The sequence below is a fragment of the Clostridiales bacterium genome (genome assembly GCA_014799665.1).
Taxonomy (GTDB): domain Bacteria; phylum Bacillota; class Clostridia; order Christensenellales; family Pumilibacteraceae; genus Anaerocaecibacter.
Genome location: JAAVHP010000004.1, coordinates 57,672 through 288,357 on the forward strand (window position 1 = coordinate 57,672; position 230,686 = coordinate 288,357).

General features: G+C 46.0%; 183 protein-coding genes, 4 tRNA genes, 1 other RNA gene and 2 pseudogenes (2 of these 190 only partly in view). 151 read left to right on the forward strand and 39 right to left on the reverse strand.

Going from position 1 to position 230,686, the window contains the following annotated elements; translation table 11 throughout:
- The 5 genes from HDT28_00960 to HDT28_00980 form a co-directional block, all read left to right on the forward strand.
- Nucleotides 1-710 carry the 3' portion of a DegV family protein gene (locus HDT28_00960; GenBank protein ID MBD5131156.1) on the forward strand. 160 nt of this gene lie to the left of the window's left edge, so only the last 710 of its 870 coding nucleotides appear in the window; its start codon lies off the left edge, out of view; the stop codon is at nt 708-710.
- Nucleotides 711-752: 42 nt separating this feature from the next.
- The gene (locus tag HDT28_00965; GenBank protein ID MBD5131157.1) at nt 753-1,625 is read left to right on the forward strand and encodes a DegV family protein; all 873 of its coding nucleotides are present in this window, start codon (nt 753-755) and stop codon (nt 1,623-1,625) included.
- 122 nt (nt 1,626-1,747) lie between these two features.
- The gene (locus tag HDT28_00970) at nt 1,748-2,626 is read left to right on the forward strand and encodes a DegV family protein (protein ID MBD5131158.1); all 879 of its coding nucleotides are present in this window, start codon (nt 1,748-1,750) and stop codon (nt 2,624-2,626) included.
- 114 nt (nt 2,627-2,740) lie between these two features.
- Nucleotides 2,741-3,907, forward strand: a complete 1,167-nt coding sequence (locus HDT28_00975) for an iron-containing alcohol dehydrogenase (GenBank protein MBD5131159.1) — start codon at nt 2,741-2,743, stop codon at nt 3,905-3,907.
- Between the two features lie 19 nt (nt 3,908-3,926).
- Nucleotides 3,927-4,490, forward strand: coding sequence for a hypothetical protein (locus HDT28_00980; GenBank protein MBD5131160.1), 564 nt, complete (start codon nt 3,927-3,929; stop codon nt 4,488-4,490).
- An 84-nt stretch (nt 4,491-4,574) separates the two neighbouring features.
- On the opposite strand, the gene HDT28_00985 is transcribed toward HDT28_00980, so the two are convergent.
- On the reverse strand, nt 4,575-5,339 hold the full coding sequence (locus tag HDT28_00985; GenBank protein ID MBD5131161.1) for an SDR family NAD(P)-dependent oxidoreductase: 765 nt from the start codon (nt 5,337-5,339) through the stop codon (nt 4,575-4,577).
- A 176-nt stretch (nt 5,340-5,515) separates the two neighbouring features.
- Between HDT28_00985 and HDT28_00990 the strand changes: the two genes are divergently transcribed.
- From HDT28_00990 to HDT28_01020, 7 genes are all read left to right on the forward strand, one after another.
- Nucleotides 5,516-6,967 (forward strand): hypothetical protein, encoded by a 1,452-nt coding sequence (locus HDT28_00990; protein MBD5131162.1) that lies wholly within the window; start codon nt 5,516-5,518, stop codon nt 6,965-6,967.
- Nucleotides 6,968-6,980: 13 nt separating this feature from the next.
- A complete protein-coding gene (locus tag HDT28_00995; protein MBD5131163.1) occupies nt 6,981-8,522 on the forward strand; it encodes a glycosylase in 1,542 nt (513 codons plus the stop codon).
- 132 nt (nt 8,523-8,654) lie between these two features.
- Nucleotides 8,655-10,349 carry a M3 family oligoendopeptidase gene (locus HDT28_01000; GenBank protein MBD5131164.1) on the forward strand — a complete coding sequence of 565 codons (1,695 nt, stop codon included), beginning with the start codon at nt 8,655-8,657 and terminating at the stop codon, nt 10,347-10,349.
- Nucleotides 10,349-12,079 (forward strand): leucine-rich repeat domain-containing protein, encoded by a 1,731-nt coding sequence (locus HDT28_01005; GenBank protein ID MBD5131165.1) that lies wholly within the window; start codon nt 10,349-10,351, stop codon nt 12,077-12,079. The genes HDT28_01000 and HDT28_01005 overlap by 1 nt, the downstream gene beginning before the upstream one ends.
- Nucleotides 12,079-12,942 carry a hypothetical protein gene (locus HDT28_01010; protein MBD5131166.1) on the forward strand — a complete coding sequence of 288 codons (864 nt, stop codon included), beginning with the start codon at nt 12,079-12,081 and terminating at the stop codon, nt 12,940-12,942. The genes HDT28_01005 and HDT28_01010 overlap by 1 nt, the downstream gene beginning before the upstream one ends.
- Nucleotides 12,939-13,835 (forward strand): tRNA dihydrouridine synthase DusB, encoded by an 897-nt coding sequence (locus tag HDT28_01015; protein ID MBD5131167.1) that lies wholly within the window; start codon nt 12,939-12,941, stop codon nt 13,833-13,835. The genes HDT28_01010 and HDT28_01015 overlap by 4 nt, the downstream gene beginning before the upstream one ends.
- A gap of 31 nt (nt 13,836-13,866) precedes the next feature.
- Complete coding sequence (locus tag HDT28_01020; GenBank protein MBD5131168.1) at nt 13,867-14,388, forward strand: peptidylprolyl isomerase; 522 nt, start codon at nt 13,867-13,869, stop codon at nt 14,386-14,388.
- A 65-nt stretch (nt 14,389-14,453) separates the two neighbouring features.
- Here the strand turns inward: HDT28_01020 and HDT28_01025 are convergent, their stop codons facing one another.
- From HDT28_01025 to HDT28_01035, 3 genes are all read right to left on the reverse strand, one after another.
- Nucleotides 14,454-15,014 (reverse strand): hypothetical protein, encoded by a 561-nt coding sequence (locus HDT28_01025; protein ID MBD5131169.1) that lies wholly within the window; start codon nt 15,012-15,014, stop codon nt 14,454-14,456.
- 64 nt (nt 15,015-15,078) lie between these two features.
- A complete protein-coding gene (locus HDT28_01030; protein MBD5131170.1) occupies nt 15,079-15,585 on the reverse strand; it encodes a spore maturation protein in 507 nt (168 codons plus the stop codon).
- Complete coding sequence (locus tag HDT28_01035) at nt 15,582-16,220, reverse strand: spore maturation protein A (GenBank protein ID MBD5131171.1); 639 nt, start codon at nt 16,218-16,220, stop codon at nt 15,582-15,584. The genes HDT28_01030 and HDT28_01035 overlap by 4 nt, the downstream gene beginning before the upstream one ends.
- Nucleotides 16,221-16,339: 119 nt before the next feature.
- Here HDT28_01035 and HDT28_01040 point away from each other — a divergent pair, with 119 nt between their 5' ends.
- The 4 genes from HDT28_01040 (at nt 16,340) to HDT28_01055 (ending at nt 21,271) form a co-directional block, all read left to right on the forward strand.
- Nucleotides 16,340-16,549: a DUF1858 domain-containing protein gene (locus HDT28_01040; GenBank protein MBD5131172.1), complete on the forward strand. Its 210-nt coding sequence runs from the start codon at nt 16,340-16,342 to the stop codon at nt 16,547-16,549.
- An 80-nt stretch (nt 16,550-16,629) separates the two neighbouring features.
- A complete protein-coding gene (locus HDT28_01045; GenBank protein MBD5131173.1) occupies nt 16,630-17,199 on the forward strand; it encodes an aminoacyl-tRNA hydrolase in 570 nt (189 codons plus the stop codon).
- A 91-nt stretch (nt 17,200-17,290) separates the two neighbouring features.
- Nucleotides 17,291-20,566, forward strand: a complete 3,276-nt coding sequence (locus tag HDT28_01050; GenBank protein ID MBD5131174.1) for a DEAD/DEAH box helicase — start codon at nt 17,291-17,293, stop codon at nt 20,564-20,566.
- Between the two features lie 18 nt (nt 20,567-20,584).
- On the forward strand, nt 20,585-21,271 hold the full coding sequence (locus tag HDT28_01055; protein MBD5131175.1) for a DNA alkylation repair protein: 687 nt from the start codon (nt 20,585-20,587) through the stop codon (nt 21,269-21,271).
- Nucleotides 21,272-21,330: 59 nt separating this feature from the next.
- Here HDT28_01055 and HDT28_01060 read toward each other — a convergent pair whose 3' ends face one another.
- Nucleotides 21,331-21,666 carry a zinc-ribbon domain-containing protein gene (locus tag HDT28_01060; protein ID MBD5131176.1) on the reverse strand — a complete coding sequence of 112 codons (336 nt, stop codon included), beginning with the start codon at nt 21,664-21,666 and terminating at the stop codon, nt 21,331-21,333.
- A gap of 112 nt (nt 21,667-21,778) precedes the next feature.
- On the opposite strand from HDT28_01060, the gene HDT28_01065 reads away from it, so the two are divergent.
- From HDT28_01065 to HDT28_01120, 12 genes are all read left to right on the forward strand, one after another.
- A complete protein-coding gene (locus HDT28_01065; protein ID MBD5131177.1) occupies nt 21,779-22,027 on the forward strand; it encodes a helix-turn-helix transcriptional regulator in 249 nt (82 codons plus the stop codon).
- Nucleotides 22,028-22,096: 69 nt separating this feature from the next.
- The gene (locus HDT28_01070) at nt 22,097-22,771 is read left to right on the forward strand and encodes an HAD family hydrolase (GenBank protein ID MBD5131178.1); all 675 of its coding nucleotides are present in this window, start codon (nt 22,097-22,099) and stop codon (nt 22,769-22,771) included.
- A 5-nt stretch (nt 22,772-22,776) separates the two neighbouring features.
- Nucleotides 22,777-23,475, forward strand: a complete 699-nt coding sequence (locus HDT28_01075) for an HAD-IA family hydrolase (protein MBD5131179.1) — start codon at nt 22,777-22,779, stop codon at nt 23,473-23,475.
- Nucleotides 23,476-23,481: 6 nt separating this feature from the next.
- The gene (locus HDT28_01080) at nt 23,482-24,042 is read left to right on the forward strand and encodes a TetR/AcrR family transcriptional regulator (GenBank protein ID MBD5131180.1); all 561 of its coding nucleotides are present in this window, start codon (nt 23,482-23,484) and stop codon (nt 24,040-24,042) included.
- 67 nt (nt 24,043-24,109) lie between these two features.
- Nucleotides 24,110-24,553 (forward strand): 50S ribosomal protein L9, encoded by a 444-nt coding sequence (locus HDT28_01085; protein MBD5131181.1) that lies wholly within the window; start codon nt 24,110-24,112, stop codon nt 24,551-24,553.
- A 150-nt stretch (nt 24,554-24,703) separates the two neighbouring features.
- Complete coding sequence (pdxS, locus tag HDT28_01090) at nt 24,704-25,603, forward strand: pyridoxal 5'-phosphate synthase lyase subunit PdxS (protein ID MBD5131182.1); 900 nt, start codon at nt 24,704-24,706, stop codon at nt 25,601-25,603.
- Nucleotides 25,604-25,812: 209 nt separating this feature from the next.
- Nucleotides 25,813-26,379, forward strand: coding sequence for a pyridoxal 5'-phosphate synthase glutaminase subunit PdxT (gene pdxT, locus HDT28_01095; protein MBD5131183.1), 567 nt, complete (start codon nt 25,813-25,815; stop codon nt 26,377-26,379).
- A 156-nt stretch (nt 26,380-26,535) separates the two neighbouring features.
- Nucleotides 26,536-27,330 carry a hypothetical protein gene (locus HDT28_01100; protein ID MBD5131184.1) on the forward strand — a complete coding sequence of 265 codons (795 nt, stop codon included), beginning with the start codon at nt 26,536-26,538 and terminating at the stop codon, nt 27,328-27,330.
- A gap of 5 nt (nt 27,331-27,335) precedes the next feature.
- Nucleotides 27,336-28,727, forward strand: a complete 1,392-nt coding sequence (locus tag HDT28_01105) for an MBL fold metallo-hydrolase (protein MBD5131185.1) — start codon at nt 27,336-27,338, stop codon at nt 28,725-28,727.
- Nucleotides 28,724-29,782, forward strand: a complete 1,059-nt coding sequence (gene recF, locus HDT28_01110; GenBank protein MBD5131186.1) for a DNA replication/repair protein RecF — start codon at nt 28,724-28,726, stop codon at nt 29,780-29,782. Before HDT28_01105 ends, recF begins: the two co-directional genes overlap by 4 nt.
- Before the next feature lie 71 nt (nt 29,783-29,853).
- Nucleotides 29,854-30,250, forward strand: a transfer-messenger RNA (tmRNA) gene (gene ssrA / locus HDT28_01115).
- Nucleotides 30,251-30,388: 138 nt separating this feature from the next.
- Nucleotides 30,389-30,919, forward strand: a complete 531-nt coding sequence (locus HDT28_01120) for a hypothetical protein (GenBank protein ID MBD5131187.1) — start codon at nt 30,389-30,391, stop codon at nt 30,917-30,919.
- 21 nt (nt 30,920-30,940) lie between these two features.
- Here HDT28_01120 and HDT28_01125 read toward each other — a convergent pair whose 3' ends face one another.
- Nucleotides 30,941-31,663: a hypothetical protein gene (locus tag HDT28_01125; GenBank protein ID MBD5131188.1), complete on the reverse strand. Its 723-nt coding sequence runs from the start codon at nt 31,661-31,663 to the stop codon at nt 30,941-30,943.
- 202 nt (nt 31,664-31,865) lie between these two features.
- On the opposite strand from HDT28_01125, the gene HDT28_01130 reads away from it, so the two are divergent.
- The 8 genes from HDT28_01130 to HDT28_01165 all read left to right on the forward strand — a co-directional run bounded on the left by HDT28_01130 (nt 31,866) and on the right by HDT28_01165 (nt 42,495).
- Nucleotides 31,866-32,408 carry a GNAT family N-acetyltransferase gene (locus HDT28_01130; GenBank protein ID MBD5131189.1) on the forward strand — a complete coding sequence of 181 codons (543 nt, stop codon included), beginning with the start codon at nt 31,866-31,868 and terminating at the stop codon, nt 32,406-32,408.
- A gap of 27 nt (nt 32,409-32,435) precedes the next feature.
- Entirely contained in the window at nt 32,436-33,149 is a 714-nt protein-coding gene (locus HDT28_01135; GenBank protein ID MBD5131190.1) for a transglutaminase domain-containing protein, read from the forward strand.
- Nucleotides 33,150-33,311: 162 nt separating this feature from the next.
- Nucleotides 33,312-33,992, forward strand: coding sequence for a response regulator transcription factor (locus HDT28_01140; GenBank protein MBD5131191.1), 681 nt, complete (start codon nt 33,312-33,314; stop codon nt 33,990-33,992).
- On the forward strand, nt 33,989-35,254 hold the full coding sequence (locus tag HDT28_01145; GenBank protein MBD5131192.1) for a HAMP domain-containing histidine kinase: 1,266 nt from the start codon (nt 33,989-33,991) through the stop codon (nt 35,252-35,254). The genes HDT28_01140 and HDT28_01145 overlap by 4 nt, the downstream gene beginning before the upstream one ends.
- 356 nt (nt 35,255-35,610) lie before the next feature.
- Complete coding sequence (locus HDT28_01150) at nt 35,611-36,372, forward strand: ABC transporter ATP-binding protein (protein ID MBD5131193.1); 762 nt, start codon at nt 35,611-35,613, stop codon at nt 36,370-36,372.
- 1 nt (nt 36,373) lies between these two features.
- A complete protein-coding gene (locus tag HDT28_01155; GenBank protein MBD5131194.1) occupies nt 36,374-38,716 on the forward strand; it encodes an ABC transporter permease in 2,343 nt (780 codons plus the stop codon).
- A 186-nt stretch (nt 38,717-38,902) separates the two neighbouring features.
- A complete protein-coding gene (locus tag HDT28_01160) occupies nt 38,903-41,953 on the forward strand; it encodes a zinc ribbon domain-containing protein (protein MBD5131195.1) in 3,051 nt (1,016 codons plus the stop codon).
- 77 nt (nt 41,954-42,030) lie between these two features.
- Nucleotides 42,031-42,495, forward strand: coding sequence for a tryptophan-rich sensory protein (locus HDT28_01165; protein MBD5131196.1), 465 nt, complete (start codon nt 42,031-42,033; stop codon nt 42,493-42,495).
- A gap of 8 nt (nt 42,496-42,503) precedes the next feature.
- Here the strand turns inward: HDT28_01165 and HDT28_01170 are convergent, their stop codons facing one another.
- Nucleotides 42,504-42,983 (reverse strand): cysteine hydrolase, encoded by a 480-nt coding sequence (locus tag HDT28_01170; GenBank protein ID MBD5131197.1) that lies wholly within the window; start codon nt 42,981-42,983, stop codon nt 42,504-42,506.
- 182 nt (nt 42,984-43,165) lie between these two features.
- On the opposite strand from HDT28_01170, the gene HDT28_01175 reads away from it, so the two are divergent.
- Nucleotides 43,166-43,459 (forward strand): hypothetical protein, encoded by a 294-nt coding sequence (locus HDT28_01175; GenBank protein MBD5131198.1) that lies wholly within the window; start codon nt 43,166-43,168, stop codon nt 43,457-43,459.
- Between the two features lie 263 nt (nt 43,460-43,722).
- Here HDT28_01175 and HDT28_01180 read toward each other — a convergent pair whose 3' ends face one another.
- Nucleotides 43,723-44,334: a recombinase family protein gene (locus HDT28_01180; protein MBD5131199.1), complete on the reverse strand. Its 612-nt coding sequence runs from the start codon at nt 44,332-44,334 to the stop codon at nt 43,723-43,725.
- Between the two features lie 291 nt (nt 44,335-44,625).
- Between HDT28_01180 and HDT28_01185 the strand changes: the two genes are divergently transcribed.
- The 17 genes from HDT28_01185 (at nt 44,626) to HDT28_01265 (ending at nt 63,687) form a co-directional block, all read left to right on the forward strand.
- Complete coding sequence (locus tag HDT28_01185; protein ID MBD5131200.1) at nt 44,626-47,067, forward strand: hypothetical protein; 2,442 nt, start codon at nt 44,626-44,628, stop codon at nt 47,065-47,067.
- Between the two features lies 1 nt (nt 47,068).
- Nucleotides 47,069-49,099, forward strand: a complete 2,031-nt coding sequence (locus HDT28_01190; GenBank protein MBD5131201.1) for an NUDIX domain-containing protein — start codon at nt 47,069-47,071, stop codon at nt 49,097-49,099.
- Nucleotides 49,096-50,673 carry a hypothetical protein gene (locus HDT28_01195; protein MBD5131202.1) on the forward strand — a complete coding sequence of 526 codons (1,578 nt, stop codon included), beginning with the start codon at nt 49,096-49,098 and terminating at the stop codon, nt 50,671-50,673. The genes HDT28_01190 and HDT28_01195 overlap by 4 nt, the downstream gene beginning before the upstream one ends.
- A gap of 10 nt (nt 50,674-50,683) precedes the next feature.
- The gene (locus tag HDT28_01200) at nt 50,684-51,316 is read left to right on the forward strand and encodes a hypothetical protein (GenBank protein ID MBD5131203.1); all 633 of its coding nucleotides are present in this window, start codon (nt 50,684-50,686) and stop codon (nt 51,314-51,316) included.
- On the forward strand, nt 51,309-51,875 hold the full coding sequence (locus HDT28_01205; protein MBD5131204.1) for a hypothetical protein: 567 nt from the start codon (nt 51,309-51,311) through the stop codon (nt 51,873-51,875). The genes HDT28_01200 and HDT28_01205 overlap by 8 nt, the downstream gene beginning before the upstream one ends.
- Before the next feature lie 12 nt (nt 51,876-51,887).
- The gene (locus tag HDT28_01210) at nt 51,888-53,321 is read left to right on the forward strand and encodes a hypothetical protein (protein MBD5131205.1); all 1,434 of its coding nucleotides are present in this window, start codon (nt 51,888-51,890) and stop codon (nt 53,319-53,321) included.
- A 2-nt stretch (nt 53,322-53,323) separates the two neighbouring features.
- Nucleotides 53,324-54,613 carry a hypothetical protein gene (locus HDT28_01215; protein ID MBD5131206.1) on the forward strand — a complete coding sequence of 430 codons (1,290 nt, stop codon included), beginning with the start codon at nt 53,324-53,326 and terminating at the stop codon, nt 54,611-54,613.
- A 318-nt stretch (nt 54,614-54,931) separates the two neighbouring features.
- Nucleotides 54,932-55,909 (forward strand): winged helix-turn-helix transcriptional regulator, encoded by a 978-nt coding sequence (locus HDT28_01220; GenBank protein ID MBD5131207.1) that lies wholly within the window; start codon nt 54,932-54,934, stop codon nt 55,907-55,909.
- Complete coding sequence (locus tag HDT28_01225) at nt 55,902-56,663, forward strand: hypothetical protein (GenBank protein ID MBD5131208.1); 762 nt, start codon at nt 55,902-55,904, stop codon at nt 56,661-56,663. The genes HDT28_01220 and HDT28_01225 overlap by 8 nt, the downstream gene beginning before the upstream one ends.
- Nucleotides 56,660-57,349, forward strand: a complete 690-nt coding sequence (locus tag HDT28_01230) for a metallophosphoesterase (GenBank protein MBD5131209.1) — start codon at nt 56,660-56,662, stop codon at nt 57,347-57,349. Before HDT28_01225 ends, HDT28_01230 begins: the two co-directional genes overlap by 4 nt.
- A 10-nt stretch (nt 57,350-57,359) precedes the next feature.
- Nucleotides 57,360-57,983, forward strand: coding sequence for a hypothetical protein (locus tag HDT28_01235; GenBank protein MBD5131210.1), 624 nt, complete (start codon nt 57,360-57,362; stop codon nt 57,981-57,983).
- Nucleotides 57,984-58,567: 584 nt separating this feature from the next.
- The gene (locus HDT28_01240; GenBank protein ID MBD5131211.1) at nt 58,568-59,752 is read left to right on the forward strand and encodes a hypothetical protein; all 1,185 of its coding nucleotides are present in this window, start codon (nt 58,568-58,570) and stop codon (nt 59,750-59,752) included.
- A gap of 113 nt (nt 59,753-59,865) precedes the next feature.
- Nucleotides 59,866-60,231: a TnpV protein gene (locus HDT28_01245; GenBank protein MBD5131212.1), complete on the forward strand. Its 366-nt coding sequence runs from the start codon at nt 59,866-59,868 to the stop codon at nt 60,229-60,231.
- Between the two features lie 15 nt (nt 60,232-60,246).
- Entirely contained in the window at nt 60,247-60,474 is a 228-nt protein-coding gene (locus tag HDT28_01250) for a hypothetical protein (protein ID MBD5131213.1), read from the forward strand.
- Nucleotides 60,475-60,525: 51 nt separating this feature from the next.
- Nucleotides 60,526-60,744, forward strand: a complete 219-nt coding sequence (locus HDT28_01255; GenBank protein MBD5131214.1) for a helix-turn-helix domain-containing protein — start codon at nt 60,526-60,528, stop codon at nt 60,742-60,744.
- Nucleotide 60,745: 1 nt separating this feature from the next.
- Entirely contained in the window at nt 60,746-62,224 is a 1,479-nt protein-coding gene (locus HDT28_01260; GenBank protein ID MBD5131215.1) for a site-specific integrase, read from the forward strand.
- A 380-nt stretch (nt 62,225-62,604) separates the two neighbouring features.
- Nucleotides 62,605-63,687: a TIR domain-containing protein gene (locus HDT28_01265; GenBank protein MBD5131216.1), complete on the forward strand. Its 1,083-nt coding sequence runs from the start codon at nt 62,605-62,607 to the stop codon at nt 63,685-63,687.
- Nucleotides 63,688-63,725: 38 nt separating this feature from the next.
- Here HDT28_01265 and HDT28_01270 read toward each other — a convergent pair.
- A tRNA-Ser gene (locus HDT28_01270) sits at nt 63,726-63,814 on the reverse strand.
- Between the two features lie 392 nt (nt 63,815-64,206).
- Between HDT28_01270 and HDT28_01275 the strand changes: the two genes are divergently transcribed.
- Entirely contained in the window at nt 64,207-65,922 is a 1,716-nt protein-coding gene (locus HDT28_01275; GenBank protein MBD5131217.1) for a hypothetical protein, read from the forward strand.
- Nucleotides 65,923-66,036: 114 nt separating this feature from the next.
- Here the strand turns inward: HDT28_01275 and HDT28_01280 are convergent.
- Nucleotides 66,037-66,112: transfer RNA gene (locus tag HDT28_01280), tRNA-Pro, on the reverse strand.
- Nucleotides 66,113-66,235: 123 nt separating this feature from the next.
- Nucleotides 66,236-66,976, reverse strand: a complete 741-nt coding sequence (locus HDT28_01285; GenBank protein MBD5131218.1) for a hypothetical protein — start codon at nt 66,974-66,976, stop codon at nt 66,236-66,238.
- Between the two features lie 174 nt (nt 66,977-67,150).
- Between HDT28_01285 and HDT28_01290 the strand changes: the two genes are divergently transcribed.
- A tRNA-Ser gene (locus tag HDT28_01290) sits at nt 67,151-67,239 on the forward strand.
- Here the strand turns inward: HDT28_01290 and HDT28_01295 are convergent.
- From HDT28_01295 to HDT28_01310, 4 genes and pseudogenes are all read right to left on the reverse strand, one after another.
- Entirely contained in the window at nt 67,191-68,093 is a 903-nt protein-coding gene (locus HDT28_01295; protein ID MBD5131219.1) for a hypothetical protein, read from the reverse strand. The two genes, HDT28_01290 and HDT28_01295, sit on opposite strands and share 49 nt — an antisense overlap.
- 225 nt (nt 68,094-68,318) lie before the next feature.
- Nucleotides 68,319-68,828 (reverse strand): annotated as a pseudogene (locus HDT28_01300) (recombinase family protein).
- 192 nt (nt 68,829-69,020) lie between these two features.
- A complete protein-coding gene (locus tag HDT28_01305; GenBank protein MBD5131220.1) occupies nt 69,021-69,302 on the reverse strand; it encodes a hypothetical protein in 282 nt (93 codons plus the stop codon).
- Between the two features lie 629 nt (nt 69,303-69,931).
- A complete protein-coding gene (locus tag HDT28_01310) occupies nt 69,932-70,180 on the reverse strand; it encodes a hypothetical protein (GenBank protein ID MBD5131221.1) in 249 nt (82 codons plus the stop codon).
- A 94-nt stretch (nt 70,181-70,274) separates the two neighbouring features.
- Between HDT28_01310 and HDT28_01315 the strand changes: the two genes are divergently transcribed.
- The 15 genes from HDT28_01315 to HDT28_01385 all read left to right on the forward strand — a co-directional run bounded on the left by HDT28_01315 (nt 70,275) and on the right by HDT28_01385 (nt 97,161).
- Nucleotides 70,275-72,476: a zinc-ribbon domain-containing protein gene (locus HDT28_01315; protein ID MBD5131222.1), complete on the forward strand. Its 2,202-nt coding sequence runs from the start codon at nt 70,275-70,277 to the stop codon at nt 72,474-72,476.
- A gap of 25 nt (nt 72,477-72,501) precedes the next feature.
- Complete coding sequence (locus HDT28_01320; protein MBD5131223.1) at nt 72,502-73,866, forward strand: hypothetical protein; 1,365 nt, start codon at nt 72,502-72,504, stop codon at nt 73,864-73,866.
- A 359-nt stretch (nt 73,867-74,225) separates the two neighbouring features.
- Nucleotides 74,226-74,630 carry a hypothetical protein gene (locus tag HDT28_01325; protein ID MBD5131224.1) on the forward strand — a complete coding sequence of 135 codons (405 nt, stop codon included), beginning with the start codon at nt 74,226-74,228 and terminating at the stop codon, nt 74,628-74,630.
- A 360-nt stretch (nt 74,631-74,990) separates the two neighbouring features.
- Nucleotides 74,991-76,088 carry a hypothetical protein gene (locus tag HDT28_01330; GenBank protein ID MBD5131225.1) on the forward strand — a complete coding sequence of 366 codons (1,098 nt, stop codon included), beginning with the start codon at nt 74,991-74,993 and terminating at the stop codon, nt 76,086-76,088.
- Nucleotides 76,089-76,904: 816 nt separating this feature from the next.
- On the forward strand, nt 76,905-80,534 hold the full coding sequence (locus HDT28_01335) for an InlB B-repeat-containing protein (protein ID MBD5131226.1): 3,630 nt from the start codon (nt 76,905-76,907) through the stop codon (nt 80,532-80,534).
- 148 nt (nt 80,535-80,682) lie between these two features.
- Nucleotides 80,683-81,780, forward strand: coding sequence for a hypothetical protein (locus HDT28_01340; protein ID MBD5131227.1), 1,098 nt, complete (start codon nt 80,683-80,685; stop codon nt 81,778-81,780).
- Nucleotides 81,767-82,849 (forward strand): MoxR family ATPase, encoded by a 1,083-nt coding sequence (locus HDT28_01345; GenBank protein MBD5131228.1) that lies wholly within the window; start codon nt 81,767-81,769, stop codon nt 82,847-82,849. Before HDT28_01340 ends, HDT28_01345 begins: the two co-directional genes overlap by 14 nt.
- Nucleotides 82,850-82,882: 33 nt before the next feature.
- Nucleotides 82,883-83,767, forward strand: coding sequence for a DUF58 domain-containing protein (locus HDT28_01350; GenBank protein MBD5131229.1), 885 nt, complete (start codon nt 82,883-82,885; stop codon nt 83,765-83,767).
- Entirely contained in the window at nt 83,764-85,671 is a 1,908-nt protein-coding gene (locus HDT28_01355; GenBank protein MBD5131230.1) for a VWA domain-containing protein, read from the forward strand. Before HDT28_01350 ends, HDT28_01355 begins: the two co-directional genes overlap by 4 nt.
- Nucleotides 85,649-88,318, forward strand: a complete 2,670-nt coding sequence (locus HDT28_01360; protein MBD5131231.1) for a VWA domain-containing protein — start codon at nt 85,649-85,651, stop codon at nt 88,316-88,318. Before HDT28_01355 ends, HDT28_01360 begins: the two co-directional genes overlap by 23 nt.
- Nucleotides 88,308-89,747: a hypothetical protein gene (locus HDT28_01365; GenBank protein ID MBD5131232.1), complete on the forward strand. Its 1,440-nt coding sequence runs from the start codon at nt 88,308-88,310 to the stop codon at nt 89,745-89,747. The genes HDT28_01360 and HDT28_01365 overlap by 11 nt, the downstream gene beginning before the upstream one ends.
- Nucleotides 89,748-89,796: 49 nt before the next feature.
- Nucleotides 89,797-92,205 (forward strand): hypothetical protein, encoded by a 2,409-nt coding sequence (locus tag HDT28_01370; protein MBD5131233.1) that lies wholly within the window; start codon nt 89,797-89,799, stop codon nt 92,203-92,205.
- 245 nt (nt 92,206-92,450) lie between these two features.
- A complete protein-coding gene (locus tag HDT28_01375; GenBank protein MBD5131234.1) occupies nt 92,451-93,254 on the forward strand; it encodes a hypothetical protein in 804 nt (267 codons plus the stop codon).
- Nucleotides 93,255-93,502: 248 nt separating this feature from the next.
- A complete protein-coding gene (locus tag HDT28_01380) occupies nt 93,503-94,150 on the forward strand; it encodes a shikimate kinase (GenBank protein MBD5131235.1) in 648 nt (215 codons plus the stop codon).
- Between the two features lie 599 nt (nt 94,151-94,749).
- A complete protein-coding gene (locus HDT28_01385) occupies nt 94,750-97,161 on the forward strand; it encodes a hypothetical protein (protein MBD5131236.1) in 2,412 nt (803 codons plus the stop codon).
- Here HDT28_01385 and HDT28_01390 read toward each other — a convergent pair.
- Nucleotides 97,133-98,206, reverse strand: a complete 1,074-nt coding sequence (locus HDT28_01390) for a hypothetical protein (protein ID MBD5131237.1) — start codon at nt 98,204-98,206, stop codon at nt 97,133-97,135. The two genes, HDT28_01385 and HDT28_01390, sit on opposite strands and share 29 nt — an antisense overlap.
- A gap of 242 nt (nt 98,207-98,448) precedes the next feature.
- On the opposite strand from HDT28_01390, the gene HDT28_01395 reads away from it, so the two are divergent.
- From HDT28_01395 to HDT28_01420, 6 genes are all read left to right on the forward strand, one after another.
- Nucleotides 98,449-100,314, forward strand: coding sequence for an N-6 DNA methylase (locus HDT28_01395; GenBank protein MBD5131238.1), 1,866 nt, complete (start codon nt 98,449-98,451; stop codon nt 100,312-100,314).
- Entirely contained in the window at nt 100,307-101,368 is a 1,062-nt protein-coding gene (locus HDT28_01400; protein MBD5131239.1) for a hypothetical protein, read from the forward strand. Before HDT28_01395 ends, HDT28_01400 begins: the two co-directional genes overlap by 8 nt.
- Nucleotides 101,369-101,395: 27 nt before the next feature.
- On the forward strand, nt 101,396-101,560 hold the full coding sequence (locus HDT28_01405; protein ID MBD5131240.1) for a hypothetical protein: 165 nt from the start codon (nt 101,396-101,398) through the stop codon (nt 101,558-101,560).
- A 209-nt stretch (nt 101,561-101,769) separates the two neighbouring features.
- On the forward strand, nt 101,770-108,249 hold the full coding sequence (locus HDT28_01410; protein ID MBD5131241.1) for a hypothetical protein: 6,480 nt from the start codon (nt 101,770-101,772) through the stop codon (nt 108,247-108,249).
- 23 nt (nt 108,250-108,272) lie between these two features.
- Entirely contained in the window at nt 108,273-111,530 is a 3,258-nt protein-coding gene (locus HDT28_01415; GenBank protein MBD5131242.1) for a hypothetical protein, read from the forward strand.
- A 5-nt stretch (nt 111,531-111,535) separates the two neighbouring features.
- A complete protein-coding gene (locus HDT28_01420) occupies nt 111,536-111,763 on the forward strand; it encodes a hypothetical protein (protein ID MBD5131243.1) in 228 nt (75 codons plus the stop codon).
- 105 nt (nt 111,764-111,868) lie between these two features.
- Here the strand turns inward: HDT28_01420 and HDT28_01425 are convergent, their stop codons facing one another.
- On the reverse strand, nt 111,869-112,495 hold the full coding sequence (locus HDT28_01425; GenBank protein ID MBD5131244.1) for a superoxide dismutase: 627 nt from the start codon (nt 112,493-112,495) through the stop codon (nt 111,869-111,871).
- A 226-nt stretch (nt 112,496-112,721) separates the two neighbouring features.
- On the opposite strand from HDT28_01425, the gene HDT28_01430 reads away from it, so the two are divergent.
- Together HDT28_01430 and HDT28_01435 are read left to right on the forward strand one after the other, a co-directional pair.
- Nucleotides 112,722-116,111, forward strand: a complete 3,390-nt coding sequence (locus tag HDT28_01430) for a redoxin domain-containing protein (protein ID MBD5131245.1) — start codon at nt 112,722-112,724, stop codon at nt 116,109-116,111.
- Nucleotides 116,112-116,258: 147 nt separating this feature from the next.
- Nucleotides 116,259-118,634 carry a hypothetical protein gene (locus HDT28_01435; GenBank protein MBD5131246.1) on the forward strand — a complete coding sequence of 792 codons (2,376 nt, stop codon included), beginning with the start codon at nt 116,259-116,261 and terminating at the stop codon, nt 118,632-118,634.
- A gap of 203 nt (nt 118,635-118,837) precedes the next feature.
- On the opposite strand, the gene HDT28_01440 is transcribed toward HDT28_01435, so the two are convergent.
- Both HDT28_01440 and HDT28_01445 read right to left on the reverse strand, forming a co-directional pair.
- Entirely contained in the window at nt 118,838-120,685 is a 1,848-nt protein-coding gene (locus HDT28_01440) for a redoxin family protein (GenBank protein MBD5131247.1), read from the reverse strand.
- 15 nt (nt 120,686-120,700) lie between these two features.
- Nucleotides 120,701-121,498, reverse strand: a complete 798-nt coding sequence (locus HDT28_01445) for a hypothetical protein (GenBank protein MBD5131248.1) — start codon at nt 121,496-121,498, stop codon at nt 120,701-120,703.
- 125 nt (nt 121,499-121,623) lie between these two features.
- Here HDT28_01445 and HDT28_01450 point away from each other — a divergent pair, with 125 nt between their 5' ends.
- From HDT28_01450 to rplL, 13 genes are all read left to right on the forward strand, one after another.
- The gene (locus HDT28_01450; protein ID MBD5131249.1) at nt 121,624-123,057 is read left to right on the forward strand and encodes a starch-binding protein; all 1,434 of its coding nucleotides are present in this window, start codon (nt 121,624-121,626) and stop codon (nt 123,055-123,057) included.
- Between the two features lie 38 nt (nt 123,058-123,095).
- The gene (locus HDT28_01455; protein MBD5131250.1) at nt 123,096-123,611 is read left to right on the forward strand and encodes a TetR/AcrR family transcriptional regulator; all 516 of its coding nucleotides are present in this window, start codon (nt 123,096-123,098) and stop codon (nt 123,609-123,611) included.
- Nucleotides 123,608-124,312, forward strand: a complete 705-nt coding sequence (locus tag HDT28_01460; protein MBD5131251.1) for an ABC transporter ATP-binding protein — start codon at nt 123,608-123,610, stop codon at nt 124,310-124,312. The genes HDT28_01455 and HDT28_01460 overlap by 4 nt, the downstream gene beginning before the upstream one ends.
- A 240-nt stretch (nt 124,313-124,552) precedes the next feature.
- Nucleotides 124,553-127,123 (forward strand): ABC transporter permease, encoded by a 2,571-nt coding sequence (locus HDT28_01465; protein MBD5131252.1) that lies wholly within the window; start codon nt 124,553-124,555, stop codon nt 127,121-127,123.
- Between the two features lie 79 nt (nt 127,124-127,202).
- Complete coding sequence (locus HDT28_01470; protein ID MBD5131253.1) at nt 127,203-127,358, forward strand: hypothetical protein; 156 nt, start codon at nt 127,203-127,205, stop codon at nt 127,356-127,358.
- Nucleotides 127,359-127,482: 124 nt separating this feature from the next.
- Nucleotides 127,483-127,839, forward strand: a complete 357-nt coding sequence (locus HDT28_01475; protein ID MBD5131254.1) for a hypothetical protein — start codon at nt 127,483-127,485, stop codon at nt 127,837-127,839.
- 205 nt (nt 127,840-128,044) lie between these two features.
- Complete coding sequence (gene rpmG / locus HDT28_01480) at nt 128,045-128,203, forward strand: 50S ribosomal protein L33 (protein MBD5131255.1); 159 nt, start codon at nt 128,045-128,047, stop codon at nt 128,201-128,203.
- The gene (gene secE, locus HDT28_01485; GenBank protein ID MBD5131256.1) at nt 128,203-128,505 is read left to right on the forward strand and encodes a preprotein translocase subunit SecE; all 303 of its coding nucleotides are present in this window, start codon (nt 128,203-128,205) and stop codon (nt 128,503-128,505) included. The genes rpmG and secE overlap by 1 nt, the downstream gene beginning before the upstream one ends.
- Nucleotides 128,502-129,038, forward strand: a complete 537-nt coding sequence (gene nusG, locus HDT28_01490; protein MBD5131257.1) for a transcription termination/antitermination factor NusG — start codon at nt 128,502-128,504, stop codon at nt 129,036-129,038. The genes secE and nusG overlap by 4 nt, the downstream gene beginning before the upstream one ends.
- A 246-nt stretch (nt 129,039-129,284) precedes the next feature.
- Nucleotides 129,285-129,710: a 50S ribosomal protein L11 gene (rplK, locus tag HDT28_01495; GenBank protein MBD5131258.1), complete on the forward strand. Its 426-nt coding sequence runs from the start codon at nt 129,285-129,287 to the stop codon at nt 129,708-129,710.
- A gap of 3 nt (nt 129,711-129,713) precedes the next feature.
- Nucleotides 129,714-130,400, forward strand: a complete 687-nt coding sequence (rplA, locus tag HDT28_01500; protein MBD5131259.1) for a 50S ribosomal protein L1 — start codon at nt 129,714-129,716, stop codon at nt 130,398-130,400.
- A 344-nt stretch (nt 130,401-130,744) separates the two neighbouring features.
- A complete protein-coding gene (locus HDT28_01505; GenBank protein ID MBD5131260.1) occupies nt 130,745-131,239 on the forward strand; it encodes a 50S ribosomal protein L10 in 495 nt (164 codons plus the stop codon).
- 238 nt (nt 131,240-131,477) lie between these two features.
- Nucleotides 131,478-131,852, forward strand: a complete 375-nt coding sequence (gene rplL, locus HDT28_01510; GenBank protein ID MBD5131261.1) for a 50S ribosomal protein L7/L12 — start codon at nt 131,478-131,480, stop codon at nt 131,850-131,852.
- Between the two features lie 76 nt (nt 131,853-131,928).
- Here the strand turns inward: rplL and HDT28_01515 are convergent, their stop codons facing one another.
- On the reverse strand, nt 131,929-133,218 hold the full coding sequence (locus tag HDT28_01515; protein MBD5131262.1) for an ATP-binding protein: 1,290 nt from the start codon (nt 133,216-133,218) through the stop codon (nt 131,929-131,931).
- A 138-nt stretch (nt 133,219-133,356) separates the two neighbouring features.
- Entirely contained in the window at nt 133,357-133,707 is a 351-nt protein-coding gene (locus HDT28_01520) for a helix-turn-helix transcriptional regulator (GenBank protein MBD5131263.1), read from the reverse strand.
- Nucleotides 133,708-133,951: 244 nt separating this feature from the next.
- On the opposite strand from HDT28_01520, the gene HDT28_01525 reads away from it, so the two are divergent.
- Nucleotides 133,952-134,341: a hypothetical protein gene (locus HDT28_01525; protein MBD5131264.1), complete on the forward strand. Its 390-nt coding sequence runs from the start codon at nt 133,952-133,954 to the stop codon at nt 134,339-134,341.
- An 81-nt stretch (nt 134,342-134,422) separates the two neighbouring features.
- Here the strand turns inward: HDT28_01525 and HDT28_01530 are convergent, their stop codons facing one another.
- The gene (locus tag HDT28_01530; GenBank protein ID MBD5131265.1) at nt 134,423-135,541 is read right to left on the reverse strand and encodes an endonuclease; all 1,119 of its coding nucleotides are present in this window, start codon (nt 135,539-135,541) and stop codon (nt 134,423-134,425) included.
- A gap of 174 nt (nt 135,542-135,715) precedes the next feature.
- On the opposite strand from HDT28_01530, the gene HDT28_01535 reads away from it, so the two are divergent.
- On the forward strand, nt 135,716-136,930 hold the full coding sequence (locus tag HDT28_01535; GenBank protein MBD5131266.1) for an L-serine ammonia-lyase: 1,215 nt from the start codon (nt 135,716-135,718) through the stop codon (nt 136,928-136,930).
- Nucleotides 136,931-137,003: 73 nt separating this feature from the next.
- Nucleotides 137,004-139,082 carry a hypothetical protein gene (locus tag HDT28_01540; protein MBD5131267.1) on the forward strand — a complete coding sequence of 693 codons (2,079 nt, stop codon included), beginning with the start codon at nt 137,004-137,006 and terminating at the stop codon, nt 139,080-139,082.
- Between the two features lie 199 nt (nt 139,083-139,281).
- Here the strand turns inward: HDT28_01540 and HDT28_01545 are convergent, their stop codons facing one another.
- The 3 genes from HDT28_01545 to HDT28_01555 all read right to left on the reverse strand — a co-directional run bounded on the left by HDT28_01545 (nt 139,282) and on the right by HDT28_01555 (nt 142,096).
- Nucleotides 139,282-140,523 carry a hypothetical protein gene (locus HDT28_01545; protein ID MBD5131268.1) on the reverse strand — a complete coding sequence of 414 codons (1,242 nt, stop codon included), beginning with the start codon at nt 140,521-140,523 and terminating at the stop codon, nt 139,282-139,284.
- Nucleotides 140,520-141,434 carry a Gfo/Idh/MocA family oxidoreductase gene (locus HDT28_01550; protein ID MBD5131269.1) on the reverse strand — a complete coding sequence of 305 codons (915 nt, stop codon included), beginning with the start codon at nt 141,432-141,434 and terminating at the stop codon, nt 140,520-140,522. The genes HDT28_01545 and HDT28_01550 overlap by 4 nt, the downstream gene beginning before the upstream one ends.
- A gap of 95 nt (nt 141,435-141,529) precedes the next feature.
- Nucleotides 141,530-142,096 (reverse strand): TetR/AcrR family transcriptional regulator, encoded by a 567-nt coding sequence (locus HDT28_01555; GenBank protein MBD5131270.1) that lies wholly within the window; start codon nt 142,094-142,096, stop codon nt 141,530-141,532.
- Nucleotides 142,097-142,255: 159 nt separating this feature from the next.
- Between HDT28_01555 and HDT28_01560 the strand changes: the two genes are divergently transcribed.
- From HDT28_01560 to HDT28_01595, 8 genes are all read left to right on the forward strand, one after another.
- Nucleotides 142,256-142,708, forward strand: a complete 453-nt coding sequence (locus tag HDT28_01560) for a TerB family tellurite resistance protein (protein MBD5131271.1) — start codon at nt 142,256-142,258, stop codon at nt 142,706-142,708.
- A gap of 21 nt (nt 142,709-142,729) precedes the next feature.
- Nucleotides 142,730-143,494 carry a putative ABC transporter permease gene (locus HDT28_01565; GenBank protein ID MBD5131272.1) on the forward strand — a complete coding sequence of 255 codons (765 nt, stop codon included), beginning with the start codon at nt 142,730-142,732 and terminating at the stop codon, nt 143,492-143,494.
- Nucleotides 143,491-144,054 (forward strand): hypothetical protein, encoded by a 564-nt coding sequence (locus HDT28_01570; protein ID MBD5131273.1) that lies wholly within the window; start codon nt 143,491-143,493, stop codon nt 144,052-144,054. Before HDT28_01565 ends, HDT28_01570 begins: the two co-directional genes overlap by 4 nt.
- A gap of 251 nt (nt 144,055-144,305) precedes the next feature.
- Nucleotides 144,306-144,833 (forward strand): sigma-70 family RNA polymerase sigma factor, encoded by a 528-nt coding sequence (locus tag HDT28_01575; GenBank protein ID MBD5131274.1) that lies wholly within the window; start codon nt 144,306-144,308, stop codon nt 144,831-144,833.
- A gap of 53 nt (nt 144,834-144,886) precedes the next feature.
- A complete protein-coding gene (locus HDT28_01580; protein ID MBD5131275.1) occupies nt 144,887-145,690 on the forward strand; it encodes a hypothetical protein in 804 nt (267 codons plus the stop codon).
- A gap of 8 nt (nt 145,691-145,698) precedes the next feature.
- A complete protein-coding gene (locus tag HDT28_01585; protein ID MBD5131276.1) occupies nt 145,699-146,400 on the forward strand; it encodes a hypothetical protein in 702 nt (233 codons plus the stop codon).
- A gap of 498 nt (nt 146,401-146,898) precedes the next feature.
- Nucleotides 146,899-147,549, forward strand: a complete 651-nt coding sequence (locus HDT28_01590; GenBank protein MBD5131277.1) for a polysaccharide deacetylase family protein — start codon at nt 146,899-146,901, stop codon at nt 147,547-147,549.
- A 17-nt stretch (nt 147,550-147,566) separates the two neighbouring features.
- Nucleotides 147,567-148,520: a glycosyltransferase family 2 protein gene (locus HDT28_01595; protein ID MBD5131278.1), complete on the forward strand. Its 954-nt coding sequence runs from the start codon at nt 147,567-147,569 to the stop codon at nt 148,518-148,520.
- On the opposite strand, the gene HDT28_01600 is transcribed toward HDT28_01595, so the two are convergent.
- Nucleotides 148,515-149,879 (reverse strand): hypothetical protein, encoded by a 1,365-nt coding sequence (locus HDT28_01600; GenBank protein ID MBD5131279.1) that lies wholly within the window; start codon nt 149,877-149,879, stop codon nt 148,515-148,517. The genes HDT28_01595 and HDT28_01600 overlap by 6 nt on opposite strands.
- Before the next feature lie 782 nt (nt 149,880-150,661).
- On the opposite strand from HDT28_01600, the gene HDT28_01605 reads away from it, so the two are divergent.
- The 8 genes from HDT28_01605 (at nt 150,662) to HDT28_01640 (ending at nt 156,323) form a co-directional block, all read left to right on the forward strand.
- A complete protein-coding gene (locus HDT28_01605) occupies nt 150,662-152,260 on the forward strand; it encodes a hypothetical protein (protein MBD5131280.1) in 1,599 nt (532 codons plus the stop codon).
- A complete protein-coding gene (locus HDT28_01610) occupies nt 152,233-152,646 on the forward strand; it encodes a hypothetical protein (protein MBD5131281.1) in 414 nt (137 codons plus the stop codon). Before HDT28_01605 ends, HDT28_01610 begins: the two co-directional genes overlap by 28 nt.
- Nucleotides 152,647-152,692: 46 nt before the next feature.
- Entirely contained in the window at nt 152,693-153,199 is a 507-nt protein-coding gene (locus HDT28_01615) for a nitroreductase family protein (protein MBD5131282.1), read from the forward strand.
- Between the two features lie 131 nt (nt 153,200-153,330).
- Entirely contained in the window at nt 153,331-153,810 is a 480-nt protein-coding gene (locus HDT28_01620) for a helix-turn-helix transcriptional regulator (GenBank protein ID MBD5131283.1), read from the forward strand.
- Nucleotides 153,811-153,825: 15 nt separating this feature from the next.
- Nucleotides 153,826-154,350: a sigma-70 family RNA polymerase sigma factor gene (locus HDT28_01625; GenBank protein ID MBD5131284.1), complete on the forward strand. Its 525-nt coding sequence runs from the start codon at nt 153,826-153,828 to the stop codon at nt 154,348-154,350.
- Between the two features lie 65 nt (nt 154,351-154,415).
- Entirely contained in the window at nt 154,416-155,270 is an 855-nt protein-coding gene (locus tag HDT28_01630) for a hypothetical protein (protein MBD5131285.1), read from the forward strand.
- Nucleotides 155,271-155,284: 14 nt separating this feature from the next.
- On the forward strand, nt 155,285-156,040 hold the full coding sequence (locus HDT28_01635; protein ID MBD5131286.1) for a hypothetical protein: 756 nt from the start codon (nt 155,285-155,287) through the stop codon (nt 156,038-156,040).
- Between the two features lie 28 nt (nt 156,041-156,068).
- Nucleotides 156,069-156,323: a hypothetical protein gene (locus HDT28_01640; protein ID MBD5131287.1), complete on the forward strand. Its 255-nt coding sequence runs from the start codon at nt 156,069-156,071 to the stop codon at nt 156,321-156,323.
- Nucleotides 156,324-156,374: 51 nt separating this feature from the next.
- Here the strand turns inward: HDT28_01640 and HDT28_01645 are convergent, their stop codons facing one another.
- Entirely contained in the window at nt 156,375-157,262 is an 888-nt protein-coding gene (locus HDT28_01645; protein ID MBD5131288.1) for a tyrosine-type recombinase/integrase, read from the reverse strand.
- A gap of 402 nt (nt 157,263-157,664) precedes the next feature.
- Between HDT28_01645 and HDT28_01650 the strand changes: the two genes are divergently transcribed.
- Nucleotides 157,665-159,047 (forward strand): hypothetical protein, encoded by a 1,383-nt coding sequence (locus HDT28_01650; GenBank protein MBD5131289.1) that lies wholly within the window; start codon nt 157,665-157,667, stop codon nt 159,045-159,047.
- Here HDT28_01650 and HDT28_01655 read toward each other — a convergent pair.
- On the reverse strand, nt 159,018-159,728 hold the full coding sequence (locus HDT28_01655) for a TIR domain-containing protein (GenBank protein ID MBD5131290.1): 711 nt from the start codon (nt 159,726-159,728) through the stop codon (nt 159,018-159,020). The genes HDT28_01650 and HDT28_01655 overlap by 30 nt on opposite strands.
- A 32-nt stretch (nt 159,729-159,760) precedes the next feature.
- Nucleotides 159,761-161,050, reverse strand: a complete 1,290-nt coding sequence (locus tag HDT28_01660) for a hypothetical protein (GenBank protein ID MBD5131291.1) — start codon at nt 161,048-161,050, stop codon at nt 159,761-159,763.
- Nucleotides 161,051-161,649: 599 nt separating this feature from the next.
- Between HDT28_01660 and HDT28_01665 the strand changes: the two genes are divergently transcribed.
- Nucleotides 161,650-162,429 carry an HAD family hydrolase gene (locus HDT28_01665; protein MBD5131292.1) on the forward strand — a complete coding sequence of 260 codons (780 nt, stop codon included), beginning with the start codon at nt 161,650-161,652 and terminating at the stop codon, nt 162,427-162,429.
- A 231-nt stretch (nt 162,430-162,660) separates the two neighbouring features.
- On the opposite strand, the gene HDT28_01670 is transcribed toward HDT28_01665, so the two are convergent.
- Entirely contained in the window at nt 162,661-163,737 is a 1,077-nt protein-coding gene (locus tag HDT28_01670; GenBank protein ID MBD5131293.1) for a GntR family transcriptional regulator, read from the reverse strand.
- A gap of 243 nt (nt 163,738-163,980) precedes the next feature.
- Here HDT28_01670 and HDT28_01675 point away from each other — a divergent pair, with 243 nt between their 5' ends.
- From HDT28_01675 to HDT28_01740, 14 genes are all read left to right on the forward strand, one after another.
- Nucleotides 163,981-166,884 carry an alpha-mannosidase gene (locus HDT28_01675; protein MBD5131294.1) on the forward strand — a complete coding sequence of 968 codons (2,904 nt, stop codon included), beginning with the start codon at nt 163,981-163,983 and terminating at the stop codon, nt 166,882-166,884.
- A gap of 41 nt (nt 166,885-166,925) precedes the next feature.
- The gene (locus HDT28_01680) at nt 166,926-168,317 is read left to right on the forward strand and encodes an extracellular solute-binding protein (GenBank protein ID MBD5131295.1); all 1,392 of its coding nucleotides are present in this window, start codon (nt 166,926-166,928) and stop codon (nt 168,315-168,317) included.
- A gap of 48 nt (nt 168,318-168,365) precedes the next feature.
- The gene (locus tag HDT28_01685; protein MBD5131296.1) at nt 168,366-169,235 is read left to right on the forward strand and encodes a sugar ABC transporter permease; all 870 of its coding nucleotides are present in this window, start codon (nt 168,366-168,368) and stop codon (nt 169,233-169,235) included.
- Entirely contained in the window at nt 169,232-170,104 is an 873-nt protein-coding gene (locus HDT28_01690) for a carbohydrate ABC transporter permease (GenBank protein ID MBD5131297.1), read from the forward strand. Before HDT28_01685 ends, HDT28_01690 begins: the two co-directional genes overlap by 4 nt.
- Before the next feature lie 15 nt (nt 170,105-170,119).
- Nucleotides 170,120-172,732, forward strand: a complete 2,613-nt coding sequence (locus HDT28_01695; protein MBD5131298.1) for a hypothetical protein — start codon at nt 170,120-170,122, stop codon at nt 172,730-172,732.
- 6 nt (nt 172,733-172,738) lie between these two features.
- Nucleotides 172,739-174,043 (forward strand): glycoside hydrolase family 125 protein, encoded by a 1,305-nt coding sequence (locus tag HDT28_01700; GenBank protein ID MBD5131299.1) that lies wholly within the window; start codon nt 172,739-172,741, stop codon nt 174,041-174,043.
- Nucleotides 174,044-174,053: 10 nt separating this feature from the next.
- Nucleotides 174,054-175,577 (forward strand): hypothetical protein, encoded by a 1,524-nt coding sequence (locus HDT28_01705; protein ID MBD5131300.1) that lies wholly within the window; start codon nt 174,054-174,056, stop codon nt 175,575-175,577.
- Between the two features lie 16 nt (nt 175,578-175,593).
- Entirely contained in the window at nt 175,594-179,310 is a 3,717-nt protein-coding gene (locus HDT28_01710) for a hypothetical protein (GenBank protein MBD5131301.1), read from the forward strand.
- Between the two features lie 90 nt (nt 179,311-179,400).
- On the forward strand, nt 179,401-184,095 hold the full coding sequence (locus HDT28_01715; GenBank protein MBD5131302.1) for a family 78 glycoside hydrolase catalytic domain: 4,695 nt from the start codon (nt 179,401-179,403) through the stop codon (nt 184,093-184,095).
- An 18-nt stretch (nt 184,096-184,113) separates the two neighbouring features.
- Nucleotides 184,114-186,108, forward strand: coding sequence for a DUF4965 domain-containing protein (locus tag HDT28_01720; protein MBD5131303.1), 1,995 nt, complete (start codon nt 184,114-184,116; stop codon nt 186,106-186,108).
- Nucleotides 186,109-186,128: 20 nt separating this feature from the next.
- Entirely contained in the window at nt 186,129-188,018 is a 1,890-nt protein-coding gene (locus tag HDT28_01725) for an ROK family protein (GenBank protein ID MBD5131304.1), read from the forward strand.
- A gap of 62 nt (nt 188,019-188,080) precedes the next feature.
- The gene (locus tag HDT28_01730) at nt 188,081-189,025 is read left to right on the forward strand and encodes a hypothetical protein (GenBank protein MBD5131305.1); all 945 of its coding nucleotides are present in this window, start codon (nt 188,081-188,083) and stop codon (nt 189,023-189,025) included.
- 49 nt (nt 189,026-189,074) lie between these two features.
- Entirely contained in the window at nt 189,075-190,433 is a 1,359-nt protein-coding gene (locus HDT28_01735) for a galactose-1-phosphate uridylyltransferase (GenBank protein ID MBD5131306.1), read from the forward strand.
- A complete protein-coding gene (locus HDT28_01740; GenBank protein MBD5131307.1) occupies nt 190,430-191,545 on the forward strand; it encodes a galactokinase in 1,116 nt (371 codons plus the stop codon). The genes HDT28_01735 and HDT28_01740 overlap by 4 nt, the downstream gene beginning before the upstream one ends.
- A gap of 1,292 nt (nt 191,546-192,837) precedes the next feature.
- Here the strand turns inward: HDT28_01740 and HDT28_01745 are convergent.
- Nucleotides 192,838-194,046: a hypothetical protein gene (locus HDT28_01745; protein ID MBD5131308.1), complete on the reverse strand. Its 1,209-nt coding sequence runs from the start codon at nt 194,044-194,046 to the stop codon at nt 192,838-192,840.
- A gap of 242 nt (nt 194,047-194,288) precedes the next feature.
- A complete protein-coding gene (locus tag HDT28_01750; GenBank protein ID MBD5131309.1) occupies nt 194,289-195,431 on the reverse strand; it encodes a DUF2971 domain-containing protein in 1,143 nt (380 codons plus the stop codon).
- Nucleotides 195,432-195,645: 214 nt separating this feature from the next.
- Here HDT28_01750 and HDT28_01755 point away from each other — a divergent pair, with 214 nt between their 5' ends.
- From HDT28_01755 to HDT28_01775, 5 genes are all read left to right on the forward strand, one after another.
- Nucleotides 195,646-196,575, forward strand: coding sequence for a hypothetical protein (locus tag HDT28_01755; protein MBD5131310.1), 930 nt, complete (start codon nt 195,646-195,648; stop codon nt 196,573-196,575).
- Between the two features lie 729 nt (nt 196,576-197,304).
- On the forward strand, nt 197,305-198,378 hold the full coding sequence (locus HDT28_01760) for a DNA cytosine methyltransferase (GenBank protein ID MBD5131311.1): 1,074 nt from the start codon (nt 197,305-197,307) through the stop codon (nt 198,376-198,378).
- A gap of 9 nt (nt 198,379-198,387) precedes the next feature.
- A complete protein-coding gene (locus HDT28_01765) occupies nt 198,388-199,491 on the forward strand; it encodes a hypothetical protein (GenBank protein MBD5131312.1) in 1,104 nt (367 codons plus the stop codon).
- Nucleotides 199,484-201,376 carry a hypothetical protein gene (locus HDT28_01770; protein MBD5131313.1) on the forward strand — a complete coding sequence of 631 codons (1,893 nt, stop codon included), beginning with the start codon at nt 199,484-199,486 and terminating at the stop codon, nt 201,374-201,376. Before HDT28_01765 ends, HDT28_01770 begins: the two co-directional genes overlap by 8 nt.
- 3 nt (nt 201,377-201,379) lie before the next feature.
- A complete protein-coding gene (locus HDT28_01775; GenBank protein MBD5131314.1) occupies nt 201,380-202,336 on the forward strand; it encodes a hypothetical protein in 957 nt (318 codons plus the stop codon).
- A gap of 140 nt (nt 202,337-202,476) precedes the next feature.
- Here the strand turns inward: HDT28_01775 and HDT28_01780 are convergent, their stop codons facing one another.
- The 3 genes from HDT28_01780 to HDT28_01790 are packed head-to-tail and all read right to left on the reverse strand — an operon-like array spanning nt 202,477 to nt 206,518.
- The gene (locus HDT28_01780) at nt 202,477-204,357 is read right to left on the reverse strand and encodes a restriction endonuclease (protein ID MBD5131315.1); all 1,881 of its coding nucleotides are present in this window, start codon (nt 204,355-204,357) and stop codon (nt 202,477-202,479) included.
- Nucleotides 204,354-205,406: an NgoFVII family restriction endonuclease gene (locus tag HDT28_01785; GenBank protein MBD5131316.1), complete on the reverse strand. Its 1,053-nt coding sequence runs from the start codon at nt 205,404-205,406 to the stop codon at nt 204,354-204,356. The genes HDT28_01780 and HDT28_01785 overlap by 4 nt, the downstream gene beginning before the upstream one ends.
- A 5-nt stretch (nt 205,407-205,411) precedes the next feature.
- Nucleotides 205,412-206,518 (reverse strand): DNA cytosine methyltransferase, encoded by a 1,107-nt coding sequence (locus HDT28_01790; GenBank protein MBD5131317.1) that lies wholly within the window; start codon nt 206,516-206,518, stop codon nt 205,412-205,414.
- Between the two features lie 127 nt (nt 206,519-206,645).
- On the opposite strand from HDT28_01790, the gene HDT28_01795 reads away from it, so the two are divergent.
- From HDT28_01795 to HDT28_01825, 7 genes and pseudogenes are all read left to right on the forward strand, one after another.
- A complete protein-coding gene (locus tag HDT28_01795) occupies nt 206,646-206,945 on the forward strand; it encodes a helix-turn-helix transcriptional regulator (GenBank protein ID MBD5131318.1) in 300 nt (99 codons plus the stop codon).
- Between the two features lie 253 nt (nt 206,946-207,198).
- Entirely contained in the window at nt 207,199-208,248 is a 1,050-nt protein-coding gene (locus tag HDT28_01800) for a hypothetical protein (GenBank protein MBD5131319.1), read from the forward strand.
- A 380-nt stretch (nt 208,249-208,628) separates the two neighbouring features.
- Nucleotides 208,629-209,171, forward strand: coding sequence for a hypothetical protein (locus HDT28_01805; protein ID MBD5131320.1), 543 nt, complete (start codon nt 208,629-208,631; stop codon nt 209,169-209,171).
- Nucleotides 209,172-209,238: 67 nt separating this feature from the next.
- Nucleotides 209,239-209,526: a hypothetical protein gene (locus HDT28_01810; protein MBD5131321.1), complete on the forward strand. Its 288-nt coding sequence runs from the start codon at nt 209,239-209,241 to the stop codon at nt 209,524-209,526.
- A 297-nt stretch (nt 209,527-209,823) separates the two neighbouring features.
- Nucleotides 209,824-209,964 carry a hypothetical protein gene (locus HDT28_01815; GenBank protein MBD5131322.1) on the forward strand — a complete coding sequence of 47 codons (141 nt, stop codon included), beginning with the start codon at nt 209,824-209,826 and terminating at the stop codon, nt 209,962-209,964.
- Nucleotides 209,945-210,403, forward strand: a pseudogene (locus HDT28_01820) (recombinase family protein). Before HDT28_01815 ends, HDT28_01820 begins: the two are co-directional and overlap by 20 nt.
- A 204-nt stretch (nt 210,404-210,607) precedes the next feature.
- Complete coding sequence (locus tag HDT28_01825; GenBank protein MBD5131323.1) at nt 210,608-211,522, forward strand: hypothetical protein; 915 nt, start codon at nt 210,608-210,610, stop codon at nt 211,520-211,522.
- Here the strand turns inward: HDT28_01825 and HDT28_01830 are convergent.
- Together HDT28_01830 and HDT28_01835 are read right to left on the reverse strand one after the other, a co-directional pair.
- Nucleotides 211,474-211,548 (reverse strand) — tRNA-Glu (locus tag HDT28_01830). The two genes, HDT28_01825 and HDT28_01830, sit on opposite strands and share 49 nt — an antisense overlap.
- A gap of 78 nt (nt 211,549-211,626) precedes the next feature.
- Nucleotides 211,627-212,394 carry an MBL fold metallo-hydrolase gene (locus HDT28_01835; GenBank protein ID MBD5131324.1) on the reverse strand — a complete coding sequence of 256 codons (768 nt, stop codon included), beginning with the start codon at nt 212,392-212,394 and terminating at the stop codon, nt 211,627-211,629.
- A gap of 175 nt (nt 212,395-212,569) precedes the next feature.
- Here HDT28_01835 and HDT28_01840 point away from each other — a divergent pair, with 175 nt between their 5' ends.
- Together HDT28_01840 and HDT28_01845 are read left to right on the forward strand one after the other, a co-directional pair.
- Entirely contained in the window at nt 212,570-213,355 is a 786-nt protein-coding gene (locus HDT28_01840) for a GTP pyrophosphokinase family protein (protein MBD5131325.1), read from the forward strand.
- A 164-nt stretch (nt 213,356-213,519) separates the two neighbouring features.
- Nucleotides 213,520-214,155, forward strand: coding sequence for a hypothetical protein (locus tag HDT28_01845; protein ID MBD5131326.1), 636 nt, complete (start codon nt 213,520-213,522; stop codon nt 214,153-214,155).
- A gap of 147 nt (nt 214,156-214,302) precedes the next feature.
- Here HDT28_01845 and HDT28_01850 read toward each other — a convergent pair whose 3' ends face one another.
- Nucleotides 214,303-215,595, reverse strand: coding sequence for a hypothetical protein (locus tag HDT28_01850; protein MBD5131327.1), 1,293 nt, complete (start codon nt 215,593-215,595; stop codon nt 214,303-214,305).
- A gap of 43 nt (nt 215,596-215,638) precedes the next feature.
- Nucleotides 215,639-217,978 (reverse strand): glycosyl hydrolase, encoded by a 2,340-nt coding sequence (locus tag HDT28_01855; GenBank protein MBD5131328.1) that lies wholly within the window; start codon nt 217,976-217,978, stop codon nt 215,639-215,641.
- Between the two features lie 448 nt (nt 217,979-218,426).
- On the opposite strand from HDT28_01855, the gene HDT28_01860 reads away from it, so the two are divergent.
- The 10 genes from HDT28_01860 to HDT28_01905 all read left to right on the forward strand — a co-directional run.
- Nucleotides 218,427-218,648: a hypothetical protein gene (locus HDT28_01860; GenBank protein MBD5131329.1), complete on the forward strand. Its 222-nt coding sequence runs from the start codon at nt 218,427-218,429 to the stop codon at nt 218,646-218,648.
- Between the two features lie 275 nt (nt 218,649-218,923).
- Complete coding sequence (nifS, locus tag HDT28_01865; GenBank protein ID MBD5131330.1) at nt 218,924-220,165, forward strand: cysteine desulfurase NifS; 1,242 nt, start codon at nt 218,924-218,926, stop codon at nt 220,163-220,165.
- A gap of 40 nt (nt 220,166-220,205) precedes the next feature.
- Nucleotides 220,206-220,643, forward strand: a complete 438-nt coding sequence (nifU, locus tag HDT28_01870) for a Fe-S cluster assembly scaffold protein NifU (GenBank protein ID MBD5131331.1) — start codon at nt 220,206-220,208, stop codon at nt 220,641-220,643.
- Nucleotides 220,644-220,813: 170 nt separating this feature from the next.
- On the forward strand, nt 220,814-221,248 hold the full coding sequence (locus HDT28_01875; protein ID MBD5131332.1) for a winged helix-turn-helix transcriptional regulator: 435 nt from the start codon (nt 220,814-220,816) through the stop codon (nt 221,246-221,248).
- Nucleotides 221,249-221,270: 22 nt separating this feature from the next.
- The gene (locus HDT28_01880; GenBank protein ID MBD5131333.1) at nt 221,271-223,028 is read left to right on the forward strand and encodes an ABC transporter ATP-binding protein; all 1,758 of its coding nucleotides are present in this window, start codon (nt 221,271-221,273) and stop codon (nt 223,026-223,028) included.
- A 10-nt stretch (nt 223,029-223,038) separates the two neighbouring features.
- Nucleotides 223,039-224,823, forward strand: coding sequence for an ABC transporter ATP-binding protein (locus HDT28_01885; GenBank protein ID MBD5131334.1), 1,785 nt, complete (start codon nt 223,039-223,041; stop codon nt 224,821-224,823).
- Between the two features lie 137 nt (nt 224,824-224,960).
- On the forward strand, nt 224,961-226,403 hold the full coding sequence (locus HDT28_01890; protein ID MBD5131335.1) for a sel1 repeat family protein: 1,443 nt from the start codon (nt 224,961-224,963) through the stop codon (nt 226,401-226,403).
- Nucleotides 226,404-227,044: 641 nt separating this feature from the next.
- Nucleotides 227,045-228,913: a hypothetical protein gene (locus tag HDT28_01895; GenBank protein ID MBD5131336.1), complete on the forward strand. Its 1,869-nt coding sequence runs from the start codon at nt 227,045-227,047 to the stop codon at nt 228,911-228,913.
- Between the two features lie 46 nt (nt 228,914-228,959).
- A complete protein-coding gene (locus HDT28_01900) occupies nt 228,960-229,187 on the forward strand; it encodes a hypothetical protein (GenBank protein ID MBD5131337.1) in 228 nt (75 codons plus the stop codon).
- Nucleotides 229,188-229,495: 308 nt separating this feature from the next.
- On the forward strand, nt 229,496-230,686 hold the 5' portion of the coding sequence (locus HDT28_01905; GenBank protein MBD5131338.1) for a hypothetical protein. It continues 306 nt past the right edge of the window; the window shows 1,191 of its 1,497 coding nt (coding positions 1-1,191); it begins with the start codon at nt 229,496-229,498; its stop codon lies off the right edge, out of view.

The window sequence follows — 230,686 nt, forward strand, 5'->3', positions numbered from 1 at the left end:
TCCGCGGCGGGGAAATGCCCACGACCTCGCAGGTCACGCTCAATGATTATCAGGAGTTTTTCGGCAAGCTCATAGAAAAGTATGAGGGCGATATCGTGCATATCACCATTTCGTCGGGGCTTACCACTTCGCCGCTCGCGGCGCGCCAGGTCGCTCAGGAGATTTTGGAAAAGACGGGGCGGCACATATATATAGTCGACAGTCTTTGCGCGACCATTGCGACCCGTCACGTTGTCGACGAAGCCGAGCGCTTGCGCGACAGCGACGTTTCCGCAGAAGAGGCGGTCGCATTCCTTGAAAATTTTGTGGCGCATCTTCATACCTGGTTCATGCCGTACGACCTTATGCACTTAAAGCGCGGCGGGCGTGTGTCCGGACCGTCGGCGTACATAGGCACTGCGCTTAACATCAAGCCTATACTCAAATTCGACAAGACGGGCGCACTCGTAGTCGCGCAGAAGAAGATCGGCGCGAGCAAGGGTATTGCCGAAATGATAAACATTTTCAAGCGCGACAGTGCAAAAGAGCCGCACAAGGTGTACATTGCGAGCGCGGACAGCGACCTTGCCGAGGGTATGCTCAAAAAGGCACAGGCGGCGCGGCCCGACTGCGAAATCGAAGTGCATTGGATAGGACCGGTTATCGGCGCGCACACAGGCGTCAACGCTGTCGGAATTTCTTTCCTTTCGGATAAGCTTAGAGACGAGTAAGACGATCAATATTTACGGATAAGTTTACATAGGAGAAAAGCAATGAACTTTATATTATCGACGGATACGTCGTGCGATATCAACCGCGGCGAATTAAAAGAGCGCGGTATCGAGTACCGTCCGCTTGTATATACCATAGACGACGTGGCGCATTTCGACGAAGCGACATGCGACACGGACTACAAGGCGTTCTACGATCAGATCCGCGCGGGCAAGATGCCTACCACCTCGCAAATAAACGTTACCGAGCACGAGGAATATTTTGCCGAGCTACTTAAAAAGCACGACATGGACATAGTGCATATCACCCTTTCGTCGGGCTTGTCCAGCACCTACGACAGCGCGTGCAAGGCGGCGGAAAATATAAATTACCGCGAGGGCAAAACTCGGGTATACGTAGTAGACAGCTTCGGCGCGACGATCGTTACCCGTCACGTGGTCGACGAGGGCGAACGGTTGCGCGAGCAAGGACTTTCGGCGGAGGACGCGGCGAGCGCGCTCGACGGGTTCGCGTCCAAGCTCCATACCTGGTTCATGCCCACCGACCTCATGCACTTAAAGCGCGGCGGCAGAGTATCGGGCGCGAGCGCGGTAATCGGCACGGCGCTTAACATAAAACCTATAATTAGGTTTAACAGGGCGGGCGAGCTTATCGTCGCCAAAAAGAAGATCGGCGCGAGCAAGGGCATCAACGAGATGATAGCGATATTCAAGGCGACTTCCGCCAAAACGCCGCACAAGGTGTATATAGCGAGCGCGGACAGCGAGTACGCCGAGGAAATGCTAAGTAAAGCCAAGGCGGCGCGCCCCGACTGCGACGTGGAGATCGGCTGGATAGGACCCGTCATCGGCGCGCACACGGGCTGCAACGCCGTAGGCATTTCGTTCGTTACGGAAACGCTAAGGGACGAGTAGAACAGGGTACGGGGCGTAGGGTACAGGGATTGACCCCTACGGGGTGATTTATTAATTTATCCTTCCCTGACCCCTATGCCCTGTGCCCTGAACCCTGACAGTAAAATTTCGGGAGAAAGACAATGAAATTTATATTATCAACCGACACCTCGTGCGATATCAACCGCGGCGAGCTCACTGATCGCGGTATCGAGTACCGTCCGCTCGTATATACGATAGACGACGTGGCGTACTTCGACGAGGCGACCTGCGACGCCGATTACAAGGCGTTCTACGATCAGATCCGCGCGGGCAAGATGCCGACCACCTCGCAAATAAACGTTACCGAGCACGAGGAATATTTCGACGGGCTTTTGAAAAAATACGACATGGATATTATACATATCACGTTGTCGTCGGGGTTGTCGAATACGTACGAGAGCGCGTCAACGGCTGCCGCGAACATCAACGAGCGCGAGGGCAAAAAGCGCGTGTACGTTGTGGACTCGCTCGCCGCGACGGTCGTTCAGCGTATCGTCGTCGACGAAGCGGAAAAAATGCGGAACGACGGTCTTGCAGCCGCCGAAGCCGCCGACAAGCTCGAAAGCATAACCCATCACGTATTGGTGTGGTTCATGCCCACCGACCTAATGCAGTTAAAGCGCGGTGGTAGGGTGTCGGGCGCGAGCGCGGTTATCGGCACTGCGCTCAATATCAAGCCCATACTCGTTATCAATAAGAAAGGCGGGCTGTCGGTCGTCGCCAAAAAGATAGGCGTAGGCAAGGGCATGAACTACATGGCGGACAAGTTCAAGGAATACAACGACGAAAGCACCGCCAAGACCAAGGTTTATATTCCGTCGGCGGACAGCGATTACGCCGAGGAAATGCTGGGTAAGATTAAGGCTATCCGCCCCGACTGCGAGGTCGAGGTCGGTTGGGTAGGTCCCGTTATCGGCGCGCACACCGGCCCCGGTATGTGCGGCGTGGCGTTCCTTTCGAATAAGGAGCGCGAGGTTTAATTCGGTCATACAAAAGAAATACGAAAGATAAAGCAGGATCGGGCGCAAGCTCGGGTCCTGTTTTGTATTGACAAACAAACGATTTTTATGTAAAATAAAAAAGAGGTAATTATTATGTTAGGGAATTTCACTTATTGCAACCCCACTAAGCTGCATTTCGGCAAGGACGCGCTGAACGCGCTTAACGAGGAACTGCCCAAGTACGGCAAAAACGTTTTGCTCGTTTACGGCGGCGGCTCTATCAAGAAGAACGGTATCTACGACAAGGTCGTTAAGATATTAAAGGACAACGGCAAGACTATTCACGAGGACGGCGGTGTCATGCCCAATCCCACGGTAGTCAAGCTCAACGAGGGTATCGAGCGCGCGCGCAAGGCGAAAGCCGATCTCATACTCGCCGTCGGCGGCGGTTCGGTGTGCGATTACGCGAAAGCCGTTTCGGTATCGGTCAACTGCAAGGACGACGCGTGGGAAAAATATTTCATTCGCTTCGAGGAGCCGACCTGCGATATCGTTCCCGTCGGCTGCGTTTTGACCATGGTCGGCACGGGCAGCGAGATGAACGGCGGTTCGGTCATAACCAACGCCGAGCAAAAGCTCAAAATCGGGCACGTTTTCGGCGAAAAGGTGTTCCCTAAGTTTTCTATTCTTAACCCCGAGTTTACGTACACTCTGCCCAAGTACCAGATGGTAGCGGGCATTTACGACATAATGTCGCATATCCTCGAACAGTATTTCTCGGGCGAGGACGACAACACGAGCGACTATATCTCGGAAGGACTTTTGCGTTCGCTCATTCACAGTGCGAATATAGCGGTGGAAAACCCGACCGATTACGAGGCGCGCAGCAATATCATGTGGACGGCGACCTGGGCGCTCAATACGCTCGTCGCAAAAGGCAAGACCACCGACTGGATGGTACACATGTTCGGACAGGCGGTCGGCGCGCACACCGACGCAACTCACGGTATGACATTATCCGCTGTGACAATGCCGTATTACAAGTTTATTCTTCCGTACGGCACGGCGAAGTTCGCGCGGTACGCCGAGAACGTTTGGGGCGTCGATCCCAAGGGCAAGACCCAGAAGCAGATCGCCGAAGAGGGCTTAGCCGAAATGGAAAAATGGATGAAGAAGATCGGGCTTGTTATGAACATAACCGAGCTCGGCGCGACAAAGGAAATGCTCGACGGCTTGGTCAAAAGCACGCTCGTCATGGACGGCGGCTACAAGATTCTTACCGAGAACGAAATACGCGAAGTATTTAAAGCAAGCTTTTAGTTTTTAACAACGGTGTAAAATGCAAGAGCCTTATTTTTGGTACGTTATATACGTGCGTGCCAATACCGAAAAGCGGGTCGCGGACGATATAAATCGGTTTGCCCTGAAAAGCGGGTTCGATTACGAGTTCGAGCCCTTTTGTCCCGAGAGCGAATATTACTACCGCAATAAAGAGGACAGGCGCACGGGCAAGTCGTACCGCCGCCGTCCGCTCTTTCCCGGTTACGTTTTCATTGAAACCGATATGCCGCCCGAAGACTTCGCTCGCGAGTTCGGCGCGTACTTCTACGGCTCGAAGGATATCATACGCCTGCTTAGGTCAGGCAGGTCGAATAACAATATCGCTCTGCCCGTCGAGGAAAGGCAACGGCTCGAATTTTTGTTGAAGGGCAAGCGCTGTCTCGAACGGTCGGTGGGGTATATCGTCGGCGATAAGATCACCGTCGAGGGCGGGCCGCTCGTCGGGTGCGAGGGGCTTATAACATATATCAACAGGCATAACCGTTTCGCCGATATAGAGGTAGATATGTTCGGCGGAAAAATTAAAGCACGCGTCGCGTTGGAGATAGTGAGTAAAAAATAATTCGTAATTCTTAATGCGTAATGCGTAATTAAGGATAAATTTAATTTAATCACCGCGAAGCGGTCGATAATTACGAATTACGAATTACGAATTAATAAAAATCTTCCTCACGGCAAACAGCTTCAACCGCCACGGGAGTATTCTGTAAAGCCCTACAAATAATGCGTTTTTGATCCCTATCGCCTTAGCGGGCGGGGGATTTTTTGCTTGCAGAATTTCGTAAAGCTTTTGCGCCACGAACGAAGCCTCGTCGCCGTGCTGTTCGATATTTTTGAGCTTGCTCGTCGCCGACTTCAACGCCTCGTCGTACTCGCCGCAGTCCGTGTATACTTTGCGCTTAAACGTAAACCGCGTTCTCACTCCGCCGATTATCGCCGCAGTTGTTTTGATATTCGGCGCTTCCAGCCGCAGGGCGTAGGCTAGCTGCACGAGCGCCGCCTTTGCTCCGTCGTAGAACGAGTCGAATGGTATGGGCGTGACCGCCGCCGCCGAGCTTAACAGCAGTATGCGCCCGTCGCCGCTCTTTTCGAGCTTTTTCATGGCGAGCCGAATACACTCGATAGCGCCGAGAACGTTCACCTCGAACAGCCTGCGGTAGTCGTCGCGTTCCACGCAGGCTATCGGCGCGGCGAGTGAGGTCCCCGCGCAGTATACAAGCGTGTCGATTTCGGGTATCTGCCCGAACGCTTTTTCGAGCGCGGCGGCGTCGGTCACGTCCGCCAAAAGGTTTTTAACGTTCTTGGTGGGGCAGGGCGTACGCGAAATATTGACTATATCGGTATTGGCGAGAATTTGCACGAGCGCAAGCCCGATGCCGCTCGATCCGCCTACTATAACGGTAGTTTTCATAACGTTAGTATGTCGCTTCGCCAAAAAGCTATCGCAAAATATTCGAAAAACGTTGATTTTAACGGGCAACCGTGATATACTAATAAGGATACAATTCACCGATGCCGCTGACGCGGTCTCCCGGCCTCTACCCCCTGAGGGGAAGGCTAAAAAGAAAAACGTGAACGGAGAAGATCATGGACCAAGAATTCATCAATGAAGAACAATACGAAGAGGGCTTGACTTTCAGAAAGGTCGGCTATTTCTTCAAGAAGGGCTGGCTGCGTATGCTCATATACGCGTTAGTGCTTGTTTTACTGACCACGGTCATAGTATTGCCTATCAAGGTTTTCTACAAGTCCGAGCCTATGGCGAAAACGGCTATCGAGTTTATCTACGACGGCATAGAGCGAGGGCTTGCACCCGACGGGGCTACGCTCGCCACCGATAATATCATTTCGACTACGGTTTTGGCTTCCGCCGTCGACGCCGCCGAGCTTAACGACGTGATCACCGATATTTCCAAGCTCCGCGAAAAGATGCGTGTAGAAGGCGAGGCGACCGAGGAATACGCTCAGCTCGTTCAAGCCGCGGCAAACGGCGATACCGACGCCGCGAATAGGCTTTTGACCTACACATACTATCCCACGCGTTTTGATATAATCATATCTCAGCCTAAGCAGTTAGGTTTGTCCGACGATCAATCAAAGCTTCTTTTGAACAAGGTCGTGGAGAGCTACTACGCGGATTTCCAAAAAAAATATTCTCTTATAGACATGTTTTCGTCCGATATATACATTCTTTCCCAGAACGAGAACATAGAGTTCTTCAATATTTACGACACCTACGTAGCGGCTCTTGACGAAATCGATTCTTACATCGATACGCTTTATCACGAAGACCCTACGTTCACTTCGTTCGCCGCAAGCACCACGCTCACCCAGCTCATAAACAACAGTACGATTTTAAGGAATCAGTACGAGGAGCTCAACAACTATATACTTGTAAACAACGTTTGGCACAATAAGGTTACGGCTAAGCAGTCGCTCCTGAACAGCATAGCGCGTTTGGATGGCAGAACAAACGTAATCAACGCCACCATAAAGAGTCTTCAAGACCAAATTAAGGATTTCCAGCCCAATACCACTATAAGAGATACGGGTAGCGGAACGAGCGTTATTACTACCACTTATCCCAGCGAATACTACACTCTTCAAAGCAAGCTTACTGCGGCTATCGAAGAATTGGGTTCGATAGCCAACCAAAAGGGCGATCTGTCCACCCGTATCGAGCTTCTCGAAGACATTGAATCGGACACCGACGAAGCGTATAAAAAAGAAGCTAAGACAGAAATCGAAAAACTCGAAGCTCAAAGCCGCAAGTTTGTTAGCACCGTAAACGCGGTAATCGAGGACTACTACAACACCACGCTCATATCGTCGTCTGTCCGTCAGGTTCTTCCTGCGACTGTCACGCGCAGAAGCATGGGCTTGAATATTATTATTATTTACCTTGCGGCAATCATCGGCGGAGTTCTTGTAGCTGCGCTCGTCACCGGCATTAAGATTTCGCACGCCAACGCTGCGCGCGGCAAAGCCGAAAAAGTCGCCGAAGCCCAAGAAGAAAAGAAAGAAGAAAGCAAAGAGTAATTAAGGCGGTACCATGTCAAATACTTGGCTCAAATCTGCAATATTTTACGAAATCTATCCAAATTCGTTCATGGACTCGAACGGCGACGGGTACGGCGATTTTAAGGGCATAACGAGCAAGCTCGAATATGTCAAGTCGCTCGGCTGCAACGCGATTTGGCTCAATCCGCATTACGATTCGCCGTTCAAGGACGGCGGCTATGACGTGCGCGATTACTTTAAGGTATCTTCGCGTTTCGGCACGGAAGAGGACTTCGACGAGTTTATCTCCACGGCGCACGCTTTGGGGATAAAGGTCATACTCGATCTCGTGCCCGGTCACACGTCGGAGGAGAACGCCGACTTTATCAAGAGCGCGTCGGCGACCCCCAACGAATTAAGCGACCGTTTTATCTGGACCAACGATCCGTGGTTCTGCCCCGAGGGCTATCGCGCGGGGTACGGTCGGTACGACCGCAACGGCGCGAGCATAGTAAACTTCTTCTCTACTCAGCCCGCGCTCAACTACGGCTTTAACCGCGTCGACTATCCCGAGTGGCAGTCGTCGTACAAGTCTGAGGCGGCGTTAAAAACACGCGAGTGGCTCAAAAGCGTTATGCGGTTTTGGCTCGACCGCGGCGCGGACGGGTTCCGCGTGGATATGGCGGACTCGCTCGTCAAGAATGACGGCGACCAGAGCGAAAAGCCCGCAACGAGCGAAATTTGGCAGGATATCCGCGCCATGCTCGACAAGGAATATCCGGACGCGGTGCTTGTTTCGGAGTGGTCTAATCCGCAGTCCATACGCGCGGGCTTCCACGCCGACTTTATGCTCGATCACAACGGCAATCCGTACAGCCTGCTCACCAGGTACAATGAAGACGGCAAGAACGTAAGCTATTTTTCGAACGCGCCCAAGATCGACGCCGCCAAGTTTTCCAAAACGTTTAACGAATGGTACGATGCGGTAAAGAATAACGGGTATATCGCGCTTATCAGCTGCAATCACGACACGCCGCGCCTTGCGCCTTACTACACACAAGAGCAGTTAAAGATAATCTACGCAACGCTGTTCACGCTGCCCGGCGTGCCTTTCCTGTACTACGGCGACGAGATCGGCATGAAGTATATCAAGGATCTGCCGTCCGTCGAGTGCGGATTTCACAGAACGGGCTCGCGCACGCCCATGCAGTGGGATATGACTAAGAACGCTGGTTTCTCGACTGCCGATACACCGTTCCTGCCCACGTTCGCCGACAAGCAGACCAACGCCGCGGCGCAAATCAAGGACAAGAAATCGCTTTATAACACCCTTAAAGATTTCTTCGCGTTCAGGAAATCGCGCAAGGAATTCTCGTCGACCGACTTCGAGTTCGTGTATGCACTCGGCACGGAAGCGTTTGCGTACAAGCGCGAAAAGCTGACTATCGTCGTCAACCCGCGCGCCGAAAAATGCCTTGTGCCTGTAACCCTCTCGCCGAAAGCCAAAGCCGTGTTCTCCATCGGCAAGGAAGCCAAAGCGCAAAAGGCGGGAATATCCGTTCCGCCCACGTCGTTCACGGTGTTTGAAAATTAGGAACCAATATTTAAAAATTAAATGCGGTTGCGTCGAAAGAACGGCGCGACCGTTTTTTATTTGCGATTTTAATCTATTGACTTTTTCGAGCCTTTTATATATAATATAGAAAAAAGCGAAAAGGGCAAAATAATGGTCAAGAAAATATCCGAGTTCGAATATAAACGCGCCGACGTGGGCGCGGCGATCGAATACGTAGGAGCGGCCGTCGAAAAGATCGAGAAAGCCAAATCGGCGCAGGAGCTTGCCGATATTCGTGCCGAGCTCAACGCGTACTACACCAAGTTTTCAACGCAAAGCTCGCTCGCGGCGATACGCCACACGCTCGACGTTAAGAACGAGTTCTATTCCGCCGAGCAAGATTATTACGACGAGAATATGCCCGCGCTGTCGGCTAAGCTTGTGGAGTTCAACAAGGCGCTCGTCGGGTCGAAGCACGCGGCGGGGCTCTCTAAGCTTATCAACCCCATAATAATACAAAACATAGAAGCGGGCTTGCGCGTAATGGACGACAAGATCGTTGGCGACTGCGTGGAAGAAAACAAGCTCGTCACCGAGTACGACAAGCTCATGGCGGGCTTGCGCTATCCCTGGAAGGGCAAGGAGTACACGCTCAGCGAAATGCGCGGGTTCGCCAAAGACCCCGACCGCGCAGTGCGCAAGGCGGCGGAAACCGTAATCGGCGAAGTCATCGGATCGGTGCAGGACAAGATAGACGATATTTACGATAGGCTCGTCAAGGTCCGCACCGCCATGGCGAAAAAGATGGGCTTTAAGAATTTCGTCGAGATGGGCGATCTTCGCATAGGACATATCGGGTTCGGGCGCAAGGAAATAGAGGTTTTCCGCAACTCGGTATTGAGCGGCGTCGTGCCCGTAGTTGCCGAGCTCAAAAAAGAGCTTGCCGAGCGCCTTGGCTTTACCGGCGGTATTCATTTTTACGATAACGATATTTATATCGCGGGCGGCAATATCGACCCGCAGGGTCCCGCCGAAAATCTGTTCGCCGCGGCGCAGAAAATGTACGACGACATGAAGCCGCAGCTCGGCGAGTTCTTCAAGAATATGTGCGCGGCGCAAGCGATCGACTACGTTGCGCGCGAGGGCAAGATGGGCGGCGGCTACGCCGAAATGCTGTTCGACTTCGGGCAGCCGTTTATCTTCGCCAACTTCAACGGCACTATGGACGACGTGGGAGTACTCACGCACGAGTTCGGTCACGCCTACGCGTTCCAGCGCGCGTACGAGAACGGGATCGACGTCGACCTGTTCGTGGGCGGCTACGAAACCGCCGAAACCCATTCCATGGGCATGGAAGCGCTATGCAATAAGTACAACGATTATTTTTACGGCGACCGCGCCGCCGAAGCCACGTATCAGCAGATCTTCGACGCGCTCAACTTCTTGCCGTACGGCGTTATCGTCGATTATTTCCAGCAGCTTGTTTACGAGAAGCCCGACATGACCCCCGCGGAGCGCCGCAAGCTGTGGACAAAGCTGGAAGCGCAGTTCCGCCCGTATATCGATTTGAGCGATCTGCCGTTTTACGCAAACGGCGGCAGGTGGCAGTATCAGGCGCATATCTTCCAGTCGCCGTTCTACTATATAGACTACTGCCTGTCGACCTGCCTTGCATTGCAGTTTGGCGAGATTGCGGCGACCGATTTTCCCGCTGCGCTCGATAAATATTTGGCGTTCGTCGAAAAGGGCGGCACGGAGAATATCAACGACCTGGCTCACGGCGCGGGGCTTAAAAGCCCGTTCGACGAGGGCGCTTTGAAAGAACTTTGCGTTCGCGTTAAAAAACATATCACGGAGCTATTATAATGAACTACGTAACGGCAGTATGTAAAAAATGCGGTATCGGCTTCACCGCCGAAGGCGACAAGCCCGAATATTCTTGTCCGCTGTGCGGCAACAAAGTGGCAAGCGGCGAGTTTAAGACCTATCCGCTTTCCGTCGAGCTCGGGCGCGAGCTGTACTCCGCCGACCGCTCGCTGTTTTCGGGCGACCGCAAAACGGCGGGCAAGGGCTACAAAAAAGCGAGCAAGCTGGACAAAAACAACCCGTTCGCGCTTTTGGGTATCGCGCTTTCCAAGCACGGCGTTACTTTCGACGGCGTGGCGGTCAAGACCGCAGACGGAAAGCCGCTCGAAAAAGACGGCGCGTACAAAAAAGCGGTTAAGATCGGCGACGGTAAAATCAAGCTGAGTACGGGCGAATATATTCCGCCCAAGCCGAATAAGCTTAGCGACTTTAAGATCGATAACGGCGAGCTTAAATACTATATGGGCGACAAGGACGACGAGGAAATAGTCATTCCGCCGTCGGTCAAGAAGATAAGCGGGTTCGCGTTCTTTACGTGCAATAAGCTCAAATCGATCCATATCCCTGCGTCGGTCACGTTCATTGCCGACCAGGCGTTCACCACTGCGCCGGCGATCGAGCAGATCACCGTCGCGCCCACCAACAAGAAGTACAAGGTGGACGGCGGTTGCCTTATCGATACCGAGTATAACACGCTCAAACGCGGCACGCCGTCGGCGGTCATTCCGCCCTATGTGCAGCGCATAGACGATTACGCGTTCGAGCGTTGCGACGGGATGAGCAGTATCGTCATTCCCGAGGGCGTGATGAGAATAGGAGAGTACGCGTTCGGCGGCGACGAGGAGCTTAAACACGTGGAGCTGCCCGCTTCTCTTAAAGAAATAGAGGAAGGCGCGTTCTCGTTCTGCGCCGACGTAGAGTTTACGATTTCGCCCCAAAACGAAAGATTCTGCGTGGTGGACGGCACGCTGTACGACAAGAAGTCGCGCGTCGTTATTCGCGGCGGCAAGTCGGGGCATATCCCGAGCGATTGCGTGGAGATCGGTGCGTCGGCGTTCGATAACGCCAAGATCGAGGAATTGTTTATTCCCGCGAGCGTCGAGAAGATCGGCGACATCGCGTTCGATTGCTGCGACCATATCAAAAAGATCACCGTCGACAAGGCGAACAAGAAATACGTTTCCAACAGCAACTGCATTATCGAGCGCGAAACGGGCACGCTTATTTGCGCCGCGGTCGATACGGCTCTGCCTGACGACGGGAGCATAAAGATAATCGGCGAGCACGCGTTCCGCAACAGCGAGCTGACTTCGATAACCTTGCCGAGCTCGGTGCAGGTAATAGAAAACAGTGCGTTCTCGTACGGCGCGTTCGTAGAAGTCAAGCTCAATAAGGGCTTGCGCGTGATCGAGGAGTCCGCATTCTCCGACTGCGAAAAGCTTGAAAAAATCGTGTTCCCCGATACGCTTGAATCGATCGGGTGCACGGCGTTTTCAGATTGCGAAAAGCTCAAAAAGATCAAAATACCCAAGAGCGTTACTTGCATAGAAGCCGACGCGTTCGAGTTTTGCGACGAACTCGAAGAAGTCGAGTTTGAAGAGATCTACGGCTGGGAGTTCGACTACGGCGAGGAAGTTAGTCCGCAAACGCTGTCCGTGCCCGAACAGGCGGCGGAGCTGTTGAAAGACGACGGCAGAAGATTGGTGCGGAAAGACGAGGAAGATATATAATGACCGAAAACGATATTTTAAAAGTGTCGGGCGAAACGTTTTTGCGCTTGCCCGTAGTGGATACTTCGCTCGCATTGCATATCGTAAAAATCGAGAAGTGCGAACAGGTAAAGGCTAAACTGTTAAAGCTTTATTCGCCCGAAACCGAGGTAACGGCGGACGGCAAAAAGTCGACCGTAGGCGCGTTAAGCAAGTTTAACGAGGTAAGCTTGTCGGCGCAGCCCGATTTCGACAAAGGTCGGTATAACGCCGCCGACTGCGTGCGCGTTATAGAAATGCTCACCAAAGAGGACGGCGGCTGTCCGTGGGACAAGGCGCAAACGCACGAGTCCATTCGCATCAACATGATAGAGGAAGCGTACGAGGCGGTCGACGCTATCGACAAGCGCGACATTCCTAATATGCGCGAGGAGTTCGGCGACGTGTTCTTGCAGGCGCTTTTACATTCCGACATATCGCGGCGCGCGGGCGAGTTCGATTTCGACGACGTGTGCGACGAACTCAGCAAAAAGCTTATAGACCGTCACTCGTGGATATTCGCGGGCGACAGCGCAACTACCGCCGACGAGGCGCTCACCGTGTGGGAAAAGAACAAGGGCGTGGAAAAGCATTACGACACCGTCAAGAACCAACTCGAACGCTTGCCCGACAGTTTCCCGTCGCTGCTGTATGCGCAAAAGACTTATAAGAAGATGAAGAAGGGCGGTATCGCCGTCGACGCGCAAGCCGAGCTTAAAAAGGCTCTTGACGCTCACGATTACACCGCCGCTATCGACGCGTGCGTAATGCTGCTCGCGGACGAGGGCAAGGACGGCGAGGTCGAGCTCAATACAAGGATAAAGAACAAGATCAAAAGCTTATGAGCGATTGCGGGTTTTGTATAGGTAAGTACCGCATAACGGGAGCATTGCTTGCGCCCATGGCGGGCTATACCGATATAGCGTTCCGCGAGCTGTGCCGCGAGTACGGCGCGGGGCTGACCGTCACCGAAATGGTGTCGGTGCGCGGGCTCAAACACGACAGCAAAAAGACGGGGTTACTCATGCGCTTGTCGCCCAAGGAAAGCCCGTCGTGCATTCAGCTTTTCGGGAACGACCCCGACGACTTCGCTCGTGCGGCGGGGGAGATAGAGAGCGATATAATAGATATCAATATGGGCTGCCCCATGCCCAAGATCGTCAAGAACGGCGACGGCTCGGCGCTGTTGAACGACCCCGAGCGCGCGGGGGAAATCGTTCGTGCGTTGGTGAACGCGACGGATAAGCCGATAACCGTTAAGACTCGGCTCGGCTACGAGATAGGCGTCGACCAAGCGGCGGAGCTTATAGAGAGCGTAACGGAAGCGGGCGCGGCGGCGGTCGCGGTGCACGGCAGATACGCCGAACAGCGTTACAGCGGCGAGTGCGACTTCGATAAGCTTAAAGCGCTCGCAAAGAATACGCGCATACCGTTTATAGTAAACGGGAACTGCACGAAAGCGGAAACCCCACCCTTCGCGGCGACCATGATAGGTAGGACGGCGCTCGCCAACCCCGCGGTGTTCAGGGGTGAGAGGGTAAACCCGAAAGCTGTCGCTACAAAGCACCTCGAACTTCTACTCAAATACTTCGACGAGCGATACGCCGTAATACAAATGCGCAAGTTCGTATCGCACTACTTCGCAAGCGTTGTAGGCGGCAAGGAAGTTCGGGTCGGTGTACATACCGCGACGACGGTAGACGAAGTCAAACGGGCGCTCGACAGGGCTCAAAATTAAAATAACCAACAAAATATCGGAGGATGATATTATGGAAATTACAAAGAAAATCAACGCTAAAATCGAGTTCGTGGGCGGCGAAGTGATCAATCTCGAACTGTACCCCGAAGTCGCGCCGATCACGGTCGACAACTTCGTCAAGCTCTGCAACGCCAAGTTCTACGACGGACTTTGCTTTCACAGAGTTATCGACAAGTTCATGATACAGGGCGGCGGCATGGCGTGGGATGAGCGCAAAGGGCTCATCGAAAAACGCACCGCGAGCATCAAGGGCGAGTTCAAGAGCAACGGCGTGAACAACCCGCTTTCGCACGAAAAGGGCGTTATATCCATGGCGCGCACACAGGTCAAGGACAGCGCGAGCAGCCAGTTCTTCATTTGCGTAGCCGACGCCAAGTTCCTCGACGGCGAGTACGCCGCATTCGGCAAATGCGCCGACGACGAGAGCGTAAAGACGGCGGTCAAGCTCGGCAAGGTCAAAACTGGCAGCTGGCAGTACTACGCCGACATTCCGCTCAATCCCATAGTTATCAAAACGATAACGATAGCGTAAATTAAATAGCAAATACCAAAACGGCGTTTACAACAAGTAAGCGCCGTTTTTTGTTCTTGGTAATTTTATTCTATACAGCCTTCCGTATACGTTTGGATCCTGTCGCAAATAGCATGGGGGAGGACGTTGGCGGAGGTGTAGTAGATTTTATCGGCATAACGGTAATCGGTGAATATCACTTGGTTATAGCTGTCCGTTATCCAAACCTCGCGCACAGGCTTTTCGTCACCGAAAAAGGTGACTATCGTATAATGCCATTCGGGCTTGCGGTAGAGGTCGAACGGTTTAAGCACTCGCGCGCCGTCGTAGTAGTAGCACAAAAAATATCCGCGCAAGATCCCCTCGATATAGTTCTCCACCTTTATCAGCTTGCCGTCGCGGTAAAACAGCTTGTAGTAATTCTTTGCGGACAAGCGAATAGTCGGTTTTTCTGATATGCCGCGCTCCTGCATAAAAGCCTTTTCGCATGGGCCAAGGCATAAAAGCGACCAATAGTATTTTGTATTGCCCGTGATATATCTTATCTCGAACTCGCGCTCGGCGTCGAACCACTCGCACTTTTTATCGAGCTCGTGCGCCGCGTTATAATATTCTTTTGCTTTGTCCAAAAGTTCTTTTTCGGTCATGTCTTTCCCTCATACTACGTATACCACATACGGCTTTAAAAGTAAAGGCAAAGCTATGCGTTTATCAAAAAAACTTCAAGAGATAACAGCCCGTTATGCAGCCGGTGAGCGTTGCGACGAGTGCGACGGGGATAGCGTAGCGCAGTTTTCTAACGTGCGATTGCGAGAAGTAGATCGTCGAGATATAGAATATCGTTTCGCTCGATCCGTAGATGACCGAGGCGCACCGCCCGATATAGCTGTCGGGACCATAGTTTGTATATATCCCGTCGAGTATGGCGAGCGAGCCCGCGCCCGACACGGGGCGGAGAAACATGAGCTCGGCAAGCTCTTTGGGTAGACCCACCGCGCTCATAACGGGTTCGAGAGCGTTGGCAAGGTACGCGCTTGCGCCCGATACGCGGAACGCTTCCACGGCGACCATTACGGCGAGTAGGTACGGAAAAACGTTTATCGTCAGGTCGACCGCTTGTTTCGCGCCGTCGATAAATCCGCCGTACGGCTCTTTGCGTTTAATGAACGACGCGAGCAGTACGATTAAAAACAAGCAGGGAATTATGTACGCGCTCATGCCGTGCGCTCCTTTCGGCGCAGGCGGCGCGGTTTTTTGTTTTCGGGTTTTTCGGGGAGTGGCTTTTCTTTCTTTTTTCTATCGAAAATCTTAGAGCACAGCTTTACGCCGATTATGCCTATCACGGTAGAGAGAACGGTGGCGACGAGCGACGGGAGCAGGAAGTCGGCGGGGTTAGCCGAGCCCGCCGTCGCGCGCATACCGATTACCGTCGTCGGCAGGATTTGCAAACTCGTCGCCGAAATGACGGTCAGCATTATCATGTCGGTGCTCGCTTTTTTGTCGCCCTTGTCCATGCGGTTGATCGCGTTGATCGCCATGGGCGTTGCGGCGTTGCCCAGCCCCAAAAGGTTAGCCGATACGTTCATGGTTATGTACTTGCGCGTTTCGGTATCGCACGAGGGGAACAACCGTTTTATTACGGGGCGCAGTAGCTTTTCAAGCCCGCGCGATAACCCGAGTTTTTCAATAAGCGAAAAGAACCCCAGCCAGAACGCGTACAGCGCCAAAAGATTGAGCGACAGCTCGACCGCGCCGTGCGCACCCGTTATCATTGAATTGACAGCCGACGCGGGGTCGGTGAACAGCATCAGCCCGAGCGACGACGCGAGCATTATTAACCAAATCATTGCCATACGCTATGTATATGACGAAAAGGTTTTTCTAATGCGAAACAACCTATTGCGCAAACGATTGACTTTTTTTGTGCAAATGGGTATACTAATTAACGAAAGATTTTTAAGGAGATATTATCATGGCTAACAAAGTTAATGCGGATATGACTATCTACGACGTATTGTGCCTCGCTCCCGACAACGAGAAGGTCGCTCAGGTTTTCTTCGATATGGGTATGCACTGCTTGGGCTGCCCCATCTCGCGCGGCGAGACAGTAGCGGAAGCGGCTGCTGCGCACGGCAACGACGTTGACGAGCTCGTAGCTAAGCTTAACGCGGTTATAGACTAATTAGGAATTGTGAATTAGGAATTAGAAATTAAATAGGACGATTTTAATTCCTAATTTCTCATTCCTAATTTCTAATTAAAATGAAGCTTATCGTCGGTCTTGGCAATCCCGAGGACAGCTATCGGGATACTTATCACAACGTAGGGTTCTGCGCGGCGGATATTCTTGCCGCGCGGTTTAACGCGCCTGCGTTCGCGTACGATAAAAAGAGCAATGCCGACCTTACCGACTTTTCGTGCGGCGGCGAGAAGATACTGCTTTGCAAGCCGCAAACGTACATGAACCTTTCGGGCGACGCGGTGTCGTATCTTGCGCGGTACTATAAAATAGCGCCCGCCGATATTCTCGTCATGTACGATGATATAGATATACCCAAGGGCACGATACGCGCGCGCGAACAGGGTTCGAGCGGCACGCATAACGGTATGCGCGACATATTGGCGAAGCTCGGCACGCAAGCATTCAAAAGGGTGCGCATAGGTATAGGCTTCCGTCCCAACTACATGGCGCTTGCCGACTACGTTTTGTCGCATATCCCCGCCGTTGAAAAACCGTTCATGCAAAAAGCGTTCGCGGCTGCGGCGGACTATGCCGAGGATTTTGCAAACGGCAAGCCGTGGCAGGAACTTACTGTTACAATTAGTAATTAAGAATTAGAAATTAGGAATTAAAAAAGGATAAATTTTAATTTAAAAGTTTCTTGGTTACTTCTTTTCAAAGAAGTAACGAAAAAGGCTATTCATGCGAAGCATAGGCGAAATTCTTAAAAGCACGGACGGCAAAACGGGCGAAGCCGTAGCCGCCGTGCACGACGGAAAAAGAACGTCCGTGTTCGGGTTGACCCGTTCGGACGCGCTTTTATTTTGCTGTGCGCTCGACAGGTTCATGCTCGTTTGCGCCGACGTTATCTCGGCGCGCACGGCGTTCGTCGAACTGTCGTTGCATTTCCCGTCGGCTGAATTACTGCTTCCCAAAAACAACGTAATACTCATATCGGGCGCGGAGCGTTCGGGCGATCGGTGCCGCGCGCTCTACAACATAGCGAGCGGCAAGTGCAAGGTCGTGGTCACAACGAGCGAAGCGCTTATGCAGATCCTTCCGCCGCGCGAAAGCGTGGTGAACGCCGCGGTCAAGCTATCGGTCGGCGCAAAGTACAAGACCGACGAGTTACTTAACAGCCTCACCGCCGCAGGCTATACACGCGCGGGGCACGTGGAAGAACCCTGCCAGTTCTCCGTTCGCGGCGACATATTGGATATTTGCGCGCCGAGCGGCGAGGCGGCGCGTATCGAGTTCTTCGGGTACGAGTGCGACAGCGTGCGCAAGCTCGATATATCCTCGCAGAGCGCGGGCGAAAAGCTGGACGGCTTCACGGCGTACCCCGCGACCGAAACGCTTTTCACGAGCCGTTCGAGCGCGATAGAAAAGCTGCTCGTCGCAGGCGAAAAGCGCAAGACCACGGGCGTGCCCGTCGAGCACCGCATGGCGGAGCGCTTGCGTTCGGGCGACAGCGACGGCGAGCAAACCGTGCTCTCGCTGTTCGAGCATACCACGCTCGACAGGTTTTGCGACCTGCCCATAGTTATCGAGGACGCGAAAACGGTATACGACAATTGCGTGTTTGCGTACCGCGAGCACGCTTCGCGCGCCAAGCGGCTTATCGAGGCGGGCGAAGCGCCGTTCTGCGTTACCGACAACCTCGTGGAAACTCCGCCCACGCGCGGCGCGGTGCTGTGTTTCCACGCGTTCGACAGCAACAATAGGTTTTTCTCGCCCGACAGGGTGTACAAGTTTAAGAGCATAGATATTCCGCTGTACGGCAAGAACTTTGCCGAGCTCAAAAACGACATAGACGGCTGGAAGTCGCGCGGCTATAACGTTTGCATAGGCGCGGACATAAAGGCGGGGCTCGAACAGCTCGACTGCTTCGGCGTCGAGTACATTTTCCCGACGGCGGACGGCGGCGCGTTCTTCGACGCGAACACCATAGTCATCGGTATGCGCAACGTCGGCATGAAGCGCGATCCGTTCGCTTCGGTGCGGCGCGTCGGCATGGCGGAGCTGCCCAAGCCCGGCGACTACGTAGTGCACGAAACGCACGGCATAGGCATTTGCGAGGCGGTCGGCGCGGTCGACTTCGGGCAGTACGAGCGCGACTACATAACGGTAAGATACGCGGGCGGCGACACGCTGTATGTGCCGGTTGAGAACCTTGCGCGGCTTAGCAAGTACGACTTTACCGACAATCCCCCCAAGCTGAATAAACTGGGCGGCGCGGAGTTCGAGCGCACCAAGACCAAGGTCAAGTCTCGGCTCAAAGCGATGGCGTTCGACCTTTTGCAGCTGTACGCCAAGCGCGAAACGGTCAGGGGCAAGAAGTACGCCGCGGACAGCGAGATCGAGGACGAGTTCGCCGCCGACTTCCCGTACAACGAAACGCCCGACCAGCTTTCCGCTATCGACGCGTGTTTCGACGATCTTTCGAGCGGCAAGATAATGGACAGGCTGATTTGCGGCGACGTAGGCTTCGGCAAGACCGAGGTCGCGCTCCGCGTCGCGTTCAAGGTCATTTCGCAGGGCGGGCAGGTCGCGTTCATGTCGCCGACCACCGTGCTCTGTCATCAGCATTATAACAACACGCGCGCGCGCATGGAAAGGTTCGGCGTGAACGTGGGTGCGCTCTCGCGCGTCGAGCCGGACACGGCGAAAACGCTTAAAGGCCTTGCCGACGGCTCTATCGACGTGGTGTGCGGCACGCACAAGCTTTTGGGCGGGTCGGTCAAGTTCAAAAACCTCGAACTGCTCATCCTCGACGAGGAGCAAAAGTTCGGCGTGTCAGATAAGGAAAAAATCAAAAATCTCAAAAACGACATAAATGTTTTGACGCTTTCGGCAACGCCCATTCCGCGCACGCTTCACATGGCGCTCAGCGGCATTCGCGACGTGAGTATGCTCGAAACCCCGCCTACCGGGAGGCTCCCCGCGCAGGTGTACGTTACCGAGTACTCCGACGCTCTGACCGTCGACGCGGTGACCCGCGAGGTGTCGCGCGGCGGGCAGGTGTTTATCGTTTACAACTACGTAAACGGCGGAGCAAAGGGCGGCGGTATCGCCGAGTATACGGGCAAGCTTCAAGCGTTGATGCCCGAAATCAAGTTCACGTACGCGCACGGGCAAATGGATAAAAAGCTCATGAACGCCGCCGTAGAGAACTTCGCTTGCGGCAAGGCGGACGTGCTCGTCGCGACCACGATTATAGAAAACGGTATCGACATTCCCAACGCCAATACCATGATAGTGTTCGGCGCGGAGAACATGGGACTCAGCCAAATGTACCAATTAAAGGGTCGCGTCGGGCGGTCGGACAGAGTGGCGCAGGTGTACTTCACTTACAGCAGCGAAACGGCGCTGTCGGGTGCGGCGCTCGAACGGTTAGAGGCTGTGTCGCGCTATACCGAGCTCGGTAGCGGCGTCAAGATCGCCGAGCAGGATATGCGCATACGCGGCGTCGGTAACGTGTTCGGCGCGGAACAGCACGGGCACATGGTGAGCGTCGGCTACAATATGTATTGTAAACTCCTAAACGAAGCGGTCGCCGAGATAAAGGGTCAGGCGGTCAAGGCGCACAAAGACCCGACGATGAAGGTCGACTTCACTGCGGTCATTCCCAAGGACTATTGCGACGGCGCAATGCGTATCGAGCTGTACCGCAGGATTTCGGGACTCAAAACCGAAGCCGAGCGCGACGAACTTCTTAAAGGTTTAAAAGAAGCGTACGAAAAAGTTCCGCAGGAGATTACCAACCTCGCCAACGTCGGTCTTATCAAAAACCTCGCCGCGGGCGTAAACGCCGTGACGGTAACGCTACTTAGGTCGGGCGCGAAAATCGAGTTCACCGACGTCAAGGATATAAAAGGCGGCTTCGAAAAATTCGGCGGCACGCTGTCCGCCGTCAAGACCCCTATAATAGTTTTCGACAGCGTTAAGAACCTGATGAACTGGCTGATCGCCGAGTAATATCAACGGGAGATAATTATGACTACTTACGAGGAAGTGAAAGCCGCGCTTTACGCCGCGGTAGATAAAAAATACGACGAGTTTAACAATCCCATAGTAAACAGCGAGTATAGAACTATCGGCGTGCGAACGCCCGAATTGAAGAAGATTGTCAAATCGATCCCGCTCGAAAACCGCGATCGAGTAATAGTCGACTTTCTCGCCGACGAAGAAAAGATTTACGAGACGGTATTGGTTATAGGTATGCTTGCGGCGCGAAAGGGCGATTACGCTAAAACGCGCGACTACCTTAAAACGCTCATTCCGCTGTTTGGGTCGTGGGCGCACGTCGACTGCGTTACGCCGTGCCTAAGCTGGGTGGATAAGGATAAATTTCTTAGCGACTTTAAGTATTTGCTCGATTGTGACGGACAGTACGAGGTGCGCACCTATATAATCTTCCTGTTTGACTGCTTGACCGACGATAGGATAGACTTCGTGCTCGACACGCTCAAAGGCGTGCGTTACGGTCAGTATTACGTGGATATGGGCGCGGCGTGGTTGCTTGCCGAATGCTTGGTCAAATATTACGATAAAACGATAGGACTGTTTACCTCGCCGACATTCCCCAAGTTCGTGCATAACAAGGCGCTCCAAAAAGCGCGGGAAAGCTACCGCGTGTCGGCGGACACCAAAGCGTATTTGCAAACGCTGAAAGTTAAATAACCAATAATTATCTCAATATTAAAATACCCGCGCCATCTCGACGCGGGTATTTTAATGCTTTAATAATAGTAGTAGCTATCGGCGGAAGCGGATGCAATCGCGGCTATAAACACGATGACAATAAAAATGATACTGATAACCAGACCCGCAACCGCCAGCCCGTGATGTTTCGGCTTTTTTAAACCTATACAAGAGAGAATTAATCCGGCAAGCGGAATGAGGAACGCAAACACTAATCCAAGTATGGCGCATATATTATCGTCGCTACTGTAATTTGCCGTGTTATTATAGTTAGGCGATGGGGCGGGGGATTGCTGTTCGGCGTTACACTTACCGCAGTGAGGACAGAATACGGAGTCGTTATTTATTTCTTTGCCGCAATTCTTACAAAACATATTTTTCACCTCGTGTATATATTAAAATGACATTCACTGCGTGTCATTTTATGTAGTATAGCGTATTATAATTAATTTGTCAAGCACTGAATGTCAAAAATAAAAGGGAATGATGTTTAAGAACAAAGCGGGCAATAAGAATAACGTGTGCGGCTCGGCGGTGTACGAGCTTAGGAAAAAGCAAACGCCTAAAATGTCGCAACGCATTCTCGCCGAGGCGTTGCAGCTTAACGGTATCGACGTCGATAAAAACGCCGTTCAGCGCATAGAGAGCGGACAGCGGTTTGTCACCGACATAGAACTTATCGCTTTATGTAAAATCTTCGGCGTGACAGCGGACGAATTGCTTGGGATAAAATAGCTTTGTATATTTATGGTATTTTTTATATAATAACTTGCAACCAAAGAGCAAATCGTGTATAATCTAACTATGAAAACGTTTATATTCGATTTGTACAATACGCTTATAGAGGTCAAGACGGACGAACACTGCGAGAGAGCGTGGGCGCCCGTCGTTGAGTTCTTTGGGGCTAAACGCATTAAGACCGATTGGAAAAGGCTGTGCTTCGAGTTCGACAGGTATTGGAAGCTGTTTAACGAGCGCGCGCAAGCCGAGCGGCAGTATCAATATCCCGAGTGCGATTGCATTACGCAGTTCGAGAGTATTGCGCGGTCGGTGGGCGGACGGCTCGGTCGTGACGACGCGGCGAAAGCGCTTTGCATAATGCGCGAAGCTTCCATAGAGAAGCTTAAACTATTCGACGGCACGATCGAGCTTTTGGACGAACTACACGCGCGTGGCTGCAAGGTTTATCTACTTAGCAATGCGCAGGCGGTGTTTACGCGTAAGGAGATAGAGCGCGTGGGGCTTAGCGATAAGTTCGACGGGGTATGCCTGAGTTCGGACTACGGCGTGCGCAAGCCCGACCCTGCGTTCTACGAAATTCTGTTCGACGAGTACGACCTCGATAAATCGAACGCCGTCATGATAGGCGACGACATGGACGCCGACGTGCGCGGCGCGGAACGGTTCGGTATTCGCGGACTGTGGGCTGGCGGCGGTGCGGCGAGCCATAGAGAGGAAATTTTGGAACTGATTAAATGAAAACCATGAACGATTTAAAAGCAATAATATTCGATCTCGACGGTACGCTTTTGGACACGCTCGACGATCTCACGGCGGCGGTCAATCACGCGCTGACGACTTTTAATCTCGGCACGCTCGACCGCAGCCGCATACGCAGGTACGTGGGCAACGGCGTGCCCAAGCTCATAGAGCGCGTGCTGTATTACGTTACGACTGGCGACGAGCCCGACCTCGATAACGGCACGTTCGACGACCGCAGTACGTTCAACGCCGTGCTTGCGGTGTTCACGCAATACTACGATAAACACAACAGCGATCTCACGCGCCCGTACGACGGCATTCCCGAAATGCTCGAAAAAGTCAAGGCGGCGGGATACAAGAGCGCGATCGTCACCAATAAGTACGACGGCGCGGCGCAGGCGTTAAAAGCCAAGTTTTTCGGCACGGTCGATTTGGTGGTGGGCGAGCAGAGCGGGATCCGTCCCAAGCCCGCGCCCGACGGCGTGCTCCGCGCGCTCGAAGTTTTGGGCGTCGACAAGTCGCAGGCGATATACGTAGGCGACGGCGAAACGGACATGAAAACCGCCGAGAACTGCGGTATGCCCGTAGTCGCCGTTACTTGGGGCTTCCGCGACCGCGGCGTGCTTTCGGCGTTCTCGCCCGATCATATAATCGACCAGCCGAGCGAGCTGATTACCAAAGTGCTCGACATAAATGGATAGATTTTAATGTTCGATATCGACGGACAAGTTAAGATAAACGCGGGGCGGGCGCGGTCGATGGACCTTATCACGGCGGCGCTGTTCGAGCTTCTCGGCGAGCGGGCGTTCGCCGAGATCTCGATAACCGAGATTTGCGAAAAAGCGGGCGTGGCGCGTAAGACGTTCTACCGAAATTTCGACAGCAAGCTGTCCATTGTCGAAAAGCTTGTCGACAGGGTGTTCTACGAGTTCTTGCAAAAGTACGACCTGAAAACTTCGGGCGCGCGCGCGATATACAAATATTGGTTCGAGTACATACTTTGCGCCCGCGAGTTCTCGGTGATATTTTTCGATCCCGACCTGTACGCGTTCATTTCCCGCAAGATAATCGAGTTCGTGCAAATCGAGCTGAGCGAAACGTTGCACAATGCGGCGGCGTTCGATCCCATGCTCGACGGATACTATCTTAATTTCGTTGCGGCGGGCATCGCTTCGATCATGCGCGAGTGGATGAAAAACGACTGTAAAACTCCCGTTAAGACAATGGTCGCGCTCACCGATAAGCTGATAGGGAATTTGCTCGTGTAGAAATAACTTGACAAAGAGCATATTTGTTTGCTAAAATATTATTTAATAAAATGAATAGGACGTTACCATGAAAGTTATTTTGACCAAGGACGTAAAAGCACAGGGCAAGCAGGGCGATATCGTAGAGGTGTCGGACGGTTACGCGCGGAACTATTTGTTCCCCAACAACCTCGCCAAGCCCGCCACCGCCACCGCGCTCAACAGCATTAAGATCGCCAAGGAAGCGGAGGAGCGCAGGCGCAAGATCGAGCACGACGAGGCGGTCGAGCTGTGCAAAAAACTCGCGGGAATAACGGTTACCGTCAAGATCAAGACGGGCGCGAACGGCAAGCTGTTCGGCTCGCTCAATACCGCGGCGGTCAGCGACGCGCTCAAAGAACTCGGTTACGATCTCGATAAAAAGAAGATAGTTATAGCCGAGCCCATCAAGGCGCTCGGGCGGTACGTAGTTACGATCAAGCCGTTCGCCGAGGTTTCCGGCAAACTGAACGTGAACGTGGTATCGTTGTAAATTCAGGGTACAGGGCGCAGGGCATAGGGGACAGGGTCGGACTCGCTCCGCTCGTGATTTATTTAATCACCGCGAAGCGGTCAACCCCTGACCCCTGACTCCTGTGCCCTAACCCCTAACAATAAACAATCCTTTCGGAGGTTAAATATTATGGCAGTTAAAGACGACAAAGCGGCTAACAGAAAGCTTCTCAACCGCAACCTTGCGCAAATGCTCAAAGGCGGCGTCATTATGGACGTTACCAACGCCGAGCAAGCGGTTATCGCCGAACAGGCGGGGGCGGTCGCGGTCATGGCGCTCGAACGCGTGCCCGCGGATATTCGTCGCGACGGCGGCGTGGCGCGTATGTCCGATCCCAAGATGATCGCCGAGATCCAAAAGGCGGTATCCATTCCCGTTATGGCGAAGGTGCGTATCGGGCATTTCGTAGAGGCGCAGATCCTCGAAGCCATTAAGATAGACTACATAGACGAGAGCGAGGTTTTGACCCCCGCCGACGATACGTATCATATCGATAAGACCAGATTCGAAACGCCGTTCGTGTGCGGCGCGCGCGATCTCGGCGAGGCACTTCGCCGTATTGCCGAAGGCGCGTCCATGATCCGCACCAAGGGTGAGGCGGGAACCGGCAACGTTGTGGAAGCGGTCAAGCATATGCGCAAAATGCGCACGCAGATAGCCGAAGTCGCGGCGCTCAGGAGCGAACAGCTCGCTACCTACGCCAAGGATATAGGCGCACCGCTCGAACTCGTTAAGTACGTTGCCAAGAACAAGGCTCTGCCCGTCGTCAACTTCGCCGCGGGCGGTATCGCAACCCCCGCCGACGCCGCGCTCATGATGCAGCTCGGCGCGGACGGCGTGTTCGTAGGCAGCGGCATTTTCAAGTCGCAGGATCCCAAGCATCGCGCCGAGGCAATCGTCAAGGCGGTCGCGTACTACGGCGATCCCGCTATCCTCGCGGGCGTGAGCTACGGGCTCGGCGAGGCCATGCGCGGGCTCGACGTTGAAGCTATGCCCGAAGCGGAACGGCTCGCAAAGCGCGGCTGGTAGTTTTAAGCGTGTTCCGCATAACTTACGCGTTATCTTGCTACCGCTTTCGGCGCTTGCTTCGTTGCGGCTCATTGACGTAGCGCTGCTACGACTTCTTCGCCGCGCCTTGCAATCACTCGAAAGCATTTACGCAATCTAATCGCGTCGTTATCCGTCGCACGCTTGCGTATGATAAATCATATTTGCAAATTTATCATAAGAGGTTTAACATGAATATCGGTGTATTGGCTTTACAGGGCTCGGTTATCGAGCACGTAAAAATGATAAGCTCGATCAATAAAAAGATCAACGTAGTGCAGGTGCGCACTATCGACGAGCTTGCTTCGGTCGACGGGCTTATCATTCCCGGCGGCGAAAGCACTACGCTTCGCAGGCTTCTCGACACGTTCAATCTTTTCACGCCCATACGCGAGCGCATAATCGCGGGTATGCCTGTTTGGGGCACTTGCGCGGGGCTTATTCTTCTTGCAAACAAGGTCGAGGGCGAGCCTGCGTACTTCTCGGCGCTCGACGTCGACGTTAGGCGCAACGCCTACGGCAGACAGATAGACAGCTTCGTCGGCGAGGGCGATTTCGACGATATGTATATCAACATGGTGTTCATTCGCGCGCCCAAGATCACGCGCGTGGGCGACGGCGTGACCGTGCTCGCGGAATACAACGGCGAGCCCGTTGCCGTGCGGCAGGACAACGTTTTGGCGACGGCGTTCCATCCCGAAATGACGCGCGATAACAGGGTGCATAAGTATTTCATAAATATGATAGGGAAAGAGTAATTCGAGCGCATATATACATCGCTCTGCGGCGGACGTCGCACCGCCCTCGGTCATTTACGTCAGTGTAAACTCCCGTCGGTCGGTGCTCGGACTTCCTTGCATAGCTCGCATCTCTGCGCTCTCATGCTCGCGCGTATATGTTTTCTCTCAGGCATAATGAAAGTTTTAAGCAAAAACAAATCTAACGAGCAGTCCCCCATACTGGGGCTCTGTCTCGGCGGCGGAGGAGCGCGCGGCTTTGTACAGGTCGGCGCGCTCAAAGCGTTTAAGGAACGCGGTATCGATTTCGATATTTGCGTCGGTACTTCGGTCGGGAGTATCGTGGGTGCGCTGTACAGCGCGGGTATTACGCCCGACGAAATGACCGAAGCCGCCGAAGCTATCGAGTTCGCCGACCTGCACGGACGGCTGTTGTTCAAGCCCGACGATCCGCGCAAGATCGGCAATATGATCTATCCGCTCGTCGGCGACGCGCAGATAGAGAACCTGCATAAAAAATACGCCGCCGTAGCCACCGACCTGAAAACGGGTAAGCAGGTAATTTTGGACAGCGGGTCGGTGCTCGACGCAGTGTCCGCATCGTCGGCGTACCCGATCGTGTACGCGCCGCTTCCGCTTAACGGCATGAACCTAGCGGACGGCGGGCTCGTCAATAATATCCCCGCCGAAGTTTGCAGAATGCTCGGTGCGGATAAGGTGGTCACGGTGGACGTTCATGCGTCGCGCGGCAGCGGCACGGACGGTACGGGCGTGTTCGACGTTATGAAAGCAGTGTTCTCGATCATGAGCGCGAACGCCTCGGTCATGGGGCTTATGCAGTCCGATATTCTTATCGCGCCCGACACCTCTAAGTATAAGTCGACGAGCAAGAACGGCTATCTCGACATGATAGAGCTCGGGTATAACGCCGCGCTCGAAAAGTGCGACGAGATAGAGAGTCTAATTAGGTAATAGCTATGAACAAACAGTCGAAGAAATTAATAATAATCGATATAGCGATACTCGTTATCGTGGCGATCGTGCTCGCGGTGTCCATGGTGTGGTCGACCGATATCGAGCTTAAACTCGGGCTTTTGTATTACACCGACGAGCCTGTGGACGAGAGCGAGATCGTAGTCATAGAGAGCAAGAACGGCGTGCACGTTTCGGCGACGGACGGCTCGGGCGAGCTCAACGTGCATTTCGTGGACGTAGGTCAGGGCGACTGCACCGTAATAGAATTCCCAGACGGCAAGACCATGGTCATCGACGGCGGCGAGAACAATAAGAAAACCGAAACGGCTATACAAACGTTTATCGACAAAACGCTGCCGAAGGACTTTACGTATTTCGATTATGCGATACTTACGCACCCCGACTCAGACCACTGCGGGAGCTTTGACTACGTGCTCACTAACTATCCCGCAAAAGAGGTCTACCGCCCCAACGTGGAAGCGATTGGTACCGACAAAAACCCCTACGTAGACCCAGGCAAAACCGACTTGACCTCTGACGCGCGCACTAAGGACACGGCAGCGTACGCCGCGGCGGTAAAAGCTATGTACGCCGAGACCGAGGACTTTACTTCGACGGTCAAGATCACCGATCCCGCAACCTGCGACACTATAACCGACGGCACGTACACTTTCGATTTCTATTCGCCGTTCTCCACCAAGTACACGGGCGAGGGCGAGTGGAACAACTATTCGCCCATAATGATACTCGAATATAAGGGCTTTAAGTACGCCATGTCGGGTGACGCCGAGGAGAAAAACCTCGAACAGTTCGTCGAGAAAATAGAGTCCGCCAAGACCGACGGCGTGACCGATAAGTACGACGCGTTCACAGACAGCTATTGCGTAAACGTTATAAAAGCAGGACACCACGGCTCGCGCAACGCGACCACGCTCGACTATCTCCAAGCGATAACGACCGACGCGGGCGCGAAAGGCGTTTATTGCGTTATTTCGTGCGGCGAGGGCAATTCGTACAAACACCCGCACCAGGAAGCGCTCGATAGGTATTTGGCTATCGGCGTTCCCGAAAGCAATATTTTGCGTACCGATCTCGTCGGCGATATTACTCTTTCCGTGCGCACAGATGAGAACGGCGAGTATAAGCTGTTCTACGGCGAGAGCGCGAGCGGAGCGCCCATCGAGCCGAACGATCCCGAAGATCCGTGGATATGCGAATATCCCACCGTGCTCGTTTACCGCAAGATAGGAAGCGTCAAGCTCAAATGGCCGCTCGTCGCATGGGTTTGCTATGCCGTGCTCGTAGTGGTGGCGATAGTGCATATCGTATACGTAACGCACGGCGGCGACAAACCGAGCGCACCGCAGGGCAAGGGTAAGGGAACCCGCAAGTGAACGTAACCGTACTCAAAGTTAAGGACTACCGCAACGCCGCCGAACGAACGGTCGAGTTATGCCCCACGCGCAATGCGTTCGTGGGCGCTAACGCGCGCGGCAAAACCAATCTTTTGGAAGCGGTGTATTTTGCGGGCGTGGGCAAATCGTTCCGCACGCCGCGCGACCGCGAGCTTATAAAAAACGACGCGCCGCGCGCATATATCTCGGTCACTGCGGATAAGGACACGGGCAGCGAAACTGTGCAAATAGTTATCGACCGCGCCGTCAATAAACGCGTGGCGATAAACGGCGTGCCGATAACGAGAATGAGCGAATTAATGGGCGTTTGCCCCGTCGTGCTGTTTTGCCCCGACGGGCTTAAAATCGTCAAGGACGCGCCCGCCGACCGCAGACGGTTTATGGATATTTCACTGTGCCAAATAAGCAAGGCGTACTTCGCCGCGCTGTCGCAGTACGATAAAATTTTGCAGAGCAGGAACAAGCTACTTAAAAGCGGCGGCGCTAACGACAGCACGCTCGCGCCCTGGAACGAGTTGCTCGCCGACGTCGGCGCAAAGGTGATTAAAAGCCGTCGCGGGTTTATCAATAAGCTCGCCCCGATTGCGCAGGACAAGCATTCGTTTTTGTCGGGCGGAAAGGAAACTCTGTCGCTCGAATACGAGGGCGCGGGCGGCGAGGGAGTGGACGGTATCAAAGCCGAGCTGCTGCGGCGGTTCGAGGCGGACAGGGAAAGCGACTATCGGCTGAAATACACGCATTCAGGTCCGCATAAGGACGATATAAAAATAAGCGTAGACGGCGTCGATCTTCGGGCGTTCGGTTCGCAGGGTCAGCAACGCACGGCGGCGCTCGCCATGAAGCTTGCCGAAACCAAATTGTTGGAGGACGCGCTCGGTACGAGTCCCGTATTGCTTTTGGACGACGTGTTCAGCGAGCTCGACGCGGGCAGAAGAAAGAAACTGCTAGATACGCTCGACGGGTTGCAGTCGATAATAACCACGACCGATAAAACGGACTTCGACGGCGTGGATATAAATATCGTGGAAATTTAAAATCGAAAATCGTAAAAACAGTTGCAAAACGCAAAAGAAAAGCGTATAATACATACTACGCCATAAACCATGGGGATGTAAAGGCTTCGACGGTGCGGCTCAGCGGCGGAAAAGCAGGTGGTAGGGTCGCGACTACCTAAAAACGCGAAACGGCTTTAAGTGCCAACAAAAACGAAAATGCCAAAGTCATCAAGTTCGCGGCTCCTGTTGCGGCTCCGGCAATGGCATTCGCAGCTTAACTAATAGCTACGGCGTCTGCCCCTAATACCTACCGTTAGGTAGGCGGGCGTAATTGAACGGTAGGCAACTCGGTAAGGAAGCGGTCGAACCGTGCCGAGTAACAAGACCTTGCGGGTGCAAACCTTTGTTCATTGCGGTTTGCTCTCGGACATCGAGCGATGAACTAAACTTGTAGAAAGCCCCGCAAACCCGTATCGGAAATCGGTTCAACTCCGATCATCTCCACCAACGTAAACGCATCCTGACGGGTGCGTTTTTTTGTCGTTAGTGTTGTTTGTGCGGTATGATCAAACACCACAATTGTCGGCTCTTGACATTTTCATATTAAAATGTTAAAATCATTTTGTATAGATATAGGAGCTTATTATGGAGCATTTATTCGACGATATTTTGGATGAGGACGAGCAAATCATAAGGGTCATAAAGCCGTCCAAAAGCAGGTATTGGAAGTCGCCGATTTTTCCGTTCGCAATACCGATATTCTGGCCGCACTTTATATTCTTTATGGCTATAACTTTGTTCACGCTTCCGTTCTTTTTTGCGCGCAACTATAAAAACTCATATTACGCGTATACTAATAAACGTGTGATCGTGCGGAGCGGTTCTATGGGCGTTCATTACGAATCGCGTTATTATGACCAAATTGCCGAAGCGTCCGTCGAAATCGGTATATTAGACAAAAGTAAAAAAACTCACACCGGCACGCTGGAATTTAAAAATCCTCCGAGGAGAACGCTTAGATTCAGCTACGTTGAGAACCCTTACGAGCTGTTTAACGAGATCAAAGAGTATATGAGCGGCGAGAGCGATCAAAAGACACAAGAGAAAGATAAGCCCGAATCAAATGCCGATAAAGCTTCACACCGGTCGAACTATAACAAAAAACTTCATTCTTAGCAGAGCCCCGGCGAATAAATTTTATTTTTCGCAAACGATTTCGCACTTAATCACGGGACTGCCGATCTTTTCCAATACGATATAATGAGTGTTATCAATCACAGCCTTGCGTACAGCAAGGCTGTCGTTTTCGTACGACTGATCCGTATAAATCAATTCCATATCTCTTATATTCATTGATTCCGTTTGTTCGACCGAATACGTGTTCATGATAAGTCTTACGTATTCCACGTTGTTGGTATGGTGGGACATATCTATATTGGTCGAGTTTACCCGAACGGTATCGATTAGCGGTAAATCGGTTTTTACGAAGTCCGTAAAATCTATTTTTATTTCTTCGCCGCGCGTAGGCATATTCATATTCACGCCGACGGTAGGAAGTCTGCGTATCGATTGCTTTTCTCTATCTAATGCACAAAGCACCGTTCTCGAATACAGAGCGGTTTCGCCGTGTGCGTTTTTGATTTGCACGTCCACGTGCATCTTGGCCAACGAAACGTACGAAACAAAAGCGTTAACAGTAAAGACTTCTTGACATTCGAGCTTCTTTATAAACTTGGCTCGTGTTTTGACAAACAGCCATATCGCGTTGTGTTTGTCTCTAAGCGTCGGCGCGTCGAGGTCGTACAAACACAATAAGTCGGTAACCGCATCTTGAATGATTTGAAAAGACCCGACAACGGATAAATTCCCGTCCGTGCCTATCTTGCTCACCTGTACCTTTTGCGTTTCGTGTAGTTCCATAACGTTATATCACTCGATTCGTTTTTTACATTTTATCACCTGAAAAATCGATAGTCAAGCGGAACAGCCGCCGCGCAAAAAACCTGTGTTTATTCGTCATATTCCGCGTTCGCCGCGTTGAGCATTTATATTAAGTTTATACGCTTGACAAAACTTGTTCGCCGTGATATATTGATTTAAATTTTACAAAAAGAGTCTATATATGGACAAAGGCACGCAGACGATAGAAACCGAAAGATTGATTTTGAGAAAGTTCAAGCTTGCGGACGCGCAAAATACGTACGATAATTATCGCAGTAAAGAGATAGTAACGAAATATGTGTCTTGGTCGCACAATACTAGCGTCGAAGACACAAAAAGCTATCTTGCCGATTTCGTTCTGCCCGAGTACGATAAAGAAAATACTTACCGCTGGGCGATCGTGTGGAAGGAGAATAACGAGGTCATAGGCTGTATCGACGTTTGCGAAACCAACGAGCGAAAACGTTGCGCAGAGCTCGGGTGGTGTATAGGCGACGAGTATTGGGGTAGGGGCATTATGCCCGAAGCGGCGAAAAGCGTAGTAGAGTATCTGTTTTCCGTCGGCTATGAAAGAATACAGGCGACGCACCACGTTGAAAACAAAAAGAGCGGCAGAGTCATGGAAAAGATAGGTATGCAATACGAGGGCATACTCAAAAAAGGCAGTATGTACAAGAATAACGTTTTGGTCGATTGCTGTTTGTGGGCGATCGTAAAACCGTAAAAGTAACGGTTAAAGGTAGATGCTTATATGGAAAGGTATTTGATTAGCACGCCAATGCTCGATTATAACGCACAGGCGCTCACCGACTTAATAGGCGCGCACGAGTGGAACGATTTGGACGAGTACGGCAAGATCGGCGCGATCTACGATTTCGTTCAAAACGAGATAGTGCTTGGCTACAACAAGTACGACAATTTGACCGCTGCGCAGGTATTAAAGGACGGCTACGGACAATGCAACACGAAAGCGACTTTGCTAATGGCGTTGCTTCGCGCCGTGGGTATTCCTTGTCGTTTGCACGGCAGCAAGGTCACAAAGGTTTTTCAGCGCAGTCTTATGCCTAAGATCATGGCAAGGCTTGCTCCGCCGTATATCGTCCATACTTGGGCGGAAGTGTTTTACAACGGCGAATGGTTGAGTTTGGAGGGCGTGATAACCGATAAAGCGTATATTTCGGGCTTGCAAAAAATGTTCCCCGAACACAGTGGGAAATTCTTCGATTACGCCGTAGCCGTTAAAGATTTCGGAGATTTACAAATCGATTTTAAAGGTGATAATACGACGGTACAACAGCAGGCGGTTGTAGAAGATTTAGGCGTGTTCGATACTCCCGACGAGTTCTATTCTGAATACGCGCAAGAATACCGCGGCGCGAAAAAGTTCTTATACGAGAATATCGGCAGAAAAATCATGACGAACAAGGTTGCGAAAATTCGGCGTTACGGCATAAAAAAGGCGTAACTGGAAAAATAATTTTTCGATATAGTTTGCTTACAATTCGACCAAAATCGCTAATGCGTAAAAGCATTGGCGATTTTTATTTGTTTGCCGCTTATTAAAATTTAAGGAATTCTTAAAGATTTACGCTTGCGGAAATGCTATAATATTGATACGGGGTGCGCTATGAAATATAACTGCCTTATCGTGGATGACGAAAAAGTGCTTGCGGACAGCACAGCCGAGTACTTCAATCTGTTCGGGGTGAATACGGTTGCCGTTTACGGCGCGGACGAGTGCCGCAGGTTTTTCGATACGAACACGACCGAGCTCATACTTCTCGACATTAATCTCGGCGACGGGAGCGGGTTCGATCTATGCAAGCAATTGCGGGAAACGACGAACATTCCCATACTGTTCATTTCGGCGCGGACGAGCGACGACGATAAGATAGTCGCGCTCAATATCGGCGGCGACGATTACGTGCAAAAGCCGTACTCGCTCGGCGTACTTCTCGCCAAGGTGAAAGCCGTATTAAAGCGTTACGGGCGGGGCATTGCCACAGAGTATTCAGACGGATATTTGACCGTCGATTTCGAGGCGAAACAGGTTGGCGTAAACGGCAAGCCCGTAAAGCTTACCACGCTAGAATTTAAATTGCTCGCGTACCTTATGGCGAACGAGGGCAGGGTGATATCCAAAAAGGAGCTTTTCGAAAAGGTTTGGGAGGATAAGTTCACGGGCGACGGAACGCTCAACGTGCATATTCGCAGGCTGCGCGAGGCGATAGAGATCTCGCCAAACGCGCCTAAGTATATCGTTACCGTTTGGGGCGACGGCTATAAATTCAACGGAGGCAGTCGATGAAAAGGCAATTGTTTTTGATCGGCGTTCTTCTCGTGTTTTTAGCCGAGGTGATCTCGCTTATAGTGTTTGCCGTGCAAGCGCCCGACTTTTCGCAGGACGCGGTCGAGGTCAACGAGGTCTTACAGACGGTAACGCAGGGCTTCGGCAATTTGGATGAACATGAAAATTCCACTGCGCTCGATTACGTTGTTTTGGACGAAAACGGCAACGTTCTTTTCAGGACGAAGTCGGGGCTGTCCGAAAGTCAGAACGCGGCGATTACGCATAGAGATACCGTACTCGATATTGACGTCGACGGCGCGGAAGTGGGCAAGGTGATTATTTATAACGACGGCGCGCAAACGCTCCAAGCACAAAAGCGCACGGCGATAGTTGTTTTGTCGATTGCAATTACGTTAAGCGGCGCGATGTGTATCGGGTACGCCGTTTATTTGCACTATACCGTCGTTCGCCCGTTTCGCAAGCTCAAAGGTTTTGCCGAGCGCGTCGCCGGCGGCAATCTCGATATACCGCTTGAAATGGACAGGGGGAATTTGTTCGGTGCGTTCACGGAAAGCTTCGATATTATGCGGGCGGAGCTCAAAAAAGCGCGCATTGTCGAAGCGCAGGCGAACGCCGGCAAGAAAGAGCTTGTGGCAAAATTATCCCATGACATCAAGACGCCCGTCGCAAGCATAAAGGCGGTTTCCGAGGTCGGGCTTGCCGTTGCTGTCGGCGATAAGGACAAGGCGAATTACACGCATATCATAGGAAAAACAGACCAGATAAATACGCTCGTTACAAATCTGTTTACGGCGACGCTCGAAGAATTGCAACAGCTTACCGTTACCCCTACAAATATAGACAGTAAACAAATAAAGACGCTACTTGAAAATGCGGACTATATGCACCGCGCAACCGTTCCCAATATTCCCGAATGTTTGGTGTATGCCGATAGCTTGCGGTTACAGCAAGTATTCGATAATATCTTTGCCAACTCTTACAAGTACGCAAAAACGGAGATATCGGTAACCGCCCATAAAACCGGCGACTGTATCGGCATAATTATAGAGGATTTCGGCGGCGGCGTGCTCGATGACGAGTTGCCCACGCTCAAAGAAAAATTTAAGCGCGGAAGCAATGCTAAAAATACCGAAGGCGCGGGCTTGGGGCTTTATATCTCCGACTATTTCATGAAAGAGATGGGCGGCGAGCTTATCATCGAAAACGGCGAACACGGCTTGAAGGTAACAGTTATTTTGCGGTTGTGCGGGAAGAATTAAGAAAGATTTAAGATTTAATTAAAGTCGTTTAAGAATTAAAAAATGTATAATGAGCGTGTAAACGGGTGTTCAACTCCCAATAGATACACCCGATAACGGGCTGTTTTTGGCTCTATCCGCGTTAAACTCGCTTGTGGTAGCACCACTACAACTTCGCTCGTTTGCCTTGATATAGCCTAAAAACAGCTCCGTTTCGGGCACGAAGTGTTTTTACGAGGCAAACCGCGAGGATAGACGTGCGAAACGGAGCGCGTCGTACCCTCTGCGGTACGGCAAGCGACGCTTCGCGCGTATAAACCGCGATTTGCCCGTAAAAATGTATCGACTGGGGTTGAACACCCGTAAGGAGGTTAGATATGGACAGACAAATACTGCTCAAAACCGAAAACCTGAGCAAGACTTTCTCTAACGGGGGCTTGCAACAGCACGTTCTTAAAAATATCGACTTGGAGCTTTACCGCGGCGACTTTACCGTTATCATGGGCGCGAGCGGCGCGGGCAAGTCCACGCTTTTGTACGCGCTTTCGGGCATGGACACGCCCAGCCTCGGCAAGATCACTTTCGGGGATAAGGTCATATCGAATTTGTCGCAGGACGGGCTTGCGGTGTTCCGCCGCGATCACTGCGGGTTCGTGTTCCAGCAAATTTATCTCATCGACGGTATGTCGGTCATGGACAACGTGCTGTCCGCAGGGCTGCTCGTAAACAAGGATAAAAAGGCGCTCGTGGCAAAAGCCAAAGAGCTGTTCGCGGCGGTCGATATATCCGAAGAAACGCAAAAGAAATTTCCCACGCAAATATCGGGCGGCGAAGCGCAACGCGTGGGGATAGTGCGCTCGCTTATCAACGAGCCCGAAATCCTGTTCGCCGACGAGCCGACGGGCGCGCTCAACTCGCAGACCGGATTGGACGTTCTCGACACGCTAACTAAGTTCAACGAGCGTGGGCAGAGTGTCGTTATGGTAACGCACGATATGCGCTCGGCGCGGCGCGGCAACCGTATTCTGTACTTAAAGGACGGCGCGATCTTGGGCGAGTGCGATCTCGGCAAGTACGCGCACGGCGATACCGCAAGGCACGAAAAACTTTCCGTATTTTTGAAAGATATGGGGTGGTGAGATGAGAAAGTCGTTTCTTATAGCGCGCTCCAATATGCGCAGGGCTAAGGGGCAGACCGCGGCTATCGTCGTGCTGATTTTGCTTGCGGCTATGCTGCTTAATCTTTGGCTTATGCTGTCTATGGACTATCGTGCCAACTTCGACAGATACCACGATAAGCTGAACGCCCAGCACGTGACGGTGACGGTGGGCGACAGCGACGGCGCAGTGCGCGAATTTTTATCGGCAACGCTCGATAACGACGACCGAGTGACGGAGTACGGCTTGGAAAGCTGTATGCACATGACCGCTACGTTTTCTTATAACGGCGGGGAGATGAACAGCTGGTTCGTGTTTTTGGATAAAGACAGGGCGCTGACGCGTTCCGTCGGCAGAGCCGAAATCGTGGAAGACGGGAATTATTCGAGCGGCGCTTACTTTCCGATGATTTATAAATCGAACGATATTGCGGTCGGCAAGACGGTCGAAATATTTATAGGCAGCCACGCGGTCGAATATAACGTTTGCGGGTTTTTCAACAGCGTAATGGAGGGGTCGCACAACTGCGGCTTGACCGAGCTTATTCTCACGCAAGATAAATACGCGGAGCTGGAATCGCTCGGCTATGCGCCGAAATCGGTATTGTGCGCGGTGCGCTTGACCGATTTGGACGAAAACCTGAATTACGAAGCGGATATTAAGAGCACGATTTCCAAACGCTTCCCCAACGTTACGATGGTAAGCAACAGCTACGATATAGTAGTGCAGGCGCGATATATTTCGCAGATGATTTGCTCGGGCGTTATAAGCGCAATGGCGTTCTTCGTGCTATTGATAGCTATTGTCGTAATAGTATCGAATATCGTCAATTATATTCAGGTCAACGTTAAAAACCTCGGCGCGCTGAAAGCGGTGGGCTACACCTCGCGGCAGCTAATCGGCTCGCTCATGTTTCAATTTTTAGGCTTGGCGTTGCTGACGGCAATAGTCGGCAGCGCGCTCTCGTACTGCGTATTCCCCGCGATCAATTCGATGATGATAGCGCAAACGGGAATACCGTACGCCGTTCGCTTCCTGCCGCTTCCCGTGGTTATTTCGCTTGTGATTTTGTGCGGAACGGTCGCGCTCGCCGTGTGGCTTGCCTCGCGCAGAATAAAGAAAATCGAGCCCATCGTCGCATTGCGCGCGGGCGTGCAAACGCATAACTTCAAGCGCAACCACGTGCCGCTCGAAAAGACGAAAGCGCCCTTAAATCTCGCGCTTGCGCTTAAAACCACGCTTTCTGGCATAAAGCATAATATAACCGTTTGCATAACCATGCTCGTGCTGTCGCTCGTCGTCGTTTTCTCGGGGGTCATGGTGCAGAATATGATAGCCGACATGACGCCGTTTTTGAACCTTATCGTGGGCGAAACGGCGGACAGCTGTATAAGCGTGAACGTAGCCGCCGAGGACGAGTTTTTGCGGGAAATGGACGCCGACGCGCGCGTGGAAAAAGCTTACTTGTACACGTCCATCAACGTTACGCATACGGGCGGCGCGGAGCTTTTAACTACGCTTTGCGACGATTTTTCAAGGGTCAATAACCCTAACGTTATATATAAGGGCAGGTTTCCCAAGTTCGATAACGAGATCGCCGTCGGTGCAAAATACTGCAAAGAACACGGTTTGGAAGTGGGCGATGAAATCGAGATCACGGCAAACGGCAATAAGGAGAAATATCTTATAAGCGGGCTTACTCAGGTAACCAATTACTTGGGGCGCGACGGGCTTATGACTCGGCAGGGCTACGAGCGGCTGGGAAATATTACCGACGTCACGTATTATTTAAACGTTGCGGACGGCACCGATATAGACGAGTTCAATGCGGAAATGAAAGAACGGTTCGCGGAAAGCGTGAATACGACGATAAACGTGGAAGAAACGATCGAAGCCGCCGCATCCGTTTACGTGTCGCTCATGACGATGATAGTTATAGCCATACTCGTGCTTTCGGCGATCATCATAGCGTTCGTGCTGTATCTGTTGGTTCGCACAATGCTCAATAATAAAAAGCGCGATTACGGAATTTTGAAGTCGTTGGGCTTTACAACGAAGCAGCTTATTTTGCAAACGGCTCTGTCGTTCATGCCGGCTATCATTATATCGACGGTGGTGGGGCTGATAATTAGCGGACTTACCGTAAACCCGCTTTTGAGCCTGTTTTTCGGTAGCCTCGGTATAATAAAATGTAATTTTGCCGTGCCTATCGGGTTTATCTCTATCGCGGGAATCGGGCTAATCCTTTTGTCGTTCGGCATAGCGTGTCTGCTATCGCTCAAAGTCAAAAAGATCGCGCCGCGAAACTTGCTCGTAGGCGAATAATTCTTTATTCTCGTTCTTTATAGACCGCACCCGAAAGGGTGCGGTTTTTATTAATGGAGTGAAATAAAGTCGCGAAGTTTTTATGGAAAATTCGAATTAGGTATTGACATATTTTAACGCGTATTTTATAATGTGTTTAGGTTTTAAATACCGTACTATTTCATTTGGGAATATCGGAGGGGGAACGTGACTTGTCGTGAAATAAGAACGATAATTTGTCGTTTTTTTGCGTTGGTTGCTGTCGTTGTTGTTGCGGCGTTGTTGTGGCCGCTTTATTTTGTTTTTACCGAAAAGGCGTATGCGGATGGATCGACCGATCACGACGCCGTTTTCGGTGCGAACCATGCGAATGCTACGCCTCTTTCTGCGGCGGTTGAAGAATTGCCGTCCGGTAATTATTATTTGACGGATGACTTCACGCTACCCAAATCGATAGAGCTTTTTCAAAACGAAAGCGTTAAGCTATGTCTTCACGGGCATACTATTTCCGTTTCGGGAAGGTACGCCTTCGAGATATACAGCGGTTCAACGCTCGACCTTTACGATTGCGGCGGTGCGGATAATTGCGGAACGATAACCGACAAGGGCATGCGCGTGTACGGCGGCACGCTCAATATGTACGGCGGCGCAATAACCGAGGTCGCGGGAAACTATGGCAGCGGCGGCGCGGTGACGGTGGGCAACGGCGGCACGTTCAATATGTACGACGGCGCTATAACCAAAAGTCGGGCGAGCGGCAACGGCGGCGGCGGTGTGTACGTCGCTTACGGCGGCACGTTCAATATGTACGGCGGAACGATAACCGAAAACAGCGTTACCGCGAAGAGCGGCGCGGGCGTTCTCGTCGGCGACAACAGCGGTAAGTTCGCCATGTACGGCGGGAGCATAACGAATAACGTTATAAATTACGGCACGGACGCGGAAAGCGAAACCGTTAAGCTGTTCTACTGCGGCGCGGGCGTTTACGTGAACGGCGGGCAGTTCTCGGTGGAGGGTAACGCCGTTATCAGCGGAAACATGCGAGGTCCCGAGGGTTCGCGAACGGCGAACAATTTGGAGCTTCTTCGAAACGCCAATAACGAAGGCAAGATAAATATTACTGGCGAGCTCGGCGACGACGCTTCGATTTACGTGACTATGAGTACGGGCGACCTTACCAATGGTTATTACAATGGGGGCAACCGTAGCGAGCCCAATACGCATTTTCATTCCGACGATGGCTTGTATATAGACTACAGTCTATCTCGGAAGGAGTGCGCCTTAGTGAACGCGCCCGATTCAAGAGAATTCGTCTTCGACTCCGCCGAGATAATCGATACGGCGACGGCGGAGGTGGGCGATACTTCGGTAACATTTACCGTAGAAGTCACCGTTAAAAACGTCGCCGACTCGTCGACCGAAAAGTTCGTTGAGACCGTTACGGTTGACATCAGCGAATCGCCGTTGGTTTTCGGAAGAAATCCCGTTGAGTTCGAGTACGAGTATAACGGCAAGCGCGGAGTGCATTTAGAGCCGATGTCGAGCGAAGTCATTCCGACGAAAAAGATGGCGATAATCGAGTGGGTTTGCTCGGATCCGTCCTCTACTCCGGAACCATTCACTAATAGCGCGGTAAGGCGTAATTACGACGGCGTTAATATCGTCGACAAGATCGCGGCGTGCTTCGAAGGTTACGACGGCGAGCAAAAAGAAATAAACGGTTTGTCGGGCGACATGATCGTCAAGAACTCGGCAGGGAACGTCGTTAATTCGACGGCGGAAAAGGGCGAATATACGTTTAGTCTTGCGCCGTCCGATTACTATAATTTTTACAATAACGTTTTTACTTTGAGGGTAGTCGGGAGCGCGGACGATGGGTATTACCAAATGCAGGACGCGCGCGTTGTCGGCATTAAGGATTCTCCGACGGCGGGCGATAGGTCGGTTACGGTGATCGTCGAAAGACAGCTCAAACATACCAAGGATCTACCCGACGTGATCGACAGAGAAAGTTACCTTGTCATGCTCTCGACGCCTCTTCACGGCGGGGATAACGATATCGAATTCGATTACGCGTACCGAGATCTGGGCGGCGAGGTGCAGAAAAAGCATCTGTCCGTTACTGTGACAGCCGCCAAAAAGAAAGTGACCGTCACGTGGTATTTCAATGACAAGGTCGCAGCCGACAGCTCCGCCGATCACGTATACGACGGCGTGGACGCGAGCGATAAAATAGTCGCGGTGTTCGACGGCATAAACGGGAACAAACAGCGAGTCGACGGAACTTCCGCGCTCATGCTTAAAAAGGACAAGGACGGGAACACTGTTACCTCTTTGCGCGAAGTGGGCGAATACGTTCTCGCGCTTGCCGATTCGGGTGATTATGAGTTCGATAATAATTCGTTTGCGTATAACGTTGCGGAAGACCTCGCCGACATAACCGATTTGGTTTATATAGAGAACGGAAAAACCATTTTGGGCGTGTCGTGTGACGAGGGCTTCGAAAATGGCGCCGAGCTCGTTGTCGAAAGAGCGAGCCTTAACCCGGACGTGGTCGACGGCGTTATTAACACCGCGCTGAACGTAAAGATAGTCAAGGACTCCGCCGTGATCACTCCGTCGGGCGTCGTTGCGGTGCACGCGCTTATTCCCGACGCGCTGCGTAACGGAACGGTGTACAAAATTTATAACCTGAAAAACGGCGAGGCGACCGAACTGCAATATACCACGGAAGGCAATTTCGCTATATTCGAAACGGACGAACTTACCTGTATTCTTTTCGTTACCGCCAAAACGGAGACGAGCGACGGTTCGGGCGACGGCACGAACACGGGTACGGGAACGGGAACGAATACGGGCACGGGTGCGGATCCCGATAACGGCGATAGCGATCTCATGTGGCTATGGATATTATTGGCGATAATAGTGGTTGTCATCGTGGTTATAATCGCGGTCATTTATTCGACAAAGCGTAGCAAAAAATCTGCTGCGGCAAGCGAAGCCGTTACGCTTGTCGAACAGTCCGAGCCTGAGCAAAAAGACGGCAAAGTTTGTCACGAGTGCGGACGGATAAACGCCGAACACGCGATGTTCTGCGGACGCTGCGGAAAGAAATTGGATAGTGCGGAAAGCGCACCCGTCGAGCCTGCGCAACAATCCGAACTCGAACAAAAGGAAGGCAAAGTTTGTTCGGGTTGTGGGCGGATAAATTCCGAAAACGCGAAGTTTTGCGGAAAATGCGGAAAAAAATTGGATTAAAATTAAAATGCTTATTGCCGCCGCGGGAGATTTCCCACGGCGGTATATTATTTTGCAAAAAATAATATACCCATGATATGGAAAGAAATCAAACCCAAAAAATAGTTATATCGTTTATCGTAATAATATCCGTTGCGCTTTTGGGAACGGTTTTCGTAAGGCTCGGAATGGATTGGTTCAACTCGTTGGACAAGCCCGAGCAATGGGTGCCCAATATCGTTATCCCGATCGTATGGACGGTTATATATTCGGCTTTTGCGGTCATCAATTTTTTATGGATAAAAAAAGACGGCATACCGATTTCTACCGTCTATTTAATGATTATCAACGCAGTGCTGAACGTTTTGTGGTGTTTGATATTCTTCACGCTTAAACAATTGTTAATAGGGAATATAGCTATTGTGCTCAACCTGATCGCAGGGTTTGCTTTGATCGTCGATATTCTTAAAACCAAAAAAATTTACGGATATATTTTAAGCATCTACCCGATTTGGCTCAGTATCGCGACGACGCTCAATTTAGCGTTGTGGATATTAAATTAAAGCAACGCCTAGCCTAATGTTTCGACGGAGCAGCCGTTGCGCTCGTAGTAGTCCAGCATTTCTGGAATTTTCTTTTTGTCGTAGCTTGTAATACAGTTGGAAAGAACGTGAACGGTATAGCCGTTCTTTGCCATATTATAGCAAGTCGATTTTACGCAAGCAACAGCGTCGGCGCCCGTAACGTAAAATTCTTTAATGCCGTTCTTGTTTATAAAAGCGGCAAATCCTTCGCTCGTCAATGCGTTGCCCTTGCTTTTTACGAATATATTTTCGGACACGATTTTCAAGTCGGGAACTAGCTCTGCGCCGCGAGTGTCGGGCTTGAACGTACGGGTGCCCGCCGATATGTTATTATGCTTAATATAAACCACGTGAATATCGTTAGCTACCGCCCAATCGATAGCGGCGTTTACGTTACCGATAATTTCTTTGTAGTTTTTCGTAATGTCGTTTTGAAGATCGATCACAACCAACGCAGTGTTTTTCATTTGCTAAATACCTCATAGATTTCTTTTTATCTTTTCATTAAGCAAATTTATTATAGCATAAATCGATATGAGTTTTCAAGCGCATAATACAAATCTAATCCATACTTTTGAGGGATTGTGCACTCAGTCAACGCAAAACGCACCCGTTAAGGGGGCGCCATGCGTTGGCGGAGGCGGGGGGATTGCGCCACGAGATGTGGCGCGGATTTCGGCTTTCAGCCGAGCGCCTAGCAAACATGCGGCAAAAAATCTACAAAGAAATTGTAATAATTTGCTTTAATAAAAGTTTGAAACATGTGTGGCAAACAATAGCCGCATGCTCATTCCAAGCCGCACTTATCAAAACAAAAAGACAGGCACAAGTCCTGTCTTTTTGTTTTGGCGGAGGCGGAGGGATTCGAACCCCCGTGGGCTTGCACCCAAACGGTTTTCAAGTTTTAAACACTGTATTACACTTTGTTATTTCTTTTGATTGATAGTTATCGCTATTCTCGATTTTGCTCTTTGCCGACCGATTTAAGGCTTATTTTTATGCACTTTTGATATATTTGAGTGCTTTTGAGTTATATTTGGTTATTTCTATTTTTTCGCAAATGCAAACGGCTTTTGTAGAAAAATTGTAGAAGTTATTTACGATCAATCATCTTCTTTTGAGATGGATTAGTAATTATTAGTGTAAACAGTTAAAATGGACAACAAATAATCTTCTGTCAAAGTAGTCAAATATTCAATGCAAAAGCTATTGTAAATATCCTAAATCCGACAAGCGGTGCATGTGATAATAGAAATTGCATCGCTTTAATTTTGTAATATGCAGGGCTTGGCTGAGCGATATGATCTTATTGTTAAAGTTACGGACTGCGTTAATAAATTCTTCGGAATAACTTTTTTGTGGTCTGCCGAATTGAACACCGCGATTTTTAGCGGATAGGATTCCTTCTTTTTGTCGTTGCCTTATATTGGCTCGCTCGTTTTCGGCGACGAAAGATAGTACTTGTAAAACAATATCGGAGATGAATTTGCCCACAAGATTATCGGCTTTTGTACGAGTGTCAAGAAGCGGCATATCTAATACGAGTATATCTGCATTTATTTCATTTGTAATATGTTTCCACTCTTGTATTATTGAATCGTAATTACGACCTAAGCGATCTATTGATTTAATGACCAACAGGTCTCCTTTCTTTAGCTTACGCATTAGCTTTTTATAGCTTTCGCGTTCGAAGTCTTTTCCACTCTTTTTATCTGTGAATATATGTTCATCGTCAATTCCGTAATTGTGGAATGCGTCTAGCTGTCTAGCGATGTTTTGATCTTGTGCAGATACTCTTGCGTATGCAAATACTGTCATGAATAATCTCCTTTTAAATAATTTAGTTACAAATAAGACTTAAAGAAATTTTAGACAGTATTTGTGATATACATTACAGTTTATAAAACAATTTAAAAAACGTAGACTTTTACTAACTCAACCTCTTGCATATTTTGTGGCGTTGTGCTATAATGAATTTGTCGAAAGTTAGCGAAAAATAGGTAGACAGTAAAAGTCTACATTTACTAACCTAATAAGTTAGTTGTAACGAGCTAAAAAATAGATTCTTAACCTAATTAAGCGATAATTTATATCGCAAAGGAGGACGAAATGAATGCAACTGAATTAATTTTTGGAATATTATCATGCATAATAATCGTCGGCCTTGCAATCTATTATTTTTGGCATAGAAAAAATTGCGGGATTAAGGGTAAAGAATCCATATATGTTGGCGTATGGTGGTTAGCAATATTTGCAATGGGATTTGCCTTGCATTTGGTTTATTATATTGGTAAACTAGGCAATCAAAGTGTAGGGGGTGATTATCTCATTGCTATTGCGACAAGTGCGTTTTGGGCCATTCGCTTATTCGCGTTTGATTTTAGACAAGATGGTATTATTAGTGAAGTTTGGAGTGCCGGCGCATCGGGACAATTTTTTGCTATAATGCTAATCATTGTATTTGTGCTTGCCGGGTTGTGGACGTATTATATATTAATTGCTACATTCTTCCGCGGTGTTGTAAATAGCTTTAAAATATGGTTTCATAAAATCGGATTTCCGTTTAAACGTAAAAGCACACATTATATTGTTATCGGTAATGGAGCTAATGCCGATGTGTTCATCAATAGCTTATATGCGCAAAGGAAAAAGAAAAATTGGTTATATAGACTCTTTTGCGGAGATGATGTTACTATTATCATAGGTGGAGTGTTAGGCGGAAACAGCAAAGATATCTTTTATAAATACTTAAATAAAGGATATGCGGTCATTAATGGCTGCGCAGATCTAGACTCTTTGCAAGCAGCCGGTGTAAATAATCAAAAGCGTAAAACCATTGTTGTTGCAATTTCAGATAGTGATGAGGAAAATATTGCGGTTGCAGAGATAATAACCAATTTAGTCGCTCAACGTGCTATGAAAGTTTGTGAGCCTGAGGCTACTGATCTTGATGCTTTTCTCAAAAAGACGGTTGCTATTGCGCATAAATCGCGAGATGAAAATGAAAGGATTTCGTTAGGTGAAAAGATTGACAGGATTAAATTGGAAGCAAGGATTATGTATACCGTGATTGATAGAGCGGAGCACTTTGATTTTGCTGATAATGCATTCGGCAAAGTGAATTTTTTTAATCCTTATGAACTGCGTGCGCAGAAGTTTTTTTGGGAACATCCGCTAACTCATTATATTGCTCCATTACTTGATTATGATAAAGCTAGGTTGAAAGGAGAGTTTAATAAAGATGGGAAAATTATAAATCCCATCAGTGGATCTGCATATAAGATAAACAATATTTTTATTGGATTCGGGTCCGCGAATTACCAAATGTTGAGAAACAGCGTTATAAATTATCAATTGCTTGGGGCAGATTATAATGCTATAGTCTATGCAAAAGATATTGAAGATGTCTACGTCAATAATATTATGACTGTCAAACCGTCGGTACGTCAACAAATGTTTATGCAACAATCTCCTGGACTTTTTAATCGAGATGAAAAAATTAATGGTAAAAAGTATTTTGAAAGTCCCAAAGAAAAATACTATATAGATTTTAAACATGGTAATGTATTGGCAAATGATTTTTATGAGAGTCTTTTAAGCGAAATAGAAAAATCGGATTTTACATCAGTTTATATTGCGCTTGGTGATGATAAAACAAGCATAGAGACAGCACTTGAAATAAGACAAATGCTTGCTGAAAGATTTGACCTTTTGCAAAATGTGCGTATTTTTATTAAGGTCCGGAATAAATCGGCTATCATGACGGATGCGTTAATAAACAATTTCCGAAATATTCCACTCAAAGTTGAATGCTATGGTTTAGATGAGGATTTTCTTTCCGTTGAAAATGTAGTTGCCCCATTTATAGATAAACTTGCTTCAACGCTGTCGAATCAAAACCATAATTTGCCGTGGGGGTTCTCATCTGAATTTGAAAGAGATTCCAATCGAAGTAAAGTATTGGGGCTTAGGGAGATGCTAGGATTCTTGGGGTTGGATATAACCACTAACCAGGATGATGCAATATCAGCAAACGAAGAATATCGTAAAAGATATGGATTAAATGATAATGATATTGATGCTATTGTATCGGTTGATGCGAGTAAGAATAAGCCAATGAGGTTAAAATATCTTATCAGAAATAACGATGAAATATTAGACAGTCCACGTAATAACCTTGCAATTCGCGAACATCTTCGTTGGGATACATTCCATTATGTGAATGGGTGGACAAAGAAACCAATAGATTTAATCGGCAGTAAAAATGGCGAAGATGATTTAGATAAATACTTTAGCGCCAATAGAGCTACGGAGGATCTTGGGCGTAAAAACAGATTGACCAAACAGCATGCCTGTCTAACAACATTTAAAGGTCTTATTGAACTGCGCAAACATCAAGCACTGCTTGCAGGCGAAGCAGATAAAGAAGAAAATTACGATACGATTTACCATGATTTTACTATGATGGATAAATTGTTGGAACGACTTGAGCGAGTGCCCGAGATCAAAATTTGCAAATTAAATCAAATAACCATTCAGGAGGATAATTAAAATGGCAACAAAAAATGCACACGGAGCGGTCCTTAATAAGGAAATTAGGAAGGATGAGTTAGTTAAAATAATTAAGGCGGCCAGAAAAAGCATAAGTATTTTAGGGGCAACTGTGGTTGATTTGCCGTGGGCAGATCTTGTCCGAGATGGATTGGGGGAGAAGTTTTTTGAAAAGTCTAACGACTTTACAATTCGAATATTGTGTGAATCAGAGAGTTTAATTTCGCAATACGCATTATTATCAGAATTAAATAGTGGGGCTCGCGGAACTTATACGCGCGGCAATTTGAATGGCGTGAAGCAAAATGTGCTGTCTGAATTAAAAGCTGAGCTTATAGATTATGCTAAAAAGCATAATATTCAGGCAACAGGTTTGGAGCCCCCTGTTGATACCATGAAAAAAGAGCTAAACGCGGCTTTTGATATACGTATTAGATCAGAGATTTTGGATGCCATTATTTCACAAAAAAGAGAAGCCCATTTAAAAGACATAATAATCAGTAAGGCAAAAATATATTTTGATAAAGAAGTAACTCAATTTGTAAAGTTTGCTACTGATAAATACGATATTATGAAATTGATCGAAAAAGTGAACTTGTTCAAGAATGAAGTAGAAGAGCTTAAAAAGAAGGTAGAGCATTCCATTTCCATTATCGATTTGTCTGATGATCGGTTTAGAAAACTCGATATGACATATATTTGTCAAGATTGTATGACGGATAATTGTGACATGTTACTTGATAGCGGTGAATTTGTTTATAATGTTGATGAGATTAAATTTATATTCGGAAATGGATTCCCTAAGGTTATTCATGAAATAATTGCTGATTATGTCATTGATGATGAAGATATAAGGTCACTAGCTAATCGAAAAATAAACTCGGCTAGAAAATCTGCTGAGAGAATGGCTTCGGAAGAGGTGGAAATTCTTAAAGAGGAATATAATGAACGTTGGAGTACAAAACAGCGTCTTTTTATTAAAAATTGCTATTTACCTATTCCTGTTTCTATGATTGAGGTTGATGAAAAATTATTCATTACGCAGGCACTTACCGAATTTGACCATATAGATAAATTTCAGTATGTAGGTAGATTAACACAATTAGATAAAAGTGCTGAAGATAAATATCAATCCTACTGGATTGATGAATTTAGAAAATACTATCATAGATACTTTATTGACAGTATGGGAGCTCAAAAGTACTCTACAGAGGAAACAGCGAAGGGAGACAGATTAGAAGTTGTAGATATGTTTGATGGTCAGCGTGTGCGTATCGGTACAGGCCCGCGCGATGCTTTCTTGTCTAATCCTTCAATTACTAAGACTGTTGTTTGGGCGTTGATATTTGATAGAGAAGGAAGAATGCTTATCCATCAACGTGCATTAAACGCAAAAGATAATCGAGGATTATGGGACAAGTCTGTCGGCGGACATGTTAGCATTCAAGATTTGGATACTATAGAGGCGGTGCGCCGTGAGATAGCAGAAGAATTGTATCATGATGAGAAAGAAGGACAAGGAGGACATGATGATGCAAAGGATAGCTACGATAGTATAGAAAAGGTTATTTATTTGGGCGAGTGGAAGACTAAACGTTATCCGAAGTTGACCGAATTGCATTTGGAACCTAAGGAGTCGTATCTATTTTCATTAAACTATGTAAAAGACGTTACGATTAAAAATTTTAGAAAAGAAGCGGTAAAAACTACACGTGTATTACCAGGTGGAGAAACTGTGGATGCTATGTGTTTTGTGGATCCGTATTTGTGTATTGTGCCGGCTAAATTCGATATGGATTCGTTGCATAATTCAAAATATGCTTTGCTCCATCCCAATGAATTACGCAGGTGTGTGAATGAGCAGAAAATTAGGTTAAATGGAGATAAAATATATGATGAAAACGCTCCAGAAATGGAGTTTCATGTAACTTCCGATTTGAGGTTTTTAGTAAGCAATCCCGTTTGGACGGACGTGGTTACTGAATTTGCAAGGAAAGTTGCTGAAAGCTTTAGTGAGAATTCAACCAAATGAATATTAATGAACAGCAAAATCATAAACCGTTTTTAATTACGCTTACAGGTCCTTCGCAAAGTGGGAAGTCTTTGGTGTTGCAAAAAATAGCCAACTTGCCCAGTATCCTTAATTCTCACGGGTATGTATTTAATCCGGAGCTTGTAAAAAAGAAAACGACAAGAGAGTATCGCATTGAGGAAATGACAGCGCTTGACGATGGGCAGGAAATTGATGTTGAGCATGTTGATGTTATTCCGCAAGAATGTGACTTGGTGTATCAGTCTTATGGTATGCGGTATGGACTTGATACGAAACAGATTGCAAAGCTATTGCGCGATGGGAAGTATCCTTATGTGGTAGTAAATGACATTAGAGCCGTTGAGGAACTAAAAGAAGAATTTCCCAACCGTGTTTTATCTATTTTCTTGTTTAGAAAAATACCTGACCTAATAGATTTTACTAATGAAGCAAAAATTCGCGGAAATGTATCTGAAGCTGAAGTAAATGCTAGATACGAAAAAGCAATTGCGATATATAGGATGTACATTGAAAATATAGCTTTGTTTGATAAAGTATTGTTGAATGCAATTGAATATGACAATGATACTTTACATAATCCTGAAAAAAATATTATAGATAAGCAATTATTTAATATCATTCGTGGAGTGTTAGATGGGAAGGTTCAGTTGAGGCGCAATAGTGCGGCCCTACACTCTACTATACCTAAAACATTTATTCTTGCTGGTAATGCAGCTTCCGGTAAAGACGAACTTATTCGCGCCGTTAAGGATTTGGGAAGATTACAGGCTGAAATAATTCCCAAATATACTGTTCGTCGTCAAGAAAAAGATGATGAAGAAGAAATGATTTGTTGTACAATTCCAAATAGAAATATATTGAAATCGTTGGAAGCGGAATATCAACAAGATAAGCGTAGGATTTTGCATGAGCTTAACAAAGTTTCATTGGAAGTGCAACATCGGTTCAGAAAAGAATGGGAGGAGATGAAGCGTAAAATTATTGCGAATATTCAAGATGGTAAGTCGCGTTTTTGGGATATGGTTGAGTCCAAGTCGGGAAATGATGTTGAAAATCTATTTGAGCTTAATGGCACATATAAAGATTTGGTTCACATAAAGAATAACGGCGAAATTGTAGGTATAGAAGACGATGATACAATCCTTGTAAAATACAATGATGTTAAGTATGTGATTTATCATGCAAAAGGCAAGAAAGATAAGCTTTATGGATGTATAGTTCGCCCAGCAAGGCGAAAGATAGGGAAATATCGTGTCTTGGTTGCAAGCCAATATGGTGTTTTTAACTTGTTTAAAAGAGAACTTGGAAATGATAATGTAGCGGTAATTTATGCTCATTCACAAATAAGCGAAACTGAATTTGCAAGTAATATTAAAGATGCCGCGGTAGCTGAAAAGCGCGAAAAATTCAACGAATATCTCAACGATTATGTAGAAAATATTGTGTATTACGATCATGTCGTGATATATGCAAAATCTCATTTAACAAGTGAACAGTCCATTCGAGATGAAGAATTAATCGATCAAATGTTTAGGCTGTTTAGGGTTTATTGAAGGAGGAAGTATGGCAAATATTATTACTTTAACGGGAGCATCGCATTGTGGCAAGAGTTTTGTCAGGCAGCTTTTTATTGAAGCTAGCAGCAAATTTTGGGCTGATTTTAAGCCGATTAAATTTGTAAAAGAAACCACTCGCCCTACTCGTAAAAACGATGATGATGTTGTTCATGTTAATTCAATTTCCCCCGAATGTGATTTTGTTTATGAGCAATACGGTGTTAGATACGGCTTTTCTTTGGGTGACTTATATCGTCACTTAAAAGTCGGTGAGTCGCCCATTATCGTAGTGAATGATGTTAGGGCGGTTGAGGATTTACAAACAGCAGCAGGTGATTTAGTTGTGTCTTTATTTGTATATAGACGTCCGCCAATTCTTAAGGCATTTGAAGATGAGGAGCTAACCAGAATGCGAGATGGATACGGAAAAGAAGAGCAAGAACAAGCTTTATTATCTGCCAGGACTAGAATGGAAAAAGCCGGCGCTATCCATAGAATATACATTGAAAATATACATCTTTTCAATAATGTCATTTTAAATTTAACCGGAGAAGAAAATAAGACAAGAAAGCAGATAGAAAATATTATCGCTAAATTAACAAAATCAATCGAGGGATTGGTGGAGGTAGATAATGTCTAACATATCAAGATCTACGTCAAAGCTATTTGTAGTTGCTGGTAATGCATCATCTGGGAAAGATAATATTATTAGTGCTGTGCGCGAGTTGGGCGCTTTTCATGCGCAAATTGTAACAAAATACACGTCTAGAGCTGCCACTAAAGAAGACGGGTCTGAATTGGTTTGCGCTAAATTAGTTGATGAAAGAACAAATCCTGAGTTCAAAAAGTTTAAAGAAATGCTCGACAGTGGGAAGTTGGATGTAATTACTTATAAAAGAAATGGAAACGATTACTATATCAATGTTGATGAAATATGGGATGGTATGAAGAATGGCAAATTTCAAGTGATTTCTGTCACCGAAGCTGAGGCAATAAATCAGTTAAAAAAGCGATTCGGTAATGCTGTAGTCTTATTATATGTACATTCAGACTCAGCGATAACGCCCAAAGAGTTTGACTTGTTTGTAAACAATTTCGATAAATTCGATCATGTATTAATATACGAATCTAAATTTGAAGATTTGTATGATCAACTATTTAGGCTATTTAGAGCTTATGAGAAAGGATTGGTTAAATAGGAGACCTCTAAAATGCTTTGGATAATTTCTGGATTTACTTGTGCAGGTAAAAGAACATTTAGAGATGTTATGGCTACACATTATGGAGTGAAAGTCATTGATAAATACATACTTGCAGATAATATTGGACCTCAAGGGTCATTTACTTTTGATGGGAAAACTAGAGCAAGAAGGGACCCTTATCTTGTTGTTGATAAGGACAACCCAATGTATAATGAGATGGAAAATTTGCAAAAGCTGACTAAGCGCTTGCAAGAGCTGATTAAACGTTTGACAGAAATGAAATCATCACATGTCGATTGTGGCGCTGAAGAAGAGGAATACAATAAAATAGCTGAACAAAAAACCAAATTACAAACTCAATTCGAGAGTGCTGGATACTTGTATGACAAAAATGAAGACGGAACGTTATATCTAATAAATAAAAGAGATATTGATGATGCAACAGCGAATGATACTGAGCATTATCTCTTAGTGTGTTCAGACCCATCAACGATTAATAATATAAAGCATGGGGAGGGGATTTCTGCGAATAGAGTCCAAAATGTGTTAATTTTTGGATTTAACGGTGATAAAACTCATAAACCGGCAACTATAGACTCGGCAAAGAATCAAATAGCAAAGTTTTTCATATCACCTACATATATGCAAAATATTGATTACATTTTGTATAATCCACACATGCCTGGCGCTGTTGAGACGGAAAAGAGTTTGATTAAGCAGTGGGAACTTTTGAAGTGTGATAAGAGACCTCATTTATTATTTGAAAAAGACGGTAAAATAAAAAGCGGCATTTTATTTATTAAACCGTTTACGCACGATAGGAAAGCTGAATCTACAGATGGTAATGATAGCACATCAAAGAGTGATGCCGACAATAACGAGCCGATAATAACGGAACGAGCGAAAAAGATTTTTGATGAAATTAATTTTTTAGCACGACAAATAACAACAAAGCCTGAATACTGCTTTCCTAAAAAACATAACGCAACGAAATTTGATATTTATTCACTTGGCTGTGAGGAGGCGGCAATTCCTACAGTGCAATATAATGACCCTGGAAGCACAACCAATTCCATTAATGAAATGCGTAAACAAATCGAAGAGGCTGGGTTAATTATCGCAGATGTTGTTGACGAAAAGGATATTAACAATTTAAAAGCAATAGTTCATAATGCTAATTGCTATTGGGAAATTGGTTATGCACGTGCTTTTCATGCTCCTAAAGATGTCGTTTTATTGTTGCAATCTGGGCAACAGTTTGTATTTGATGAACATAGTACAATTGCTATAAAATATAAATATGAAAATGGTAACTTTACATTATTAAAATCAGATTCTGGAACAAGCCTTGAAGAAAAATTAAAAGAATACTTTTTAATTAGAAAAAAAGCAATAGAACATAGATTGACTCACTTAGCATTAATTGAGGCAAGTCGAGGATAATCATGAAAACTTTATTTTTGGTTGACGGTGCTTTTGGGCACGCAAAAAAAGCTTTATTAGAGATTATTTGTGACCCCCATAATAGTGCGTGTTTGATAAAGAAGATAACAACAAAAAAATTGGAGGACAATGATTTGCCCGCCGATTTACAGCATCATTTTTTTGATGATAGAAATCATATTTTGGACGATGGCGATGCCGAAAAAATGTTGTTAGCATACAAAGGTGCGGACGATGAGAGTAGGCACTTACGTCAATATTTCTGTTATGCATATCCGGATTTAGATGAAGTCAGAGATGATAATGGAAAGCCATATAGAGAAGAAATCAATATTATTGATAATGAACAAATAGATAATTTTATAAATGATAAAAGTCATAAACAAGCATTTATTGTTGTTAGAGACCATACTGTTATATTTGATTTAGAGAAAAGGTACGAAGAAGAAAGCCAAATAAATGTTGTTCCGGTTTTTATATATACGGATTATTCCTATGTTATTGAAGAGCAGGAAAAAGGGAAAACCATGCATCCTGTTGAAAAATTTAATGCTTTATATAATGAGTACTTGAAGGCTCATGGGACGAAGAGTGATTTTAGTAAGCCAATAGACTACGAAGAAACACTTTTATTTAAGGGTAAAGACTACGAAGAAGCTAAAAATAATTTGCAAAAGCAAATAATTGTTATGATAAATAAAATTTCCACAAAAAATGCGAAATATTTTGTAATCAACAAGAATGAGAAATATTTTTTACCTAAGCGTATAGAAGATCGGAAAATGTTGTTGCAAAAAGCATTGAATGACGAGACTGATGGTTGCAAAAAAGGGATTGTAGCTTTTCATCACCGTGTATTTGCTATTATGCCATATAACAAATTTTTTGACGCTGTATATTGTGATGTTCGTGATAAACTATTAGATGATGGTTATGAACTAATACGAGCTGATGGTAAAGAATATAGTAGATTATGTAATGATGACAATGCAGATATTAATTACTGGCTTAAAATGTATATGTGTGGTTTTGCTATAGCGCTATTTGATTCCGATGGAAAGGCATTAATCATTAATCCAAATGTAGTATATGAAATGGGGATAATGAAGCAGCAAGGTAAGTCTGTATATTTATTTTGGCCGCAAGGGGCAAGCTATGATGACCATAACAAAATGTTTTTTGATATAAGAAATAAAATGAGGGAAGAGTATGTCCCTAATAATATGAATGATTTAGTGGCGAAAATAATATCAAAAGTAAAAAAACATCAAGCAGAAGTCAATAATGCGTAAAGCAACAGAATTTGGATGTTGTTGGTAATACTTCTATCCACAAAAAGATTATTGATGCGTTCGTCATATTGGAAAGAGTCATATTTTATTGAGAGAACGGACGTAAGGCGGTAGATTATAAGAATCTACTTTTCTACTGTTATTCGATGCAATGAAAACTATTCTGAAACAAAAACAGTTTGCGAGTATTGCATTTGTGCCGCAAAAGGCTCATTTTGTAGGCATGAACGCAACAAAAAGTAAAAATGTAATTGTCCAATTAAAAGTATTAACAATCAACTTGACATTTAACATTTGAAATGTTATAATGCTACTACAATGTTAAATGGTGTTAAAGTTTTAATTGAATATTTGGAAAGCCTAATAGGGAAACATAATGTTGCGGTTGAAAATAATCGTGATATTGTTTTGCCGTTGTATTTGAATTGCTATGAATATAAAGTAATTTCGCTGTATGGAATAAGTTACGTGTTTGTAGCATCAAAAGAAAGTCTTAATGTAAAGGCATATAAGGTGCATAATCATAAGATAGAGGCATTATTTAATTGCCCTGCGGTGCTTGTATTGGATAAGCCAAAAGCTTTACAGCGACAAAATTTAATAGAAAATAATATTATTTTCGTCGAAGTAGGGAAGCAGTTGTTTATGCCTACGATTGGTCTTGTTTTACGGAATATGCGAGAAAGAGCACCACTGCAAGTAGAAAAATTTACGCCACAAGTGCAGTTGTGTGCGCTGTTCTTCTTGTATCACAGAGAAGGCGAATATACCGCAAAACAAATTGCTGAAAAGACAAAGCTTAATAACATGGCAATTACGCGAGGTATGAGTGCGTTAGAAGCGTTGAAATTTGTATCAAGCACTAGTGTTGGGCGTACCAAGTATTATCGGTTATGCGAAAATGAGATGTGCTACTTAGAGAAAATAGAGCAGTATGCCATATCACCTGTGCAAAAATCGGTATGGGTAAATAGAAATATGAAACCGCAAAATGCCTTACGGGCTGGATATAGTGCGTTATCGGATTATTCTATGCTCGCAGACAACGAGTATGAAACGTATGCTATTTCAAAAGAAACATATAAGCTAATCGAAAAATCGGTACAAATTGAATTTGAAGATTTGCTTGATGAGCAAGATTATGTTAAACTCGAAGTGTGGAAATACGATCCTGCATTGTTTGCCGAGAATGGTTTAGTAGACAAATTTTCGCTATATATGTCATTTGAACATGGACAAGACGAGCGCACGGAAGCAATACTGAAAGAGATAAAGGAGAGCATCATTAATGGCTGAATTTCATATAAAAGGGCTTGACCGCTTTGCAGAGCATTTCAAGGACTTTACCGAGAATTATATAATAGTTGGTGGGACGGCGTGTTCGCTTGCTCTCGGAGATGTCGGTATTCCGTTCCGTGTGACGAAAGATATCGACATGATAATCACCGTGGAAGAAATTTCACATGAGTTCGGAGAAAAGTTTTGGGAGTTTATAAAAGGTGGTCAGTACGATGTTTCTAAAAATAACTTGGGTGTACCGCAATACTTTCGTTTTAAAGTACCCAAAGTAGACGGGTATCCATCAATGATTGAATTATTCGCTCGCAAACAAGATATATTTCCCAAAGAGCGGACAGGCACGTTTACTCCTATCGTAATTGATGAGGAGATTTCAAGCCTTTCTGCGATACTGCTTGACGATGAATATTACGCTTTCTTGAAAAACGGTCGGCAAGTGCTAAATGGTATTTCAGTTTTAGCACCTACACACTTGATTGCTTTCAAGGCACGCGCTTATGCTGATTTGATGGAACGCAAGGAAAGCGGTTTGCATGTTGATGACAGCGATTTGAAAAAGCACAAGAATGACGTATTCAGATTATCGCAGTTGCTGACAGGACAAGAAAAAGTTGAGTGCGGTAATCAGGTGCGTGCTGATATCGGCACATTCTTTGCGCTGATTCAAGACGAAGTAATAGACATGAAAGCGTTAGGCGTACCTGCAACGAAAGACGAGGTTATGGATATTATCATGAGGATATATCAATGATATTCGTCACGGGAGATACGCACGGACGTGCAGATTTTGCAAAATTATTGTGGCTTGTGCGAGAGCATCCCAATCTGACTAAAAACGACTATGTCATTATAGCCGGAGATTTCGGTGCAGTTTGGGACAAAGATACTATCGAAGAGGATTTGAAGCCTTATTGTGATTTGCCGTTTACTGTATTGTTCGTAGATGGTAATCATGAGAACTTCGATTTACTTAACGCCTATCCTATTGAAATGTGGAATAGCGGTAAAGTCCACAAAATAAAACCCGATATAATTCACTTAATGCGCGGACAGGTTTTTGAAATAGGGGGCAAAACGTTCTTTACCTTCGGCGGCGCAACGAGCATAGATAAAGATATTCGGCTTGCTTTCGGTTACGGTTGGTGGGCACAAGAACGACCTACCTTTGCAGAACTAGACGAAGGAATAGCTAACTTAAAGCGATACAACAACAAAGTAGATTACATAATCACACATGCTTGTGGTGAACGTGCTTTAATGTATCCACCGCTTAGGACTCGCTCAAGTAGGATGCAAACTTTCCCCGAAAATCAGTTGTTATCTAATTTTGAGAATACAGTGGAATACATGCATTGGTATTTCGGACACTATCACTTGGATGGCGATTTGAACGATAAGATGACGGTACTTTATCAAGAGTTTAGACAAATATCTTAAGGATGAACAAATGAGAATCATAACGTTTAAATTTGTAGACGGTACAAGTTCAACAGTAGAGATAAGCGATGAGCTTGCGGAAGTTTACGAGCAAATAATTAAATACGAAAAGAAAGTACACCGCAAGGATACGCGTCGGCATACTTCTATTGATGCTATGAAAGAGCATGGGTATGAGGTTGCAGATCCGGATGCCGATATAGAAGAAGTGCTTGAACGTGAAAAGCAAATACGACTTGAAGAAGAGCGCGACGATAGAGAATTGCAATGCGAAGAGAAACGACAAGCGCGTCAACTCAAGTACCTTACTGAGCGTTTAACACAACGACAAGCGCAAGTTTACTTTGAATACACATACCTGAAATTAAAGAAAGTGCAGATAGCTAAAAACATGCATATTACAGAAGGTGCAGTAAGAAAGCTCATTCTTAAAGCAGAAGAAAATTTGAAAAAGCTTCGTCAAAAAGAAATTGAAGAAGAAAAAGCAGAGATAGCAAGAATACAAGAAAAGATTAAAGATAATGCTGTTCTATTGTCTGCACAAGAGAAAGTAAGAAAGCATCAAAAGCTTACAAAAGAAGAAAGCGACGAACTGAATTTACACTTTTTACGAGTGCTTTTCAAAGAAATATAGGCGATTTCAGTAGGGGGGGGTACGATTTTTTTAGGCTGTTATGGCTTTTATATAGAGGGACATTTAATTAATTTCTCAAATAACCTTATATTCGGTAGAAGGGAGTTCGAATAGGACTTCCTTTTTGCACATGTAAAAAATTGTAATTTGATGAAATTTTGAGCTTGACGTCACATTTTGCAAACTCGTGTCCTTGTTAATATAGAGGGAGGTGGTGCGTATGCGCTGATGAAAAGACTTGCAAGTAGTCTGTAAACGCTTGTGAAAATGGGACAAAGGAGGAGAGTTATTCAACAATGAATACACTTTAAAGAGAGGGTATATTTTGGGAAAATGTACCAAAGTGCGGTAATTTTGTAGCAGGATAAGAAAAATGCAAATTTTGTGGCTATTTGCATTTTTGCATTCCGAAGCGGGAAACCCGCCTTCGTACATTCGTCCACACAGGAAAGAACAAAATAGGAGGCAAAAATATAAGCAATCAACCTATAATTTTCAACATTACGTATACGCCGTATCGAATTAAAAGTAACGCTACGGCAGAGGAAAAAGCAAAGTTCGAGCGCGAACGACCGTACTACGAAATGTCCGACAGCGGTAACAATATTTATAAGTATATGACTTCGGACAGAAAGCTGAACGGCGAAAACTCAAGGACGGAAACGCGTTCGCTCGTTCGATACTTTGAGAAGTCCACAGGCGTGTTTAACGGAGACGGGGTAATTACGCAAGAGCAACTACAAGTTATTCAACAGCGCGCTAAAGCGCCGAAAAATATATGGCACGGCTTTATATCGCTGAACAAAGAAATGTCGCATAAGATAGATACGCCGGGAAAGTGCATGCGGCTTATAAAGCGCACGTTTGGAGAGTTCTTTAAGGATATGGGATTGGATCCGAATAATATAGACCTAATATGTGCATTGCATAAGGACAAGCCGCACCATTTACACATTCATTTTTGGTTTGCGGAGAAAGAGCCGAAATGTAAGTACAGAAAGAAGCAAATGGAGTATAGACACAAAGGTAAGATAGACAAGTCCGTATTGGATAGAATGCACGTTAGGCTCAACTTAGACATTATGGAGTCGCATCCCAAGCTATATGTTTCACGAGACGAAGCGTTGAGAGAGTTAAAGAAAATATCTGCGCTTCGGGACATTATAACCAAAGATGACATGAAAGAAGCCGTACTCGAATTGGCAAAGACAATTCCGAAAGGTAGTAGCTTTCATTACGGAAGCAAGGATATGATACCGTATCGAGAGCAGATAGATAAGGTTGTCAATAAGCTATTAATGTACGATAAAACTGCACGGAAAGCGGATCTTCGTTTTGATACCGAGCTTCAGTCGCTACGCCGAAAAGTGAACGGACTCATTACTGGTGACGGTGAGCAAACCAACCATTATAAAATTGATCCGAAAAACATAACGCTAATAGACGACATTGAAAACGATTATAAGCGCAGGCAAGGCAATATCTTATTGCGGACGGTAAAGTACATAAAGTCCGAAACTTTTGAAACAAGGATAAAGCATAAGGTAAACGACAAAGGACTCAAACGGCGGCTTGCGATTTCGCACAGAAAAGTAGGGAAGCTATTTGACGGCTTGCTTACGTCGTTCGGCGGCGAAAGCGAACTATTAGAACGAGACTTTACAAATCGACTGCAAGAGATTGAAAAAGAAATAGAACAAGAACGGGAGGCGCAGAATAATGTTGTAGTACAACCAACAACAAATTCTAAATGGAATTGGGGAAAATAAAGATTTCTTCAAATTCCTAAAAATCATTTACCTAAACCCTTGACTCTTATCTACGTTTCGTGTAAAATAGAATCAATCGTATATATACGATAAATATTTTATGGGGGGACATTATGGATAGAGCAAACCTTTTAAGAAAAGTAGATAACGACGAAGGGCTTACGGTAGAAGAAATAATCGAGTACAGAAAGATTGTCAAGCCCGTACCCCATGTTTACGGAAAGTACGGGACGTTGGCAAAACAGTATTTAGAAGAACACGTCGTAGGAAAGTATTGGGCATTAGGCAGAGAATTGTCAAACTATTTGCACGGAATAGACAAAGCCGCAGACGAGCTAAGCGAAATAATGAGAGAAAAGCTGTCTGCATCGGAAAAGTACAAGCGCACGGGAAACTATATGGAAGACGTTAGGCGAATAAATGAAATGCAACGTCTGATTGAAGAAGAAATATTAACCGAGCTTGTGTACGTGAAGTAACGGAGGTAAAAAATAATGGTTACTAAAAAAGAAAATACCCCTTCGAGGGAAGCGCGTAGACGCTATGAAGAAAAGAACAAAGACAAACGGCAAGCCGCAAGCGGTAACTTTCAAACTATGATACCGCGAGAAAAGTATGAGGAAATTACTGCATTCTTAAAGGCAAACAACATTACTAAGGTGCAGTTGATTTACGCCGGCTACAATGCTCTCCTTTCGGCACAACAGCCGAAACAAGACTAAAAATAGTCTCTATCCCTTGTTTTCGGCTTCAACAAAAATAAGGGAGATTAAATGAACAACAATATAAACCAAAACGAACAAACAAGTGCAACTATGTTTTTGGAATATCCCGACGTTGTAAGCGTAGAGCAAGTTACCGAGATGCTACATATAGGGCAAGTGCTTGCCTATAAGCTATTAAAGGACGGAACGATTAAAGCGCGAAAGGTCGGGCGTAGATACATAATTGCAAAGAAGAACGTAATCGAGTTTTTAAGCGAGACAGGCTGAGATGAAAGGTAGACTTACTACAAAGAACGGAAAATACTACGTTGTAATATCTTACCAAGACGAAAGTGGAAAGAATAAGCAAAAGTGGGTAGCGACGGGCTTGGATGCGAAAAACAACAAGCGCGCCGCCGAAGAATTGATGCGTGGAATCGTAGCGGACTTCGACGGAGAAAATGTTCCCGCAATAAAAGCGCAATCGAGCAGTAAAGATTTGTTATTCGGAGACTATCTTACCGAGTGGATTGAAATTGCAAAACAAAATTTACAGATATCTACTTACGCCGCATACAAGAATAAAATAAAGTACATAGCTCCGTACTTTAACGAGCGTGGTATCACTTTGCAAGGCATAACGCCGGTGGATATTCAGATGTATTACAAATGGCTTACGGATAACGGCAAAACAATTCAAGCGTGTACGCACGCGCACGTTATAATCCGCCGAGCATTGGAGATTGCTTACCGCACGGATATTATACCCGTCAATCCTGCCGCAAAAGTTCAAAAGCCTAAAAGCCCGAAATACGAAGCAAAGTATTACGATATAAAACAACTCAAAACGCTTTTCGATTGTATGCAAGGCGACAGGTTCGAGTTGATGTACAAGATGACCGCGTTTTACGGATTGCGGCGTAGCGAGCTGTGCGGTATGCAGTGGAACTCAATAGACTTTGAAAAGAATACGCTCACGCTCAATCATTCGGTAGTGCAAACTTGCGTAAACGGCAAATTGCAACTCATCAAAAAAGATATGATGAAAAACGCATCGAGCAAGCGCACTATGCCACTTATACCGGATATAAAAGATGCGCTGCTGAGACTCCGCACAAAACAAGAAAACAATCGGCAGCTTTATTCTAACGGTTACGATATGCAGTATGTCGACTACGTTTGGGTGGACGATCTCGGCAAGCTTGTCAACCCTAATACGCTTACTTGCCACTTCAAATCTCTGCTTGCGCAACACGGTTTGCCGCCGATACGATTCCACGAACTGCGCCATAGTTGCGCAAGTCTGTTAATCGCTTGCGGTGTAAGTATGAAAGAAATACAGGAGTGGTTAGGTCATTCTGCCATAAGTACGACTGCCGATATTTACAGCCACTTGAATTACTCGTCGAAACTGAATGTAGCAAGTACACTTACAAATGTTTTCGGCGGCGGCACGTTGGGCGTAAAAGCGCAAAATACAAGCGAAGCGCAAGCACTGCTGACAACACTTTTTAGAGGCGTGGAACACGCGCAAGCGGCGCAAATCGTTTCTGTGCAAGTAGATGAATCGGCGCAAGTCAACGACAGCATAGAGCAGGAAGAGCAAACCGTATCTACATATGATGAGCAGCCGGAAGGTGATTCGGTCGCCGAGTACAAGAAAGCAAAAGCGGAAATGGCGCGGCTCGGATTTGAAAGCTTGGACGAATACTTTGACTACGTTGAATTTATGAAAGTCAAAGCAAGGCGAAATTACGCTACAACTTAAAAAGTTTTAGACAATGATAGAACGGGCAGCCGATAGCGACTGCCCGTTTGTCGTTGTTTATTCATTTTAATTGTATGTATGCAGTGTTGGTTGATTTATTCTGACTTGTGTGATATAATGAAATAAAATGTTGGAGTGTATTATGAATAGTCCTATTGACAGATTATTGTTAGCCTTAAATTTATCTAATCCTTATAAAAGCGAAAAAGAAAAAGCCAAGGAAACAATAAAGTTTCGTATTGAAGATTTATAAATAAACGATTACCATAAAGCTAATATGAAAGCGATTGTTCAACAAGCAAATACGGTTGATGAAATGCTTAATAATCTTGGAACTTATATATTAGTTAACTCAATAAACATTTAACGAGGATAGATTTATGGATTTATTAGATCCTGAAACAGAAGAATTATTAAAGGAAATTTTAAATAATGATAAAGATTTCCCTGCTGTTTTACGTCTTAAATTAGAAAATTGCAGTTGGGCAGAAAGTCAAAAAGTCCGCTCGCAAATCAAACTATTACGAGAGGATGGCTATATTTCTAAACTTTCTTGGGGAGATAATGTACCATTATCGGGGCGCATAGAACAAAAAGGGAGAGCTTATTTTATGATGAAAGAAAATCAACAAGAAATGGATAGAACTGTCATTCAAAAAGATAAAGTCTTTATTAGTCATTCTTCCAAGGATGAAGGATTTGTCGTTAAACTTGCGCAGTTTTTTGAGCTACTTGGAGTTGCGCACAATAATGTTTTCTGTTCTTCAATTGAAGGTCAAGGGGTTAAGCATGGAAAGAAAATTGAAGAAGCGGTACGTAATGAAATCATAGAAGATAGGGTTTTAATTTATATAATATCTAAAAACTTTTTAAGTAGTAACTATTGCCTTAATGAGCTTGGCGCGGGTTGGATTTTAGCTGACAACCGAACACAAAGTAAAAACCTGTTTCATATTAAATTGCCAGATATTTCATTTGATGATATCAAAGGTTTTATAAGTGGTGGAGATAAGTGTACGGAATGTGATGAAAAAAGCATGACAGCTTTTGTCGAAGAATTCGAAGAAGTTTTAGGGTTATCGCCTAAAAAGCCTACAGAGTACCGTAATCTCGTTGACAATTTTATAAAAGATACGCAGTCCTTTATTGATGCCGCAGAACAAGAGGGTAAGTTGAGTAAGGAAAAACAAGGAAATAAAGAGTTGGAAAAACTGAAAGATATTCTTTCTAAAGTAACTCCTGCTGAAAGAAGGATTATTAAAAATATTTTCGATTCTAAATCTGGTGAGGTTATTTTAGATCCAACAAGTGCTATTGTTGTGGGCTTGCAGCAAAAACGTATTATTTATACGGGTGTAGGTTATTACAATTTTCTTGATCCTCAAAGTTCTTTCGCCCTTAATACGTGGGTTTATCAAGTTTTTGAGGCGGATCTAGATTTAAAAAATAAGATATTAGCTTAGCAAAAAAGTCGGACAAAATGTCCGACTTTTACTGTCTATGGCGGAGGCAGAGGGACTCGAACCCCCGTGCCCTTTCAGACTAACAGTTTTCAAGACTGCCCCGTTATGACCACTTCGGTATGCCTCCGTATTTTTTGATATGATTTCCGCAAAAACATTTTGTAGAAATATTTGTAGAAGTTGATGTTCGCTTTGGTTTTTTGTAGAAAAACTTGACCGATTGAACGAGTTGCCGCGTAGGGCTATTTTACATCGTTTTCGATGTTGAAAGCAAGTATTTCAGCGGTGTCTGCGAGAAGTCTTAAAATATTTGTAGAAAGATTTAGTGGAATAAACCCATTGAAATCAATCGCTTTTCAAGACCGCATCGTTGTGACCGCTTCGATACGCCTCCGTATTCTTATCCTACTTATTATATCATTATCTTGAGATAAAAGTAAAGCATTTTCGGATATATCGAGCGAAATCGCGCTGTCGACAAGAATTGACAAAAATCGCGCGGTATGATAAAATCATTACATGAAAACGTCGAGCGGTCAAGTGAAGATTTTTCGCTTCGCGGCAGTATTGGCTATTGCCGTTTGCTTGATTGTGTTCGGCTTTCTTTTCGGATGCGCAGACGCTGAGCCCGGCGATGCGGTATTTACAGTGTACGCGCCAGAGGTCGACGTCGTTTACGACGGCAGGGAACACGCTATATCTGTACTCAATACGATTGACGGTGACATAGTGTACTATGCTGAAGGCGAGTCGGATGACTTCGACGTTTTGTCGCCCGCGTACGTTTTTCCGGGTGAGTACGTAGTGCGGTTCAAGGTTATTCGTCCCGTTGCAAACGGGTTTGCACAATATAACGGCTCGACCAAGGTAACTATTCGTCGATCTATTTTGGTTGGGATTTCGGCAGAACCCGTCGTCGCTATCTACGACGGTGAGCCGCATAATATTTCCGTTGTCGGTACAGTCGCGACCGATGTTGTTTCTTATTCGCTCGACGGCGAGAATTTTGCGCAATCGTTCGGCGTTACCGAAGTGGGTGAATATAAAATTTATTATCGCGTGACTGGGTTGTACGGCGATTACGCTTCGTCGTGTGCGCTCGTTATTCTTCCGGATATTCGCGGTCGGTATTTGAACTCACAATTCGGCGTTATCGAAGTGCTTGACGACAGCGCAATTGTCGGCGACGAGGAGTTTGCGCTTGTTTACGGGATTGACGGAAAGGGAATTATCGGCGACAAGGCGTTCGGTGTGATTGGCGGCGTTCTCACTTTCGACGGTAACGATTATGCACATATCGCCGCGACCGATTGCGCTTACAGGCTTATTTGCGGTGATTATGAATTGTATTTTGCAGCGGGTAAGCAGCTGACAGTGGATATTTGCTTCGAGGACGGTGGGGCTGTTTTATCGCTGAACGGCGAGGATATTTACGAGCTTGACAATGTTAATTACTGCGACACAACGGGTAGTCATAAAGACGACAGTTTAGTCGTTAAGGCTGACGGAACAATAACGAGGGTTGAGCTGAACTTTTCGTTGCTCCCGTCACAGTCGGTGGCGGCTTGCGTTCAAACAATCATTTATGACGGGTACTCGCACGAGTTGAATATCGAGTACGATGGCAAAGTGTTATACGAGACTGACGGTGTGTATGTGGCGAAGCAACCGTCTTTTACGGAAGTGGGAAAATATACCGTCGGTGTGCTTTACTTGCGCGACGGATATCTTCCGTTCGAGGGCGAGGCTACGCTGTATATTCTTTCGGATATTTCCGGCGCGTACTATAATTCCGACAAGGTCGCTGTTATTACGTCGAGCGGAGCGGCGATCAACGGCGTTCCGTGCGAGCTTGCGACTGACGAAGCCGATTGGGTTTTGGACGGTAAACGCGTCGAGGTGACTGCCGACGGAATAACCGTGGACGGTGTAGCTTATAAAAAGCGAGTTGACGAAAAGTTATTGCTTATAATAACGAACAGCAGTAGTAATGTTATCGTTCATTCGGAAGTTGACTTGACTTGTTCGGCGAAAAGCGTCGGCGCAGAAATTTTATTTGAAGTTTGCGGGCACGAAGAAAGTAAACTTTACGAGTATAGGCAAAGTAGCGAAAGCATTAGCGCAACAGTGAACGGCGGGAATAAGTTCACGGCGACCCAAGAGAACGGTTTCGCATTTGTTTTGGGAATGACAGATATTAACACCCGACCCGTTATAATTATTGAAATAGAATAAAATAAAAACGGTAAGAGTATTTTTGCGGCGAGGTTGTCCGCGGGGCTCGCGTGCGACCTTTTCTGCCACTTCGACCATAGCAAAAGGACCGTCCTTTGGACAGTCCTTTTGCTATGGTCGAAGTGGCGAGACTCGAACTCGCGGCCTCATGGTCCCGAACCATGCGCGCTACCAACTGCGCTACACCTCGTCAGCTAAAATATTATACCCTTTATTTTCTGTTTTGTCAAACGCTTTACGCTTCTTTTATAAAATTGCGTTGAAGTCGATAAGGGTGGTTTTTTGTTCAATTAAGACCTGAACCGATCGGTCGTCAGTCGCCCAAAAGAGGTAGAGTTAGATTGCCGTCGGTCAGCTTGTTATAGCGGTCAATGAGTGGTTTGAGAAGGCTCGTTTTTGCGTACGGTTCGCGGCAGGCCTCGGTCACGTGAACATCGTTGCAGTTCGTTTCGAGGTTTCGTCGCAAGCTGAAAAAGCGATCCGGAACGTAGGCGTAGTAGTCGACGACATGAACGCCGATATGGTCGAAAAGGTCGATTGCATTGATGAGTGAACGCAAGCGGACGAGCGACGGCGCGTACGGTTCGAGCTCCGCGTAGGGGATATAGCGGGAGATGACTACGCGCGTTGCATTGAAGCCGCACGCCGAGTAGACCGCTTGCTTGAACTTGTCTGCATCGACGAGTTTTGTCGTTCCGACGATATTGCTTCGGTTGTTTAGGTAAATGCATACGTCAAACGGATCGGACTCGTTCATGCCGTAAACCGCTACATAGCGCACGAGATCGAACTCGGTCGCCAGCTTGACCTTTTGCGCTGAACGCAGTAGCGCTTGACGCTCTATGGGGCGCGCGACCGAGAAGAACGATGCGACACGCTCGGTCACGCCCTGCTCGCTGAGTAGGACAGTGTACGGCGCGCGGAAAATATCGGGCACGCTGCCGAAGCGGTCGAGAAGTCGCCACGCCAGCTCGTCGTAATCGTGCTCGTAAAGAACTTTGAGCACGAACTTTAACAGCTCGATATCCGAATAGTCTACATTAGACATTTCCATGAGCTTTATATATCATATTCGACAAAAATAATCAAGCAAAAGAAAGGAGGGGCGGGCAGGCGCGCATGCGTTATGGCGCATGACTAATTTTAAGATATGGTTGAAAAGGCTTGACAAACCTATTGCGGTTTGATAAAATAATTAAGCGTTTGAATTAACGCCTATACGAATAATGGAGCGGTATCGAAGTGGTCATAACGGGCCTGACTCGAAATCAGGTAGCCCGCAAGGGCTCGTGGGTTCGAATCCCACCCGCTCCGCCAAGAGCACCCAATTTGAACCCAAGCCGAACAAATTGAGTGCTTTTTCTATTTTTGCGGTATTCGCGCAGTTCGTTTAAGTCGCTTTTGTCTAACTTCACTTTTGTTGGAGTATTTGGCGAAGTATTGTAGAATATATAAACGCAATCGTCGAATAAAACCACGCGGTATATGAACGAGTTGAAAAACTCGTTCTTTTCTTCACCGTTTTCGTATTGCTTTCTTGCAAAGTAGTTCAAAAACGCTTTTACTTTCTCATAGTCGAGCGGCTGTATTTGTCGTGCTTTTTCTACCGCAATCTTGCTTTCCAATTCATCGTTCTGTTGTTCTAATGATAGCAACTTTTCTTTGGTGGACTTAGTAACAATGTCTGCCGCAATTGCAGAGAGAAAACCGTCAATCGCTTTTTGCACTTGCTTTTGTTCTTTTTCAAGTAGTGCAAGCGTGTCGGACTTTTGCAAACCTTCGTTAAACTTTTCGGTAACCGTAAGCGAAAGTTTATCTATAACGCCCGATTGAAGTACGTACTCAATTGTCTTGCCAAATACCAAATCTTCGAGCTTTTCTTTGGTAATGTTAGACTTGTTGCATTGTTCTTTGTGGAGTTTGCGGTTAAAGCATTTGTAGTAGTGGTAGACTTTTCCTGTATGGCTCGTTCCATCTTCGGCGGTCATAAGAGTACCACAGTTACCGCAAAACAGTTTTCCGCTGAGTATGTATTCGCTATGTCCTTGTACAGTCTTTTGCTTATGGCGTTGGTTGTCCATTACACGATTGCAAAGAGTAAAGGTTTGTTCGCCCACAATCGCAGGCACTATGTTTGTGTAGGTCGTTCCATTACTGATGACAATGCCCATATACTTGCTGTTGCGTATTATTTTTGCAAACGAATTGACGGTAAACTTTGCACCGGTTTTATTGTGTATGCCTTGCGCGTTTAATCTATCGACAATGCTTTTTGCTTTCTCGCCGTTCTTGTACCGCTCGAACATATCTTTGACAATAGGTGCTTCAATCGGGTTTATAGCCCAACGCTTGTCCACGACGTCATAGCCGAACAGTTTGTAGCCGCCGATGAAATAACCTTTGCTCAAACTCTCTCTAATGCCGCGACGAACTTTCTGACTTAATTCCGCCGAGTAGTATTCCGCCATACTTTCAAGTACACCCTCAATGAGAATACCGCTTGCATCTTCGGTTATATTTTCTTTCGCCGAGAGAACACGCACGCCGTTTTTCTTTAACTTGGCTTTGTAGTTCGCGCTATCGTAGCGGTTACGAGCAAAGCGATCAAGTTGGTAAACAAGAACGTAATCGAAAGTCTTTTTCTTACTGTCCTCAATCATTTGCAAGAAGTTAGGACGCTTGTCCGTTGTTCCAGTCAATGCTCGGTCTATGTATTCGTTCACAATAAGTAAGTCGTGGCGTTTGGCATAGTCGTAGCATTCCCGAAGCTGACCTTCGATTGATTGTTCCGTTTGCGTGTGCGAACTGAATCTCGCATATATAACCGCTCGTTTATTCATTGTGTTCTCCTTTGCCGAATACTCTTTCGGGGGATAAGATAGAAGTATCTCCGTGTTGCTTAACATAGTCAAGCAAGATATTCGCTAATATTGTTGCGCTTGTTTCTATCTGTTCTTGTGTAATTTCATAGTCTGTTTGCTGTGTTGTACCCGTAGCCAAATCTACGGATATAAAGTTCTTACTGAAAATAATTTAGTCCCTTGTGGACGTCGAGCTATCCGTTTATTTTTTCTCGCTTCCCATCCATAAGGAAGAAGTTACTTTTTCTCCGATACAAAGAAATCGTCGTAGCCATCCATAGTCTTGGCAAGAGAAGTATCCGTTTCGGCAGCTTCATCCATCAAAGCCTTAAAGCCTGCTTCGATGAGTTGCACTTTGGTAAACCCGTACTTCGCCAAGAACTCGTTTATTTCTTCGGCATATTTTCGCGGTACGCTTGTACCCCAAATCATATACTTCGCTTTCCTTTCTTCCTTATGCTTTTCTTCATAACGCTTGTCTTTAATAGACCTGTCTGTTGCCATTGTTCTTTCCTCCATAGGGTAAATATATATAATCGTATATATACGACTGAATATATTTTACTCTACTAATAGTTGTTTGTCAAGAGTTTATCCGCTCATAGTTGCACCTCCTTAAAATATCTCTCTACTTAACCAAGCACACTTTTCTTAAAAACGTGACGGTCTGAGTAGAAATTTCTAAAAAGAATTTTCAAAGTCCTTCTATATAACCAAGCACACTTATCTCGAAAAGTACACGGTCTAAGGCAAAACTTTTTTAATTCCCTCTATATATCCAAGGACACTTTTTTGAAAAAGTTCGGGGTCTAACGTAAAAATTTCTTCAAAATATTTTCCTCTACTTAACCAAGCACACTTATCTCGAAAATATTTATTCGTGGACGAAAATTTCTCAAAAAAGTTTTATCTCTCTATTATCCCTAGGACACTTTTTTGAAAAATATAGACGCGCGGACAAAAGTTTCTCAAAAAATCCCTTCACTTATCCTAGGACACTTTATCTTGAAAAGTTGACGGTCTGAATTCAAATTTCTTCAAATAAATTTTCCTACCCCTCTATATATCCAAGGACAGTTTTTGCATTTCACAACCGAAACGCCGAAAATTTCTTTTGTATGTCCTCATATAACCAAGAACACTTATGGTCAGTTTTGCAACCAAGAAGCGGAAAAATATTTTGGGAATCGCACCGCGATTACAAGCAGGTAAAGAGTTTTCCCAAAATCCGTTGATTTTGAAAAACTGACTTTCGGAACAATCGGGAAACCCGATTTTCCGTTGTGGACGAAAATAAAAAACAGAATCGGGTTTCCCGATTGCTGTTCGTTCAAAATATGCAAAACTTTGTTTTGGCTATTTTCTTTACCTGCTTGTAAAAAATTTACGATAGCCAATATATAAGACTGAATGCTCTGATCGTTTCTCTTGCGATTTTCGATATTTTATGATATAATTTTCGTGAAAGTCATTAACAAAGGATATAGTGTTATGAGTGAATCGAAGTACATCTCAGAAATACCAAATCTAATGAATGAATGGGATTGGGAAAAGAATGCTCAAATTAATTTAATGCCAAACTGTTTATTATCGGGAAGCAATAAAATTGCTTGGTGGAAATGTGCGTTAGGGCACGAATGGCAAGCGAGTATAAAAGAACGTACAAAAAACAAAACGGGTTGCCCTTACTGTTCTAATAGAAAAGTGCAAGTGGGATTTAATGATTTGACTACAACTAATCCGGATTTAGCAAAAGAATGGCATCCATACAAGAATGATAATATTTCTCCTAATGAAGTTACTAAGGGAAGCTCAAAAAAAGTTTGGTGGCTTTGTGCTAGCGGGCATGAGTGGGAAGCAAGTATTGTAAGTCGTGCAAGCGGGCGCGGGTGCCCTTTTTGCGTAAACAATAAAGTCCTAGTAGGTTTTAACGATTTAGCAACTACTCACCCAAATTTAATTGATGAATGGAATTATGAAAAAAATGGCTCCTTATTGCCTAATGCTGTTTTGGCAGGCTCACACCGAAAGGTTTGGTGGAAATGCCAAAAAGGACACGAGTGGGAAACATCTATTCGTCATAGGACAATTAGAGAACACGGCTGTCCATTTTGTAGTGGAAGATGTGCAATTAATGGGGAAACGGATTTAGCAACGCTTAATCCTGAATTAGCGGCAGAGTGGCATCCAACAAAAAATGGGGATCTGACCCCTAATCAAGTTACGGTTAGAAGCGGCAAAAAAGTTTGGTGGTTGTGTTCTTATGGACATGAATGGCAAGCAACCCCACATGATCGCGATACAGACAATACAAAGTGTCCTATTTGTAGTGCAAGACGACAAACTTCATTTCCTGAGCAGGCAATTCTTTATTATGTAAAAAAACTTTTCCCCTGCGCAATTAATCGGTACAAAGATATATTTCAAAATTCTATGGAACTCGATATCTTTGTTCCGGATATAAAATTAGGAATTGAGTATGACGGATTGAATTGGCATAGAACCGAGAAAGAGCACATTAAAGAAAAAAAGAAGTATGAAATATGCAAAAATCACGACATATATTTAATTCGCGTAAAGGAAAATCATAAAAATATTTGGGATGATGTGGCCGACCACATTATTTATGTAGAAAAGCGGCGCAATTATACAAAACTGAACCAACTAATAAGCACATTGCTTGATTATATCCTTCATATTCGTGGTTGTACCGACGCATTGGCTTCGTTATTTAGAGATATGACAATTGATGTGGAGAGAGATCAAGAGGAAATTCATAGTTATTTAACTGATATTGATGGTTCATTAGAAGAATTGCGCCCCGATTTGGTAGAAGAATGGGATTGGGAAAAGAATGGACGTTTATTACCCTCGATGTTCTCATTGCATTCAAATGATCGTGTTTGGTGGAAATGCAAGCAATGTGGACGCAGTTGGCGTGCTTTAATTAACACAAGAACAAGACCTAATGGCAGTGGCTGTGCTATTTGTGGAAATGCTAAAAAAGGTAAGACCTTTCACAAGGGATATATTTCAACTAATGGCTCGTTATTACAAAACAATCCTGAATTGGCGGAAGATTGGCATCCTATTCGAAATGGCAGTTTAACCCCCAACAATATTACAGCCGCAAGCCCAATAAAGGTTTGGTGGTTATGCAAAAAATGTGGACATGAATGGCAATCCTCTCCTAATAATAGAAGTAAGGGCGTAGGTTGCCCATGTTGTAGTGGGCGCGTTCCTAAAATTGGCATTAACGATTTAGCCGCAACTAATCCTACGCTTGCAAGTGAATGGCATCCCACAAAGAATGCACCTTTAACGCCTAATATGGTTTTACCAAAAAGCGGCAAAAAAGTTTGGTGGCTGTGTCCAAAATGCGGTCATGAGTGGCAATCTGCCCCACACAGTAGAAGTGCAGGACACGGTTGTCCGTGTTGTAGCGGTCGTGTCGCAAAAGTAGGAGTTAATGATTTAAGTACGGTAAATCCAATTCTTGCAGGTGAATGGCATCCCACAAAGAATGCGACATTAACACCAAATATGATTTTACCGAATTGCAGTAAAAAAGTTTGGTGGCTGTGTCCAAAATGCGGTCATGAGTGGCAAGCAACTGTAAGTAGTAGATTTAATGGGCGCGGTTGCCCTAATTGCCATAGAATTAAAATATCACACGCAAATAGAAATCAATAATATTCGTTATGGGGTTAATTGAAAAATGTTTACATTTAACTATGATTTACAAGTTTTAACTGACTTACGGGGAGCAATGAATGAGAACACATTTCTTGCTATAAATAAGACAAATAAACATAAAGAAAAATTTTATTATCAATCGTGGGGACGGATGTGTGCCGCTATGGATCGGATTGACGATACCGTAGGCTACATAAACACCTTGGAACTTGGGAAAAACAACAGTGAGGTTGCATTTGATTTCTACGATTTTATTAACAATATTTATGTAGTAATTGAAAATATTAAGGCTATGGCTAATATTTTCGAAGTGGACACTTCTCCCGTGGAAAGGTTATCTTCGTCATTTAATCTTCAATACTCGGATGATGAATGGTTTAGTTATGTTCGGTCTTTATGTTCCGTTCATCCAACTGAAACAACATTTAGCCATCATAAAAAAATAATGCTCAATGAAAAAATGGGTTGCTGCACAAGTGTAGATTGGGATATGAGTCATCGTTTAGCTAGTGGTGATTTAGTAGCTATAATTTATAATTTCCCCGAAGATACATCAAATGGCGCCAATGTCCCCGAATACACATATAAATATATCCCTCTCAATGTCGTAGAATTTCAACATTATCTACAGCGATGGTTAGATTTTATACCGGAGATTATTGTAGGGATTCGTAAATACAATAATACGAAATATGAAGAATTCAGGCAAATTCCAATAAAAAAACTAAGTGATTGCAAAAACGACTTAGAGCGAATAGCTATACTGCGAAATGAGTATAATCGTCGTTATGGTGATGATATAGATGAAGTTTTCGATTTTTATGCGACCGTCTTTGCCTATCGATTATCAAACCCAGCCAATAATGCTAATTTTGAAAAGTATAAAGAAGCGATAAGATTAAGTTTAACATTCCTATACAATGCGTTGCAAAATATGTCTTTTGATGGATATGAAAACAGCGGGCTTAAAAATGATAATAGTAGCTTTTTGTTTTATGAACTATATTATGCTGATACATACGAGTTAAATACGCTAAAAAAATATGGGTACAATTTAAGTAAAATATATTCGTTATATACAACTAACTACTTTGAAAAAGATCGTATTCGTCGACTATTAGACGAAATGAAAGAAGCTGTTAATAAATACGTTGCCTTCACCAATACTGAATTGGAAGACGAAACAGTAATTTTAATCCAAATGGCAATATACTTTGATGCATTAGAAAGTTATTGTATTCTAAATAAGAATATCCCAAATGAATTGAAATATAGATTAAGATTGCTTTCTAATGATGAAGTGGATGATCTTTCAAAAGAGAGAAAAGATGAACCAAGTAGCCTAATTGATGCATTACCAAAAGAATTAAGAGATTTATTTGAGTAGTTTTAGCTTAGCGTGTAAATAAAGTCTAATACAAATTACAATGTTAGCATAATTCCAAACCGCGCATTATACATAAAAAGTTCAAATTCGGGTGATGACGTGCCGCCAATCGTCATCGTATTTGCTCCCGTCAATAATCTCAATAGACTTTATTGACGGGGATGCGATGATAACAGTCCGAATGGGCAAAAAGTCGCCAGCGTATTTAACGCAAAAGCGTGACGAACACGGAAACTATACCAAATAACATAAAAGGCACTTTGTGAGAAATCTCGGAGTGTCTTTATTTTTTGCTTGAATAAACGAAAATAATATGCTATAATAACTCTACGATAAACAGTAATTTTACGGAGGATTATATGAGCAAATTTTCTGAAAAGGGCTATTATGTCAAGGAAAATGCCCCAATCTACCTAACGGAAGACATGGACAAAACCGTTAAGTGGTTTGAAGAAGTGATGGGTTGGTACAGCAATGTGGTTGAAAGAGATGAGGCCGGCAACGGCTGCTATGGAGTAGTCTTTGACATACTTCCGGAAATTGAAATTACTCATTTAGCGCCTTTTACAGGCTTTCAGTTGTTCAGGGATAAACCCGAACCACGCGCAATCTCATTTATGCAAGTGCAAGACATCGACAAAATGTATGCTTATATCAAATCAAAAGGATGGGATAAAATTACAAAGGTAGTAACTCAACCGTGGGGTGGCAAGACTTGTAGTATTACAACAATAGATGGATATATCATAAACGTATTTCAGTAAATTTCAATTTATCGCACAATAATAAATCAATAAAGGCAGTCATATACGGGCTGTCTTTTTGTATATATAGGCTTTATGTGCGCTGTCATTGTGAAGCGGCAAAAAGATTTACGGAGTAGTAAAGATTAGTGCTTCTTTGTTTTTTATTGCCATTCTCGGCAATAAAAAACAGGTTGCTGGAAAAAGCAATGCCAATCGTATTTCAGGAAGTAAGGCATTTTATTGAAAATACAACTGCTAATACTTTATTTATATCGAAAAGTATGCTATAATAAATTTTATATTTGGAGTATTATGTATGTTGTAAAAGGGTTTTACAATATATAACATCTCTCCCGAAGAAAAATTAATGGAGTAAAAATGACGAACATTTCGGAAGAATTGACGGCACAAATCGCACAAAAATTCTTTTTTGAAAAAAACATCTATACAAATGTTTTTTTCAGCAATAGTGATGGAGAAAATGAGTTGTGCGATATACTAATAGAATTTATAGATTTTTATATTTGCATCCAAGTTAAGGGAAAAAATCAAAGCGGTAAAAGCGAAGATCTACAGTGGTTCAAAAAGACGGTATTAAAAAAGGCTATTCGGCAAGCGAAGGAATCAGAACATACTATTAAAAACGATACCATTGACTTTTACACATATTCAGATAATAGGCAAAAGAATCATATAAATATTGATCATAATAAATCCACTATTCAATTAGTGGTATTTTGTAACAGTAAAATTACAACTTATGATAGATGCCATTTTTCAAAATCACTTAATAAGATAATTAATATTTTTTCTTATGAAGATTTTGGTATAATGCTTGAAACTATAAGTATTCCATACGATATAGTGGGGTACGCTTTGCAACGTAGCGAATATATGCCTTTGGATGGTGGAAGAAGGTTTATTTTTGAAGATTTAACCGATGACTTAACTCTCTTTTCTATACCTCAAACAGAAAAAGATTATGCGGAAATGTATTTAATTAAAAACTATTACCATCAAGATATAAAACCAGAGTATATTCAATTTTATAATGAATTCCTTTCAATGATATACAAAGATTATTCTACACAAATTCCCGAATTATTTGATATGCTATTTAGTGCTGATGCTAATTTAGCAAATCGAATAATATCTTTTTATTGTCGAACACTCGAACAAATAAAGGATAAAACATGGGGAATACCACTATTTGCTCATAATAAAAAAGATAATGGAATTTTGTTTATCCGAAAAGCCTATTTAAGTAATACTAATGAATTAAATAACTATATAAATAATTTCGGTACTTATTTCGCTTATAAAAATAAAGTTAGTAATATATATTTAGTTATATTTGTGGGTGGCGAAAAGGACACTTTTACAATGAATGCTGGATTAAGTAAATATGATTTATCTTTGTTTGATACTGCAATGGAGAAGAAGATACAAGAATTAGATGAGCTTTTACGAGAATAATGCTCCAACTCTCCAACTGATATATTGAAGATAAAAACGATATTTCTTATTTCGCTGTGTTTACGTTATATGACACAATAGTCATACTGATAAAGACAATATTCCATATAAAAAATGATAAACCGATTTGTACTTGAATCATAAATTTGCGGCTTTCTTTTGCTACAAATTTTATATTCTCTACAAAGCTGTCCTTTTGTTTATTGCTGTAATACACTAAATAGTAGTTAACATTGTTAAATACCGTTGTTTAGCATCAACGAAATGGAGCAAATTTGACAACCGTTGCCCCGCCAAGAGCACCCAATTTGAACCCAAGAGGAACAAATTGAGTGCTTTTTCTATTTTCGTGATATTCACGGAGTTCGTTTAAGTCGCATTCATCTAACTTAACCTTCGTCGGCGTATTCGGAGAAGTATTGTAGAAGATATAAACGCAATCGTCGAATAACACCACGCGATATATGAACGAGTTGGAAACTCGTTCTTTTCTTCGCCGTTTTCGTATTTCTTACAAGCAAAGTAATTAAAAAAGGATTTTACTTTTCATATTCAAGTGGTTGTATCTGGCGTGTTTTTTCTACTGCGACCTTTTTTCCATTTCAGTCGTTTTTCTGTTCCGATCCAAGTAATAATTTTGGTGGAATTCGTAACTATACATATGTAATTTTTTCTCGTTTGTCTGTAATTTAGTTGACAAACTTGTTTTATAGTGTTATACTTGTGCAAATATATAACTTGTATGACAAGGGCGTCGAAAGATTTTTTCGGGCGCCCTTTTGTTAATTTAGTATATATTTAGGAAGGAGATATATAATGAAAAAGAAGTTTTTATCCGTTTTGGCGGTGGCGGCTGTGTCCGCCGTAGCGCTTGTCGGGTGCGGCGGTGACGACCACACGCACGACTACAAGTGGAAGTTCGAAGGCGACAAGCACTGGCAGGAGTGCGAGTGCGGTGAGAAGACCGGCGAAGCCGCGCACGTAGACGAAAAAGTGAACGCTACGGGCGAAGCGGGCAAAGACGAGCTTTGCGACGTTTGCGGTGCCAATCTTCACGCGCACGTTTATCAGTGGAATTCAACCGCATTGGTGCACTGGCAGGAATGCGAGTGCGGCGACAAAACCGCAGAAGCCGCGCACGTAGACGAAAAGAATAACGAAACGGGCGCAGAGAGCGCCGACGAAAAATGCGACGTATGCGGCCGCGGATTTTATGCCGTAACGTTTAACTTGGACGGACACGGCACTGTCGCCACGCAGTACATAGGCAAGGACGGCAAAGTTGTTCAGCCCGAAACGCCTGCCGACGACGACTCGTACAAGTTTAAGGGCTGGTACAAGGACGCCGCGCACCAAACTGCGTTCGACTTCGCTACCGATACGATCACGTCGGCTACCGAGATTTACGCATGGTTTGAAGACGATACCACTCCCGGCGCGAGCAAGAAATACGCATACAAGCTTGAGCTTGACTTAGGCAACGCGCAAAAAGCCAAAAAGGACGAAGTAGTATACTATTCATTCAAGGCTCCCGCCGACGGCAGATACACGTTATCGCTCGGCATGGGAACAAACAACGAAAACGCTACGTTTACCACGACCAAAACGGGCGAAACCGTATACGGCAAGGATTGCGATCTTGCCGAAATAACCGTCGATATCGATAAGAACGAAACGGTATATATTTTGTTCACGTTCTTAGGCGAAGAGGGCGACGACGTTTCCGTCAGCCCCATCGTTACCGAGGTTACAAACGAGCCTATGCCCGCCGATTACTTCCTTAAAGGCGAGTATTACAACGTCACCAACGAGCTTGAAATTACCAACAGAACGGACGCCGAGCATCAGACCTTGACGTTTAACGGTGCGTCGTATACGTTCCGTTATATCGGCGGCAAGTACGATAGGATTTATTTTGTGCAATCTACTGCCGAACAGGGCAACGTAACGTACTATCTCAGCTATTCAAACGGTACGTATAAATTAACCAACGACAGCAACGGTTCGTCGGCTTCTACTCTGTGGTTCGGCGAGGAGCAGGATCCCGTAGATCTCAGTGACATCGTGGGCTACTACGAACCCGTAAGCACGAGCGGCGGAAGCACGAGCGGAGAGGGCGAGGGAACTTTGACTCCCAGACCGTCCGAGTCCGATAGAGACACATCTAGTGCAAAAAGCGGAATAATCGGCATATATATTTACGACAACACGCTCACGAACGCAACGACGGTGCGATACGTAACAAGGACGGTGGACGGGTCTAGGATAACTATTGCTTACAGCGATTTGATTTCCGCTACGTACGATACCGCAAAGAATAAACTCTCTTTCGATCAATATGTTGCAAGGCCTAAGCTCAACGCAAGCGGAGAGATCGAAGCCATCGTCGTTAACGGAGTCGAATTCGTGTGCAAGGGCGAAGCGGGAGTCGTTCCGCCCGAAAATCTCGGTTTGGAAACCGCGGAGTACATCGGCACAACATACGCTATAAGAACTACGTCTTACTCGCAGTATTTTGGCGCTACGGGAGCCGACGCCATATACGTAATGGGCTATGATGATACTTCGAGTGTGTATACCGTGCACGTAGTCGCCGGAAGCACGATCGTGGAATATAAGCTCACCATTGCGGAAGATAAAAAGACGATTTCGCTTTACGAAAAGGACGGCACGACGCTTCTCGACACGCTTACTAAGTTCGAGTGGGTCTTTACCGATTTGCCTACCGTAGAAATTACCGCAGACCTTACCGCAAACGACTTCCAAAAAGGACTTCGTTTGTACAAAGTGCAGGAGGCCGGCTGGTATTCGTTCACTATTCCGGAAAACGCAAAGGGTTGGAAAAATCTCAACCCTAACGATTATACCGACTTTGAAAACGCAGTCGAAATAAAAACCGGCGCGGTCATGTACTTGAACGCCGACGAGCTTATAGCCGTATATATGGAAACTCCCGCCGCAGTGTCTGTTTCAGTCGCTCGACCCGAGGCCCCTGTCGGCACATCCGAGTCCAATCCCAAAGCACTCGAAAACGGTGCGGCTACGTTGGATGCGTTTGACCTTCCTGCTTATTATTTCACGTACACGGCGCCGTCGGCGGGTGATTACCTGGTGAATGTATTGGTTGACGGATACAACGTATTTGTGTTGTATAATGTTAACGGAACTCCATACGGATACGGCGGCGCTATTGAAGGTTGGTATGGCGGGGTAACGTACAGTAATCCGTACGCGGCTATAACGGTAGAAGATAACTTAACGCTTAATATCCAAGTTGTCGGTCAAGACGGTTGGCAAAAAGTTACTGTCTCCGTTTCCGAAGATTATTCTGCGAGCGCAACCGATTTGACTCTTACAGGCACGCCCGCAGATAACAGCTTGACTGCTACCGCAACGGCGGCAACGGGCGCAAGCTACCACATTGCTTCCACCAAGGGTGAAAGCGTTACCGTAACCGGCAGCGCGGCGTTCACCGTAAAGGTACAGGGCGGAGACGTTGTTACGGCGGAGCAAAGCGGGGAAAGCTTTACCGCTACGATACCCGCAGGTAAAGATGTTTACTTCAAGCTCGAGTCGGCTACTCAGCAAACCCTTACGCTTAGTCAAACGTTTGCAAAGGGTACCGAGGGTTATCCGGAAGAAGTTAATGTTACCGGCGACACTGCAACTATAACATTGCGCGCGTCCGTCGAAACCGAAGAAGGCTTCGAAATTGTGCGCGGATATTACAAGGTTACCGCCGGTTCATATTCCGTATCCGCTCCCGTAAGCGTTGACGGCGTTTACGTCGGCATATATGTGAACGGCGTCCAAGTGTTTACCGAATCGTTAACCTTAAAGGACGGCGACGTGTTGTGCATCGAGCATGACGACGACGCAGGATTAACGGTTACGCTTACTAAGTTGAACTATTTATTTACCGAAGAGCAGGCGGGTACATACAAAGGTACAGGCGCTGTTTGGGGCGATCCCGAGGCCGTTACGCTGACTTTCGACCGTTTCGGTAACGGTACGATTACGGTGGCAAGTATGGATGGCGGCACTCCGTTCCCTATCGAAATCAAGCTTGTCGGCGGCGTATACAGGTTTACCTATAATGAGGAATATTCCGCTACAATCTCTTTTGAGGGCGGTAACATCCTGTTCAACGATAGTGCGCAGCTATGGTTTGACGAAGCTTTCACTATGAAAAAACCTATCGACGGCAGGTATACCGGATTAGTCGCGGAGTATGATTCCGAAATAATAATCGAAGCCGATGGGACAACGGTAACCTATATCAGCGCCGACGAAACAATGGCAAATAAGGTGACTCTTACTTATAACGCTGCCACGGGTACGTATTCGTTTACGTATTATATGGGCACTGTCACGCTGGCAATCTCGGGCAATACAATCGAAGTAGATGACGCGGGCTTGACCGGCACTCTTACCAAGCAGGCATAGGAATGAATAATCCTTTACGAAAAACTACAATTCAATAAAAACGGCTTAGGCTACCTCGATTTTTTCGGGGTAGCCATACGGCTATAAAGAGATAAAAGATAAAAACATGTTTTTCGCGAATAGCGGCGCACAAAATACAAGGAGCAAAATGAACGAAAGCTTCGACAAGTTCAAAAAAAGGATATGGCTTGGCATAATCGTCAAATGTGTTTTGGCGGCGCTTTGCTGTGCTTTTTTGATCGTCAATATCGTTCTTTTTTCCTGCCTTTTGAACGGTGTGCATTTGTTATGGGTATGGTATTTACTTATTGCGCTTGCAGGTTTTGCCGTGGGCGGTGGCGTGGCTTTTTTGTGCTTTCGCACCGACGACGGCAAAATAGCCAAGCGTTTGGACGCAGAGCTATCTTTGTCCGAGCGCGTGCAAACGGCGTATGTGTACCGCGACAGCGGCGGTGTAATGTTGGACTTACAGCGCTCCGACGCGGAAACGGCGCTGTCTAATACTCCAAACAAGCTAGGCTTCGGCAATTTTATAGTGACAATAATACTCGCCGTGGCGCTTGCAATCGGCGTGGGTGCGTTGCCCGTTATAGCGGTGTATGCCGATACTTCTAAAAACACGCCGAGTGGAACTGTACCGCCCAAAGACCCGCCGCGCGATGTCACCGATTGGGAGTGGCAAGCGCTTGACGAGCTTATAGAATATGTGCGTTCGTCTAAAAAGGCGGACGAGGCGGCAAAGTCGGGCATGGTTACCGCACTTACGGGCTTACGCAACATTTTGCTCGGCGGCGTGTCGCAAAACAGTCTTACTGTGTTTGTTCGCAACACCGTTACCGAAATCCGCAACGCCGTGACGGCGGCTAACGAGCATGACGGCGTAACTGACGAGCAAAAGCAAAACAATAGCGACGAAGAAGAGTATGTAATTAACAGGCTCAACGAGATATTCGGACTTTCACAGAGCGGCGGAAGCGATCCGTCGGGCGGCGGTGAACAAAATCCGGAGCAGCCCGTTTCGCCGGGTAACAACACGGGCACGGGCGAGCTTATTATAAACGGCTTGCCGTTTTTCGATCCCGAACTCGGTTACGTGTCGAGCGGCGATACAGAAACGCGCGACAAATATTACGCAATCATTCAGCAGGCTATGCTGGAAGGAACAATATCCCGCAGTGAGTGGGAGCTTATAGTTGCTAAATACTTTTCCGATTTTAAGGAGAGCGAAAATAATGAAGAAAACTAAAAAAGTCGATTTGCAAGCTACGGAAGCGGCGGAAACGGAATTAACGCACGTTAAAGCCGAACCCACGCCGCAGGCGGAACAAACAGCACCCGCGGCCAAAGCGCAGGTAGAAAATTTCAGCCGCTTAGTCGAGCTTATTAAGCAAGAGCTTAAAAAGGACTTGGTCGGTCAAGAAGAAATTGTAAACAACGTTATTGTTGCGATTATCGCCGGAGGCAACGTGTTGCTTGAAGGCGTGCCGGGCGTCGGCAAAACGCGCTTGGTGCGATCGCTCGGCAGGGTATTGGAACTGCCGTTTTCTCGCATACAGTTTACGCCAGACCTTATGCCGTCCGACGTTACCGGAACTAACGTGATAGAAAAGGGCGAGGACGGAAAAATGCACACGCTGTTCCGTCGCGGGCCTATATTTGCCAATCTTGTTTTGGCGGACGAAATCAACCGCGCCACGCCCAAAACGCAGTCCGCCATGCTCGAGGTCATGCAGGAACATAAAGTTACCGTCGCCAACACGACGTATGCCATTGACGAGCCGTTCTTTGTTCTCGCCACGCAAAACCCCATCGAGCAGGACGGCACATATCCGCTGCCCGAGGCGCAGATGGATCGCTTTATGTTCAAGCTGCTCGTCGGCTTCCCGTCGATAAAGGAACTTGCCGATATAATCAACATGACGCAGGTTACTATGGACGAAACGGCGTGCGCGGTCGTAAACGGCAAGACAATTCTCGAAATGCGCGCGCTTGCTAAAAGTGTGCCCGTCACGCCCGACGTACTCGATTACGCAATGTGTTTGGTATCCAACACTCATCCCGAGCTTGAAAGCAGCGGCGAGGTGGCCAAAAAGTACGTCAAGTACGGATGTTCGCCGCGAGCGGGGCAGGCGCTCATTACAGCCGCCAAGGTGCGAGCGCTTATCGAGGGGCGCTACAACGTTGCGTACGAGGATATAGACGCACTGGCGTACCCCGTGCTTCGCCACAGAATAAAGGTCAACTACACCGCACTCAACGAGCGGCTTTCCGTCGACGATATTATAGGCAAGCTTATACAGGAAAATAAAAAGTAATCTGGAATTAAGGATTATTCGAAGGATATTACAATGCACGAATTGGTGATCAACGAAGCGCTTTTGCAGCGGATAGAAACGTTGCATACCGTTTTGAAAAACAATATAGCCGGCATGTTCGGCGGCAATCACACAAGCAAGACGCTCGGTTCGTCTTGTGAGTATGTTGATTACCGTAATTACATGGCAGGCGACGATATCACCAAAATCGATTGGAATGCTTACGCGCGCAGTGAGGAGCTGTATCTCAAACTGTACCTCGACGAGCGACAGCTACATACAAGAATATACATCGACGTCAGTAGGTCTATGGATTTCGGAAGCGGAAAAAAGGCGCAGACCGCTTTGGAGCTTGCGGCGACTTTTGCGTATCTGGCTGTGTCCGAGCTGGATAAGGTGTCCGTTTACACCGTCAACGAAAGCAATGTGACCGAAGTGATCTCGGGCTTGTCCGGCAAGGAGCGGTACTATGCGGAAATAGGAAAGCTTAACGATATCGAGTTCGGCGGCGATTGCTTTTTGTCCGACGGCATTTTGCCCGCCGACGTTGGGTACGGCGACGGACTGAGTATTGTTATTTCCGATTTTCTTACCGACAACGATTACGAAAATGCGATTGATTACATGGTGGATAAAAAGCGCGACCTTTTGTGCGTGCAGGTGCTTTCCGCGGAGGAGCTTGATCCCAAGGTGCGCGGAAAAAACATTTTTTACGACAGCGAGAACGAGCGCAAAAGCTACCGCAAAAACATCAATAGGGATATTATCAGAGCGTACCGCGAAGCGGTGCGTTACGTCACCGAACGGCTTTTTAATTACTGTGCGGCGCGCGGCGCCGAGTACTTGCTCGTTCGGGACGATATGCAGTTAGAGCAAATATTCTTTGAAAAACTTACCGACGTGGGGGTGCTTAAATGAGATTTTACTATCCGCTCGGTCTGTTGGGACTTATCGGCATACCGATTATAATTATTATCTATATAATCAAATCCAAATACACCGAGCAAACCGTCGGCTCGACTTATCTTTGGGAACTTAGCGAAAAATTTCTTAAACGGCGCAAGCCCATATCCAAGCTGACCGGAATTATTACGTTGCTGTTGCAAATTTTTGCCGTGCTGTTTGTGTCTGTGGCTATAGCTCACCCGGTATTTACCGTGTCTGCGTCCGCTAAGGATATTGTGTTTATTGTCGACGCTTCGGCAAGCATGAATATTCGCAGCGGCGATACTTCGCGATTCGGTTTGGCGCAGCGGCGCATTAACGACATTATAGACGACGCGCAAAGCGGCAGCGGGTTTTCGCTCGTGCTGGTAAGCGATACCGTGGACACCGTGTTCGGCGGCGTCACCGACAAAGAGCAAGCCAAAATCTACGTCGGCGCACTCTCGTGCGGATGGACGAACGCAGACTGCACTTCCGCGCTTTCCGCCGCGCAGGCGTACTTCGACGACAACCGTTCGGCGGTCATGTATCTCGTAACCGACAAGGATTACGAGGTGAACGACAATCTTGCGCTCATTAACGTTTCGGGCGGAGAAAACAACTACGCGATTTACAGCTATGAACCCGTAGCGGATGCGGCGGGCATAGGGTATTCCGGACAGGTTATTTCATACGCAGGGGATGCGGAGCTTACCGTGCAAATGTGGATGACCGACAACGTGGGCGGCACTCCCGAACAGGTTGCCGAAACCACCGTTCATGCCGAAAGCGGCGTGCCTGCCGATTTCGTGCTTACAAGCACGGTAACAAGCAGTCCCGCGCTAATCAAGCTGTGCATAGCGGAGAGCGACGCGCTCGCCGAAGACAACAACGTAATTGTGTACGACGACGATTCCGTGCAAAACCGCAAGGCGCTTATGGTGAGCAATATCGCGGATGAAAACGACGACGCGGCGTATTTGCACCGCGCGATCCAGCACGCGGGCAAGGCCGATATAGACGTCGTAACGCCCGAAACCTACGAAAGGCTTGGCGCGGTCGGCTACGATTTGTATGTGTTCAACGGGTACGTGCCCAAGACGTTGCCTACACAAGCGGCGGTTTGGCTTATCGACGCGGTCGACGGAAGCGATATCGGCTCGGGTGTGAGCTACCGCGGACACACCACGCCGCGCGACGCGAACGGTTCGGGCAGCTATTATACGCCGCAGTACAACGACGGTACGTCCGCCGTAGAAAAAATGCTTACAAAGGATATCGTGGGGCGTATCCTTGCGGTGCGCACCTATGCGCAGTACGTAGTGCCGCGCAGTTTTACGTCCGTGCTCAATATAGACGGCGATGATATTGTGTTTGCCGGACTTAACCGAAACGGAGATCGGCAGGTCGTGTTTTCCTTCCGCATCAAGGATTCCGACCTCGGGCTTACCGACGATTTTCTCATCCTTGTGCGTAACCTTATGGACTATTCGTTCCCGACGGAGCTGGCGCAAACCGAATACGTTTGCGGCGACGTTATGGCGGTGGGCGTCGTGCCGGGTTGCGAGGGCATTGTCGTCACTTCGCCGTCGGGCAACAGCAACACGCTCGACACGCTCGATACCGACGTGTGCGAGGTTACTTTGCGCGAGGCGGGTACGTATATGCTGACCGTCAAAATGCGCGGCAAGGGCGAAAAGCATTTGTATGCTTACGCAGCCGTTCCGCAATCAGAAAGCGGTGGAGAAAACGGCGGCGCCATGCTCATTGCAGGCGAGCGCGAATATAACTATTCGGACGGGTTTTACGATAACCTGCTTGTATTTTTCATTTTGATAGCGATGATAGTGCTTGCGGATTGGGGGGTGTATTGTTATGAGCAATATCAACTTCGATAATCCGTGGCAATTGCTGCTTATTATTCCGCTGTTTGCGGTGGCTATCGTGCCGTTCTGTATTGCCGTACGCAAGGACAACCGCAATGGACATAATATCACCGCGCTTGTTTTACACTTATTTATTTGCTTGTTTTTTACGCTTGCGATAAGCGGCATGTCGTACGAAAGCGTCGTCACGCAAACCGAAGTATACGTGCTTGCCGATATTTCGTACTCCGCCGAGCATAGCCTGGACGACGTTCAGCAAAAGCTTAACGAAGTGGCAGACAAGCTGCCCGAAAATTCCAAGATGGGCGTAGTTTGCTTTGGAAGGAACACGCAGCAGATTTCGGACATGGGTGGCGGTGTGCCCGACGTCAGATCGGCAACCAAGGTGGACAGAAGCGCGACCGATATAGGCGCGGCTATCCGCTATGCCGGTAATCTGTTTGACGACGCAGTTATCAAGCGCTTGATCGTTATTACCGACGGCGTGGAGACCGTCGCTTCCAACAATATAGTTAAGATAGTAAACACTCTGCAAAACGAAGGTGTGTATATCGACGCGGTGTATTTGGACGATAACCTTCCAGATGCCGTTTGCGAAGTGCAGATCGACGACGTGGATTTCACTCAAAACGCATATAAGGACAAGACGGAGAGCGTGCGAGTTATGGTGCGCGCCAATACGGGTGACTCTGACCGCACGGACGGGTACGTCAGTCTTTATCGCGGCGAGGAGCGGATCTCGCGCGTTACGGCAAGCTTTTACAGCGGCTTGAATATTGTTTCGTTACCCCTTCCCACCGACAGCGCGGGCACTTTCCGCTACGAAGTGCGGGTGGAAACCGCGGAATCGGCCGCGGACTATTCGACGTACAACAACAGTAATTATTTTACCCAGACCGTAACCGACAAGCGTGAAGTTCTGTTTGTAGGCGGATCGCAAGCCGATGTTGCGGCGGGGCGAAAAATTTACGGCGACGACGGCGTTACGTATATAACCGATGTTGACAAGCTTCCGCTCAGTGTGGAAGATATGTGCCGATACGATGAGATCGCACTCAGCAACTTCGACGTGCGAAAAGTGCAGTCCTGGCAAATGTTTTTGTCGTCGCTCGGCGCGCTCGTCAACGACTACGGCAAAACGCTTTCCACCTACGGCGACACATTTGTACAGGAAAACGATGGCACTTCCGAACCGCTTAATATGCTACAAAAGCTTTTGCCGTTCAATATAGGCAATCCCAATCAGGAATCGCGGCTGTTCGCGCTCGTGCTTGATATCTCCACAAGCATGAATTTCGAGAGCAGGCTAAACGTTGCCAAATCCGCGGCGGTCGGGCTTTTGCAGTCGCTCAATCCCACCGATACGGTGATGGTCGTCGGGTATTCGGGCGTGGTCAAGCTACTGCTCGATCCCACGTATCTGACAACCGTGGGCGTTATTGCGGACAAAATACAGAATTGCGAGGTGGAAAACGAAACCAACCTTTCCGCCGCGCTCAACCATACCTACGACTTGATGCCCAAGCGCTTTTACGACCGTCGCGTCATCGTCATTTCCGACGGCTTGATACCCAGGACGGACGAGCAAAACGCGGTGGACGCGGCAATCAAGATTTCGCGGGACGACATCGCGCTTTCGGCAATCACCGTGTATGCCAAGCCGGACGGACTTGCGCTGTTCGACTGTATTGTAAACAACCAATACGCCGCGTCTGGGGTATTTTTGCAAAACATTCAGCACGAGAGCGAAGTGGACATCGTTATAAGCGACCTGCGTGCCGACACGCGTGAAATCGTGATAGAAGGCGGTTCATACGACGTTACCGTCAGCCGTTCGAGCGACCCCGCAGTGACGGGAGTGAGCGCGGTAGAGGCGGTAAACGGGTTTTGGTACAACAGCGCAAAAAATACTGCGACGACCGTCATGACGGTCAAGTATTACCGCGACAGAGTAACGGCGTTTGACGTGCCGCTGTACATGTACTACAAGTACGGCAAGGGCAGGGTAGCTTCGTTTATGTCCAATATTTCGGGCGCATGGACGAGCGAATGGATAGACGGCTCGGGCGGCGCGGCGTTCCTCGGCAATCTCCCCGAGGCAAACCTGCCCGACGAGTGCATTGATTCGCCGTTCGTATTGGACGTAGAGGGTGCGGGCAGTTCTACGTCGGTGTACGTCACCGCTTCGGCGACGTTGCCCGACAGTACGGACTTTACGGTAGTGCTTACCGACCCCTACGGATTGGTAGATACAAAAACGCTTGTATTGCAATCGGGCAGGTATTGCGCCGACTTTGCCACCGACGCGCCGGGCACTTATTCCGTACGCATCGAATATGCGCAAGGCAATTTGCGGTACAGCACGGAAACCGAGTTTTCCGTTTCGTATTACGCGGAGTACGACAGCTTCGTCGGATATAACAAGGCGTGCTTGTATAGGCTTTTGTCCGAGAATGGACAAATACTCGATCTTGACAAAATCGAAACACTTGAAAACGTCAATTCCGAGTACACAACTTACGTGTTCAAGTTTACGCTTCTGCTTTTGGTAGCTTGCGTCGTATTGTTTGTGGTCGATATAATTATAAGACAATTAAAATGGAAGGACGTCACATCTTTCTTTAAAGGACTGTTTGGGAGGCGTAAGCATGAAAAATAAGCTTTTGGCGATATTGCTTGCTTGTGTATGCCTTGTGTTTTGCGGTACGGGTTGCGGCATGGGTACGTATTTGGAAAACGGCACTCAAAATCCGACGGTTAATGTAGGCGGCGGTGATAATCCTACGGAAGACCCCGACGATCCTAACAAGCCGACGGAAGAAAACCCGACGCATTATACCGTTACGGTGTTTTTGAAAAACAGTGTGTTCACGCCGAATGAAAATATGGATATCACGGTCGTGTGGCGCAACAAAAACAACGTTGTGCGCGTGCCGCTCGGTCTTGACGGCAAGGCGGACGCGGGCGAGCTGGACGGCACTTACAGCGTTTATCTGTCGGGCTTGCCGAGCGATTATACGTATAATCCAAACGGCTACACGGCGACAGCCGATGAGCGAAAAACGAGCATACTTCTTACCACGGTACGCAGTCCGGAAAGCGGCAACGGCAGTAATCTGTACGTAAACGGCGGATGCTATACCGTGCGCGACGACGGAACGTACCGCGTGACCGTCGAGCGCGACGGCGCATCGCTGTTTTACGAATACATGCCGCGTTCGGCAGGCGTGTATTCAATCGAGTCGTGGGTCAATATTTACGATGACGAAATAAATCCGCTGTTCCATTTGTACGGCGGCAGTACCGCTTTTAAGTGGTTTGTTCGCACGCTGGACGGCGGCGGCGCGGCGTCGGATGGCGGGTTTGCCAAAAACTTCCGCTACGAATTTTCGGTGTCTGCAACAGAAGTGGGCAACGTATGCACGTTTGCGGTGGGAGCGGACAGCAAGTCGCACGAATATCCCGTATACGTCGACTTTGCGATAACTTACTTGGGTGATTACATCAGCTCGTATGCCGATATAAGACCGCAGGCGGCAAAGCAGGCACGAGGCAAAACCCCGGAGCGTGAGGCAGGCGAGCAGTTTGTTTATGCCGATATGGGCACGTATCTTTACGACGCGAGCAATTTCAAGGTAAGCCCCAATACGGGAAGGTACCACGTGTATGACGCGGTTGAGTATGCCGACAACAGGTACGGCTACGGCGCGGGTTACGGTCCGATGCTTCTTTGCGATATTAGGGGTGCGCTTCCCGCATACGGAGTGGTGCCCTCGCTGTATGATGCGATTTCCGTCGGGCCAAACGGCAGTAACTATCTGATCCTGTACAATACATGGATAGAATCCGAGCAAAAGTTTGCCGCGTTCGACTATACCAACTTCATCCGCATCGACTATAACGCGGTGTGCAACAGCGAAGGCAAGTGTTACGTGACCGAGGAGCTAAGGACGTTCCTGCAAAAGTTCGCCGAAAATCATTCGCTGTACACCGACGGCGTGGGAGCGGGTATGGATACGCCCGAATACGCGGGGTATTCCGCCAATCAGGACGCGCTGTGGCTGTTTGCTTGCGGTTTTTACAAATAAATGTTAGAATAATACAGCTGACGCTCATGTTTAAAGGAGTTTTGTTAATATGAAAAAATCGATAAAGTATATTTTACTTATAACGGTAGCGACGTTGCTGTTTTGCGCAGTGTTCGGGCTTGTCGCATGCGGCGGCGACCAATCGAACATTACTGCGCTACGCATAGAAAACCCCAAAATAAATTTTATGTGCGGCGACGAGTTTGAAACAGGCGACGAGTTTAAGGTATACGCCGAGTATAAAGACGGCAGCGTTGCGGACGTTACCGACAAGATCACTATCAATCAGGAAAGCGGCATGGATATGTCGGTAGCGGGCGATTACCAAATAACGGTAATTTTCGAGGGCAAGCGCGAAATATATACTGTATACGTAAACGACAGTGATGATATTTTGCGCAAGATCGAGCTTGACACAGCCGCCGTAAAAACGCAGTACAGACTGGGCGACGAGGTGTCGCTTGACGGGCTTGCGCTCGACCTGACGTACGAAAATTCACGCGGCGCTATGTTCGTTGTGCAAACGACGTCGACGGACGGTTTGGACGTAGCCATCGTCGGCGAAAACGGCACGGTTATAGACAAGGTATTCACGGCGCTCGGAAAATTTACAGTAACCGTATCGCTCGGGAACGTAAAGGCGTCGTTCGACATGACGGTTGAAGACGTTAATATTTCGACGGTGCAGAGCGCGCTCGCCGTGGGCGGGTATTTCAGCCGTAACGTGGCTTCCGGCGAAATTTGGATGCAGGGCGCGCACCCGTTCTACGCCAAGGTAAAGGGTAGCGACGGTAAAGAAAAGGAATTGCTCCCGCCCCACACGCCGGTCACGACGTACAAGTACGACTACACGTTCGGCAACAGTTACACTTACTTTAAGGAGCGGTCTTACACTTTTGAGGCGGACGGGAACGAGACGACGGAGTATTTAGGCGACGTCGCCAAGGAAGTTGAGCTTTCGCCTATAGCGGAATACCATTGCAGTAACGACAGCAAGGGCTTTTTTGTTACTCAGCTTAACGACGAAGTTATCGTAACGAGCAACCGTAACGATCCGTCGATGATGAGCGGTGCGCCTGTATTTTTGTGGTACAACAGCCAGACCGAATACGGCGCGGAAAACATGCTTAACAACCTGTATAATCACGCGTTAAAGTGTAGCAATAACGACTTAAAGGAAACCGTCGATGAAGCCCAAAAAACGTACACGTTTACGTTTTCGGGTTTGGAACAGCGCGATAGAGTTTCGGACTATTACAAGACGACGGTCACGTTCAAGCTTGGCGACAGCTACGAAATAGCCTATGCGTTCGTCACGCAGGACTATTACGAGAACAACAGCAGTCTTGCCGAACAGGACGGCTACGTTCCTACGTTCACGACCGACGCGTCGGGCAAAACAACGCCGACCGGTGACTATTCGTATAGCACCATGATAACTGTTTCACAAACTACGGGCGAGCGCACGGAGACAAACGGCTACGATCGCGATATGTTCAAGATCAAATCGTACAAGCTAATGTATCAAGGAAAAGAGCTTGCGGAAAACGCCGAAATAGAGTGCAACGTAGGCAACATATATATGATCCAAATTACCGACGTTTTGCCGACTACCGCAAACATGACGATAGATATGATGATGTTTGACTATGAGGGAAATTACGGCGGTGCGGACGTTTGGATCAGCAACGAACATTTCACCTTGTTGCGCTCGGACAACGCAATCAGCATATCGGCAAAGCACGGCGGCACGTGGACTATTATTATCAAAACCGAAAATACCGAAAGAAGGCTTGTGCTGAATATTACGGGCTCCGCGCCCCAAAAGGAAATGCAACCTAAGCTATTAAACAATGTATCCGGCACTTTCTATGACGGCAACGAAAAAACCGTATCCATAGGCGGCGAGATTTATTTTTACGGTGCGGTAGAGCAGTATGCAAACCCGGCACAGACGGCCACGATCAATTCGGACAATGCCGAGTACGCCACTGTCACCAAGGCTAAAATCGGCGGCGTCGATTGCTGGAAATTTACCGCTACGCGTGAAGGCGAGTATCAAGTGACCGTAGTGTCCGACGTGGCCACACTCGTACGGTGCATATTCACGTTTACGGTCGGCGAAATCGATTTTGAGGAATTGCTCAGCGGCACGTACACGGCGCAGGATCGAGTGGGCGATATTTATACAGTAACGTTTACGCCTAATGGGAACGAAGTAATCGGTGGCACGGTAAGCATTACGCGCACGCCCACCGACGAAAACGACGATCCCATTACGGATCAAACCGTAATGCAAACGTTCACTTTCAGCGTGGAAGGCTTGAACGTTGTCGTGCCGCACGTGTCAGGCGACGTAATTTGGGTGGAATTCGCCATAGACGAAAACAACAATCTCGTGCTTATCGATCAGCGCGATAATCGATATGTGCTTACCCGCTCTTCTGCAAATACCTAATGTGAGCTTACAACAAACGCACATAACAAAGTATACCATTAGGCTTAGACTAAAATCATTATGCCGAAAACCTCATGGGTCACATACATAAAAAGTTCAAATTCGGATGATGACGTGCCGCCAATAAGAACTTAAAACGAATTATAAAGGAAGTTTTAGGTTCTTTAGTTTGTACAATAAGGTGCGAAAACAATTTATATTATTGTATTTTTAGCGTTGAACATAATTTTATTAGGAGAGAATGTATGGGATTAAAATATGATCAATTTTATTTTGAGAATAAAATTTACGATTATTTTGAGTTTTGGAAATTGTACGATAAGTTTGGGGAACAAATTTACGAAGCGTATAATGAAAAAATATATTGTCCGCTATGTTATACGGCTCCATTAACAATAGTGCGTAGGGGGAAACGGCATTTTCGCGTTTCCAAGAATAATATGCATTTTCATGCTTCGGATTGCTCATATAGATTAGATGAAGCGTCACGGAAGGAAACGCGGGATTTTTATAAAAGCGCAAAGGCTGATGATATAAAAAGGCGCTTACAAGCATGCATGGACTATTTAACAAAAAAGAGCGTGCAAAGTCGACATGATGAATTAGGTTCAGATGGAGAGTCGGATACTGGTCGATCATTTTTTACTATTAAAACTCAAAGCAAGAAAACAGTTCGTTTGCCACAGAAATTCTTACATCGCGGACTTTCCGAAGAAGATACGGGAATAGAAAAAATATTTTACGGAGAATGTCGATTGTATTGGATTAAAAAAGGAAAATACAATTATCTAAAAGTTTTAAACGAAGAATTAGTGGAATTGTGCAGTATTTATGTTTCAGAGAATGTTTTTTCTTATTTATCAAAAGACATTTCGGATATTAAATCAGATAAAGATAATGCAGAAAAATATTTTATTTGCTTTGTCACAGAATTGGAAGAAAAACAAAAATCCGAAAACAAGATTTATTACGATGGCGTATTACAGCATTCAAGCCATATTCTAATTAAGAAATGCGAAAATAATACACTCCGTATACCATTCCAATAATGAATCACAGTTAATCAACAGCTTTTTAAAACCCCAATAATATGTTTTGAATAGGTGTTGTCTGTTTGGCATTTTAGTTTTGTCGATCTATTAGTTCGTTGCGTGTGTACTCTTGCGCTGTGCGGCGATGCACTCGTTAAATATCAAGCACCGGACATAGAGCCACAGTCCTTTTATTTGCTTATGCACTTGAATTATATTTATTTTTATGGTATTATGAATTAAGATATAAATTTAGGATGTAATAAATGTTTCTTAGTAATTACACCAAAGAATATTTCAAAAATGTGTATTTTATTACAGGCTGCGCAATGGGTGGAAAAACCACGATTTCAAAAGCTATTGCGGAAAAATACGGGTTTATCAGATATGATGCCGATGCGGAATTCGATAAACATAAGAAACTATCCAATGCGTCTGAACAGCCCGCTATGAATAAGCAATTCAAAAACGCCGACGATTTTTTCTTGCGTGATATTGCTGAATACGTTCAATGGTTGAAAGATAACACCACAGAACAATTACCGTTTATTCTTAATGATATAATCAAACTTTCACAAAGCAACAAAGTAGTTTGCGATTTGCATTTGTCCGTAAATGAAGCTAAACAAATTGCCAATAATAATCAAATCGTTTTTCTGATTAGAGAAAACAATAACGATATTATCAATGATTATTGTCAAAGAGAAAGCCATAGCGACTTTAATGCTTTTATCAACTCCGCGACAAACCCTATTCACGCAAAACAAAACTGTAACGAAGTATTGCGCAAACTGAATACAGAGCAGTGTCACGATATAAAGACAAGTGATTTCTTTTGGATTGCAAGAAATAGTAAATCAACAGTTTCGGACACATTGAAAGCAGTAGAGAAACATTTTGGGCTTATCATTTAGCAATATTCGTTTTTCATGAACATAGTTTTTATGTGAATTTATACTTTGAGTATAATACGGTGTTTTCCATAATCGGATTGTTATTTACTAAGAAAGCAAGTATTTATTTAAGTATGTTATACATACCTATTGAGTTTAGAAAGAAGATATTTCCCGGAAGTGATTATATAGCAATCTTAAAAATCGAAATTATTTTTAGTAAATTGGAAAAATGTTTGACATTTTTCGTGTAGATGTATATAAAGTCGTTTACTTAACTCATTATTGTGTAAATGGGGTTTATTTATTGAATACTTGAATGAGCACCGATATTTACAGAAGCAGAATGGTATAAATTTTTCATCTGATGGCGATTGGGTGTTCAATATCAAGCTAGGAGATCAGTTAATAGGGTAGACAAGGCTAGGAAAATGCCAAATGAGCGACTAAATTGCAGAAAGAGTTTCAAATGTCAAACGATACACTACACGCTATACTATATCATTGACTTTGTCACAAGAAATATTTATGGATTAGACATATTAAATTATATTATGCGGTAAATGCTTTATCTAAATAAAATATGTCTTACAATAACTAACAATTATTTGGAGTTTGATATGGAAGTTTTATACGATAGACTGGGTTTTAATAGTATAGCAAATACGATTTGCAACACAACGGATAAAAAACAATTTATTATATTAGGTAAATACAAACAAGGTAAAACGACGCTGCTTAATGTAATACAAGAACAGCTTAAAATAACCTATCCACAAAAATATATTTTAAAATTATCAGTAAATCCAGATTCAATTTTAGGTGTAGCGGATTATGCGCCGTTTACGCAGTTTATTAAATATAATAAAAATATTTCACGTGAACAGACTTCGTTAGCCTCGGAAATCGTATTGAAAAACTCAAATAGATTTGCCAAAACATTCATCGAATTAATCAACATGCCGGATACATATCCGACAGTCTATAATAATACCGAGAAATCAATATTGGATGATCTAAAAAGGATATCGTCCGGGAATGGGGTTTTTATATGTGACGATGTTGACAAATGGGACTGGATGTCGAAAGCGCTTTTAAAAAAATTAATAACAGAAGTAGATTGTAATTGGATAAGTAATAGTACTTTTATTATAGCAGCTACCAACAAGGAAGATTCATATGATTTTTTAGACATAAATGAGCGTCGTGATAGACATTATGTATTTAGGTTAACAGATTTATCGGATGCAGATGTAAAGGAATACCTAGAAAGAATAAACAGCCGCATAGATTACAAGGAGTTATATAGCATAACCGGGGGCAATTTCGGAGAAACCGTAGAGTTTGCCAAATATTTTAATCAGCCCAATAACAAAGTAATCTATAATAACATTCAGGAATATTTACAAGACAAAATAAATACCCAAATAGCTAACGACAATAATCAAAATGGGGTTGATATTGATTATGCAACAAATCAAACTGTAGAAATGATAAATTGCTCGTCTATTGTTGGGGAACGCTTCCAACGTGCATTATTGAAAGAGTTAATAGAAGAAGAAAATTCATTTAATAATTTAGTATCCTATACGCTAAAAAGTGGAATATATGGTCAAAAAAGAACAGAATTATATTTTTCATATAATCATATTTATAGAAGACTGAATGAATATAATCAAAATTGCATACGTTACCATAATATGTTTTCAAAAGCGTTACAAAAGATTACACCATCTAATTTTGCTATGCGGGCAAAGGAATTATTATTAACAGATTCTCAAGATGCCGCCGCCATTTTGTATTTTAATTATATTATAAATCGAATAAGAAAATATCGAAAATCCGTGAATATTGAATCGCAATATGTCCGATTGCTAAGCGAACAAGAATTATACCAACCTTTATTAAATATGATTAAAGCTTACGATTACTATTTTTCAGGAGATTATGATGCAGCAAGTAAAGTCCTGCCTAATCGTCAATTTATAGTAGAAATAGACTGTCAAATAGATTACTTACGCTGTTTGATTTTAGTTAATAAAGATATTGTGTCGTCAAACTATCGCGATGCGGCTAGTATATTAAATACATGGGCACAAAACCGTTACTTACAATCGTCGGAACCATTTATATGGATTCAGTTCGCCATTTTATACGACGAGATAATGAGTGAATTAGGTTGCGCTGCCCAATATAATGAAAAAATTCACTATACGTTTGCGACTTATTCTGCCGTAGATGTGGATTTTAGAATTGAATACTATGATTTTTTATCTAAAAACAACTACACATACGTTATAGATAATCAGTACGACCAAACTAAACAGGCGGTTGACTTCTTTGTAAATTGCGATTATATTCCCGGGAAATCACTGTGTCTTAGGGCATTAACCAATCATATTGGCAACGCTATCGTAATGGGCAAATATACGGAAGCATCTGATTTATCAAAAATGTGTTTTGACATAATTGATAAATATAACGAAACAAGGCATTTTTTGCCGGACGTAATTAACAATTACATAATATCAATAATTTTATCGAATTCGGCACAAGTCAGCAAATCGTTATTGCTTGATTTTATAAAGTGTTTTGAAGCTCTCATTAGCAATATTTCCTCTGATGAAATTTCCAGAATATTATTAAAAATAAATTATGGGCTTGTACTTTTTTTGGCAGATAAGGATAATTGCGCCTTGAAACTGTATAAAGAATTATTTGACTTAATTAAAAACGAATCCGGTATTGATGACTATTATAGATATTTCATCATAAATAATTATATGCTTTTATCAGGATATATTAATAAAAATTTAGATAGCGTGTCATTAGTATCACTTGAAAATCTTAACCCCTATCCAAGCAATGCTCAATTTTTTAAAAAGCACACTGAAATTGTTCAAGTACAAAAAAAATCGTTTTCGTCGAAGCAGGATTTATTTACGCAGATGGGTGACTGTATTTTAGGTAAAGCGTGGACTTTTTGGGGTAGACCGCTTCTTTTCACGGACATACAATATTGGTCTGATTGATCAGATAGCTTCCTAAGATTATTGCCAAAAGATCTTTCTCATTATAACCCAACGATTTAACGCTATGTAAGAAAGAACTTTCCCACCCAATAGTGGGATCGTTGTTAATATCAGTAATAAATGGATTACCGTTTTCGGTGATCCTAAAATCGATTCTAAAATGACCTTTAAGATCCAGAATATTAATTACCCTATTACATATCAAGTATAGTTTACTTGTTAATTCTGAGGCATCGTCAAAAGAGTAAACGCCATATCCGTCATCAAAAATTGTATCATAATCAAAAAAATAATCGCCGAGCAGTCTTTGACCATTTCTGCTTAAACCTACAGCCGGCAAAATAATAGTATCTGTACTATTACAAATGACGGGAACTTCAACTTCGTATCCGCTTATAAACTGTTGTCCAATTACCGGTTCATTATAAATGGACTGTAAGGTTTGTGCTTGTTGAGTCAGTAATTCAGAATCACATTTTATTAAGGAATTACGTGACAGTCCAATACTGGCGCATTCTTCATTCAATTTAAGTAAAATCGGGAAAACATTGGGATTAACGTTCCATCCATGATTAAAAAAGAAAGTTTTCGGTACGGGAATATTATTTTGTTCCAAAACGCAATACCAATTGTATTTATTCCCGACCTTCAAATTCGATGCGGCGTCTGAGCCGAAATGAAGCAATCCTACCGTGTCGCAAAAAGCCGGTAAAATAGCATCTTTTCCTTTTGCAATGCCTTGAGGACTTGTTTCAAAAACAGAATTGCAGTCCCAATTTTTGGAATACAATTTTTTAAAAAATAATTCGATATCACTAAAAAGCTCAACGTATATCTCGTTTTCGCGAAACAAACGAATAAGTTCATCAATATCCTTTCGTGACATGTAACTAGTTATGACAGAATTATGTTCATGCGGGAAATCTAAGCGTGTTTTGGTTTCATTTTGCACACTTGACACAAGTGCAACTTTTAATCTAGAAGAAAATTTGTGTGTTACTTGTATGTATTTATCTAATACTTTTTTTATTTCTTCCTTTTTCATTGCGTTAAACTCCAAATAATTGTTAGTTATTGTAATAATACCGAGTTTTAACTCAAGCGGGTCGGGGGAGGGTACAAGTTTGCAAAAATGGCGATGATTATCACATTGAGACCAATGCGGGAGTTGTTTTCATATAGATTGTTAGAATTTTTAACTAAAGAAACTATTGTCGAAATACTATGAATGATGATGAAAATGTGCTATAATGATTATGTTACTTTCTGTTTAAGGAGAAAAAATCAATGAATAGATTTGAGATTATTAATAAAATCGGAGACAAATATCGTATTGGAAATACGGAAACGGGCGAATTTAGTTATGTGCAGGCATTAAAATCTGTGGGCAAAGATATAAAGGACTATCAAAAAGCCACAACCGGCACGCAACATCAATTCCTTGATATTAGATTTGAAAATGAGCGGTTAGTTATCCTTGTGGAGTGCAAAAATAAATTTAGTAAATGGGATAAAAATAAAATTCAAGGACAATTGCAAGATTATGTACGATTCGAAAAAGCGTATTCGGAAAAGAAAATAGTCGCTATTCTTGCTGAAACCGATGGTGATGAAATCTGGGTTTGGTATGGACAATCTGTAATTATTGATGATGACCATAAAGCTAATGATGAAACTATACTGAGAACGTTTGCCGAATATGAAGATTTATGTTTTGGTAAGGTAAACGACAAAATTAAAGTTGTAGATTCTATTAAAACGCTGAATGAAAAGCTTCATTCTGATGGAATAAATGAAAAACTCCGTAGTCAATTTGTGGGTACTTGCCTTCTTGCACTGAAAAATGGGCTTGTTTATAAGGGTGTGAAGGAAACTATTGATCCAAGAACAGGCAAAAAAATAGCTCCCGAGAAAGTAGTTCTCAAGAGCATTAAAGATATTTTAGAGGGACTATTAACGCGAAGCGGTAGTTTGAACAAAGCCGGCAAGCTGGCTGTTTTGAATAGTAAAGTTCTCGATGATCAAGATGTTAAAAGTTTGACATATAAAGAGCTTGAGGATATTTTGCAGTTTATCGATGATAATGTAGTACCGTACATAAATGACAAAAGTACCGCCGGACAAGACTTACTAAACTTATTCTTTACAACGTTTAATAAATATGTCGGTAAATCCGATAAAAATCAAGCGTTTACTCCGGACCACATCTGTGACTTTATGAGCAAAGCCGTAGGTGTCAATAAAAAATCCAGGGTTTTAGATCCTTGTTGCGGAAGCGGAGCTTTTCTTGTGCGTGCGATGACAGATGCTATGGATGATTGCGATACCGAAGAAGAGCGCGAAGAAGTTAAGAAAAACCAGATTTTTGGAATTGAATATGAAGAAGGCGCGTTTGGTCTTTCTTCAACTAATATGCTTATTCACGGAGACGGGAATTCCAATGTTGTGCAAGATTCAATGTTTAAGCGCGGAAAGTGGATCGAAGAAAACAATATCAATATTGTTTTGATGAATCCTCCCTATAATGCCACAAAAAAATGTTGTAATCCCGAATATACTAAAAATTGGGCTGCTAAGAAAAAAGAAGACCCTTCTAAAGGTTTGCATTTTGTAGAATGGGTTGCCCGTCACGTGCCTTCGACTTGTAAAATGGCGGTCTTATTGCCTATGCAAGCGGCTATCGGTAACAGTGGCGATGTAAAAGAGTTCAAAAAGAAAATGTTAGATAATTACACCCTTGAAGCGGTATTTTCTTTGCCGACAGAGATGTTTTATCCCGGAGCTGCCGCCGTGGCGTGTTGTATGATATTCGATCTTTCTCAAAAACATGAAAAGGCGAATAAAGATACGTTCTTTGGATATTATCGAGACGATAAATTTATTAAAAGAAAAGGATTGGGTCGGGTTGAGAGAACAGATCTTGAAGGTAATAGCTTATGGGTGAAAACGAAAGAATTATGGTTAGATTTATATAAAAACAGGCGAGAAGTTCCCGGGCTATCGGTAATGCATCGAGTAACTTGGACTGATGAGTGGCTTGCAGAAGCATATATGGAAACAGACTATTCTACATTAGAAGAAGCAAATTTTCAAAAGACTTTGAATGATTATTTGTCATATCTTGTAAAAACAGGAGTTGTGAAAAATGATTGATACATCCAATTGGAAATTTTTCGATTTAATGGGTGAATTCGGTATATTCAATATAGAATCTTGCAAGTGTTGTAATGCGGGCGAGTTACTTGAAGAAGGTGATGATATAGAGTATATTGGAGCCAAAAAAGAAGATAATGGCGTAATGAGTCGTGTTAAATATAATCCTGAACTTGTCACAAAAGGTAATTGCATAATATTTATTTGTGACGGACAAGGGTCCGTCGGCTATTCGAATTATATTGATCATGACTTTATCGGTTCCACTACTTTAGCTGTCGGCTATAACAGCAACTTAAACGAAAAAACAGGTCTTTTTATTGTTACTATTCTTGATTTGGAACGTTATAGATATTCTTTTGGTAGAAAGTACAAACCAAATTTGTCTAGAACAAAAATTAAATTGCCTGCAACACCCGATGGTTCTCCGGATTGGAAGTATATGGAGAAATATATCGAATCTCTAGAATTCAACCCTATAACTACAACTATACAAAAACAACAAAATAAACCTTTAAAAACAACTCAATGGAAAAATTTTTATCTGCACCGCATTTTTGATACGATTATGGGTAATGGTATAGATGCAGTAGCGACAACAAACGATAACCCTAAATATAACTATATCGGGAGAAGTGCAAATAATAACGGAGTTGCCGGGTTTATCGATGAAATTGATGGAGAAACAGTTAATACGGCAGGAGCGCTTACTCTGTCTTTGGGAGGAAGCATAGGTTCATGTTTTGTACAAGACAAGCCGTTTTATACTGCACAAAATGTCGCCGTGTTACAAGAAAAAGTACCGTTATCTAAGCATACCAAGCTTTTTATTGCAACTCTTATACGAAATGAGTGCAAGATAAAATATCAGGCTTTCGGTCGTGAATTAAATGCTCATTTTAGAAAAGACTTTACAATAAAGTTGCCAATTAAGCAAGATGCTAATGGTATTATTATTGACGGTAAACACGAATTTTCCGATGAAGGATTTATTCCGGATTGGGAATGGATGGATCTATATATGAAATCACTACCTTTTAGTGATAGAATTTAATTACGTACCGAATGATATAAAAAAGGCTTGCAGAATGCCTATTACGAAAATCTTTTCGCCGTGGGCTTTATAGGCGCGCCGTACATAAATTTCTTCTACGCAAAAGCTCGCGTAAACGGCGAAAAGACGAGCGTCGTTTTTGCGATCGATACTGCGAAAGACGATGATCATCTGTCTCATATCGGTGCTTAAATGTTTGCACGGACGGTATAGAGTTCGGCTTTCGCGGAGTATGTCAAAATACGTGGCGAATCCGAATATAATGTAGCAAACTTTGCCGAAAACAATGTGCTTGACTTTTTTTTCTACGGGGTATATAATTAAAAAAGCAGATTGTATTTTTTGCGTTTGAATGCGAGAAGCATTTCTACATAGTCATTAGATTTATATGGGGAATAATGATGAGTAAATTTAAAGCGTCGCTTTTGACGACAATAATAGTATTTTTAGTTACGGCAGTGACTGCGTTTCTGCTTATGTTTGTCGGCACGCCCGTTTCGGCGCCCGTCGAAGCGGATACTGTGGTTGTAACACACAATCACTCAAACTCGACGCACACGGACAGTCTGACGTGGAGACCGTTAGTCGAGCGGCAGGGCGTTGTCCCCGGCGGCGTTACTTTGAGCAATCCGTATTATCTCAAGGGGCAGAGCGGCGTTTTAACGACGGGAAATTATTATCTTCGCTTGTCTAATGCTTCGAATGTAGCCGAGGAAGCAATCGCGGTTTCTGAACTAACTCCCAGTGGTGCAGCCGAAGTCACCACTATTACAATCAACGGTAAAGTAACTCTTTGTCTTAACGGATATTATATTACGGGTACTTCAAAGGGTCCGGTCATAACTGTGGAAGACGGGGCTACACTCACTTTGTGCGACTGTCAGCACGATAATGCTCCGGGGCGTGTAAGGCAGGGATCTAACGATCTCGGCGGCGGCGTACGCATTAAAGGCGGCGGCAAGCTTATAATGAATAGCGGCGTGATAAGAGCGTGCAGTGCGGTGCGCGGTGGCGGAGTGTATGTTGCATCCGGCGCCACGTTCGAAATGAACGGCGGCAGAATAAGAAAGAACAATACAAAAACAGGTGTTATAAACAACGAATCCGCAAACGGTAACGGCGCGGGAGTGTATGTAGCAACCGGCGGAAAGTTTACCATGACCGGCGGCGAGATATTCCAAAACACCGCGCAATTCTCCGGCGGCGGCGTATACGTTGCAAATAACGGAAATGCCGCCAGCGGCTTGTTTGAAATGTCCGGCGGCATAATAAGCAACAACATCAGTCAGAACGGCGGCGGTATTTCACTTAACAAGGGCACGTTCAAAATGACGGGCGGTACGATCGGCGGCGATCTCGACGGACAAAATCCTATGGACGACGATATCGATACCGAGCTTGCATTGCGCGGAGGTAATACCGCAACGGTGCGTGGCGGCGGAATTTTCAATGCCGGCGGAATTATAACCATATCCAAAAACGTCGACAATTCGTCGGCGAGTTTGCCGTTGATAAAAAAGAACAGCGCGCCTACAATAGATGAAGCGCTCGGCGGCGGTGGCGGCATACACGTCATTCAAACCAGCGAGGGCGTCCAGGGCACTGTAACGTTTACCGACGGCACGATAGCGGATAACGAGTCATGGCGTGGCGGCGGTGTGTACGTAGGCGAGAATAGCAAGTTTGAAATGTCCGGCGGTAGCATATCGGGCAACGTTTCCGCAACCAACGGCGGCGGTGTGTTCGTTAACGGCGGTGAGTTTACCATGTCGGGCGGCACGGTAGGCGGCGGAGAAACGGGGAAAAAGAACGCGGCGACCGAAAACGGTGGAGGCGTATACTTGCACAGCGGCACGTTCACTACTTCCGGTACTGCCAAGATAAGCGGTAACGGCGCGAAAAGCGGCGGCGGTGTGTTCGTTAACGACAATTGCACTTTTACAATGCAAAACGGCACGATAAGCTACAATACCGCAACAGCACTTGTCAAGGGTGAAGACGCTGATGGAAATACTACCTATGACGGCGGCAGCGGCGGCGGCGTACAGCTTGGTGAAAGCGCGAAGTTAATAATGTCCGACGGCTCTATAAGCAATAACACTGCACGTCTCGGCGGCGGTATGTATATTTATTCCAAGGCCGTGTTTACAATGAAAGACGGCACCGTAAGCTACAACAATGCTACGGACGGTAGCGGCGGAGGAATGTGCGTTGCCAGCCTGAATCAGGTTCCCGGCGAAATCACGATCGAGAAGGGTACGATAAGCCACAATATTGCGAACATCGGCGGTGGCTTGGCGTCGCTCGGCGCGGTCAATATCGCTAACGGCACTGTTATTAGCGATAACACGGCAAGAGTCGACGGCGGCGGCGTGCTTGTTCAAAGCGCGGCGCTCACAATGACGGGCGGTATTATAAGCGGCAACGTTGCAAACAGCAGAGGCGGCGGCGTGTTTGTTTGGGATAAGAACAGCGCGATCAATATGTCGGGCGGTACAATAAGCGGCAACACTGCGACGGGAAGCGGCGGCGGCGTATATGCAGCCGACGATTGTGCGTTTACAATGACGGGCGGCACTATCGGCGGTTCGAGCGCTGATGATAAAAACACTGCAAGCTCTGGCGGCGGTGTGTTCAGTGCGGGCACGTTCGATATGTCGGGCGGCGCGATAAGCGGCAACGCTGCATCGTCGAACGGCGGCGGCGTGTATTTGAACGGCGGCACGTTTACCGTATCGGGTGGAACGGTAAAAGGGAATAAGAATTCCGCGAACAGCAATATAAACAGCAACGTTTATCTTGCCGGCAATAGAACTATATCTATAAACAAAGCGCTAAAAACCGACACTGAGGTAGGCATTACCGTACCGAGCGGCATTGCGGCATACGTTTTCACCACGGGATACGGCGCGAATAATAAAAACGGTAGCGACGCTATTGCGCCGACCGAATATTTCTTCGCCGATAACGGTTCTTGTATCTGGCTGACGGAAGCCAATGAGGTTAAGGTCGGGCATAACGTTACAGTGCACGAGTCGGCTAAGCCCGCCACTTGTACGGATGACGGCAATATAGAATATTGGCATTGTTCGATATGCAGCAAAGATTTCAGCGACGAATTGTGTACCACCTCAGCCAGTGTGGCGATCCCCGCGTTAGGACACAGCATGAGTACGGTCAACGCTGTCGCGGCGACCTGCGAAAATAAAGGTATCGCGGCGCATTTATTCTGCGATACTTGCAAGAAGCACTTCTCTAACAGTATAACGCCCGTGGAGCTCGAAGCTAAGGATTACGAAGTCGACGCATTGGGTCACGACTATCAAGTCGACAAAAAAGACCCGACCTGCGAAGAAGACGGTTACATAAAAACCACTTGTTCGAGATGTGATTACAACACGGACGAAACATTGTCCGCGCTCGGGCATACGGCAACAAAAATCGACAAACAAGACCCGACTTGCACGAGCAACGGCAATATCGAATATTGGCACTGCTCGGTATGCGAAAAGAATTTCACCGACGCGGCGTGCAAAGTTTCAACCAATACGACAACCATTCCGGCAGAAGGACACTCTTACGGCGAGCCCGAATGGAATTGGGATAGCTATTACGCTTCTGCCGAGGCAACGTTCACTTGCTCCAAATGTTCGGATGTCCAAAAACGAACGGCGACCGCCGCGGCGAATACCATTGTCGTAACATTGAATCAGCCCGCGTCGTGCAGCGCCCCCGGCAAAAAACAATACACGGCGACAGTTGAGTTCGAGGATGAAAGTTATGCCGACACGGAAGAAGAACAGCTCGAACAGCTTGCGCACGTATGGACTGCGCATTGGAGTAATTGGTCGAAAAATTCTTCGGGCGATTGGACTGTTGATGTTTCGTTTACGTGCAACGCCACAAGCGCGGCTCATACCGAGCGCCCGACCGCCGAAATATCTATAAATCATTCGACGACAACCGCGGCGGACTGCATACATAACGGAGTTGAAACTTATACGGCAAGCGTTGTGTTTAACGGAACAACGTATAACGCACCCGAAAATACAGTTGCTATTTCCGCAACGGGCGTACATAATTATTCGACCGAATTCACCGTCGATAAGGCTGCGACCTGCACCGTTGACGGCTCAAAGTCAAAGCATTGTACGACCGTAGGCTGCACGGAAAAAACCGAGACAACCGTTATCGACGCGCTTGGGCATAATTGGATAGGGACTGTTGACGACAGCAAAATGCTTAAAGCATACACGGCGTTCCAAACGGTCAATCTTGACGGTCTTGTTATCCGCTGTGTCTGTGATAACGACGCAGAGCATGTTCATACTTTCACGGGCGGGTCTGCCGCTAGCGTTGTATACGCCGACGGCAATTGCCTGCACTATGGCGATACTTCGGTAACCGTCAATCTGGGCGAATACGGCACGTATACGATCACGGGAATAACGGTCGCTAAGGTTAAGGTCACCGTCGGCGGCGTAAGCTGGTCGAGCGGCGGCGCGGAGCTTATGAGCGGCTATATTAAGAGCGACGGCTCCGGCTACAAATACTTCGCCGCGGCAACCGACGGTGCGGAGCAAGTTACCAATGCGGTAGTGCGCTACGTGGACGGTACTGTAACCGTTACCTATCCCGAAGGTTCGGCATACACGATCGTTTACGCAAACAATACGGCTAACGCTTCCGGTAAGAATACGGCAACGGCAACGCTTACGCTCATAGACGCCGACAATTACGAATTTGTATTGGCGGAGGGCTCTACCGACGCAACGCTCAACGCAGCCTGCACGGTGGCTACCGTAACAAAGGAATGGTATGCGGCGGTTTGCGACAACGGCTTTACGGGCGTTATAGCCGATTGGACGTTCGGCACGTCCGCGCCCGGTCTGCCTGCGCTCGACAAGGACGACAACGATCCCGCAACGGTTACGCTTGTCCTTAAACGCGAGGGTGCTGAAAATCCGATCGGCACTTTCAATCGCGGTCAGTACGCGGATTACATAAACAGCACTATGCCGATAGGCAACTACACGCTTACGGCAACCGTAAGCAACGTTACGGTCGGCGGCGTTGAGTACGAAGGCTTCGAGTACACGTTTGAATTCACGGTAAGCGCGGCTACGCTTGTTGTTACCAATATCGCCGGACTTGACGATATATCCACGACCTACGACGGTAGCTTGCATATAAATCAGTCTTACACCCCGACTGCCGCCGTAATAGCGAGATCGGGCGAGTGGGCTAAACCTGCATACGACTATCTGTACGGTACCGTACCCGCTATAACTTTCAGCCACAATACTTGGAGCGAGTATTATACCGCTGCGCAAATCGCCGCAATGACGGACAACACGTTGTTTATAAACGCGGACGGCTACGTGGCGCTCTATAAAATATCTTTGCTCAATTATACGGACGTAACGGGTACGTTCAACGTTGATATCGATAAAGCAAATTACACGCTTAACGTATCCTTCTCCGACGGATCGTTTGAATATAACGGCGAAGCGCACTCGCTTGCTATCGTGATCAACAGCCCGCTGCCCGACGGAGTAGAGGTCACATACGAGGGTAACGGACAAATCGACGCTGGCGTATATACCGTTACCGCGGTATTTACGGGCGATTACGTTAACTACAATACAATTTCCGATATGACGGCGTACCTTACGATAACCACTGTTAAGATCAGTTTGGACCTGACATTTGCAGATAAGACTTATAGCTATAACGGCGATTGGCGTACCATTGTTTTGAGCGGGACTTTGCCTCCTCAGGTCAAAGTCGAATACAGCAATAACAGCAAGATCGAACAGGGCACGTACAACGCGACGGCTACCGTTTCGATCAAAGACGAATACAAAACCAACTACGAGTTTGCGCAAGGTACTATAACGGTTTACGAGGCGACGCTTACTATCTCTGCGGCAGATATCGATATGGGCGGCGTAAGCTTCGTCGGTAAAACCGTCACTTATACCGGCAATGCATATTCGCTCTCGATATCGGGCAGTCTGCCTGCCGGCGTTACCTATTCCTATGAGAACAACCAATGCGTAGAAGTCGGCACTTATACGGTCACCGTGCATTTCTATCATAACTTTGTCGGCTACGGTCCTATCGACGATATGACCGCCGAGCTTAAAATAGTTCAGGCTACCTACAAGCTCAACGTTACTTTCCCTGACGCGACCGTCGCCTACAACGGCAACGCGCATTCGCTTTCGCTGCGCGGCGTTTTGCCGTCGGGCGTTACCTATACGTACGTGAACAATTCCCGTACCGTTGTCGGCGCGCAGACCGTTACCGTCAAATTCACGGGCGACAGCAAGAATTATAAGCCTATTCCCGATATGACGGCAACGCTCACGATCGTACCCGCGTCGCTCGGCGCGACGAACGTTTCGCTTGAAGGTAAAACCTTCGATTACGACGGCAACACTTACAGCCTTTCGATCGACGGCGCACTGCCCGAGGGCGTAACCGTTAAGTATTACGTGAACGTCGACGGCAAGGAAGTCGAGTTCAACGGCGCGACGGAAGCCGGTACGTACGACGTAATAGCAAAGTTCGAGTTACCTGATAGCGAAAATTACAAGGCTATCCGTCCGCTCAACGCCAGGCTTACGATACGTGCTACCGAAGTTTCCACGCCTCCGCCCACGATCGTCGAGCCGTCCGTTACGGAAATCGAAACGCCTGTCGTCGACAACGAGATCTACGACAAGCAAGCTGAGCCCGTCATCGGCGAGATCGTAGAGCGTACCGAGTTCGATTATTGGATCATCGCGGTCTGCGTGATCGCGGCGGAAGTCGTTGCCATGGCGATCATGGGTTGCTATATCGCGTTCGGCGCGTACAAAAGGAAAAAGCGTTGATTTAGGCGCGAACGGAGAATATTATGGTTAAGAGAAGATTTTTACTAGGCGTTTGTATACTGTGTACGCTTGCGGCGTTGCTGTTCCTGCCCGTTTTGACTTTTGCCAAAGCGGACGCGGTCGCGCTTGCGGACGATGCTAATGTTATCCGCAAATCGGACGGCACCGTCGTCGCGGCGACGGACAAATCCAAAACGTGGACCTATGGCGCGGACAACATTATATCGTATACTTTCCGCCCCGAGCACGGCGATACGGCGATATACACTGTGTCGACGACCGAGGACGGACAGGAGTCCGAAAGCTTCGCCGTCGTGTACATCGGCAATAACGCCATGTTTTACGAGGTTAAGGACGGCGTGGCGGATACCGAAAAACCGTTCAAAGTGAACTCGCTCAATGCTTACCTCAAAACCTTGAAGGCGGGCGAGTACAAGCTCAAAATAGTCGTGCCGAGCGGCACGGTGGACTCGTCGCATACGCACTGGTGGGAAAGCGGCACCTGCGCCGTTACTTCCTATTCGGCAGCAACGGAAGAAGTCGATCTCAAAGTCAATGCGTACGAGTTTACTTCGAGCAACGTCGGCGCGAGCGGCTCCGCAGACGCGAACGTAAAAGTTAAGTACAATATTCTTAACCGTGAGGTTCCTTATTCGGGCGAAAAGAATAATCTTCCGCAAGTAGATATTACGTTCGATACCGACGGCGGAACGGTTATCTTGGTCGAAGGCGAGGACTATACGCTTTCGAGCGACGCGGTGAACAAGGGCGGCGCCGAATTGAAGATAACGGGTATCGGCGGCTTTTCGGGTATTGTCACTATCAATAACGCCTACAATATCACTCAAACCGAAAACACGGTAAGCGACGTTTTCGTTGTGCGCTGGAAGTACGGCGAGTACGACAGAAACGTTAATCTTTTCACCGCCAACGTAAGGTGGGGCGAGGAGAATCTGTATTTTTCGGTTACTACCGATATTATAACCGACCCGTTGAACCCCGCTTACGTGGACGGGCTCGATCATATCGAATTGACCGACGGAATGGTTTCGCAGCAGGTCGAAGATCTCTTGAACGCGCTCGACGCCAAAACGACTTACTATCTGTACGCGACCGTTACCGGTAATGATAATTATTACGACGCGCAGGCGCATACGCAGTTCGACGTGGTCGAAGTCACCAATACCTGGAAGACTATTCCTAACGTTGTAAGCTGGGAGTGGCACGGCTTCGATGAGAACGTGAACGTCATAAACGCAGTCCCTGCGTTCGGCGATACCGTTATGTTCTCCGTGTATACCAAGGACGGCAACGAGTACACTGCGATAAAATTCGACGGAAAGGACAGCTTCGAGCTCGAAAAGGTCGAGGACGGAACCAAGCTCCCCGCAAACGTGGTAAGGACTCTTTCCAATCTCGACGCGGGCACATACTACCTGTTCGCGAGCGTGGTTTCGGACACCGTTAACTATTCCTCGATCAACGAGAATTTCAGCGCGGACGCGCTCGTTCCGTTCAGAGTGTCGAAGGCGACAAACTACTGGACGCAGATCCCCAAGATCTCCAACTGGTCATACGGCAACTACGATCCCGAAGTAAACGTTATAACGGCGGCTTCGGCGCACGGCTCGTCGAAAATAAAATATAGGATATACAAGCAGACCGAGGACGATATCGTCTTGCTCAGCTTCAACGGCACGTCGTCGTTTGACGTAGGCGCAGACGGATCGCTCCCCGAGAACATTTTGGACGGGCTTAAAGCGTTGGGCGTTGGTAAGTATTACTTGCGTGCCGAGGTTGCGGCTACCGATAACTATACGGGACTTCAAGAAGTCGTGGCAGACTTTACGGAGCTTTCGTCGTTCGAGGTGATCAAGGCGGAAAACTATTGGAGCGCCGCGCCTTCCATTAAGACTTGGGCGGAGGGCGAATACTCCAACGACGAGAACCTGCCCGTCGCCACCGCGCACTACGGCACGGTAAAGATCGTTATCGTAGATGTCAACGACGAGGAAAACGTAGTTTACGATTCCGAGAACGGTATCAACAATCTCTCGCAAGCGACGGTGGGCGTATACCTTCTTTCCGCGACCGTCGAGGGCACGGATAATTACGGCGAACTGTCCTTCGATACGATATTCCGAGTGTTCGTTCCCGAAACAGACACGATCGGCATACCGTGGTGGTTGGTTTTGATCATCGTCATTTGCTCGCTGGGCGTGCTTGCGTTCATATTCTGGCTGTTGCATGAGAAGGGCGTTTTGCAAATGCTCACCGGCAGGATGATAGTGACTATGCGCACGAAAGCGACGATGGACGCAACTATCGCCGCCGTAAGGGCTAACAAGCTCGCCGAGGAAACGAGGGAAAGCGTCAGGCTTGCCGAAGAACTCGATAGGCGCGAAGCCGAAAAGGTCGAAACCGAAACGAGCGACGCCGACGACGATGGCGACGGCATTCTTATTTCCACCGACGAAGCGACGGGGTACGCGACTTTCGTCAGATACCAAAAGCCGTTCCAAGTCAAGCTTATTCAAGCACCCGACGAAGCTAAGGACTTTTATTCACTGCTCAAAAACGAACTGCTCAGCTACAAAAAGGTCAAGAGCAAGATGTCCAATAGCTACGATTCGTATACCTTCGGCAAAAGTCAGATCGCCAAGCTCGTCATTCGCGGAAAGACGCTCTGCCTGTATCTCGCGCTCGATCCCGACGAATACGCAGATTCCAAGTATAAGGTCGAGCGGTCGGAGAGCAAAAAGTATTCCGAGGTGCCGTGCCTGTACCGCATTAAGAGTATGCTCAGGGTACGCTACGCGAAAGATCTTATCAAGGAGATCTGCGATAAGCTCGGCGCGGAGCAGGGCGAGGTCGGATCGGTCAATTACCGCCCGTACTACCAGAGTACCGAAAAGCTTTTGAAAAAGGGCTTGATCAAAAAAATAACCTACACGCGGCAGATTGGCGCTCCCGTTGTACTCGAACAGGGCGAGAGCGACGAGCCGAAGTCGGAAAGCGACAAGCCGAAAACGGAAACGGAAGATGATTCCGCGCTCGCGCAAAAAGAAGTCGCTTCCACATCGCCTACCGACGAAGCGAGCGGCACTACCGCCGAGCAACCATCCGTAGACAAGGCGAACGAAACTACCGCGCAGGAGACCGCTCCTGTCGCAGGTGAAGCCGCGACCGAGACTACGGAAGAAAAAACTCCCGAGGGCGAAAGCAACGCGAAATCCACTTCGGGAAACAAAAAACGTAAAAAACAACAAGGAGCAAAATAAATATTATGTCGCAAAAAAATAAATTGGCAAAAGAGATCCACGCTCTCGAAGAAGAAATCAAGGCGCTCGAATTCAAACGTTCAAGATCGATGGCTGTTATCATGGAAGCAATGTTAAGCCAATCCATGCCCAACGATACCGACGTTCAGTTTTTCAGAACGTTCAACGCCGAAATCGAAATCAAACGCGATCAACTTCAAAAATTGACCAAACAGCTTGAAAACCTGCTGTAATGCTTTCTTTATTTGTAATTAGATAAAACTATTAAAGCCTATCGTGCATAGCGCTTACTTTTCCGTTGTTTATAAAACCGTTCGTTTATTTTTCGTTCGGTTTTATTACTTTTTCGGACGGCTGTTAAATCGATCTTCCACTACGGTCCAGTCGATTATTTGAAGTAGATCGTCTATATAATCGGCGCGGACGTTATAGTGTTTCAAATAATAGGCGTGTTCCCACACGTCTATATTCATAAGCGGGCAATAGCACAACGGTGCGTCTTGGTTGGGCGTAGTTATTATTTTTAAGTCTTTGCCGTCCGTTACGAGCCAGGCGTAGCCCGACCCGAAAACGGACAGCGCCGCCGCTTTCAGTTCGCTCTTGAACTTATCGAACGTTCCGAACGTTTTGTTTATCTCGCGCAGCAGCGCGCCCGTCGGCTTATCGCTCGACGGGTTTTTGAGCTGGTCGAAGTAAAACCTATGGTTATAAACTCCGCCCGCATTGTTCCTTATCGCGTTCTGCAAGGGCTGCGGTAGCTTGTCGGCATAGCAAATCAATTGCTTTAACGGCAATTGCTTTAAGCGCGGGTCTTTCTCGATCGCAGCGTTGAGATTATCGATATACGTTTGCAAGTGCTTGTCGTGGTGCAGATGCATCGTCTTTTCGTCGATAAACGGTTCGAGCGCGTTATAGTCGTACGGCAGGGGGAGATTGATAAAAGGGTATATATTGTTTTCGTTCATGATATGCTCCTTTTTCTATTATTTATGAAAAGACGATAATATATGTGATTTTTGGGTTGTTAGTCATTTATTCATAAACTTAGTATAGAGATAGCGGGATATAATACATACTTTATATATATTCTACTTGACAAATACAATCGAAGTATGGTAGAATTATAAGAACAATGGCGTTGGAAGCTTTTTTCCTGCGCCGATTTTTTGTAGGAGGCAATTTAGAGGCGGTATGAAAAAGCGAATTTTAGTTTTGTTTGCGGTTATCATTGCGGCGTTCGGGCTCATCGGGCTGTGCGTCGGGTGTAACGGCGAAAAGATGGATTACAGTGTTACCGTTCTTTCTCCGGACGACGCGCCGCTTTCGGGCGTGACGGTATCGTGGCTTTCGGGCGACAAGGTTAAGGGCAGTGCGGATACCGACGAGCTCGGCAACGCTACGGTCAGTATTCCTGCGGGCACGTACACGATCGGGCTCAGCGGTTACGCCGAGGGGCTCAGCTACACCGAGGTATCGGTGAACGCGAGCATGGCGAACGTTCGCATTAAGCTCAAAGTTCAACAGGTCAACTACACGGTGACCGTTCTCGACAAGTCGCAGCAGGCTGCGTCGGGCGTTGAAGTGCAGTGGCTGGACGCCGATGACAACGTGGTCGGCACGGCTACGACGGACGCAAGCGGCATCGCGGCGTGCGAACTTCCGTACGGCACGTATACAATTCTTTTGAACAAGCTTCCGAGCGGAAATATTCCGAGCGGCGAGTTTTCCGTGACCGGCGCAAGCCCTACGATCACCGCCTCGCTCATCGACGGCGTTGCCGAGAAGTACAGCGTAACGGTCAAGACGGCGGGCGGGCTTTTGTACAAGAAAGTTACCGTCAATCTTTACAGCGGCGGCACCAAGCTCGTCAAGTCGGCGGAAACCGACGATTACGGCGTGGCGACATTCGACGTAGAGGACGGCGTATATTCGGCGCGCTTGTCTACGGGCGACATGGCTAAGCTTGCTGGCTATACCGAAACGCGCGCTTCGCTCACGGCGTCCAAGCGTTCGGGCGAGATCATTTTGACCTCGGCGGTTAGAACGGACGCGCCTACTTCCGACACGCGTTACGTGATCGGCGATATAATTCACGATTACACCTTCACCATGACCTACCAGAGAAAAGACGAGAACGGTGCGCTTGTCGACAAGACGCCGTGGTCCAAATCGATCACTCAGCTTTTCAAAGACGGCAAGGAAGCTATCCTCATCAACAACTGGGGAACGAACTGCTCGTGGTGCGTTAAGGAAATGCCCGCCATGCAGCGCGCGTACGACAAGTACGGCGACAAGATCGAAATAATCGCGGTAAGCAATTACAACGGCGGCGACCGCGACAGCGTTATCGAGGAATATTACAACACTAACGGCTACACCTTCCCTATGATGCGCGATACGAACAGCCTTGCTATCAAGTTCGCGCTTACGGGCTGGCCCACGACCATAATCATCGACCGCTACGGCGCAATCGCGCGTGTCGAGAGCGGCGCGGTCGCGGACGACGAAGCGTGGGAGCGCATGATCAATAAATATATCGGTGCGGACTACGTTCAGTCCTTCACTCCCGGCGACAAGGAGAGCGAATCGATAACGACCGAGGTCGCCAAACCCGACGTTACCGTTCCCGCCAACCATTACGAAACGGTCGCTCAAACCATCAACAAGACCGATACCTTCCCGCAGGGCGCGTCTGTCGTATGGCGCGGCGAGACCCAGAACGATATGGCGTGGCCGTTCATGCTCAAAGAAGTTGACGGCGCGCAGGTCCTTTACTCGTCCAACGAGAAAAAAGCCAACTCTATGTCGACCATCTACGCGACGGTCACCGTAGAGCCCGGCAACGTTTTCACTTTCGATTATAAATCGCAAACCGAGGACGCGGACATTTTGTCGATCGTTTGGGACGGCAAGATCATCAAGCAAATTTACGGCGACAGCGATGGCTGGCAGACCTGCTATCTGTATACCGACCTTGCGGGCGGCGCGCACACGCTGGCTATGGCGTATATCAAGGACGGCTCGACCAACGTCGGCTTCGATAACGTTTATATCAAGAACGTGCGCTTTACCAAGTTCGCCGATATGCCTGCAACAGGCATCGATATGTTCCGCGCAGCGGCGTACGGCGTGCCTAAGGACGGCGATAAGCTTTTCCCGTACTATGCCGACGTTTATCTCGACGAAACCGACGGCTACTACCACGTAGATACTTCCAAGCTCCAAAATAAAGATTACGCCGGCAACGACGAAAAGCCGTTGCTTTTGGTCAATCTCATGAACGCCACCAACTGGATGCCGTATTCGATCGGTCAGCTTGTCTACCTTGTTTCCGCCGAAACGGGCGCGTATATCGTAGACTGCAACTTCGATATAGGCGAGGGCAAAAAGGACTACCGCGACGAGCTCATCGAGTATATGCGCGTAGCTACTTCGTCCGACATAGAGGACTGCGTGCCCGTCGATAAACACTTGCACGACATACTCGTTAAGTTCATGGCTAACGCGAGCGGCACGGACAGCCACGATAAAGAATGGCTCGAAGCGTGCTACTTCTATTCGCACTACGGCGCTGGCGATCCCGTCGGCAACCCGATAATGGGTCTTACAAACGCAACGGCGTACGAGGCGAAGCTCAACGAAACCAACGTTGCGGACATCACGCGCGACGTGTACCCGTTGCCGTCGGTCATATACAAGTTCACGCCCGAAGAGGACGGCTTGTACAAGATCGAATCGTTCATACCCGATAAGGACGCGTCGCAGTATTCGGCGCAGATTTGGCTGTACGACGACGAGAACGACGCCGATCATCCGCTCGTGTACGACGGCGACGCCCGATTCTATCGCGACGCCAAGAACGAGCAAAACTTCACCGTCTACTATAACATGAAAGCGAATCACGTCTACTATATGCAGCTCGCTTTCCTTGTGGCGGAGAAGGGTGTGTATAACTTCACCATAGAAAAAGTGAATAAGGACGTAATTCGGCTTCTGCCTTGCTCTGATAACGAGTACACCTACATTCTCGACGAAGACGGCAAGATTACGAGCGACCTTCTTCTTGCGGGTGCGGTCAGCTACTACGAGGACGACGACGGATTCTACCGTGTAGGCAACAAAGCCACCGCGAGCGATAGCGACCCGTATATCTACTTCGACGTTAAGTACGCGACCGCGCTTACGACCAAGCCGATCTCGACGCTCTATACCGAGGAACTGGTCAACCCGCTCAATACAAAAGAAAAGCTCGGCTATAAGACGTTCGATTTCACAAGGATGGCTGCGTTCTTCGATAATGGAGACAACAACATTGTATTCAATGAAAAGTACGACTTGACGGTTCGCGGCGCGGAATACAAGGACTACACCGCCGATATTAAAGCGTACGTAGACGCCGCCGAGGCAAACGACGGACTCGTCAAGGTGGACGATAAGCTTGTAAAGATCCTTACGCTCTTTATCGAAACGCGTATCAACACCACTTTCTACGAAGACGGCAACGGCGGCTATACAGGTGAAAAAGCGCTCGAAAACGAGTGGTTGCGCCTCTGCTGGTACTATAAAACGTATACGGCGTAAATTAATTAGGAATTAGAAATTAGTAATTAGGAATTAAAGAAGAAAAAATTAATATAATCACCGCGCAGTGTTCAATCATTCCTAATTCACAATTCCTAATTTACTTCACCCCGTATCAATCAGTAATCAACCTTAGGAGGTAAAATTATGGTAAAACACAGTAAGAGATCGATACTTGCTATCATTCTTACGCTCTGCGCTGCTCTTTGCTTCGGCTTGCTCGCAGCGTGCAGCGACGAGCCTACCAATCAAGCGGAAACGTACACCATCACTGTTACGGCGGATGACGGTACGCCCGTAAAAGGCGTCGAGGTAACCGTCAACAAGGGCGGCGCGTCCTTCGACCCCAAGACGACCGGCGAGGACGGCAAAGTTTCGTTCGAGCTTCTCCCCGATGATTATGAGCTTTCTTTAAATAAGCTCCCCGACGGCTATGAAGAGCCCGCGGACAGCGAGTTAAAGCTCAATGCAACCGACAGGGATTACACAATCAAGCTCAACAGGAAGTTTGCGTACGTAGTAAACCTTGTTAACCAGGACGGCACTCCCTTCACTGTAGAGGGCAATTATCAGGTCGGCATTTGCTACGCTTCCGACGCGTCTAACTGCCTTCAACCCGTTACGCCCGTTAACGGCGTAGCGCGTATAGAAGCAGATAAGGACTCGTATCACGTTCAGATCATCGACCTTCCCGAAGGATATATTTTCGAGGGCTACGAATTAGGTCAGGAAAGCAGCTACTACACCGGCGCCGATTTCAGCGAGACCGTCACCGAAATGACGATCAAGATCTACAAGCTCAATACTATCGACCTTTCCAAAGACGGCATGACGGATACGGAAAAAAAGGCGTTTGCGGCAAGCAATAAAGTGCACGGCTTCGATACCGCGCGCAAGGCATATAATATAAAGGGCGATCTCAAACCGGGCGAAAGCGTTTACTACGTACTCACCCCCGAGCTAACCGGTATGTACAATCTCCACCAGAACGACGAGGTCACCGGTGAACAGCTTCTTAACTACTATTACAGCCAAACGTTTAAGGTGAGCGGCACTCCCGAAGAATTCATCCCGACCGGAAGAGGCATGAACCTTGTAAAAGGCAATACCTATTATATTTACGCCGCAAACGAGGGCAATACCACGGTCAAACTCAATTCCGTGCTCGATATTCCGTACAACTCGTATCTTATTTACAGCGGCGTGGGCGGCACGCTCGAACTCACCGTAGGCAAAGCCGATACCAACGCTATTATTGAGTTTAATCCCAACGCGGCGGGCAAGTACACCTTGACCGTTAAGAGCGACGTTAACGCGTACGTTGCAAGCACAACGGTACTGCCCAGCGAAACGCCCGAAAAAGCTCCCGCCGACGATGACGAATACGCCAAGAACGCAAGCGCGGAAATCGATTATTCCGCTACTGATTTTTCTCAAAAAGCCACCGTCTACTATGCGGTAGCGGTTAAAGCCGATAGTTATCCCGTAACGATTTCGGTAGAGCTCAAAAAATCGGATGAAAGCGAGAAAAAATACGAATATGCCGAGGTAAAGGATACGCTTACCAAGTTTGCCGATAAGCAAGCCGGAACTACCCTTATCGGCGTTCCTATGGACGGCTCGGCGGAGCTTGTTTACGACGACGAAAATCAGGTATATACGTATAACGGCAAAGTCGTAGTAGTAAATATTACGGGCAATCTTGATACTGCAAGGTACGCCGACGGTGGTAGCCTTGCTTATTTGGGAACAGAGGCGTTCACGGCGAGTCCGTTATATACTTACGTCAAAGACACGACTACGACCGATTATACGTTGTTCCTGCGTGGTTTTGACGAGTATGATTATGTGGACGGTAGATTTGGGCCTACTCCCGTCATACCCGATAAGAGCGAATATAAAACGCAAAACTGCTACGCGAACTTCGTAAACGCAGACGGCGTTTACCCGCTTACTAACGAACTCAAAGACTTCCTCGAAAAGTTCTACGAAACTAATTACGACTTGTTCTATTATTTAATATCCGAAGATGCCGATCTTGAATGCGGCTGGATGTTCCCGCTTTACTACTATGACGTAGAACCCGAGGCTGACGTGATCGTAGGAGAATACAAGTTTGTAAAACACGTGTATTTCGACGAAGTGTATAACGAGGAAACCGATGATTTCGATAAAGTAAAGAAAGAAGTAGCAGTTGGCGACGACAAAAGAGTTTGGGATCAGGAATCCCAGAGCATGATTACCGTTGCGTATACCGATGAAGAGTATAGGCTGGTCGTAAAAGCTAACGGGCAGTTCTCCATTGAACAGCAGTTCGGTGATGAAGGCGAGTACGACGAAGTGGAAAGCGGTTCTTGGAAAAACGAAGACGGCGTTTATACCTTCACCGTTCCCGATGGTTGGGTAATAGATGCGGATAATTGGGTAACTGCCGATTTAGTATACACCGTTACGTTCGATTCCGAGGCAGGTACTATAAAGCTTGTCGGTAGCGATCAATCCGAATGGCAGTTCATAGCCTAAGATGTCGTTAAGCTAATTTCGGCAATCTAAATAACAGACACGACTACGGCGATAACCGAACGGTTACCGCCGTAGTTCGTTGTAACGGGATAGTCACTGCGACCTAAAATCATTCCCTTGCCTTAGAAAGGGTTTCCCCCGTAAAGCAATAAAAACCCCCGCTGCGTAATTACTCTGCGTGGCGGGGGTTTAACGTTTATTAATTATTCTTGCGCTTCGTTATCGGCGTTCGTGCGTTCCTCGACAAGCTTCTTGAACTTATTTTCGAGATCTTCGTAATCGTGGAAGGACTGAGTGCTGTTGTATATCACGTAGCCGTCCTCGTCGACGATCACCGTCATGGGCCAAGTGGACTTGCCGCCGAGCAGGAGATAGGTCAAGCAGTTCCCGCCGTTCAGATTGTCCTGAGCAAAGGTAAGCGAGATTGTGAGCTCGCCCCAGCGGTCTTTTATGAATTGCTCAACGGGGCGAGTGGACGAGCCGTGTATTGCTATAACGTCTATTTCCGGATGATTAGCGGCGAGCTCGTTGAAGTAGGGTATCTCGTTTACGCACGGCGTGCACCAGGTCGCCCAGAAGTTGATTACTGTAATTTTGCCGCGGTTGTCATATAGCGTAAAGCTTTCGTCCGAGCCGTACAGTTCTACCGTGAAGTCGGGCGCGAGATCGCCTACCGTATAGCCGATTTTGACTTCGTCGCCCCCGCCGCCGTTCCCGCTGTCGTCGGGTTTTTCAACGTCGATAAAGTTGTAGAATACGAGCGCGCCTATCAGCACGATGATTGCCGTTACCCATGCCGCAAGCTGTACCCAGAACGATGCGCCGCGCTTTTTCTTTTCGGGCGTTTCGACTTTGGTCGTCGCCGTTTCTGTAATAGGCGTTTCAGTTTTTACTTCTTCGCTCGTTTCGGGCGTTACGGTGGGTTCGGTTTCTACAGTCGCAGCAGGTTCGGTTATCGCTTCGGTAGCCGTAGCGCCGAGCGAGATCTTTTTGTTTGCCGTGAGGTCGATCGGTTTTTCGAGCGTTTGCGTTTTGTCGTCGATAGCCGATTTATGTAGGAGCAGCTTAGAGCCTTTCCAGCGTATTGCCTTGGTCGGGCAGGCGGAAATGCACTGACCGCAGTTGATGCATTCGTGGTCGCCGACGCGCTTGACGTCCATTTTACAAACGGCTACACATTTGCCGCAGTTCGTGCAGTCGTCCTTATCGACCTTAACGCCGATAAGCGCTATGCGGTTGAAGAAGCCGTAGAGCGCGCCGAGCGGGCAGAAGAAGCGGCAGAAGAAGCGGAAAATGAATATCGACGCCACAATAAACAAAACGAGCAGTGAGAATTTCCACGCGAACTGTCCACCGAGCATACCGAACATTTCAGCGTTGTCGGGGTGGATGAGCAAGCCTATTGCGCCGCCTATCGTTCCCGCGGGGCAGATGTATTTGCAGAACCCGGGGAGCGGCAGGTCGCGGAACGCGTAGGCGAGCGGTATTATTATAACGAGCACTACGAGCAGTACGTACTTAAAGTACGAAAGCACGCGCGTAACGCGGCTCTTTCTCAGCTTGGGCGTGCGAATTTTATAGAGCAGCTCCTGACCGAGCCCGACGGGGCACAGCCAGCCGCAAATCGTTCGGGCGAACATAACGCCGAAGATCGCGAGTATGCCCAAAACGTAGTAGGGCGCGCGAATGGTGCTTTCGGCAAGCGCGTTTTGGAGTGCGCCGAGCGGACACGCGCCGACCGCGCCGGGACACGAATAGCAGTTGAGCCCGGGCACGCAAACGTACTTGGTCGTCGCGCTCGTGTAGATACTGCCCGTGATATAGCCCTTGATGTTCGCATTATACAAAAGCGCGGCATAGATCTGTACGAGCCTGCGCTTAGTGGGCAGGTGCGCGCAGATAAATTCTTTTACCGTGCGGCGCTGGTGCTTGACGCCCGTTGCTTCTTCCGTCTTTTTGACGAGCTTGTGATGGCGCACGCCACGCCAAACGAAGAACGCTATGACGAGGGCGGCTACTATACATAAAACTACGATCAACGCTACGTTCACGTTTTCCCCTCCCTCTCAGCCTAAACCTATGCACTCGGTGCAAATGTTGATCGCCTTTACAAGTACGTCGTGCGCGCCGCCGTTGAGCGCGCCCACTATTATAAAGGTTACAGCGACGACCGCGACCGCGCCGCGAACTATCCACAGCGCTAGGTCGGTCGACAGCGTGTTAAGTATTTTTTCATACCACTTAACGCCCTTTTCTTTGGGCGTGCCATTGCCGTTTTTGATCATCGCTTTGAGCGCGGCGAGCTGTCTGTTTGCAAGCACGCCGTTCACGACCGCCGCTGCGACGAGCGCGGCAAAGCTTACGAGAACGCAGGGCAGAACGTTTTTCGTCATGGCGAATATTTCGGCGGTGACGTTCTCGCTCTTGAAGTTCGCGGTATCAAGAAGATAGCACAGCGAAGCGATAGTGCAGGCGAGCGTTGCGGCAAGTGCTACTCCCCATACTATATAGCGAATGAGTTTGAGTTTTTTATAGTTTTGTGCGGCTTGCACATAGTCCTCGCCCTCGCCGCCGCTCGGAGTTTTAGGCGATAAAAGGCGTAACGCGTCTTCGCTTTTGCGCTTGGCTTTAACGTCATACAGCGGGAAAATCACGCCGCAAACGATAAGTCCCGCGAGCACGAAAAAGGGTATCGCTATTTCTTTCAGTCGCGCCGAAACTATCTCTCGCGTGAACACCACGCCCGTGCCGCGCCCCGAATAATAAATATCCGCGGCAACGCAAATAAGCGCGATACCTATCGCTACCGCGAACACCCCCACGATTATCGAATATATTAATCTGATTTTTTCCGTTTTGTTCATAATTAAGTATAAGTTTAACATATACCGCGATTGCTGTCAAGTATGAAAAGATAAAATGCAATCGGTATTGACTTTGCAAGGATATTGTGGTACAATGATATTTAACCAATATTAAGAGGTATACTATGAAACGCCGTTTATCGATATTTATTTTAATAGCCGTTATCTCTACGTTTACCGCGGGTTTTTGCGCTTGTGCGGGCGACGACAGGGATGAGAATACGCTCCCGCCTATCGTTGACAACACAGGTGGCGACACGGACAATACAGGCGGTGACACGGATAACACCGGTGGTGACACGGATAACACGGGCGGCGACACGGACAATACCGGTGGCGACACGGACAATACGGGCGACGATGACAATTCCGGTAACGGCGGTTCGGGCAACGGCAATAACACTACAACTCCGACCACCGATACGCGCACGCCTACGAGCAATGCCATGAAAAACACCAAAACAACGGTTTACTATAACAGCAAGTGGAATAGAGTTTACGCTTACCTTTGGAACAGCAAAACCCCGAGCAGCCCGAAAAAGGCTTGGCCGGGTGATTTGCTTACCGCCAACGGCTCAAACGAATACGGCGAAAAGCAGTACTCGGTGTCCGTCGATTACTCGGTTTACAATAGAATTATATTCACCGACAACAACGGCAACCAAACCAAAGATTTGGTTGTTAGCTCTGCCGTCAGCGGTTATTACGGTACCGACGGGGTATTTACCGAGGGTACGGACGACTATGGCAAGGTTACCGAAAAAACTTTTACGGACGCCAAAAACTTAGCCTATATAGGCAACAAGAGCAAAAAGGTTTGGGTGTACACTCCGCCCAACTATTCGCCTAAAAAGAAGTACGGCGTGCTGTATATGTTCGACGGGCAGAATGCGTTCGGCGCGGTGAAAGATAACAGCAATGCGTGGTTTGTCGACGTGGCTATAACCAATCTCGTCAAAAACGGCGGCGACGGCGTGATCGTCGTCGGCATAGATAACGGCAGCGGCGGCAGCGATCAGCGCGACCAGGAGCTTACCATGAGTCCGTCTTTCGGTACGCTAACCGAATTGGGCGCGCGCAAGTACGGTTACTTCACCAACGGCAAGCTCGACGAACTCGGCAACTTCATTAAAGAAACGGTCATGCCGTGGGTGAGCAAAAACTACTCGGTCGACAGTAGCCGCGAAAAGACGGGCATAGTCGGGTCGTCGTCGGGTGGGCTCGGTTCGTACTATCTCGGGCTTAGGGATAACGACCTGTACGGCTATATCGGCGCGTTCTCGCCGGCGAACGGGTTGTTTACCACGAGCGACTGGACTAAGTTCTATAAGAGCAAGAATTTCGGTAGCGCAAATAAGCCGAAGATTTACGTTTATTGCGGCAAGAACGATCACGATTTGGAAGATATGCTTTTGCCCGAAACGCAAAGGATAAAGAACCTTACCTCGTACGGGTTCAAGTCCGCCGATATTATAGAGAACTACGTGGACGGTGGCACGCATAACGAGACGTACTGGCGCGTGGCGTTTGCCGAGTTTGCGGGCAAGCTCATTCCGTAATCTGATCACAACCGAAAAAAGCGATAAGGTGAAATATTATGTCGGGCGAGAAGAAGCAGGCGGCGACGCGATACCATAGAAAAACTTTATTAGACACAGCCGACAGGCTGTTGATGGAACACGGCTACGACGGAATGAACATGAATATGCTCGCCAAAGAGGCGGGCTATTCCAAGGCTACCGTGTACGTGTATTTCGAGAGCAAGGACGAGATAGTGCGGATGCTGTGCATCGACCGTCTTAATCTTTTGCGCCGCGAATTTTCGGTCATACTCAAAAACGGCGCGGACAAGGACGAAATGCTCGCCGCCGTCAAATCGGTGCTCGACGAGTTTGCCGCCGAGGACAGAACGTATTTCGATTTCATCTGCGCTTCGCCGTTCGTTCCGCCCGAGTCCGTCGAAGCATCAGACAGCGAGAAAGAGCTTTCCTCGCTCGTTTGCGGCATACTCGACGACCTGACGGCGCTTTGCCCCCGCGAGCAGCTACTTGATAAATGGTACGCGTACTACGGACGGATCAAGACCGAAAAAATGTTTTCGAGTGAAGAATAATGAGCCTTATCGAGTTCAAGAACGTAACCAAGATATACAAGATGGGCGAGGTCGAGATCCCCGCGCTCGACGGTGTTGATTTTTCTATCGACGCGGGCGAGTTCGTGGTCGTGCTCGGCGCGAGCGGCGCGGGCAAGTCGACGGTCCTCAACATTCTCGGCGGCATGGACGGCGCGAGCGGCGGACAGGTGATCGTCGACGGCGAGGAAGTGACCGCATACAACCGCAAACAGCTAACCCTTTATCGGCGCGAAAAGGTGGGGTTCGTTTTCCAATTCTATAACCTCATATCCAATCTCAACGCGCTCGAAAACGTGGAGTTCGCGGCTTCGGTCACGCAAAACCATCTCGACCCCAAGGAAACGCTCGACAGGGTAGGACTGTCCGAGCGCGCGCATAACTTCCCGAGCCAGCTATCGGGCGGCGAGCAGCAGCGCGTAGCGATAGCAAGGGCGGTCGCCAAAAACCCGTTGCTTCTTTTGTGCGACGAGCCGACGGGCGCGCTCGATTACAAGACGGGCAAGATGGTGCTTAAACTGTTAGAGGACGTCAATAAAAAATACGGTAAGACGGTGGTGCTCATCACGCATAACAGCGCGATCGCGCCCATGGCGGATAAGGTCATACATATGCGCAGCGGTAAGGTCGAAAAGGTCGACGTCAACGCCGAGCGCGTGTCCGTCGAAACGATTGAATGGTGATGCCCGACACCGCTACGCGGTGATTTAAGAAAGTTGAACTTGAACTAAATCATACCCTCCCCTTGGGGGAGGGGTAGGGGAGGGGCATAACGGAAAAGTCGGTAGTTGTAGTAGACTACGATTACGAGCAACTTCATTATGCCCCTTCCACCACTACGCGGTCCCCCTCCCCCCAAAGGGGGAGGTTGAATAAAGAAAAATTTAATCGCCCCGAAGGGGTCAATCTCTGTGCCCTGTTCTATGAAATACATAATGCTAAAAACGTTCCGCGACATACGCGAAACCATAGGCAGCTTCATATCGATTGTTGTGGTAATAATAGTCGGGTGTTTTTTCTTTGCGGGAATCACGGCAGGCTCGACCGCCGTCACAAGGCAGGTGAGCGATTATTACGAGTCGAGCAACTTTGCTTCGGCGCGCGCCGAGTATATGTACGTCAACGCGCCCGCGGTCGACGAGATTGCGAAAGAGAACGGCGTGAAAAAGGCGGCGGGGTATAACACGTATTATACGCAAACGCGTATCGGCAAGACCAAGCTCGACATGACGATAACCACGCTGACGGACGGTATAGACACGCCCAATATGATAAAGGGCGAGCTGCCCAAAAAGGGCGAAATGATAATCGACAGTGTTACCGCCGACAAGTACGGCATAGGCGCGGGCGATTATCTTTCCTTTAATATAGATACGCTTACCAAGATAACGCTTACTATGAGCACGCAGAGCGGAGGCGGACAAACGCCGCAGTACGGAGTTTTCGCTGAGCCCGTCGCGTACACTTTTCGCGTGAGCGGCGTTTACCATTCGCCCGACGTTATCTATAAGGTTAATATTCGCAACACGGCGGCCCAGCCCGACGAGTTCATTTTCGCATACGTCAACTACGGCGAGATCGCGCTGTACAAGGATAACGCGATCGTCGCCATGAAATCGGGCATTCTCGAACTGCCTATTCTCGACTACGGTGACGTGCCCGTCGACGTGTTCAACGGCATAAAGGTGATCGCCGACAGCGGCGTGGATACGGGCAAACTTTTCGAGCGGTTCACGCTGTCGAGCAGCGACGATATTATGCAAATGCTGTCGCGTAAGGACGAGGCGGCGGGACTATTCACTTACAGTCTCGACCGCGCGAGTTTCCCGTCGGTCGCGGCGTTCAACGGACTGAACGACACGATAGCCGCGCTCGCGGCGGTTCTGCCGTTCATGTTCTTTGCGGTCGCGGCGGCGATAACGGTCATCTCGCTCACTAAAACGGTGGATAACCAGCGTATGCAAATAGGCGTTATCCAGGCGATAGGCGTGGGCAAGGGTAGTATTTATTTTTCGTACATTTTCTACGCGCTGTTCGCGTGCATTATAGGCGGAACGGTGGGCGGGATCGTCGGCTTATACTTTATTCCGTACCTACTGAACTTTTTGTACGCGCGGCAGTTCAGTATGCCGCCCACGACTCAGCACGTCAGCGTGCTGTTCCTTATACTCGGTATCGTAGTTGCGGCGGCGCTTGCCTGCCTTGCGGCGTTCATATCCTGCCACCGCACGCTCAGGGTCGCGCCCGCGCAGGCTATGCGCCCTAAGCCCCCCAAAAAGACAAGGCGCATACTCGCCGAGCGCTGGACGGGGCTGTGGAGCAGGCTCGGCTTCGGCGCGAAAATGAACCTACGCAATATGTTCCTGCACAAGATGCGTATGCTATTGTCATCGGTCGGGATCATAGGCTGTCTTGCGCTTCTTATCGGGCTAATAGGGTTAAAGGACAATATGGACTTTTCGTTCGAGCAGTTCGATAAATCGGCGGGCTACGACCTGACCGTCGCTATCGCCGCGCCCGTCAATCTCGACACGTTCGACGTCGGCGAAATTTCGGGCAGGGACGGCGCGGAGTATATCGAGCGGCTGACCTTCGTTCCCGATTTTTCGGGACGGTTCGAATATAACGGCAAGCTCGCCGACATGACGGTAATGGCGATACCCAATACCGACACTACCGACGAGTACGCCGACCCCGATTGCGTGCGCCTGTATACCGACCTTGCGGGCAAGAAACGCGTAAGGTTCAACGATAGAACGTTTGCGATACCGACCGCGCTCGCCGACGAGCTGGGCGTTAAGGCGGGCGACACGGTGCACGTTACGGGCTACGCGCTCGATAACCGCGCCGTAGAGTTCGACGTTACGGTCACTCACGTGGTGTACGAGTATTTCGAGCAAAAGGTTTATTGCAGCTACGGGCTGTTCGATAGCTTGGGCATAGGGCTGTACGCCGACACCGCGTACGTAACGGTTAAGGACGGCGTAACGCTCGCCGAGGCAATGGAAGTTCTCGAAGGCTACGACGAGATAGTCCGCGACGCGCGCACGTTCGAGTCGACCTACGACGCGCTGAAAGACAAGATGGCATTGCTTGATTATGCCGTGATACTGTTCGTGATAGGCGCGGCGGTGCTCGCCGTGGCGGTCATATACAATATCACCGCGACTAATTTAAAAGAGCGCACGCGCGAGATCGCCACGCTCATGGTGCTTGGGTATAAGCAGGGCGAAACCGCATCCATGATAATCGTCGAGAATTTGGTCATTACTGCGATAGGGTGCTTGCTCGGGCTGCCGCTCGGCTACGCGCTTATGTTATTCCTCGTGTATATCTCGTCGTCGTTCAACGTGTTTATTTCGTCTTTCCTCAGCTGGTACGTGGCTATCGGGTGCATGGTGCTAACGTTCGCGTTCTCCCTCGTCGCAACGCTCATGTTCAATACCCGAATAAAAAATATTTCCATGGTGGAAGCTCTCAAAAGCGTGGAATAGATAAAGGGAACTATTCACTATAAAAATGTATATTCCTACTATATTTCGACAAAATAGATATAGGGAGGAAAATGCTGAAATGGATAAGCTGACTTCGGGCAAGATTGCCCCCAAAACGGGCGAATACAATATCGTTTCGTCCAAAGGCAAAGTCGTAGGCTCGGTCCGCGTCAAGAAGGGCAACAGAATGCCCCCGACGCGCCACGCCAACAGCCACTTCGAGTTGGGTGAATAATCGACTTAAACATTAGTCCGCACGGTACGAGATATCTTGCGGACTTTTGTTTAATGTAATCGCCAATCGCTTGAAAAGTATTTGTAAAAGTGATATAATCGGTAAAATGGAGGAGTGATTTATTATGAATATCGAATTATATAAGGAAAAAGTAAAAGAGAACGTTGTAGCCGCAATGCTTGACTATATGGGAGAAGACGAGGACTGCGGTTATTCGAAAGGCGATGTAAAAAAATGCGAGGGCTTGCTTTTTGATTATCTTGACGAATTAGGTAAGCTTGTGAAACCGACCGACGATAAGATAATGGCACAGGTTAAAAAAATAGTGCTTAGTTTGAACAGGCTGAACGATAAAACTGATTGTTGCTTGATCGAAACGGATGCGCGCGAGGAGATTTGGCAGATAATACAGGATAGCGCAGTCGAGTGCGGTTTAAGCACTCCCGCGGATGACGTCACCGAGGAATGGCGCGAGTGGTGAGTGAAAAGCTTCTCTCGGAATGACAGATGAGTGAAAGATAAGACAAGCTCTAACCAAAAGCATAAGCTTTCTTTGCCTACTTTCTTTCGAAAAAGAAAGTAAGTAATTTATATAAAACGCTTGACAAGAGATTGTTAGTATGTTAAACTTTGTATAGGCACCGTTTCGGCGGTGTTTTATTTAGCAACTTTTCGGAGGGTAGGTCATGGAACCGAAAAACGTCAACATTACGCTTGAATGCACGGAATGCAAGCAGCGCAATTACGATACCAGCAAGAACAAGAAGAACGATCCGGACAGGCTCGAACTTAAAAAGTACTGCCGTTTCTGCAAAAAGCGCACTGTTCACAAGGAAACGAAATAATGGCTGACGAAAAAGTCAAGGAAAAGGACAAGAAGGAGAAGAAGCGCAAAGAACCGGGCAAGGTTCGTCGCTTTTTCAAAGACTTCTTTTCCGAACTGAAAAAAGTTACTTGGCCGTCGTTTGGCAAAGTATTAAAACAAACGGGTATTGTCCTTTTGGTCACTATCGCGTTCTTGCTTGTCATGATGGCGTTCGACGCGATATTCGGCTTGCTGTGGGAATTCCTTATCAGCGGGCTCAGCGACGAAGCGGTCACGACCGCGCTTAGTCTTACCACGCACGGGTTAGGAGGGCTTCTATGACGGATCAAGAGCTTCCCCAAGCGCAGTGGTTTATACTTCATACCTATTCGGGCTATGAGAACCTCGTTAAGGTCAACCTCGAAACTGCGTTCCAAAAGAACAATATCGAGGATCGGCTTATCGACGTTCGTATTCCTATGGAAGATATCGTCGAGGAGAAGAACGGCAAGCGCAAAATAGTGCACCGCAGAATGTTCCCCTCGTACGTTCTTGTTAAAATGATATATACGCGCGATATGTGGCACCTTATCACGGGCACGCGCGGCGTAACGGGCTTTGTCGGGCCGCAGGGTAAACCCACTCCGCTCACCGACGACGAGATCCGCCGTATGCAGCTCGAAAAGGTCACCGTCAAGACCGACTTCGCGGTCGGCGACACTATCCGCGTTGTGAACGGTCCGCTCACCGATATGACGGGCGAGATCAAGAGCATAAACACCACTACCGGTAAGTGCTCGGTCGATATCAATATCTTCGGGCGTTTGACGCCGGCGGAGTTGGATACGTACCAGATCGAGAAGATCGAATTGTAAATTTTCCGTATCCATCGCGCAATAGTGCGTCAGCCGTCGCGCCGCCCTCGGTCATGTACTTCGGTGTACACTCCCGTCGGTCGGCACTCGGACTTCCTTCTCTTGCACGCGCCTACGAAAAATTAACGCAACTCTGTTAAACCGTTCACTTATTCACTATTACTTATTACTTCGTTATAGTCCGGGAGAGGAAACACCTCGTCAGTACCGCGATTGTAAATAAATTTTTACAAGGAGAAAGCAAACATGGCAAAAAAGCTTCAAGCAGTCGTTAAACTGCAACTGCCTGCCGGTAAAGCGACCCCCGGTCCGCCCGTCGGTTCGAGTCTCGGCCCGCACGGTATCAATATCGCAGGCTTCGTCAAGGAATTCAACGAGCGCACTCGCGACAAAGAGGGACTTATCATCCCTGCGGTGCTTAGTATCTATTCCGACCGTTCGTTCACCTTCATTCTCAAAAGCCCGCCCGCAGCGGTGCTTATCAAGAAGGCGGCGGGTATCGAGTCGGCTTCGGCTAAGCCCAACCGCGACAAGGTCGCCAAGATAACCAAGGCTCAGGTCGAGGAGATCGCCAAACTCAAAATGGCGGACCTCAACGCAGGCTCGCTGGAAACTGCTATGTCCATGGTCATGGGCACTGCGCGTTCCATGGGCGTTACGGTGGAGGGCTAAACTATGAAACACGGAAAGAGATATACAGCCGCCATCAGCGCCATAGAGAAAGGCAAGATTTACGACACCAACGAAGCGTTCAACAAGATCGGCGAGATAGCCACGGCTAAGTTCGACGAAACGATCGAAGTACACGTAAAGCTCGGCGTCGACCCCCGTCAGGCAGACCAACAGGTCCGCGGCACCGTAGTATTGCCGCACGGCACGGGTAAGAGCGTTCGCGTGCTCGTCATCGCCAAGGGCGATAAAGCGGACATTGCGCAGAAAGCAGGCGCGGACATAGTCGGCGCGGAAGAAATTATCGCGAAGATCCAGAACGAGAACTATCTCGACTTCGACGTAGTCATCACTTCGCCGGACATGATGGGTCAGCTTGGACGCGTAGCGCGTATCCTTGGTCCCCGCGGTCTCATGCCCAGCCCCAAATCGGGCACTATCACGCAGGACATCGCCAAAGCCATTGCCGACACCAAGGCAGGTAAGGTCGAGTACCGCGTAGACAAGACCTCGATCGTGCACTGCATCATCGGCAAAAAGTCGTTTGGTGCGGATAAGCTCAAAGAGAACTTCGAAACGCTTATCGACGCTATCGTCAAAGCTAAGCCCGCCGCGGCTAAGGGCACGTACCTTAAAAGCGTGTACGTAGCTCCCGCCATGGGCCCCGGCTTGAAAGTAGCCGTAAAGCTGTAATACTACAACAACTAGTTAAATAACAAGCCGACTAAACGGCTTGCCTAAGACAACAAGCGGAAACTCAAATGACCTTTATGGTCGGCTTGTCGAGGCGAAACAAAACCAAGCGCATATTTTATGCTGTGTTTTTGCGACGTCTTGACAAAAAGGCGTCGCTTTTGTTTTAGAACTCGTTAGCGCATTCATCGCGTGATACGGGCTACGCTTGGCTCGGCGGCTTGGTCATGTACGCGAAGTAAATTCCCGTCGCCGCATTACCAACTGTCGCCCGTCTGACGCGCGACTGCGCCACTGAGATAGGGTAATAATCCTAATAATCTCTAATCTTTAAGGAGGTAAATATGTCGGAACATAATATAGACCAGCGCAAAGCGTACGTTGCGGACGTCGTCGGCAAGATCGAGGAAAGCTCGTCGGTCGTTATCGTCGATTACCGCGGCATCAATGTAGCGCAGGACACCGCCATGCGTAAGGCGCTCCGCGAAGCAGGCGTTGAGTATCGCGTAATAAAGAACAGCGCGCTTTCCCGCGCGTTCGAGCAAACGGGCAACACCGGCTACGACGAATATTTCAACGGCCCTACCGCCGCGGCGTTCGGACCGAAGGACGATCCCATCGCGCCGTGCCGCATACTCGCCGAGTACTCGGGCAAAACGCCCCTTACCATTAAGTGCGGCGTAGTAGAAGGCAAAAAGTTCGACGAGAACGGCGTCAAATCGCTTGCCGCCATTCCCGAAAAGCCCGTGCTTCTTGCTCAGCTCCTCGGACTTCTCACCAGCCCTATGCGTTCGTTGGCTATTGCTATCAGCGAAGTCGCGAAAAAGCAGTCCGCGTAATTGCTTATGCATCGGCATATACGGCGTCAGCCGTCGCGCCGCCCTCGGTCATTTACCTCGGTGTAAACTCCCGTCGGTCGGCGCTCGGACTTCCTTGCCTATGCCGCGCCTAAACAATTCCGCACACTACAAAAAATCTTTAACAAAAAATTCAAAGTTTTCTTTGCTTCTTTCTTTCGAAAAAGAAAGAAGATAAAAAAAAGGGTAATGCCTACCCAATCAATAAGGAGATAAAATCATGGCAGATTTGGATAAGATGATCGAAGAGATCGAAAAGATGACCGTCCTCGAACTTAACGACCTTGTTAAGAAGATCGAGGAGAAGTTCGGCGTATCGGCAGCCGCTATGGCTGTTGCGGCTCCCGCGGCAGGCGGCGCAGCTGCTCCCGCAGCCGAAGAGCAAACCGAGTTCACCGTCGTCCTTAAAGAGGTCGGCCCGAACAAGATCCCCGTTATCAAGGTTGTTCGTGAAATCACGTCGCTCGGCCTTGGCGAAGCGAAGGCGCTCGTCGACGGCGCGCCTTCGACCGTTAAAGAGAACGTTTCTAAGGCAGAAGCTGAAGATATGAAGAAGAAGTTCACCGAAGTCGGCGCTACCGTCGAACTTAAGTAATTTCTTTAACACCGATAAATTCCAAAACAAACAACCCCGTCACGCAAAAGCATGGCGGGGTTTGTTGTTGAGCGGTTTATAAATCAAGACTGTTCTCGTCGAGCAAGAAGTTTATCAGCCCGATCGTCATAATGCCGTTCTCATCGAGCCGAGGTCGAATATTATCCTTTACTACTACTATTTTCTTGAACGAATCGTTTACCTTTAACAGCGGTCGGGTCTCTTGATGCAGCTTGTTCGCAGTGGGCAATTCAAACGCAGATTGAACATAATATTTCTTATTGCCTTTGTTAGCCACAAAATCTATTTCAAGCAACTTTCGCTTGTGCGTTCCGTCAACGGTTTCATGCGATTCCACGATCCCGACGTCGACCGAATACCCGCGAACTCGAAGCTCGTTGTAGATAACGTTTTCCATTATGTGGTTTTCTTCTATCTGTCTAAAACTCAACCGCGCATTTCTCAACCCGACGTCTGAAATATAATATTTAAGCGGCGTGTCGAAATATTTTTTCCCTTTAACGTCGAACCGTTTAGCCTCGCTGAACAAAAACGCATCGGTGAGGTATAGCAGATAATTCTTTGCCGTAACGCTGCTTATAGATTTTCCTTTAATACTTTTGAGCGTGTCGGATATTTTCTTGGGATTGGTGAGCGAGCCGATTGCCGAACATAAAAAATCTACCATAGATTCCAGCTCGTCTTTATATTCAACTTTGTTTCTCTCGACTATATCCGTAAGATAAACCGTTGACATAAGCGACTGTAAGTATTCGGCTTTTTGCTCGTCGGTCTTGCGTTCGAGCAGTGCGGGCATACCGCCGTAAATATGATATTCGTCCCAAGCCTCGTACTTGTCACCGCCGACTGCGGAATAGTATTCTCTAAACGATAGGGGATAAACTCGTACCTCGTCGCCGCGCCCGCGGAACTCGGTTATTACGTCAGACGATAAGAACTTTGAATTGCTCCCCGTAACGTATACGTCTAAATTCTTCTTATATAAAAAACCGTTAAGCACCGATTCGAACGCACCCAGTTGTTGAACCTCGTCGAGTAGCAGATAATATTTCCCGTCATCGGTAATTCGCCCCTGTATATATTCCGTAAACTTATGCGGGTCTACCTTGTTGCCGCTCATTGCCAAATCAATCGGGTTTTCGTCGATAAGTTTAAGGTAGTCCTCTGAATCAAAAGCAAACTTGATTATATGATCATCGCTTACTCCAGATTGCGAAAGATACTCGCCGAACAAATCGAAAAGTAATACCGACTTTCCGCAACGTCGAATGCCGGTAACAACTTTAATCGAGCCGTTTCCCATTCTGTCTATTAAGCGATTAAGATAAATATCTCTTTTAATCATGTTAATACTCACTTTAAATTTCTTGAATTAATTCAACTTTTTTAAAGTCAAATTAATTATACATGATTAAAAAGGAAATGTCAAAGGGTTTTATAAAATTCACTTTAAAAAAGCGGTTACACGACCGCATTTTTAAAGTTATCTATTAGTTAGTCCGTCGATATAGCCGTTTAATAATATCTTTTGTTCGTTGGATAATGTTCTGTATTTGTTAAGAAACTCACGCTCGTCGGCGGTCAAGATTTCGGTCATATTCCGCGACTGTTCGTCGTACAGCTTATTCCCGTATTCGTCCGTGCGTCCAACGATAAAATCGATAGGGCAACCGAAGAAATCGGCATAAGCAATCAAACTCAAAATATGCGGTGCGCGCTGACCGTTTTCGTAGCACGCAATAGTCGTTTGAGCGATATTGATTTGCTCGCTCAATTCGTTTTGCGTTAGCCCTTTATCAAGCCGTAATGCTTTTAAAACATTCCCTATATCCATTATGTAATTAGTTTATCACAAACGTGATATTTTACTTGACAAAAATGCGAACGCGGTGTATACTGTCAACATACCGCGAACGCAATAATTTTGCCGCGATATGTCAAATGCAATTTTAATAAATTGCATTAATTTACGATATGTTATATTTACCGACATTTTTCCACAAAAAGGAATAAAAATGCTCGGTTTTTTGACATATCCAAAAGTTGATTAATCGCCGTAAAACCGTTAAAATTATAGTATGGCTACAAACTATATTAACGGTGAATATATAGAAGCGTTACGTGACAGCTCGTTTCGGCTTACAGCCGAGCGGCTCGTTATGAATATCGGTGTGCGGGCGTATTTAAAAGGTTTTAATTGCATTGCGGACGCGGTCATCTTATATGGAACTGAGTTGTGTTCGCGGTTTTGCGATATTTACGACGTGATAGCCGAGTACCGTAGCGTTAGCCATAAATCGGTCATGCGCGAGATCGCGTATGCGTTGTCGTCTGAGGCTGAGGAAATAGCCAAAAATTTATCGGCAATGACGGGCGCGAACATTACTAAGCTGGAAGTCCACAGCGGACTCGTTATCGCGTATCTCGGCAAGTTGTTCCGCGCACCCGAAGCCGCAGTGTACGGTTGAGAAGCAATTAAAAATTAAGCCTTCCACAAATGGGGAAGGCGAAAGGTGATACGGCTAATTCACACTATTTACTTAATCTACTTAATTAAGAGCAAAGGTCATTATTACGGGGTTATGGTCGCTGTATGCGTATTGAGTGTCGACGGTTTGTTCGTCGATTATTTTTATATTGTCCGATACTATAAAGCCGTCTATTACCGTGCAAAAGTTTACGCCCTCTGTATACGGAATATCCGCGCCGCGACAGGTAGATACTTCTTTGCTCGCGGCGATGGAATATCCGCTCGTAAGTTCTCTTTTGTGCAGTACCGAGCTTTTGACCCAGTCGGGAGTTTGCTGCTCGCTCTTAAAGTGCTTAAAAGCGAGCTCGTCCGTTTCGAACTCGTCGGCGATAAGGCAGTGGTTAAAGTCGCCGCCCGCGATCACGTAATTACCGTTGTCGCGTTCTTCTTTGAGTACGGCGTTGAGCATTTCCAGCTGTTTGGCGCGAATCGTGCCGCCCTCGTCGTAAGCCGACATATGCAGGTCGAACAATGTCAGTTTTTTGTCGCTGCCCTCGATGGGCAGGTAGTGGACGGCGAAGCAACGATCGAGGTCGAACAGCTTGTCTATAAACGCGTCGGTGATAGGGAACGAGCGGCGCACCGCGCTGTCCATCTTGTAGCGCGAGAGGGTGACGAGCCCCGCGTCGATAGTGCCGATAGGATCGTTAAACGGGTAGTACAGCCTAGCCGTGTGGAAGTTCTGCGCATAGGTCGAGCCGTACTCGGCGAAAGCGTTCTGCGCGTTCGCGACCATGTCTATATTGTAGCTGCGGTCTGATGGTCTGTCCGCTTCCTGAAAAAAGTAAAAGTCCGCGTCGAGTTGTTTGGATACCGTCATTTGCCCCGTAACGTTCTTTTGCACGTCGGCTTTATTCATGCCCTTTGCGTACGTGCCGACGACTTCCGTGCCGTCGTTCATAACGCCCGTATCCATAAAGAAAGTGTATTCGGGCGAGTACGCGCCGAACCCGAGGTTGTACGAAACGACCGTGTATTCAACTTCGGTCCTAACGGCGCTTTCGCGGTTGTTCGTTATTTCGAGTTGCAGCTTATCGGGTATGCGGTAATATTGAAGCGCAACGTACGCCACGTATCCGATTATCAACAGAAGTGTTGCGGCGATCACCGAAAGTATGGCTATTGCGACAGCGCGCATAAACTTTTGTAAATTCATTTCGTCCCCGTTTTTCATGTATATTCTTTAATAGATATAATAAAATATATGCGGAATAAAGTCAAGCTAATATTGACAAAACGGGCGTGATGATATATAATGTTTTAGGAAAAAATCGGCGGGGACGCCGTGACTTCCGTCGAGGATAGAGGCTCAATGCAATCGCTACGCGAGATTTACAAGATAGGGCGCGGACCGTCGAGTTCGCACACCATGGGTCCCGAGAAGGCTATTAAAGTCATTCTCGAACGCTACCCTCGTGCCGACGCGCTCGAAGTAACGTTATACGGCTCGCTGGCGGCGACGGGCAAGGGGCACTGCACCGACGTGGTCATAACGGAAACCGCTTCGCCCGTGCCGTGCACCGTTAAGTTTGACGCGGATACGGCTTGCCCCGTCCACCCGAACACTATGGATATTGCGGTGTTCGAGAGGAAGAAGCGCGTGGCGGTAAAGCGCGTTTACAGCGTGGGCGGCGGCACTGTGGAGTTCGACGGCGAGGAGAAGTCGCTCTATCCGTCGGTGTACCCGTTACATAGCTTTAAAGAGATTGCGGAGTATTGCGCTTCGCGCGGTATGCGGCTTTGGCAGTACGTAGAGGAGTGCGAGGGCGCGGAAATATTCGATTATCTCGGCGGCGTGTGGCTACGCATGAAGGAGACGATATGCGAGGGCATGAACGCCGAGGGCGTGCTCCCGGGCGCGCTCGGCACGCGGCGGCGCGCGCGGAGTTTGTTCAAGCCCAAGCAGCACGACGAAGAACCTCAGGTGCGCGAGAACAGGCTGGTGTGCGCGTACGCGTTTGCCACGAGCGAGCAGAACGCGGCGGGCGGCGTGATCGTCACCGCGCCAACCTGCGGAGCGTGCGGGGTCGTTCCTGCGGTGCTTAGGTATATGCAGGAAAAGCGCGGCTATACCGATTCTCAAATAGTGCGTGCGCTCGCGGTCGGCGGCTTGGTCGGCAACCTTATAAAAAAGAACGCGTCGATAAGCGGCGCGGAATGCGGTTGTCAGGCGGAGATCGGTTCGGCGTGCTCTATGGCGGCTGCGGCGCTCGCCGAGCTGTTCGAAATGGAACTCGATCAAATCGAGTACGCTGCGGAAGTGGCTATGGAGCACCACTTGGGGCTGACCTGCGACCCGATAGCGGGGCTGGTGCAGATCCCGTGCATAGAGCGCAACGCCGTTGCGGCAATGCGCGCGATAAACGCCGCGTCGCTTGCGACCTTCCTCGCCGACAGTCGAAAGATAAGCTTCGACACCGTCGTCGAAACAATGTATAATACGGGCAAGGACCTTTTGGGCGGCTATCGCGAAACCTCGTCCGGCGGTCTTGCCAAGTATTATAAAATATCGGATAATAAGCAATAAAATGTAAAAAGCGCAACGGGATTAAGAAATTTATCGCTCTTAATTCGCAACGCTTTTTATAGGAGGTTTGAGTATGAAGAAGAAATTGATTACCGCTATCGTTACGCTCGCTATGTCGACAACCTGTGCTTTCGGTTTATCCGGATGCGCCTTGTTCGGCGGCGGCAGTGAGCACGAGCACGAATACGCTTCGGATTGGGCTTTTGACGAAACGTACCATTGGCGCCCTTGTCTCGCCGACGGCAAGTGCGACGAGCCGAAAAAGGATAAGGGCAAGCACGTTGACCCGAACAGGCTCGGGACCTGCGAGGTTTGCGGCGAGCGCGTGATCATTCCGCAGGACGCGCCCGTGGAAATCGAATATGATTATACCGACACGACGATAACCGTATACAGAGCGTACTACGACGAGGATAAAACCACCTCTGCCTATACCGAGTACCGCTTGGACGACGGCGAGTGGAAACAGCCCAACGCAAGTAAGCACGAATACCTTTACTATACCGAGCTTGACCCCGCGTCCACGCATACGCTCTACGCGAGGTTATGCGAAAGAACGGGCTACGCGTTAGGCGAGACCTTTTCCGTTTCTATAACCTTGAAAAAATCGTTTCCCGCTTCGCCGCCCACAAGCGACGCGATCTCTTACGAAGTCACGGGCAAGACCGTAGCGTTTACTTTGAGCGACGGCGTAGAGCTTAGCGTAGACGGCGGCGAGACCTATTCCGCCGAAAGCAAGATCACGCACACTTTCCCCGTTTCGGGGAATAAGGATATTCTTATTCGATACAGCGAAACGGCTACGCATTTGGCGAGCGGGTATATCCGTATCAAGATAAAAACGACCGACTTCGCACGCGGCGACGGCACGGAGAACGATCCCTATATTATCAGTACGCTCGAACATTTCAAGGGCTTGAAAGACCTTTACGAAACGAGCGACTGTTATTTCGCGATGACCGACGATATCGAATGGGACGACGAAGTGTGGGAGCAGGGACATCAGCTTATCAGAAACTTGCATTTCGACGGGCGCGGGCATAAGATAACGGGGCTCAAACAAAAAGAGCCGCTCTTTGATTCGGCGTACGAAGTCAAAAACCTGACGATCGAAAACGCCGTGTATTCCGATCGAATAGAGAAATCGAGCATAGCCAATCCCGCGATAATCGCAGGCGATTTGAACTACGCCGAGAACGTAAACGTAAGCGGAACGATAACTGTTCTTGCGCCCGAAAAAGCTATCGAGCTCGGGCTTTCCGGTCGGTTCAGTATGGCGGTAGGCGGAATTTGCGCGCGCCTCGTGCAAAGCCGAGCCGACGACAACTACGGCATGAGCCGTTGTAATGCGGATATCACCGTTTCGCTCCCCAATATCAAGGAGAAGGCGGGCGTGCATTTGGAGTTGAACTTGGGCGGACTTGCGGGAATAGTCGTGCCGTATAATACGAAGGACCACAACGACCTTGCTGCCGTTTCTCGGTGCAGCGCAAATCTCAACGTTACGCAAGCATACGTTTCCGATTCCGATATAGGCGGACTTCTCGGCGGGTTTGCAAACTCGAATGACTTCGGTCCCACGGCAAATATCACAAATTGCTACACTACGGGCACGGTGAATATCAACTTCTATTCGAAGGATGATAATCTTCATTCGGGTACGCTCCGCGCCGGTGGTATCGCGCCCGAAATTACGGGTTCGATTTCCACCTGTTACTCGGCGATAGATTTCAATATCGATGCTTATGTTACCAAATCGCAAATCGGCGCTTGTTCCTCGGTGGTTTATGTAGGCGGGATATGCACCAACGCGCACAGTAATTCTCGGCACACAGACTCCATTAATCAGCAATTATCGCGCTGTTTGTTCGCGGGTTCGATAAACGTAAAGAACCCCGTCGCTGACGACGTCGGCTCGTATAACTTGAACGCAGTGTGTGCGAACTACGCGAACTTTGACTCGACACAAGAGCTGTATTATAAATCGACCGTTGTCGAGCCCGCCGACGACGCAAAGACGGTAAGCGGCGACGGTGCGCTCGCGGTTGACGAAAGCGAAATGATGACCGCTGCTTGGCAAAAGCAAACGCTCCATTTCAGCGACGAGTATTACTGGGCTTTGGAAGACGGTAAATTGCCTACGCTTAAATAAATTAGGTGTTATACCACAGGTCAAGCCCCGGACACGCGCGTTTCACGCGCCTTGCGCCCCAAGGGGCGCGGTATTACACCTAATTTGTCGTCGTCGCAAATTTGCTCCCGCAAGCGGGTAAATTTACTCCTCGAATAAATAATAATTAAAAAGGCTTTTGAACGAAATGCTCAAAAGCCTTTTTGTTTAAGAAATAAAACTACGCCGCATTGCAGTCGTACACCCATTGCGGCACGCCCTCGATAGGCGGGCGGGCGAGCAAGTGCCAGTAGTTGATAAAGAACGATTTTTCGGCTTCGCCAACGACCGTTTTAGTCGTGCCGCGCTGTTTGAGTTTAAGAACGTAGCCGTCGTTTTTGACGAGCGTTATGCCGTCGGCGAACACCATGTTTTTATTGAAGTCGATAGCTTTCTTGTCGGCGCTTATTTGCTGCTTGTCTTTCTTGGGCGCGAGGTCGACCGACTTATCTATAACTATGGCGAAGTAGAATTGCGGTTTGCCGCCCGTGTACACAAGCTGACCGAAGCCGAGCGTATGTATTTTTATCTTGCCGCTCTCGTGCAGTTCCTTTATGCGCAGTATTGGCATATTGAGAATGTCCGCAAGCCTTACGAGCAATATGCCCGTGAACAGATCGTCGGTCGAGAGAGTCGGGAAGCGCTCGCACGGCGTTGCGGGGTCGGGCACGGGCGTGTGCACCTTTCTCAAATCGTCCTCGGCGAACCCGAACGCGAGCGCCGCCGTGAACTTGTTTTTGGAAAGCGTGGCGTTGCCGCCGCGGTGCGCGACTATCATGCTGTCGCCGTAGAACACCAGCGCGCCGAACCCGATATGGTTGGACATTTTGCTTTCGCCGAGCGGCGAGAGGTAACGCCCGCTCTCGTAGATCTCGCGTACCGACATATCGTCGTTGAACTTGTAGTCCATGGCGCGGTTTGTTACAAGGTCGTTATAGAACGCCGTACGCGAGGTGAAAAGGCGCACCTTGCCGTCCTCGTCCTTTTTATAATCGTCCAGCCTTATCATCATGGGGTTGGCGATAAAGCTTGCGCTGTGCGCCTGCATGATCGCCGCGAAGTTGTTTTGAAGCACCGAGTCGAGCTCGAAATGCTTTTGCGGTTCGTCCTCGACGACGTATTCGGCTTCGCCCTCGTACTCTACGGCGTCGTACCAAACGGACGTTTCGCCGCTGCCGATTTTAAGCTTCTTGCGGTAGAAGGCTTCGTCGTAAGTGAACTTGTGGCTTTTGACCTTTATCTTGTCCTCGCGCAAAAGCACTAGGCTAGTCAAAAAGTCGGCGGCAACGACGGTGAGAACGGTACCGACTGCGCTACCCAGAATTTCGAACTTTAACCCGTCGAAGAAGAAGAACAGCAGTATGCCCAGCCCTATGACGAGTATGATTATTTTTATCCAAAGTACTTTCCAATTCTTTTTCATTTCGCGTTTCCTTTGTAGAGAAGCTTGTGAAGCCGTATGGTGGTTTCTTGCGACGAAGCGAGCGTTTCCGCCGAGAGCTCGGCGAATAGGTTTTCGTAGTGCGAGGACAGCCTGTCGCAGGTCTTGCGCTCGAATATTATCTCGCCGTTGAGCGACACCGTTTGCGCCGTGTGATTGACGAGCACCGTGCCTTTTTCGCAGTCTATACGCGAGGTCTTTTCGCGGCTCGGCGTGCGCCAGTCGACGGTTATCTCGGCGCGAATGCCGCTTGCGTCGAACACCTTATGCGCGTACTTGGGGAGTCGGCTCGCGCTGTCGGGGATAAGCGTTTGTTCACGAAGGACGGCGGCGGAAAGGTCTATGATCTCGTCGTAGTAGCTGAGTACGTTTATGCCGCTGTCTATCCACGCGCCGGCTAAGCCCAACCGATCTTGGCGGATAGTGCCGTCGTCGGTCGCGGCGTAGTCGTCTAAAATTATAGTCGAGATAGCGTTTATCTTTCCGAAGCGGTCGAGATTGGCTTTTAGGAATCGCACCTCGTCGGCGGCTTCCCAGTGGAACAGACAGGCGAGGGGAGTACCGCATTCTTGCGCGTACGAAACGAGCTCCGCTATTTCTTCGAGGCTGTCGAACATGGGCTTTTCGGTGAGAACGGCAACGCCCTTCGATAGAAGAACGCGAGCGACATCGCCGCGCGCCGCTACGGGCAGGGCGAGTATCGCTATGCGCGGTTTTACGGTAAGCGCGTCGTTAAGGTCGGTAAAGAACGGAACGGAAAAACACTCGCGGGCAACGCAATTCGGGTTTTTATCGACGAGCGCGTCGAGTCGCAGGGTTTTCGATTTCCCCAATCCTTCCCTATAATGTCGGGCGATAACTCCTCCGCCCACAAGAACTGTACTTTGTTTCATACCGCCATTATACCATACTTATCGATAAAAGGCAAGACTACGTATTCACTTCCGTATCGGTAAGACGAAAAACGAGGCTGTGTTAATTTAGTTTGTTAACAACGCGCTTTCATAAATTTTTTATACCAGCTTTTAGCGTAGGCGCATAATTCTTTGGGATCGATAGGCGATAATCCCCGACAGTACTTTACGTATTCGAAAAGCAGCCCTTCTAAAAATATGCTGATCTCCAATTCTATAAATTCCCTGTTTTTGATATGCGGGTCGTTGTCAATAAGTTCCATAAGCTTATTGACAGTTAGGGTAGTAAGCTTTTTCGCCGAAAACAGCACGTCGTCGGACTTGCACATCATTTTATAGTTATCGTTGTTTTGCTCCATAAACGATAACAGCGCGTCGAAGAATTTCTCGTAATCGTCGGTGGCGAGAAGCTTGGCGTTCGTAAAAAATTCGTCTATTACCTCGCGCTCGAATTCTTCCACCACGGAGTATATATCGTCAAAGTGCGCGTAAAAAGTCGCGCGGCTTATCTCCGCACGCGCCACGAGCTCGCTGACGCTTATCTTGCTTATCTCTTTTTTTTCGGCGAGAAGCGTAATGAATGTGTTTTTTATCAGTCGGCGGGTCTTGACCGACGAGTTGTTAAGATTGCGGACCTTCATTGCTTTTTGTACAATTTCGTTACAGTGTAAATATATTTACACTGCGTTAAAAATTGTGCTTTCCTTTTTCGGTTTCTTTTATTATAATCGACTTGTAAGCAAATGTCAACACTGTATAAATCATTACAGAGTACGTTTGATACGCAAGGAGGTAATATTATGTTCGAATTCAAAAAACTATGCAACGAAGTGGAAAAGCTAAGCCCCGCGGACCGCGGCTTGCTGCTTGTCGAAAAATCGGTATCGGTAGTCAAGGGTTTGAACTCGCTGGATCTGCCGTTTAACCCCGTGAAAACGCTCGTTACTTTTATAATAGGTTCGGTCGTTTCCGACGGATCGATCAGCGAAAAAGATTATCTTTATATTTATCCGTCGCTTGTTAAAGCGTTCGGGCATGACTTTGACTTTATGTCCGCGAAACAGGCGTTGCAAATCGCAAAGGACATCAAGAAAGAAATCTCATCGCATACCAAGCAACTGTTGTCGGTCATTGCAACGTGCGACGAGGACCTCGCGGCGGATATTGTTTCGCTGTGCTTGCTTGTGACGTCGGTGGACGGCAAAGTATCGTTAAAGGAAAAGCGCTATATCCGTCAGCTGTGCAGAGCGTAAATCGGCAGAGGCGGAAAACTTATGGAAAAAGTTTTGGACTTTGCGCTGTTCTTCTTTATTTACGCGATAGCCGGTTGGTGTGTCGAGGTTATCCACGCCGCGCTGAAACGAGGTAAATTCGAAAATCGCGGATTTCTTAACGGCTGTTGGTGCCCCATTTACGGGGTGGGCGTCGTATTGGTTTTGCTGTGCCTCACACCTATAAATATCAACGTGTTCGTGCTGTTTATAGCGTCGCTCGTGCTCACCAGCGTATTGGAGTTTGTCGTCGGGTTCGTTCTCGAAAAGCTGTTCAAAACGAAGTGGTGGGATTACTCGAAAGAGCATTTTAATATCAAGGGTTACGTTTGCGTTAAGTATTCCATACTTTGGGGCTTGGCTTGCGTTATCGTAGTCGATTTGATACATCCCATGATCGAGCAGCTCGTGAATATTACGTCCGATTTGGCGAAGTATATTATAGTCGGCGTTCTGGGCACGGCGTTCGTCGTCGACGGGGTGTTTACCGTTATCCAGCTAGTTACTTACAAAAAGAATTATGCGGCGCTTGAAAAAATCGGCGATACGTTAAAGAAACCGTCAAATGCGGTAGGCAGTAAAATCGCCGCGTCCGCTCTCGCAATGAACGAGAAGATGCAAAAGCTAAACGAAAAAATCAAATCTTCGCGGTTGTATAAAGCCTTTCCCGAACAGTTGAGAAAAACAAAATCCGCTTTGGATACGGATGCGTTAAATGCGAATTCGATCGAAGAAGCGGCAACAACGGACAGTGGGGTAGAACAATGAATTATAAAGCGTTGAAACAGGATCTTGCCGATAACGACGAGCGTGACGAAAATAACAGGCGGATCATTCGCTTAAACGTTACGGACGACAGTAATTTTTTATCGCCGTTTTCGGTTAAGGGCAATCCGCTTATCAGCAGCGAAACAGCGGAATTCCTAAACCTGAATATCAAGCACAACTTGAAAGACAGCGGAGTTAAATTGGAAATTTCGAGTAACGTGATCGACGAACCTGAAAAAGAGGTTTATAGATCTGCGATCAAAAATTACTATCGGGTCGAGTATAAAACCGTATGGAAAGAGCTGCGGCGTAATTTATTCGGTTCGATTATTATGCTGTTGTTTTCCGCATGCATTTTCGCATTAGCAATTATCTTGGAAGCCATGACGAATACGAGCGCGGTTATTTTAAATATGATCGACGTCTTTGCTTGGGTATTTACTTGGGAAGCTGTGGATATGTTCTTTTTACAACGTCCCAAGCTACACAAAGAACAAAAACGCAATGCCGCCGCTATCGACGCGGAAATTGTTTTCGTCCACGAAAATATCGTTGAATAGTTAAAAGAAGTTGAAATTAAGTGCTTTTCTATTTTTGCGATATATACGGAGTTTAGTTAAATCATTTTTATCGATTTATTTTTTCGGGGGAGTTTGCAATGAGGTGTGCAGAAAAATATATGCATGCGATTGCAGCAGCAAACTCAATGAATACTTTTGCATAGATGTATGTTCCTTTTTGTGGAAAATTCGGTAAAACAAAGAATGGGCTTGCTTGACAATTAAATATCTTTTGTGATATAACAAAAGATATGGATTCTACAAAAGAGATAAACGAATATTTGAAACGACTGAAAAACGGTGAGAGATGTCTCGAAGAATTTTTCTATGCTGTTTCCGGTTATATTAATCTTATTGCATATAAATATCTCGTAGATAAATCATTTGTGCACGATGTTGTATCAAGTACATTTTATAAAATTTTTGATAATATTCAAAGCTTTGACGAGCTTCAAAACGGAAAAGCATGGATAAGTAAAATTGCACAAAACGAAGCGTATACGATTAACACCCGCGAAAGAAAACATAGTTATGTACCTTTGGATGAAGTAAGCGAAGAGATTGCATGTACAACCGATGATACGAAAAAACTGGAATTTGCGGCGGCTTTTCAAAAAGCGTTAAGCAAACTAGATGAAAAAGATAGAGAAATAGTCGAATTACGAATTTATGAAGACATGACGTTTGAAGAAATCGCCAATAGATTGAACATGTATGTTGGTACAGTGCATAAGCGATTTAAAAGAAGCGTCAAAAAAATTAATGAAGATATCTTATGATATATGGAAAAATTATCGTTAAGTATTCGATATAGATATGTAGAGGTGATATCATGAACAAAACAACTAGAATAAAAACAATCGCTTTAATAATGCTGTGTGTGCCGTTTTGCGGTGGTTGGACGGCAGCAGCGTCCGGGCAATCCGATAGATATGTCGGTGGCGAACCGATAGCCACATGTGCTTCCGAGACTATTTCGTATGTTTCCAAACAGGTCGTTTCGGATATATCTACTGCCAACGACACGCCCGAATATTATTCTGTTAACGGTATGCAAAACGGGTGTGGCCCGGTTGCAGGTGCTATTACTATCGGCTTTTATGACAAATATTACGATAATTTGATCCCTAACTGGACACCGGCTTATTCAACTGGAAGATACAAGGGGCAGGATAAGACTTACGTGCCCGCGCTTATTCAGGATTTGTATGACAGTATGCAAACTAACGTTGTAGCGCCCGGGGTGTCCGAAAACGAGTTTAAAAGTGGCTTAAAAAGCTATGTCGTAGATCATGGCTATAATATAGAATATATTTCGCTCGGTAATGGCAATAGTTTTAATTACAGCACATTTAAAACAGCTGTTAATAACAACGAGGTTTCAGTACTGTTTGTTCAGTCGAGTAATATTTATAGATGCGTATCTAACGAGGACGAAGACGTTTTATATACTATCAATATAAGCGGTAATCATATTATGGTAGCGTTTGGCTATTATGAAGTTAAATATACTTTAAGCAACGGGATAAGAACGGACAAATATTTGCGCGTTGCAACAGGATGGGCGGATAATGCTAAGGCATTTTATAAAGTCGGTTCTTATATTGATGCGGCTTATAAAGTAAAAGTAAGTTAGGGGCGGTTATGCGCGAAGAAAATAAACTAAATAGAGCAATAAAACAAGACGGCGCCAATACGCAAGCTGACATTCTTGACGAGCTGCGCCGTCGCTATCCACAATATATCGACCAATCTGATAGCCCAAAAGTTTCCGTGAGAAAAAAGAGGGTGGCGGTTATTTCTGCGTTTGCCGTTGTGGCTGTCTGTGCTGCGATTGTAGTGCCTTGCGCAGTGCTGTTGCCTAATCGCGATAATGGTGGCAACAATGATGGTGACGGAAATATTCGCTATTGCACGCAGGACGAATACAGCGTAGTGGACGATGTAGAATATACGATTGGGGAGTACTGCGAAGGCAACAACTTTAATTTTTTGTATTTTGACTGGTATGAGTCTGGGGAGGATCGCTATACTAGTTGTTATATAAGTAATTTGGATAATGAGGTGTTATGTTTAAAAGAGAGAGTATATCTGCCTCAGTCTGACGAAATGGTGCAATTATCCATAACAAAATCAAATGTGTATTTAAGTATATTCGACTTTAATCTCGATAGCTGTGATAAAGAGCATACGGTTAATAATCATGTGGTAAAATGGTCGGTTGATATAGAGGAGGCGGTTTGTATATTCGAAGACGGTGGATATAGATACTTTATATCCATTGAGCAAGGGCAAGATGAAAACAGGCTGTTTGAGCTGGTTGCCGAACTTTTGGAAAAAAATTAGAACAATTTTCTATAAAAAGGAAAAAATTTCGACGTTTTTCGTGTAGAGATAAGTAGAGTTTTTATACATAGTTGTTTGCTTGTATAATGGCTTGATTTTATGGAGCACACGAATGAGCGTCGATGTTTTTATAAGAAGAATAATTTATAATTTCAGCTAGCATATTGCCGGCGTTTTTTTGTGTTGTTTGCTTTTTTTAATTGTGCGCAGTCGTTGCGAATTGTGTACGTAGGTGTAGTATTTATGGTTTTGTCAAGCGTTTGATTGGAGAGATATCATGGAGTAGCTAAAGTAAAGAATAGATTATCAGACTGGATTTAAATTGGACAGGAAGTTTTATAATTTAAAAGTTGATTCTTTGTTTTGTGCTTGCTAACTGCGGGGAGATTTTTTCCAAGATGGCGAAAAATGCTTGATACATTAACATGGGTAACGCAGTAAGTGCGTTTTTCGAATCTGAAAAAACTTACAATAACTTACTATTATTTGAGGTATAATATGCCAAAAGATCGGAAAATCGGAATTTCATTCACTTGGGATGATAATTTCAATGAGCATTATAAATACGTCGCCCCTATATTTAAAGAGTGGGGATGTCGCTGTACATTCTATATAAATCCCGGTGAAGAAAATTTTACAAATTTTATGGCAAATCAATACAAAGAGTTATCCGAACAGGGTTTTGAAATCGGAAGCCATGGCTTTGTTCATGACCATTATTCAAGGTTGAGTTATAATGACTTTTATGCACAACTAATAAAATCTAAAAATGCTATTACGGCTTTGACAAATAAGCCGCCTTTAACATTTGCTTTCCCTCACCACGACTTTACCAACGATATGCTGGCTGTAGCTAGGTCTGTATATAAGGAAACTCGTAATACATTAAATAATACTGTGCGATTCAGTTTAAAAACAAAAACTGATTTAGAAAGTGTAAAAACCGCTTTAAATAATGCTATTAACGACTCATATAATATTGTTTTTTCCGGGCATTCAGTTTTTAAACAACAAGATGAAATTAATAATTGCGGATATGAGCCGATTTCGGTAAAATTACTTTCTTCAATCATTTCAACTATAGTAAACGAGTATAAACTGCCTATTCTGACATTTGAAGAATTGATTTGTTTTACACAAATTTCATAAATTCATAAGAGGTTAAAATGAAAGAGACGCCTGTTTTGTCAGTAATAATTCCGACGTATAACACTTCAGATCTTTTAGGAAGATGTATTGAATATGTGTTAAACCAAACTTTACAAGAAATAGAAATTATTATTATTGACGACTGCTCAACCGATACAACTGAGCAAGTCATTAATCACTATATCAATAAAACTGACAAAAAAATAAAGCACATTAAAAACGCAAAAAATAGTGGTATTGGCTACTCAAGGAATATAGGCATCGATTTATCTGAGGGTGAATTTATAGCTTTTGTTGACAGCGATGATTGGGTGGATAGTTCCCTTTTTTCCACAATAATAATGAAAATGCAAGAGGAAAATGCTGACATCGGAATTTTTGGTGTTAAAGATGAATTCGATGATTGCAATTCGTCGAAGAAGAGATATGATTATAAATATAATATATTAGACAATGAATTCGCATTACGCCTTCTATCGCGTTCAGAAAATAATGACGTTTATATAAGCCCTATGGTGACGCAAAAAGTATATAGGAAAAGTTTCCTAAAAAACAACAACATTTTTTTTCGCACGAATTGTTATTTTGATGATGTTGAGTTTACTTTCATGTGCTTTACTTATTCATGTAAATTGATATCGGTTCCGGATGTTTTCTACCATTACTATCAACGGAACGGATCATTAATGCACAGTTTTTCCAAAAAGCATATAGATGATTTCTGGGAGGTTATGTCCCATTTAAAGCTTATGCTTGAGAACAAACATATTTGGGAAAGATACAAACAATTTTATTACAAATATTTTCATAAAACATTACGATCTTTAATGAATACTATGTTTTCAAGTGAACAATTGGTTGTCAATCAAAAAAAGTATTTGCTATACTTTTTAAATAAATCGAAAACATTTAGTATTAACGAGTTAATTGAGTATTGGGATATAGGTTATATACGACGACTACTATTATAGAATGAAGTAATTTTGTAAATATTTATTATAATTTTTATCGAAAGATTTAACTACTGTTTTCCCAGTGTCTAATTTTTCTAAAGCAATCCTTACATGCTTAAGTACGAAAAATTGCTTCTCCGCTATTATAGATGACTTATGCTTATCAACCCAATCAATAATATCATCCACGGAATCTTTTGCATCAAGTTTTCCTAAAGCTTCAATTTCACTAACTGCTGAATAATAGTTTTCTTCAGTAGCTAATTGTTTCCTAATATTTTCTACACCGGCATAAAGACGTTTATCTCCTATAATGTCGGCCATATGCTCTCGAATATAACAATTTTTATCAAATACGGCATTACAAATCATATTATTCACTTCAAAGTGCTGACACGTCATTAAAAATGCCTCTAATTGATATCTATTTAGGTCAATATTAGCCGTTTTTGTTTTCATAAAGTAATTAATTATCCACGGCAAAATAATATCTAGATATTCACCTCGACTAGCAAAATATAAGGCAAACTCTATTTTTATTTTATTTTCGAATGCCTCGCTTTTCGTTTCCAAATCCGTAAAATCTTTATTTAAAATATTTAGGATTCTTTTTTCATGGCCATTTATTTTTTTTGTCGTAATCATTAATTCAGCGTAAGTCTTAATCATGGCCAATATATAATCGCTGTTTTGCTTCAATATTTCGAAAAGAACTTCAACACATTTATCTAAAATAATATTTATAGTTGTTTCATTGTCCTTCAATATGTATTCTGGAGATTCTGCCAGCAATTCACAAAGAGGTTGAAAATATTCACTAAATTTTTCTTCAACGTAAGAAACGAAATCGCTACTATTTTCATTTATATTATTTAGTATTTCTTTTCTGGTCAAAAAATCATAAAAATCCGAACTGCATTTATTCGCGGATATAAAATCTTCAACATATGATTTTACTTGAATAAGATTATCAATATCATATTCATAATAGGTAAGGTGTGAAATATCCGACAGATTTTTATTTATAGGTTGTGAGATTTGTGAATTCCTCTCAATTAGTAAAAGAACATTTTTTACGTCTTTAAAACAATGTGCTATACCAAGCTCATAAAGTACATTAGGTCTGTAATCAGTTAAAATTACAATAAGATATCTTGATTTTACAATCTCGGTTAAAACTTTATTCATAAAAGGTTGACTACCATTTATTTCATCGTCACGATTGCATATTATTTTAAGTCTGGAAAGTTCGCTTTTAATAGCACCATATAGTTTATTATATCTTTCATTAAAGGGCATTAGCACAAAGCATCGATTTTTCTCGACATTTAATTTGTTTTGTCTGAATTGTTTAGGATATGTAGAATATAAATCCATTATTTTCTCCTATAAAATTATACCTCAAATAATAGTAAGTTATTGTAAGAAGTAAGGTCATCATATAGAGCTATGTTATTAACCGGTTATGTAGCGCTATTATTTTGTGTGTAATTTTTTGCATTATTTGAGCATTATTTCAATAATACAAATTCGAAGTATTTTGTCTAAAAACATAGGCGTGGTTGCGGATGGTGATGGTTGTCCGTTAGTTTAGCATTTAATTAATAGGCTTTGAATTAAATTTTCAAAAATTGATATCTTAAATTCCAAAAAGAATTGTGCGCTCAGATACCGCTCGCCCAATTTAAATGTTGAAGTTGACCTTCAGATGTCGATTTGGTATTTTATTGACTTATATATTTTTGCAGTGATACGCTCTTAGTGGTAGTAGAATTCTACGAAGGGGAGCGGGAATGAGGTTAAATAAGACGGTCTAAACACTCGAAATATCTTGTGTCGTTTCTGTGGTTGTTTATGCTGCGGCTAATTTCATTATGAAGCGCTATAAGTCCAAAGTGTCAACGTCAGTTGGCGTTGACGATTGTAGAAATTCGGTACCGGAATGCTTCGACGAAACGAATTGCGATATAAAGCAAATGAATAAGCAACAGGAAGAACAAGATGAATGGCCGAAGCGATTGGAAGATAGCTTGTTTAACTTCATTAGCCAAGTAACCGGGAGACGACGGGACATTTATGTGTAAAGGTATTATAAATGTAATGCGGTCAGACATTATTATAGACGGTAGTGATGCTAAAATAGAGGTCAATATTAAAGATTGCACAATAAGATCACTGAAGAGAATATCTATTACCGTAAGGTCGGCGACCACGCTACAAATATGCCGGTGAGCATGCGTTTCGGTAGCGCTATAAACGGCAGATATTCCATTCTCGACCGTTTGCAGTATAAGTACGACAACTGCGGTAACATATCCGAAATACGCGAAAACGGGCTATTAAAAGCAAGATACGGATACGACGATCTCAATCGTATCGTCCGCGAAGATAATAAGGATTTCGGAAAAACCTGGCTGTACTGCTATGATTATAACGGCAACATCCTTAGCAAGAAAGAGTATGCTTTCACTCTCGAAGACTACGACAAGCTCGAAGAGCTTGACAGCGAAACTATAGTGTACGGGTACTACGGCGATAGGCTCATATCGTTCGGTGAGCAATTATGCGATTATGACATTCTCGGTAATCCTACGTTGTATAGGGATAATAAGTTGTCGTGGTCGATGGGGCGTCGACTCGTCGGTTACGGCAGTATAAAGTTTGCATACGACGGTCAAGGGAAAAGAATAAGTAAGGGTGATATATCGTTTACTTACGACAGTAACGGAAAATTGTTGAAGCAAAGCAACGGACTTAGCTTTATCTATGACAATGCCGGAGTAGTAGGATTGAAATACAACGGTTCTACATATATTTACAGAAAGGACGTACAAGGAAATATTATAGCCATACTTGACAGCACCGGTAATGTTGTGGTAGAATACATGTACGACGCGTGGGGCAATCACGCCGTACAAGTGCTCGACGAAGAGTGTGCCGAACTTTCTCAACTTAATCCCTTCCGCTACCGTGGATACTACTACGATACCGAAACGGGCTTGTACTTCCTTAAAACTCGGTATTACGACCCCGAGATCGGACGTTTCATCACGATAGACGATTTGTCCTATCTCGATCCGGAAACTATTAACGGGCTTAATCTTTACGCTTATTGTGGGAATAATCCTGTGATGTGCGTTGATCCTAACGGCACACTGAAATGGTGGCAAAACCTTTTGATAGCTTTGGGCGGGATTGCACTTATTGCTGGGCTCGCAATTGCTACTGTTGCTACTGGCGGCGCTGCAGCCGGATTAGCTGGTGCTATATGCGCAGGGGCATTAAAGGGCGCTATTATAGGCGGTGCTATTGGAACTGCATTGGGCGCAGGAATTGGATACGCCGTTGGCGGTATAGAGGGCATGTTTATGGGCATGGCTATAGGCTTTACCGGAGGGGCATTAATTGGTGCTGTTGTTGGCGGTGCTGTTGGCGGAATGGGATATAGTCCTTTAAATGCTGCTTCAAATGCGGCAAATAAAGCTAAAATTGGGAAAGGTTTTAATATAAATAAACATCTCAATCATAGCGGTGGTAAATATTCAAAATTCTTATCTGATTCAGTAGATGATATTGTTTCGATGACTCGTAACGGGTTGAAGTCGTCTGATGTCCTTTTTAAGACAAATTCTGCAGCTAAATCATGGCAAATAATAGTAGATATGGGTCAAGTTATTGGAACAAAAGGGCAAACTGCCATTAAGGTAATATTAGGATATGGAGGTAAAATATGGACGATGTTTCCAATTTTTCTATAAACTATAAGTTAATAAGAAAACCTAAGCATAAAACGGAAAACATTTTGGCTTTTTCTGCAACTTTTTCTATATGTATTGATAATAAGTTATTTTTAAAAATTGACGATTTCGCGATATTGGATTTTGCAATAAAAATATATAAATGGTATAATGAAAACGAAAAGGAATTTGTGTATATTCCAATGGACGATGACAACGAAATTCTCAAAATTGAAATATTTAATGATTGTTTTTATTTAATCACATCGAATTGGAGTGAATATAATGATATGTATATAAAAAAAGAGTGTGTTCATGAGGCAGTTGATGATTTTATTGAACTATTTAAAAATGAATTTGAAAAACTTGGTGGAAATTTCTTGAAGGAAGTTAAAAAATATATATAAACTTAATCCCCACGTGGTTGCGTGGGGATATCTATATGGGGAGATGATGTTAAACTCAATCGTATCCAGAATATCTGTTCGAGTATATGCTAAACAACCAATTGAGCAAGGAAGACTCGATTGCATATTACAATCAGCTTTACTCGCTCCTAGCGCAAAGAACTGTCAGCCGTGGCGGTTTGTTGTCGTGCAACAGGATAAGGCGTTAATCCAAAGCATAGCCGACCTAATGCAACATAGTAAGTTTGTGGGTAATGCCGACTGTCTTGTATGTGTTTTCCTGGATAAAGCTAACGGCTTTGATTACGTCAAGGACTGCCAGTCGATCGGCGCGTGTATAGAGAATATGCTACTCATGGCGACTTCGCTTGGGATTGGCTCATGCTGGATAGGCGAGATACTCGACAAACAAGCCGATGTAAAAGAGCTGTTGCAAGTGGATGGCGAGCGATACGACCTAATGGCAATAATCTCGCTTGGCTATCCGTTGCGTAATAGCAGTACAAGAGCTACGCGTAAGCCGCTGTCCGAGTGTGTGATCTCGTATAAGTAGTGGCTTGTGAACTTACAGTGCAAGACCGTCGCTTAATGCGGCGGTTCTTATTTTTTGGAGTTTGTATATACTCATTGTAAGGCAATATTTAACAAAAGCGCATTTAATTTCTATATACTATTCGCAGGTATATGGAATATGATGTGGTAAACGGATTTAAAACAACGCTTAAAGAGCTGTTGACGGATAACGGATTTAACGCAACAAGTTTTAGTAGGGCAATAGGCGTTAATATGTTTGTTGTGCGGAAATGGTTGAATGAAGTTAAGGACGTTAAACTGAAATCGCTCATAAAGATCGCGGACTTTTTCGGTTGTTCATTGGAATACCTATGCGGAAAATCAGACGTATTGCTTACATATGAGCCACAACCGTTGCCGCCGTTCGACGAAAGAATAAAAACCGTACTGCACAGCTGTGGTAAAACTTCGTATAGACTGCTTACCGACACAGCGATCGCACCGTCGCAGTATCACGGTTGGCTGCACGGTACTATGCCGATGCTGACTACGCTTGAAACTATTGCGGAGTATTTGAACGGTACATTGGATTATTTGGTAGGCAGGCAAAGCTCGAAAGAGACTTTTATATTTTCAAGTTTGTATACATAAATAGAGGAGAAAAAAATGACAAAAGAAAGATTTAACAGTTTACTTGGGGATTTGAAGAGCGGAAATAAATCTGCGTTCGATGATATATACAACGAGTATTACGGAAAAATGCGGTTTGTGGCTGAACGAATTCTACATAACGACGCGGACGTTAACGACGCATTGCAAACCGCGTTTCCTAATCTGATCAAGTACTTAAATGCGGACAAATACGGCGAAGTAAAATACCCGGGCGGCTTTATGCACAGTCTTATTCGAAACGTAGCGTTGAACATAATCAAGTCGCGAAAAAGCAATATATCCATCGAAGATAACGAGGATATAATAGACGCTAAATACGACGAGAGCGCCGCGGTGGGCGTTTTGGATATATCGTCGGTTATTGCGGGGCTGCCGGATAAAGACAGGGAAATAGCCATACGCATTTTTATGTTTGATATACCTGTAAATGAAGTGGCTGCGGAATTGGATATGTCGGTTAGCGCCGTTAAGTGGCACAAAAAGCAAATACGAAAAATTATTTCCGAAAAAATTAAATAATCGTTGTCTTTTTCGGTTTTTGAATTGTCTAAATATGTAGAGGGCAAAAAGGAGAAACAAATCTTATGAAAAAGGCAATATCGTTTGTTCTTAGCGCTATGTGCGCGGTTATAGGGTGTTTGGTGTTTTGCTTTGCGCCTGTTGCTGCGGCTAAGGCCGAGGGGGCGTATTGCGGTGAAACGCGGTACGGATCATCGGAATTTCGGGGCGGACGCTATCAGGGCGTTGAGTCGCGCACTGTGGAATATTCTTATTACACGAAAGATCGATACGTTAATCAGTATTCGGTGTCTAACTTTGTTGTGAGCGGCAAGGTAAACGCATGTGCGGTAAGCGCAGGCGGGAATATTTGTACATATTACGATAGACTTTATTCGGAGCTTATTCCCAACTATCAGCCCTATTATTTTTGGGGAGTTTTTAATTACGGGAGCCAAAACGACGGCGTAAATACTATGTTTAACGAACTGTATTCGCGTATGGGTTCGGACGACAGCGGAACAACTGTTTCGGGTTTTAAGTCCGGTATGACGTCTTATGTAAACAGCAAAGAGTTGTCTATATCGTTTGAACAAGCAACGGGTAGCTATTACAATACCGATTTGGACAAAATCAAATCGGTGATAAAGCAGGAAAAGATTGCGGTTATATTTATGTCGAATTATACGGTGACAGATGAAAATGCCATTAATCTTTATGACAGCTATTCGAAGATATCCTACAACAAATTTAACGGCAATCACGTTATGGTCGTTTACGGGTACTACGATATTTTCTATTATGCCGGCAGCGGTAGCCTAGTCGGCAGAGATACTTTTCTTTATGTCAGCACCGGGGATAAAAATGTTTTGGAGCATGGCCTGGTAAATATTTGTTCATACACGCAAGTTATGGATATGTATATGGTTAGTATTTATTAAAAAGGAGCGTATTCGTGTTAGGCGATAGAAAAATAAAAAAACAATTGGATAAAGAACTAAAACCGACAATTTCGGCTGAACGATTTTGTTCCGAAATAGGGCTGTCATTCGTAACGCAAGATACGCCTAAACAACACAGCGGAAAGAATTTGTTGGCAAAAGTTTTTTTACCTATCGCTTCGGTTGCCGCGGTTTGTCTTTGCATAGTTTTGCCGCTCACTTTGGGAAAAGAAGATGAACCGGACGATCAGCTGAAATACGGCGAAAGCGACGCCGTATATGTGATAACGGAAATCGAAAGCATATATTCCGATGAAAATATTTTGATATTTAATCAGTCTTATGTGCAGATGGTCGGAGCGTCATATTTAATTAACCCCATCGACAGCGATACTAAACTGGGTTATAGGATATCGGAAGTTCTTTATGCCGAAGCTGTTGACGGCGTACCGAGCTTTGCCGTAACGTTTGACTTTTTGGTGCGGTGCTATGAGGGTTATACGATAAACAGCACAGATTTATATTCCAATGCAGATAAGGTATTTACACAAAACGGTATAAGCTTCAATTATTGTATTATCGGCGGCAATCAAAATCCCAATGCCTATATTTGTTTTAAGTACGGAACCTATGATTATTTTATACAATTGAGCAGTTATGGTCCATTTACGGAAATTAACGATGATAGCGTTCAATTATTTATTAGAAAAGCGTTTATGGAGGAGACACAAAAAAATGAGGCCGTTAGCGGGCGAAAGGTTGATTCATGAGAACTTATTGTTCTTGTATTTTTCGGATATGAAAGACGCAGCTCTTACCGAAAAAATGCGTACCAAGATTAAGGAATTTATAGATGTTTGTAAGGCCAATGATAAAATGGACGGAACACGAACGGTGGATACGGCTATCGAGCTGTATTCGAGGGGATTGGGAGTATCGCTACAAGATATTAGAAAAAAAACTAATATGAGCGACGCTTCATTATATAGGTTCAGAATTAAAATGGCGGATAAATTAAAAGCGTATTTAATGGAAAACTCTACTCCCGTATAGGAATGTATTGCTTATAATACGACGGCATTGCGTTGTTTTTCGAGTAAATACTTATAGCTTATTCCTGTAATTGAATTTATTTAGAACTTGCTTTTTGCGTTGGGTTGTGACTTCCGTGTAGATTTGCGTTGTCGCCACGCTCGCATGCCCGAGTATTTCTTGTACCGAACGGAGATCGGCGCCGTTGGCGAGCAGGTTAGTGGCAAACGTATGTCGCAAATAGTGCGGGGTTGAATGCGTGGTAATTTTTGCTTTCATTAAGTATTTTTTGTAAATGTACTCTATCCCGTGTATGCTTAGCGGATTGCCGTACCGGTTTATGAATAGTTGTAAATTGTTTGATTGTTTGCGGTCCTTCACGAGCGTGGTAATGCGGCCCCACGTGATTGGCGAGGAGATATATATTAGGCGCTGTTTTCGGCCTTTTCCGTGAATTAGCAAAGTGCGCTCCGAAATTATTATATCGTTCAAAGTTATAGCCGCCGCTTCGCCTATGCGTATGCCCGTGCTTATAAGTAGGTCTACCAAAGCCGCGTCGCGTACGTACTCGAACTTGGCGAAATCGGTTAGCCCGGCTATGTCAACGTTATCGAAATATGTTAAGATCTTAGCTACGTCTTTAATTGCAAGCGTTTTGGGCAGCTTGCGTTCTTGCTTGAAACGAAATTTGAGTTTGGCAAAAGGCGAGCGGTCGATTTTTTCGGTATCTATCAGATATGCGTAGAAACTTTTGAGCGTAATAATTTTGCGGCGCACGGAAGTGTCTTTAAGTTTTAGTTGGGAACTTAAGTAAGATACGAAGGAACAAATATCCGGGTGCAATACGTCTTGTTCGTAATCGAAGAATTGACGTAAGTCGCCGGTATATGCGTATAACGTTTTATCCGACAGGTTTTTTGTGGCTTGCAGGTAGTTGATAAATTTAGACAAATAGTCCATAATTCCTCCAAAGTTAGTTTCTCTATTTCAAAGTATATCATTTTATTGAAAAATATTAAAAATATTTTTAATGAAAGGAAAAAAATTCGACATTTTTCGTGTAGATATAAATAGGGTCGTTATACTTGTTTTTTGTATCGTGTAATGACCTGGTTAATTTGGTGCACGAATGAGCGCCGACGTTAATAAGGAAGGAATAGAATGATTTTTGAAGAGGCAGGGTCGGCGCTCGTTTGTGTTATTTTTGATTTTTAATGGATAAGTCTTCGCGCCGGTGTTTGCCGCTTGCGTTAGAAAATCTGTTCACATCTAAGCAAAAATCACACCCTACCTGGTGATGTAATTTATGCATCAGCCGAAGTGGAAAACATCTTACAATAACTAAGGATTATTTGGAGATTTATGGATTATCCATTTATTGATCAACTACAAGAACAGCTACTTTTGGATTCGTTTTCTATTTTTTGCGGGGCGGGCGCAACAGCGGATTTAACCAGACGGAAATGGGAAGACATTTTTCATGAAAAGACAAAACAATTCTATGATGCAAAGTTATCAAATGACATTTATTTGCTTTCTGATTTTGAAAAGAATTATTATAACGCCGATAATTTTTACAAAGACATAAAAAGAAAGTTGTCTGTTACAAAAGGTTTATCTAAGCATATTGAAGCTATTATCAAACTTAATTTAAATCAAATATGGACAACTAATTTCGACGTAATTATTGAAGATGCAATATATAAAAATTACGGAGTTCAGCCAACTGTCTTGTCTACTTCAAGGGACTTATTAACTAAAAACTTGAATTCGGAACATATAGTTTATAAACTGAACGGCACCATTAATGACGAGAATTCCATGGTGCTGACCAAAACAGATTTTTTTGAGTATTTTAAAAAGCAACGATTATTTTTTGAATTACTTAAAAGACAACTCGTCTTAGACAGCTTTTTATTTATAGGATATAGTTTTCAGGATGATTTAGTACTTAATGCTTTACGAGAAATAAAGGAAGTATTCCCTGAAAACGGAAAAATACATTATCGATTTACTATTCGGGAAGCTGTTAAAACAACTTCCGAACATGCAGCGCTTAAAGAAGAGTTTACGAAATATGAGCAACAATATTTCATGGATAAATATAATATTCAATCCATAGTATTAGATAATTTTTCAAATATAGACGACTATTTAAATGAACTATATCGTAGATTTTGTAATCACAATATACTATTTTGTGGTTCGTTTCGTAGCATAGAAAACGATTTGCGGATACACATTGAACAAATAATAGATGAAGTTATACGTGAGTTATATAACAACAAGTTTAATATATACTCCGGTAATGGGCGGGGACTCGGAGAAATTATTGTAGCCAGAACAAGGCTGCATGCGAGAATGCCATATAATAGATTTGTTAATCGTCCGCTAATTTTTACAGGAGATAGCAATAAAATTAAACAGGAAAAAAACGAACAAATCGAAAAAGATTGTAATACTATGTTAATATTTTGTGGTCAAGATGAAAAATTAGGAAACAGTAGAAATGTTATTAATCAATTTAAAAAATTTATATCCAACAATAATAGTGGAAAATTAGTAATACCTGTTCCATCCACAGGATATGCCGCAAAAGAAATCTTTAATTCTGATATATATAGGGATACATATACTTATAAAACGATGTCTTCCGAATTAAATTTACTCAATTCAATGAGTAATCCAAAAGAAATTGCTAGCTTAATTGTAAATTTAATTCTGCGATATCGGAAAGAGCCTTAAACACTCAATAACGATGATGTTTTCCATTATTTGGAGCTCACGTTTCTCATCAAAGATAGAATTCATATAGCAATTACTGTAGAATAAGAAATTCATAGTTTTTTTATAAAAATACTCACATGTATTACGAAAAGTAAGTGTTTTAAATATATTAAATAATACACCTATACGCATAAATATATTTTTCTTATCTATGTTATCATAGTCGCGTAGCAAGTCGAAAACTAGTGTTTCAGGATCAGCAGCTGCTAAATATTCATGTATAGTTTTTATTGGCGAATGCTGGAGTTTGTCTTCTGTTATTTTTGCGACAATATGTAGAGATAAACCTAGGAAATCGTTTTCTGATTTTATTTCTTTATAAACAAGTGTTTTACATAGGATAAATCTATCATCTATTTTTTGTGGTGCATTCCCAATAAATACAGGAAAAATATGTAACTCTTTACGTTTATATCGTTCAACCAGTATATCATATTCTTCAAGACAAATATTGCCGTTTTTAAAATTATCCGAATAAAACACTACGGCATAATCAATAACGTCGTTTTTTACTCCTTGTTCAATATTCGCAAAGTATCGGTTATCTCCCAGAAAAATATTTCGTCTATCATACCAAGTTTCAATACCGAAATTGCCGATATATTGATTAAAATTATTAATAAGTGGAAATCTATCCAATACAGCAAAACACAAAAACAACATAATGAGCCTCAACGATTCCCTATAATATCAATGACACAAGAGATAATTTCTTCAATATCTTCTGTGCTCTGCAAATCGGATAATAATTGGGGATTATCCTTTTTTATTTCATCAAAAATCTCTTTCGCTGCGCCGTTGGTTGAGGGAATAGGTATCATTTTTAAATTAAGTGATTTCGCTAACTCATATTCTTCCATTGTACCCTTATCTCCTGCAATAAAAATTATGCTCTTGCATTTTGATAATAGACTTAACCGATGCTTGGTTATATCATCTTTAGGAAGAAATTTAGGGATGGGATCTATAATTAATTTATCATGTATATTATCGTATCCCTTTTCCTCCAAAAATTTTAACGCTGTTCCGAAAATATAATTACCTATATGACTTCCCGCAGCGCTCACAAGGAAATATTCATTAGAAAGTATCTTTTTGCTTAGTGATTTGCAAAGATTTAAAATCGTTTCATTCCCAGATATCTTTTTGACACTCCCTGAAATATAAATATAATGTTTTTTTACTTCGTTAGTCAAATCATCAATCAATTGGAAAAATTCATCTTCATCCGAAACGGTAATAACATTAACGTTATAATTTTTTTCTAAATCATCTATATAGTAATTAAATGTTTCAGAATTTTCTCTAAAAACAATTGCATAATGCTTAGGAGCGTTACCGATAATTGAATTGATACTTCTCAACTGATGCTTTATCAAACCATCTTTAAAACTATAGCCTATAAACAAAAAATTATTAATAATTAATTCCCTTTTTAAAAAGTATAGGAAGGTTGTTCTTTTACTGTGGTAATCTTCGTAATCGTTTCTTGTTATAAATAAATCTTTTCTGGCTACTATATCTCCTCCGCATTTAAATACGTTTACTTTGCTTTCCGATACCATTTCTAAATTATCATCTGCAGTAATTACATTAAACCGAATTCGATTGTTTTCTAATGATTTTTCAATAACTTTATCAAAATTTGTTGTCCAAATGTTATGAAAATTTAACGATAAAAAATCGGACAATTTTTTATTTGGGCAAAGCGGTATGTTTATTTGTTCGTTTATTAGGGCTTCCAAGTTATGGCGACCGTGCTTTAATTCATAGTACTGAGCTATTTGAGAGAAATCCGTGCTTTTTTCTAATGGAATATGCAGATCGTCAGCACACTTTGAAAACAACTTTTCCCAAGATGGTAAATTGGAATTCATTGAAAAACCGGCGCCCAAAAATAAACTTGCGTTATTTTTAATTATAACTTTTGAATATCTTTTAATAAAATCCTCTTTTTTCATTATATTTTCCTCCAAATAATCCTTAGTTATTGTAAGAATAAATGATATATTTCGCATTCTTTTGTATCGCCAAAAGCACATAATTCGTATAAAAGCGGAACAAATTGCATGTTTTTATCTTTGTAAGGTGTTAATGTAGTTCAGTAAAGTGCACCACAATAGGAGGTAAGTTTTTGTATTTCTATTTGTGCAACGACGGGGATAGGGCGAACTTCCATATATGGGACAAGAGGTTTTTTTAAATCGAAGTTACGGAAGGTGAGTGGAAAGCTCTGCGTGAGTTGGATAGATTTGAATATAATTACTGGCATCGGCTTTACCGCCATAATGAGCCTTTTTCGGAAGACGATGAAGTACTGTCTCCGTGCAAACAGAAAAGGTGTGTAAACAAAGATATCCCATTTTCTACTCTTTCAAACGAACGGTTAGATAGACTTCGAGCTTTAAGCACATTAACACCGCAAGAGCAGAAAGGGTATTCTGGAGCTTTATTTTTGTGACTCGTTTGTATGGTGTTAAAAATTATTTACTGAAATTACTTGCATTTTGTTAATGAATCATCTATAATAGTCTGAATTTAATTTTTGGCGGTGTTTGTAGTGAAAGCCAGAATGATTTTGACAGACCTTGACCATACATTGCTCCATTCCGACGGTAGCATATCGGCACGCACTAAACATGTTCTGAATGAATGTCAAAATCGAGGCATTCTTGTTGTAATTGCTACCGCCCGATATTGGATAGGTGCAGAACCGTATATTGAAGAACTCCAACCGAATTACGAAATAACGACTGACGGCACACTTATTCATCAGCGTGGAAAGCAAGTATATAGCTGCAACATGAACGTTGAAGACGCAAATCAAATTGTAAACGATTTGCTTGAATATAATTCGAGAACAGAAATAACCGTAGCGTCTGGGCGTCAAGTCTATTGGAATAGCCAACGCATATCCGAATCAAAAAAATTACATAAAGCTGTTTATAATGATTACAGCAAACCGCTTGAATGTCAAGTAAATAAAATCGTAGCCGAACTGTCTAACGGCGATATTGCAGTAGATATAGCTAATAAAAACAATTGCCGCTTACAATGTTACCGAAATGATAATTGGTATGCCTTTCTACCTAAAAATGCAGGCAAGATACAAGCGATTTGTGAATTGGTAAATATGCTTAATATCTCGTTGAATGATATCGTATCTTTTGGCGACGATATTAACGATATAGAAATGCTCAAAATTTGTGGCACCGGTGTTGCTGTAGATAATGCCGTTGCGGAAGTAAAGGCTATTGCAGATTGTGTCACACTATCGAATGATAATGACGGTGTTGTGGATTGGATTGAAAATAATATACTATTAGATGGAGAACAGTGATTATCTGCAATAGCAATAATTTAATAAAGAACAAAAAAATAAATCCGAACATGGGTGTTCGGATTTATTCGTGTCTGGTGACCTTGCAGAAACTCGCGTCGAGCCGCAAGATTGGAATATGTGGCGATATTTCGGCGTTTTCAAAGTATGTTGTGCCTTGTGTCGCCCAAATTAATTTTATAACCGAATAAATCTATATTGCAAGATTATACCTACTTAAAATTAAGCCCTTTATGTCAATGCCTTTTCAAGTTTGATTAGTTTATCTTCCATAGGGGTATTGCTTTTTGTGAATTTGTAAAGCATTCTCACGGCGGTGTTTCCGATTTGATACCCGTTTTGAATGATGGTTGGAATATTATAATCGAGAAGCTCGCAGATTACGTTGGAGTCGTCGTCGAGAAACACCACGCCGAAATCTTTGCCGATCGATTTGTTAAGTTTGCGTAAGGCCTTGATCAAGAATAGGGCGGAATTGCCGCTTCCCGTGATACAGCCCGTAATTTGCGGATTGTCTTGAAGGTATTGACAAATATCGGCATAAAGCCTGTCGGTATCGTCCATATAGCCGTCGACAAACATAATATATTTTCTGTATTTGCCCTGTAAATGATCGTTCAGCGCATTCTCGTATCCGTCCAAGCGCTGGCGCACCGACGATATTTGACGTGAAAGAGTAAGGAACAATATATCTTCATGCCCGTTTTTAAGCAAATACTCTGTCGCATTATAACCTATATAAGTATGGTCGGACGATACACAGTTTATATTCAAGCCGTAAAGTCTTCTATCGATAAAAAGAGTGGGGAACCGCGACATAGATAGCGACATTATGCTATCGTTATAGTGGTTTTCGTCCACCGGCATGAGTAAAATACCGGCGCAATTCAGCCGCATTGCCGTTGCGATATTGTCGCGTTCGAGCTGCGTAGAGTTGGACGAACTCAGTATAAGCAGCTTGCAGCCCAATTCCTGCACTGCGGATAGCATTCCGCTGCAAATGTTTTGCACGAAGTGGCTCGACACCTCGGGAATAATAAACACAAAACAGTTCGCCGGATTTTCTTTTGCCGTAAGCGTGTATGTGTTATTGTTGCGCTGAATAAAAGTACCTTTCCCTTTGATCCTGTATATGACCCCTTCTTCTTCCAATAAAGAAAAAGCTTTGCGTACCGATACGCGGCTTGCGTCGAAGCGTTTTTCAACTTGCGTTTCGCTCGGCAGTTTGTAGTCGGGATTATCCCTGTTTTCCACGACGAGCCCGATTAAGTAATTCTTTATCTGTTCGTAAATATGTAAGTTAGCCATGACACCATTCTACACCCTTTGTTTTATAATGTCAAGAGGTTGTATTATTTTTTGCAATTTTTAATACATATAATACAACTTTATATCGAATTAGTATTGACTTTACTGATAAATATCGGGTAATATATCGATATACAAAGATTTATGGGCGTTAAACTGAAAATATGTATTTGTTTTCAATACAGGCGCTTATGAAATATCGAATACAGGGGTTTAATGATGAAACCGTTTATTGACAAATTGATGAAAGAAAAATTGCAATGCGCGAAGTGCGTATTGCGTGATTTTGTTTATAATCGGTTGACTGCGCTTGAAATGGTTTTTGCAAAGACCGCGGAACCTGTTGCGTTTTCAGATAGGATGAAGCTTTCCTACGCGCCCATAAAAGAAGGGGAAAAATGGAGCGACGACGTATGGGATTGCGGTTGGTTTCACGTTACGGGCAAGATCCCCACTGCGCCCGCAAACCGCGAGTTGTATCTTGCGCTGGATTTCGACGGCGAGGGGTGTATATTTGATTGCAACGGAGTGCCTATTCGCGGAATTACAAATGTTTCGAGCACTTTCGATCGCGAACTCGGTTTGCCGGGCAAAAAGTATGTTGCTTTGTCTGAGTGCGTTAGAAGCGGTGACGACGAGATTGATATTTGGATAGAAACGGGTAACAACGATTTGTTCGGTGATACGCATACGGGCAGTGTTATTGAATGTGCGATTGTTGCGTGTGATAGCGAACGGCTTGCACTTTTTTATGATTATGCTTTTTTGCTTGATCTTATAGAAAGCGTGCCTGATGAGGATCCGCTTCATTATACGATAGCTTATGCGCTCGAAAAGGTGGCGGTGCTCGCTTCGATAGACATGAACTCCGAACTTATCTCACAATGCCGCGATATATTAAAGCCGCAGCTCGAACGGAAGAATATAGCCGATCCGCTGTTGAAGTTTTATGCGGTCGGGCATTCGCATCTTGATTTGGCGTGGTTATGGCCGATCCGCGAAACACACCGAAAAGCAGGGCGCACGTTTGCCACGGCGGTCGCGAACCTGGAAAAATATCCCCATTACATATACGGTGCAAGCCAGCCTCAGCAATTCGAATGGGTAAAGAACGAATATCCCGCGCTTTATGAGAAGATCAAGGCGAATGTCGCCGAAGGGCGTTTCGAAGTACAAGGCGGAATGTGGGTCGAAGCCGATACGAACATAACGGGAGGAGAGTCGCTCGTTCGTCAATTCGTTTACGGCATGAAATTCTGGAAGGATGAATTCGACAAAGAGGTCGATACGCTGTGGTTGCCCGACGTGTTCGGGTTTTCGGGTGCGATCCCGCAAATCATGCTCGGTTGCGGTTGCGAGAATTTCGTCACGATAAAGCTAAGCTGGAACATGGTCAACCGCTTCCCGTATCATTCGTTTAAATGGCGCGGAATAGACGGTAGCGAGGTGCTTGCGCATATTCCGCCTGCCGAAACCTACAACAGCTCGGCATCTGCCAAGGAATTGCGAACGGCGGCGGGAACGTATTCCGAGCGCGGATTGTCCAAAAATGCGCTCATGCTTTACGGAATAGGCGACGGCGGCGGCGGTCCGGGAGAGGGACATCTCGAAAACACGATACGAGCTAAAAACATCTGCGGAGTACCTAACGTTACTTGCGCTACTAGCAAAACGTTCTTCGCCGAACTCAAAAAGGAAAGAGACGCGCTCCCCACCTATAAGGGCGAGATATATCTCGAACGCCACCAGGGCACGTACACGTCGCAGGCTAAAAACAAGCTGTACAACCGCCGCATGGAAACGGCGCTCGGCGTTTACGAGTTTGCGCAGGTCGTTACCGATACCGCAAAAGCCGAGAAGGACATAACCGACAGGCTGTGGAAAGAAACGTTACTGTATCAGTTCCACGACATACTTCCGGGTTCGTCCATAAAGCGTGTTTACGACGGCGAAACTTTGCCAACGTATAAACAAATGCTTGATCAAGCGACCCAAAGAACGGGCGAGATTTTGAGCGTAACAGGCAATAGCCTGTGTGCGGTGAACGCAACCTCGTTCGCAAGAGACGAGTACGTAAAGGCCGACGGCGTGTGGTATCGCGCAAAAGCCGAGCCGTATTCGGTAGCGAAGCTTAAAAAAGCGGACGGCAGTTACGGCGTTTACGCCGACGCGACTACCGTAGGCAACGAGCTTGTGGAAGTAACGCTGTCGGGGAGCGGTGCGGTACTGTCCGTAAAGGATAAACGCAACGGGCGCGAGGCGCTTAAAAATAAATCGGGCGAGCTGCTTATATACGACGATTGCGGCAATGCGTGGGATTTTTATCACGGCTATAAAAACGGCAACGTCGAGAAATTCGAAAAGACGGAGATAATGCCGTTTATAGACGGACCGCGCGCGGGCGTAAAGATTAAATATGTTTACCGCAAGTCGACGCTTGTTCAGGAAATAAGCGTTACCGCGGGCAGCCCTCTCGTTCGTTTCGACGTAACCGTCGATTGGCAAGAACTCGAAAAAATGCTGCGTACCGATTTTTACCCGAATATCGAAACGGACGAGGTCGTGTGCGATATTCAGTTCGGCAACGTAAAGCGCAGTATGCTCGATAACAATTCGATACAAGCGGCGCAGTACGAGATGTGCGCGCATAAATGGGTCGATATGTCTGAGCTGACTCGCGGCGTCGCGCTCATCAATGACAGCAAATACGGATATGCGTGCAAAAACGGGTGTTTGTCAATGAACCTTCTGCGCAGTCAAAAGCATCCGTGCGTTTCGCAGGACGTAGGCGAACAAAAGTTCTCGTATGCGCTGTATATGCACGACGGCAACATTCACGATTCGGACGTAGCGGCAAAAGCGTATGCGTTCAACAGACCGCTCACGGTAGTCAAGTCAGCGCCCGTTTCTTCGCTTGTAAGCACCGATAATCCGCACGCCGTTATCGAAGCGATAAAACCCGCCGAGGACGGCAACGGTTATATCGTTCGTTTGTACAATGATAGACCGGACGCAATAACAACTAAGCTTACGGCTAACGGGTCACGGCTCGTGCTTACCGATATGCTCGAACGAGAGAAAGGGCAAACGGACGGAACGATCACAATGCACGGCTACGAAATAGTCACCGTAAGGGTGATCGCGTAACCCAAACAACAATTTAAAATTTATCCCCCGGGAGGAAAAATATGAAAAAGAAGATTCTAAGCATTTTGTCGGCAGCGGTTATAGCTTGCTCGGTCACTGCGCCTATGATCGCGTGCGGGAACAATGACGACGGTGTCGAAGTCGGCGATGACGGCACCATGACCGCGACCAAAATCACTATGTGGGTCGGCGGCAGCGAGTGGTCGGGCCGCAATTATCAAAACCTTAAAAACTTTATCAACTATTACAATAGTATAAAGCCCGACGGTTTCGAGGTGCAGTTGGATACGCCCAAATCGGACCTTGAAAAGTCGTTCCAAACCTCGCGTACTTCGGGAAGTCAGCCCGACGTAATGCTTTGGGATAGGTTCAACACCGCGACTTTCGGTACTAAATATTTGTACGGCGTAAACGATCTTATCGAGCGCGACGAGCTCGACACGTCGATATTCTATCAGCCCGCCATGCAGGAAATGACCTATGACGGCGTGGCGTACGGTTTGCCCATCGATATAGACGTTTGGGGCACGTACGTTAATATGAAGTTCGTGGAGCAGTACGACGCCAAGCAAACGGACGCGAGCGCAAAGATAGCGTCGCGGCTGAATGCGAACTGGACATGGGATGATTTGCTCGTGTCTGCAAAGGCGCTCAAAACCGTTTGCAACGCCGGCTATTCGTCGGGCGATCAGTATCAGCATTTGTTCAAGTATTACGTGTCCACCGGTCACGGCGACGAATACTTGAAGCCCGCAAACGACGGAGTGAAGGGCAAGTACGTAACAAACTTCGATAACGATTGGACCAAGAGCATACTCAATTACTTTAAGGAAGTCAATGCCGCGGACGTGGGCGGTACGCAGGAGGACGACTCGTTTACGAGCGAGATCCTTGCGATGGTAAATAAACCGCTTTATTACAATAACACGATCAAGCTTTATCCCAAAGTAGATAATTATAAATTCTTGCCCCAACCCCGTCCCGATACCGAGGGCGGCGTGAACGGCGGCATGATAGGCGGATACGGTATTGCATACCCCGCGCCGATGGATAAGTTTAAGACTCAGGCATGGGAAGCCCGTCACGAAGCCGCGTGGAAGTTTACAAAATGGCTTTGCACCAATAAAGACGCAATGCTTAAATGGACTGTCGACATAGGCTCGTTGCCCGCGCTTACCGAAGCGCTCGACGCCGACGAGTGCGTGGCGAATAATCAAGTGCTTGCCGACGCGCGGTCGTACGTTAAGGCGACCGACTCTAATGGCGATCTTGTTTACATGACGCGCCCGCAGGTTCCCAACTTCCTCACACTCCAAACGGACGTTATCAACCATACGGTCAGGTCGTTCATCAACGGAGACAAGACGCTTGACGATTGCATAAGCGACCTTACTTCAAATGGAAACAGCAAGCTTTCGCAAGGACTCAATTAAACGGGGGATATGATGAGAGCATCCGTCAAAAAAAGGCGAATGAGTAAAATGGAGAAAAAACAGGCTTTGCACGGCTACTTGTTTTTGTTGCCGACCGTAATCCTGTTTGTAATATTCTCCTTTGTTACCGTCATTATGGGGTTTGTATATTCGTTCACCGACATGGCGCCCGGTGCGCCGGATATGTTTAACTGGACGCTGTACAACTATAAATACATTTTTCAAGACAAAATATTCCTGCACTCGATCCTAAACGTATTGGTTTATGCGGCTATAAGCGTTCCGCTCACGATAGTGACTTCGCTTCTTGTGGCGGCATTGCTAAATCGAAAGCTCCGCGGTGTAAAGTTTTTCAGAGTTATTTACTACTTGCCCGCGGTTACGAGCGGTATTGCGACTGCTTTCGTATGGCGTTGGCTGTATAACGATACCTACGGATTGTTTAATACCATACTCACTCAGTGGTTTGGAATGAAACAGGGGATATCGTGGGTGTCGGCGCAAAGCTACTTCGCAATGTTCTGCATAGCTCTCGTATCTACGTGGTCGGGGCTCGGCGGCAATATGCTTATATATCTTGCATCCATGCAGTCGATAAGCCCCGAGCTGTACGAGGCGGCGTCCCTCGACGGCGCCAACGGGTGGCAAAAGCTTATGAAGATCACCGTGCCCATGCTGCGATCCACTACGTTCTTTATTATAACGATGAGCTTGATAGGTTCGTTCCAGCTTTTCGATATCGTGGCGCTTATCGGTGCAGGGGATAACTACTATACCCAAACGCCGGTCACTCAAATAGAGGCGTCGTTCCGCCACGGCGAGGGCGGCATGGCGTCCGCGCAGAGCGTGATACTGTTCATCGTTATTATGGTAGTCACTTTCCTGACACAGGGTATAGTAAAGGAGAAACAGGCATGACGAATGAGCTTACAGTAAAAAGAGCGTCAAAGGTAAAAAATAAAAACAGAAAGCGCATTATAACTAAGACGGTATTGTACGTCCTGCTCATTGTTGTTGCGCTCATAATGCTTGTGCCGTTCTATTGGATGCTGCTTATAAGCTTTAGACCGTTCGAGGAAATATCGTCGTTCCCGGTCAATATACTGCCGACAAGCTTCACAATAGATCACTACAAAACGTTTTTCGAATTCGGCGCGTTCAAGTTTATAGGCAATACGCTTATCGTAATAGTTGCGGTGTGCGCGTCGCAGTTGTTCTTTTGTACGCTTGCGGGGTATTCGCTCGCTCGGCTTGAATATCCGGGCAAGAAATTCATCACTAAGTTCTTTATGGCGACGATGATGATCCCCGGCATTATAAGCTTGATACCGTCATACATGGTGGTAAATGCGTTCGGTGCAGTGGATACGTTGTGGGGTATAATTTTGCCGGCAACGTACAGCATTTACGGTTGTTTGTTTATGCGCTCGTTCTTTATGTCTACGCCGAAAGAAGTGGCGGAATCGGCACGAATAGACGGCGCGAGCGAGTTTAAGATTTTTTGGAAGCTGTACGTCCCGATGGTAATGCCGGGCATAATGACCCTTGCGCTGTTTACCTTCAACGGTTGCTGGAACAACTATCTCTGGCCGAGCATAGTATTGCCGTCGATGGAACAGAAATGGGGCACGCTCGCGGTTGCGTTAAAGAGCTTTGAAACGGCTTGGGGATACGACTACGGCAACGTTATGGCGGCGTCCGTTATAATGGCTATCCCGAGCCTGCTCATATTCATAATCGGTCAAAAGTATTTCGTAGAAAACCAATCTTTCGCGGGTATCAAATAGTAGGAGGATCCGGAAATGACAAAGACAAGAAAAATAAGCCTTACGGTCATCATATCCGTATTAGCGGCGTTTGCGCTGCTTTTGTCGGCGGTCACCGTATTGGGTACGTCGAGCGCGTCTGCCGAAATTACAGGCGGCGTGACCGCGAATACCGCGGGCGCTCGCATAGCATACGGTCCCGGTTGGGGCGATACCGCCGCCGCGGAAGTCAACGCTGCGTTCGAAGCCAAGCTTACCGAGCTCGGCATTACTACGCACGGCAACGTTGAGATATATAACAACGCCAACGACGGTGACGCGGTCGTATTCGGCATGACCTGCACCGTGGACGGCAAGGCCGGCTACCTTATGTACAACGTACTTAACAAAAAAGTGTATCTTGTAACCGACGGGTTTGAGGAAAAAAAGGGCGAGGTGCGCCGTATAGGCGCGCCCGTAAGCGATAAATTGACGGGAATAAAGGTTACGGGACACGACGGCGAAGGTCATGCGGTAAACGCGACAAACGCTAGCGTACAGGTATTCGAAACGGGCATACTTATAAACGAGGACGGCACCGTTCAAAAGCACGAGGGCGTTGTAGAAAAAATAAGCGATACCGAATACAAGATCTATCCGCTTTTGCAGGACCAGGATATCCTTGCAAAGAACGCGGGCGGCAGCAATAAAACGACGATCGACGGCGATAGCTACAACTTTATCGGCGACGTTGACGGAACGTGGCACGCCTTGCGCACCGCAAGAACGAGCCGAGAAAACGGAAGGCTTGCGGTAGAATTTAACTTCCGCGCGGGCTGCATAAAGGTCGTTTATAACGAGGATAACACAATCTCATCGCGCATGGCATACGCAGGTCAAAACTTTGCGTACGACGCACAGGGCAACTCGACGCGCGTAACGCTTCCATACGAAAACTTCACCACCGACGAGCATCTTTGGGAAGGCGTGGAGAGCAGTGCGCTTACAAGATACCGTGAACTCAGCGGCAATGCAAGCGCGACGGAAAACGCGCTTAAAGACGAGTTCCGTACGGCGTACAGAGAGCTTTACGACAGCGGCATTATTGCCGGCTACCGTTGCTCGTCGATCAAGATTTGGGACGTGCTGTGCTTGGACTACAAGTACAGTCCCGACTCGTTGTACGGCTTTGACGGTGTGGGCAGTGCGGCACGCGAGCGTATGTATACAATGGTGTACAGCGGCGTGCAAAAGCACGTTTACGGTGTAGGCGACAATATTTGGAACATTTGGCGCGACGACAGCACGCGTCGTTCGCTCGGTGCGCCCATATCGAACGCTATGAACGACGTTACGATTTCCGGCATCAAGTTCGCGCGTATTCAGGTTTTCGAGCAGGGCTATATATACGAGAACGAAAAAGGCGCGCTTATGATCGAGTACGGCGCGACCACCGATAACGAATACAAGCAATTCAAGTATAAGGCGGCTCCGCCCGAAAAGCCCGAAAAGTACGGCACTGAGAAAGAAAGATTCGAAACGACGGAAAACGGCCGCAACGTCGTATATATCAACTATGCCAAGGGCGCGGTAAAAGCAACGGAAATGTACGCCAAGCTCGGGTACGTTTACGATTATTATCCCGGCCGCAACTTTGCGGAAGTCACGGCAGGCAAGTACGAAGCCGCGATGCTCGACTATGACGATTTATACAGCGACAGCGACTTTGTTTGCGAAGATTATTACAAGGATATGTTTAACGGCGGGCTCGACGAAGAAACGGGCGCATACGTCAGAGGCATAAGAGAGCAGCTCAAAGATAAAATACAGGAATTGCTCGATAAGGGCTTCTTCCCCGGATTTTTTGAGGACAAATTCAAATCGTGGAACGGTGCGGCTTGCCAACAGTTTATTTTCGGCGACAGCACGGCGTTGCCTTGGGGCGGTGATTCGCGTACCAACGTCAGCGCAATGATCTGGAACGAGCGCGAACAAAAAGTATTCCTTTTGAAGGATGCGTTCATGGAAGTTTGGGGCGGAGTGGACGGAGCATATACCGTACTCGGCGCGCCCGCGAGCGAGGAGTTCAAGCTCTCCGATGACAGCAACGTAACGTTCCAGTATTTCTACGGCATGGCGGCAGGCAACAATAAAGCGTTTGCGGCGTGCGTAGGGTACAACGAAGCGACTTATTACGCTCCCGACGATTCCATGACAAGCTATATCAATCCCGAACAGTATTTGCTTGATATTGTGGAATTGAGCACCCCGCTCTCGGGCGTAAAAATAATAGAGCCCGCAAGCACGACCGTTCGCGTAAACGGATATACGCTTATCGAGTTCGAGATACAGGGCGCGGCAGCCGACGCGATCGTGACTGTGGCGAGCAGCGACGAATCGATCGCCGAGGTAATGGCGGATAATTCGGTTGAGTTCCACAAGGCCGGTACGGTGACAATAACCGTTACGGTCACCGACGGAGTAAACACGTTCAGCGACAGCGTAACGTTCAATGTAGTCAGCGACGGTAAAGCGGCAGCGGGTATTACGGACGTCGGCGTCGGCGGCAATATCGGCGGACTACTTGCAATTATTTTCTCGGCCGCGGCGTTGATAGCCTGTGCAACGATTATGGCGATCGTCATTCGCAAAAAGAAACAAGCAGCATAAAGGTATATGAAGATCAACGAACAAATTTTATTGGAATATCCCAAGCTTCACGCAAAGACGTTGGCGTTTGCCGAACGCATAACCGACGCTACGCTAAAAGAGATGTTCGTAAAGTGCAGTCTTAATACTCTGACTACCACGGTGCAAACGACTGCCGACGATGTGTATCTTATAACGGGCGATATCGACGCGATGTGGCTTAGAGATTCGAGCGCGCAGGTCTTGCAATATCTGGAACTCGCGCCCGAAACGGAAGAAGTGCAAAATCTTGTAAAAGGTTTGTTGCGCAGGCAGTTTCGGTGTATTCTTTCCGATCCGTACGCAAACGCTTTCAATTTCGAGGCGAACGGAAACGGGCATAACGAGGACGAATGCGGCAAGCGCAATAAGCTTGTGTTTGAGCGTAAATTCGAACTCGACTCGCTGTGCTATCCGCTGTTCTTGGCGGCGCGGTATTACCGCTACACGCAGGATAAAACCGTTTTCGGCGGGCACTTTGCGCGGGCGGCGGAAAAGATATTGCACATATTCGAAACCGAACAGTATCATCACGAAAAGTCCGATTACTATCACTACCGCCCGACCGAAACGCCGGAGCTGTCCATTCCCTGCAAGGGCAAGGGCGGACCGTGCGGTTACACGGGCATGGTTTGGTCGGGCTACCGTCCGAGCGACGATCCTTGTACATACGGATACTTCATTCCCGGCAACGCGTTCATAACCGTAGTAATGCGCGAGCTGAAAGAGATAGCCGTTATGCTCGGCAAAGACCAAATCGCGCTTCGTGCGGACAGACTCAGGCTCGAAGTGGAGAGCGGCATAGCCAAGTACGGCATAGTCAACCACCCTAAGTACGGCAAGATATATGCGTTCGAAACGGACGGGCTGGGAAACCACAATCTAATGGACGACGCGAATATCCCGAGTTTGTTGGGTCTGCCGTACATCGGCTTTTGTGACGAAACGGACGAAATCTATTGCAATACGCGAAGGTTCGCGCTGAGCACCGATAATCCGTATTTCTTCCGCGGCAGCGTGATAACGGGCATAGGCAGTCCGCACACGCCGGGCAGCTACGTTTGGCCGATATCGCTCATGACGGAAGCATTGACTACAAACGATTCTCGGCGTATCAACGAAATAGTACAAACGCTTATGGACACCACCGACGGTACGGGATATATGCACGAATGTATCAACACCGACGACGCGTCCAAATATTCACGCCCGTGGTTTGCGTGGGCAAACTCCCTGTTCGCGTATCTACTCATAAAGAGAGCGGACGCAATCACCTCCATTAAAAAAGATTAAAGGAGCAGAAATGAAAAAGACACTTGTTAAAACTATCGCGGCAGTTACCGCAGGAGTAATGATGATTGGATTAGTAGGCTGCAATGATACTACGGAACCCGGTCCCGGTCCCGGCCCCGGCGACGGTCCCAACAACCCTCCGCCCACAACGGTTACCGCACCCGCAACGCTGTACGACCGCGCGGATTATCTTGCGCGCGCCGTTGACGCGCATTATATCACGCGCGAAAACGATCAGGTTTACGGTGCGGGGTATTACAACGCGCTCGAAGGCGGCACGGACGGATATGCCAATTGCTACGAGTATTCTTCGATCATAACAATGGCGAACAGACTGTACGCGGTGAGCACGGACGACGATCAAAAGACTTACTATAAATCGCTCATAGACGATTATATCGGCGGGCTCGATTATTTTGAGGGTAGCGGCACTTATACGAGCACTCACGGAAAGTTCGCGTGGGACGGCTTGTACGGCGTTCACCGTATGGAATATGCAAAAACGGGCGACGTATCGACCGACATGGTTTACGACGACCTTATGTGGATAATTCGGGATTTCTGCGGCGTGTATAAAACCACGGGCGACGAAAAATATATCGCGCTTGCCGAGCATCTTACAAAGGCTTGTCTCGACGGCTGGGATTCGACCAAAAACGGTATAGGCGGAATTGTTTGGGGCCCGACGTATCAGTCCAAGCACAGCTGCTCCAACGGTCCGCTTATCAGTGCGCTTTGCGAGCTTGCCGATTATTATAAGGACTCGGACGCCAAGGTCACTGCCGAGGATACGGTGTACGGCGAGCAGGCGTTCGGCAAGACCTACGTCGAATGGGATAATATGATCGGAATGAAAAAGTACGATTACTATTTACATTGGGCAAAGGAAGTTTACGAATTTACTTATTCGTATCTGCGTGAGAGCGATTATACCTACGCCGATAACCTCCGTCACGGACAAAAGGTCGTAAAGGACGCGGCGGCGACGGGCGGCGAGTATTTCTACTTCGAGCCTTACGGCGGCACCAACGAGGGGTCGAAATACACCTACAACACCGGCGCAATGATAAGCGGCGCGGCATGGTTGTATCGCTTGACGGGCGACGAGAACTATCTTGTTCAGGGTCGGCTCATGTCGGAAGGCGCGCATCATTACTTTGCCAAAACGGTCACGGTCGGTGACGAGCAAATGCAAATGTACGATTGCAGAACGACGCTTTTGTTCAATTCCGTTCTTATGCAAGGGTATCTCGATCTTGCCGACGCGAGCAAGGCGAAAAACCCCGCGGTGAATGCCGAGCTTCAAAAAGAGCTTGCGAGCTACGTAAAGGTGTTTAAAACAAGCATCGACTATGCGTTTGAAAATTACGTTATCAACCGCACGCTGCCGCACAACTATTTGCAGGGCTGGTTGTACGCCAGCTCTGACGGCGCGGAAACCTTCGACACGCATAAAGATATAAAAGACGCTACTGCCACGCCCATTATTTTGGCGATGATCGTGCAGTACGAAAAAAATCACGGAACAATTTAATATAAGGAGATAAATGATGAAAAAATCCAAAATCGCTGCCGTACTTGCGGTAGCCTCTACTTTCGTATGCCCGATTGCGCTCGTGGGGTGCGGGGACGGTCACGATCACACGTTCGATACGACTAAATGGGAACAGACCGAGGACGGCTTGGGACACTATAATCCCGCTACTTGCGAGCATACAGACGAAAGAGGAAACTATGCCGCACACGTTTACGACGATATCAACGACGCCACTTGTAACGTTTGCGACTACGTTCGGGAACTCGGCGGCGTAACCGATCCTAACGTAGAACTCGGCACGTTATCGGGTACAGTAACCGCATACGGCAAAAACCTTAACGGCGTTACCGTTGCGGTAGGCACAAACACCACCGTTACGGGCGCGACGGGCAAGTATTCGCTCGGGAACGTGGGAATTACGGATAGCGTAACCGTCACGTTCAGCAAAGACGGATATCGCACCGAAACCAAAACGGTCGCCAAATCCGCATGGACGGATAAAAAATCTACGCTCGACGTCGATATGCACCTAGCGACCGAAACTGCTACGGTGAGCGGAACGGTCAAGGCTGGCGGCGTGGCAGTCAGCGGCGCAACCGTTAAGCTTGGAGAGCTTACTCCCGTAACGACGGGCGCGGACGGCGCATATTCGTTTGAAGTGTCGTCGGGTACTGCGGCTACGCTTACTCTTACCGTAACCCACCCGACCTACGAAACGCATACCGAAAGTATAGCGATTACCGTCGGCGCTACCGCGATCACCAAAAACGTATCGCTTTCGGTAAAGACGATTTCCGAGCTCGGCGACCTGTCGCTTATCGGTCTTAATGCGCTTACGGCAGAGCCTGCGGCGGACTATGACTTCCGTCCTACCGAGAAAGGCGGCAACGGTCAGGGCAGTTGGACGGTGCCTACTTCGTCGTATAATATGTCAAACGAGGGCATACTTTTTCATGAGGCGGGGCAGAACATAGAAAGCGGTTCAAAAGAGCTTAAACTTTATGCGTACAATCGTTTCACGTTCGACGCGATCGAGGAGATCACCGTGCGTGCGCGTAGGTTCCCCGACGCGGATCACAACGCCAATCTTTTGGGCGGCGGTTATCCCGAGGTCTACATATTGCTCGTTGGAGAAGACGGCACGGTCATTACGCCTAAGGAAGCGCCCGGCGAGGTCGTAAGCACCAATGATGATTGTAGCGTTCTTAAATTTACGCTTAAAGCCCCGATCACGGGTAAGTACGTGTTTGCCGTCGGCACCACTCGCGGCAACCGCGCGGCGATAGAAAGCGTGCAGTTCCGCGGCGTCGAAGTCACCGGCAATATAACCGGCACTATCATGCAAAATGGGGCGGCGCTCGAAGGCGCGACGGTAACGTTCGGCGACGGCGATCCCGTAACTACCGGCGCGGGCGGTACGTTCACTATACCCGTATCGGTACGCAAGGGCGGCACGGAGAAGATAACCGTTTCCAAAAACGGCGTTGCCATGGATATCACATTTACGGCGACAGACCTTGCGAGCGGCACATACAATATCGGCGAAAAAGAATTGAAGGCGTTGCCGCTTCCCGGCATTACTCTGGAACAGCTCGACGAGCTTTCGGCAACTGCGGCTGAGAATGTGGAATGTATCAAAGAGAATGAGCCTAACAAGACCGCAGACGAAAAGAAGGATTCCGCAGCTGCCATGATGAACGGATGGATCAAGGTGGGCGGATCTCAGGATAAGGCTACGGAGGGGTGGCTTCTCAGAGACGCGGGCAATGCGCCGCAAGGCACTTCAGAGCTTAAAGTGTTCGTTTACAGAAAGCTTACGTTCACCGATTTGAAGGCAATCGTAATTAAGGCTCGTACTTTCGTAGGACAGAATGACAGCGGCGTACAGCCCGAGATAATTCTTAAACTTATCGATTCCCAGGGCAATAGCGTTAAAATCAATCATAACGTTGCGCTTGCGGACGTGGACGCTCGTTCTGATTTCTACTTTACGCTCGACGAAGCCATAAGCGGCGATTACGTGCTTGCGATCGGCGTGGCGCGTAGTAAGGTTTTTGCGCTTGCCGGTATGTCGTATCTCGGCTCGACCGACCTTGTTGAAAACACCGTTACGGGTACGGTCAAATACGGCGGTGCGGCAGTCAGCGGTGCAACGGTAAGCTATAATCTCGGCTACAACGTAAAAGTCGAAGCCCAAACGGGTAACGACGGGACGTTCACTCTCCCGATTAGCAGACTTAATAACGGTTCGGTTACTTTGAACGTTCAATACGACAACGGTACGGAAAGCGCTTCGAAAACGGTAACGTACGAATCGACCGAGTTTACGAATACAACTTTCAATGCGGGCGATATTGCTCTTAGCAAAACTTATTTGCCCGGGCTTACTTCGGATGATATTGAGAGCCTGCAAGCGTTGACCGGCACGAAGTTTGAATCGAAAGCCATTTACGATAATTGGCAACACGACTCGACGGGCGTTACAAAAACGTTCAACGAGGGCTCGGGATTCGAACGCGCCTCCGGCAAGACCGACGCCGCTTATTATTACGCGAAGTTCGCCATCACCGATTCCAATAAATTTATGAAAGGCAATTGGTTTATATTCAACCGCGGCGATGAAGGTCCCGATCAGGACGCATTGCTTCAAGTTAAAGTAATAACGGCGGACGGCAATATGGTCGTACTGCCTGCAAGCAAGGTGTTCTGCGGCGGCAGAAACGTAGCTGCAACCAGCTACGACGCAGCTAATAAAAATCTTATCGTAAATAATATAGGCGCGTATACCGAAGGCGTTTATGATTTCAGCGCTTACGTCGGTCAAACCATTACGATAATTATTCAGGAAGTTACGACCGAAGTAAACAAACGGCTCGTCACTGTGTCTAATGAAATTGCCTTCCAAGGCACCAACTTCTATGCGGCGGGTACTGTCAGCGGCATTGTTAAAGATGCAAGCGGCAATCCCTTGGCGGGCGTGTCCGTTTCCGCAGGCGGTAGCTCTGCCACAACGAACGCAAGCGGCGAGTACAGCGTGGACGTTGCTATGAATTACGGCAACAGCGTTACCGTTACGTTCGCAAAAGTAGGTTACGTAGCAAGTTCAATAACCGTGAGCGGCGCTGAAATAGAGGCGGCTAACGGCGAAAAAACTGCCGATGACGTAACTCTTGTCGCAGCAAAAACCGTAAAAGAAGTTATAGAAGAAAATATGGACAGCTTGACTGCTTTAAACGGAACTACCTTCGGACCTGCCGATAACGGCGGTGCGAGCGGCTGGACCAAAAGCAGCGCTTACAACGTGAACCGTGATATTTGTATTCCGCTCGGCGAGTACATTTATGCAAAAGTAAATATCGACGATTCTCACAAGTACATGAAGTTCAATGCGCGCGACACGGATAACCAGGGCAGCAAAATGCTCGTTATGGTCTACGTCGACGGTGAGCTTGTAGAGCTTGCGCCTTGGCGCGTATACGGTACGACGGATGCGGTGATCGAAGGAAATTATCTCATCAACAACCGTGGCGATGGGTATAACGAGGGTATTTACGATTTCTCGGCATACAGCGGGAAAGAAATAATCATCGTTATTCAGACCGCGGCGTGTCTTGACGGAAAGACGAGCGCCTACACTCAGTGCAACGAGATCGCGTTTGGCAGTGTAAAAGAGTTCGATAAGGCGGGTAACAACAATTACTACGAAGCGCCCGCGCAATCGAACGAATAACACACGGCAATTGTATCGATTTTAGGATACTGTAACGTGCAAGCCGAGCCGAAATCGGCTCGGCTTGTTACTTTTTAACAAGAGGTCAATATGATAAACAAAAAAAGCAAGCACGCTATTTTCGGCGTCATGACTGCGGCGCTCATGGGCGCGACGGTTCTCGCTCCTCACGGCGGCGGTATTCTCGCCGCGCTTGCCGAGGACGAGGAGGAGCTTACGGTGAAGATCGAAAAACTCGAAGTAAACGGCAGCGAGAACCCGCTCGGTATCGACGACGAAAAGCCGATATTTTCGTGGCAGCTTTCGTCGGACGAGCGCGGTAAGAGCCAGACGGCGTACCGGATCGTGGTCAAGAACGGCGGGCAAACCGTTTGGGATTCTCAAAAAGTCACGTCCGAAAATAACTACGGCGTAGTGTATAACGGTCCTTCGTTGCAGTCCAAAACAGCCTACGAATATACCGTAACCGTTTGGGATAACGACGATGAAACGGTTACCGCCGAATCGTGGTTCGAGACGGGCTTGATGAGCGAAAGCGACTGGACTTCGTCGTGGATAGGCGAGCCTGCGCTTCAAACCGCAATGAGCTTTTCCGGCTCTAATTGGATATGGGATAGGCAAGGTCACGCCGTTAACGAAGTCCCGGGCGAAACAGCGTACTTCCGCCGCGATATCCAAATAGACCCGTCGAAAACGGTAGAGCGCGTTCAAATAGCAATGAGCGCCGACGACAGAGCCAAGCTCTATCTTAACGGCGCCGAAACGCTTTCCACGCTCGAAATAACGGACGCGTGGAAGACTGCCGCGGTCACCACACTCGACGCGTCTGCGTTTGTCGCGGGCAAAAACGTTATAGCCGTGGAAGCGACAAATACCGACGATCCCACGGGCTATGCGGGCTTGCTTTGCAAAATAGAGATCTATTACAACGGGTCGAATACACCCGTAACGATAGTGACCGACGGCGAGTGGAAAACGAGCGATACAAATCCCAATGGCTGGAATACAGTGAGCTTTGACGACTCGGGTTGGCATACGCCTACGGGCGATGATATAATCTCGTACGGCAGCGCGCCTTGGAATAACAACGTTTCGATATCGGCAACGTCCGGTTCCGCGCCCGTGCTCAGAAAAGAATTTTCAACCGCAAGCGGAAAAACGATCAGGTCCGCGCGTGCGTACATTGCGGGCTTGGGACTTTACGAGCTTAAAATAAACGGCAATAACGCAACGGACAGCGTGCTTAATCCCGCCAACACCGATTACAACGATACGGTGCTTTACGACGTTTACGACGTAACGAATCTCATCGCTTCGGGCGACAACGCGATCGCGGTCGAGCTCGGCAACGGATTCTATAACGAGAACATAACCGGTTGGGGCTGGAACACTGCGCCGTGGCGCAACGCTCCGCGCCTTCGGTTCGAGCTGGACGTGACCTATACGGACGGAACGAAGGAGCAAGTGCGCTCGGACGCGTCTTGGAAGTATTCGGTAGACGGACCGACCACGCGTAACAGCATTTACAGCGGTGAAACGTTCGACGCGCGCAGGGCGGCGGATTTCTCCAATGCGGAGTATTCCGACGCTGCTTGGCGCAATGCGGGTATCGTATCCGCGCCGAACGGCAAGCTCGTTTGGCAGGATATGGAGCAGATGACCAAGACGGCTTCGTTCGGCAAGGTAGACGGCGCGGAAGGCGTGCTCGATATAAGCTATTCCGCCTCGCTCGGCAAGTGGACCGTCAAGACTCCGCGCAACATTGCGGGCTGGGCGCGTATTGCGTTCCGCAACACCACTCCCGGGCAAAAAATAACGATAGACTATGCTGAAACGCTCGCGTCCGACGGAAACCTTAATCTCAAAACGGAGAGCGACGGCGTAACCCAGCGCGACGAATATATTTGCAAGGGCGTTAGCGGAAGCGATACGGAAGTCTACGAGCCTAAGTTTAACTATAAGGGAGTTAACTACGTTCAGATTTCCGGATATTCGGGAACGCTAACGGCGGACGACGTCGTTTGCTATCAAATAAATTCGAACGTGGCGCATACCTCGACGTTCTCGACTTCAAACGAAATGCTTAATACCATGCACGACTTGATGACGAGAACGCTTCTGAACAACTTCCACGGCAAGCCTACCGACACGCCGTGGCTGGAAAAGAACGGCTGGATGGGCGACGTAAACATAGCGATCGAAACGATGGGATTCGACTTCGATATCGCTCGGTTCATGACCAAGTTCTTGAACGACATCAAAGACAGCCAAACGTCTAACGGCAACGTGCCGCAGCTTGTACCCAATTCCGGCACGGCAAACATGTCCAATGCTCCCGTATGGAACACAGTATATATCTTTGCGGTCAAAGAGCTTGTCGATACCTACGGCATGAGTTACCTTATAGACGAGTATTACGACAGCATGAAAAAGCTTGCCGAACTCGATATCGATACTCTCAATAACGGAATTTGGCCCGATCAATACTTGCTCGGCGACTGGTCGTCGCCCGTATCCACGCCCGGTAACGGCGAAGTGCCGTACGACGAAGAACCTGTCGACGGCGGCGCGTTTGCGGCAACGGCGTATATTTATCAAATGCTCGGCGTTATGACGGAATACGCGCAGGCGCTTAAAAAACCTCTCGACGCAGCCAAGTTTACCTTAGCGCGCACAACGGTGCTAAACGCGTTCAACGCGAGATACTACAAGGACGGTTATTACGAAACGACCGAGTGGGCGAATAATCACGCGCACGATCGCACGAAATACCGTCAAACCTCGCAAATCTTACCGCTTGCGTTCGGCATGGTCAAGAATGAGAATATCGACGCGGTCGTAAGCAGACTTGTAAAAGATATTAAGGATAAAGATTATCACCTCGATACGGGCATAATCGGTACCAAGTATATCCTGCCCATACTTTGCGACTACGGGTACGAGGACGTCGCGTATCGTATAGTCACGCAAACGACTTATCCCTCTTGGGGGTATTGGTTGGAAAAAGGTGCGACTTCGCTTTGGGAGATGTGGGAAAGCACTTCGCGTTCGCAAAACCATTATTTCCTCGGCACGTACGATCAGTGGTTCTTCGAATATATCGGCGGAATCAAGAACGTAACGGACGGCTATAAAACCTTTGATATCGATCCGCTTCTTGCAGGCGATCTCGAAAATGCGGATATTTCGCTCGATACCGTGCGCGGTAAGCTCGAAGTTAAATGGGCGTTCGTTGCCGACAATAAGGCTAAGTTCGATATAACTATCCCGTTCGGCTCGACGGTTAAACTCGTATTGCCTACGGCAAGCGTGAGCGGGGTAACTCTCGACGGCGCGGCGTTTGCCGATACCGCCGCGGGTGTTATTTCGGTCGGCACGCGCGACGGAAAAGCGGAAATAACGCTCGGCAGCGGAAGCTATTCGTTCGTCAGTCCGCTCGACAAGCGCGCAGGCTACAAGGGCGCGCTCGATCAGGCGATAGAGTACGCCGAAAAGCTTTCCCAAGCCGATTATAAAGCGGAGGGCTGGACGGTGTTCGCGTCGGCGCTCGAAACCGCCAAGACGGTGCAAGCCGATCAAACGGCAACGCAATCTCAAATCAATTCGGCGACTAACGGACTTGAAAGCGCCATTGCCGCGCTCAATGATCATATAAACGCAAACCGTGTTGCGCTCAAAGCTCGCGTAAACGAGATAATCAGTAGCGGCGTTATGAACCTTTCATATACGACAGGCGCAGTGTCTGCATTCCAAACCGCGCTTTCAAAAGCAAGCGTTGCGTCGCGCAACGAAAGCCTAACCGAAGCGCAGATCAAGGAGGAGCTCGATACGTTCGAAGCGGCTATACAAACGTTGCTTTATTCGTGCCGCTCCAATCTTTCGCGCATAAGCGCCGCAAAGGTTTCCGCTTCCTCGTCTGTCAATGCCGAAAACGATAAGTGGGGCAGTTCGTTCCTCACCGACGGCGATACGACGGGTATAGGCGGATGGTCCAGTCTTAACCTTACCGATCAGCAGCACGAAGAATGGGTGCTTGTGGATTTGGGCTTCGACTTTATGATCGACCGCATGGTTATTTACACGCGCGGCGGTAGCGGTACAGACGTAGCATACGGTATGCCTCGCGATTTCGTTATAGAGGTTTCGAAGGACGGCGTATCGTATGAGCCCGTCGTTACCGAAACCGATTATCAGCCTCGGGCGGTCGGCGCGCATGAGTTTTCATTCGATTCGGTTAAGGCGCGTTACGTGCGAGTGCGCGGCACAAAGCTCAATCAGCTTCCGTACGACGGGAATACCTACCGTATGCAGCTGGCGGAGCTTGAAATCTACAACTCGCCGCGAGCCGATCTTTCCGCGATAGATTCGCTTATGGATCGTTACGACGCGCTCGACAGAAGCTTGTATACGACCGACTCGTTGCTTGAACTCGAAGCTGTGGTTGAGAAGGTCATAGCGCTTTACGACCGCACGGTATACGCTACGGAGCAAAGTGAGGTAAACAAGCTTGTAGCGCAGTTCGAGTCGGCGCTGGACGATCTCGTTCTTAAAAACCCGTCGAACTCGGGAACCAACCCTCCCGATAATACGGGTAACGAAGAAAAAGATCCTCCCGCCGAACAGCCCGACGGTAGCGTAAACGTCGGCGCGATCGTAGGCGGAGTGCTCGGCGGCGTTGCCGCAGTCGGCGCAGGAGCGGCAGTAGCGGTGGTTCTTGTTAAACGTAAAAAGAGCGGTGCAAAGCCCGACGATAACGCCGAAAAACAAAACGATTCCAACGAATAAGTTTTTGGAGACAGCGATATGACAAGATTACTCCCCGCATACCCGTTGTTTGTGAAGGACCCGTATTTTTCGATTTGGTCGCCCGCGGAGCGGCTGAACGAAAAGGACGTCATTTTCTGGACTGGCGATACGAAAAAACTGTACGGTTATATCAAGGTCAACGGCAAGACGTATTGCTTTCTCGGGAGCGATAATCGATTCGAAAAAGCCGAACAAACCGACCTGAAAATTTCGGCGTTTACTACCGACTATACTTTTAAGGCGGGAAGGGCAAAGCTTAAATTGAGCTTTGTTTCTCCCTTGCCGCCCGATGATCTCGAAATGACGTCATGCCCCGTTTGTTACGTCAAGTATGAGATTAGCGGGATAAAAGACGCCGAGATAGTATTTGTCCTGGATCAAAGCATTTGCTACAACGGCGAAGACTTCAAAGAGGTTCGCGGCGGTTCGGTACGTATGCAGGGCTTTGAGACCGCGTTTTTCGGTTTGAAGCGACAGTTGCCGCTGTCCGACGATTCGGACAGGTGCGGCGCCGAATGGGGCTATTGGTATTTATCGGGTGAAAAATCGTATTATACCGACACCGACGGCGCCGCCGTATATTTGGCTTGCGGTATCGCGCCCGTCGCGGACAGGAACTATAACCGCAAGGTATTGCTTTCTTTTTCGTGTGCATTAAACGGCAAGATAATGCTCGGCTTTGACGATACGGTCAGCATTAAATATTTCGGGGAGTATCTTAAAGGCTACTATTTGAGCGACAAAACGATTTTCGACGCTTTGCAGGAAACGTTCGACCGTTCCAATGTGATAGATTCGCATCTCGACAAGCTCGATAGGGATTTGAAGACCCGTGCGCGCTCGATAGGCGAAGAATATACAAATATTCTCTACGCTTCGCTTCGGCAGTCGGTCGGTGCGCATAAACTCGTAAAGGACGGAAACGGAGAACTGTTGTTCTTGTCCAAGGAATGTTACAGCAACGGTTGTATTGGCACTGTGGACGTAAGCTATCCGTCCATGCCGCTGTATTTGTTGTATGATCCCGAGCTCGTCCGCGGAATGTTGCGACCCATATTCAAGTTTGCCGATATGCCGATTTGGAAATATGATTTTGCGCCGCATGACGTCGGGGCATACCCCGACTGCTGCGGACAGGTTTACGGCTTGCGTGAGGACGACGACATTCGCAACTGCGATTTGTTGGATATTCGAGAAAAGCAAACGCGCTTTCCCTTATGGCAGTTGCCCAAGTCCGCGGACGTTTACAGGTACGAAAGTCAAATGCCCGTCGAGGAGAGCGCCAACGTTCTGATAATGCTTGCGGCGGCGTATCGGGCAGACGGCAGTACGGATATCGTTCGGGAAAAGTTCGGCTTGCTTAAAAAATGGGCGGACTATCTTGTAGCAAACGGGCTTAAACCCGAGAATCAGCTGTGCACGGACGACTTCTCGGGGCATCTTGCTAACAACCTTAATCTCGCAATCAAAGCGACCGTCGGTATTGCGTGTTTTTCGACGTTGTGCCAAGCGATAGACAAAACTGAGGAAAGTAGCAGTTACCGAAAGACCGCCGAGCGTTTTGCTGCCGAAATCACCGAGTTTTTCAACAGCTTCCCGCATTCTCCGCTTACGTGGGATTCGGGCGAGGATACGTTCGGGTTAAAGTATAATTTGGCGTTCGATAAAATTCTCGATCTCGGTTTGTTCCCGCCCGAATTGCGGGAGCGCGAAGTCGATTATTATATCGAAAAAACTAACGAGTACGGGATTCCGCTCGATAACCGCGCCGATTTTACCAAATCGGATTGGCTGGTATGGACGGCGAGCCTTACCGACGACGCGGAAAAACAACGCAAAATATTAAGCGGAATAGATAAATATTTGCGCAACAGCGAAGACAGACTGCCCTTCGGTGATTGGTACGACACCAAGACGGGGCGACTTATCGGGTTTAGAAACAGGTCGGTCCAGGGCGCGTGTTTTATACTGCTTTTAGCGCACGGCAAATAAAAATGATTTGGGAGTAGATTATGAAGCACGATACGAATACGGTCATAAAACTTTCGCCTACCTTAAAGGATTATATTTGGGGCGGCTACCGTCTCGGCGAGTTGTTTGGCCGCGACAACGGCGGCAAGAAAATATCGGAGAGCTGGGAAGTTTCCGTTCATCCCGACGGCATGAGTAAATGCGCCGGCGGTACGCTCGCGGAATATTTAGAAAAAAATCCGTGTTCGGTCGATAAGGCGGGTAGCCCGTTTCCCATACTCGTTAAATATATCGACGCCAAGCAAAACCTGTCCGTTCAGGTTCACCCCGACGACGAGTTTGCTCGGCGAGTTGAAAACGATAACGGCAAGACCGAGATGTGGTACATAATCGAAGCCGACGACGGGGCGGGTATATACTGCGGATTTAAGCGCAAAACTTCGAAAAGCGAGTTTCTTCAAAAAGTAAAAGACGGCACGGTCGAGGAGCTGTTGAATTTCATTCCGGTAAAGGCGGGTGACTGTTATCTTATAACGGCTGGTACCGTTCATGCTATCGGCGCAGGGTGCGTTATCTGCGAGGTTCAGCAAAGCAGTAACATCACGTACCGCGTATACGATTATAACCGAAAGGACGCAAACAGCAATCTTCGCCCTTTGCATATCGATAAAGCCGTTGACGTTATCAACTTCGACGCGTTTGTCGACAGAACGGACAGCGGAATGTTTGTCGAGGTCGACGGCGGCAAACTCAGACATTTAACGCAGTGCAAATATTTCAGATGCCGCGAGCTGCTTTTGTCGGGCGAATATACGGAAACTGACGAGAACTCGTTTGTAACGCTCAACGTGCTTGACGGTGTCGGGAGTATAAACGGTACGGCATTCGTTAAGGGCGACAGCTTTTTCGTGCCGTGCGGCGTTAGCTTTACCGTTACGGGCGACGCAAGAATTTTGCTTGTAGATAAAAAACCGATTAAATACTATGCAGGCGTAGACGTAGGCGGAACGTTTATAAAATGCGGTATAGTGAGCGAGCTCGGCGAGCTTATCGTAAAAGATAAAATACCCACAGGAAACAGACGGGAATATACCGAGATAGCCAAAGATATTTCAGCGCTTATCTCAAGGCTTGCAAACAGGGCGGGCGTTAAGCTCGAAGCCGTCGGCATGGGCACGCCGGGAACGATAGACAGCGCAAACGGAGTGATAGTATACAGCAACAATATCGCTTGGGAAAACATTCCGCTCGGGCAAACAATGAAAGAGCTTACGAAGCTTCCCGTATTCATAACCAACGACGCTAATGCGGCCGCGCTCGGCGAGAGCTTTGTCGGCGCAGGCAGAGATTACAAAAATATCGTGCTCGTCACGCTCGGCACGGGAGTGGGCGGCGGAATAGTTTTGGACGGAAAGCTGTACGAGGGCGGACACTCGGCGGGCGCGGAGCTTGGGCATATCGTCATAAATATGCACGGCGAAAAGTGTACCTGCGGTAGGCGCGGGTGTTTGGAAGCGTATGCTTCGGCAACCGCGCTTATAAAGCAAACGCAGGCGGCAATGCAAAAAGACTGTGACAGCGTAATGTGGAAGCTGTGCGGAGGCGACTTGAACAACGTGGACGGGAAAACCGTGTTCGACGGAATGAAAGAGGGCGATAAATCGGCGAAGAAGGTATTTAATAAATATATCGAATATCTTGCCGAAGGAATTGCGAATATAGCCAATATATTCAGACCCGACGTTGTGCTTTTGGGCGGAGGGATATGCGCGCAGGACGAAGTATTGTTAAGGCCGTTGAGACGGAAGGTGGATGGTATGCTGTTCGGCGGAAGCGAAAATGCGCCCGTAATGATCGCAACGGCGACGCTCGGTAACGATGCGGGCACTATCGGCGCCGCGCGGCTTGCCATGTGCGGAGACGACAGGTAATTTATTTTAGGTCTTGATTTTTGCGTCAAAATGTGGGATAATTACCGTGTGGAGAACAAAGTATGGTCGCATGGCTTAAATTCTATTTTTTGAGTTTCTTTTCAAATCGAATTTCGAAAGAAGGTGCAACGCGCAGTATCGCAAATTCCATAGTAAGCCTTGTTTTGGCGTTTATGGTGATTTGTTGCGGACTGATAGCAGGGTACGTCGTGTCGTTTAATAAGCACTACGGCAGTTCGCCCGACTTTAGCGAGTTTGCGTATTCGATATTCGCGGACGGCGAACAGTCGATTGAATTATCGGTATCGAACGGGAAACTCAACGCGCTTATCCCTGACGGAGTTGAGTTTATCAATGGCTTCGCCGACGAATCGTGCGACTATAATAAAAACGGTTATTCTTTGGTAGTGGATACACGAGGGGCGTTGGATGCCGAGCAAAAAACAAAATACGCCGAGTATGCGTATAAATCGAACGTTGAGAATTATTTGATCTTGCTCGACGATACCTGTTTTTGCTCGTTTACGACGTCGGGCGGAATAACCGTCGAATTCGTGGGCGGCTATTTCGATATGCCAAACGGCGAGGTCGGGGGCGACCGAGAAAGTATCGATACGTTCGTAAAAGAGCTGTTCCGCAGTAGCGTGGGTACCGAGTTTTTGGTTTATTTAATAAGCGCGAGCAGAGTTGCGATTTTGTATTTGGCGGCGGTGCTGATTTTGGCGTTGATCGCCTATCTGGCGGTTAAGTTCCTAAAAAGCGAGCTGTGCGGAACGTATACGGAAACGTTAAAGATAATAGGTTCGTACGTATTCATATCGGCGATAATAGCATTTTTCGCAATACTCATTGCATCAACGTTTTTATCGCAAAGTACGACGTTTAATCTCGGTGGCATAATTTTTATCGTAGTATTACTTATTCGCACGGCTGTTGCGGTAATCCCTGCGATAATAAGTGACAGACGAAAAATGAACTCGAAAAATAATCAAGAAGAAATATGTTAGCGCAAGTTGCCGTATTTCTTGCGGTCAATAGGAAAATAGGCAAAACACAATGACGCATGAAGAGATAAAGAATATTATAGCCTACGCCAAAAGCCGTTTGGAGCTTGACGAGCGTGACGAAATATATAAAGCCAACCGAATATCGGAGATAGCGCAAAGCGGTTTGGATGGCGCAGAGTTAGAGGACGCAATATTTGGCGAGCTCTCGCTTTTGCCGTCTGCCGTAAACAACAGATTCGAAGCGTTATTTAAACAAAACGCCAAATCAGCAACCGATTGGCTGTACAATTATTGCATAAATAACAAGTATATAAAGAAATCCGTTTTGGACAAAAATCAGCGATTCGAAACGGCAAATGGCTTAATAATTACAATAAATAAGGCAAAGCCGGAATTTCGAGACCCCAATCTTGCCAAGAACGGCAACCGTGTGGAAGGTGGTTTTGCTAAGTGCGTTATTTGCCGTCAAAACGAGGGCAACGGCGAAAAAAATAAACGAAACTTGCGAACGGTGTCATTGACGCTCGGTGGGGAACAGTGGTTTTGGCAATATTCGCCTTATGGGTATTTTAACGAACACGGAATAGCGGTAAGCTGTAAGCATTCGCCTATGCACATAGACGGGCAGACGCTTAATAACCTTTTGGATTTTGTGAATATGTTTCCGCATTATTTCATTGGTTGCAATGCGGCACTGCCGAGGATCGGCGGAAGCGTACTGGCTCACGATCATTATCAGGGCGGTGGTGAAGTGTTGCCGCTGCATAAGACCGAAATTAGGACGAAAGTCTATGATAAAAGATTTCCCGATGTGACGGTGGGCATTCTCGACTGGCCGGGAACGGTATTAAGAATAAAAAGCGATAAGCGCAACGATATAATAGACGTAGCGGACAGAATAAGGCAAGCGTGGATACAGTATAACAATCCCGATCTCGGCATAATCGCTCGGGATGAGAACGGAATCCACAATGCCATTAGCCCGACCGTGATAAAGACGTCAGGCGGCTACGAAATGAACATTATATTAAGAAGCAATATTACGAGCGAGGAGTATCCCGATGGAGTATTTCATGCTCATCCCGAATATCACGCAATAAAGAAAGAGAGTATCGGGTTAATCGAAGCGCAGGGCTTGTTTATACTCCCGGGCAGGCTCGAAGAAGAATTGAACGAAGTCCAAATGCTAATAGTAGAAAAACAACCGTTACCTGAAATTTTTTCTCAATTCAAGCTTGTATACGACGAAACAAAGGCGTTGTATGAGAGCGGGAGATATAAGGATGTTAAAACTGCTATGCGGGACGAATTAGGTAGCGTATGTTATAGGATACTTCAAAATACGGCGGTATTCAAAGACGAAAAGGACTTTATTGTATTTCTCAAAACCGCGGGGTTTGAAGTATGACAGAATATGCTTACAGAGTAACTGCGGCGGGAAGGATAAATATAATAGGCGAGCATATAGACTATTGCGGCGGCAAGGTAATGCCGGCTGCTTTGTCGTTAAAGAATACCGTATATATTCGTCCCAACGGTACAAATAAAATAAATTTGTCGTGGACTACATTGCCTAACAAAGTTACGTTGGATATAGACAAGTTAGAGATCTACAAAGGCTTAAAATACGGGAACTACCAAGCGGGCGCGGCGTTGATGTGGCAAAGAGCCGGACATAAAATAATCGGTTGCGATATGTTGCAAGATTGCACCGTTCCGTTTGGAAGCGGGCTTTCAAGTTCGGCGGCGATTGAGGTTTCTACCATAGCCGCGCTTGCGACGATAGCGGGCGAGGAATTGGATACAGTCGATATTGCACTCAAAGCGCAGCAAGCCGAAATAGAGTATGCTGGCGTGAATTGCGGGATAATGGATCAATATGCCTCTGCTTGCGGAAGAAAAGACGGAGTGATGCTGTTGGACTGTAACACGTTAAACTGTAATTATTTACCGCTTCAATTGGGGGATTATTCGCTAGTTATAATAAACTGCAATAAGCCACACAATCTTGTACAAAGCAAGTACAACGAGCGTCGGCAGGAAACCGAGCAAGCGTTAAAAATATTGCAATCGGTGTTGCCCATAACATGCCTTGCCGAATTGACCGAAGATCAGTTCAACAAGTATGGGCATATATTAAGTGGCAAAGTCTACGACAGATGTAAGCATATAGTAGAAGAATGTGCGAGAGTAAATCATGCGGCAAGTGCTATGCAAAGCGGAGATATTTCTAGGCTAGGTCAGATTCTTAACGCTTCGCATAAGTCATTAAAGGATCTATATGAAGTGACAGGTAAAGAATTGGACACGCTTGTGTCCGTCGCCCAAAGACATGATGCGTGTATAGGTTCAAGAATGACGGGCGCCGGCTTTGGTGGTTGTACCGTATCTATTGTTAAAAAAGATGGAGTTGAATATTTCAAAAATGCTGTCACAAGAGAATATAAAGAAAAAATCGGTTACGATTGTAAAATATACGATGCCGAAATATCAGACGGTATTACGGTCACAAGCATTTAGGAGATATCTATGGCAACCAAAATGCGAGCGACCAAAACTGTATAACAAAAGAGACAAACATGATATGCATTTGATTTATATAACATTTCGATCTTGAAAAAACTCTCCAACAAATTATTTTCTCGGTTATAGTATTTTTTCTTTCATCTAATACTTTAAAAGCATTTTAAAAAGACTCGCCGTTGTATGAATCAGAGAATAAACCTGAGAACGACAAACTGCGATATGAAGAATGGTTTGGGGATACTTCAATGATGTCGTTATTGGCTATGTGTCTGTATTTTTCGAAAGAATAGGGGGTTATACATCTCATAGCTTTATACATTAAAGGCGAATCCGTCTCCTAATGGAAACGGGTTCGCCTTTAACTTGTTTGGTGAACTTGATGAAACTCGCGTCGAGCCGCAAGATTGGAATATGTGGCGTTATTTCGGCGTATTTAGGGCTGATAGTGCGCTGTGTCGCTAAAATGATTGTACTTGTGCAATGCTTGATATTTAAGCTATTTTATGCTTTAATGAGGATTAGCTTGCTAACGTGGCAAAATGGGTGTATTAATATTTATGCAGTTGACATTTGAATTCGGCACACACTGCGTGACGAATTCGACCAAGTGTAAAAACGCTACGCAATGCGTAGCGTTTTTGCTGTATCTCAGCAAATCCAATATTGGAGGTAAACAATAAATCTTATGTTAAAAAATCAAAAGAACAAATCAGGCTTTGATATGCCGAATTATCAGCTCGAGTCTCTGGCTAGAATTTTGCTCCCGATAATGCGAGAATATCTATCGTCCAAGCAAGGACAAAAAGATTACGTTGAATGGTGCAAGCAACGACAAGCACACCAAAATATTGGAGGAAGACCCTTATATCAAAAAGAAAAATAAACAACACCGGAATACCCGATTTCGTAATTGATTCCCTTGCAAGAGCATTACTGCCTGCTATACAAGCCTACTTTTCCACCGAAGAAGAACAAAGAGATTTCGCGGCGTGGCAAGCCGAAAGGAAACAAAGGCAACTGCATGAAAAATTGAATAACTGAAAAGAATCCCATTAGATTATATATGGATACCCATTGAAAAATACGGAACAGAGAAATCGCCGAAGTGGAGCGGTATATAAATAATATTTACTCCCAAAAGGGACTGCCGATAAGACTATGTTTAGAAAGGCAAAACAGCGATTGCATTAATTTGCAGTCGCTGTCTTTATTATTAATGGGCCATTAGGATTACCAATATAGATAGTTAGAACCATTTAAAAATAGCTAGGATATTGCCATTTCATTTATATAGCACATTTTTTTATTAAATCACAAAGATCTAAACTTAATTTACAAGCATCAACGCGCTCTGCCTCAGTTTTTGATTTATAATCTAACATAAGACATTGTGTTAATGGCGGATGCGGATTCATGCCGGTAATTTTAAGGATGATATTTGATTTATCATTTTTTTCGGCTTCTCGAAGGTCTTTGTCTAAAATCCATATTCTAAATTTTTGTCCTTGCCCGTTCGTTTGCCACACATAACGAAAATCATTGAACATGACACCTTCTAAAGATTCTGTATATACTACAACAGCAGTGATTTTTTTAAAAACTTCAGGATCAACATCAATGCTATTTGCGGCATTTTGATTCGTTAAAATCCCATTTATTTCATTTGTTAATAGTGACCAAGCCTCTAAAAAACTATTCGATTGAAAGTCTCGGTAAGACCAATTGATGTAAAGAAGATTTACTTCGTTTTCCGTAGGATAAGAAAATTTGCTTGCCGCACTATTAAGAAAGTCTTTTAGTTTAAGAACTCTTGGATCTAAATATTTAATGCTATTTTGTTCGCAAAAATGTTTTACTCTCTTTCTTCCATCTTCTGAAAGCAAAATGGTTGGAATAGCTATTTTTTCATTATAGTGCGATTCATGCGGGAAAGAGGGACATTTTACTTCGATATTAACTTGTACGGTCATTTCTTTCTCATTGGGATTTTTTATTGTTTTACATATTCGTTGCCCTATAAGAGTCGCTTCCGGATTTTTCTTGCTATCCAGGTGTAATGTCGGCTCATAAATATATTTATCCCATGGCATAAGTCCATAAAACGATAGAACAGCAATTTCAGACAGCGCTTCAAAAAAACTATCTTCTTGGTAATTAATCTTGCCTGCGGCTAGCTGATTAGCTATAAAATTATCTATTTTAGGGGTCCCAAACTTATTAGCTAAATATTGGAGCTTCCTGGACAAATTAATACAGAAATTTAAGCAAAACGATTCACTATTCATTGAGCCATCTTCATTTACTATTCCAAAAGAATCATAATTATTAGCAATCAATTGATCTTTTCCAACAAAATCATCCAATCTATTTTCAATTGCTCTAATTAGAAAATGATTATCTGAGTATTCGTCGAATAGTCCACGCTCCCAAGCGCTTTTTAAAAAGGTGTAGCAAGGATTATCTCCAAGAGGGAAACTTTGATTTTTTCTTAACATGATTTTACATCCTATATCTTTAAAGTATATCAAAAGCCAATTTGTAAAGTCCATCATATTATCGATAAAGGCGAATCGTCTACTATGCGAAGAGGCTGCTTTGAACTTGTTCAGTGAACTCTTGAACTCGTATCTGGTCGAAAGATTGGAATATGTGGCGTTACTTCGGCGTATTTAAATTGGATTGCGCGTTGTGTCGCCCAAAATGATTTTATAACCGAATAAATATCGCAAGATTATACCTACTTTATAATTAAATCTTTGTGGGTATTGCGTTGCCTTATTGGTTTAAGTTGGTAATCATCAGATGTTTCGTCAATTTCCATTTTATATACTGGAATATGCTGTTTATATGCAATGTTTCTCAATACTAACTCATCCGTGTCTTTTATTTTTCTACCCAAATAAAGCGCACACGGCTTTTTCCATATATTAGTCGTTTGATCTGTTGCATAGTAAGGTGAATTATAACTGACGGTCATACGCCATTCTTTTTCATAGTCCCAATCACTGAATTTACTGACGACAATTTTGGTTTGCATAAAAGTATCGGAACAAGTAACGGTTGACAATACTTTTTCACAGAATTCTTTTGATGCCGGTACGTTAGATAGGATACGTTGTGTAAACGTCAGCTGCATTATGTATCTTGCATATTCAGTGGCGTTTATCCTTTTATCTCTGTAAACTATTGGCAACAATAAATTGGTTTTTGGATCAAAACAAGTTACTCCAAGTTTTTTACATTGCCCGCATTCGTTATATTTTCCGTTTCTAAAATCATATGCTAACGCAAAACCAGAACTATTATTTGTATACTTTCCCCACATGAGTGGTGAACCTATGCGTTCGCTAAACGAAGATATTTTAACTACGTTTTGCACAGATTGAGTAATAAATGGAAATTGTTCCTTAAAGCCTTCCTCCGCCCATAATCTAATTGTTGAACTAATTTGTTTGATTCCATCTTCACCAGCCAATGATATCATTTGTTTAGCATTTTCAATATATTGGCCTCCAAATACTTCATATAAAGTAGGCGGGAGGCTACTACCGTCTTTTAATGCTTGTAAGAATATAAGATTTCCACTTTCGTCAAATAAGCTATGTAAATCCGATAGAATCCCTTTATTATCACTGTATAGTGTTGCATCATAGTCATCATTCATTTTTGCGCCTGTCGCAAACCAAATCTGTTCATTGCGAAATGCGTTTATGTTATTTTCATTACACTCCCGAAATTTATAAAGTTTAGATGGAGTATGCGTTTCAAGCCAGTTTGCTAACGGGCTAAACAAGTCTCGCTGTTCACTTTGCGTAACAGTAGAAGGTGTAAATGTATTATCAATAATTCTTAAATATGCTGCGTAGTCTTTTTCTTTCATGTGCATCAACTCCATTCTCTATACTTTATTATAGCATGAAATCTTATAAAAATCAAGAGAGCAACGATTAGCATAATAGCCATTATAATTAGTTAGAAATAATCTGTTGAAATGTTCCGAGTCGGTGCAATTTCGGTTTTATGATTTGTTAACTTGAATTTTTACTATTGAGATGCTATAATGTTGTTAAGATAATTGGAGCATACGTAAAATCATGAATTATAAACTTAACAATATAAATTATTCGCAAGTTATTCCCAAGTATATCTCAAATATTGAATTAGCTAATGACATACAACATAATATTAATTTCATAGAAAAATATGTTGATATAGTGGAGACGTATTTTGTAGAAGATTCCGATAAGCAACTAGCGTATAAACAACTTGGCATAATGGCATTTTCTTGTGTCGAAGCTTTCTGGAAAAATCTTATTTTGGCAATAAACAATAACTGCGCAAGTCGAAAATGCCATAAGAAATGCAACTATAGGGCGTTTAATTCTTTTGATGAATTAAATAGAGCCTCGCCTCGTCAAGTGTTGTCGCATTTGACGAATGTGCGAATACTGTATGTCCACCCTTTTGAAGAAATTGCCATCGAGGAATTGCAAAATCTAAGAAACCATATCCATTTAACTAGAGTTTTGTCAGACGGAAACAAGGCCACAAAATTCAACAAACAATTTGTCGAAGATATGTTGCGGTTATATTATGTAACAATTAATCAGGCTGAAATGAATGCGTGGTATTATAGCGAAGCTAATCCTTGTTTGCGAGATATGGATGGGGATTCTTACGAAATTAATCGAAAACAACAGCAACAGGAGCGTGAAAGATACTATACCGATAAAACTATTCTTGCGTTGATTGATATATTTTATGAAAAACAAATAAATGAAAAAAATGCCTACTTTCTTAGTTTGCTATCTAATTCTAAGGTTTTAAATGTGGAATATTTAATCGATGATATAGGTAAATGGCTTTATTATGAGGGCGCGCATTTTCGAACAGAAGAATCTTACCAAGAGGCAATTAAAAAGTTTTACTTAGCAATTAGTAAATATGCGCCAAATTATAACTGGGCCGCAAAGATAGAATCTCAAAGAAAATATTATCAGAAGTTTTTTAATGTAGTTAGCTGATATGAAAATGTAATATATCATTAAGTTTGATCATTGGTTTATGATATATTATTTATTATATACACATCTGACATATATAAGTAATATATTTTCACAAAGGCAAAAAGAAGAGACAACTCGAAAGAATTTGAATTGCCTCGTTTTGGTGAACTTTAGCACGGCCCTAGTGAATTAACAAAAATGAATCATTGGAGATATTGTTATTGCTACGGGGAAATATAATTGACTTTTCCTTTTTCTACGATTAAAACAATCTTTTAAATAAAACTCATAATGAAAGAGCAAGACGAAAAATCTTTTTGTGTTGGTCGCCGAGCTTTGGAAAAAATAGAACAATTTTCCACAAAAAGGAAAAATTTCCGACGTTTTTCGTGTAGATATAAATAGGGTCTTTATGCTGAGTTTTTGGTATATTGGCTTGAATTTTTGGTGTGCGAATGAGTGTCGCGTTTTTGAAAGAGGACATATACAAATTACATCTGTCATATTGCCAGCGCTTTTTTTGTGAAACTTTATTTTTGCAGCTGTTTACAAAGTTTTAGCATTATTATTTGTCAAATGGCTTTACAAAAATTGAGTGCTAATTATGATTGAGGTAAACTTCAATTTTATAGGCCTTTATATTTTCTTATCAATACTTGACTTAAAAACATAGATGGTTTATAATAAGGGCAGGTTTAGTGTCCAATTTCAATTTTACATACTATTTATAGGATTCAAGAACTACTAATGTCGGTGATTACAAATGAAAAAAAGATAATAGGCATTGACTTATTCTCTGGTGCCGGAGGATTATCGCTCGGCGCCGAAATGGCGGGAGTTGAAGTTTTATTTGCTGTGGAGAATGACCCATATGCAGCAAGAACTTATAAAATAAATCACCCCAAAACCAAAGTTATTTGTGAAGATATTAGAAAAATCGACAAGCTACCATTTTATAACAGTAACGGGTCTTTAATACTTTTTGGCGGCCCTCCATGTCAGGGTTTTTCAACTTCCAATCAAAAAACACGAAATAAAGAAAACGCGAAAAATTGGTTATTTCAAGAATTTATCCGAATCGCAAATCAACTTGAACCCGATTGGATTGTTTTTGAAAATGTCAAAGGGATTGTAGAAACTGAAAAAGGTTATTTTATTAAGGAACTAACTGGAGAACTTGAACAGCTTGGTTACACATGTACTTCCATGGTATTATGTGCGTCTGACTATGGAATCCCCCAAATTCGATCCAGATTTTTTTTGATTGGTTCAAAAAAAGGTATAAAACCTAAACTACCAGAACCAATTACCACTAAAGTTTCCGTAAGAGATGCAATTGAAGATTTGCCTTCATTACCTAATGGAGCATCTCAAGATGTATTACCATATCCGCTTGAAGCCAAATCCGATTATGCAATACGTTTGAGAAATGGGGGAACATCCTGTAGCGGTAATCTTGTAACAAAAAATTCAGAAATTATAATTAAAAGGTATAACCACATTCCCCAAGGGGGGAATTGGGAAGATATTCCAGATGAATTAATGAAGAATTACACCGATAAATCTAGGTGTCATACTGGTATCTATAGACGACTTTCGGCTGGTGATCCTTCAGTTACTGTAGGGAATTATAGAAAAAGCATGCTGGTGCATCCATGGGAAAATCGTGGGTTATCTGTAAGAGAAGCGGCAAGATTACAATCTTTTCCGGACTCTTACCGCTTTTATGGTATGCTTGGGCATCAACAACAACAGGTTGGGAATGCCGTCCCCCCTATGTTAGCAAAGATAGTCTTCGAGATGATTACAACCATACAATAGGAGAAAAAAGTGAAGACAGTTTACACGCCTCAAGATGGTTTAAATTACGAATTTCAGTTAAGATGGAATCAGGCATTTTTTCCTTCTAGTAATTTAGGCTTTAAGGATGCAAAAGAATTTCCTCATAAACCATATGACCTTTTCGATAAGTATCATAAATTTGAAGATAATATGAATAGCACTTGGCACCCTAAGGTCAATATGGGAGCTGCAGTGGCAGGAGATGGACTTTTAACAGATCATGGAGAATCCCATGTAAAATCTGTAATTATACACGCTAAAGAAATATCTAATGTTTCACTTCTAAACGGCTATGAGATATTCCTTTTATTGGCTGCTATACATTTCCATGATATAGGTAATATGTCAGGTCGTGACCAACACGAAAAAAAGATTGCTGATATTATGGAAAAAATGGGCGATGCACTTCCGTTGGATACTGCAGAAAAGGGATTGGTTTCTGAAATTGCTACAGCTCATGGTGGATATGTTTCTGAAGATCAAAGCAATAAAGACACAATTAGAAATATTTCGTCTGACGACCATTATGGGGGAGTTGTCATAAGGCCGAAATCTTTGGCTGCAATTCTTCGATTTGCGGATGAAGTTTCCGATGATCTATACCGATCCAATCCGAACGGAGTACATGAGCGAAGTGATAACAGCATTTTTCATGCATTTTCGAGCAGTTTAGAACCCATTAGTATAATTGGGGAAACAATATCTTTTCATTTTCGTATTCCATATGATTTAACACAAAAAACCTTTGAAAAAGGTTCAGAGAAATTTTATTTATATGATGAAATAATTGATCGCATGACAAAATGCATGAGAGAGCTTGAATATTGCAAGAAATATGCTAATGGACTTATTAAAATCACTACCATTGATGTTAAGATTGATTTTTTAGACAAAAATTCTCAGTTTCAAACTATCAAAAATGCTGGCGACTCGTTCAGATTAACTATTCATGGTTATCCTAATCCCAAAACGTCGAAATTAACTGACTACTTGGATGCTGGCGATGAAATTATCAATAAAAATAAAGCATTGAAATACGTGAGCGGAGAATCATTGGCTCGCGCAATTAGAACGGAGGTTAAAGATGATTGATAATCCTTTTGCAATTGTCTCACCTGAAGAGCTCACCGCCCAACAGGCTGACCAATTGTTTGTTGAGATGCATTCTGACTATCCAGAAATAACTCGTCAAGGAAATACTCTAGTAACTGGGGCGCGAGGATGTGGGAAAAGCATGCTTATTCGTTGTTCCCTTCCTGATTTTTTGATGGTAAGAAGAAAAATTAAGTTTTCACAATTACCATATTTGGCTCTCAACGTTTCCATAAAAAAAACGGCTATAGACATACAAGAATTGCATAAGCTTGATAATCAACACATTCCATTCCTAATAAATGAGCATTTCCTTACTTTACATGTGGTTATGCATTCTCTTTTGTGCCTGACAAAAGTTACTTTTGAAACAGAAAAGTATTCTCAAAGTAGCTACAAATACTTCTTTGAAAATGTTTATGTAAAATACTTGAAAGCAGCTGGGTGCAAAGATATTCCTGAAGTTGATTATACAACCCCTAATTCTTTTTTTATGGCACTTTTTGACCACATGAACTTAATGTCATATAATTTTATGCCATATTTAAACAGACTTTATAGTAATAAAGGGGCAGATCTTACATATTCTTTACCATTGTTGTCTTTTTCTCGATTTATCGTCCCTGTTTATAAAGCGTTAATAGAGCTTCCGGGATTTCCTAACAATAAACCTATTTTGATTTTTATTGATGATGCTGATAATTTAAGTGAAATACAAACCAGAATATTAAATTCTTGGTTAGCAAGCCGAACACAGCCAACAATTAGTTTAAAAGTATTCTCTCAGATAGGATTGTATAAATCTTATTTAACAAGTTCAGGAGTCCTAGTAGAGTCACCACATGATTATCAAGAAGTAAATATTTCTTCAATATACACAACTAAATTTCGTAATCCTGAATATTACAATAAAGTTTTGCAAATACTTATACGTAGATTACAATTAAGTGGTTACGCAGAACAAATTGAATTAAACAACAAGGAAGCAATTGAGCTAACACTGAAAAATTTCTTTCCATCTTATAAAAAACAAGAAGAAGGAATAAAGCAAGAAGAAGAACGTATAAGAGCTGCTTATAAAAAAACAAATGGGCGTGGATATCGAGAAAATGATGATGTGCGCCGGTATGCAATACCAAATTATATACGAGGACTAGGCGGATTGAGCAAATCAAGAAGCACATATCAATATGCCGGATTAGAAAATATAATTCATTTATCTTCTGGAATCATACGTTATTTACTTGATTCTGTCGCGAAAATGTATGATACGGCAGCAAAACGCTCTCCTGATGTTAGTAGTGGAAATAGGGTTGAATTTATTCCTAGTAACATACAAGACGAAGTCATGAGAGCAAAAGCCGATTTCTACTTATTTACTGAATTACGTAAGAATGAAAAGAATGATGATTCTTCTGTAATCTCTACAACTGAAAACCCCATAAGTTTAACAGATAAACTGGCAAATTTAATTAATGCTATGGGGAAAACGTTTCAGGAAATACTTTTATCTGGTAACAACGATGATCCTCTTTCTGGTCGTGCTGAAAGAAAGGTTTTCTCTATCGCACTATCTAATCCCGAGCGGACTAGTCAAGAATTGAAACAGGTTTTTAAACTTGGCGTCCGTTTAGGATTTTTACATGAATCATTTATTGGTAATAAAGAAGGAAATGGAAGAACCTACCTTTACATTCTCAACCGTTGTTTTGCTCCTATATTTACTCTTGATCCTACTGGTTTTCAAGGTTATTTATTTATGACAAATGAAGACCTAACGACTGCAATTCATAAGGGTAATAGGCTACGGAAAATAAACAACACCGATTCTGACCTTGAAAATGGCCTTTATCAATTATCGCTATTCGATTATTGGGAGGAATAAAGAATGATTGGTATTAATAAATTTGCGGCCTCTGAGATAGATAATATTTTCCCTACAAATTGCGCTTTAATCAGTTTTGTAAGCTTTGAGGCGAGATGTTTAAGTTTAATTAATAATGTTTCCGCTGATAAAATAAATCACCTTTATTTGTTTCGCAATGTAAACAGATCTATGGATTCGTTTATTCAGAAAAATATGGCTTTAGTTCAATGTAAAAATATCAAAGTAACTATTAAAGATATTAATCTGAACTCATCTGTAAATATCGCTGACATTATTGCGGAAACAATACAAAATATAAAACATAGAAAACTTGTTATTGATATAACAACATTCACGCATGAGGCTTTATTGATTTTAATTAAAAACTTATATTTACATCAATCATCATTTGACTCTATTCTTTTAATATATAACGGGGCAAAAGAGTATTCTCCATGGCTAAGTAAAGGATGTAAAGAGGTTCGGAATGTTATCGGCTTTCCTGGGATATTCAATCCATCATATAAATATCATCTCATTATTTTAACTGGTTTTGAATATGAACGTGCAACACGTTTGGTGGAATTAATGGAGCCAGATATCTTATCTATGGGAAATGGAGTAGACCCAATAAACAATAATCATTTAGGTGCAATGCAAAATAGTAAAGAACGTTTTGAGAAATGGTTGCAAAACTTGCAAAGTGTTCCCAATGATGCCTTTGAATTTTCTTGCAGTGATATTGAGAAAACTATTGAGAAATTAAAAGAATTTGTAGAAAATGGACAAAATGAAAACCTTATAATGGTACCACTTAACACAAAACTTTCGACATTATCTGTTGCACTTGTTGCGTTGAAAAACAACAAAATACAAGTTGTATATCCAATCCCAGAAGTTTATAATACTAATTACTCTATTCCTAGTGATAATTTTACAGCTATCGATTTGCTTAAATTACCGGAATTCACCGATTAGTAGATATATTATCACGTCTACGTGTCTGTGAATCTATTATCTTAGGTGAGGTGGAATAAAAATCCCATCGACTGTAAATTTAAGTAATGACAAAATTATTGAGTAAATAATATAGGATATTTTCAAATGTACTGAATTTCTTATTTTACGCTATAATACACCCTATCGCTAGGTAGTTTTATATTCGGAATCCATAATTGATGTCCGTTCCAGCCTTTGCGCCCTGTAACCTTGTACATAGTGAAAACTGTAATATCGCTAAACGAATCGCCAAGTTTTCTATCATTCTCAGATAACAATGTCCCCGTTCCTTCGGCAATATCACGACCACGCCGAACAATGAGTTTTGCTTGTGAGAGTGGATTTTCAGCGATAATTGAATTGAGAAATTCGATAAAAGCATTTGCCGACCAATCATTAGATGAATTGTCGATTTGCTCTAATAGATTTATTACAAACTTCAAATTCACAGTATAGCTATCTTCGCCGTCGAACTTTTCTAGAAGCGTATCGATTGTAGCAATATCTTTGTTAGTGGGTGCAAAAGGAAAATAATTTACTCCGCCACAGAACGTAGCAACCGCACGATTATCCAAAACGTTTTTGCGTGTAGGTCGTAGAGTCGGTGGATATGAAATTTTGATATCTTCAAAACCTTTGCGCTTTTGTATTTGCGCGATTAAACTGTTATTCGTTTCATTGATATCCACGAATAGCTTAAACAAGCGCGGCGGCATAAATATGCGCATTAATTGGGCATCTCTATCATAGCCGAACATTCTTGCATGTTGCCACATAGTATCGGCTTGAGGATTTTTCGTAACGCGACAATAGTAGATTGTTTGCAAACACGGAAAAGTAACTCCTCGCCCTAAGCTATTCCCGCCGACAATAATATTGACGCCTTCTTCGTACTGTACATTGTCTTCAAATGATACTTTTGAATTTAGTGTAAGAATTTTGATTGCATCATCATCTTGCACAATCTTTTTAATATATTCGTAAAGAGTCGCAAATGACAGCATATCGTTTTTCGTGCTTTTTAGGTCATCGTAGCACGACTGTAAAGATTCGATAGTGGGTTCTTCATCAATAGATTGCGACAGCTCATTTAGATAGCATCCGATTTTCTCTGCAAACGCTTTATGATCGGCAACGCGCATACTTGGATGAACTAAACAATTGCATACCGTTCCGCCACTTAGCATAACTTGCGCGGACGTCAATAAATGTATTAAAACAGCGCGCAGTAGTCCGTTTTCAGGATATTCGTCATCGGCTAAAATCTCTTTACTTTCTTCATTATCTGTCAACTGTATGATCTTACTGCTTTCATTGAAAATAAGATTGCCACCGATATAGCTTTCGCCCGGTTGGAAGTAGTAAATAAAATACGGTTTCCAACCGCTTTGTTTAGTTTGCAAAAGATTAGCTTGCGGAGTACCTGTTACTTCGAGATAAATGCTGCTTGATGAAGTTTTCTTTATTTCGTCCAACCTTTTATTGATTTGACTTTGTTGTTGTTTGTTAACAAGAGTATTCAAACTTGCCGCGTCAGCCTCATCGTCAATAATGAACAGAGGATTGCCTATACAAAACTGAGTATAAGCAAGATTGTTTTTCCATTGGCGTAAAACCGAGCCGTTCTTTTTCAGTACGATAACAGCAGGTTTTCTAAGTTGATTTTGTTGGAATTTTAAATACTCGGTTTCGTCGCAAACGCAAAAGTCAGGCAAATCACGCACAGCTCGCTTAAGTGTTTGTTGTTGCAGAATTATATTATCCGTTGTTAGCAAAATAAAAATCGGAAAACCTTCATCGGCAGCTGCACACATTAAGCCGAACATATGGCTTGTTTTACCGCTTTGCACATCGCCGACTAACAGGCTGACAACGTGTTCTTTGTATGAAAAGTTTTTTATGTACTGCGGAACAATTTCATCCGTAGTTTTTTGTATTGCGATAGAAAGCGAAATATTCCTCGCCGCAATGCTATTCAAATATGCTTGTAAATAACTCATCGTTTAACTCCAAAGTCCAAATACCATAAGTTTGGTATTGTAGTTTTAGTCATTGAAAAAGCCGTGCGTCCATATTCGCGAAGAACGTCAGGGGTGATTTGTTCACCCACGGCAAGAGCGCCGGCATTTTCCAATCGGCCCTTCAGCCATTTGCCTAAAATACGCAAATCGGCATCGGAGCGGAAATTCTTACTATTTGTACCGCTTGTATAGCATTTAAATTTCCAGCCGTCATCTGTAATAACATCAAAAGTCGTACTGTTAGTAAGCGCTATCGGGTATTCGGGTAAAGATGTAATATTCTTTGGCACGATGATCTCGGCTTCATACCAATGTCGAGGTTTTATAACGCCTGTGCTTTTAGTTTCACGCCCTTTGCCGAAAAAAGCATTTAATCCACTACGTTGTTCCGTTTTAATTGGGATATCAAATACGATATCGGTTCTCGCGGCAAGACAAGCGGTTCGTTCTTCGGGAGTTGCTTTTTGAACAAAGTCCTGTCCTTCTAAAAGGGAGTTATTTATTTTGAATTTGGATATATCCAAATCGGATATAACATCCGTAGCCTTTTCTTTTAAGTCACAAATAAAGCTATTAAGTTGTTGCAGTGTTGACGGTTCGTTTAGAAGTAGCGACGATTCATAAATACCGTTCCTGTTATCAACTATACTACTAAGATTATTTGATCCAATAATGCCCGCAATCGTTTGGTCTTTTTTATGAAAAGCATATAACTTGCCGTGGAATCGAAAAGGAGTAACAAGGCGCACTTCACCAATATTGTTATCGGTCAAAAATCGATTTAGTTGAATAGCTGTTTTATACTCAACAGGCGTAAACAAATCGAAATAATGCATTCCGATTATCAAATTCAGTTTATGTACGTTATTTAACTCTACAGCCTTTTGCAATTCAATAAGGGAGTCGGCGGTAATGTATCCAACTGCGATATCTAATTGCTCTGTTTGTGGCAATAAATTATAAAACGCATCCGCAAACGTTGGAAACGGCGTTTTTATGGGCTGATAGTTTGACAACAGGAAGTTCATTAGTTTTACTCCATTTCATTCGTTACTAAATCCAAGCGCTCTTTTACTGATAGCGTTTTCAAATAGTCGTACTGTGCCTTTAAGTCTATGTGGGTGTAATCGCCCGTAAACAATGGCAAAAGTCTTTTTGCAACAGGTCGCACACCCACGGGCGGAACTGCATTGCCTATTTGTCTACGTACTTCTGTAATGTTACCCATAAACTTGAAATCATCGGGGAACGATTGTAATCTCGCGCGTTCTCTATTCGTCAGGGGACGAGGCTCGGGATAATGATATCCCCAAGTTCCGCCACCGCCTGCGGCAATAATTGTTTTTGCAGGAGCGTTTCTATCTATTCTACGATAGACGTGGGATATCATACCTTTGACATAAAGTGGATTATCTTTCGGAATATCCGTAAAGTTACCGCCTTCCGGTATAAGCTCTAACATTTGTCGCGTTTTATCTTTACAGTTAATAAGCTCATTGTTATAAGGAACATCCAAAGCACCCTCGAGAGCTTGTTCCGCCGTAACGTAAGGTAAAGCCCCATTCGGGCCGTGTGTGGGTTTTGGATGCTTGAAATCAAATCCTGTATCTATGCGTATTCCCACAATCAGCAATCTTTCGCGGAATTGTGGTACACCATATTCGGCAAAATTGTAGAGATGAGGTTTAACAATATAGCCGGGAGCAATATCTTCAAAGTCGTGAATAATAGTTTCTATTGCCTTGTGTTTATTAGCGGTAAGAAGTCCTTTAACATTTTCCGCTACAAATGCTTTTGGTTTCTTAGCATCAACGAATTCTAAAAAATGGCGATATAAGCCACCGCGTTTACCATTTAGTCCGGGTTGCTTCCATATTACAGAAAAGTCTTGACACGGGAAGCCACCCAATACCAAATCGCAATCGGGAATTGTTTTATCCTTGTATGGATTGATTTTTGTGATATCTCCGTAGTGTATAACATCACCCAAGTTTTCTCTAAAAGATGCTACTGCCCATTCCGCAAAATCGTTTGCCCAAATCGTTTGGAATCCTTCCATATGAAATCCCAAGTCTAATCCGCCACAACCTGAGAATATCGATACAATAGTGGGATGCTGCTTGTTTTCTAAATTATCCATACAAAACCTCTATGCAGTTAGGTGATTATTCAATATGCAACTGCATTGTTATTATACTGCATTTGCATAATAAAGTCAATGCGTTTGCACGCCAATAGATAATGCAAATGCGTAGTATAATAAGAATATGGATGTGCTGACTAAAATCCGAACTTTACAAGGCGAGCGTGATTGGACAGATTATAAGCTTGCGCAGGAAGCTGATATTCCGCTTCCGACGCTGTCATCTGTATTTGCTCGAAATACCACGCCGAAGTTAGAAACATTGCAATGTATTTGCAATGCGTTTGGTTTGACTCTTGCGCAGTTCTTTCTCGAAGATGAGAAAATAGAGGTATTAAGCGAAACTGAAAAGGAAATGCTACATTGTTTCCGTAAGCTATCCCCAAAACAACAAAAAGCATTGATTGATGTATTTACCGAATAATAAAAATCCATCGCTGAATTTCTAACAGCGGTGGATTTTTATATTAACTAAAAGCGGGTTTCCCGCTTGTTCTGAGCGAGCGAAGCGAGCGATCGAAAATACCACTTTGTGGCATTTTCCTTATCCTGCTTAGGCATTGAAAAATGCCACCATTTTGGAATATCGTATGCGGTATTCCGTAGTCGTAAAAATAATTAAAATTTTTTCCAAATAGTGACAGTAGTTGTCAACAATATTATGGTATAATGAGTGCATGGATAAATTAGCGTATCATATGAATAAAAAGAAAAAGCCCGCCAAAACAGCAGGCAAGTTTTTGTATTACTATCCGTGCAATTCCAAAGATAAAGCGAACTTTCATATTGGTGACAAAAAGTATATTGAAATAGAAGTTACGGAAAAAGAGTGGGAAGCCTTGCGCGAGTTGGATAGATTTGAGTATAACAATTGGCACAAAGTTTACCGTCACAACGAGCCTTTTCCCGAAGATGAGGAAATACTATCTCCACGCAAACAACAAAAGTGGATAAACAAAGATATCCCATTTTCTACTCTTGCAATTGAACAACTGGATAGAATATGTGCATTAAGCACATTAACGCCGCAAGAGCGGACAGTATATTGCCTTGTTGTGGACGAAGGCATAAAACAGAAAGATATCGCCGAAGAGCTTGGCATAACGCAAGGCGCGGTATCTTCTACTTTCCGTCGGGCAAGACGAAAGCTGGACGCATATGATTTGAGCAAAGACAATGCGCCGGACGATATTGTATGGAAGTTATGGCAAATTTTTATGAGAGATTTTGAACTGCCGGATTTCCTTGACGTAGAGATAGAGTTTGTCATAAGAGGTTTATTTAGTGACTTACTTCCGTTTATAAATTGGTTTTACAGTATCGGCGAACTGTGCCGTTACATACTTCGCTACTATCTCTTTGATGAAGATAAGATCGACGCAGATATTGAGAAATATCTTTCAAATGCGCCATATAACGAACAACGACATTTCAAAGATTATTATGTAGATCAGCTGCCAATTATACAAGGCGTATATGTTCGGTTATGTATGGAAGTAAAACGCCGCGAAGCGAATAGATTAACAGATAGCCATAAAGCCGTTGATGGCATTTATAGCGCCATTGAAAAGATTGCAAAGAGATTAGGCGTTTCCGTAGAAGAATGTTTTACTAAACGACTGTATCCTTATCTTGCCGAGAAACGTAACAGACGGTTAAGAGAATTCTATACGCAATTCAGCGGTAAAAAGTTAGCCAAATATTTTTTTAAGAATTTTTATTTGTGATGTAATATTTTCAGCGTTTTTGTGGCTTATAAGTAGAAGGGGCAAAAACTTAATATTTATTGAACAGATAATGTAAGGTCGGCTTTCGGACAGAGAGCCGATTTTGTTTTTCTTCAAATCTTTAAAGGAGGTGAACAAATATAGGCTTTTACAGTAGACACGACTATTCTTGGCTATTTCCAAGAGACAAGCACGCCACCATTTCTGTGCTCACGTTTAGACAACAGGATTTGTCCGCACAGGACAACTATCTTGTAGAAGCGCAAGCACAGCATTCAGTACATTGGCTGAAATGCAAAACCGGTATATTTCAAATTGAAATTGTCGAAACGATTAAGACGCTAAATGCACAGTTTCATCCACGCGGAAAGAATAAAGTTTTGGAATGCTTGCAATTCGGTGGTAATCGCGAGTTTTGGCAAGATTTTCCCGACGAGGAAGAAATCGAAATATACTTTCGGCACTGCTATGACTTTGCGATAAAGCACATAGGATTTTTGCAAACAGATAAGAACATTATCTGCGCTTTAACCGTTACCGAGCCGAACAGGCGAAATCTTTTCTTGTATTATTTGCCCGTAACGGACAAATGGAGAGTAAAAGCAATGAGTAACCACAAAAGCGAAAACGGAAACAAACTGCAAAGGCGCGATGAGAGTGGAAACCCGATTTATAAAACAAGACGGCATGTGACAGCACCGCTTTTGTGCCATTCCGAGTTTTGGAAACAGCGCGGCGAAGAAATGTCCTACTCCGTTTTGCAAGAGTGCTTTTACCAAGAAATATCCAAGCGTTACGGCGCAAAGCGTGGCGAAAGCACGTCTTTACTTAAATACACTACTCCCGAACAGGCAGAGCGTTTTAAGAGATGCAAAGATGATGAGTACGATATTTTCAAGAATACGAAAGGAATTTGGGTGTAATCTATTGACATATCAGTAAAAGTATGCTATCGTATATATACGATAAATATATTTTATGAGGCGAACTATGGTAACACGCAAAGAGAACACTCCCCAACGAATTGCAAACCGCAAGTATGAGGAGAAGAACAGAGAGAAAAGAAAAGCCACAAGCGGCAATTTTCAAACTATGATACCGCGTGAGCTTTTGGAAAAAATCAACGAGTTTTTGAAAGAATACGGTTATACCAAAGTAGAGCTTATTCAAGCCGGTTATGAGGAACTTCTCGCAAAGCACGACACTAACCTCGCAAAGCTCAAAGACGGTTATGACGACTTTTTCGAGAGCGAGTTGGAACAAATGAAAAAGAAATAAATAAAACGACTTTATTTTAGCCCGACGAAACGAACAGTTGAGTCGGGCTATATTTCAAAAAAAATTTATAAGGAGGTAATACGCTATAAATGATGAGAGAACATAGTAGTTATATGGAGAAAGAACATTATATCCGTTCGGCAAAGAGAACATTGTATGCCGTAGCGCAAACAATGATTCGAGGTGAAATCACAACAAAGAAGTGATTATGTAAAAAAGAAATTAAGTGCATATACAGGTAGCCCGAAGTATTTAGCAAATACGGCTGAGGTTGCAGATGATACAATATTTTGCGATATGCAAACGGGCAAAGTCAAATCGGGAACGATACATTACAGCGACGAGTTTATAGTAAGCTGTGCGGAAAGCCTTGCCTACTATCTGCTTGACAATCCCGATATAGTAAAGCAAATGGAGGATGATTATGGACGCAACTGAAAAAAGAACAGTAATTTATGCTCGGTACTCATGCGAAAAGCAAACCGAGCAAAGCATTGAAGGACAGCTTCGCGTTTGTCGCGAATTTGCCGAACGCAACGGATATATCATAACAAATGAGTATATCGACAGAGCGGTTTCGGGTAAGACGGACAAGCGTGAGCAATTCCAGCAAATGTTAAAAGACAGCGCAAAACAAGAATTTAATTACGTGCTTGTATATAAGCTCGATAGGTTTGCACGAAACCGGTACGATAGCGCAATCAATAAGGCAACGCTTAAAAAGAACGGCGTAAAGGTTTTATCCGCGTGTGAGCAGATAACCGATTCGCCCGAAGGCATTATACTTGAATCTATGATTGAGGGTATGGCGGAGTACTACTCCGCCGAACTTTCGCAAAAGGTTAAGCGCGGTATGCGCGAGAGTTGCCTTAAAGGTAACGCCGCAGGCATTAAGCCGATTTACGGTTATTGTATCGTTGATAAGAAGTATCAGGTTGTGCCGCAAGAAGCCGAGATTATACGAAAGATGTTTAACGACTATGTGAACGGTACGACGATTAAAGAAATTAAAACGTGGCTTGACGAAAGCGGAATCCGCACGCATACGGGACATAGCTTTTCGATCGGGCGTGTTTCCGATATGCTTCGTAATCAAAAGTATATCGGTAAATGCCAATACGCCGGCGAGGTTTACGACAATATCATTATGCCTATCGTGGACGAATTGACATTTAATCGCGCACAAGAATTGCTCGTTGTCAATTCGCATAAGTCAGGACGAGTGCGCGCCAGAGAAAAGTTTATTTTGAGCGGTAAAATAATTTGCTCGCATTGCGGAGCGCTTTATAATGGGGAGAGCGGAACTTGCCGAAACGGCGATATTCATTACTTTTACAAATGCCGTCGTAAAAAGGAAGGCAAAGACAAATGCTGTTCTCATGCCGTTCCCAAACAAGTCTTTGAGGACAGCGTTTATAAAACCGTAATGAAGGCGTTAAAGGATGAAACGTTTTTGCGCCGTGTTGCCGAGCAAGCTGTGGAAATACATAACAAACAAATAGTAGAAAAGCCCGAGCTTAAAATACTCAGGCGTCGGCTCGCCGAAACGGAAGAAATGTTAAACAATATCACAATGGCGATTTGCAAAGGAATTTTTAACGAATATACTCAAACCAAGATGAGCGAGCTAACGCTTCTTAAAACTCAGTTGGTGGCGAGAATATCCGAAGAAGAATCGAACAATATTAAACCGTTGCAAAAAGAAATGCTAATGGATTTCTTCCATAAGAGTGTGCTTGCAATCGAATGTGCGGAAGATCCGACGAATCTCGATAAGCGCAAAAAGCTATTTGATACGCTAATCAAAGAAATAATCTTTGACGGTGAAAAGTATCTTATTGTGCTAAAAACAAGTAATATGCCGAACTATCCGACAACAGATGAGCAAAAAGAAAAGTCCCGAGCCGAATGCGATGAACTTCGCACTCGGTTCGAGACACTTCGTTTTGGTGACCCCAACGGGACTCGAACCCATGATTTCACCGTGAAAGGGTGACGTCTTAACCGCTTGACCATGGGGCCACAGTCGAATGTTAGTTTATCATGTTATACGGTTTTTGTCAAGCGATTTGAGTTAAGTTTTCGGTCGGGATAATTTCTTTACAGCCAAATCGACCAATCTCCGTAATCGAACGTGCCTGCGCCGTGGTGCAAATTACCGTTTTTCTTTAATTCTCTAAACGCATCACGCATTCGTATTATTATTTCAGGACCTATTTCCAATGAGTGATGGGCGGGGAAAATTCGCTCCGCGTTGAGCGATGCAAGCGTTTCGAGTGAGTGCAGATACGCTTCCGGGTCGGTGGAAGGGTAGTAGGCGAACAGTGTATCCTTATATACCAGGTCGCCTGTGAAAAGATACCCGCGCGCTTCTTCCCAAAAACAAATATGCCCCGGTGAGTGTCCCGGCGTATGCATGACGGTTATCACCCTACCGCCAATATCTATTCTTTCGCCCCCGTTAAGCACACGTGTGGGTTTGCCATGGAACATTTCATATTTATTGATATCGAAGCCGTCTGGGATCTCGCAGCGGTCGGTGACCATATCCCGCACCGTTTTTATATTTAAAGGAAACTCACCGCTTAACCAATTCAGTTCCGCCGCGTGAGCGTAGAAGTCGGGGAAATACTTGTGTCCGCCGATATGATCCCAATGTATATGGGTTGCGACCGCTGTCACGGGTTTATCGGTCAGTTTGCGAACTTGATCGAATATATTGCAAATGCCGAGCCCCGTATCTATCAAAAGGCAACGGGCTTTGCCGATCAAAAGATAGCAATGCGTTTCTTCCCAATGCTTATACTCGCTTATTATGTACGTAGTTTCGTCGATTTTGTCTATCGTGAACCAATCTGTTCTGCTCATAAGTTTTTCCTGCCGAGGTTGTTATTTGTATTCTATCACAATATCAAAGCAAAAACAAGCGGTGCGTTTATTAAAGTTTATTAGAAACGTTTTACGAAAACTTAACCAAATTCTAATGAAAAACAAATGTTTATTTGATATAATATTTACAACCAAACGTATAGCGAGGTGAGTTATGAAAAATATTTTCGACGAGGAATTTGACGACGAGCTGCTTCCTGCGGAGATCTCGGAGATGCTGGGTGGCAAGATTTCGGTTGACGAGGTATACCGTCAAGCCAAGAACATGATGTGGTCGGTCGTTCAGCTCAAAGAACTTCAAATGGCGTATTCGTGCGCGCTCAAAGAGATGCGCACCAAGTTCGAGGTGCTCGACGCAGAGTTCAAGCTTAAATACAAGCGCAATCCCATCAACTCGATCACCACGCGGCTCAAACGCACCGAGAGCATTATTTCCAAGCTCGTCAAGTACGGAGTGCCCGTTTCCTTAGATAGCATTGAGGCTAACGTAAACGACGTGGCGGGTATTCGCGTTATCTGTCCGTACATTGACGATATTTACCAGATAGCCGACGCGCTTCTGTCCCAAGCCGATGTTACGCTCATAGAGCGCAAAGACTATATTCAAAACCCCAAGCCCAATGGCTACCGCAGCCTGCATCTTATCGTCAGTATTCCCGTTTTCTTCTCGAACGGGAAAAAGGACATTAAAGTCGAGGTGCAGATCCGCACGATTGCCATGGATTTTTGGGCGAGCCTCGAACACCAAATGAAATACAAGCACAACATTCCCGACCAGGACGCTATTGGCGCGGAGCTTAAAAAGTGCGCGGACGTGATCGCAGAGACCGACAAGCAAATGCTTTCTCTGCGTAACCGCATAGAGTCTGCCGAGGACGCGCAGACCGAAGAAGACATTCTGCTCGAAAAACTGCGGCGGCTTGATATGCCGTTAGGGTAATTTTGTTTTTGGATTTTTGAGGTTTGAGTTTGAACGTAAAATATATCGGTATAAAAAACAATTTCAAAATATATCAGTTTTTTATTAATGCCGCGTTTGCGATTTTTTGCGTTCTATCGGTTATTTTTTCGGTGTTTTGTTATTGCGATTATTATGATGAAAAGATGCTACGGAATGGCATTGAAGTCGAAGCCGAAATTGTAGATATAATGGAAATAGATTTAAGCTCGGCTGATTCGACTTCAATCGAAAGAGGCTGGGAATGTATTTATATGTACGTCGCACCGGATGGCGTAAAATATACCGGTGGGGTCGGTTCGTTCTCGCAAAAAAGATATGCGGTTGAACATCTCGGCGAAAAAGTCAGAATAGTAATAGATCCAACAGACGGATCGAGCACTTACGGTACGTTGGCGGGTATAGCTTATTATTGGCAAAAGTATCATCAAATCGATTTAATACTTGCTTGCGTATTTATAGGATTGCTTTGCATGGCGGCGTATTTGTTCTTTTATAGGGTAGTTTACAGAAATAGATTAGACAAGAAGATATTGGAACACGCAAGCGGAATATTCGCAAGTGATTGCGTTCGAGAGGGTGAAGTAACCAAAGTGCTGAAATGGTTGGTTTGCTACGTTAAGGTTAGGTATCAAGATGAGAGCGGCGTAACGAGAGAGAAGTGGGCTCGGTCTTGGTTCACGCACAAGGAAGCGAAATTCTTACGACAAAAGAAAACGATAAATATCATACCGTACAAAAACACATACGGTATTTTGGAAGAAATGCAGGTAGCGAAATAACAATGAGTGATATATACGGATAAGATTTAAACCCTCATCCGTCAGCCGACGGAGCGGCTGCCACCCCCCCCCATGCCCCCAATTGGGGAAGGCGAATAAGGTAAATGAAAAACCGCTTTCGATTGCGAGAGCGGTTTTATTTGGGAATTAAATTTCTTTAAGCGCTTGCATTGTGGAAGTAAGGGGAAGCTTGTGGGCAGGGAGTTCTGACAGTCTGCCTACGGTGCGGTAGATTTTGTCTTGGGTTTTGCCTGCGGTTATCGCGTCGGTGTAGTAGCGAATATAATCGGTGAAGTCCTCGGTGTCGTTGCCGCGTTCGAGCGAAAAGAGTATATGGAAGAAGGTGTTAAGATAGAAGTCTTCGTTAAGGTTGCGGATAAAGATTTTTGCGACCTCTGAGTACACGCCTTGCTCGAACGTATTTTCTACTTTTACTTTTTCGCCGATATTGATATTGCCGTAGTCCATTGTGCGTATCCAGTCCATAAGGCTCACGAACAGTCCGCCGTAGTTATTGCCCGAGTGTATCTTGCGTATCTTCGTCATGACCTCGCTGTCGGGCGCTACCGCTTTCGACATATTGTCGGCAAGATCGACTATGAACGGTTTGCTCGTTTGCGTTTCCTTGGTGTACGACGACGCGCAAATGAGATATTCGACTATCGCCTCTGAGTAGTCGGTTATGCCGACGGGTATGCCCGTGTTCGCCTTGACGATAGCGGTGAACATTTCGTTTATGCCCATTGTGAGTAAGCTTCTGAGCTGTTCCTGCTGGTTGACTATCATATTGCCCGACACGCGGTCGAACAGTAGGCTGAGCTGGTGGTCGATACCCGAAAGGCTTTCGCGCGTGGAGTCGAGCATTTCTTTCATAAGGCTGTCGAACTGGTTGAGCCGATTGTTTTTGTAAATAAGCTTGTGCTCGATTTCAGACCAGAAGCTGTTTACGAGCGATTTTATTTGAAGCTCGAAGTTGTAGGTTTCGCCCGCGTACAGCACTCTGCCGTCGATACGGTAGATGGTGTAGCCGTTCTTTTGCTTTTCGGGCTGGGGCACGGAAAGTTTGAGCTTGACCGCCTTTTTGCCCTCGGGGCAGAAGTAGCCGTCTCCCATATCCACGCAGAATATTTCGCGTATCTTGTCGTAAAGATATTCTTCGTCCTTAAAGAACCGACATTCGACCTTTACGCCGATAATGTCGTGCATTTCGAAAACTATTCTGTCGGCGGGCGCTTCCAAATATAAATGATTGCGCAAGATCTTTTCTTTTAGGCTCTCGCGTGTTTTTATGCGCGAGGTGACGCCTATCGTCGCGTCGACGTCGCCCAGCTTTTGCAGAAGGTATTCGGTAAGCCGATCTGCGGCATGAGTAAAGCCGACGAGGTTGGCGTCCAGCGTGCTTGCCGCTTTTTCTATGTAGTCGAATATATCGATTTTCATGTTGATCCTTTTTTCGGTGCCCTCGCGAAGCCGAAAATCATTATTAATTACGTTTTAACAGAAATTTCAAGCCTTTGAAGATATGACCGTTTGCTAGCTCGATTATGCCCTTGGCGGCTTTGAGCGTGAGCGCGCCGTCCGAGGTTGCGCTTGCCGAGGACAGCGGCGTGTGCAGAGTGGAATTGACGAACGCGTCGTATTCGGGCGTGCCGACTGCGGCAACCGATTTGGCTTTGCCTACGGCGACGCGTTTCATGATCTTGCCTATAAACGTGCGTTCGAGGTCGGCAAAACAGCAGTCGAGCGTAAACTCGCCCTTTTTGGGCGGCACGCGCAGGGGCGGCACATCGTGACCTAACAGTTCCTTGAACGCAAGGTCGGTGAGCATAGTTTTATTCGGGTTGTCGTAAACGTCGGGGTAGGGGATAGTATCGAAAAAGTTGCCGTGGACCTTGACGGTCACGCGCTTTCGAATATCCGCCGCCGATTTCGCCGCCGCGATCTCGAACTCGCCGTCGGGGATCGCAAACCTATGCTTGCTCTCGTCGTAGAACTCGAACGCCGAAGCGTTTAGGCGTATGGTCGCCGTGGTCGAGGTTTCGCCCTCTACGTAAACCTTTTTATAGCCGCCGAGCGACTTGACGGGGCGCATGACCCTGCCCGTTTTGTCGGTGACGTATATTTGGATCGTTTCTACCGCGTCGCGCACCGATTTGTTCTCGACGGTGACGGTCACGTCGAATTCGGCGTTATCGACGCGCTTGACGGTCATATCCGTGTATTCGATATTAGAAAACGAAAGTCCGTGCCCGAAGGGGAACAGCACCGGCGTTTCGGTCTTGTCGTAATATTTATATCCGACGAAAATGCTTTCGCGGTAAACGGGGTCGGCTACCTCGATAGCGTCCTTGCTCGAAAGCGGGAAAGACTCTGCGAGCTTGCCGCTCGGGTTGATCCTGCCGAACAGCGTATCGACGGCGACTAACGCGCCGTTTCCGCCGTTGAGCCCGGCGTACACCACCGCGCGCACGCGGTTTATAAACGGCATTTCGACGGGCCCCGCCGAGCACAGCACGACTACTACGCGGTGTCCCGCCGCCGTGAGCTCGGCTATAAGGTTCAATTGGTTGTCGGGCAGGGCAAGCGTTTGCCTATCCACGCCCTCGCACGGCGTGGGCGCGCCGACGAATACTATCACGGCGTCCGCGCCTTCCGCGCCGTCCTTCGCTTCCTGTAAAAGCCTGCCGTCCTGTTTTTGGTCGGTAAGGCTGTATCCGCGGAAGTACGTGACCTCTATTGCGCGGTGCGAGAACGCGTCGAGCGGCGACGACGTTTTGATAGGCGTTACGTGCGAGCTGCCGTCGCCTTGTATGGGCGCGCGCTCGGCGAGTTCGCCGCACACCGTTATTTTCATGTCCTTGGTGAGCGGCAGAACGCTCTCGTTTTTGAGCATGACAATGCTTGCCGCAGCTGCGTTGTAGCTAAGCCTGTCGTGCGCGTCGGCGTCGAAATCGCCGTACGGTTCGAGGTATACGTTGTCCGTCAATTCCAGTATGCGGCGTATCGAATCGTCTATGTCCTTTTCGGTCACGCGCCCCGCGTGGTACGCGGCGTAAAGCTGTTCCTCGAACAAGCCGTTGCCGTCGGGCATGGCTATATCCAGCCCCGCTTTGAGCGCTTCCGCGCGGTCGTGAACGCCGCCCCAGTCGGAAATCACCGCGCCGCGAAAGCCGAGCTCGCCGCGCAGTATTTCGGTTATGAGATTTTTGTTTTGCGAGCAGTACTCGCCGTTGAGTTTATTGTATGCGGTCATCACCGCTTCGGGCTTGGCTTCGAGCGCGATCTCGAACGGTTTGAGATAAACCTCGTGGAGTGCGCGCGTGTCGACCGTGCTGTTCGAATACATACGGTCGGTTTCGGCGTTGTTGGCGGCGAAGTGCTTTAAGCACGCGCCCACCCCCGTCGATTGCACGCCCGAAATATACGCTCTGCCCATTTCGCCCGAAAGCAGGGGGTCTTCGGAGAAATATTCGAAGTTTCTGCCGCCGAACGGCGAGCGTTTTATATTGACGCCCGGCGCGAGCAGAACGTTCACGCCCATGGCGGTGGCTTCTCTGCCTATCGCCGCGCCCACGTTGTACGCGAACGCGGGATCGAAGCTGTTTGCAAGCATGGACAGGGTAGGATAGCAGGTGGACGGCACCGCAGCCGACGCAACGCCGTCGGTCATGCGCAGCCCGTTCGGTCCGTCGGACATCCTTACGCGCGGCAGCGAGCCGCAGGCGTAGGTGTGCCACATTCCGTCGCCCGAAAGCATTCTTATTTTCTCGTCGAGCGTGAGATACGCCAACGCTTTATCTATATCCAGCCGTTCTTCGTCCATACCGCGGGTGTTCAACCTCAAAAGAAACATTTTTACGGCAAAATCTCAGTCTATACGCGCGAAGCGTCGCTTGCCGTACCGCAAAGAGTACGACGCGCTCCGTTTCGCACGTCTATCCTCGTGATTTTGCTCGTAAAAACGCTATGCGCCCCAAGCGAGGCTATTTTGCAGCTATATCAAGGCAAACGAGCGAAGTCGTAGCCTCGGCGCTACTACAAGCGAGTTTAACGTAGATAGAGCTCAAAAGAGCCCGCTTGGGGTGTTTCGCTTGAAGTTGAACACCCTCATATCTAGTATATCATAGTGATCGGGTATAAGTCAAGAGGGTAAGGTTTTTACGTTCGAGAAAACTTGATAAATGCGTTATCGATTTTTAGAAATATACTTGACAACCGCGCATATACATAGTATAATGAAAATACAAAAATATTAAAAGGAGAGAACGAACATGGCAAAAGGTGGCGATTACTTTGGTCTTCCGTATATCGTAAGCGTAATTCTTGCTATTATCCCCGTTACTTCGTGGATTTGCGGCATCATCACGCGTTTTGCGGACGGTAAGATCGTTGCGGGCATCCTCCGTATTTTCCTTGGTTTCTGGATTATATGGTTGATCGACCTCATCCTCATGATTGTTAGCAAACACATTCTTAAAATTCTTCCCATATAATAGGGAACAACGAAAACCCTCGGCGCTCAGTCGGGGGTTTTTTTGTTTGAAAAATTTTAGAGTAATACTCTCAATATAATTGACAAATATATTACGGCGCATTATAATAATTACAAGGCTAATTCATACTAAATTCATAGGAATTAAATTTTACAGCGCATTCATCGGTGGATACGGGCTACGTTCGGCTCGCCGACTCGGTCATGTAGGTGGGTCTACACTCCCGTCGGCGGCTCACCGACTGTTGCCCGTCTGCACCGCGACTGCACTGTAAAATGGCTATATCACTTGGAGGTTTCGGCACAGCAGTGGATAAAGCTTGTAAAAAGACCATATACGTGGATAACGCGGCGACCACCGCTATGAACGACGTTGCGATAAACGCAATGGCGGACTACTACAAGAACGTGTACGGCAATCCGTCGTCATTGCACACGGTGGGGCAGATCGCAAAGGAAGCGCTCGAAGAAAATCGTGCGCGCGTAGCTAAGTGCATAAACGCCGATGCCGGCGAGATATACTTTACCTCGGGCGGCAGCGAGGCGGACAACCAGGCGATACGCTCGGCTGCGGCTAACGGCGCCAAGCGCAACAAGAAGCATATCGTGACTACGGCGTTCGAGCATCACGCGGTTTTGCATACGCTCAAAAAGTTGGAGCGCGAGGGGTTCGAGGTGACGTTCCTGGACGTTCACGAGAACGGTATCGTCACCGCCGACGAGGTGAAAGCGGCAATACGCCCCGACACCGCGCTCGTCACGATCATGTTCGCCAATAACGAGATAGGCACGATACAGCCCATAAAGGAAATCGGCGCGGTATGCCGCGAGAATAAGGTCGTATTCCACACCGACGCGGTGCAGGCGGTAGGACACGTTCCCGTCGACGTTAAGGACATGAATATAGATATGCTGTCGCTGTCGGCGCATAAGTTTCACGGACCCAAGGGCGTGGGCGCGCTGTACGTGCGCAAGGGCGTGCCGATAAATGCGTTTATCGAGGGCGGCGCGCAGGAAAAGGGCAGGCGCGCGGGCACCGAGAACCTCGCGGGCATTGCGGGCATGGCGGCGGCGCTCGAATACGCGTGCAAGACTATGAACAAGGTTTCGGCGCACGAAATCAAGCTACGCGACCGCATAGCCAAGGAGCTCAAAAAGATACCTCATTCCAAGATAAACGGCGATATGAAAAATCATTTGCCGAGCGTTCTTAATATGTGCTTCGAGGGCATAGAGGGCGAGAGCCTACTCCTTATGCTCGACGACGAGGGCGTTTGCGCGTCGAGCGGCTCGGCGTGCACTTCGGGCTCGCTCGACCCGTCGCACGTGCTGCTTGCGCTCGGGCTTCCGCACGAGGTGGCGCACGGCAGTCTTAGAATAAGCCTGTCCGAGGACAATACCGAAAGCGACGCCGATACGATAATCAAGGTCGTGCCGCAGGTCGTCGAGTATCTGCGCAATATGTCGCCCGTTTGGGAAGCGCTCGAAAAGGGCGAGAAGAAATTTCATTTTAATTAAAAATTAATAATTAAAAATTAAAAATTGAGGATATATCATTATGGCACTTTACAGCGAAAAAGTTATGGATCATTTCAGAAACCCGCGCAACGTGGGCAAGCTCGACGACGCCGACGGTATCGGCGAGGTGGGCAACGCGCGCTGCGGCGATATCATGAAAATGTATATCAAGGTTGATAACGGCATTATAACCGACGTCAAGTTCAATACGTTCGGGTGCGGCAGCGCGATCGCAAGCTCGTCCATGGCGACCGAGCTCATCAAGGGCAAGCCTATATCCGAAGCGTTGGAGCTTACCAATAAAGCGGTCGTCGAAGCGCTCGACGGACTGCCCGCGCACAAGCTTCATTGCTCGGTGCTCGCCGAACAGGCTATCCGCGCCGCTATCAAGGACTATTACGATAAGAACGGTATCGAGTACGATCCCGCCATGTTCCCGCCCGATGACGACGAGGACCCGCACGGCGAGAATAATTAACAATTAAAAATTAAAGGGGCGCGTAGTAATGCGGTATGCGCCCTTTTGTTTTTCTTAAAAATATAGGTCTGTTTTGCTTGACATATATCGTATAAATTTATATAATTGAATTACCTAAACGATTTAGATAAATTGTTAGGTAATTTTTTATTAGAGGCGAGAATAGAAATATGTGCGACGAAAAGGAGGCGCGAGAGTTCCTCGAAAGGTTTGATAAGCTCAGACCCAAGGACGCGTTTAAGAGGTTGGACGATAACGACCGTACGGCTCACCTGATTTTGCTTTTGCTGTGCAGGGCGGAGGGCGAGGTTTGCGCGGGCGATTTGAGCGCCAAGCTTTGTATGTCCACTCCGCGCGTGGCGGCGGGGCTTAAAGCGCTCGAATCTCGCGGGCTTATTACGCGGCGTGCGCAGGCAAAGGACGCGCGCAAGGTCGTGGTTACGGTCACAGACGCGGGGCGAGCCGAGTACGACAAGCACGAGAAAGAGCGGTTGAACTTTGCCATGAGCGTTATCGACGAAATAGGCGAGGACGACCTGAACGAGTTTTTGCGGATCTTGGGTAGATTCCATGAAATCGCCCAACGCAAAAAGAGCGAAAATTAAGCGAAAACTTTAAGGAGGCGAGATGTTAAAGCTTTTTAAGTATTTAAAATCGATAGACTACGTGTTCATTGTTATATGCGCGGGGCTCGTGGTGGCGCAGGTGTACTTCGACCTTACCATGCCCGATTACACGCAAAAGCTTGTAAAGGAAGTGGTCAGGCTGGACGGAACCGTCGATATGTCGGCGGTGTGGCGCAACGGCGGGTGGATGCTGTTGTATGCGTTTTGCAGCGCGCTTTGCTCGATCATATGCGGGTTCTTTGCCGCGCGTACTGCCGCGAACTTTGCAAAGACGCTTCGTAAAGAATTGTTCGAGCGCGTTACCTCGTTCTCGGCGGCGGAAATAAACAAGTTCGGCACGCCCAGTCTTATAACGCGCACGACCAACGACGTTGTTCAAATGCAAAACTTTATTGCGATAGGCTTGCAGCTTTTGATCAAAGCGCCCGTGCTCGCGGTGTGGGCGATATGCAAGATTTCGGCGACCGCCGTCGAGTGGACGATAGCCACTGGCGTGGTCGTCGCGATAATAGTTGCCGTCGTTGCCGTGCTCATGATAATGTGCTTCCCGCGCTTCCGCCAGATCCAAAAGTTTATCGACGAGATGAATAACTCCGTGCGCGAGAACGTTACGGGCGTGCGCGTGGTGCGCGCGTTCAACGCCGAACAGTACCAGACCGCCAAGTTCGAAACGGTCAACGAAAAGATAAAGCGCAACCAGTTATTTACGTCGCGCTCGCTCGGGTTTATGATGCCCGTCATGACCGTTTGCTTGAACGGGCTTACGCTCGCGGTGTACTGGATAGGCGCGGCGCTTATCAATTCCACGCCGCTCGTCGGCAAGGAAGATATGTTCACCAGTATGACGGTGTTCACGCAGTACGCCATGCAGGTAGTTATGGCGTTCATGCTGCTCATCATGATATTCATGATCCTGCCGCGGTGCGTGGTGTCGGCGCGGCGTATTGCCGAAACGCTCGGCACGCACCGTTCTATTCGCAGCGGCAGCGTAAAAAAAGTCGAGCATAAGGACGGCGTGCCTGTGCTTGAATTTAAGGGCGTAGATTTTGCATACGACCACGGCTCGAACAAGGTTGTTAGCGATATTTCGTTCACAGTGAACAGGGGGGAGACGGTCGCGTTTATCGGCGCGACGGGCAGCGGAAAAACAACGGTCATCAACCTTATCGAACGCTTCTACGACGTGGACGGCGGTGAGGTTTTGTTCAACGGCGTAAACGTTAAGGACTACGACGAGGAAGTGCTTAGGAACAGTATTTCGCTCGCGCCGCAGCGCGCCGTGCTGTTTAAGGGCGATATTCGCGGCAATGTGGCTTACGGCGAACAGACCGAGCCCGACGACGCGCGTATAAACCGCGCGCTCGATATAGCGTGCGCCGCCGAGTTTGTGAACGGACTGGAACAGGGCATAGCCTCGCCCGTAGCGCAGGACGGCACAAACTTTTCGGGCGGGCAAAAGCAGCGGCTGTCAATCGCGCGCGCAGTGTATAAGAACGCCGAGCTGATGGTGTTCGACGATACGTTCTCCGCGCTCGACTACAAGACCGATCTTGCGGTCAGAAAGAACATCGCCGAGAATATCGAGGACGCGACGGTAGTGCTCGTCGCGCAGCGTATCGGCACTATCATGCACGCCGACAAGATAATCGTTCTCGACGAGGGCAGGATAGTCGGCATGGGCACGCACAAGGACCTGCTCGAAAACTGTGCGGTGTACAAAGAGATCGCGCTCTCGCAATTATCGAAGGAGGAGTTGTAATATGCCGCCTATGATGGGTAGAAGACGCGTTGGCAACGGCAAGCGCGAAAAAGCAGACATGAAATCGTTCGGCAAGCTTCTCAAATATTTGAAGGGATACTTGCCCGCAATAATCTCGGCAATACTGCTCGCGGTCGGCGGTGCGGTCTGCACTATAATCGGTCCGGAAAAAATTTCCGACCTGACCAACATGATAAAGGACGGCTTGATCCTCGGCATAGATATGTCGGGCATAGCCGAGCTCTGTATTATCCTTATTATAATCTACGGCGTGGGCGCGATTGCTTCGTACGCGCAGCAGTTTATAATGGCGACCATAACTCAGCGCGCGAGCAAAAAGCTGAGGAGCGACATAAACGGCAAGATAAACCGTCTGCCGCTCAACTACTTCGACACGACCACGACGGGCGATATTCTGAGTACCGTCACAAACGACGTCGACACCATTTCGCAAACGCTCGCGCAGAGCACCGCCAACCTCGTTTCGGCGGCGGCGCTGTTCATAGGCGTCGTAGTCATGATGTTCAAGGTCAACGCCATACTCGCCGCGGTCACGATCGCAGCGTCGCTACTCGGGTTCGTGCTCATGGCGATAGTGCTCAAAGCCTCGCAAAAGCACTTCGACCGCAAACAGGTTTTGCTCGGAGAAATGGACGGACAGATCGAAGAAGTGTTCGGGCACCACAATCTCGTCAAGGCGTACAACGGCAAGCATGGTGAGCGCAAGCGGTTCTACAAGACCAACGACGGGCTGTTTTCCAGCAATTGGAAATCGCAGTTCCTTTCGGGCATCATGCAGCCGATAATGGCGTTCGTCGGCAACCTGTCGTACTTGCTCATTTTCGTCGTAGGTATCGCGCTTATCGATAAGGGCAGTACCGCCGTCGATATAGGCACGCTCATGGCGTTCGTCATATACGCGCGGTTGTTCTCGCAACCGCTCGGCACGTTCGCACAAGCCATGACTTCCATACAGCAGGCGTCGGCGGCGAGCCGCAGAGTGTTCGATATTCTCGAAAAGGAAGAAATGCTCGGCGAGGACGAAAAGACCGTCAAGATCGACAAGCCGCGCGGCGACGTCACTTTCGATAATATCAAGTTCGGCTACACGCCCGATAAGGAGATAATCCACGGGTTCTCGGCGGAGCTCAAACGTGGGCAAAAGGTGGCTATTGTCGGTCCTACGGGCGCGGGCAAAACAACTATCGTCAACCTTCTCATGCGCTTCTATGAGTTGGACAGCGGCGACATCAAGATCGACGGCACGTCTATAAAGGACATGAAGCGCGAGGACGTTCACGACCTGTTCGACATGATCTTGCAGAACACCTGGCTGTTCGAGGGCACTATCCGCGACAACCTCGTTTACAATAAAGAGGGCGTGACCGACGAGGAGCTCGATAAGGTCTGCGCTGCCGTAGGTCTCAAACATTATATAGAGTGCCTGCCTAACGGCTTCGACACGGTGATAGGCGAGGGCTCGGAGCTGTCCGAGGGGCAAAAGCAACAGCTGACTATCGCAAGAGCGATGATAAAGGACTCGCCGCTGCTCATACTCGACGAAGCGACGAGCAACGTCGATACCCGCACCGAGCTCGCCATACAGAACGCTATGGATAAGCTCACCGAGGGCAGAACAAGCTTTGTAATTGCGCACCGCCTGTCGACTATCAAGAACGCGGACGTTATACTCGTTCTCAAAGACGGCGATATCATCGAGCAGGGCAATCACGAAGAACTTCTTGCGAAAGGCGGGTTTTACAGCGAGCTTTACAACGCGCAGTTCGACGAGTAGTTTTATATCCCAAAGTAAAGTTTTCTTGCCTACTTCTTTCGAAAAAGAAGTAGGGAAAACATATTGACAAAATTCGCGTTTGTTGATACAATATAAGAACCCGAAGTTTTTGCATACTAATGAGGGAAACAGGATCAGTGAACACGACTATCACTATTACAATAAGAACGTTGTCGGCGATTATCCCCACGTGGTACGTTACGCAACACACCGTCGATATAATGTTCTATATTAATCTGTGTTTGTTGTTCTGCGCGTTCGTCGCAGCAACGTCGCTCATTGTCTTGTGCAAAAAAACTTCGTGCGCTATCGTGTGCGGACTTGCTTCCGTGCTTGTGTTCGGGTTCGGGTTCGTGTTGTTCGTTGTCCAGCTCGTGCTGTACACCATGTCGCACGACGGCACGCCATACGCCGTGTATTTCTGCATGGCGCTGTTGTACTGCGGTTTCATCGTCGGCGGCGTGTATTGCGGAATGCTCTCGCGCAACTCGCACAAGGCGCTTTGCATATCCGCGGCAATATGCTCGATCGTTCCGCCCGTCGGCGCAGTGCTTATGGTCATACTGTCGTACAAGATCAACCGCGACTCGCGCGGGCAGGAGCTGGTGTTCAACGGCTATGCGTACACGTATGCTGCGCTTGGCGAGTTCTGCGACGGGCATAAAGCCAAGTTTCTCGACAGCGCGGGCGACGCCAGCTTTGAAAAGCTCAACAAAAAGCAAACCAAGCGCAAGCTAAAAGACCTCAAACGCGAATCCAAAACGCCTGACGGCAAGTGCGCGTACGCTGCGGCGATATTAACGTATACGCCGTATAAATATAAGAAAGCGTTAAGGCTTTTCAACAAGGCGGCGGAAGCGCATTGCGTTCAGGCAATGTTCAACCTCGGCTGCTACTACGAAACGGGCAGTTACGTAAAAAAGGATATCAAGAAAGCCAAGAGCTTTTACACCAAAGCCGCCGACGCGGGCGATACCGACGCAGTTATGCGTTTGGCGCTTATCAATATCGAGTACGGTAGCGCGCAGGACGGACTGCATATTCTCCAAGACAGAATGGAAGAGAACGGCGATATCTACGCCAAGTACAATATCGGCGTTTGCCATGAGAAAGGTTTGGGCGTGACGCGCGACGTTATCAAAGCGGTGGAGATCTATACCGAGTGCGCCAATGCGGGTATGCTCGCCGCGCAGCGCCGAATATTCGCCATTGCGAGCCATAATATCAATTCCGCACAGAACGGTCAGTTTTTCCGCACGGTGACCGACCGCGAGTTTGTCGGCACGTTCAAGACCATGATCGACGGACTTATCGAGATCAAGAAACGCCATGCCGCCGATGCCGCGGACAAGTTTCTGGAAGCGGTAAAAAAGCACGACAGCTGGGAAGGCGTTGCACGGTGCTTGGTCGGCACGCTGTATATCGATTGCGGCAAGCTTCCCGAGGACAGAAACAACGGCGCGGAGTATATCAAGTCGGCTATACCGCTCTATCCCGCCGCTAAGCATATCTACACCGTGGTCTCGCGCGGCGATATAAACAAGAACAAAAAAGAAAATAAAGAAAATTACGGTACTTAATCGGGAGTACCGTGCATACAATAGGGTATACGGGGCGAAGAAAATATTTTTAAAGAATTTTCGAAAAACCGATAAAAAACGCTTGACTTAAATTTTAAGTTGTAATATAATTCAATTGTAATCAACGTGATGCTGTTGTGCTAAACGATTACACCCCTTAAATCGCTCATCATTTTCCCCCTTATCATATAGCAAGGCGGTTGGTAGAAATACCAACCGTTTTGCATTTATATGAAAATGCGTATGCATCGGCGGATACGGACTACGTTCGGCTCGCCGCCTTGGTCATGTACTTCTATGTACACTCCCGTCGGCGGCTCACCGACTGTTGCCCGTCTGCGCCGCGCCTCCGCATTTTCATGGCTTGGACGGTTGCCCTCGGGTCATGTACGGGGGTGTACACTCCCCGTCGGGCAACCTTGCTTTCCTGCTCTTGCACGGGTCTACGCACTCTCATATACGCTTTTGCCGTGTTTACTCGCAGTTCGCTTTCCGGGGACCACCGCAAGCGGTATCGGGCATTTCCTAATTCGCAATTCCTAATTATCTTTTATCACTTGACAAAATGCGCTGTATAATGTTATATTATACACTGAATTATAAGCAGTCGGTTTTGTTATTTCCGCGGAGGGTAACGACTAATGAGAGCAAAAGCAATTAATCTAAAATACATAATTATCGCGCTATTAGCGTGCCTTTCGGTCGCGGTATCGTTTGCGTTTGTGACGATTGCGCACGCCGATGCCGAGCCGCAGGCGAGCGGCGCTATGATCCTTGCCGACGAGAGCGGCGAGGAAGGCGAAGAAGGCGAAACGCCCGACGCGACTGCCGCGTTGTTTGTCGACGGCGAGGGCGCGCCTTACGCTATCGCCGATCGCGTTTACGGCGATACGACCGCGTTCGTCGTTCCCGTGCTAAAAAGCGGCGACGTTGACAAAGCCGATTACGGCACGGAAAGCGATACGGTAACGCTCGCGCTTTACTACGGCGACGAGATCATGCCCGTAGGCGAGGGCGATTACAATACCTTTACGCGCAATATTTTCGATCACTATCTCACTCCCGTAATGCCCGCGGGCGATTACAGGCTTGAAATGACGGCGGGCGACGTGATCGAGGAAGTTAAGTTTACCGTCGGTAAACAAGAGATACCCGAAGACATGCTCAAAGATATCAACGCCGCGCTCAAAGGCAAAACGTTTGTTTACGAGTACGACGGCGAAAATCATTTGTTCGACGAGCAGGCGAAAGCTGCGGTCGAAAAAGCGCTTCAAGCGAATGCTGTAAACGTCGAGGGTACTGTTTGGTCGCTCGATAAGTACGCAGCGCTCTGCGCCGATCTTAATCTCAGCTACAACCTTATGCGCCTGCACAGCGACGTATACTACGACTGGGAGTCGCTCGAAATAATGACCGTGCTTCCCGACCGGTACGTGGTTTACTATAAGGTCGACAGCCCCAACTTCTATTCATCGACGGAGAAGCTCGGCGAGGGCGAGGCGCGCACCGATTACTTCTTCAACGTGGAAGTCGTAAGGTCCGTTCCCATTCCCGTCGTAAACGACAAGAGCTATACCGGCGAGCTGCAAAAGGCGGACGCCGCGGGCAATGATATTTACGTTGTCGCTGTCAATAACGGTGGCACGGAAGCGGGCGCGTACGACGTAGTGTTCACTTTCTACAAGCCCGACTTCTATATGTGGGAAGGTCAGACGCTCGAAACCAAGACCGACAGCATCAAAGTTACGTTCAGGATCAATCGTGCGGTCAATGATTGGACGGATAAGCCCGCCGTTACCGGCTGGGTCGCGGGAAAGTACAGCGAGGTCGATAACGCCGTTGTCGGCGCGGCGGAGTACGGCACCGTGCATATCGTCATCACCAACAGCGACGATACTGTAGTTTACGATAATGTCGCGGGCGTGAATCATCTCGCGCGCGCCAGGGCGGGAGTGTATAATCTTTCCGCGACCGTAGAGGGCACCGCCGATTATAACGGCCTTTCGTATTCCGTGTTTGTCCGCGTGTTCGATAAAGCGGGGCTGCCGTGGTGGGCGATACTCGCTATCGTCGTCGGCGTACTGCTTATCGTCGCGCTCGTGATATTCATACTGTGGAAGAAAAAGGTGTTCCAGTTCCTTACCGATAAGCTCGTTTTGTCTATCCGCACCCGCGCCACGATCGACGCGACCATCGCCGCCGTGCGCGCTGCTAAGACAGCCGAGGAAGGTGAAAAGTCGGTGGCCGCCGCTAAGCGTAAGGAGGCCGCTGCTGCGCGTAAAGCCGAAGCGGAAGCCGAAAAGACCAAGACCGCAGAGGAACGCGCCGTAGCGCTCGAAGCCAAGGCGGACGCCGCCGACGCGCGCGTAGAAAAGATGCGCGCAAAAGCCGAAGCCATGCGTTTGCTCGCCGAGCGTGCGCGCGCCGAAGCCGCCGCGACATCGGATGGTGCTGACGGCGAAGAACAGGCGACCGATGAACAAGAACCCGAAACTGCGACGGAAGAATAACCCGTCGATCAAATAAAAATTAGGACATATAAAGGAGATAAGAATTATGTCGTTGAAACGTGATCTTGCAAAGGAAATGCAGTTGATCGAGGAAGAAATCAAGGTGCTCGAAGCTAAGCGTACGCGTTCGCAAGCCGCGCTTATCGAGGCGATCATCAGCCGTCGCGATCCTGACGAAAACGAAATGCGGTATTTCAGAACGTATACCGCCGAGATCGAGGTCAAGCGCGAGCGGCTTACCGAGATCACCAATCAGCTTAAAAACTTAGTTTAATTTTTTGCCTTCTTTCTTGTGAACAAGAAAGAAGCAAAGAAAACTTTAAGTGAAATAATAAAAGCCGTATCGAGCAAAAACTCTCGATATGGCTTTTTGTTTGTAAAAAATGGATAAGACGAACAACCGATAGCCTTCCCCAAATGGGGAAGGTGGCGGCGACGAAGGAGCCGACGGATGAGGGCATTTATTTAATTTATCCTTCTCCCTGTCCCCCTGACTATCCCCGACAACATTCGCTTTCGCTATCATAAAAGCAACAAAACACGGCATACATTATACAGTATAATTAGAGATAGGTGAAGTGTATGCTGTATCAAAAAAAGATGCTTATATTAAGCGGCGACGGTAAGGGCGTCGTCCTCGTCGAAAAGAGTGCGGGCGGCGCTATGTTCTCGCTGCGCACGTTCGACCTTCGCGCGTATTCCGCGCCGCTCAAAGTCGGGATAGTCACCAAAACGCACGTAGTGGTGCGCGACCTTCCCGCGGGCGACGATCCCGCGCTGGCGTTCTCGCTCGACGTGGGCGATATTACCGAACTGCATTTTGCCGTGTTCGACGACGGCTTGCGCTTGTACGGCACCAACGCCAAGCGTATGTGGGAAGCCAATCTTATGGACCTTCTCGCACGGCACGACCACCGTCCGCCGCCGGTCGCGAGTAAACCCACGCCTGCCGCGCTTCCGCCGCTCAGCCCCAAGCCCGAGGTCTTGCCCATGCCCGACGGTACGGGCATTCCGCAGTCGCGGCTTTCGCTGTACGGCGACGAAGCGATAGCCGAAGCGGACTTCTATACCACGCTCGACCTGTCGGCGCGTATGCCCGTAGTCGATAAATTTCTCGACACCCCGCGCGTGCTCGACGACCGCATTGCGCCGCGTATTGAGCCACGCGTTGTCGAACCGCCGAAAGCCGAACCCGAGCCCGAGCAAGTAGTCGAAGAAAGCCCGACCGTAGAAGCGGCAGTCGTAACCGAAAAAGAAATAGAGGAGAGCGAGGAAGAAGAAATCGAAATTCGCTCTATGCAAGAACCAGAAGAAGCGGACGAACCGCTCGAACCGCAAGCGAAAAACGAGGTAGCCGAACAACCTGTCGAAGAAGAAAAAGTCGAGCAGCAAATCGATATATTCGACACTCTGCCCGACGATATAGAGGAGTACACCCCGCCCGTCGCGGAGCGAAAAGAGGAAGAACCGCAAAAGCCCGAGCAATATACTTTTGAGCGGCCGATCGATACCCAGCCTATGAACGAACAACCGACCGCGCAAAAGGTTACGCCTATAAAAGAGCAGGAGAAAGAAAGCGAACCGACTGCGCCCGAAGCAATGGCGGAAGCGGCGGCGGTAAATGCGGAAATTCAGGTGACGGCGGAGAGCGCGTCTATGCCGTGGGAAAGGGAAGCGATATGGCTAAAAAAGCGCGCGCACCGCACGCCCGTAGTTAGTAGACGGGAAGTAAAGCCGATAAAACCCTCCGAGCAGGTCAAAAGGTTGAGAGAG

What these genes read in the sequence shown, in the direction of transcription:
- HDT28_01535 (MBD5131266.1), top strand. Translation starts at nt 135,716, where the DNA reads ATGCAATCGCTACGCGAGATTTACAAGATAGGGCGCGGACCGTCGAGT.
- HDT28_01580 (MBD5131275.1), top strand. Translation starts at nt 144,887, where the DNA reads ATGAACAAAACAACTAGAATAAAAACAATCGCTTTAATAATGCTGTGT.
- HDT28_01395 (MBD5131238.1), top strand. Translation starts at nt 98,449, where the DNA reads ATGAATAGATTTGAGATTATTAATAAAATCGGAGACAAATATCGTATT.
- HDT28_01105 (MBD5131185.1), top strand. Translation starts at nt 27,336, where the DNA reads ATGAACAAACAGTCGAAGAAATTAATAATAATCGATATAGCGATACTC.
- HDT28_01060 (MBD5131176.1), bottom strand. Translation starts at nt 21,666, where the DNA reads ATGTTTTGTAAGAATTGCGGCAAAGAAATAAATAACGACTCCGTATTC.
- HDT28_01750 (MBD5131309.1), bottom strand. Translation starts at nt 195,431, where the DNA reads ATGAAAGAAAAAGACTACGCAGCATATTTAAGAATTATTGATAATACA.
- HDT28_01640 (MBD5131287.1), top strand. Translation starts at nt 156,069, where the DNA reads ATGAAAGACGCAGCTCTTACCGAAAAAATGCGTACCAAGATTAAGGAA.
- HDT28_01695 (MBD5131298.1), top strand. Translation starts at nt 170,120, where the DNA reads ATGACAAAGACAAGAAAAATAAGCCTTACGGTCATCATATCCGTATTA.
- HDT28_01080 (MBD5131180.1), top strand. Translation starts at nt 23,482, where the DNA reads ATGTTCGATATCGACGGACAAGTTAAGATAAACGCGGGGCGGGCGCGG.
- secE (MBD5131256.1), top strand. Translation starts at nt 128,203, where the DNA reads ATGGCTGACGAAAAAGTCAAGGAAAAGGACAAGAAGGAGAAGAAGCGC.
- HDT28_01570 (MBD5131273.1), top strand. Translation starts at nt 143,491, where the DNA reads ATGAATTATAAAGCGTTGAAACAGGATCTTGCCGATAACGACGAGCGT.
- HDT28_00995 (MBD5131163.1), top strand. Translation starts at nt 6,981, where the DNA reads ATGTCAAATACTTGGCTCAAATCTGCAATATTTTACGAAATCTATCCA.
- HDT28_01400 (MBD5131239.1), top strand. Translation starts at nt 100,307, where the DNA reads ATGATTGATACATCCAATTGGAAATTTTTCGATTTAATGGGTGAATTC.
- HDT28_01875 (MBD5131332.1), top strand. Translation starts at nt 220,814, where the DNA reads ATGTGCGACGAAAAGGAGGCGCGAGAGTTCCTCGAAAGGTTTGATAAG.
- HDT28_01215 (MBD5131206.1), top strand. Translation starts at nt 53,324, where the DNA reads ATGAAAACTTTATTTTTGGTTGACGGTGCTTTTGGGCACGCAAAAAAA.
- HDT28_01755 (MBD5131310.1), top strand. Translation starts at nt 195,646, where the DNA reads ATGAATTATAAACTTAACAATATAAATTATTCGCAAGTTATTCCCAAG.
- HDT28_01425 (MBD5131244.1), bottom strand. Translation starts at nt 112,495, where the DNA reads ATGAACGAAAACAATATATACCCTTTTATCAATCTCCCCCTGCCGTAC.
- HDT28_01815 (MBD5131322.1), top strand. Translation starts at nt 209,824, where the DNA reads ATGCAAACGGGCAAAGTCAAATCGGGAACGATACATTACAGCGACGAG.
- HDT28_01200 (MBD5131203.1), top strand. Translation starts at nt 50,684, where the DNA reads ATGGCAAATATTATTACTTTAACGGGAGCATCGCATTGTGGCAAGAGT.
- HDT28_01345 (MBD5131228.1), top strand. Translation starts at nt 81,767, where the DNA reads ATGAAGAAAACTAAAAAAGTCGATTTGCAAGCTACGGAAGCGGCGGAA.
- HDT28_01005 (MBD5131165.1), top strand. Translation starts at nt 10,349, where the DNA reads ATGAACTACGTAACGGCAGTATGTAAAAAATGCGGTATCGGCTTCACC.
- HDT28_01735 (MBD5131306.1), top strand. Translation starts at nt 189,075, where the DNA reads ATGACGCATGAAGAGATAAAGAATATTATAGCCTACGCCAAAAGCCGT.
- HDT28_00975 (MBD5131159.1), top strand. Translation starts at nt 2,741, where the DNA reads ATGTTAGGGAATTTCACTTATTGCAACCCCACTAAGCTGCATTTCGGC.
- HDT28_01165 (MBD5131196.1), top strand. Translation starts at nt 42,031, where the DNA reads ATGGAAAGAAATCAAACCCAAAAAATAGTTATATCGTTTATCGTAATA.
- rpmG (MBD5131255.1), top strand. Translation starts at nt 128,045, where the DNA reads ATGGAACCGAAAAACGTCAACATTACGCTTGAATGCACGGAATGCAAG.
- HDT28_01560 (MBD5131271.1), top strand. Translation starts at nt 142,256, where the DNA reads ATGTTCGAATTCAAAAAACTATGCAACGAAGTGGAAAAGCTAAGCCCC.
- HDT28_01250 (MBD5131213.1), top strand. Translation starts at nt 60,247, where the DNA reads ATGGTTACTAAAAAAGAAAATACCCCTTCGAGGGAAGCGCGTAGACGC.
- HDT28_01040 (MBD5131172.1), top strand. Translation starts at nt 16,340, where the DNA reads ATGGCTAACAAAGTTAATGCGGATATGACTATCTACGACGTATTGTGC.
- HDT28_01355 (MBD5131230.1), top strand. Translation starts at nt 83,764, where the DNA reads ATGAGATTTTACTATCCGCTCGGTCTGTTGGGACTTATCGGCATACCG.
- HDT28_01505 (MBD5131260.1), top strand. Translation starts at nt 130,745, where the DNA reads ATGTCGGAACATAATATAGACCAGCGCAAAGCGTACGTTGCGGACGTC.
- HDT28_01575 (MBD5131274.1), top strand. Translation starts at nt 144,306, where the DNA reads ATGGATTCTACAAAAGAGATAAACGAATATTTGAAACGACTGAAAAAC.
- HDT28_01275 (MBD5131217.1), top strand. Translation starts at nt 64,207, where the DNA reads ATGAAAACGTCGAGCGGTCAAGTGAAGATTTTTCGCTTCGCGGCAGTA.
- HDT28_01555 (MBD5131270.1), bottom strand. Translation starts at nt 142,096, where the DNA reads ATGAAGGTCCGCAATCTTAACAACTCGTCGGTCAAGACCCGCCGACTG.
- HDT28_01720 (MBD5131303.1), top strand. Translation starts at nt 184,114, where the DNA reads ATGACAAGATTACTCCCCGCATACCCGTTGTTTGTGAAGGACCCGTAT.
- HDT28_01055 (MBD5131175.1), top strand. Translation starts at nt 20,585, where the DNA reads ATGACTACTTACGAGGAAGTGAAAGCCGCGCTTTACGCCGCGGTAGAT.
- HDT28_01325 (MBD5131224.1), top strand. Translation starts at nt 74,226, where the DNA reads ATGAGCAAATTTTCTGAAAAGGGCTATTATGTCAAGGAAAATGCCCCA.
- HDT28_00965 (MBD5131157.1), top strand. Translation starts at nt 753, where the DNA reads ATGAACTTTATATTATCGACGGATACGTCGTGCGATATCAACCGCGGC.
- HDT28_01305 (MBD5131220.1), bottom strand. Translation starts at nt 69,302, where the DNA reads ATGGAGGAAAGAACAATGGCAACAGACAGGTCTATTAAAGACAAGCGT.
- HDT28_01025 (MBD5131169.1), bottom strand. Translation starts at nt 15,014, where the DNA reads ATGACCGAAAAAGAACTTTTGGACAAAGCAAAAGAATATTATAACGCG.
- HDT28_01775 (MBD5131314.1), top strand. Translation starts at nt 201,380, where the DNA reads ATGATTGGTATTAATAAATTTGCGGCCTCTGAGATAGATAATATTTTC.
- HDT28_01760 (MBD5131311.1), top strand. Translation starts at nt 197,305, where the DNA reads ATGTCGGTGATTACAAATGAAAAAAAGATAATAGGCATTGACTTATTC.
- HDT28_01010 (MBD5131166.1), top strand. Translation starts at nt 12,079, where the DNA reads ATGACCGAAAACGATATTTTAAAAGTGTCGGGCGAAACGTTTTTGCGC.
- HDT28_01855 (MBD5131328.1), bottom strand. Translation starts at nt 217,978, where the DNA reads ATGGACGAAGAACGGCTGGATATAGATAAAGCGTTGGCGTATCTCACG.
- HDT28_01745 (MBD5131308.1), bottom strand. Translation starts at nt 194,046, where the DNA reads ATGTTAAGAAAAAATCAAAGTTTCCCTCTTGGAGATAATCCTTGCTAC.
- HDT28_01470 (MBD5131253.1), top strand. Translation starts at nt 127,203, where the DNA reads ATGGATAAGCTGACTTCGGGCAAGATTGCCCCCAAAACGGGCGAATAC.
- HDT28_01030 (MBD5131170.1), bottom strand. Translation starts at nt 15,585, where the DNA reads ATGAGCGCGTACATAATTCCCTGCTTGTTTTTAATCGTACTGCTCGCG.
- HDT28_01785 (MBD5131316.1), bottom strand. Translation starts at nt 205,406, where the DNA reads ATGAACTTCCTGTTGTCAAACTATCAGCCCATAAAAACGCCGTTTCCA.
- HDT28_00970 (MBD5131158.1), top strand. Translation starts at nt 1,748, where the DNA reads ATGAAATTTATATTATCAACCGACACCTCGTGCGATATCAACCGCGGC.
- HDT28_01180 (MBD5131199.1), bottom strand. Translation starts at nt 44,334, where the DNA reads ATGACAGTATTTGCATACGCAAGAGTATCTGCACAAGATCAAAACATC.
- HDT28_01155 (MBD5131194.1), top strand. Translation starts at nt 36,374, where the DNA reads ATGAGAAAGTCGTTTCTTATAGCGCGCTCCAATATGCGCAGGGCTAAG.
- HDT28_01120 (MBD5131187.1), top strand. Translation starts at nt 30,389, where the DNA reads ATGGAGCATTTATTCGACGATATTTTGGATGAGGACGAGCAAATCATA.
- HDT28_01245 (MBD5131212.1), top strand. Translation starts at nt 59,866, where the DNA reads ATGGATAGAGCAAACCTTTTAAGAAAAGTAGATAACGACGAAGGGCTT.
- HDT28_01410 (MBD5131241.1), top strand. Translation starts at nt 101,770, where the DNA reads ATGAGTAAATTTAAAGCGTCGCTTTTGACGACAATAATAGTATTTTTA.
- HDT28_01625 (MBD5131284.1), top strand. Translation starts at nt 153,826, where the DNA reads ATGACAAAAGAAAGATTTAACAGTTTACTTGGGGATTTGAAGAGCGGA.
- HDT28_01315 (MBD5131222.1), top strand. Translation starts at nt 70,275, where the DNA reads ATGAGTGAATCGAAGTACATCTCAGAAATACCAAATCTAATGAATGAA.
- HDT28_01035 (MBD5131171.1), bottom strand. Translation starts at nt 16,220, where the DNA reads ATGGCAATGATTTGGTTAATAATGCTCGCGTCGTCGCTCGGGCTGATG.
- HDT28_01385 (MBD5131236.1), top strand. Translation starts at nt 94,750, where the DNA reads ATGGAAGTTTTATACGATAGACTGGGTTTTAATAGTATAGCAAATACG.
- HDT28_01670 (MBD5131293.1), bottom strand. Translation starts at nt 163,737, where the DNA reads ATGGCTAACTTACATATTTACGAACAGATAAAGAATTACTTAATCGGG.
- HDT28_01740 (MBD5131307.1), top strand. Translation starts at nt 190,430, where the DNA reads ATGACAGAATATGCTTACAGAGTAACTGCGGCGGGAAGGATAAATATA.
- HDT28_00990 (MBD5131162.1), top strand. Translation starts at nt 5,516, where the DNA reads ATGGACCAAGAATTCATCAATGAAGAACAATACGAAGAGGGCTTGACT.
- HDT28_01145 (MBD5131192.1), top strand. Translation starts at nt 33,989, where the DNA reads ATGAAAAGGCAATTGTTTTTGATCGGCGTTCTTCTCGTGTTTTTAGCC.
- HDT28_01225 (MBD5131208.1), top strand. Translation starts at nt 55,902, where the DNA reads ATGGCTGAATTTCATATAAAAGGGCTTGACCGCTTTGCAGAGCATTTC.
- nifS (MBD5131330.1), top strand. Translation starts at nt 218,924, where the DNA reads ATGGCTATATCACTTGGAGGTTTCGGCACAGCAGTGGATAAAGCTTGT.
- HDT28_01360 (MBD5131231.1), top strand. Translation starts at nt 85,649, where the DNA reads ATGAGCAATATCAACTTCGATAATCCGTGGCAATTGCTGCTTATTATT.
- HDT28_01585 (MBD5131276.1), top strand. Translation starts at nt 145,699, where the DNA reads ATGCGCGAAGAAAATAAACTAAATAGAGCAATAAAACAAGACGGCGCC.
- HDT28_01690 (MBD5131297.1), top strand. Translation starts at nt 169,232, where the DNA reads ATGACGAATGAGCTTACAGTAAAAAGAGCGTCAAAGGTAAAAAATAAA.
- HDT28_01675 (MBD5131294.1), top strand. Translation starts at nt 163,981, where the DNA reads ATGAAAGAAAAATTGCAATGCGCGAAGTGCGTATTGCGTGATTTTGTT.
- HDT28_01455 (MBD5131250.1), top strand. Translation starts at nt 123,096, where the DNA reads ATGTCGGGCGAGAAGAAGCAGGCGGCGACGCGATACCATAGAAAAACT.
- HDT28_01220 (MBD5131207.1), top strand. Translation starts at nt 54,932, where the DNA reads ATGTTAAATGGTGTTAAAGTTTTAATTGAATATTTGGAAAGCCTAATA.
- HDT28_01790 (MBD5131317.1), bottom strand. Translation starts at nt 206,518, where the DNA reads ATGGATAATTTAGAAAACAAGCAGCATCCCACTATTGTATCGATATTC.
- HDT28_01350 (MBD5131229.1), top strand. Translation starts at nt 82,883, where the DNA reads ATGCACGAATTGGTGATCAACGAAGCGCTTTTGCAGCGGATAGAAACG.
- HDT28_01880 (MBD5131333.1), top strand. Translation starts at nt 221,271, where the DNA reads ATGTTAAAGCTTTTTAAGTATTTAAAATCGATAGACTACGTGTTCATT.
- HDT28_01230 (MBD5131209.1), top strand. Translation starts at nt 56,660, where the DNA reads ATGATATTCGTCACGGGAGATACGCACGGACGTGCAGATTTTGCAAAA.
- HDT28_01430 (MBD5131245.1), top strand. Translation starts at nt 112,722, where the DNA reads ATGAAAAAGCGAATTTTAGTTTTGTTTGCGGTTATCATTGCGGCGTTC.
- HDT28_01615 (MBD5131282.1), top strand. Translation starts at nt 152,693, where the DNA reads ATGTTAAACTCAATCGTATCCAGAATATCTGTTCGAGTATATGCTAAA.
- HDT28_01705 (MBD5131300.1), top strand. Translation starts at nt 174,054, where the DNA reads ATGAAAAAGACACTTGTTAAAACTATCGCGGCAGTTACCGCAGGAGTA.
- HDT28_01660 (MBD5131291.1), bottom strand. Translation starts at nt 161,050, where the DNA reads ATGAAAAAAGAGGATTTTATTAAAAGATATTCAAAAGTTATAATTAAA.
- HDT28_01620 (MBD5131283.1), top strand. Translation starts at nt 153,331, where the DNA reads ATGGAATATGATGTGGTAAACGGATTTAAAACAACGCTTAAAGAGCTG.
- HDT28_01255 (MBD5131214.1), top strand. Translation starts at nt 60,526, where the DNA reads ATGAACAACAATATAAACCAAAACGAACAAACAAGTGCAACTATGTTT.
- HDT28_01045 (MBD5131173.1), top strand. Translation starts at nt 16,630, where the DNA reads ATGAAGCTTATCGTCGGTCTTGGCAATCCCGAGGACAGCTATCGGGAT.
- HDT28_01730 (MBD5131305.1), top strand. Translation starts at nt 188,081, where the DNA reads ATGGTCGCATGGCTTAAATTCTATTTTTTGAGTTTCTTTTCAAATCGA.
- HDT28_01265 (MBD5131216.1), top strand. Translation starts at nt 62,605, where the DNA reads ATGGATTTATTAGATCCTGAAACAGAAGAATTATTAAAGGAAATTTTA.
- HDT28_01550 (MBD5131269.1), bottom strand. Translation starts at nt 141,434, where the DNA reads ATGAAACAAAGTACAGTTCTTGTGGGCGGAGGAGTTATCGCCCGACAT.
- HDT28_01850 (MBD5131327.1), bottom strand. Translation starts at nt 215,595, where the DNA reads ATGAAAATCGATATATTCGACTACATAGAAAAAGCGGCAAGCACGCTG.
- HDT28_01285 (MBD5131218.1), bottom strand. Translation starts at nt 66,976, where the DNA reads ATGGAAATGTCTAATGTAGACTATTCGGATATCGAGCTGTTAAAGTTC.
- HDT28_01330 (MBD5131225.1), top strand. Translation starts at nt 74,991, where the DNA reads ATGACGAACATTTCGGAAGAATTGACGGCACAAATCGCACAAAAATTC.
- HDT28_01530 (MBD5131265.1), bottom strand. Translation starts at nt 135,541, where the DNA reads ATGCGCGCTGTCGCAATAGCCATACTTTCGGTGATCGCCGCAACACTT.
- HDT28_01475 (MBD5131254.1), top strand. Translation starts at nt 127,483, where the DNA reads ATGAATATCGAATTATATAAGGAAAAAGTAAAAGAGAACGTTGTAGCC.
- HDT28_01710 (MBD5131301.1), top strand. Translation starts at nt 175,594, where the DNA reads ATGAAAAAATCCAAAATCGCTGCCGTACTTGCGGTAGCCTCTACTTTC.
- HDT28_01240 (MBD5131211.1), top strand. Translation starts at nt 58,568, where the DNA reads ATGTCCGACAGCGGTAACAATATTTATAAGTATATGACTTCGGACAGA.
- nusG (MBD5131257.1), top strand. Translation starts at nt 128,502, where the DNA reads ATGACGGATCAAGAGCTTCCCCAAGCGCAGTGGTTTATACTTCATACC.
- HDT28_01210 (MBD5131205.1), top strand. Translation starts at nt 51,888, where the DNA reads ATGCTTTGGATAATTTCTGGATTTACTTGTGCAGGTAAAAGAACATTT.
- rplK (MBD5131258.1), top strand. Translation starts at nt 129,285, where the DNA reads ATGGCAAAAAAGCTTCAAGCAGTCGTTAAACTGCAACTGCCTGCCGGT.
- HDT28_01600 (MBD5131279.1), bottom strand. Translation starts at nt 149,879, where the DNA reads ATGGATTTATATTCTACATATCCTAAACAATTCAGACAAAACAAATTA.
- rplL (MBD5131261.1), top strand. Translation starts at nt 131,478, where the DNA reads ATGGCAGATTTGGATAAGATGATCGAAGAGATCGAAAAGATGACCGTC.
- HDT28_01810 (MBD5131321.1), top strand. Translation starts at nt 209,239, where the DNA reads ATGGTAACACGCAAAGAGAACACTCCCCAACGAATTGCAAACCGCAAG.
- HDT28_01450 (MBD5131249.1), top strand. Translation starts at nt 121,624, where the DNA reads ATGAAACGCCGTTTATCGATATTTATTTTAATAGCCGTTATCTCTACG.
- HDT28_01320 (MBD5131223.1), top strand. Translation starts at nt 72,502, where the DNA reads ATGTTTACATTTAACTATGATTTACAAGTTTTAACTGACTTACGGGGA.
- HDT28_01335 (MBD5131226.1), top strand. Translation starts at nt 76,905, where the DNA reads ATGAAAAAGAAGTTTTTATCCGTTTTGGCGGTGGCGGCTGTGTCCGCC.
- HDT28_01780 (MBD5131315.1), bottom strand. Translation starts at nt 204,357, where the DNA reads ATGAGTTATTTACAAGCATATTTGAATAGCATTGCGGCGAGGAATATT.
- HDT28_01375 (MBD5131234.1), top strand. Translation starts at nt 92,451, where the DNA reads ATGGGATTAAAATATGATCAATTTTATTTTGAGAATAAAATTTACGAT.
- HDT28_01065 (MBD5131177.1), top strand. Translation starts at nt 21,779, where the DNA reads ATGTTTAAGAACAAAGCGGGCAATAAGAATAACGTGTGCGGCTCGGCG.
- HDT28_01390 (MBD5131237.1), bottom strand. Translation starts at nt 98,206, where the DNA reads ATGAAAAAGGAAGAAATAAAAAAAGTATTAGATAAATACATACAAGTA.
- HDT28_01015 (MBD5131167.1), top strand. Translation starts at nt 12,939, where the DNA reads ATGAGCGATTGCGGGTTTTGTATAGGTAAGTACCGCATAACGGGAGCA.
- HDT28_01075 (MBD5131179.1), top strand. Translation starts at nt 22,777, where the DNA reads ATGAACGATTTAAAAGCAATAATATTCGATCTCGACGGTACGCTTTTG.
- HDT28_01685 (MBD5131296.1), top strand. Translation starts at nt 168,366, where the DNA reads ATGGAGAAAAAACAGGCTTTGCACGGCTACTTGTTTTTGTTGCCGACC.
- HDT28_01515 (MBD5131262.1), bottom strand. Translation starts at nt 133,218, where the DNA reads ATGATTAAAAGAGATATTTATCTTAATCGCTTAATAGACAGAATGGGA.
- HDT28_01650 (MBD5131289.1), top strand. Translation starts at nt 157,665, where the DNA reads ATGGATTATCCATTTATTGATCAACTACAAGAACAGCTACTTTTGGAT.
- HDT28_01365 (MBD5131232.1), top strand. Translation starts at nt 88,308, where the DNA reads ATGAAAAATAAGCTTTTGGCGATATTGCTTGCTTGTGTATGCCTTGTG.
- HDT28_01205 (MBD5131204.1), top strand. Translation starts at nt 51,309, where the DNA reads ATGTCTAACATATCAAGATCTACGTCAAAGCTATTTGTAGTTGCTGGT.
- HDT28_01185 (MBD5131200.1), top strand. Translation starts at nt 44,626, where the DNA reads ATGAATGCAACTGAATTAATTTTTGGAATATTATCATGCATAATAATC.
- HDT28_01680 (MBD5131295.1), top strand. Translation starts at nt 166,926, where the DNA reads ATGAAAAAGAAGATTCTAAGCATTTTGTCGGCAGCGGTTATAGCTTGC.
- HDT28_01825 (MBD5131323.1), top strand. Translation starts at nt 210,608, where the DNA reads ATGCTTCGTAATCAAAAGTATATCGGTAAATGCCAATACGCCGGCGAG.
- HDT28_01140 (MBD5131191.1), top strand. Translation starts at nt 33,312, where the DNA reads ATGAAATATAACTGCCTTATCGTGGATGACGAAAAAGTGCTTGCGGAC.
- rplA (MBD5131259.1), top strand. Translation starts at nt 129,714, where the DNA reads ATGAAACACGGAAAGAGATATACAGCCGCCATCAGCGCCATAGAGAAA.
- HDT28_01835 (MBD5131324.1), bottom strand. Translation starts at nt 212,394, where the DNA reads ATGAGCAGAACAGATTGGTTCACGATAGACAAAATCGACGAAACTACG.
- HDT28_01150 (MBD5131193.1), top strand. Translation starts at nt 35,611, where the DNA reads ATGGACAGACAAATACTGCTCAAAACCGAAAACCTGAGCAAGACTTTC.
- HDT28_01070 (MBD5131178.1), top strand. Translation starts at nt 22,097, where the DNA reads ATGAAAACGTTTATATTCGATTTGTACAATACGCTTATAGAGGTCAAG.
- pdxS (MBD5131182.1), top strand. Translation starts at nt 24,704, where the DNA reads ATGGCAGTTAAAGACGACAAAGCGGCTAACAGAAAGCTTCTCAACCGC.
- HDT28_01260 (MBD5131215.1), top strand. Translation starts at nt 60,746, where the DNA reads ATGAAAGGTAGACTTACTACAAAGAACGGAAAATACTACGTTGTAATA.
- HDT28_00985 (MBD5131161.1), bottom strand. Translation starts at nt 5,339, where the DNA reads ATGAAAACTACCGTTATAGTAGGCGGATCGAGCGGCATCGGGCTTGCG.
- HDT28_01380 (MBD5131235.1), top strand. Translation starts at nt 93,503, where the DNA reads ATGTTTCTTAGTAATTACACCAAAGAATATTTCAAAAATGTGTATTTT.
- HDT28_01895 (MBD5131336.1), top strand. Translation starts at nt 227,045, where the DNA reads ATGAGAGCAAAAGCAATTAATCTAAAATACATAATTATCGCGCTATTA.
- pdxT (MBD5131183.1), top strand. Translation starts at nt 25,813, where the DNA reads ATGAATATCGGTGTATTGGCTTTACAGGGCTCGGTTATCGAGCACGTA.
- HDT28_01715 (MBD5131302.1), top strand. Translation starts at nt 179,401, where the DNA reads ATGATAAACAAAAAAAGCAAGCACGCTATTTTCGGCGTCATGACTGCG.
- HDT28_01020 (MBD5131168.1), top strand. Translation starts at nt 13,867, where the DNA reads ATGGAAATTACAAAGAAAATCAACGCTAAAATCGAGTTCGTGGGCGGC.
- HDT28_01435 (MBD5131246.1), top strand. Translation starts at nt 116,259, where the DNA reads ATGGTAAAACACAGTAAGAGATCGATACTTGCTATCATTCTTACGCTC.
- HDT28_01465 (MBD5131252.1), top strand. Translation starts at nt 124,553, where the DNA reads ATGAAATACATAATGCTAAAAACGTTCCGCGACATACGCGAAACCATA.
- HDT28_01590 (MBD5131277.1), top strand. Translation starts at nt 146,899, where the DNA reads ATGCCAAAAGATCGGAAAATCGGAATTTCATTCACTTGGGATGATAAT.
- HDT28_01135 (MBD5131190.1), top strand. Translation starts at nt 32,436, where the DNA reads ATGGAAAGGTATTTGATTAGCACGCCAATGCTCGATTATAACGCACAG.
- HDT28_01130 (MBD5131189.1), top strand. Translation starts at nt 31,866, where the DNA reads ATGGACAAAGGCACGCAGACGATAGAAACCGAAAGATTGATTTTGAGA.
- HDT28_01545 (MBD5131268.1), bottom strand. Translation starts at nt 140,523, where the DNA reads ATGAAAAAGAATTGGAAAGTACTTTGGATAAAAATAATCATACTCGTC.
- HDT28_01340 (MBD5131227.1), top strand. Translation starts at nt 80,683, where the DNA reads ATGAACGAAAGCTTCGACAAGTTCAAAAAAAGGATATGGCTTGGCATA.
- HDT28_01420 (MBD5131243.1), top strand. Translation starts at nt 111,536, where the DNA reads ATGTCGCAAAAAAATAAATTGGCAAAAGAGATCCACGCTCTCGAAGAA.
- HDT28_01100 (MBD5131184.1), top strand. Translation starts at nt 26,536, where the DNA reads ATGAAAGTTTTAAGCAAAAACAAATCTAACGAGCAGTCCCCCATACTG.
- HDT28_01125 (MBD5131188.1), bottom strand. Translation starts at nt 31,663, where the DNA reads ATGGAACTACACGAAACGCAAAAGGTACAGGTGAGCAAGATAGGCACG.
- HDT28_01725 (MBD5131304.1), top strand. Translation starts at nt 186,129, where the DNA reads ATGAAGCACGATACGAATACGGTCATAAAACTTTCGCCTACCTTAAAG.
- HDT28_01630 (MBD5131285.1), top strand. Translation starts at nt 154,416, where the DNA reads ATGAAAAAGGCAATATCGTTTGTTCTTAGCGCTATGTGCGCGGTTATA.
- HDT28_01610 (MBD5131281.1), top strand. Translation starts at nt 152,233, where the DNA reads ATGGACGATGTTTCCAATTTTTCTATAAACTATAAGTTAATAAGAAAA.
- HDT28_01840 (MBD5131325.1), top strand. Translation starts at nt 212,570, where the DNA reads ATGAAAAATATTTTCGACGAGGAATTTGACGACGAGCTGCTTCCTGCG.
- HDT28_01845 (MBD5131326.1), top strand. Translation starts at nt 213,520, where the DNA reads ATGCTACGGAATGGCATTGAAGTCGAAGCCGAAATTGTAGATATAATG.
- HDT28_00980 (MBD5131160.1), top strand. Translation starts at nt 3,927, where the DNA reads ATGCAAGAGCCTTATTTTTGGTACGTTATATACGTGCGTGCCAATACC.
- HDT28_01525 (MBD5131264.1), top strand. Translation starts at nt 133,952, where the DNA reads ATGGCTACAAACTATATTAACGGTGAATATATAGAAGCGTTACGTGAC.
- HDT28_01645 (MBD5131288.1), bottom strand. Translation starts at nt 157,262, where the DNA reads ATGGACTATTTGTCTAAATTTATCAACTACCTGCAAGCCACAAAAAAC.
- HDT28_01085 (MBD5131181.1), top strand. Translation starts at nt 24,110, where the DNA reads ATGAAAGTTATTTTGACCAAGGACGTAAAAGCACAGGGCAAGCAGGGC.
- HDT28_01445 (MBD5131248.1), bottom strand. Translation starts at nt 121,498, where the DNA reads ATGAACAAAACGGAAAAAATCAGATTAATATATTCGATAATCGTGGGG.
- HDT28_01900 (MBD5131337.1), top strand. Translation starts at nt 228,960, where the DNA reads ATGTCGTTGAAACGTGATCTTGCAAAGGAAATGCAGTTGATCGAGGAA.
- HDT28_01700 (MBD5131299.1), top strand. Translation starts at nt 172,739, where the DNA reads ATGAAGATCAACGAACAAATTTTATTGGAATATCCCAAGCTTCACGCA.
- HDT28_01000 (MBD5131164.1), top strand. Translation starts at nt 8,655, where the DNA reads ATGGTCAAGAAAATATCCGAGTTCGAATATAAACGCGCCGACGTGGGC.
- HDT28_01595 (MBD5131278.1), top strand. Translation starts at nt 147,567, where the DNA reads ATGAAAGAGACGCCTGTTTTGTCAGTAATAATTCCGACGTATAACACT.
- HDT28_01235 (MBD5131210.1), top strand. Translation starts at nt 57,360, where the DNA reads ATGAGAATCATAACGTTTAAATTTGTAGACGGTACAAGTTCAACAGTA.
- HDT28_01195 (MBD5131202.1), top strand. Translation starts at nt 49,096, where the DNA reads ATGAATATTAATGAACAGCAAAATCATAAACCGTTTTTAATTACGCTT.
- HDT28_01370 (MBD5131233.1), top strand. Translation starts at nt 89,797, where the DNA reads ATGAAAAAATCGATAAAGTATATTTTACTTATAACGGTAGCGACGTTG.
- HDT28_01795 (MBD5131318.1), top strand. Translation starts at nt 206,646, where the DNA reads ATGGATGTGCTGACTAAAATCCGAACTTTACAAGGCGAGCGTGATTGG.
- HDT28_01170 (MBD5131197.1), bottom strand. Translation starts at nt 42,983, where the DNA reads ATGAAAAACACTGCGTTGGTTGTGATCGATCTTCAAAACGACATTACG.
- HDT28_01540 (MBD5131267.1), top strand. Translation starts at nt 137,004, where the DNA reads ATGAAGAAGAAATTGATTACCGCTATCGTTACGCTCGCTATGTCGACA.
- HDT28_01770 (MBD5131313.1), top strand. Translation starts at nt 199,484, where the DNA reads ATGATTGATAATCCTTTTGCAATTGTCTCACCTGAAGAGCTCACCGCC.
- HDT28_01050 (MBD5131174.1), top strand. Translation starts at nt 17,291, where the DNA reads ATGCGAAGCATAGGCGAAATTCTTAAAAGCACGGACGGCAAAACGGGC.
- HDT28_01860 (MBD5131329.1), top strand. Translation starts at nt 218,427, where the DNA reads ATGGCAAAAGGTGGCGATTACTTTGGTCTTCCGTATATCGTAAGCGTA.
- HDT28_01885 (MBD5131334.1), top strand. Translation starts at nt 223,039, where the DNA reads ATGATGGGTAGAAGACGCGTTGGCAACGGCAAGCGCGAAAAAGCAGAC.
- HDT28_01295 (MBD5131219.1), bottom strand. Translation starts at nt 68,093, where the DNA reads ATGGGCATTGTCATCAGTAATGGAACGACCTACACAAACATAGTGCCT.
- HDT28_01565 (MBD5131272.1), top strand. Translation starts at nt 142,730, where the DNA reads ATGGAAAAAGTTTTGGACTTTGCGCTGTTCTTCTTTATTTACGCGATA.
- HDT28_01190 (MBD5131201.1), top strand. Translation starts at nt 47,069, where the DNA reads ATGGCAACAAAAAATGCACACGGAGCGGTCCTTAATAAGGAAATTAGG.
- HDT28_01800 (MBD5131319.1), top strand. Translation starts at nt 207,199, where the DNA reads ATGGATAAATTAGCGTATCATATGAATAAAAAGAAAAAGCCCGCCAAA.
- nifU (MBD5131331.1), top strand. Translation starts at nt 220,206, where the DNA reads ATGGCACTTTACAGCGAAAAAGTTATGGATCATTTCAGAAACCCGCGC.
- HDT28_01415 (MBD5131242.1), top strand. Translation starts at nt 108,273, where the DNA reads ATGGTTAAGAGAAGATTTTTACTAGGCGTTTGTATACTGTGTACGCTT.
- HDT28_01520 (MBD5131263.1), bottom strand. Translation starts at nt 133,707, where the DNA reads ATGGATATAGGGAATGTTTTAAAAGCATTACGGCTTGATAAAGGGCTA.